This is a genomic window from Oceanobacillus sp. Castelsardo, from assembly GCF_001659985.1.
Lineage (GTDB): Bacteria > Bacillota > Bacilli > Bacillales > Amphibacillaceae > Oceanobacillus.
Map to the genome: position 1 here is coordinate 346,030 of NZ_LYCS01000002.1, position 187,819 is coordinate 533,848.

Here is a 187,819-nt window from a genome sequence, read left to right on the forward strand (position 1 = left end):
CCTACAGCTGTATTTCTATATCATAAACCTTTCACACTATATGACTCTATCTGCTTCAAAAATTTTCCCTAGGTTCAAAATATTTTTAGGATCTAAAACAATCTTAATATCCTTCATTATGTTAAGCGCTTCCCCATGCTGTAGCTTTTGATACTTCATTTTCCCCAAGCCTACACCGTGTTCCCCCGTACAAGAACCTCCTAGTTTTAAAGCGTGCTGCACTATTTGTTCATTTACATTGTTTGCCATTTCCATATCCGATGGGTCATTAGGATTAATTATTAAACCTGCATGAAAATTTCCATCCCCTATATGCCCAATTACTGCTCCCATTAGATTAGATTTTTCTAAAACTTTCCTCGCGAATTCTAGTGCTTGTGGGGTTTTTGAAATTGGAACACAAACGTCTGTATTCATCATTGTTTTGCCGGGGTTATGGTGTAGATACAAGTAGTACAAGTTATGTCTCATTTCCCATAATTCGGCCCTTGCTTTTGTATCTTCCCCTACTTCAAAGTGACTACATCCATTCTGTTCAAATATTTCTTTTATCATATCAACTTCATGCCTCATGGTTGACTTATGACTGTGAATTTCTAGGAATAGGGTTACGCCCTCTTTATAATTGGTACCATTGGCTTGATTTATTTGTTTTATAGATAATGCATCAATTAAATCACTGCGTGCTATGGAACTTCCTATTGAAAGGGCAGCCACTGTTGCCTTTGCCGCATCGTACACAGAAGGAAAAAGCGCAATCCCCGCTACTATCGACTCGGGGATTCCATAGACTTTTAATGTAATTTCACTAAAAACCCCTAATGTCCCTTCTGAGCCAACAAATAATTCGGTTAAATTATACCCGGAGGATGACTTTTTCGCTTTACTACCAGTACGAATCACTCTTCCATCAGATAAGACTACTTCTAAGTCAAGAATATTTTCCTTCATGTTTCCGTACTTCACAGCGGTTGTTCCACTTGCATTTGTGGATACCATCCCCCCTATACTAGCATCCGCACCAGGGTCAACAGAAAAGAAGAGTCCATGTTTACCTAATTCTTTATTTAATTCTTTTCTTGTAACTCCTGGCTGAACTTTTACTAATAAATCATCAGGATTAATTTCAAGAATTTGATTCATTTGACCAAAATTTATGGAGATTCCTCCTTTTAACGGAATAGCCTGTCCCTCTAGCCCGGAGCCAACACCAAATGGTACAACAGGTATTTCACTATGATATGCAATTTTCATCAAGTCAGATATTTCATTTGTTGTTTTTGGACAGACTACAACATCTGGTAGATTAGGAGGATGAAAGGACTCATCTCTACTATGTTGTTTTCGTATCGTTTCATTTGTACTTACACGTTCTTTTGGAATAACCTTTTGTAGCTGTTTCATAATGTCCAAGCTCATGATAATCACCTTCCTTATTTATAATGGGCACCTTCTCAACTAGAAAGAATAAAAGAAAATACTATTTTCCCCCGCACTTACAGAATATATAATGATTTAAAACATATAATTGATTCTATTGTATTCATGTTCTTTATATAATATGAGATGTTAATGGTTAATAATAGATATTGTAGTAGGATTTTATTTTTCTATTAGATGCGAGTAATTGGTTTGATAAAAATAAAAAAGGTGATCATCGAATACAACTTCTATAAAAGGCTTTATTTTTCAGTTAATCACGTCAACATGTAACCTCCATCTACAAGCATATCAATTCCTGTTATATAGGAAGCTTCTTTAGAGGATAAAAATGCTATAGCGTTAGCAACTTCCTCCGGTTGACCCAAACGCTTCATCGTTGTTTTTTTGTTAATAATCTTCACTAATTTTTCTTTCCCTTTGTCCACCATAGCGGTTTCTACAAAACCTGGAGAAATCGAATTAACCCGGATACCACTCCTAGAATACTCAAATGCCATGGCTTTTGTAAGATTAATAACGGAAGCTTTAGCTGCACTATAATGCGGAAATATTGCACCAGGCTTATGTCCCGATAAAGACGCTACATTAAGAATGGAACGATTTACATTAGGATTCTTACTCGATCCATCCATCATCACTTTTCCAATCTTTTTCGATACTAGAAAGACACTATTTACATTTAAATTTTGAATTTCTTCCCATTTCTCAATAGAAGTTTCTTGAATAGTTGAATTGTATAATCCTCCGGCGTTATTAATAAGAACGGTTACATCTTCGAATTCCGTTTTCACATAATCTACTAAATTCTCTACCTCTTTTTCAGAAGTAACATCACATGCAAATGGAAATGCTACCTTCTCATTCCGATTATTATTTATATCACTTGCTACTTTCTCCAATTTGGAAACTGTTCTTCCAACTAGAATTACTTTGGCACCTTCTGAAGCTAATCTTTTCACCGTTGCTTCCCCAATTCCACTTCCAGCACCTGTTACAACTGCAATTGCATTTTCAAATCTCGTCATCATTATCCCCCTAATTTTATTGAATTTCTTATTACATTTTTCTAGATTTTTCTTTTACTCCGTTTTATTTGAACTTGCGCTCTTTCCACCACGGGACAAAGTCTGGCATATCAGAGCTTACCCTTAAACTAAAGTTGGGTTTACGTTTTTCGAGAAAGGCTTGTACTCCTTCTTGAACATCTGCATTTCTTCCAGTCCAGTATATATATTTAGATTCCACTTTATGAGATTCCATTGGGTGATCCGCACCTAGCATTCTCCACATTAATTGTCTATTTAATGCGACAGACATAGCCGATGTATTTTCAACAATCTCATTTGCAAGTTGTCTTGCTGTAGGCAATAATTCATCCGCCGTTACTACTCGACTAACTAACCCATGTTCCTTTGCTTCCCTAGCCGAAAAAATTCTACCAGTTGACACCCACTCCATCGCTTGACTAATTCCAACAATTCTTGGTAAAAACCATCCACTACACGCTTCTTGTGTAATCCCTCTACGCGCAAAAACGAATCCCATTTTTGCATTCTCAGAAGCAATTCGTATATCCATTGGCAAAGTCATGGTGATTCCAACTCCAACTGCTGAACCATTGATTGCAGCAATAATTGGTTTGTTAAGTTCATAGATTCGTAGAGAAACTAAACCACCACCGTCATGATAGTCTTCCATAGGGGTATCAGATTGAAATATGCTAGCGTCTTTATCTAAATCAGCACCAGCACAAAACGCTTTACCTTCTCCAGTCATAATGATCACTCTTACTTCATCATTTCTGTCTGCATGTTCCAAAGCTTGAATAATCTCTTCCCCCATATACTCGGTATAAGCATTCAATCGGTCTGGTCGATTGAGCGTAATCGTCATGATATTGTCCACAATATCTGTTTTAATTGTTTTAAACATATTGATTCCCTCCCTATTTAAAAGGCTAAAATCTCCCCCGGATGCTCAAGCTAATTTAATGCACCAATTCGATAAGATAAATTGAATCTTTAATTTATTCCATTAACCCGCTCCATTCTTTTTTATCTATCATCACTATATGAATAACATTCCACTTTAAAATCCAATATTTTAGCTTTGAGTGTCCGATAGAATAGAGTACACAATATTTATAGAACTATATTCCCCTTTTGAATACTCCTCCACTCTATATTTCTTTGCAAATAAAGTTTTGTCTATTTCTAATACGGAATAACCCTTCTTGTGTAAATCCATTACCGATTCGTATATTCCTTGTAAGTTATTTAACTTAGTTTTCAACTTTTCCCTTCCATCCGGTAAGTAGCCTGCATGAGAACAGTACATTGCTCCAAAATCTAATTTTAATAACTTTTGTATGCTATTCATCATCTTTGAGACTGACTCAGATTTCATTAGTACCTTAATCGTTGGTAAAATAAAAATATCACCAGAGAACAATCTACCAGTTTCCTTATTAAATAATGAAACATGGTCATCTGCATGTCCTGGTGTATAAATGGCCTCCCATTCTAAATGTCTAGATTGTATGCTGTCCTCTAATGGTAAAGTTTGAAATTCCTTTCGAATCCCCCATGCCCTTTGGCGATATTCCGGATAATCGGCCGAACTATGACAAACCTTCATACCCTTTGGATGAATATAAATGGGGACACTTTTGTTTTTTTGGATCCATGAAGCCGTACCTGCATGATCCTCATGACTATGGGTTAGCGTAACTGAATCAAAATGATGTCGGTTGTAAAAAGCTATTAATTTGTTTTCTAATATTTGTGGTCCTGTATCTATTAACATCCCATCCACTAAATAAAGATAAACAGAATTTTTACTTGGCGTCTCTGCTTTCACACAAGTAACTTCATTATGCATAGAAATATCAATCATATTGTTGAATCCCCCTATTGCCACTTGAAGTAAAATAAAAGCAACAGATAAATAAAATTTCAGTGGGGATCATACAAAATCCCCCACTGAAATATCCTTTTACTTAACGATTGCTTCTTTTGATTTCTTGTTTCTTCTCTCACGGATCTCTAACTTCGCAATATCTCGAATGTGTACTTGATCCGGCCCGTCTACAATTCGAAGTGTTCTTGCATGTGCATAATGTTCAGCCAACGGAAAGTCTTGCGAAACTCCTCCGCCACCATAGACTTCTATTGCTCGATCAATTACATTTAATGCAACTCCTGGAACCGCAACTTTTATCATGGCAATCTCCTTACGTGCTGCTTTCGCTCCATACTGATCAATCTTATGGGCTGTGCTAAGTGTTAATAATCTTACTTGCTCAATTTCCAACCTGCTCTCTGCTATTTGAGCCCGAAGCACATCTTTATCAATTAGTTTGGAACCAAATGCCTCTCTATCTTCCGCGCGGTCAATTAATAAATCTAATGCACGTTCCGCTTGTCCAATACCACGCATTGCATGATGGATACGGCCGGGACCTAACCTACCCTGTGCAATTTCGAAGCCACGACCCTCACCTAGAATTAAGTTAGATGCCGGTACTCGCACATTATTAAAGTGTACTTCTCCATGACCCGTTGGTGCGTGGTCATAACCAAATACTTTTAATGGACGTTTTACCTCCACCCCAGGTGTATCCATTGGAACTAAAACCATTGATTGTTGTTTATATGTGTCCGAATTAAAGTCCGTTTTCCCCATAACAATAGCAATTTTACACCTCGGATCTAATGCTGATGTAGACCACCATTTTCTTCCGTTAATTACATACTCATCACCGTCACGAATAATTTCTGTTTGAATATTTGTCGCATCAGAAGAAGCAACAGATGGTTCCGTCATCGAAAAGATTGATCGAATTTCCCCCTCTAATAATGGAGTTAACCATCTTTGCTTTTGCTCATCGTTACCGTACTTAATTAGTACCTCCATATTTCCAGTATCAGGGGCGTTACAATTAAAGATTTCAGGTGCAATTAAGGATCGTCCCATAATCTCACATAAGTATGCATATTCATAATTTGTTAACCCTTTACCATATTGTTCATCCGCATAAAAAAGATTCCATAATCCTTGTCTTTTTGCCTTCTGCTTCAATTCTTCTATAATTGGCGGAATTGTCCAACGGCTATCGGCTGTTTCTAAGTATGCCTCTACTTCCTTCTCGGCAGGGTAAACATGCTTCTCCATAAAATCTATTAATTCTTCCCTTAGTCTTTCTGCATAACTAGATATTTCTTTTAACATACAAATTCCTCCTCTGAAATTAAGTTGAATTACAATAATGGTTATTGCCTATTGACCTAATTCCCTAAGATGCCTAATCACATTTCTTGTTAATAATTAGCCTTTAATTTCTGAATCTAATTCCAGAAATTATTGTGTTCAAATGTGATACCAATTATTCTGTATATTTAAAATTCTATCATTGTTCTATTTTTTACACAATTAAACTAATAATATTGGAAATATTTCTGTTCTGTTATTTATTTTATGAATATTGAGCAGTTACTCATATGAAAAAATTCAAAAATAGGCTTGCGTCATTTGGTTATACGCATGCCTTATTTCCACTTATAAATAATATGAAAAAGTACAAATCATAGATTGTTCATACCCTTTCTATTTATTTTCTTCTGACTTAAGTATTTAGATTACGTTCTAAATAACCCCTTATTTCAGCTGGAATAGGTTGAGATGTTTGTTCTGAATAATTAAAACTTACAAGTGTTGCAGAAGCCCGGATAACCACTTGATCGGTATTCGCATTTGTAATCACATGATTAAAGGTAAAACTCTTATTTCCAATATGTGAAATAGTTGTTTTTACTTTTAGAATATCCCCAGCATATGCTTGTGAAATATAATCACATTTGGTTGAAGCTAAAATAAAATTATTTAAAGAATGCTTTTCTTTTTTGTTAACCTGTTTAAATTTCTGAGTAATATATTTTGTTCGTGCCTCTTCTAGGTATAAAAAATAACTTGTATTATTCACATGACCAGCGGCATCGGTCTCACTGAAACGTACATATACTTCAATTTCATTAGTTTCCATATTACCCTCCATTAGTATGTTCCCACCTATCATTTCATAGGTGGGAGTACTATCTTTTTCCTTTTACCTACTACTATTCTTTTACTATTCTTTTTCAATAATGGTTGCTATTCCTTGACCTCCACCGATACATGCCGTTATTAGTGCATATCTTCCTTCAGTTCTTTCTAATTCATATACCGCTTTTGTAACAAGGATCGCACCTGTTGCGCCGAGTGGATGTCCATGTGCAATCGCACCACCATTCACATTTAGTTTTTCGGGATTAAAGGATAGTTCGCGATCACAAGCAATTACTTGCGCAGCAAAAGCTTCATTTAGCTCTATCAAATCGAAATCTTCTAATTGAAGACCTGATTTCTCCATTACCTTCTTTGTTGCTGGTACAGGCCCAATCCCCATTATATTAGGATCCACTCCCGCCACAGCTGTTTCACGAATGACTGCTAATGGTTTTAACCCTTGTTTTTCCGCTTTTTCACGAGACATGATTACAAGTGCAGAAGCTGCATCATTCAGTCCAGAACTTGACCCAGCCGTAACGCTACCATCTTTAAGAAAGGCAGCTGGGAGTTTTGATAGTCCTTCAATCGTTGTATTTGGGCGAGGATGCTCGTCTTTATAAAAAGTAATTGGTTCTCCTTTTCTGATTGGAACGGTTATTGGAACAATTTGTTCATCAAAACGACCTTCTTCCATCGCTATAGCCATTCTTTGTTGACTTCTAAGAGCAAACTCATCCTGTTCCTCTCTTCTAATATTATATTTTTTTGCTAGATTTTCTGCAGTTATCCCCATAGGAGGATCTCCAATTTCTTTTGGTGAAAGTTGAGAGTTTCTAAACCTTGGCAGCATCGGAGCATATGGTTTTTCAGGTCTATCCATAAGATAAGGTGCTCGACTCATACTTTCCGTTCCACCCGCTATATAAACTTCACCTTCGCCTGCTCTAATTGCCTGAGCTGCTAATGCAACTGCATTAATTCCTGACCCACATTGTCTATCGATCGTTAAACCTGGAAGATTAATAGATAATCCAGCTTGTAATGCGGTTAATCTAGCAATATTTCCACCACCACTTAATACATTTCCAAAAATCACATCATCAATTTCTTCTGGGTTTACTTTGGCACGTTTAACCGCTTCTTTAATTACTTCTGCACCATATACATGAGCTGGAACGGTGGCTAATGCTCCCCCTTGTCTAGCAATTGGTGTCCGAACAGCTGAAACAATGACTGCATCTCTTTTCATTCTTTTACACTCCTCTTCTATTGATAAATTTTAAATCTAACGTTACCTTTTATAGCTACTTTTCCGTTTGCTTTAACGGCCATCACATCGAAGTCTAAGTAATTTTCATGAACTTCATCTAAAACCGCCTTCAACGTAATAACATCATCTAAAAACACCATATCTGCAAAGCGAATCTTATAATCTTGAATAAACCCTTCCTCTAAATACGGTGTAAATAGCTTGGATAAATTGCCCATTGTCCACATTCCATGAGCAATAATTCCAGGCAATCCAGCTTTTGTAGCTTCTTTGTCAATCGTGTGGATAGGATTAAAATCGCCTGAGGCCCCCGCATATTTAATTAAATCAATTCGGGAGACAGGTTCTAGGCTAATTTCATTCAACACTTCGCCAATCTTCATATCTATTAAACGATTCATTTAGACAATTCCTTTCTAATTGTTTCCGTGATAATGATAGATTGATCTTCTGTAAAAATAGTATTTCCTTCAGCATCTTCTCCGTATCTTTTTAAAACAATGAAACCTAGCAAACCGAGACTTGCTTTCTTTTCATAATAATCTGCTACTTCAGTAAAACAATAAATAGTTTCCCCAACTAATAGAGGGCGTTCATAATGATATGTTTGCTCACCATGAATTAACCCAACATTTGGAAGATATAATTCGTTTATTTCACCGTAATCAAAGACACGTGGAAAGGTTGGTGGTGCAATATTTTTTTTATACCTTGACTGCCTTCCATATTCTTCATCGATAAATATTGGGTGTGAATCCCCTATAGATTCCGCGAATCTTTTTACCATGCCCCTTTCCACCATATTTTTAACTTTTTTGGATTTCTTCCCGATTACATTTTTATACAATAAAGTTCCCTCCATTATTCATGCTTGTTCAAAAAGGAGGATGAAAAGGACCGAGGTCGGCTAAATGCGCAACGCCCTATTGCAACGCCGACACTAGCACGTCGTGTGCGTCGCAGTTTGAGGCGGCGTAGCTTTGAGCACCAGAACGTATGCAGTCAATACGTGAGTAGCGGACTTGCACAGGATGTGGTGACTTCGATGTTGCCCACAGGACGTGGGCGGTTTTAGTAGAAGTCCCCCTATAGCCAACGAGCTTCCACAGGATGTGGTGACTTCGATGTTCGTCACAGGACAAGAAAAGCATCCGTGCTTAACATCGCACGCAGAAAAAGTGATTTTCTTTTTCAAGGACGTGACGGAACTTAGTCGAAGGTCCCCTGTACCGAAGTGTCATTTTCACCAGACTTTTTGAACATCCATTAATCTTTTGGACCACCAGCTACATATATTACTTGCCCATTGACAAAACCGGACTTTTCATCTGCATAGAACGCTACTGCATTCGCAATATCAGAAGGCTTCCCGCTTCGACCAACAGGAATTTGTTCTACACTTAATCGCACCATCTCCTCAAATGAAATACCGATTCTTTCTGCTGTTGCTTTCGTCATATCGGTTTCAATAAATCCTGGTGCAATAGCATTAGCAGTAATTCCATATTTACCCAATTCTATTGCTAAGGTCTTCGTAAATCCTTGTATACCCGCTTTTGCTGTTGCATAATTCGCTTGCCCACGATTACCTAATGCTGAAGTGGATGATATATTAATAATTCGCCCAAACTTATTTTTTACCATGTACTTTTGTGCTGCTTGAGTAGCATGGAATGCACCTTTTAAATGAACATTCATTACTTGATCCCAATCACTATCCGTCATTTTAAATAGTAAATTATCCCGAATAATACCAGCATTATTCACAAGAATATCGAGCGAACCATAACGATTAACTACTTCTTCCATCGACTCTTCCACTTCATTGGCATGAACGACATCAACTACTTTTGTATATATATCGTAACCCTGTTCATTGAATTCTTGTTTTGTTTCCTTTAAAGCCTTTTCATTAACATCTACAATTGCTACCTTTGCCCCTTCTTCGGCAAACATTTTTGCAATACCTTTTCCTATACCACGACTTCCACCTGTAATATAGGCTACTTTTTCAGTAAATTGTTTAGACATGATCTGTTCCCCCCATTTATTATAAATATTGCCCTAATTTCACATTTCCTTTTAATAGGTTTCTAGAGATGATTAAACGTTGAATTTCATCTGTTCCATCATAAATTCTCCATAATCTAGCTTCCCTGTACCAACGTTCAATTGGTAACTCTTTGGTATAACCCATTCCACCGTGAATTTGTAGGACGCGATCAATGACACGATTCCCCATGTTTGCTCCATACAATTTCGCCATCGATGCCAAGTGACGATTATCCTCACCATTATCCAAAGTAAAGGTTGCGTTTAAAACTAGCCACTTTGCAGCTTCAATCTCAACTGCAGAATCAGCTATTTGCCATTGAATAGCCTGTCTGTCCGCAATTGGTTTTCCAAACGTTTCCCGTTCCTTCGAGTAATCGATTGCCATTTGTAATAAACGCTCTGCTGCACCCACTGCTGTTGCACCAACAACCCATCTTGCAAAACCGATCCATTCTAAGCCAAGCTGGTACCCATTATCAACTTCTCCCAAGATGTTTTCTTCTGGTACTCTAACATTGTCAAATACTAATCCAGCTGGACCCCATTCACCCATCGTATGAATAAATTCAGATTTCCATCCCATATCACGATCTACAATAAAGCAAGTAACGCCTTCTCTTCCTGTTCGAGCATGTTTCTCTTTATCCGTAATTGCCATTACCATCACAAAATCGGCTTCATTCCCACCTGTAATAAATGTCTTCTCCCCATTAATAACCCATTCGTTCCCATCTTTAACAGCTGTTGTTCTAATATTCCTAGTATCCGATCCCGCCCCCGGTTCTGTCATCGCAAAGCATGACTTCTTATCTCCATTTATAGTAGGGATAAGATATTTTTTCTTTTGTTCTTCATTGCCATAGTAAAGGATATTATCTGCTGTTCCTCCAAACTGGAATGGAACAAAGGTCTTCGATACTTCCATGATCACAAGCGCCATCATCATTTGTCCTAAATCTGCTCCACCATATTCAGCAGGTGTATTAATCCCCCAAAATCCGGCCTCTTTCGCTTTTAATTGAAGCTCTTTTAACTTTTCATTTGACAGACTTGGTCTACCTTCTCGCTCATTTCTAAGTACCTCGTTCTCAAGTGGGATTAATTCCTTTTCTACAAATTTCCGAATCGTTTGTTGTACCATCTTTTGTTCATCTGTTAAACGTAAATGCATGTTATCTACTCCTTTTTTTTAAAATCACCAATTAAATACTGACTAGTAAGTATGTTTTTATTAAAAAAAGGGAAAATTTGTCACCCTCTACCATTATATTTCTCTAACTTCAAAATTTTCCCTTTATTTTTGCTACAGATTTTTTATTTTATATAGTATCTTAAACCACATCCGGCTTCTGTACATCTTAAGAACAGAAGTTTAATTTACAGGATACGTTCCAACTTCCCCATTTTCTACAATACCGGCATCATATTCCCATTGCAATGCACCATCTTCGGCAATACCTTTAAGAGGGAGAACCAATTCTTCCTCAGTTAGATTCTGAATCCCTTCATTAACTGCCTTCATAATCGCTTCTCTATCATCAACAGTACCAGCTGCTTTCATAGCTTCCACTAATACATATAATGTCTGATAATTTAATGCCGTTTCAGAAGTTGCGTAAGGCTCGTTATAAAGTTCTTTATATGTTTCAACAAAAGTAGTACTTGCGTCCGTATTTAGGTTTTCTATTGGAAGGGATCCAATTGAACCATTTAACATCTCATAACCTTCTAAGAACCCTGACATTTCCTCTAATTTAGCCTGATCCATAATCATAAAACCGCCTTCAAATCCCAATTCCTTCGCCTGTTTAATGACAAGTGCAGTTGGCTCAGAAGGCCCACCAATAAACAGAACATCAGGATCTTTAGCTAACGCATTCGTCATAATGGTAAAATAATCGGTTTCTTTTGCGAAATCTATCTCTGAATCGTAAACAATTTCTCCACCTTTTTCTTCCCAGACAGGAACAATGGATTCTGACCAATCCTTTCCATACTGGGAATTTGTAGGAAGTAACGCCATTTTAGTTCCAAAGTTCTCTATCATATAATTACTATACGGTTCGGACCAAATATTGTACTTAGGTGGAATACCAATCATCAATTTATTTCCTTGCTCATATTGTCTAGGTTCACTTGTATACGCCATAATAATAAAGTCATCCTGCTCGTTATATACCTGCGTTGCAAAAACTCCTCCACTATGAGGGATCCAAACTGCTACTGGATCATTCTCAGAAATCATGCGCTTCACGTTGACTCCTGTCTCGTTTGGCATGTATTTATCATCAAGGGCAACAATTTCTAGCTTATAAGTAGTTCCATTAACCTCAAAGCCGCTTTCATTTATTTCATTAGCAGCCATCTCTAATCCATTTAATACATTTAATCCATATTGGGCTCCAGGACCACTTAAGGGCCCGCTGTATCCTATCTCTACGATTTTTTCTCCCTCATTAACCTCTGGCGATTTAACCTCTACATCACTAACCTTAGCATCCGTAGATTCTTTATCAGTAGATTCATTATTCGAGACATCCACACACCCAACCAAAATCAAAGCAAGGAAAAATAACCCAAATAAGATAAACCTATTAATCTTGGACATTTGAGACCTCCCTATAGAGAAAATTTTTTATAAAACCTAGTATATGTTACACTCTATTACCATCACTATCTATTTCTATTACTCACTAACTATTATTATTCCATTGGAACAGATATTACCTCTCCATCTTCCACCGCACCAGCATTAAATTCCCATTGTAGACTTCCGACCTCATTTATTTCATTAAGTGGAATTACCATTTTCTCATCTGGGGCATTTTGGATTCCTTCGTTAACCGCTTCCATAATAGATTTTGAATCTTCAACAGTGCCAGCAGCTTTCATTGATTCAACTAAAACATATAAAGATTGATAGCTTAATTGTGAATCTACAGTTGCAAACTTTTCCTTATAAATGCTTTTATATTTTTCTGCAAAAATATTACTTGCTTCTGTATCCAACTCTTCAATTGGATAGACACCTATAGATCCCTCTAATAATTCGTATCCTTTTTCTAAAAATCCTGACATTTCTTCAATCTTTGCCTGGTCCATCACCATAAACCCACCTTCGAACCCTAAATCTTTCGCTTGTTTAATTACTAAGGCTGTCGGCTCAGAAGGCCCCCCAACAAATAGAACATCTGGATTTGTATTTAATGCGTTGGTCATGACTGTAAAGTAATCTGTTTCCTTTGCAAAATCGATTTCACCCTCATATACAATTTCTCCACCCATTTCTTCCCAAATCGGCTTAATTACATTAATCCAATCCTTACCATACTGGGAATTTGTTGGTAGTAGGGCGATTTTATTTCCGAAGTTTTCCATCATATACTTACTGAATGTTTTAGGCCAAATATTATATTGCGGCGAAATTCCAATCATTAATTCATTTCCTTGTTCATACATTCTTGGCTCACTTGTCTGCGCCATAATAATTAAATCCTCTTGTTCATTAAAGACTTGTGTCGCAAACACTCCACCACTATGAGGGATCCAAACTGCTATTGGCTGATCTTCGGAGATCATTCGCTGTACATTCACTCCGGTTTCATTTGGCATATACTTATCATCCAAGGCAACAATGTCAAGCTTATATGTCTTTCCGTCCACCTCAAAGCCTTCTTGATTTATTTCTTCTGCTGCCATTTCAAGACCGTTTAGTACGTTTATACCATACTGCGCACCTGGACCACTTAATGGACCACTATACCCAATTTTGATGACTTGCTCCCCTTCTTTAACTGCTGGTGCTTTAGTTTCTGTATTATCTGCCTCGGAATCCCCTTTACTTTCCGCCTGATCACCTGATGAGACATCAAGACAACCGGTCAAACTAAATACTAGAAATGCCAATACTAAAAGGAAAATACTTCTATTTTGAACCTTCATTTGAACCCTCCTTTTTAGAAGTAAATCTATGCACCAATATAGGCCTTACGTATTTCTTCATTATTGAATAATTCACTACTAGTACCTTTCACAACGATACGACCATTTTCAATGACATATCCTCGATCCGCAATTTTTAATGCGGCACTAGCATTTTGCTCAGCAAGCAGTATTGTAGTGCCTTCTTGATTAATTTGCTGAATGATTTCAAACATCTGTTTTACTATAAGAGGTGCAAGACCTAATGACGGTTCATCTAACAGCAGAAGTTTAGGCTTTGCCATTAAGGCCCTTCCAATCGCGAGCATTTGTTGTTGTCCACCACTCAAGGACCCAGCAGCATTGTCCTTCTTTTCGGCTAGAATAGGAAATAATTCATACACATGTTCCGTTGATTTTTTTATTTCGGCTTTATTTTTTCGGTGAACATATCCACCCATTTGTAAATTCTCATAAACAGACATTTCTGGAAATAAACTTCTCCCCTCTGGACATTGAATAATTCCTAGTTTCACAAGTTTATCAGGGGATATGCCACTCACCTTTTTATCAAGAAAACGGATATCTCCATTACTTGGTTTATTTAGTCCGCTGATGGCGCGAAAAATGGTGCTTTTTCCCGCACCATTTGCTCCGAGTAATACTACCAATTCTCCGTGTCCGACATCCATATTTATTTCCTTTAGAGCAGTAAACGGACCATATTTCACTTCTAGATTAGAGATTTGTAACTTCAGCTGACTCATCTTCGTCACTCCCTAAATATGCTTCAATCACAACTGGATTGTTCTTAATTTCATCTGGAGTTCCTTCTGCAATTCTTTTTCCTTGATTCAAAACCATAATTCGATCGGCTAAGGACATAATCATAGACATTTTATGTTCAATCAAACATACCGTAAGACCACTATCCGCCATTTTTTGTATCAATGCACTAATCCCTTCTGTTTCATCTGGATTAACACCAGCTGCAGGTTCATCTAGTAATACAAGCTCAGGGTCTGTTGCAAGCGCTAGAGCAAATGCAACTCTTTTTTTTTGTTCCTGACTTATATTTGCAATCGGTTCATTTGCTAATTCCGTCAATTCTACGAAATCTAATGCCTCATATGCCTTTTCTAAACTTTCCTTTTCCTCTCTTTTTTCTCTTTTCGTTCGAAATATCGCATCCCATAGGCCCGATTTAGTTCTTAGTCTATTACCAATAATGACATTATCTAGAACGGTTGCATCCTCAAATAGATTGGTAGTTTGAAAGGTCCTAGCTATCCCTAACTTAGCAATTTTATTAGGAGGCATTTTCGTAATATCATGATCGTTAAAAGTAATCTTTCCAGATGTAGGGGGGTGAAAACCGCTAATCAAATTAAAAAAAGTTGATTTCCCTGCACCATTAGGTCCTATAACTGCATGAATATCCCCCTTTTTCACCTCAAGATCAACTTGATTTACTGCCTGTAATCCACCAAAGGTTTTGGACAAATTTTCCACTTTTAATGCCATTAGCTTACCTCCTCTATACCGGAATAACCTTTATTAGGCCCAGACTTTTTCCTTTTCTGTCTTGTCTTTCTTTTAATTCCTTCTATTGCACCGACAATGCCATTTGGATAAAAAATGACGATAATAAGCAGAATTGGCCCAAATAAAAGCATTTTGTATTCCTGCATAAATTGAAGTGATTGAGTAAGAAATACGATTAAAAGTGTACCTATAATCGGACCCGATAGCGTTCCTAATCCACCTATGACAAGATAAATCAACATTTCAAATCCTAAAAATATACCCCCTATTTCTGGTCCAATAAATCGTACAAAAGATGCATATAAAGCACCTGCAATTGCTGCAAAAAAACAGGAAATAACAAAGGCTAGAAGTTGGTTCTTCTTCGTTGAAATACCGATAGTTTGAGCGAGTTCTTCACTGTTACGAATTGCGATAAACGTTCGCCCAAGTAAGGAATGCACAATTCTCTTCGTAATAAAAATAGTTAAAATGAGAAAGAAGAGAAGCAAATAATATTGTGATGTTAGACTTTCAAAAGTTATTGGCCCAATGGAAGCCGGTCCAGGAATTCCAATTAATCCCCTTACTCCTCCCGTTAATGAGTCCCACTTATCAATAATCAAATAAATGATATATCCTACACACATCGTGTAAATAGCAAAAAAGTGACCATTTGTTCTAAGAGAAATTAGACCAACTAAGAATCCAAGAATAATAGACAACACGCCAGCAGCTAAAAAGGCAAGCCAAAAATTCCATCCAGCTTTTACGGTTAATAATCCGAGTGTATAAGCACCAATTGCGAAAAAACCAATATGGGCTAATGATAAGTTTCCAGTATATCCCGTAAAAATATTTATTCCGTATACACTTATACTCCAAATACATACTAACGCTAGAACATGTAAGATATAATCATTCGGTACGATAAATGGCATGATAAGAGCTACAACCAACACGAATATTAAACCATTACGTTTGGATAATAACTTTGCCATTAATTTACCCTCCCTGGAAATAATCCTGTCGGTTTTACTGATAGAATTATTACTAATAGTACAAAGGCTATGATGTCTTTATAATCCCCTGAAATATATGTTGCACCAAAACTTTCAACAATTCCTAAAATATACCCTGCAATTATTGCTCCTGGAATACTTCCCATTCCGCCAATAATAATTATGACAAACGCCTTCATAATGACTAGATCTCCCATACCAGGAAATACTAGGTTAATGGGTGAAGCAAGTGTGGCAGCTGCTGCGGCCAATATACCAGATATAGCGAAAGTTAACATGGCTACCATATTGGCATTAATTCCGACTAAATATGCTCCCTCTCTGTTCTGTGCCATTGCAACAATTGCAGCCCCTATCATCGTTCTAGTTAAAAATAGATGCAGGATTAGCATGATAATTACTGTAGCCACAATAACAATTAATCGTTGCTGAGTCACAGTAATACCAAATAGACCTATTGCATTTCCATACGGACTAGACATTTGTTGATAGTTTGGTCCCCAAATAACTTGAGCAAAAGCTACCAAAAATAATAGTATTCCAATTGCACCCATCATTTGATGTAGTGCTTCGGCTTTTCTCAAAGGGTGAAAGATGATACGTTCCGATAACACAGCAAGAAAAGCAATAGCCAACATGGATATAAACATTGCAATCCAATATGGAATACCAAATAAGGTCATTACCGTTAGAGTGACATATGCCCCAATCATATAAAAGGCACCTTGTGCAAAATTGGGTACGTGCAAAATCCCAAATACCATCGTTAATCCCAGGGCCACTAAACTGTACACACTACCATTTGATAAACCATTTAATAACTGCTGAAAGAATAAATCCATTTTCCCCCTCCTTACTTTTTAATTATCCATTATTCAATTTTAGGAATTTAAATACCCCCATAGAAAACGCTTCCAATAGTTGATAAGCTGTATTAATTTAGTAATCTAGTTTAAAGATTTAATGTACCGCCATCAATAATAAGTGTTTCACCAGTTATAAATGATGCCTCATCAGATGCAAGGAATAATACAGCATTGGCTATTTCTTCTGGTTTGCCTATTCGTCTTAATGCATTTGCAGTCGATAATGTTGGCCATTTATCTGTTTTCTTCCAGTCCTCGACCATGTTTGTATCTGTGATCCCAGGGGCTATTGCATTCACACGAATATTTTTTCTTCCAAACTCTGTAGCAGCCGTTCTAGTTAATGCCATGACACCACTTTTTGACGCAGAATATGCGGATACAAGCTTTTGCCCCTTAATACCAGCAATGCTCGCTGTATTAACAATGGAACTTCCAGCCTCCATTTTCGGAATGACATACTTCATACCTAGAAAGACACCTGTAATATTGATATCCATTACTTTTGCCCATTCCTCTAAAGAAACATCTGGGAGTTTCTTTTCCTCACTATTCACCCCTGCGTTGTTGAAAAATATATCAATTTTCCCAAATGTGCTCATTGCTTTCTCTACCATGTTTTTTACATCCTCAGGATTTGTCATATCACAATGGACATATTCTGCCTCTCCCCCATTTTCATGGATAATTGCTGCTGTTTTTGCGGCAGCTTTTTCTCTAACATCGGCAACAATTACTTTTGCCCCCTCTTTAGAAAATCGAACAGCTGTGGTTCTTCCAATATCTCCCCCACCACCGGTAATAATTGCTACCTTATTCTCTAAACGCATGTTATCCATCCTTTCCTATACGGAATTAAAAACTGACTGATTAGTATTTTCTATTTCTTTAATTTACTTAGTTCTTGATCTCTAAGCTCCCGCTTTAAAAGCTTTCCAACACTTGACTTTGGAAGATTGTCACGAAATTCTATCAATCTTGGAACTTTGTAAGCAGCTAAATTTTTACGGCAGAATGCAATAACTTCTTCTTTTTGTATGGTCTGGTTTTCCTTTAATGTAATATAGGCCTTTACGGTTTCTCCTCTATATTCATCTGGAATTCCTATTACAATAGCTTCTTTCACTTGTGGTATTTGATAGATCACTTCCTCCACCTCACGTGGATAAACATTATATCCGCTGGCAATAATCATATCCTTTTTACGATCGACAATGTAAAAGTAACCATCTTCATCCATATAGCCTATGTCACCAGTGTGCATCCACCCATTCCTCAATGCTATTTCTGTTTCCTCTAGATTTTTCCAATACCCTTTCATCAGTTGGGGACCTCTAACTACAATCTCCCCTTTCATAGTAAGTGGAGCTTCTTCTAATCCATTATCTGTTTCTATCACTACCTTAGCCTCAGTTAAAGGTAATGGTATGCCCACACTACCTATTTTCATCTTGGAATGTGGATTACTTATGGCACCAGAAGTCATTTCCGATAATCCATATCCATCAGAAAGATATGACTGCTTTCCCATTAATTTTTTAAATCTTGTATATGTTTCTAGCGGCATGGGTGAACTGCCACAAAAAAATACTTTTATATGCTCCAATCCATAACTTTCAACATTTGGAAAATGAAGCATAGAGGTAAACATAGTTGGTACACCAAAAAAGAATATTGGTTTTTCTTTCTTAATAAAATTTAATACAGTCTCCGTTTCAAAACGTGGTAGGATGATTTGTTTATATCCAAATAAATAACCTGACATTGTAACACTTGCCAGACCAAAGATATGAAATAACGGTAAAAAACTTATCACCACACGGTTTGTTGTCTCATCATCTTTAAATTCCTTTAATAAAAACTCATTAACTAGCTCCACTTGATTAACAAAGTTTTGATGGGTCAACATAACTCCTTTTGATCTTCCAGTTGTTCCACCTGTATATTGGAGTACGGCAATATCTACATTCGGATTTATTTTTATATTTGGAGCTTGAGAATGATATGTGTTTATTAAATCATCCAAAAACATATCATTCTCATCAAGCTTTATATTTCTTTTTTCAGTAAATTGAACAACGATTATTTTTTTTAGAGAGGTCTTAGGTTGGATTTTTTTCACTCGTTCATAAACCGAGTCATGGCAAATCATAAATTCAGCTTCCGTATCATTCAATTGATACTCAAGTTCCCTTTCTACATACATTGGATTTGTTTGGACAACAATGCCTCCCAATCGAACAACTCCAAAAACGGAAAAAACATATTGGGCACAATTTGGTAACATGATAGATAGTCGGTCACTCTTTTCCAATCCCAGTTGGAAAAGGCTTCCCGCTAACTTCTCGGACATATCTTGAACCTCTTTATAGCTCCAGGTTTCATTTTCAAATTGAAGAGATATTTCATCGCCATATTTTTTAACCGCGCTACTTAATAATTCGGATATCGTTCTTTCCTTAATCTCCAAATTTGGATTAACATCGTCCGGATAGAAATCCAACCATCTTTTTCCTCTTAATTTCATAATCCCATCTCCCTTTATAAATATTTTCCAAGGGAACAGTTTACGTACACAATTTTCAACTTAAGGAATGGCAATTAATTTCCCATAAGTCTTACGGTCTGCGAGTACTTCTAAAGCATCTGGGACACTCTTAAAAGGAAATTCTTTATAAATTAATGGGCGGATTTCCCCATTAGTATAAAGATTAATGAGTTTATCATGAATTTTTATAACCTCTTCCGGATATTTTCTAGCAAACAATCCCCAGTGAACACCTACAATGGAGTAATTTTTAACTAAAGCATGGTTAACAGGAGCATCAGGGATTCGCCCACCTGCAAAACCAATAACTAAGATACGCCCATCAAAAGCAATACATTTACGCGAACGGTCAAACACATCCCCTCCAACTGGGTCATAAATAACATCGGCTCCCAAGCCATTCGTTTCTTTCTTAACAATAGAAACAAAATCTTCAGAAGTATAATCGATGGCAACGTCGGCTCCCAAATCCTTACAGACTTTTACCTTCTCATCGCCTCCAGCAGTCGCAATAACTCTTGCGCCTATAGCCTTTCCTAATTGAATCGCAGCGGAACCAACTCCTCCTGCACCTGCATGAACTAGAAGCACTTCCCCCTTTTGAAGTTTGCTTCGATAGAATAGTGCATAATATGTTGTTTGGTAAGTGATAAACATTCCAGCAGCCTCACTTGCCGACATCGAATCCGGAATGACATAAACAGAATCCTCCGGTACACTAACAAATTCAGATAATCCCCCATTTGGAAGTGGAGGTGTTGCAATTACGCGCTGCCCGACTTTTAGTGTGGAATTATCCCCTACTTCACGAATAATTCCGGATATTTCTGCACCTGGTGTAAATGGAAGGGGCGGCTTTTCCTGGTATTTTCCCTGGCAAAGTAAAATATCAAAAAAGTTTAATGATGACGCTTCCACTTCTATTAGTACCTCTCCTAGTTTAGTCTCTGGTTTATCCGTTTCTAATAGCTCCAATACTTCCCTTGGTTCACCTAATTCAGTCACTTTCCAGCTACGCATTTTTGTTCCTCCTAACGTATTTGTTCACGCAAAACTTTAGATACTAAACGTACAGTATGTTTCCGTGTTTATTATATAACTAACTTTATGAATATTCAATCTATTTATAAAAAGATATTTTATTTAAAAACCTGTTGGCCAATTAGCTAAATTTCTCTCGCTAATGGACCCATTTTTAGCACAAGCATATTCTAACGTTTGGTTAATAAACTTTCTTGTATCTCTTGGTTCAATAACATCATCAATTAAATACTTACCAGCAGCTTTATAAGGTGAACTGTCAAACCCCCAAGTTTTCAATAACTCTAAACGCTCTTCCTTTTTATTCTCCGCATGTTGTAATTGACGGCCATATACCACATTAATTCCAACCTCTGGTCCCGTAAAATTTATTTCGGCTGTGGGCCAGGCCACAACAAAATCAGCTCCCATTGTTGGTCCACACATATTACCGTATGCTGCACCAATGCTTTTTCGAATAACGACAGAAATCTTTGGTACAGTAGATTGGGCTAGCGCTTGATTCCACATCATAATTTTTGTCGGCATTTTAAGCTTTTCTGCATCACTAGATACACGAAAACCAGGTATATCATGCAAAAAAATCAGCGGGATATTATATGAGTCACACAGACAAATAAAATCTGTCGCTTTTTCACATTCATTCGGTCCAGCCGCTCCAGCAAATTGCATGGGCTGATTTGCTATAATTCCAGCCACTCTACCATTCATTCTCGCTAAGACAGTAATTAATGATTTTCCAAATGTAGGCTTCATTTCAAAGTAATCTCCATTATCTACAATCAATTTAATTACCTTTTTCATATCATAGGCTCGTTTTCGATTGGTTGTAACAATATCTACTACTTTTTCTAGGCTTCGATAAGGATTATCATTTGTCTCCTTGTACTTTGGCTCTTCACCTGCATGCTGTGGCATATAGTCAAGGAATTTTTTTACCTTTTCAATAGAGTCTTCTTCATTTTCCGAAAACTGATCCACTTGTCCCGTATACTTCGCATGAATATCCCATCCACCAAGTTCTTCATTTGTTACCTTTTCTCCTGTGGCCACCTCTAACATTCTTGGTCCTGCAACAGCCATTGCTGTACCCTTAACCTGTGTTACAAAATCGGAGGATACCGCTAACCATGTTGGACCACCAAAACTATCTCCCAAAATGGATGTTATCATAGGAACTTCGCGCCCGTGTTGTAACATTACTTGCGGAAATAGCACCTGACTTATACCGTCAGATCCCATTCCATCCGGCATACGGAGTCCTCCACCTTCCATTAAGTTTATTAAAGGAAAACCTCGCTTTAGAGCATATTCATGTAGTTTCTTAGTCTTTCGAAAATAAACAATTCCTTCTGTTCCAGCAAAAACAGTTTTATCCGCAGCTTGCACAACAACTGGACGCCCATTAACTTTCGCCAGACCAGTTACAATTCCATCACCAGCACTTTTATGCTCCATCCCCTCTTGATCAGAATGTGCTATTAATCCTAACTCCAAAAACGAGCCTGGATCCACTAATTTATCAATTCTTTCTCTGGCTGTAAAAAATCCAAGCTCATGCTGTTTTTTTATTTTCTCTTTTCCACCCCCTAACTTCGCAACTTCTTTTTTATCTAATAATTCCCTAATTTCCTTATCCATGGCCTATCTCCTTTTAGAGTTTCTAGTATAAGAGTACTCTACGTTGGGATAATTCCTACTTATCTTATTACTACTCTTTCAAAAGCCTTCGCAATACTTTACCCGAGCTTGTAGCAGGGAGATGATCAATAAATTCTATGAATCGTGGATATTTATACGCAGCCATTTTTTCTTTTGCCCAATCTACCATTTGAGCCTCGCTAATTTTCCCTTTATAGTTTGGCTTAAGTACGACAAAAGCTTTGACACTTTCACCTCGTTTAGGATCTGGAACACCTATACAGGCAATTTGAGAAATAGCTTCATGATCACTCATTAAAGCTTCAACATCTTCTGGAAATATACTGAAGCCGGAAGACTTAATCATTTCTTTTACACGGCCCTGAAAATATAAATAACCGTCTTCATCAATCATTCCAATGTCACCAGTGTATACCCATCCATCACGTAATGTTTCTGCGGTTGCTTCAGGTCTATTTAGATAACCTTTAAATACACCTGGATTTTTCACCGCGATTTCCCCTTGTTTCCCTGGTGGGAGACCTTCTCCCGTTTCAGTATCAATGATTCGAAATTCTGTATCATATGTAGCGATACCACATGAACCGAATTTGATTTTATCCATAGGCATAAACGTATCACATGTATGGGTTTCACTTAATCCATACGATGCCTCAAGCAAGACACAACCATTTGTTAGTTTCTTCCAAGCGTTTGCTAACTTTTCATCTACCTTCATCCCAAAACTAGTTGCAAAATTTAATTCTAAGGACGAGAGCTCCCTAGTTTCGATACCAGGGTAATCTAAAATAGCGGCATTCATTGTAGCAACAGAATAAAATTTAGTAATCTTATATTTCTCGATTGCTTGAATGGTAGCTTCCGTATCAAAACGGCTAAAAAGAACACAGAATAACGCTTCGTATACGGGAATATTAACCCCCATTACCATTCCTGCAATATGGCATAGTGGGGCATTCGCTAGAGTTCTATCCTTATTCCCCAATCCATAGCTATGAACGGTTGCAGCAGTTTTAAATAAAGCATTTCCGTAAGTTAACATGGCGGCTTTCGGACGACCTGTCGTTCCAGAGGTAAATACCAATAATCCAACATCATCCCATATGTCAATTTCTTCGGCTTTCGATAATGGATCTGTGGATTGAATCATGTTTGTCATGTCATACGTGTTATTTATAAATTTTCTTTCAGTCTTTAATTCTTCAGGTATAGGAAGTGTTAATTGCTCTGGAAGTAAATCTGTATAATTTGTAGTTACGATAAATTGAAGAGATGGAGTTTCACTTTTAATTGATTCAATATGATGATAAAGTTCTTGTGCGGAGATAATTGCTTTAATTTCAGCTTCAGATATAAAATAAATTAATTCAGATGATTTATACATTGGATTCAATGGAACAACGATAGCACCAAGCATTTGAATTGCATAGTGTCCAATTAAATATTGAGGACAGTTTTGCATATAAAGCGCTACCCGGTCTCCTTTACCGATACCTTTACTTTGTAAAAAGCTTGCGAACTTTCTAGTATCATCACTTAACTGCTTCCAAGTGATCGTATTTCCATAGTATAAATATCCAGGTTGATTAGGAAAATCTATAGCATTTTGTATTAAATATTCATGGAGGGGTTTTTCACCTAAACGATAATTTAACGTTTCCGAAAGTTCTTTTGGCCAACTTTTTATTAATACTTCCTTCACTTTTTCTCCTCCTTATCTTTATTTAATAGTCAAATAATCTATAGATACTAATCAACTATCATTAAGACATCCCCCTCATTAATGAAATCGACTTCTTGTACTTTACCGGTTACTTAGATTTATTGGGAATTAATTCGTCATTTCACTACCGCTCTTTCGGAGTACTCATACCATCCTTTACCTGTTTTTCTTCCAAGATGTCCTTGCTTTACTTTTTCTTCAATCGATTTAGCAGGCTTATCTTTCGGGTCCCCTGTTTCCTCATAGAGCTGTAAATTCGCATAATAGCCTACATCAATTCCAGAAAGGTCTGCCAATTCAAACGGGCCAAGAGGATGACTTAATGCCTTTTTAGCAATCAAGTCAATATCTTCAAAGTCAGCATAGCCATTTTCATATAAGTACATCGCTTCATTAGATAACGCAAATAACAAACGATTTGCTATAAATCCATAAATCTCTTTTTCTAGTAATACCCCCGTTCTGCCAATACTCTCACAAAAATCCATTGCTAACTGGGCGGTTTCATTGGATGACTGATCACTTTTAACTACTTCAACGCAATCCATCACTAAAGGAGGAAAGAAGAAATGCATATTAATCACTTTGTCAGGCCTGCTTGTTACATCTGCAATTTTTGAATTGACAATCGTAGAGCTGTTCGTGGCTAATACCGCATGCCTAGGTGCTAATTTGTCTAACTTGGAAAAAACCTCCCTTTTTACATCTAATTTCTCCACTACTGCTTCTATTACAATATCTGCTTCGGCAACCGCTGTTTCCAATTCCGTTGTTAAATGAAGCTTTGAGAAAGCTGTCTTTTTTTCATTCTCTGTTAACTTGTTCTTTTTAATCCAATCATTCATTCTCTTCTCCAATGTTGATTTTGCTTCATTCAAAGCGTTGTTATTAATATCTTGTAAGTAAGTATCATAACCTCCTAGAGCACAAAGCATTGCGATTTGATGCCCCATGGATCCAGCTCCTAAAACGGCAACATTTTTTACTTGATCAATATTCATCCATGCTTCCTCCTTTGACATAATGATTTACTGTGATGATTCTTCTCTAATTTTTCTTCTTAAAATTTTTCCAACGCCCGTTTTTGGAAGTTCCTTTCTAAATTCAATAATGCGAGGTACTTTATATGCGGATAAATTTGCCCGACAATAGGAAGTCAATTCATCTTCCGTACACGTACTTCCTCCTTTTAAGACAACGACTGCTTTCACAGTCTCCCCTCTATAAGGATCGGGTACACCGACAACCACTGCTTCTTGAATGGATGGATGTTCATATAATACTTCCTCCACATCACGCGGATAAACATTATATCCACTAGCAATAATTAAATCTTTTTTGCGGTCTACAATATAAAGGTAACCATCCTCATCCATATAAGCTATATCGCCTGTATAAAGCCAACCATCTCGTAATGTATGAGCTGTTTCTTCAGGCATATTCCAGTAACCTTTCATCACTTGAGGACCTTTAATAATAATCTCTCCTGCCTCTCCAGCAGGTAGTTCGTCATCCCCTGTAGCTAGATCAACAATTTTGTAATCTGTGCTTGGAACACCAATGCCAACACTCCCTGCTTTCCTAGTAGCAAATAATGGATTACAGTGTGTTGTTGGAGAACTCTCAGAAAGACCATAGCCTTCTACTATTTTTGCTCCTGTTTTTTCCTCAAAGGAACGTATAATCTCAACAGGCATGGGAGCACTACCACTATTACAAATTTCCATACTATTTAAACCATATTCATTCACCTTAGGATGATTAATCAAAGCAATATACATAGTAGGTACACCTGGAAATGATGTAGGCTGAATATTTTTTATCGTCTCAAGTACTTCTTCCAATTCAAATCTAGGTAATAGAATATTCATGGCCCCTGTATATATCGTTAGATTCATACATGAGCTCATTCCATACACATGGAACAATGGAATAACGCTTAAAAACCGTTCCTTCCCCATATCAATGGCATCTTTGAAAAACTCATAGGATTGCATAATATTCGCTAAAAGATTTCGGTGCGTCAACATGACCCCTTTTGACCGTCCCGTTGTACCACCTGTGTATTGCAAAACTGCTACATCATCGCTAGGATTTAATTTCATTTCTACAGGTGGCTTGTTGGCGTTCTTCAAGAAAGACTGAAATCCTATGGCTATATCATCTGTTGTATCGCGTCCCTCAATGTTCACTTTAATAACGTTTTTAACGGAAGTATTATCCATTACTTGATTTAGCACCGGTAGTAATGGTTCATAAATGACTATGGTCTCTGCTCCCGAGTCATTTAAAATATGCTCCAATTCTTTGCCAACAAGCATTGGATTTAACTGTGTTACAATTCCACCAGCTTGTAATATACCGTAATAACTAATGACATACTGTGGACAGTTCGGTAGCATAATAGCTGCTCTGTCACCTTTTTTAATACCTTTTTCTTGTAAAGATGAAGTAAACGCATTCACAAGATTATTCAGTTCCTTATAGGTCGTCTCCTTCCCATAAAAATGGATTGCTATGTTGTCTCCAAATTTTGAAACAGATTTTTTTAACATATCAGGTAAAGACATATCGGGAATTGTTATTTCCTTAGCGATATGTTTTGGATAGTGTTCTAACCATTTTTTCATTACGAATCCTCCTCAAGATTAGTTTTGAGACCTCGTAACATCATATTCATTACCTTTTAATCGATATAACCTCTTTTATTCATTCTCTTGAAGTACCCTCCATAAGATTTTCCCACTACTAGTTGTTGGGAAACTATCCCTGAACTCTATCATTCTTGGATACTTATAAGCAGCCATTTGTCCTTTTGACCATTCCATAATGTCCTGTTCTTTGACTTTACCCTTATATTTATCATTTAAAATGATAAACGCCTTAACCGTTTCTCCACGTTTTTTATCGGGTGCACGTACTACACACGCCTGCTGTACTGCCGGATGTTTGTATAAAATAGACTCTACTTCTGTTGGCCATACTTTAAAACCCGAGGCATTAATCATTCGTTTTAAACGATCAACAATGAAGAAATATCCATCTTCATCCATACGAACAATATCCCCTGTTCTAAAGAATCGCTTGCCATCTATTTCAATATGTGCTTTGTCATTTTCTTCATCACGTTGATAGTATCCTTTAAAAACTTGTGGACCATTTACTATAAGTTCTCCCTCTTGATTAACCCCAAGTTCTTTACCAGTAGCAGTATCTATAATTCTTGCATCTACATCGAATGAAGGTATTCCTAGGCACTGCAATTTCGGTCGATCAGGTGGATTAAAATGGGTATGAGATATCGTCTCCGTCAAACCGTACCCTTCTATAAAGCGTAGTCCTGTTCTTTCATATAAATCCTTTCCAACTGCCTCTGGGAGTGGTGCTCCACCTCCACCTACTGCTTCTAGAGTGGAAATATTGTAAGCTCCCAAATTCGGATTGGATAAAAAGTCAATTAACATCGTACTAATGTTGATCCAATGAGTACATTTAAATTTTTCAATTGATTTTGCGGCGTACTCACGGTCCCATCTTGTCATGATAACAAGTGTGCTTCCTGCATAAATCGGGGATAGTGTACTGTGTATTAATCCTGTTACATGGAAAAGTGGCAACGTTGTTAATGTAATTGTATCTGCGGTTAAATTCATCCAATGATAGGCCCCTACCGTATTTGCCTGAACAGTGCTATTCGTATGAACGCATCCTTTTGGTAGTCCAGTTGTCCCTGAAGTGTAAGGAATTATGGCAATGTCATTACTCTTTCCTTTATATGTAGAAGCCTGAAGTTGTTTCTCTAACGCTTCCTTCCAAGGGATACCTTCCATTTCACCTTTATCTGACTTAGAAATCCCTTGAGGTAATCCATGATCTTCTTTACTGTAGTCAGAATAATTAGCTACTATAATTTTACTTAATAGATTTTCCTTCCTTAAAGGCAGAACTTTTTCGTATAACTCCTGACCCACAATTGCATGAGTAATCCCACAGTCCTTCACATAAAATTCCAGGTCCGTTGTCACGCTCATTGGATTAATAGGAACAACAACCGCTCGTAACCGTAAAATAGCAAAGAAACTAATAATAAATTGGGGTGAGTTCTGCATGAACAGTAGAATATTCTCTTTTTCTTTAATCCCCAATTCGTTTTCCATATATCCTGCTAACCTCTCTACTTCGTTAAGAAACTCTTTGTAGGAATAAGATGCTCCGTAATAATGAAAGGCTATTTTATCCGGATACTTTCTAGTAGACATTTTCAGATTTTCATATAATGTTGTTTGGGGAACAGTTAGGTTCTTAGGTAACCTCACTGGCCAATGTTCATAATGATTTGTATTTCTTATCATTTACCTTTTATCCTCCTTTTTGAACACATAACCTATGGTATTAATATAACCTTTCCTTTCGTTTTTCTAGACTGTAGAATTTGATGAACATGGGTAACTTCTTCTAACGGATAAGTCCCACCAATCGTTGTTTTTATTTTCCCTTGCTCAACGAAACTAATTAATTCCTTCAAACTAGAAAGGTACAAATCTGGATCCTTCATAATCTGTGGAAGAAAAAAACCAATAATAGATTGATTTCTTTTCATTAGTTTAGATGGGTAAAACTTAGGCATATTGCCACTTGCCACTCCATAAATAACGAGCCTTCCAAATGGCGCTAGACAATTTACTGTCTTATGAAAAACATCTCCACCTGCCATTTCTAGCGCGACGTCAACACCTTTTCCTCCAGTAATTTCTCTTACCTTATTTTCCCAACCCTCTTCTGTATAGTTAACTAAATCATCCGCTCCCATTTCCTTCGCTAATTGCAATTTCTCAGTCGTACTAGCAGTAGCAATTATTTTCCCTGCACCGAACAATTTAGCTATTTGAACAGCTAACACTCCGACGCCACCTGCTGCCGCATGAATAAGGACGGTCTCCCCCTTTTTAAGCCTCCCCATTGTCTTCAAGATATGGTAAGCGCTTAAACCTTGTACCGGTAATGCTACTGCTTGTTCAAAAGATACTCCACCTGGAATAGGGATAAGCTGATTCGCCTTCACTACTGCACAATCTGCATACCCACCGGATTCAATCAAAGCCATTACCCTATCACCTTTTTTTACCCCTTTTACCTTTTCTCCCATGGCAACAACTTCCCCAGCAATTTCCAAGCCAGGAATAAACGGCAGTGGAGTTGGTACTACATATGCTCCTTCCCGTCTAGCGGTGTCAGCATAATTTACTCCAATTGCCTTTATATCTATTAACACTTCCACTTCCCCAACGGTGGGCAAATCTAAATCTATTAATTTCAAGACTTCAGGACCACCGTATTCCTTAAATTGGACTGCTTTCATATCTAATTCTCTCCTCGCTTACTCATTGTTTCATTTCTATATTAACTATCTGGAATGAACTTTAACCCTAAACTATCTAGTCTTTACCATTTATATACCTCTACTGTAGTTCAACGCGTGATGAATTAAACTTTCAACTAACCGATTTAAGTTCGCAAATCGTTGATCCTTAGTTTGGCCTTTTTTAAATCGGTAATAGATTTGTTGGACAATGACTGCTAGCTTAAAATATGCAAAAGTTAAATAGAAATGGATATTGGATAAATCCCGACCACTTTTCTTCGCATATTCTTGCATAAATTTCTCTCTAGTATAAAATCCATTCTTAGTCGTAACCGGTGCTTTATTAAATCCATTTTTTAATTCTTCTGGATCACCATCCTCAACCCAGTAGCCTAAGGCTGCTCCTAAATCTGCAAGCGGATCCCCTACCGTTGTCATCTCCCAATCAAAAAGACCAACCATTTCACTACAGTTTTCAGAAAACATAGCATTATTTAACTTGTAATCATAATGAATAATGGCAGGTTCCTCTGATGTTGAAACATTTTTTTCAAGCCATTTTGTTAACTCTTCCACTCCTGGTATATCATCTGTCTTTGCAAGATAATAACGCTTTGTCCATCCTGCTACTTGTCGTTCCATAAACCCCTGAGGCTTAGATATGTTCAAAAGATCCGTTTTCGTATAATCAACTTGGTGTAATTCAACTAGTTTATCAACCATAATTTGTGATAGCTTACAACCTATTTCAGGAGTGTAGGAGATAGATTCAGGGAATTCTGTATCTAATACTATCCCTTTTCTTCGCTCCATAACAAAAAAACTACTACCAACAATTGACTTATCATCCGAATAAATATATGGTCTTGGTGCAGTAGAAAATAATGGGTGAAGGTTACTTAAAATTCGATACTCTCTTTCCATATCGTGAGCTTTTGGAGCAACAGGACCATGAGGAGGGCGGCGTAATACCGCCTCCCATGTTCCTACTTTTAACAAATATGTTAAATTAGAATGCCCTGCTCCAAATTGCTCAATTTCTAAATTACCACTTGGAATATTGGTTAAATTCTCCCGAATAAATTTATATACCATCGTTTCATTTAACTCTTCACCTTGTCTAACATTGATTGTGTCATTAAAAGAATACTCCACACCAGTTCCCTCCCGCGGCAAACAGTTAAATACTATCCAGTAGGTATATTTTAATTATTCCGAAATTTGATTCTAGACTACTATCTATATATAGATAATAGTCTAGTTTTCTATGCCCTTAAAAATAATATTCACATAAATTTTTGCCAATTCATTTGGTGACACATCTCCCTCTGGGTTATACCAATTATAACTCCAGTTCACAATACCTAATACCCCATACGCTAACATATCTGGGCGGTCCCCTTTTCTGAACTCACCCTGTTCTGTCCCAGCTTTAATTAACGCCTCTACATTTAAGAAAAACTGTTTTCTAATTTTCTTTATTTTTTCTATATGTTGCTGACTTAAATGTCTCATTTCTCTAAAGAAAACCCTAGCACTTGGTCCTCTTTCAGACACATCCATAATTAATAAAGTAATAATTTCTGTAATTTTTTCTTTATGGGATAGATGGGACTTTTCAACTATATAATTCTGTTTCTCTAATAAACTTGTAATATAATCATAGTGAATATCCATTAACAGTTGTTCTTTACTCGAAAAATAGTAGTAAAAGGTCCCTTTTGTAACACCGATTGCATCTACTATATCTTGAATAGACGTTGCATTAAAACCTTTTTTTTCAAATAGTTTGATACTTACTTCTGTAATTTTCTCCTTCATCACAATCGTTCCTCACTGCATAAGATTTTTGTACATATTTAATGTACCACAACGTCTAGAGAAGTTACTAAGCGTAGGCACTAGAACCACCATCAACTCTTAGAATATCCCCTGTCACAAAATCCGATGCTGATGATGCTAGAAAAAGAGCGGCACCTTTCATATCTTCATCACTACCGAATCTATTTAATGGTGTTCCAGCTAGTATTTTATCCCCACCTTTTTCCAATAATCCTTTTGACATTTTCGTAGGGAAAAAGCCTGGAGCAATGGCATTTACATTAATATTGTGAGGCCCCCATTTTACAGATAAGTCCTTCGTAAAGGTTATGACAGCACCTTTACTAGTATTATAACCAATTGTATCCATTACGCTTGGATCAGTCCCGCCAAACCCCGCAATCGAGGCAATATTGATGATTTTCCCTTTCTTTTTTTTCATCATAACTTTACCAGCCTCTAAACTCATTAAATAGGTTCCAGTTATATTTACATTCATCACTTTTTCCCATGCTTCAAAAGGCATTTCCGTTATTGGTGCACCCCAAGTTGCACCACTATTATTGACTAAAATGTCAACTGTTCCGAAATATTTCACTGTCTCGTGAACTACTTTTTTTACATCCTCCAATTTGGAAACGTCACAACTGTAGGCTAACACTTCTGTTCCATATTTTCTTTTTAGTTCTTCTGCCTTTTCTTTACAAGCATCAACTTTCCTAGAACATAAAACAAGGTTTGCTCCAGCATCCGCATACGCTTCTGCAATTTGAGCTCCAAGTCCACGCCCACCACCTGTAATGATGGCGGTTTTCCCTTTTAAACTAAATAAATCCATAACACTCATTTTATTCCCTCCCTACTATCATCACTGATAACTTTTCATTTCTAATCTCGCAATTTGACGGCGATGAACCTCATCCGGACCATCTGCAATCCGTAATGTTCTTGCATTGGCCCAGTGATACGCTAATGTAAAGTCATCACTAACACCAGCAGCACCAAATACTTGGATAGCGCGATCCAGAACCTTTAAAGCCATATTTGGGGCAACTACTTTAATCATGGCAATTTCTTTTTTCGCTACTTTATTACCAACCGTATCCATCATATAAGCCGCTTTGAGTGTCAGTAAACGGGCTTGTTCTATTTCAATACGGGAATTTGCAATCCACTCCTGAATAACTTCATGTTCAGACAATTTTTTGCCAAAAGCCTCTCGATTCTGTATACGCTTACAGACATCTTCAAGTGCTCTTTCTGCAAGTCCTATTAAACGCATGCAATGATGAATTCTCCCAGGTCCTAGTCTTCCTTGTGCAATAGCAAATCCTTTCCCTTCATCCCAAAGCATATTTTCTGCTGGTACTCTAACATTGTCATATTCAATTTCAGCATGACCATGAGGTGCATCATCATAACCAAATACTGGTAACATTCGTTTAATTTTAACTCCAGGTGTATCTAATGGAACAAGTATCATAGACTGTTGTTCATGCCTTGGTGCCGACGTATCTGTTTTTCCCATGACAATAGCAATCTTACATCTTGGATCTCCTGCACCAGAGGACCACCATTTTGTCCCATTAATAACATATTCGTCACCATCTCTTACAATGCTTGTAGATATATTCGTTGCATCACTGGATGCTACATCTGGTTCCGTCATGGAAAAACATGATCTTATTTCACCTGCTAATAAGGGCTCAAGCCATTCTTTCTTTTGCTTTTCTGAACCATAACGCGCTAATACTTCCATATTACCTGTGTCTGGTGCATTACAGTTAAATGCTTCAGGACCAATTACCGATCTCCCCATAATTTCACAAACGGGAGCATATTCTAGATTTGTTAATCCTGCCCCATACTTACTTTCAGGTAAAAATAAGTTCCATAACCCTTCTTCTTTTGCCTTTTCCTTTAATTCATCCATAATTGGAGGAGTATCAGACCATCTAGTTTTTTGCTGATTTAATTGCTCTTGATAAATCTTTTCATTTGGGTAAACATGCTCTTCCATAAACGAGTTAACCTTTTTCTTTAAATCTAAAACCTTCTCGGAATATGAAAAATCCATTTTAATCTCCCCTAACTATCTAATTTTACATACCTACCGTATAGTATGTTCTTAATGTTTATAATATTATAACAAGTTATAAGAATTGTAAACCCCTACTGTGCCGATATTTTTTTTCATCAACACAGTAAAGGGTTCATAGTCCACATCTATTCACTTTTTTTTATTATTTCCATATTAGTGAAATTGCCCTGTCATTCTTGAATTTTTTATTTAACCTAAATAGATTCTAGTCTGCACATACAACTGCACTATCACATAAATCGCTACCGCATACTTCCAATTAAAACGAATACCATTTTTCAACGCACTTAATCCATTCTCACTACTTAATACGATAACTGGCATAATTAATGGAGATAATAAAATCGAGATGGTACTACCCGATGTGATAGCCATCACAATCAATTCTTTCGCATATGGTAGATGAATAGATTCCAAAATCCCCGCTACTAAAACCATTACTGTTAGTGGGCCTAGTCCAAAGAAACCAAGAATGATAATAATAAATGGTAAGAAATATAAAATATTTAAAAATGGAATCGATTCTTGTAGAGAATAGATTCCGTTTACAACCATTTGCGCAAAAGAAGTTTGATTAAGAGCATAAATTAAAATACCTGCCCCCAACATCATACAAACCTGATAAGCTTGATATTCTATATTTTTCGAAACATAGGAATATATTTCTTGCGTCAGTTGTTTGGGTCTTCTTTTAACAATGTAATAACTAACAATCCAAGCGAGTACTACTAACGGAATCAGAACTAGTAATTCAATATTGATATAAGCTTGTAAAGTAAGAATGGATCCGAATAATGAAAGGAACAGTACTAAAAATTCTATAACATTTCTCTTCACATATCTTTGATTAGCATGAACTAAAACCTCATCAATCTCCGTTTGTAATCCAGCTGTTAAATCAACACCATAACGTTTTTCTTCAAAGTAAGAAAAAATAAGCGCAATGACAACACCTATAATGGAAATTCCTAATCCTTGTAATATTGAAATACCAAGTGGGGCATCCATTACCTCTACAACATAAGCAAAACTCGGTATACTGATTACCCACATAACGGATAAAGAGAATCCTCTGAGAAGAGCAGTTCCTTTATAATTCTCCCAGGGTTCTCCGTGTTCATTTTTCAAAATTCCATTAACAAATTGGTACATCATCGCGATGGATCCAAACAATAAAAAATAAGCAATAATTTGTGTAAACGAAATAATTCCAAAGTAAAATTTCCTACTCGTATCAAGTAAATTATGTGCAAAACTCATGATGGATTCAATATAATCCTCACCATGTAGTACCCAACTAATCATTGGCACGATAACTAATAGCCCAATCATATTACGCATTTCAATTAAACCATTAAGCAAACCATCTACAACTAATTCACCAGAAATTATAAGGATGATTATGCCCGCGACAAGTAACCCAAAAGGCATTTTAATATGCTTGATACGAAGCTTAAGAATGGTAAATATAAAAATTCCAAAACCAGAAACGGATAAAGCTAAAGTAAAAAAACGACTATCAAAAAAATATGTTAAAAAGTGCAAAATCGTAAAAAGCACGATGGTAATTCTTAGTCCTAAGCTTAAAATTGACCACATGTTTGTGTCTCCTAACAGTTATGTACTCTTATATCTCCTTTTTATTACTATAGCATGGGTGGTGATGGATTATTGTCGAATTTTGGCTTTCATTAAGAAGGCATTTACCAAAGAGTGGTAAATGCCATAGTCGTAAAGCTATTTTATAATTAGGGGTAATTCCTTTAATAAAACGTATTATATTCATAAATTGCAGATGTATAAAAACTGATGAACTTGATTTTGGAGATTTCAATTGTGTTTTCGTAGAGGAATTTCTTTGCAACATAAAATTACTAAACAAGGATGGATGGGCAAGGGGGAATTGTTTAATCAAGCGCTTAAGTAAATACCACTTTATTCCTTTGTTTGCAGTTTGGAAATTTCTCTATCATGCTTTCCAACTTTTTCATCAAAATATTTAAGGTCATCTTTCGTTGCAAGATTGTCGAATTTAGACATAATATTTGTATAATTTTCCGTTAAATTAGCTGTTTGTTCATGTATCAATTCTTGCTTTGACTCTAATCTGAGCAAACGATCATTCATTATTCTTAGTTCCTGCTTCATACTGGTTTGGTCTGCTCTCATTTCACTTAATTCCTGCTTCATTTCGCTTTGTTCTTGCTTCATTTCACTAATTTCCGCTAAGATCTTTTCTAATAATATTTCAGACATATTCTCACCTTCATCCATTAAGACATAGTATAGCACATTTCTACATAAATAAACAAATTGCTGTCAGAAATTTCAATCACCAAAAATATGACTTGTCACAGGTCATGCGAAAGCCATATTTTTTACTACGCGAATAATTTTAGGCACCTTGAGGGTTCCATCTAAATCACTGCATGCTCTTCCTCTTTCATGTCCGTAATAAACATATGCCCTGGTGCATGAGTGATCACTAATTCTGGTTTACTTGCCATAACTACTGCTTGAGGAGTAACCCCACAACCCCAAAATACTGGAACCTCTCCTTCATGAATCGTTACGGAATCGCCAAAATCTGGATTGTTTATGTTTTTAATTCCGATCAAAGAAGGATCACCAATATGAATTGGAGCCCCGTGAACAGATGGAAATCTTGATGTAATTTGTGTAGCACGAATAGCTTCATCAGGTTTCATCGGACGCATACTTACTACCATTGGCCCTTGGAAAACCCCCGCAGATTCACAAGGTATATTCGTCCTATACATCGAAACATTTTTACCTTCTTCAATGTAACGAATTGGAATTCCATTATCTAATAAAGGCTTTTCAAATGTAAAACTACAGCCGATTAAGAAAGAAACAAAATCGTCTTGCCAATAAGAGGAGATATCGGTAACTTCTTCGACAAATTCCCCATCTTTATAGATACGATATTTTGGTACATCTGTCCGTAAATCCCCAGTTGGTGTTGTTTTTTTCGGTACCGGAGAGCCGACATCTGTTACTTCAATTAGTGGACATGATTTAGGATTGCGCATACTAAACAACAAGAAATCATACGCATATTTCTTTGGTAAAATTACTAAGTTCGCTTGCGTATAGCCTGGTGCTAGCCCAGAAGTTGGTTTTTTCCATTCCGCTGTTCTAATTTGTTGTCGAATCTCTTCTGTTGTTCTACTCATAATTCTCGCCTCCTATTTACTTTTTAAAAACCCTTTTAATATATCCTTGCTCCAACAGCCAACTGACGTAATATTTTTTCCTGTTTTATATGTAAAGCTTGTGCTTCTTGCACACTTATTTCCTCAAATTGTAATTTTCCACCAGGCAAATTCTGAGCAACCCTGGCAACATCAACTGAAATGACAGTAGCAATTCTTGTATAACCACCTGTCGTTTGACGGTCTGCCAAAAGAATAATCGGCTGTCCATTTGCCGGAACCTGTATCGTGCCAAGAAAAATACTATCTGAAATAATATCGGCTTTTGAAACATGTTGAATTTTTGGCCCATTTAAACGCATACCCATTCTATCCGTTTGTTTTGTAATTTCATATGTTCCAGTCAAAAATGTCTCGACAGTTCTTTGGGAAAAAGCATCCCTATCAGGTCCTAGTATCACTCTTATTTTTTGATCCGATTGATAAATAGGAATCAGATTATCGGGCAGTCTTCTTAGTCTAATTTTTTCTTTTACATCACTAGAATGTAACATATCATCTTTTTGTAAAAATCTACCGTTTACTCCCCCAATTCCAGCTTTTACATAAGTAGACCGACTCCCCATAACTACTGGTGTGTCTATACCTCCTGCTACTGCAATATATGTATATACACCTTTCTTAGGCTGACCAAACGAAAGCGATTGGCCTTTTTGGACGAAGAAGGATTTCCACATTGGGATATCTTTTCCGTCCAGTTGAGGAGATAAATCAGCACCACATATAGCAATGACAGTATCTTTTAAAAATACTAATTTAGGTCCCATGATCACTGCTTCAATACCAGCAGCGTTTCGTTCATTCCCGACAAGTAGATTTCCAACTTGGAGGGCAAATGGATCCATCGCACCAGAAACTACCATTCCATATTGTTGATATCCCATTCTTCCTAGGTCCTGTATGGACGTAGATAGGCCAGATTTTTCTACTTTAATAACTGCATTATTCAAAGTTACATCCCTACTCTTTTTAATATAATTCCATTGTTCATTAATTCTCTATTTAGCTTTTTCACAAATTCTAATGACTTTTCGCTATCACCATGAACACAAATGGTATCTGCATGAATCGGTATATCCGAACCATCCACTGCCTCTACTTTTCCATCTCTAACCATACGAATAACACGTGCAACCGCCTCATCCGAATCAGTTATCATGGCATTTGCAAGACTCCTCGATGTTAAAGTTCCATCTGGTTGGTATGTACGATCAGCAAAAACTTCTTCCGCTACTTGCAATCCAGCTTTTTTCCCCATTCGTATTAATTCACTACCTGCAAGACCAAATAAAATGAGTTCTGGGTTCACATCATACACGGCTTGAGCTATTGTTTCCGCCATTTGCTGATCTTTACCCGCCATATTATATAATGCCCCATGTGGTTTTACATGATTAAGTTTTGAATTATTTACTTTTGCAAATGCTTGTACCGCTCCAATTTGATAAATGATTAAGTTATAGAGCTCATCCATATCTAGATTTATTTCTCTTCTTCCAAATCCATGCAAATCTAAAAAACCAGGATGCGCTCCAAGTCCAACGCCATTTTCGACTGCTTTTTTGATAGTTTTTTGAATCACATTATGATCACCTGCATGATAACCACAAGCAATGTTAGCTGACGTAATACACTTCATCACATCGTCATCTTGACCGACTTTGAATGACCCGTAGCTTTCTCCTAAGTCACAATTTAAATCGACAAAATTCCCCATAACGTCACTCTCCTTCATAAAGCACAGTTTCTACTTCATAACTATTATCTTCTACTTGTCTTTCTATCTCTTTATATTCGGATTCAGTTACTTGAACGAAACGAATATAATTCCCAGCTTTTAATAAAATAGGTTTATTTCTCATGGGCTCATATAGTTTCACAGGTGTTCTACCGATGATTTGCCATCCTCCTGGAGTTTCCATAGGATACACACCAGTTTGCGAACCAGCAATTCCCACTGAACCTACTGGTATTTTTAAACGCGGTTCCTTCAATCTCGGTGTAGCAACTTTTTCGGACATTCCTCCTAAATATGGAAAACCGGGTGTGAACCCCATCATATAAATTAAATAATCCGAACTTGTATGAATATGAATAACTTCATCCATGTTTAGTCCGTTATGGGTAGCAACATGTTCTAAGTCAGGACCTGCATCACCACCATAAATAACTGGTATTTTAATAACATATGCAGGTGGCAATGTGATTTTTTCTAGTCTTTCCTCTAAACTTTCCACTTGTTTCTTAAGTTCTTCAAATGTAATAACGTATGGTTCATAATAAATGGAAACCGCTGCATAAGTCGGAATCCATTCTAGTACCCCTCGTATATTTTCTTTTTCTAAAAACCACGAAAGACTGCGGACTTTTGCATTTATTTCTCTCGAGATAGAATTGCCTAATTGCACTCTTATCCCACAATCTCCAAACGGTTCAATTTGAAACATTTTATCCCCACCATTACTTAAATGTTAAAATAGTTGTGGTATCATTTGAATTAATGTTTTGACACCTAAATATGCTGTTAAAATAACGACAATCGCTCCAAATACCGTTAACCAAATGGGATGTTTATAATCACCAACTATTTTCTTGTTATGTGCTGCTAAAAGCATTGGTCCTAGAGTTAATGGTAAAATTAAACCATTTACCGCTCCTGCCAGAACAAGTAATGTTGCAGCCTGTCCAATGAATACAAAAACAATAGTAGAAAACAAAATAAATCCAATAATCCAATATTGATAATATTGTTCAATTTTTGGATGAAATGTTCGTAAAAAGGATACAGAAGTATATGCAGCACCAATAACAGAAGAAATCCCTGCAATCCATAGTACTAAACCAAATATTCGATACCCAATGTCACCCGCAGCATATTGAAAAACTGTAGCAGCTGGATTGGACGGATCAAGATTCACTCCAGCATAGACAACACCTAACACTGCTAAAAATAATAAAATACGAACAAGAGAAGCAACTAAAATCCCCATTGACGAAGTTCGTGTAACTTCTGGTATACTCTCTTTTCCTTTAATTCCTGCATCTAATAAACGGTGTCCACCGGAAAAGGTAATATACCCACCAACCGTTCCACCCACAATCGTAATAATCGCATAAAAGTCTAATTCTAAAGGAATAAAAGTTCGATAAATAGCGTCGCCAACTGGTGGTTGACTTACAAACATTACGTATGCAATTAAAACAAGAAGTACGGCCCCTAAAATATTTACAATTCGGTCCATTGCCGCTCCTGCTTCTTTAGATAGGAATACAAAAATACATATAGCAGCTGAAATGATAGCACCAACTTTCGGATTAATTCCGAGTAATGCGTTCAATCCAAGCCCGGTACCACCGATATTTCCAATATTAAAGGCAAGACCGCCAATAACTATAAAGACAGCAACAACCACCCCTAATCCCGGAATGACTGCACTAGCAATTTCTTGACCTCTTTTACCAGAAACTGCAATAATTCTCCATACATTCAACTGTGCACCAATATCTAAAATAATGGATAAAAGGATAACAAATCCAAAACTAGCTAAAAGGGTTTCAGTAAAAACAGCTGTTTGGGTTAAAAAACCAGGTCCAACAGCCGAAGTTGCCATGAGAAAGGCAGCACCAATCAAAGCACGACTTCTACTCTTTCTGTCCTTTTCAGATAGCAACACTTTTCCACCATTTTTCTTAACCGACATGTACTCTTTCCTCCTAGATGTATATTAATAATTTAGGATTTCCCTTCTTTCACGTACTATTCTTTAGGTGTTTTCCCTAAATAATTAGAAAACTAAGGCTATAGCCACACTTTATGGCCAATGCCTTAGTTGCGCTTATGCAAATCCTTACATGGGGCAAGCAATTGGAGCCCCAGGGATAGCGTTTTAAACTATCCAATCTGCCAAAACAATCTAGAAAGAAAATATGATCCTTTTGAATTAAAACTTTGCATTCGCTATCAAGCTTTAGCGAATACCCAAGTTGAACTTACTTATGCTGAATAAGGATGTTTATACATTCTTATCTTCCAACAAAAAACTACAACACTGTGCGAATGTTTGTAGTATACGTAAAATTATAAGGTATTTTTAATTTTCTTGTCTAGTATAAACAACAAAGCTATTCACAAAATCCCAAAATTCCGGTATTATCAAATAAAAAAAGAGGTACTGAAGCCTTGCTCGGCTCCAGCCCCTCTTCCCTTTTTTATTTTAACTCTAATAACTTCTGTTTTAATTCATTCTCCATGTTTTGTAGCTCTATTTCGGCTTGTTTACGCTTTTGGCGTCCTTCTGATTGGATTTGTAATGTTTCTTCAATCGTCGAAACGAGATCTTCTTGGGTTTTCTTTAATGTTTCAATATCAATCAATCCGCGTTCATTTTCCTTTGCAGATTCTATCGTATTTGTTTTTAACATTTCGGCATTTTTCGCGAGCAAATCATTCGTAGTCTGTGCCACTTGTTTTTGTGCTTCCACAGCATTTCGTTGTCGTAGTAACGTTAGAGAAATTGCGATTTGATTTTTCCATAATGGAATAGCGGTCAAAACGGATGATTGAATTTTTTCAACTAATGCCTGATTCGTGTTTTGAATAAGACGAATTTGTGGAGCGCTTTGCATCGTAATTTGTCTACTTAATTTCAAATCATGAATACGTTTATCGAGGCGCTCCACAAATTGAATCGTATCATTTACTTCTTGTACATCCATTTGACTTTGAGTACGTTCTGCATCTCGTTTTAACTCTGGAATCACTTTTGTTTCTAGTTCCTGAATCTTCACTTCTCCAGCCGCAATATAGATATTTAACGCATCATAGAAATCTCGATTTTTATCAAACAATTGTTGTAATAGTTGATTATCCTTCATAAGTGCATTTTTGTTTCGATCCAGTTTTACACTTATCCGGTCAATTTGTGCTCCTGTTTTTTGATATTTTGAAAGGATTTCATTAACAGAACTGGAGATCTTACCAAACATTCTCGATAAGAAACCACGTTTTTCTATTTTTAATTCATCCGGATTAATAGACTCTAATCTCTTCATTAAATCTTTTAAAATGCCACCAATCTCTTGTACATCATTATTATCCACATGTTCTAGCATCGAATGAGAGAAGTCATGTAATTTTGCCTGAGCATTCGTCCCGTAAGTTATAACAGAGTCTGGAGATTTATGATCAATTTGTTTTGCAATTTCATAAGCCTTTTGCTTGTCCAGCTCATGTAATCCGTCAATCATCTTCTTCGATATATTCTCATTTGTTTCTGCTATACCCATCGTGGATTCATCGTGTGTTGCAAATGGATTAGCAAGTAAATCATCTATTTCTTCCGAGCGTTTTGATTCGTTCATTTAATAAATCCCCCTATTATTTTTCTTCATGCGATTAATGGAGTTTTTAGCTACGTCCAATTCAAAATGTAAAGTATCTACATCATCATTCAACATAATATATAGATCTTTTTTTACGGAATCATTCAAACTAGTTAATGTCGATTCTGTCTCACGCAATGATATTGTCATTTCTCTTGATTTAGCGGGTTGAGAGGAGAGAAATGAATATTTTTCCGCAAGCTCTACTAACGAATCCAAACGTTCATAAAAGAATCCCTCAGCCTTATAAAACCGCTTCGGCTCTTTTTTGGTATTGGAATATATTTTTCGAACGGTACGAATCATTTCGATGTTCCGTTTCGCATGTTGGATGCTGCGGACATTCATTAAAGCTCGTTGCAAACGGGAAATCTTATCTTTCGCTTCTTTTAAGTTTCTTTCAATATATTTATATTCCCTACGAGTCAAACCATTTTTCTTTACAAAACGTCTATTTGAAACTCCCTTAACAGTTAAAAACGTTAATCCTCCACTAATGAAGGCATATACAGTGGAAAGAAGAAATGTTTGCTCCAATGCTAAAAAACTAAGAAGCCATATTCCAATCATCATGGCGAAAGATGAAATCGATTGTATGATAAATAGAACAAATGTCCTCAAATGGTTCATCTCCTATTAAAACCTTAATTATTTTTAATTTATTCTTTATACGGATTCATCCGACGAAAGGTTTCATAATTTCCTTATCTTCATTTTAATGAATTTATCAAAACAAGCCAAACTAGAGAACAGTTCAGATAATTGTCAAAATACTTTGCATATGATAGAGTATTAGAAAACTTAACATTACCTATTGAGCTAAATGGGGTGCAAGTTGCACTTATTCAGACTTTCAAAAAATAAATTTGCAATAGAAAGGAATATTCCTATGACAAATAAAATTGGGATTGATGCGGGGGGTTCCTTGATCAAAATAGCTTATGAAGAACAAGGTAAATTCCATGTAAAAACATACGGAAATGATGAATCAAAAAACTTGATCCAATGGTTAACATTGCTTAACCCCAACGCCTCACTCTACATAACCGGCGGAAAAAGCACCTCCATTAAAGAACAAACCATGCAACAATGTGTATACATAGAAGAATTTGAAGCAGTAACAAGAGGGGCACGTTTTCTAGTAAAGCGGGAAATTCCAAGCTTCCAAGATGATTTTATTCTCGTTAGCCTTGGAACAGGTACATCCATTTTTCACGTAACCGAAGAGGCATCTCATCGGCTGCTTGGGAGTGGGATTGGCGGCGGAACACTAATGGGACTAGGCTCTATCATTACAGGAAGAAGGGATTATCAACATCTTGTAAGTCTCGCTGAAAAAGGCTCAAGTCAAAAAAGCGATTTATTAGTTCGTGATATTTATGCACCCGATGAGCCACCCATCCCAGGAGATCTTACAGCAGCTAACTTTGGAAAAGCCCACTTTAACATGCAAGCAAGAGCGGAAGATCATATAGCTGCACTTATTCGACTAATCGGAGAAACAATTATTTCCTTAGCAAGTCAAGCGGCTAGGATCTTAGGTGTTGAAAAGATAGTATTTGTAGGAAGTACGTTAAATGGAAATAAACCTTTGAAAGAAGTACTAAGTGGATTCCAAAGTATGATGCAATATGAACCAATTTTTCTGGAAAAGGGTTCGTATGCAGGAGCAATCGGCACCCTTATTTCATAGGTGCCGACTTTTTTACTCTGTAAAGGATATCTGACCATAATAATTAGGAAGCATTTCTCTTAGCTTTTTCCCGTATCGTTCCGGTATCAATATTCTTGTAATGTCGTCTATATTGAATTGGACATCGCCGACAATCCTCCATTCTCTTTCTAAATAATAATTATCCTCATCTGCATCAGTTTTAGATGCATCAAATGGTTTGAAGTAAGCAAAGATATGTTTAATTAAAAAGGAATCAAGTCTTTCCAAGTTTTGAACATGTTCCATCCCTATTCCCTGTTCTTTAAGTATTTTCTTTATATCCTTCATCAATGAAAAATAACTTTTTACGTTTTCCTTAAAATACATTTCTCTAGCAAAACCACTCGATTCTCCAATTAATCCATTTGTAGCAAGATAATAAACTGGATTGGCACCTTTTTCCACAAGAATATCCTTTTTAAAAGCTAGACCAAAGTTACTATATTTTTCCATATGGAGAGATAAATCATTTATCGGAATATCAGCAAAACAAGTAATTCCAGGTATAACAATATCCTCTAGACCGTGGGCATTCGGATTGATTTTTATGTTTTCACCAATATCTTTATGTAAAAGCCAACCACTCTTTATAATGTCCATTAGTAAGTTAAATCGTTCTTGTTCCGGTTTATGCCGTCCAACAAAATGTGTTAATTCCTTGGAAACATATCTCTGGATAAGTTCCATCTAATTTCCCCTTTTTAGTACTTAGTCTGACCAAACAAAAACGAAATTATATAAAAAAGATTGCTAATTTACTTATTAGCAATCTTTTTTATGTTCATTACCCAAACAAGTTACTTAACCAATTAAAGAAAGAGACGAAAATAGTAACAAAGAAACCTGTTATTTTTTCAAAAAATCCTATTTCATCCTCTTGATTTTTCTCCACTTCCTTAGGCCCATTATCTACATCTTGATTTAGAGTGGAATGGTCTTGCTTCGTTATTTCTTTGTCATTACTCTCCTCGGAAGAAGCAATTAATTCTTCTTTCTTTTCTTTGTCTTCCGTTTTCTCTTTTTTATCATCAGGTTTATCTACTTCTTTAGTTTCTTCATTATTCTCAATCTGTAATTTTTCTTCTGAAGGTTCACGATTAATCTTCGTCTTAGTTGAATTATTTTCATTAGTATCATAAGAAATTAAAGTTTCTTCCTTACTAGACTTGTTAAAAGGAATTAAATCCATATCGTTTTCTACAACAGAATCATTTAATTCCGGTCCTTCTTCGGGGTTAGTAGTTCTCTTTTCTTCCTTATATTTCGTTTCTTGTTTTGGTTCTTCTTTTAAAACTGTCGTAGTTTTTATAATCTCGCGAACCCCCAGCGATTCATTCCCCAGACGATCTTTCGAAATTAATAATAGATTGTACTCTTTATCAGCCTCAAGCTGTTCCAATTTATAAGTGGGCTCTTCATAAATCGATACCGTGTCTAGCCATTCATCATCAAGATAAATGTCCACTTTTTCAAAATCTTCTTCGGTCGGGATTTCCCAATGAATCTGAGCGGAGTTTTCATTTACATCAACGATTTCTAGATTGGACACTTCACTTGGAGCTGTTTGGTCATCAGGGAAATACGTAATAAATCCATGGCCATACAGGGAGTCTTTTCCGTTATCTCCTAAATCTTGAACATATTCAACAAGCTTTTTTCGAAGTTCTACATGAGTAAACGCTGGGTATTTTTCTTTTAATAATGCTAGCATCCCGGCAACATGTGGAGCCGCTTGGGATGTTCCACTAGCTACACCATATGACCCATTTATAAACGTACTAATAATATTATAACCTGGCGCTGAGAATTCAACTTCTGCCCCCGTGGAGGAGAAAGAAGCAATATTTAACCGCCCATCAACTGCAGATACACCAATAACATTCTCATATTTTGCCGGATACATAACTGAATTGGCTCGTCCGTTATTCCCACTTGCACCGACAATTAAAATACCGGCTTCATATGCTTTATTCACCATTTCTTCTAAAGATGAATCTATTTCGTCCATTCCAAATGATAGATTAATAATGTCCATGCCATTGTTAATTGCCCATTCTATGCCTTCAAGCACATCACTTAAATTTCCTTCTCCATTTTCATCAAGTGCTTTAATCGCGTATAATTTAGCATCTGGTGAAACCCCAACAATACCAGTATCATTACGTTTTCCAGCGATTACACCAGCAACATGTGTCCCATGCCCATGATCATCCTGAAAGCTTTCTGTATATTCAACAGTCGATACACCACCAACTATCGTTAGTTCCGAATGATTAGAAATTCCAGTATCAATAATCGCAACCTTTATACCTTTACCAGTATATCCTTCTAGCCACGCCTTTTCAGCCCCTATTAAATCGATATTCCAATACTCAGTTTCTTGTATATCATTTTCAAGAGGCACCTTTGTTACCTGTTGATTATTTATCGATAATTCAAACGGCTTATTCTCTCTAACATAAGAAATATTCGGATTATCCTGAAGTTCAGCTATGTTTTCTTCTTCTACCGTTACTGACAAGGCTGAGATATGTTGAAAGGCATATTCTACATTCGTACTTTGTTCCAAGATTAATTCTTTTCCTGTTTCATTTTCATAACCTATGATGACATCCACTTCATTTTGTTCAGCCGCATAAATAGTTTGATAGTTTCCTATAGTAAAGAGGAATACTAGCATGATTACAATTCTCAATATCCCTTTCGACAAGCTTTATCACCCTTTTTGTCAGATTTTGTCTATTACTTATCATACCATTAAATGAAGGACGATTGACTGATATTATATTAAAATTAGATTGAAATTAGATGACAATTTTTTTACTTCATTAGTAAGAAACGTGGCATTCGCTACTAAGCCAAAAAAGCCGTTGCACCCATAATGGAGAACAACGACTTTAGTATTACCTTAAAGAAGACTTGGTTCAGGTGGAGTTTTAACTCCACCTGAAACTTAGTCGCCCTTATTTCGAAACTTGGCGTTACTAAACTCCCGCCTGTAGAGGCGGGAGTTTAGTAACGCCGCGTAGATAAAATCTGTAATTCAATCATTTTTTACTTTAGATTAATAGTTTTAATCCACCAATTGCTGCTAAAGTTAAAACTAACACTTGGAAAACCTTTTGTGGAATATGCGGTAATAATTTTACCCCAATTAGCGCACCTATAATAATCGGTACAGCCAACCATAAATTAAATGTAAGTGACTCTTGGTTAACAAGACCTAAATGAAAATAAAATGGGAATTTGATTAAATTAACAATAAAGAAAAACCATGCGGCAGTTCCAATAAACTCCTGTTTCGGTAAACCCTTTACAAGTAAATAAACCGTCATTATCCCGCCGGCAGCGTTTCCAATCATCGTTGTGAAGCCACCTAAAATCCCCATAACACCGGTAAAAGATTTCGATTTAGGTAACATCTCATTAAATCGCTCGCCTAATTTATCTTTCCATACATGTAAAGCAATGATGGATAAAACTAGGAATCCTATTAATGGTTCCAATTGCGCACTATTAATAACATCTAAAACAAAATAGCCAATCCCAATACCGACTACAACCCAAGGTATAAGCGATATTAAATGCTTCCAGATGACGCTTCTTCGATAATAAATAATGGCAAATCCATCCCCAATTAATAACATAGGAAGTAAAATACCAACAGATTCTTTTGCTGGGAAAACTAACATTAGTAGCGTTATTACTAAAATAACGAGATTCGGCAACCCTGATTTAGATAAACCTATTAAAATAGCACATAGTATAACTAGTAACCATTCCATTAACGTCAAATCAAACATATGAATACTCCATTCTTCGTTGAAATATAAAAGCAATTGTTTTATTCAATCAAACTACCGTAAAGACATCCAAGCCCTGTTGGATTTCCATTCCGTCTCAACAGAAGTAGAAAAGAATTCGGATAAAGTATCTGCCGTAATTATTTCTTTCGTCCAGCCTTGATTGTAAACCGTACCTTCTTGTAATAATAATGTTTTAGAAAAAGCAGGTAAAATTTCTTCCACATGATGTGTTACAAATAGTATGGTAGGAGCATTTTCTTGCCTAGCTAACTGATTTACCGTTCGAAGTAAATCTTCTCTCGAAAGAAAATCAAGACCATTTGTTGGCTCATCTAGAATAAGCAATTCAGGTGATCCCATTAACCCTCTAGCAATCAATACTTTTTGTTTCTCACCTTGGGAACAAGTTTGATAAGTTCGTCCTACTAGTTGACTACAACCAAGCTTCTCCATAATTTCTAAAGCCTTTATCCTATCCGCTTCCGTGAAGGCATCGTATAAACCAATGGATGAGAACTTTCCGCTAACCACGATTTCTTCAACTAGCGAGGATCCCTTTATTCGCTCACCAAGAGAGGAACTGACCCATCCAATGGATTTTCTTAATTCCCTTAAATCTGTCTTCCCAAAAGTTTGTCCTAAAACAGAAATAGTACCAGTCGTCGGCCATATATAACCATTAATCATATTAAGTAATGTTGTTTTTCCGGAACCATTGAGGCCTAATATCGCCCAATGTTCTCGCCTTTCTACCTTCCAATTTATATTAGAGAGGACTGATTTCCCTTGTCTTTTCCATGAAACATTTTGGATATCTACTACTGCTTCCACAAAACTTCCCTCCTACTCAAAGTAGTTATATATTCTCTAATAATTCGACATATTTATTTTTTTTCCTGCCTTTAACCATAAGAACGTGATGAAAATGTCAATTAAAGTCTTTTATAAACGCCCCTTGGCTCGTGTGACCACTTATCAGCTAATACCCAAACTTTCTATTAAAAACATGCATATATTAATAATAATTCGATATTAATTTATTTAATAATAAGGAGAGGGAAAGGAGCATTTGGATATGAAAAAGGGGAATTTTCCTGATGGATTCGATGTGGATATGGCACCACTTCGTAATTTCGTGCGAAAATTAGATACCATGTTTAATGAATCGTTTAAACATCTTCAAAAGAATTTTAATCATAATTCATTTCCTATTGATGTAAAAGAAACAGAAAATGAAATCATTGTACTTGCAGAATTACCCGGGGTTAATCGTAATCAAATTAAATTAGAGATAGTAGGGAATCAATTAAAAATTGGTGTGGAAGATAAAAGAAGTTTTTCTGAAAAGAATGAAGAAGAGTCTTATTATCGTCATGAAGAATCCTTCCAAAATAAGGAACGAGTAATTTCAGTTCCTTTCGATATTCCCGAAAAAGAAACAAAAGCATCTTTTCATAATGGACTTTTAAAAGTGACAATACCGAAGAAAAACTCGAAAAGGAAATTTATAAATATTGATGAATAATGGCATAAAGGTAGTTGACTCTTATACAGTCAACTACCTTTAGTTTTAGTTATTTATTTCTTCTACTTTTGCCATAACAGCATTTCGGAGTTCCTCTAGTTTATTTTCACTAGCTCTTAATGTATTATCTTTCACGCCAAAGTAGAATTTAATTTTCGGTTCCGTACCGGATGGACGTAGGCAGAACCATGAACCGTCTTCTAGTTTATATTTTAGTACATTCGATTTTGGTAGTTGTATCGTTTCTTCTTTGTCGTCATTCACTAATTGACGCTTGCTAGATTGATAATCCTCGATTTCCACTACGGTTTTACTAGCCATTTCTTTTGGTGGGTTACTACGAAAAGCTGTTAAAATAGCGTTGATTTGTTCCACTCCATCTTTTCCTTTTAATGTTAACGACTCCAACCCTTCACGGTAATAACCATATTGTTCAAATACTTCTAAAAGCCCTTCATATAATGTCATGTCTTTCGTCTTATAGTAAGCTGCAACCTCTGCAATAAGCATACAAGCTTGTACCGCATCTTTGTCACGTGCAAAAGGTTTTACGAGGTAACCGTAACTTTCTTCATAACCGAATAAGAAGCTTCTTTCTTCTGATTGTTCAAATTCTCTAATTTTCTCACCGATAAATTTAAATCCTGTTAACGTATCAATCGTATCTAATCCGTGTACTGCTGCAATATCTCGACCAATTTCGGATGTTACGATTGTTTTAAGAACTGTTGCATTAGATTCTAATGTTCCTTGTTTTTTCTGTTCTGTAATTAAATAGTGCAGTAATAATGCTCCAACTTGATTACCAGTCAATACTTGATATTCACCTTGTTCATTACGAACAGCTACCCCAACACGATCTGTGTCTGGATCTGTCCCTAGTAAAATGTCAGCATTCATCTTCTCACCATATTGGATTGCCAATTCAAATGCTGCATGCTCCTCAGGGTTAGGAGATTTTACAGTTGAAAAACTAGAATCAGGAAGTTCCTGCTCTTCTACCACTTGGACATGCTTAAATCCAATTGCTTCTAGTCCTTTGCGTACAGGTATATTTCCTGTTCCATGTAATGGAGTGTAAACAATTTTGAAGTCATCTGCTACTTGTTTAATAACTTCTGGGTTAAGATTAACCGTTTTTAATTGTTCTAAATAAGCGCGATCTAGCGTTTCGCCAATTATATTAATAAGACCAGCCGCCTTTAGTTGTTCTTCGTCCCCAACTTCAACTGCTAATTCATTTTCTACTCCGTTTACTTTTTCAATAATTTCTTCCGCCACTTCAGGTGTTACTTGAGCGCCGTCTTCTCCATACACTTTATACCCATTATATTCTGGAGGATTGTGGCTAGCCGTGATGACAATTCCACTAAATGCATGCAAATATCTAACTGCAAAAGATAATTCAGGTGTTGATCTTAACGATTCAAAAACATATGTATGTATTCCGTGTTTCCCTAACGTTTTTGCCGCTTCCATCGCAAATTCAGGGGATTTAAAGCGACAGTCATAGCTAATCGCAACTCCACGTTTTTTCGCTTCTTCCCCGTGGCTTTCTATGTACTGGGCTAATCCTTCTGTCGCTTTTCTAATGGAATAGATGTTCATACGGTTGGTACCTGGTCCAAGTTCCCCACGAATACCACCAGTTCCAAATTCTAACGTTTTATAAAAATGTTCTTCCAACTGTTTTGGGTCGTTTGCAATGCTCTCTAATTGTTGTTTTAATTCCTTGTCCAATCCAGAAAATTGTTTCCATTTTTCGTAATTTGCTTCCCAACTCAAGTCTAATTCCTCCGTTCAAACTAATAGGTTACTTCTCTTTTTAGTAATATGTGTTAATAGTCAATTTTATTATACTTGTAGAGCGTCGTTAAATCAAAGATGTCTTATCTTCCTATTGCGCTATGAATCGACACAAAAGTTATTTCTCGGGAAATAATTCGACAGAAGCTTATAATTTTATTTTATTTCCGGGGAAATGCTCCAATCCATTTAAGCAAAATAGGTTATTCGACATGAAGAAGACTTGGTTCAGGTGGAGTTTTAACTCCACCTGAAACTTAGTCGCCCTTATTTCGATGCTTGGCGTTACTAAAAAGTAATCTTGCCAGCTAAATTTTTAATAAAGGAAGGTATTCGCTAAGCTTTTCGCAAGCGGCTTAATTTCTTATTCAGCTATGCTAAAAGGTCCCCTTAACTGTGCACCGATTAATTCACTTTTAAAATCGACTCTTTATTTTCATTTTTAATATCATACAAATGACAACCTACCTCATGATAATTACCTACTTTTTGCCGTTTAGGCTTAACGCTTTGACAAATGTCCATCGCAAACTTGCATCTATCGTGAAATGGACAAGCCTCTATATCATTTGAAAATCTATGTAAATCACCTTCCAATAGTTTTAATTCATCTGCTTCCTCTATTGATAAAATAGAGGAGAATAATCCTTTGGTGTATGGATGTTTTGGGCTGCTTCCTAACTCTACCGTCTTGCCAATTTCTATGATTTCTCCTAAATACATAACAGCAATTCGATTACAAAAATACTGAACGACATTCAAATCGTGTGATATAAATAAATATGTCAGTTTGTATTTTCTTTGAAGTTTTTTTAGTAGGTTTAAAATTTGCGCTTGAACCGAAACATCCAACGCTGACACCCCTTCATCAATTACAATAAATTCCGGTTCTAAAATAATGGCAGTTGCAATTGCAATCCGTTGTCTCTGACCACCACTTAATTCATGGGGATAGCGATCCATAAAGGAATGATCCAGTCCTACCTCTTCCAGAACCTCGATTGCCCTCTGCCTGCGAAACACGCGATCCCCAATTTTGTGAATATGTAATGGCTCTTCTACCGTCCAGCCAATAGACTTTTTTGGATTAAGCGATGCATATGGATTTTGGAAAACAATTTGCACCTGCCTTCTCCATGCTTTTAATTCCTTTTTTGTAAATGAAGATACATTCTTTCCCCTATACTTTACCGTCCCAGAAGTTTGTTTGATCAATTGAAGAATGACTTGACCAAGCGTTGATTTACCGGATCCACTTTCACCAACAAGACCAAACGATTCACCCTCACATAAGGAAAAACTCACTTCATTAACAGCTCTAACATACTTATTTTTATCTAACGAGTTTTTTCGTGCTTGTTTAAAGAATTTATGCAGATCTTCTACTTCAATGATTGGTGTAGTCACGATGTAAGCCCGCCTCCTTTGTATAGAGATGGCATTTAGCTGCATGCGTACCTTCTATTCGTTCTATTTTCGGGACTTCCTTATCACAAGCATCAAAGCGATGGGAACAACGATCCGCAAAAGGACATACATCTCTTTTTCTATCTTGTAAAGAAGGGACTTTCCCCGGAATGGTAAATAACTCTATACCACGTTTTCTATGGTCTGGTATAGCTTGAATTAATGCTTTTGTATAGGGGTGTTTTGGATTGTTTAATATTTCCGATAAGGTTCCTTCTTCAACGATATGCCCAGCATACATTACGAGTACACGATCACAAATATTCCGTATGACTCCCCAGTCATGAGATATAAATATCATCGATGATTTCCGCTCATATTTTATTTTTCTAAATAAAGCTAAAATTTGAGCTTGAATTGTCACGTCAAGTGCGGTTGTAGGTTCGTCAGCGATTATAAGATCAGGCTCAGCGATTAGAGCAATAGCAATCACAACACGTTGTTGCATCCCACCAGATAATTGATGAGGATATGCTTTGTACAATTCCTTCGCTCGAGGTAATCCAACTTTTTCCATCATTTGAATCGTTCGTTTTTTCATCTCATCCTTTGAATAGGAAGTGTGTACTTTTAATCCTTCTGATATTTGTTTCCCCACTGTAACTAAGGGATTTAAAGCAGTCATAGGTTCTTGAAAAATCATTGATATATTCTTTCCACGAATCTTGCGCCAATCTTTATCTTTTAATTCCCTTAAATCCACATGTTTATATTTCATCTTTCCTTGTTCTACTATTGCATTTTTAGGTAAAATTCCTAAGATTGCTTGGGATGTTAGGCTTTTTCCACAACCGGATTCACCGACAATCCCAACAACTTCATTTGGATAAACAGAAAATGTTATATTTTCTAAAGCCTTGTAATTTTCACTAGCAATTTTAAAGGAAACGTCCATATTCTCCACAGTTAGTATGGGTGCACTCAATGCTTTATCCTCCTAATCCAATAGTATAGCTATGCTTTTTTATCCTGTTTATCCCGTAAACCATCTGCAAGTAAATTAAAGCCTAAAACTAAAAATGTAATCGCTAATCCTGTTAAAATAACATACCAAGGAGCTGACGCAATATAGGCTTGCGCTTCTTTTAACATCCGTCCCCAACTAGGATCAGGTGGTTGTACTCCTAACCCCAGATAACTTAATCCAGATTCAGATAAAACCGCTCCAGAGAAACTTAATGCTACAGCAACTAAAATTGGAGAGATTGCATTTGGTAAAATATGTTGAAAGATGATTCGTAGGGAACTCGCTCCTTTAGCGATGCTGGCTTTCACAAAGTCATATTCTTTATATTGAATGAAACTGCTTCTTGTAATTCTAGCAAAAGATGGGATGCTCATCATTCCTAAGGCGATAATGGTGTTCATCATTCCCGTACTAAATACTGCAATCAACATAATAGCAAGAAGAATCCCAGGAAAAGCAAGCATCGCATCTATAAATCTACTAATCACTTCATCTATCCAGCCTCCGAAATATCCTCCGATGGCCCCTAATAGAAAGCCAATTATTAATCCAATTGTAACTGATGAAACCCCAATGATGAAAGCGGTCTGTGAACCTTCCATAATTCGAGATAAAATATCTCTACCGAAGTTATCTGTACCAAAAGGGTGTTCCATCGAAGGCGCAGCCAAGCGATTAGCGGAATCCATGGCATTCGGATCATACGGGGTATAAAAAATACTAATAACCATTACTGACAGTAAAAATACAATTAATCCAACGCCAATATAAAATGGAATACTCTTCGCTTTCTCCAATTGTAATCACCCCTTAAGTCGAATTCTTGGATCGATAACCTTGTATAATATATCTACGATGAAATTTATGAGAAGAACGATGATTGCAATGTATAATACCATCGACTGGACTAATGGGAAATCCCGTGATGTGATGGATTGAATTAGTAAATTACCAAGACCTGGTAGGGAAAATACATTTTCAATGATAATACTACCACCAAGCGTATCTGCTACAAGCAATCCCATAATAGTTAATACCGGTATTAGTGAATTTCTTAAAATATGACCGTATAAAATAGAATGTTCCTTTAGTCCTTTCACTCTTGCGGTTCGGACATAATCCATTTTTGATTGATCTAATATTGTATTTCGTAAGTAGCGAATGACTATAGCAATATTTCCAACCGCAATCGCAAATGATGGTAAGAAAAATGAGCGTAAAGCACCTAAGAAGTCTTCTGACCACGGGACATACCCATAAGTTGGAAATAATTGTAGTGTCACACTAAAAGCTAAAATGAGAATAAATCCAAACCAAAAAGATGGAATGGATATTCCGAGTTGAGTCAACACATTTAAAAAGATAGAAACCCTTTTTCCATCAGAATGAGCTATAAAGATTCCTAATGGTACCCCGATTACAACAGTAAGAATTATAGAAAGGATGGCGAGCGAGGCAGTTACCGGTATTCGCTCTATCAATATATCACTTACAGGCAGCTGATATCGTAAAGATTCTCCCAAATCCCCCTGTAAAAGGCCCGCTACCCAATCCATATATCTTTCAGCTGAGGAACGATCTAATCCCAGTTGTTTCTCTAACTGCGCTACTTGATTAGGATCTGCATCGATTCCTAAAATAATTTGCGCAGGATTACCAGGTAGTAGTTGAAAAACGAAAAAGATCATCATAGAAACAATGATTATCGTAGTAATAAAGCTTGATAGTTTATATAGAAAATATCTCATCGTTTCAGTCTCCTTACTAAAATGTGAACAGTATGTTGGAATTATGATACTGTTTCACATAATAAAACTACTCATTAGTGGATTTTAAATCTTCTAAGTTAAACTTTTGGATTGGGTACATTTTTAACCCTACTAAATCACTTCGAAGAGCAATTGTACGATCCGGGTCCATAATAAATACACTCACCGCATCCTCTGTTAATAAGCGTTGTGCTTCTTTATAATACTTTGCCATCTCTTCCACGTCTGTCGATTCAACAGCCATTTCAATTAGTTCATCGTACTTTTTATTCTCGTAATTAATAAAATTAGATTGATAATCACTTACATATCGAACAAGTACTTCATACGGATCTAATTTCCCTGTAAAGGAAACAACAGTTGCTTCATATTGTGCATTTTGATAAACCGTCTCTAACCAAGAACTAAATTCGATTGGTTTAATCTTTACTTCAATACCAATTTGACTCAATTGTTCCACAATCACTTGTGCCGTATCAACGTGAAATTGATAATCAGATGGTACCGTTAATTCTAACGTAAAGCCATCCGGAACCCCGGCCTCTTGTAATAGAGACTTTGCTTCTTCTATATTTGGGGCATACACATCTTCTAATCCAGCTTCATAATAAAAATCCATCGCAGGGCTAAAATTCGATCCTAGTTTTGTTCCTTTTCCATCTGCCACTGTTTCGATAATCACATCTTTATCTATCGCTAGATTAATAGCTTGGCGAACTCGTACATCATTTAAAGGTCTCACTTCATGATTTAAAGCCATTAATTGAACCATATTTTGTGGTCCAGATACTGTATTTACAGAATCTCCTAGCTGAAGTAATCCCTGAGGAGTGATCCCTGGAATTATATCAATTTCTCCTGACTGCATCGCTAAAACAGCAGCCTCTGAATCTGGCATCACAATAAACTGAACTTCATCTATTTCTGGTATATTTTCTTTGTCATAATAATCTTCGTTTTTTACTAATATTAATTTTTGTCCAACCTCATATTCTTGAAACTTAAATGGACCGGCACCTATAGGGCTCGTACTCTGTTCTTCATAATCTGCGGGTAAAATGGGACGAACATTCGCAGCTAAAAATGCAGAATTTTTTTCTTTTAATGTAATTACTACTTCATGGTCTGATGGGGCTTCTATTTTTTCTATTTTTTCAAATTGGGAAGATAAAGCTTCTTCTCCGTTTAGTCCACTTAATCGTTTATAAGAATAGAGTACATCCTCTGCAGTTAATTCAGAACCATCATGAAATGTTACTCCTTCTTTTAATGTAAACGTATAGGTTAAGCCATCATCTGAAATATCATAGGAATCAGCAATTGCTGCAATTAATTTTCCACTTTCATCTGTATCTAGTAATCCATCAAACACATTGTCCATCATGGATTGTGTGTCTGTTGCGGCTGAAATATAAGGATCTAAATTATCTATTTCTGTACTCATAGCAATTTTGATTACTTCATCTTGATTTGTTGTTTCTGATTTACTATCTGTTGCAGTTTCATTGGAATCTTCACTATTAGAGCATGCGACTAATAACAAAATGGTAACCATTATGTAAATTAACTTGCTTACTAGTTTCATTTTAAAATATCCCCCAAGATTTTATCATAGTATAAAACTTTCCCTTATTTATTACCTATTTACTTAGCTCTTTCATTTGACCCTCCTCTTATTACGTAATTGGTTATTATTTCGTCAAAGAGTTGCAAAATCCCTTTTTTATTAGGAATATTTTCGCACTTTTTAGCAAATTTTACAATGGCTTTATAAAATCCAATCGATTACAAAGAAAAAAAGCTAGAGAAAATTGCTTATCGCAATCTCTAGCCTTTTCGTTTATAACACCTTCCATATCTCTTCATACACTTTTTTTAATGGTATTTGATGTTTTTCAGCAATTGTTTTACATTCTTCATATTCTGGGGAGCTTTGGAATACTTCGCCGTTTGAGATTCCTTGTTTTACGGTGACTTTGCCCCAGTCAGTTTCTACCTTAATAAATCTTCTTTGCATACGATGAACGGTTATAGGATAATAACGTATTCCTAAGGTTGTCGTTTCTCGAAGTAAAATCTCCTTCATTTTTTCTACTTTACTAGTAGAGCAAAGAAGTTGCAGCAATACACCCGGTCGATTTTTTTTCATATAGATTGGCGTGTAAAAAACATCGTTAGCCCCTGCTGCAAATAATAGGTCCATCACATAGCCAAGCAATTCACCTGACGTATCATCAAGGTTAACTTCCACTTTCACCATATTTCGATCGATATGTTCATTGTTTGGAGGGTGTTTAATTTCCAACTTTTAGAATATCCCCTTTCTAGCCTTTTCTTGCTAATCTGTCTATTAATACCGCATTATATGCCCCACCGAAACCATTATCAATGTTCACAACACTAATTCCGCTGGCACAGGAATTCAGCATGGTTAACAATGCTGAAAGTCCTTTAAAATTAGCACCATAACCAACACTTGTAGGAACCGCTATAACAGGATGAGAAACTAGTCCACCGACAACACTTGGCAACGCCCCTTCCATTCCTGCAATAACGACAGAAACTGTAGCCTGTTGAATTTCTTTCGCTTGGTCTAGTAAACGATGAATCCCTGCAACTCCAACATCGTAAAATCTCCGAACATTGCATCCCATCACTTCCGCTGTCACCGCAGCTTCTTCTGCTACTTTTAGATCAGAAGTTCCCGCACAGAGTATCGCTATATATCCATCACTATTTTCATTAGTATTTTTAGTGGATTTCCAATACAAAATCTGCGCTAATTTTTCAAAGGTGAACTCTGGATGAACCTCCAAGATTTGCTTTGCTTTTTCTTCTGAGATTCTCGTTATTAGCACATCATTTTCCTTAGCCTTTATCGCTTCCAAAATGGAAATAATTTGTTCTACTGTCTTTCCTTCCCCATAAATAACCTCTGGAATCCCTTGACGCTTCTTACGATGATGATCCACTTTCGCAAAACCCAAATCCTCATACGAAGCGAGTTTATTCTTTGCTTCTTCAATACTTATTGATCCTTCTTGCACCTTACGTAAAATATCTTCCATGATTCCTTTTTCCTTCCCGTAAATATAGTTATCTTCCTTCATTTTTCCCCAATTATAATTCGTAACACATTCGGATGATTAGGGAAGGTTTTCGTTCCAGCTCCATAACCAACTTCATCTACCTTCATGGAAGGGAAGGTACAGAAATCCTCAGCCAATTCAGCGGCAATTGCAGCACCTGTAGGAGTAGTCAGTTCAGCTTGAATTTCACTATTTGCGATAGGAACACCACGTAAAATTTCTAAAGTTGCTGGTGCAGGTACCGGATAAATTCCGTGGTCAATATGAATTTTTCCAAAACCAGTAGGAATTGGAGAAGATATAATTTCATCAATTTCAAGCTGCTCCAATAAAATGGCAGTACCTACAATATCAATGATGGAATCCACTGCTCCTACCTCATGGAAATGAACTGTTTCTAGTGGCATTCCATGAATTTTCCCCTCGGCCTCACCAATTTTTTTAAATATCCTTAAAGACGTATCCTTTACCTTTTCCGATAAATCTGATTCTGAAATCATACTAACAATATCACGATAAGATCGATGGTCGTGATGATGGTGTCCATGATTATGGTCGTGGGAATGATCATGAGCATGGACATGATTGTGATGATGTGCATGTGTATGGTGATGATCCCCCTCACCATGTGAATGATGGTGTCCGTGGTCATGAGAATGTTCATGGTTATGTGTATGTTCATGTGAATGGTGATGATGTTGTTCTTTATTTTTTAACACGACATCAAATTTAGTACCTGTAATTCCATTTTTCACCACCTTAGTCATCTTCAATTCATACTCATCAGCAAAGTTCAATTTCTTGAGTTCAGATTCCAGATATGAAAAATCCCCCCCAGCATCTAGTAATGCACCTATCGTCATATCTCCACTCATACCTGAAAAACAATCAAAATATAATAGTTTCATTCTTAAAACTCCTTTATGTATTAACTGTCAAAAGCATACCCATATTTTCTAATTTCAAATCAATTAATTGCTTGTCCAGTCCATCCAAAAAAGCAGTTTTTAATCTTAAGTTGAGATTAAAAACTGCTATCATGGATTGCCCATTTAAGCTTATTAGGCATTTGCTGCAAGTTGCTCGTTAGTAGCTTCTGATAATACTTCATTCATACTACCAGTACGATATCCTCTAAGATCACAAGTAACATAATCAAATCCTAATGAGACTAATTTATGTTGGATTTGCTCACGCTTCTCCAATAAGGAAACGATTTTATCTGCTGCCACTTCGATACGTGCAACATTGTCATGGTAACGAACACGAACTTCATCAAAACCAGTGCCTTTAAGATAAAGTTCTGCTTCATTTACTTGATTAACAATTTTTTTATTTAATGTTGTTCCATAAGGGAATCTAGATGCTAGACTACAAGATGCTAGTTTATTCCAAACTGGAAGATCTAATTCCTTCGCTAATGCACGGACGTCCGTTTTATACATATTTGCTTCTTGAAGCACACTTCGAATACCTTCTTCTGTTCTTGCTTTCAAACCAGGACGGAAATCTTCTTCGTCGTCCATGATCATACCATCTAAAACATATGGGAAATCCATTTCTTTCGCTAGTTTATTTAAATGCGTATACAATAATTTTTTACTGTAATACCAGCTATCTGGATTATTCGCAACAATTCGTGAATCTTCTAATTCCTTTATTTCTGTCTTATGAACACGAACACCCATATCCTCTGCAAATGCAACTGCAGCATCAAACTCTGAATCACGGAATAGCTCGGAATTTACCACAACTGCTAGTACATTGTCATTCCCAAGTTCTTGTTGAGCACGCTTTAAAACAACTGCACTATCAACACCACCAGAAAACGCAACCATTACACGGCCCATATTTTTTAATGTTTCACCTAAACGACGGTTTTTATCTAACATCTCAGTCACTCCATTCACCTCATTTTCCCTTTCAGGAGATTTAATCTTGTTGTAGTTTATTAAATAAGGTTATCTTTCACTACAATGATTTCCAAATCTAAAAACCTCTTAAACTTAACATACTTTCTTTTTGTTTAGTTGTCAAACAAAATGCTAGGTACGTACTTTCCATATTTTGTATTGAAATGAATCCCATATCATATCTATGTATATTCTTTTCCTTTCCTAAGTATGACTTTAGATGCCAGCAACCTCATAAAGTGGAACTTCAATTAGTGGGGGTCTTACAGCCGGTTAACCTGCGAAAAATTATGAAAAGAACGCATTCCTGTATAAGCGAACGCGTTCTTTTATTATAGAAAATTCAATTTCATTTAATGTAAAATAATAACGACCACCAAATCTACATTAATTTGATGGTCGTATAAAAACTATTTATTTCAATCTTTGTTCAAGCTGACTCATGATTTCACCGGCTTTTTGCCAGTCTCCGTCAGATAATGCTTTTTGATATTGATTGAATAGATCAGACACTTCGCCAAGTACTTCATCCGCATTTAGAATTGGATCCGTATCCGGCTGTCCCTGTTGCCCTTCCTCTGTAGCTCCTTCGTCTGTTCCCTCAGCTGTATCTTCAGCACCTGGAACTTCCTCTGGTTTAATTCCCTTTTCTACACGATCTAAAATTTTCTCTAATGCTTCATCAAACGTCGCTTCCATTGCAATATGATCACCATATGCGACAACGACTTGTTTTACTTCAGGAAGAGAAGTCTCGTTAGAAGATTCGATGTAGATTGGTTCGACATAAAGAATCGTATCCTCTAACGGTAACGCGAATAAGTTTCCGCGAATTACTGATGATCCACCTTGTGACCATAAGTTTAACTCCTGAGAGATGACACTATCTTGGTTTATTCGGTTTTCAATTTGTTGTGGTCCATAAACGTTTTCTTGTTTAGGGAACTTGTAAACAATTTTTTCACCGTAGTGCTCGCCATCATTTCGAACCCCCATCCAAGCAATCATATTTTGCCTGTTTCTTGGAGTATAAGGTACCATAAGGATGAATTCTTCCTCATCATATTCAGGGAGTTTCATTGTCGTATAGTAAGGTTCCATTTCGATATCTTCATTATAATATTTTTCAGTTGGAAACTGCCAATAATCTTCTCTATTATAGAATAGTTCAAGATTTGTCATATGATAGGTTCCATACATCGCAGATTCAATCTTAAATAGTTGCTCGGGATAACGGAAATGACTGCGTACATCTTCAGGTATTTCTGTAGTGAACAAGTTCGGGAACATATTTTGATAAGTCCGTACCAGTGGTTCCTCCGGATCGATGATATAAAAGTTTGTTTCTCCTGTGTAAGCATCTACTACAACTTTAACAGGGTTTTTAATGTAATTGTTTCTTCCATCAAAGTTCTCTGCATATGGATATCCTTCTTCTGTTAGATAGGCATCTAACATCCATGCAAGACTTCCATCATCACGTACGAAAACATATGGATCACTGTCATACTCGAAAAACGGAGCAATACGTTCTACACGTTCCATAATGTTACGTGTTTGTAGCAATTTACTATCACTATTAATTTGGCCAGATACAAGAATACGGATAGATCCTTCATCAATAGCAAATAGTAAACGATTTAGACCAGTTAATGGGATTCCCGCCTCTTCTTCATAGCGAGTGGATACATTCTCTTCACCGGCTGGATAATCGAATTCGTCTACTTCTGTATCGACTATAACACTCTTATAATCTTCTTCACCAAAATAAATTTGCGGTCTTTCAATATCTAACTCACCTTGAGGTGGTAAATTTCTAACTAAATACTGTGGTTGACCTTGAGAAGTTACATCATTCACTTGACTCATCGTAATCCCATAACCATGCGTATAACGTAGGTTTTGGTTCACCCAAGTTTGTGCTTGCTCTGGTAAATCAGCCGTATTCAATTCCCTAGCCCCGATGAATACTTGCTGATACTTTCCATCAATCTCATAACGGTCAATATCGACATCATTAAATTGGTAATACGTACGGAATGTTTGTAGTTGATTATAGACATCTAAAAGTGGTCTTGAATCATTAATTCTTACATTATCAATTGTAAGTTGGTTTCGCTCAATTAAATCTTTGCTTAATGATTCCACATTACCTGGGTGTTCTTTTTCTTCCATTCCTTCTAAGTCGTATGCCGCTCTAGTAAAATTCAGATTATGTTCCAAGTACGGCGCCTCTCTAGTAAACTCATTTGGAGAAACAACAAATTGCTGAACGACAAATGATGCAGCTTGCCCCAATAGAATGATTCCAAAATAGATAGCTATTGGCAAAATAACTTTTTGGATTCTTCCTTTACTTAAAGTAATAATAATCCAAATAGCAGCAATAACGGAAAATGCCGCAAGAATGTAAGAGACTGGAATATTAATCAAACGATCAGTAAAGCTAAGACCGTGTACAACACTATGCTGAAATAAATTGACTCGATTTGTTAGTAGCGTATCAAACGGTTCTAACAGATGAGTTAGTGCCAACAGCACCCCTACAATTAATACCGTTACAGATAAATGTGTCTGGGCAGATTTATTCATACGATAAATATGAAAAACTGAATAAGCACCGATTTCAACTATTAATACAAACATACTTAAACTTAATAACAGATTAACTACAAATTTCATGAATGGTAGGACGTACATATAAAATGAAATATCACGATTAAAGAATGGATCCGTCTCACCGAATGGTACAAAATTCATTATTTTAAGCGCTGGTTCCCAACCAAGTCCTTGTACCGTTGTACTTCCAATTAAGCCAACAAATAACGCACCTGCAAGAATAATTAAGTTTAATGTTTTCCCACTTTGTAAAAATGGTGGGAGCTGATGAACGGAAAAATGTGAAAAATAAGTTCGTCTTATCCAAAATAGGGTAATATAGGTAATAATTGCGAACAATACAAATCCTATAGCTCCAAGCATAACCTTAATACTTAATATAGTGGTAAACACAGAAGCGAAATCTAACGAATCCATCCATATGTATTCGGTAACCCAATTTAACCCAAGTCCAACAATAATGAGCAGCACAACTAAAAACCCGATAAAAATACCCGAGCGACTACCGAGTCTTTTCATCTTTTTTAACTGTTTTACATTTGGACCTCTTGGACCGTCTGTTCCTCCCGTAAAAGCCATCTCATACCTCCTAAGAAAAAAATGATAACTACTTATATCGTAACAGATATAGTATGTATTGTCGCTTAATTTGGAAGATTTTCGAAGTTGTTTTTTTAATAGATTGTACGTTAACTCGTTTCCCACTTTTTTATAGCTTTTTCCTTCTTGAGTGAATCCTCTATATATAAAATCTCCTGGATATAGTTTCTTATGGTTGGCTCAACGTACTTAATCCGTATCAAATCTTTTTCAAATTGTTCAATTCCATAAAAATAAATGAGATCTATTTTTTCATTACTATTCATCATAAATTTAATCATTTCCTGTAAAGCTGGGCGTTTTAAATTACTTGCGGGATAGCCAATGTCTGAAAACTTCTTAATGATTTGGATGTTGAACGTATTATTATATTCGTTCATCATCCACTCCTGCCTTGTAAATTGCTCATTAGGTTCCAACGGCCTTATCATGTAAAGAATAGCTTTTTTCAACGTTATCCATTCCTTTACCCTTAATCTAGTAATATCACATTTAATCACTAGTATGGACAAGAAAAATATTTTTAGACCATTAAGAGTGACAGTCGAATTAAGATGTAAAATAGATTAATATAATGTGAATGTTGATCAAGATGCGGACTAATAAGGAATGAATTTTGTCCATTGGTTTACATGAAATTTGATTGACCGATTATCATTCGGTGCCTTTTTATTCTCTAAATCTATATGGAATAGTCAATGGTCTTTAAGGGTATAGTGGGAAAATGTAGACGAATTCTTATTAGAGGGGAATTTTACTATGATTCAGATTTTGGCTGTAACTTCTGAAAATAAAAGAATTTTAGAAAGGGATTTAGATAACTTCGATTCCCATAAATATAAATGGTGGTGGATTGATTTTAATATGCCCTCTAAAGAGGAAATTGATAAATTAAAATCTGTACTTAATTTCCATCCACTTGCTATAGAAGATTGTATCCATGGCCAACAACGTTCCAAAATGGACTATTATGATGATTTTTCATTAGTCATCACCCATGCAGTTGGTGAAACGAAATTCAATCAACATGAAATTGACTTCTTTCTTGGTGAACACTTTATTGTAACCTTTCACTTATCTGATTTGGAAGAAGTTAATTTTGTCTGGAATAACTTAATTAAACAAGAAAAGCTTGATAATTGGGATGAATTCCGTATCTTTTACGAAATATTCGATAAGGTGGTAGATAACTTCTTCCCGATTATTTACCAATTAGAAGAAGAAATTAATGATGTGGAAGAAAATCCTCATAAACTGGGAATGGATATTTTATTAGATCGATTATTTGATTTAAGGCATGAACTCCTCAAATTACGGCATACAATTAATCCAATTCGTGATTTGCTATATCGTATATTAAATTCTCATCATCTTGAAGGTATTAAGAGTAGGAGAGAATACTTTATGGACATTTATGACCATTTACTCAAGCTCTCTGAAATGGTGGATTCAAATCGAGACGTTACGAACGATATTCGCGATAATTTTATTTCTATTAACTCCTATCAACAAAATCAAGTAATCCAAATCTTGACTGTCATCACTTCTATTTTTGCACCATTAACCTTTATCGCAGGAATTTATGGAATGAATTTTATAAATATGCCGGAACTTGAATGGAATTACGGCTATTTTATCGTTATCGGGGTAATGATAGCTTTAACCATTTTGATGATATTATGGTTTAGAAAAAAAGGGTGGTTTTAGGGAAAGATACAGGGAAAAAGTTTGAAGTGAGTAAATGTAATAAAAAAACGACTACAAATCGTTATGCAATTTGTAGTCGTTTTGCGATTTTTTAATGATTGCAATTGATAATCACAACATCCATTATAATATACGAATGTTACGTTGGAATAAACATCCTTTTTGAGGCAGTTACTGTAAATTAAAGAAAACATGTCCACCTAACATTTCTTCATAGCGAAGTTGTGCCTTTTCTCCAGATTTCACTAAACCGGATATATAACCTTCTTTTTCATTTCCTACGTACATTTCAAAGCTAAAATCAGGCTCTGTTGTTCCATATACATCCCCACTATAAATATCTCCACTTCCACTTACCATTTCAAAATTCATAATTCCATCTATATGAAAGGATAAGTCTTCTGTTTCAGATTCATTAAAATTCACTTTGGTTTTTGCTAATACCCATTCATATCCTTCTGGAGCTTTTTCATTAAATTCATTCATAGATACTAACTTTTGATAAGCTTCATCCCCACGAAGAACCTCTGTTACCGTTAAATCAAACTTAATTGCGTAAGCATTACCCTCATCATCATATAACTCATCGCTCACAGTTGCGGTTTTCTGCAAAGGTACAGGATTTGTTCTGGAACCAAGTTTAGATTGTGTCTCCTCTTCTAGTTCTTCAGGTTGAGCCGTTTCTTTTTGCTGTGTAGTTTCACCTTGCTGCTCCCCTTCCTCCTTCACTTCGATATCCTTCGTACCTTGTCCACATGCCACAAGAAAAACGACCGTTAATAATCCAAATACAAACAATTTGAAACCTTTTTTCAATTTGCTTCCTCCTTTTTAAAAAACACCAATCTTTCAATTTACTTTACTCTGCTGTTTCTTCAGTTTCTTCAGTTTCCTCCATTTCCTCTAAAGCATCAGGATAAACGACTTCAGAGAACACTTCTTGAGTTGCTTCATCTTTCACTGATATAGTTACCTGATAATTTTCCGGATTCGCACCGTTAAATAGTTGATACATCGAACCTTGTATACCTAGCCCAAATACAGCAAATCCGTCAAAACTATTTTCAAAGGATTCCTTATCCACAACCAATGTAAACTCTGAAAATGAATCATTATATGTAATCTCTTTTATGGATACATAATCTCCGCTATTTTTCATGTCTTCAATTGTTTTCGTGATAGAAGTTCCCATTTCACTTATCATTTTTTTGTGTTCGGATTTAGACATTTTATAAGTAAGTGAACCATCTTCATTTTTAGTGACTTCCTTTACTCCCTCTTCTTCAGCTTCAGCAATAACCTCTTCTATATCTTGTCCTTCAAAAAATGCTGCCGGTAAAGTTACTTCTACATTTAAAAGGCCTTTGTCAACATTAACTCCTTTTTCTTCCGTCTCGTCTTGCTTTTGTTCTATTGTTTTATTACTCTCATTAGTGTTATCTGCTGATCCATCTGATGAACATGCAGCAAGAAAAGTAATCAATAGTACAAGTAGCATGTAGGTTAATTTTTTCATAAATAGTCCTCCTATATTTTTAATCAAATAATTCAATAACCCGTTACTATTATACTATTTTACATGTATCCCTAAGTTTTTCCATATATTTGTTTTGGTAATAAAAGACCACATTCTTACGTAAATTCATAGAGGCTGGGACATAACTAAAGTGTTTAACCCTAAAGATGAACAATTCGACAATTCGCTATCTAAGCGCAGGAAATATACGTAGACCCCTTGAAATTCGCATTTTCTTCGTGCGAATGTATCGCTGACGTAGCTTTCCTTGTCCTGCGGGAGGAAAGGCCTAGGTGAGACACAGCAGTGCGATAGCGCAAGGAGGCTCACCAGCCACCCGCGGCAAGGTAGACACTGCGAGGTTTTTTTCGAGCAGGTGTCGCCCCTGTACTGAAGTGAAAGCGAAGTATATTTCCGGAGCCATTATTCGCTCAATCATGTCGGTTTTCAAGTGGTTAAAATACTTTTGTCCCAGCCCCTATGAAATATTTAATACTAAAACGTTAAAAACGTTTCTGTTTCTTTCTGGAAGAATCCGCCTTTTTCCTTCCAGTTTCCCTATTTGTTGTCCCTTGGCCTTCTACTTCTGGTGAACCTAAACCGTGTGTTAAAGGATTAACTTTCTTTTTCGACATAATAATCACCTCCATTGTTAGTGTTCCTTATAATTATTTTGTTATGTTACCAGTAAAAAACTTCCCATATAAAAAAGACAATCCACTTTTTTGGATCGTCTTGATAAAGAAGACTTGGTTCAGGTGGAGTTAACTCCACCTGAATCTTAGTCGCCCTTATTTCGAAGCTTGGCGGCACTTATCTCCCGCCTGTAGAGGAGGGAGTTTTAGTAACGCCGCGTAGATAAAATAATAATTGTATTAGACAGGCTTTAACCAGTTACTTTTCATTAGCCTTTTCAACAACGCGATACTTATGATGTGCCACTACTGTATTAGAATAACCATGATTTATTTCCTCTAATACCTTGAGGCTTGTTGAAGACAAATCAACGATGATACTATTTTCCGCATTAGAAGGTAATGTAATTCCTTCCAAAATAATATTATGTCGTAAAAACTGAACGATATCCCCAGGACTTGCTTTTTCTTTATCCCCCTGAAATACTTCTATCTTTCTCCTTTTTACTTTCTCCACATCATTCACCCTTTTTCCCTTTGTATTTTTTACCAAATCATCCCTTTGCAATAATGCCCTTTAATTGTTTTGTCTTTTACTCGCTTAATATTTTAACTGCACCTAAGTTTTCAATTTAAATTTCACACTAATGGGTACTATCATCCTATGAGAAAAACAGAACTTATATTCTTTTATTTCCACACGTATGGTGTTTGTTGGTATACATAGTAATTTAACCAATTAGAGAAAAGCAAATGACTATGTGACCTCCAAGTATGTAGTGGTCGTTCATTAACGTCATCGTTTGGAAAATAGTTGACAGGAATATCTATATCTTGTCCGCGTTCCAAGTCACGGTGATATTCGTCTAATAGCGTTGTTGCGTCATATTCCAAATGTCCCGTTATCATAATGTTTTTTGCATCTTTTGACATAATGATAAATGGTGCATCTTCCTCCGATTTCGAAAGTAAAAATAAATCCGGATGTGATTGTATCGCTACTTTCAAATTGCCTGTATGTCGAGAATGCGGAGCCTGAAATACTTCATCAAACCCTCTCACTAATTTTACAGTAGGATCTGCTATCGTATGTTCAAATATCCCGAAACATTTCTTAGGCAATTGATATTTCTCAATTCCGTAATGATAGTACAATGATGCCTGTGCTCCCCAACAAATATTCAATGTAGATGTAACATTTTCCTTTGCCCAATCCATAATTTGAGTTAGTTCATTCCAGTAGTTCACTTCTTCAAATTCCAGATGCTCAATTGGGGCACCGGTTATAATTAATCCGTCATATCGATTATTTTTTACCTTTTCAAATGTTGTATAAAAGGAATCCAAGTGATAACTACTCACATGTGTAGAGCGATGAGTCGCTGTCCTTAAAAAACTAATATTCACCTGTAAGGGCGTATTACCTAATAGTCGGAGTAACTGTAATTCTGTTTTTTCCTTTTCAGGCATTAAATTTAAAATTAATATATTAAGTGGTCGGATATCTTGCGTAAGCGCTCTATCCTCATCCATAACAAATATTTTTTCTTGGTTTAATAGTTCGCGGGCTGGCAATTCTTTTGGTATATTAATCGGCAACGAACATTTCTCCCTTCCCAAAGTTATCTGAATGTTATATACCATTATAAATTTAAAGTAGCTCCATGTCACCCTTCGAAAACTAAACATTTTTGTCGAAAAATATTTTCACATGTATTTAATAACAACAAATAAAAGTAAAGATGAAAAGTGCTAGCCAAATATTTACATCTCCTAAAACCTTTATCCCCTTTAGAAAACCTGAATATGCACTTTAGGAAAATAAATAGGAAAAACAATAGGTATTCGTAAATAAAGTGAACACTAGTAAATAAAACTTCTTCCATATATTTCTGAAAAATATTTTATTTATTTATGTATATTTATATATAAGGTTGTGATATACTAATATTAACTTATTGATGTTCGTGTGCAATATTTGAAAACTTGGCCTTCGCCAGGTGAAGGTCTTAGTTGCACTTATGCAGGAAGAAAGTTTATACTTTCCTTCTGCCAAGCACTAGTAATAACTTCTCTAAAGTAGTTATGGTCTTGGTTATCTAGAACAGAAATTAGTAATAAACGTGCCGTGAGCACATGGAGGAATTTTCTTATGAACAAAGGTTCAGTAAAATGGTTTAACGCAGAAAAAGGTTTTGGATTCATCGAAGTTGAAGGCGGAGACGACGTATTCGTACACTTCTCAGCAATCCAAGGCGAAGGTTTCAAAACTTTAGAAGAAGGTCAAGAAGTTTCTTTCGATATCGAAGAAGGTAACCGTGGACCACAAGCAGCTAACGTTGTAAAACTTTAAGTTGCCACCTGAAAGCTCTTCTCAATATTGAGAAGAGCTTTTTTTATTGTATAGAAGGTTATAAAGAATAACTAATAGTTAATAATTTTACAGTGAAATTAGCCACGTCCTACTCCAGAAATAAGGCAGCATAAGACTTCCTTCCTGCTTTTTTGCTCTTTTGTTCGACATTTACTTCTGTTCATATTATATTTTTAGTAACCAGCCATTCAGAGGAGGGTGAAAAATTGATAGAAATATATACGGACGGAGCATCTAGCGGGAATCCTGGACCTAGTGGGGCAGGAATTTATATAAAAGCAAATAAAAAGCAATTTGAATATGCAATACCGTTAGGGAATTTATCGAATCACGAGGCCGAGTTTTTTGCTGTTATAAAAGCTTTGGAAATCTGTAAGGATGAATATTCTGGTGAAATTTTATCCTTTCGGTCGGATTCCCAAATTGTTGTGAATGCCATTGACCGTGACTATACAAAAAACAAAACATTTCTACCCCTATTAGAAAAAGTTAGAGAATTATCCACTCATTTTCCTTATGTTTTTATTAAATGGATACCAGAAAAACAGAATGGAAATGCTGATAGGTTAGCTAGAAAAGCGATTCAGGATCAGAAGTAGGATGTTTCTTCTTTGACTATTTTTTTCTGTTAAGAATTACATCTCATCTTAATAAGGTTGGTTAAATTCTTTAAGGCAAAATTGGCAAAGATATAGATTCACCTAAACTACATGGCCATGCATATGAACGAAAATATTATTAAAAATTGTAAGAAAGAAAATATGTGGAAGTTTTTTCTTCTATATTTTAAGAATTTATGGGCAGCTCCTATATTTGGATACTGCCTATTAATCCTTAAAATCAATTATAGAGCGACTATCCTTATTGAATAATCACTCCTTTTTTATATTTTACAATCAAAATATCAATCTCTATCTCTTGCTCTCTGTGTATCTCTAATATTTTTTTGAACCGTAATAGCGGCAAATATGCTGAGAACAAATGCCATTCCGTAAAATCCCTTCTCACTTAAAACCATACTTCCTGCATTGAAGAGTCCAATACCAATTAATGCAATCGAGATAATGAGTGCCAACCAACTAATACCATAGTAAATAGTAGTAACTGGTATTCCCTCATCTTTATCCCTTACTGCTTTTTGTAAGGATACCGCTGCATAAAGTCCGAACACTAAAACTGCGAAGTAATAACCCTTTTCATTCAGTTGCATTGCCTCAGCATTGAATAAGCCAATTAGATAAGCTGCAACACCTATTAACAGTGCTGCCCAAGACGCTCCTTTGAACGCAGAGGTCGGTTCCCCTTCTCTTCTTTCCTCCTTTATCTTTGAAACGTTTTCTTTATTTAATAATTCTTCATTTTCCCTTTCCATTAAATAGCCACCTCCATTTTTTATATTTAATAAATGGTCGTTCTCATTCCACATTTTAATTAAACATCCAATATGCAAATATGGAATAGAATCGGAACACTACCTATACATTTTCGTGCTCCACCTAAAACCATTATATAGAAAATCAATACAAATATAAGATAATTTTATATTTAATTTTTATTATCCTTAATGCTTTAAACCAATTTTCTATTATAAAGTGCGCTTTTTCTTCCCATCCAAATACGAAAAGCCTGATAACTCACGTTTATCAGGCTTCTACAATGTTATGTTATTCTATTATTCATGCATTAAAAATTTAATTAATTATTGATTTCCATTTTTAACCCATTCTGCAATAGTAATAGTACGTTTAGCTTGATGTTTCACAGCCGCTTCCACATCTTCCACCATTTTACCATCTTGGTCTACTGTTACACTCGTTCCATATGGATTTCCACCTGCTCCAAATAGTACCGGATCTGTATACCCAGGAGTCGCGATAATCGCTCCCCAGTGCATCATGGAAGTGTATAGAGATAATAATGTTGCTTCTTGACCACCGTGTGGGTTTTGTGCCGAGGTCATTGCACTTACCACTTTATTTACTGTCTTACCAGTTGCCCAAAGTCCACCTTGAAGATCAAGGAACTGTTTCATTTGGGATGCCATATTTCCGAATCGTGTAGGTACACTAAAGATGATGGCATCTGCCCATTCCAAATCATCGGAAGTTGCTACTGGAACATCTTTTGTAGCATCTACTGTTGCTTTCCAACCTTCATTTGCTTCAACTACTGAATCCGGAGCTAACTCTTGAACTTTTAATAAGCGAACTTCCGCACCTGCTGCTTCTGCTCCTTCTTTTGCCCATTTAGACATTTGATAGTTTGTTCCACCCATTGAATAAAAAACTACTGCTAATTTAACATTTGACATATTTTCATTCTCCTTTGTTTTTCTAAATAATTTATCTAATCCAAACCCATACATCTCTTTTATTAAAAATTCCTATAAGAACCTCCTCCATTGAAATGTGTTCACAATGCTTTACTGTCCCATTATTCCCGATAGACAGAAATAATATATATCAAACTCATATTTCTAAGTTTTGTAATATTTGAGATGGATTTATATTGATTTTCAATGCTTATTTCTTTAATTAATAAATTACGAACATGAGATAATTGATAAAAAAATTAGACACCTTTAGCATAGTATCCTAATTTTTTTAATTGTTGGATCATGGTCTCTTTTTCATTGACATCTAAACCTGCTAGAATTTGTTGAATTGTAGTTTTATGTTTAGGAAAGATTTCATCCATTAAATCCTTACCATCTGGTGTTAATCCCGCATAGGTGATTCGACGATCTGTTGGACAAGGATTTCTCTTTATTAATCCTTTCTTCTCCAACTTATCTACTACATACGTAGTACTACTACTTGCAATTAATACCTTTTCACCAATTTTTTGTATTGGTTGATCACCTTTGTTGTATATTAATTCAAGGACAGCAAATTCAGTTGGGTTTAATCCTAAACATCTTATATCCTCTTCAACACGATTTTTGATTGAATCTAAAGTTCGATTTAAAACAACGAATAACTTTAGAGATAGATCTTCTTGTTGAAGGTTGTTCTGATCCTTCATGAGTAGTCATCTCCTACATATATCTCTAATTCGAAATAATTATATAATTAGTAACTTTGGTTTGTCAACTATGGTAAGACTATCGTACTCGGTATTACTTTATCCTACTTCACCAGCGTATTTCCTATCTTAATGATTTTATTTTTTATCTTTCTCCCATTCATAAGGTATCTTCGTCCAATTATAGAAAAGCATAAGCAGGAACATTATAAAGCAAACACCCATATTATCTAACCAATTAACTTTTTTATCAGTGATTAACTGCCAAACAGTATAAACTACGAAATAGACCAACGGATATCTGATGCTTTTTCTAATCATATTGGCATCTCCTACCTAATACATTATAATTCTGTAAAAATAATAAGCAGTCCGACTCAAATTGAATTGAACTGCTTAGATGTTCTTTATTTAAAATACAATCGTTTTATTCTCATGGACAATAATACGATCTTCCAAATGCCATTTTACCGCACTTGCTAATACACTTCGTTCAATCGATTGCCCAATTTTCTTCATATCGCTTGCATTATCACGATGATTGACTCGACCAATATTTTGCTCAATGATAGGCCCTTCGTCCAGATCACCTGTTACATAATGAGAAGTGGCACCAATCATCTTTACCCCTCGAGCATATGCACGTTCGTACGGTTTAGCACCAATAAATGCCGGTAAGAAGGAATGATGAATATTGATAATTTGGTTTTTAAAATCCTTCACAAAATCATCTGTTAGAATTTGCATGTAGCGAGCTAGAACGATTAAATCTACATTATACTCTTTTAATAATTGCTTCTGTTTTTCTTCTACCTCTTGTCGAATGTCTTTATTCGCAGGAATGTGGTAAAAAGGAATTCCAAGGGATTCCACCATTTCACGACATGTATCATGGTTACTAATTACTAACGAGATATTAGCCATTAAATCCCCACTTTGGTATTCCCATAATAATTCTAGTAAGCAATGTGGTTCCTTCGATACGAATATCGCCATATTCTTCAATTGACGGACATACATAATTCTCCAGTCCATATGAAATTTATCCGCAATTGGTTGAAAATCTTCTTCCAGTTTTTTTGCATTTTCCAAAAGGTTAGGACATTCAAATTCAATTCGCATGAAAAATTGCCCACCCTCTGGATCCATTGTATATTGATCGGATTCAATAATATTCGCTCCATGTTTAAATAAAAATTCCGAAACAGCGGAAACGATACCGGGCTGATCGGGACATTTAATTAAAAAGCGAGCTTTATTTTCATTTTTTTCTGTAAATCCTATAATTCTATCTTGCATATAACTATTCATACTAAATACCTCATCATTTTCCGAATACTCGATAGCGTTAGAAAACTTGTCATTCGCTCGCGATTAAGCTGGCGAATGGCTTAGTTATACTTATGAAGGAAAAAAGCTTTATACTTTCCTACTTAAAAAAACGCTTTCTACTACTACTTTAAGAAATTCTCGTTCTCCAGTCAAGACGCTGCTCTTTATATTTGTTATAATATTTATTAAATTGTTGTCAGTGATGGGAGTGCTAGAAGTGGATCCATTAGATATCATGATGAATTTAGACCATGTTATTCCATATTATCAACCTATTGTAAGTGCAGATACTCGTAAAGTAATTGGCTATGAACTAAAAGCTTATTACTTAACGGAGGAAGGTGAACAACAACGTTTAGATTGGTTTTTCAAAGATACTTCTATCCCAAATGATTTCCGATTAGAAGTGACTACTTGCATCCAACAAAAAGCACTAGATTATTATATAGAAACTGACAAAACTGTCCTTCTATTTTTAGGTTATGATGCACAACTACTCTATGAGGACGATGGTGAGACGATACTTTCACTCTTACAATCCTACGAAAGGAAAGGGCTTGATCTAAGGAACATTGTTCTGGAATTAAAGGAAAAACAAATAACAGAAGAAATATATTCTCTTAACTCATTATTTAAGTATATAAAAACATTAGGAATCCAAATCGCTTTTGATGATGTTGGAAAAACGAGTGGAAATTTGGATAAACTTACTTATATCGAACCAAATATAATTAAAATTGATGTCAGCTTTTTAAAGGACGATGCATTACCACATTTATATAACGATGTTCATTATTCCATCTCCATGTTAGCACATAAAATGGGAGCTACTTTACTTTTTAAAGGGATCACTACGTATAATCAATTTAATTATGCGTGGAGAAATGGTGGTAGATATTATCAAGGCCGTTACTTGGCAAATTCAAATCCACAATTTGTAGACATTGATACGTATAAGGATATAATAGAAAAAGATTTTCAGCTATTTGTTAAATATGAAAAGAAAAAAGTGAAAGCTCAATTACAACTTTCCAAAAACATTCAGCAATTATTCAAGCAAACCTTGCAGGATATAAATCCAAATGCGCCACATGATGAAATTATTTTTACCATTGGAAATTCTTGTAATCCTTTCGCTTTCCGTGTATATATTTGTAGTGATGAAGGAATCCAATTATCTTCTAACGCTGAAAAAAATCATGAAGGTGATTGGGAGTTAAATCCAGAAGGTAGACAGAAAAACTGGAGTTGGCGTCCTTACTTTTTTGAAAGTATTGCACGAATGAATGTAGAGAAAAAAGGAATCCTTTCCAACTTGTACACAGACATTAAACGAAATGAACAAATTCGGACCTATTCTTATCCGCTCTCCGAAAATAAATATATTTTTATAGATATACCGTATGATTATTTATTTGAACAAGAAGGGCTGTTGTAAGCACAAAGGCGTAAGCGCCCGTTTAGTGACGTATAGACTGCGCTTGGCCATGCCAGGTGGTCCGATGTTGCCGCGCAAAGCGGCGGTTTTAATCGGACATTCCTCTACCGTAGGAGATAAAGGAAACATGCCCCTTCATAGGGGTATGTCGACGTTGGCCGCAAAGGCCGGTTTTAGTCGACCTTCCTTAAGTTTGAGCGGATGTTGACTTTCACCGCAAGGGTATAAGTGCGACTAAGCCTCTGGTTTCACCAATCGGCAAGTCTCCTTTATCGTACGGAGGTGAAGGAAGTCTACTAGTCACTGGGCGCTGGAGCCGGACGAATCCTTTTCTCTTACTATATGTGAAAGGAGTTTATGGGATGGAGATAGAACGTTCAAAAAAACAGAACAATAAGGTGTATTCATTTTTACTAATTAGCGGAATCTTTTTAATCGCTTTCAATTTAAGACCTGCAATTACCTCTGTTGGACCCATTATCGGTTCTATTCAAGCAGATGTTGGATTATCAAGCTCTAGCGCTGGGTTATTAACTAGCTTACCAGTCATCGCATTTGCCATCATGTCACCGTTAGCACCAAGTCTAGCAAATCGACTATCTAATGAATGGGCAATGTTAATTGGATTACTCATGTTATTTATCGGAATTAGCATCCGTTCCAATTCTATCGTTTTCCTTCTTTTTTCAGGAACTTTGTTAGTAGGACTAGGAATAGCGATATTAAATGTATTACTACCCAGTTTTATAAAAGATAAGTTCCCTTATAAAATAGGATTAATGACTAGTTTATATACAACAGCTATGGGAATAATTGCTGCAGCTGCTTCTGGCCTAAGCGTTCCGATCGCGGATGGATTAGAACTTGGTTGGAAAGTAGCATTATTTATATGGGGAATACCTACGTTTCTTGCACTATTTGTGATTTTCTATTTGGCACGAAAGGGAAATACCGACCAGCATATGGAAAGAAAGTTTATCCGTACGAATAAAAAAATGTGGAAATCTCCCCTAGCTTGGCAAGTTGCTATTTTTATGGGTACTCAGTCTTTTTTATTTTACTCAACAATCTCATGGTTACCTACCATTTTAAATGATCAAGGAATTAGCATGGCTACAGCGGGGTGGATGTTATCTTTCACACAGTTTATTGGACTTCCTGCAAGTTTTCTCGTTCCAGTTATTGCTGAAAAGTTTCGCAATCAACAAGGAGTTGTTATTGCTTTAATTATTAGTTCGTTTCTTGGTTATGGTGGACTTTTATTAGGTACGACAACTACAATGATGGTTATTAGTTGTATTTTTATTGGATTTACGTTGGCTGGGGCCTTCTCACTAGCATTAACCTTAATCGGGCTCCGAGCTAGAACAGCATTAGAAGCAGCGGAATTGTCTGGAATGGCTCAAACACTTGGTTATCTACTTGCCGCGACGGGACCATTTTTAATCGGTTTTCTTCATGATATTTCTGATGGATGGACACTACCTTCAATTGTCATATTAATAGACGCTGTGATTGTTCTTATATTTGGACTTGGTGCTGGCCGCGATAAATATGTATAATTTTTTAATTGAAAGGAATCATCAGTTGATTCCTTTTTTATTATCTCTTTTTTAGATTCTTCTCTCACAGCCAGTGTAACATCTTAAACTATAATTCTACTTTTCAACCAATTTTTATACTAGATTCTCCTATGAAATTCTATTATTTTTAGAAAAAAATGGTATAATAGATTTAATATTGACAAGTTTAGTAGGAGGAAAGTGAACATTGGCGAATAAAAAAGTAATCATGTCGGTTACAGCAGGTGCAGCAATTGCATCGGCTTTGGTCGGAGCAGATCAAGTTGAAGCAGCATCATATAAGGTACAAAGCGGAGATTCACTTTGGAGTATTGCCCAAAAGCACAATACAACCGTAACGAATTTGAAAAAGATAAATAACTTAAACTCGGATTTGATTCATCCAAATCAAGTACTAGAAACAGGTTCAACCAGTACTGCAGCCAAGGAAAACACATCGAAAAAACAAGAAAAGCAAAATAACACATCTAATACATACACAGTTAAAGCTGGTGACACATTAAGTGGAATTGCGTCAAAACATAACATATCCCTTACCAACTTAATGAAGTGGAATGGATTAGATACTACTCTTATATTCCCTGGAAATGTGCTAACTGTAAGTAAACAAGCTTCTAATCAGTCGGTACAAGACACGAAAACAAGTGAGAAAAAAGAAACATCAGTCAGTTCTTCTACTGTTTATTCCGTTGTAGCTGGAGACTCGCTTTCTAAGATTGGCGCGAAATATAATGTTTCTGTTGCAAATTTAAAGAAATGGAATAATCTAAGTTCTGATTTAATCTATGTTGGTCAAAAATTAAACATAGCAGGTAAATCTAGTAACAGTAATTCTTCAAGTAGTACATCATCGACAAGTAAACAAGAAGTAAAAAACTCTACTGTATATACGGTTAAATCAGGAGATACTTTATCTAAAATTGGAAAGGCGCACGGAGTTAGTGTAGCCAATCTTAAGAAGTGGAATAGCTTATCATCTGATATGATTTACATTGGACAAAAATTAAGTATTGGTGCCACGAAAGAGAAGCCAACTGTTTCCACACAAAGTACGAATACAAGCTCTTCTGCAAAAGCAGATGTAGACTATGATGTTAGCAAACTAATTAGTGTTGGAAAAAGCTTAATTGGCATTCCTTACAAATGGGGCGGTACTACTACTAGTGGTTTTGACTGTAGTGGGTTCATTTATTACGTATACAATCAAGCTGGTAAAAAAATAAATCGTCTTTCAACGGATGGTTATTTCGAACGATCTTATTACGTAAATAACCCACAAGTTGGGGATCTAGTCTTTTTTGCTGGAACGTATCGTTCAGGTATTTCTCACATGGGAATCTACCTTGGTGATAATAAATTTCTTCAAGCTGGCACAAGTTCCGGTGTATCTATTGTTAGTTTAGATAATCCATACTGGAGTAAACATTTCGATAGCTTTAAACGTTTTTATTAAAAAAAGTGCAAGAACTGAAGTTTTCGAAAAACATAGTTTTATACTATTTGAATATTAAAAAGGCTGTCGGGAGGTCGACAGCCTTTTTTTATTTAATGAGGAGACAACAGTATGGTACTGCCGTCTTTTACACTTATGACTGGGGGCTTATGAGAGGATAAAAGGGGTAACTATCTAGGAACACTCTCAAACGCGGGTGAAGTTCGATTAAGGTAAACTAATAGGTACTTTTTATTGCATATTAATAACAACTAATTCAATAAGAATCAGCTAGTTAAATCCCTTTTTTCAAGGATTTATTAGATGGATAAGTATGATATGAAAATATTTAAGAATTATATTTATCAAACAGGTTCCTAGAAATAGTTAGATATAAGGTTAGGAAAGTAAAATGCTAAAAATATTATGACTGGAACTGTTCTAAGAAGACCAAGAATAAAGTGTTAAAGAGGAGTAAACGGTGGATTATTGGTAGAAAACTTTTATTCAGAGGTTTGACGGTTACAACAAGGTAACGTCATGATACTGAAATATTGTCCATTTACTCAACACAGTACTATACTGGCATTCAGGCAAATGAGGCAATACACTGTCCATTTCGTCAATTTTTTAATATACATCAGTAAAACATAGATCCATCTACTTATAATTAAGTTATTCCTCCTTCTTTTTACCTACTATCTTTATTATATTAAATAAAAGAAAATTGTCAATTGAATTCTAAAAATTAATTACTTTTATTATTTTTTTAACCTTTTCTCGACATATTGAATATTATTAATAGAAATTTGTCTATTTATCTGATAACGAAATTTCCTATTAACTATGTAATAGCAAAATAAAATAGAGAAAAGTACCCATGATCATATAAAAAAATAGCATATCAATGCCGATATGCTAAATCATTTGTTTATAGATTTTCTCCATCAAAAGTAACTACAAAAATAATTCGTTCTTTTCTATTGTTCCTTCACGAAGATTTGTTTTTCCTTTTCTTTCTCCGTGTGTTGCTTCCCTTTATAATTCACTATCATAATACCTACCGCGACTAGAGCTAGTGCGGCAACTGTATAAAAGTTTAGGTGTTCACCTGGTATGAAGATACTTGATAGGATTGCTCCTGACACTGGCACAATAAACTTGTACATACTGATTTCTCCAGCATTATTATATTTTAATATCGAATACCATAATGCGAAAGCGACGGATGAGAGCAATGCGGAGTAGATAAATAATCCCCAACCGAACGGAGTAAATACCATTGCCCCCTCACTTAGATTCGGAACCCCAACAAGGAGTAGAAATACCGCACCTAATGAAAGTTGCCAACCTGTAATAGCGAAAGGATGGATGCCTGTTGCAAGTTCTTTTGCCATTATGGTAGCAATAGCACTAGTAAGTCCAGACAAAATCATATACCCTTCGCCTGTGAAAGTAAAACTAAACTCAAATGCCTGTCCCCAGTTTGCAACTATAATTCCAAGAAAACCAGCTAGTAAACCAAACGCCTTTTTCCAGTTCATCCGATCATTTACGTAGAAAAAATGCGCAAGAATCACAGTTAAAAATGTCCCACTAGAATTTAAAATTGCCCCTTGCATCCCAGTTACTTTCGCAAGACCGTTATAAAAGAAAAAGTATTGTAATGCCGTCTGTATAATACCTAAAATCATTAATATGAAAAATTGTCTACGTGTAACGATGATACTTTTCGGCTTCATAAATAATAGAAATGCTAAAACAATCAGTCCCGCAAGTAAAAATCGCATTCCAGCAAATACTATTTTAGAAATCACATCATCCGGCGCCATCTGAAATTCTTCATAACTAACTTTTAGTACCGGAAACGCACTCCCCCATAAAATCGAACAAAAGATTGCTATACCAATAACAGCCCATCTATTTTGAAAAATACCTCTCATGATGTCATCTCCTAAGTCAAATATATCAATTATAGGACAAGAATAATCTTCTGGCAACTAAACCAAAGTTAATTACCTTGGCATATTCTCTCATCCATCTCCATAGAATTTATTAACAAAATGCTTACTATTATTTTTTGGGGACAAAGGATTTGTTTTTCAAAGGGGGCGCTTACGTTGGACGAACTAATCACAAAGGAAATGTTAGAAAGATATTATGAATTAAATCAGGTAAGGAAAAAAATCGAAGTAGAAATAAACCAATTAAAGAAGATTTTCCATACATATTTTGATAAAGAGTTTGGGGAAAATGAAAAAGGCGAGTTAGTCAGAGAACAGTTCAAACTACAAAGACAGGTTCGGAAAACGGAAAAATGGGTGGAGAAGGATACAGTGGAGAGACTAGAAGAATTAAAAATGAATGATTTAATTCAAATAATAAAAAAACCAGATAGTGAAAAAATTCATGCCGCTATTGAATTGGGTTTGATTAAAAGAAGTGATATAGAAGGATGTTTTACAAATAGTTATACGAAAGCAATCACGGTAAAAGAAGTTTTATAAAAGCTGCTTTGAAATAATGGAAGCAAGTGAAATTTCATTCCTATGAAATTCGCCGAATCCCCTTTCAGTCTCATACCGGGTTTTAGCAGTTATTAGTCCAAAAGTTTATCTTCCATTTATAATATTTACTCGGAGCATGCTGAATTAGACTACGGTTAAATGCTCATTCTAAAAATTGTGCAATTCTAGTTTATATGCGATTAAAGTAAAGAAGAGGATTCCGTCATCCTCTTCTTTACTCTATCCTATTAATCTACCAATTGTTTCACTCTATTAGAGGATCCGAATAATTGCATTTTTTCTTTTACCACTTCAGTTATAGCATCCATCGCAGGTATTAGGATAGATTGTGGGTTATATAGCTCTTTGTCATTTGTAAGTATTTGGCGTACCGTATCTGCCCATGCTACATTACATTCGGTATTTACGTTAATTTTAGCATGTCCTAATTCAATACATTTTTTAATTTGATAATCTGGAATACCAGAACCACCGTGCAGTACTAATGGAACATCCGTTAGCTCTGAGATTTCTCTCATCTCATCAAAACCTAGTTTAGGCTCTCCTTGATATGGACCATGTACAGACCCAAGTGCTGCAGCTAAAGCGTCTACTTTTGCTTCTTTCACTAAACGCTCGCATTCTAGTGGACTAGCATACTCTACCCCACCAGTCACACCATCTTCTGTTCCACCTACAGAACCTACTTCAGCTTCAACCGAAACACCTTTTTTACTTGCATATGCAACAACTTCACTTGTCATGACGATATTTTGCTCAATCGAATATTTAGAGCCATCAAACATAACAGAACTATATCCAGCATCGATTGCTTCTTTACATCTTTCCACACTTAAACCATGATCTAGATGCATCACAACTGGTACCGTAATATTCATTTCTTTCATCATCTTTTCAACAGTTGAAGCAACCAAGCGAAAACCACCTAAATAATCCACGATTCTATCTGAGGAAGCGATGATAACGGGTGATTTTTCTTCTTCTGCTGCTTTTAAAATAGCCTGAACCCATTGAAAATTATTCATATTAAATTGACCAATAGCATATTTATTTTTTGCTTCAATAAGAAGCTCTTTCATAGAAACAAACATTTATATCACTTCTCTCATTTACTAGATATTATTGATTAATTGGTTCCTCTATTTCATAGTGTTTAGAAATTACATCTACCATCGTTTCTTTCGAGGATTTAATCACTTCTTCGGGATTCATTTTATAATATTCCGGTCTAAACAGTTCGATGGAACAAACCTCGCCATGGAATCCAATTTCTTTTAGGGTAGAAAAAATTCCATCTAAATCAATTACACCATGCCCTGGCCAGCAACGATCTTCATCTCGTACAATCCCAATTGGATAATCATCAGCATCATCGATGTGTAGAAGGAAGATTTTTGAGCCATCCGCCTGTTTTAAATCTACTAATCTGGAACCCATACCATGGAAGTGGAAGCAATCTAGTACTAATCCAACATTGTCACGATTTACTTCCTGTACAATTTCATAACCTTGTTTAAACGTATTTACGGTAGCTTGTGGATGACCGATGAATTCAAAGGCTACTTTTATACCATATGGACGTGCTAAATCAGAGAACTCCCTTAACAGTTCAACACAACTATCCTTTATGTCTTTATGAAGGAATTTTTCTTCCGTAATGTTAGGAACCGCCACAATATACTGTGCACCTAATTTTTTCCCAATTTCGAGCCATTCTTTAAATGTTTGAATAATTTGTTCTTCGTCTTCTTTAGAACGATTGTTAAAAAACTCTAGTGCATTTAGTGAAAGTAATTTTAAATGATTTGTACGGAAAAACTCCGCTAAATCATCAAGGGTATGTTTTTCTAAATAAGCAGGTAACTTCCACATTTGGATTTCAACATAGTCAAATCCATGCTTTTCACAAAATTCCAAATCCTGTTCTAACGTTGCATTTTCTTTCGTTGTTGCAACATTGTAGGCTAATTTCATCTTCTCCACCTCTTCCTTATATTTCTAAATCCTAATTTGCATAATTTATTAGAAAACTACGTGCTTACTTATTAGGTAGGCGAATGCCTTTTATTAGTATTTCGATAGTTGAGGATTCTTGTAGATGTTCGGAACTTTCATTGTACATGTTTGGAAACCCAGATTTATAAATAAATCCCAGTGGAGTCATGATTTAAAACGATAACAACACCGGGAAAATGTAATGAAAAACGCCAAAAAGATGAATTTGTGATTAGTTAGTTACAACATTTTTTCGAAGTAATTTTTCATCAATATATTTTCTTGCCTTAAGTGCATATTCTAGCGGATGGGCTTTAGCCGGATCTTGTTCAGCTTCTATCACAATCCATCCTTTGTAATCGTTCTCAATCAAAAATTGATAAATTTTCGTAAAATCAATAATACCATCCCCTGGTACGGTGAACATTCCTTCCAAAAAAGAACCTAAGAAAGATTTACCATCTTCTTTACATTGTTTCATTATATTTTCTCTAACATCTTTAAAATGGACGTGCTTAATACGATCCATATATTTAGTCAATAGTGTCATATAATCACCATCTGAAACAAAAATATGACCAGCATCATATAATAGATGGACATGGTTAGGATCCGTATTCTCCATTAAACGATCTACTTCTTCTAATGTTTGTACTCCAGTTCCCATGTGATGATGATATACTAGTTTTAGGTTATATTGTTCGGCAATTTTTCCTAGTTCATTTAAACCTTCACATAATAGATCCCATTCTTTATCTGTAAAATATGGTTTATTAGCAAAAACATCTGTATCTCTTAGTCCTTGAACGCTATGTGTTTGTTCAGAAACAACTGCTGCATCCGCGTTCACTTTTTGCAAGTAATCACAGTGCTCATGAAATGCTTTTGATGCTTCTTCAATACCATCGCGAATAATATAACTAGAGAACCATTTACTTGCTATTTTAAGGTTACGTAAGCGAACTTCTTTGTTTAAAACATCAGGTTCAGGGAAAAAACCACCAACTTCTGTTCCTTCAAATCCACTAATTACAATATCCCCTAATAAATGCCCTAAAGTATTATCTTTACCAATTTCGGGAATATCATCGTTTCTCCAACCAATAGGTGCTATTCCCCAATGTATCTTGTTAGTCATCGTTCTTCGCCTCTTTACGTTAGATTTCTTAGCTAGTATAAAGTTTCCGACAACGAAGAATTCGTTGTCGGATGTATTATTATTTATTTAGTATTGCTTTGCCTTTTCAAGCATTTCCCGGTTTTCTTCATAGGCTTTTTGAACACTTTCAGATTCGGAAACTTCCGCATTACCTACGTGCCACCAGTTCTCGTAACCCTCTGTCATTGTCTTAGGCAATACCTTAATCTCAATTAAAGTGGAAACCGTTTGTTTTTTCGCATCTTCTATTGCAGCTTTAAGTTCTTCAACTGTATGGACACGATACACTTTGGCACCATAACCTTCTGCAACTTTTGCATAATCAATATTCATAATTTGATTATCATGGGTTCTAAATTCAGTGAAATAAGTTCCCATTCCATTCCCCATTTGCAAGTTATTAATGCATCCAAATCCAGAGTTATCAAATAACACGACATTAATCTTTTGGTTATATTGAATAGAAGTAACAAGCTCGGAATGAAGCATTAGGAAACTTCCATCTCCAACAAAGGAATATACTTCTTTATCAGGATCAGCCAGTTTAATTCCTAACGCACCTGAAACCTCATATCCCATACAAGAATAACCATACTCTACACTGTACGTATTAGGAACGGCTGGATTCCAAATTCGTTGCATATCTCCTGGCAATGATCCTGCAGATGTAATAACGTTACTATCAGGGTCTACCGTTTCATTTACAGCAAGTAATGCAGTTGTTTGTGCAAGTTCTGTACCTAGTGCATCCGCATAATCGTTAAGTATTTCTTGAGAGAAATGACCTTTAATTTCTGGGTCAAAAGATTCACGGTTAAATTCAACGGTTGCCAAACGACTGCGCTCTGTTAACCATTCTTCTTTAAGTTCTGCGGTGATGTCTCCAAACTCAGAAACATATCCTTCTAATAATGGCGCCAATTGTTCTAGGGCTATTTTCGCATCGGCTACTACTTGGAAGGCATCTAGTTTATAAGATTGCATGCGACTTACATTAATATTCAAGAATTTGGCACAATCAAAATCAAAGGCAGTCTTAGAAGATGTCGCAAAATCTGTATATCTCGTTCCAATACCAATAATTAAGTCAGCTTGTTTTGCAGCTTTATTTGCAGAAAGCGTACCAGTAACACCCATACCACCTAGATTATTCTTAAATGTTGCTTCAACCGTGGATTTACCTGCTTGTGTTTCTACTAATGGAATATGATGTTTTTCGGATAATTCCATTAGAATTTCACGAGCTCCAGAGTATTTTGCACCGCCACCAACTAAAATAAGTGGCTTTTTACTTTCTTTAATAAGTTCTACTGCACCCTCAAGCTCTCTTTCTACCGGAGCTTTGCGGTCTAAATAGTGTACACGTTTCTTAAAGAAAGCTTCGTCGTAATCGTATGCCTCTCCCTCTACGTCTTGGGAAATAGCGACTGTTACAGGACCAGCGGTTGCAGGATTTGTCATCACTTCAAACGCACGGATTAAACTAGACATAAGTTGTTCCGGTCTTGTAACACGATCCCAATACCTAGAAACTGGTTGTAGGGCATCATTTGTAGTAATTGCTGCACTGTATTCCTGTTCTACCTGTTGTAAAACCGGATCCGGTTGTCTTGTTGCAAATGTATCTCCCGGTAAGAATAGTACAGGAATATTGTTTGCTAAAGCTGTACCTGCTGCAGTTACTAAGTTAGCAGAGCCAGGGCCCACAGATGTAGTTACTGCATAGATTTTACGGCGCAACATTTGTTTACTATAAGCAACTGCTGCTAAGGCCATTCCTTGTTCATTTTTACCTTGGATTACTTTTAAGTGGCCAGCATCTTGTTCAAGAGCTTGCCCGATACCAAGTACATTACCATGTCCAAATATATTGAAGACTCCCTCTACGAAAGGATACTCTTCCCCATCAACATGGATATATTGTTGATTTAAAAATTTAACTAAAGCCTGAGCGGTTGTTAATCTAATTTTCTTACCCATTATTTAAAATCCAACCTTTCATTGTAGATTTAGCCTTGTTGTGCAATTAAGTTTTCGATTTCTTCAACGGTTGGCATTGCTTCTGAAGAGCTGTGTTTACTAACAACGATAGCTGCGGATGCACTACCAAATTTCAATGCAGTTTCAATGTCTTTTCCATTGACAATTGCGTATAAGAAAGCAGAAGCATAAGAATCCCCAGCACCGAAAGTTTTTAATACTTGAGTCTTATATGCAAGACCTCTGTACACGTCTCCAGCTTTTGTATATGCATAAGAACCATCTACTCCATGTTTAATGACAAGTAGCTCTGGAGTATGTTTAAATAGATTGTTTACAGTAGCTTCGTTATTCCCTTCGCCTTCTTCAAGGTTTTCCATCATGTCATACTCATCGCGAGTTCCGATTACAACATCGGATTGTTCAGCAATTAATGAGTAGTAGATAGCTGTTTCCTCTTTAGAAGCCCAAGTATATGGACGATAGTCTAACTCAAAAATAACTTTGACATCATTTTTTCTAGCTAAGCTAACTGCTTTAATAACTGCTTCACGGGAAGGACTTTTCGCTAGAGCTGTACCAGAAACAAGTAAAATTTTAGATTGTTTAATGTAATCTTCATTAACTTCATCTGGATTTAAATAAAGGTCAGCAACATCTTCACGATACATTAAAATACTGCATTCTTCTGGACTTAATATTTCTGTAAAAGTAAGGCCAGCTTTATGTCCTTCTTGATCCACAACCATATTGGAAGTATCAATTCCTACATCACTCATGTATTGCTTAATGAAATTACCATGTTGGTCATTAGGGATTTTTCCGATAAATCCAGCTTTTAGACCTAATTTAGAACTCCCTATTGCAATGTTAGCAGGTGATCCACCAACATATTTTGTGAAAGTCATTGTTTCTTCCATAGGACGGTTATATTCTGCAGCGTTAAGGTCGATACATGCACGACCAATCGCAATTATGTCATAGTTTCTATCTTGGTTGAATTCAATACTCATTATGTTTTCCCCTCTCGCAATCGAAAATCTTATTTACGGTCTAAAATCCATTCATGGTCTTTGTCATTGTGGAATTTCCAAATACGGGTCGGTCCAGCCATTACGTTTAAGTAATAAGATGTATAACCATCTGGTACACCTACTGGATGGTAACCAACCGGAACCTCAACAACGTCACCATTTTCCACAGTCATTGTTTCATCTAATGAACGATCGTCTGTATATACACGTTGGAAAACAAAACCTTGTGGTGGATCCATTTCATGATAGTAGCTTTCTTCTAAGAATGATTCTTCAGGTAGATTATCCTGATCGTGTTTATGTGGTGGATAACTTGAGAAGTTTCCGCCTTCTGTAAACACTTCTACTACTAATAAACTATTTGCAGACGGATCAGAATCAGGAAGAATATTATGAACATGACGTTTGTTTGCATATTTTCCTCGATCTTCTATACCGTTATCTTCGGCTTTGATTAATTTGGTTGGTAATTGTTTTTCAGATGGAGAATAACAAAGTGCAACTCTAGCTTTTGTTACAGCTTCCACTTCGTATGTGCGGTCATTAGAAACATATACGCTATCTGTCGGTTTCTTTTCAAATACACTTTCACGAGTACCGATGTTTTCAAATAATTCATTGCCTTCTTTTACGTTAATTTTTCCAGTTAACGCAACAATACAGCATTCTTCTTTTTCTAGGGTTTCTTTATATTTTGCACCTGGTTCCACATCGATGACTTTAAAACCAACATATCTTAAATCTGAGTTCTCTTTGTTCACATTATGAACTAAAGTAACACCTTCGGAAATTGTTTCTTGCATAGGTTTGTGGAGTAATTTACTCATTTGATTTTTCCTCCTCGAAGTATAGAAAGTACCTTTTTTAGAACAGACCCCTTTACTCTGTAAAGAGGTCTAGCCCTATTGTTTATAAAATTTACTGTTAATTGTATAGTTTCAGCGCTTTTCTTAGTTAAAATCAGGTGCTTCGTAACGAGCAGTTACAACTTTCTTACGAGTATAGAAGTCTACACTGTCTTTACCGTTAGCGTGTAGAGTACCGTAGAAAGAATCTTTCCATCCAGAGAATGGGAAGAATGCCATTGGTGCTGGAACTCCAAGGTTAACCCCAATCATACCTGCATCAATATTTTCACGGAAGTAACGTACGGATGAAGTGTTCGTTGTAAAGATACAAGCTCCGTTAGCAAAGTTAGATTTGTTTGCAGTATCAACTGCTTCTTTCAAGTTTTTAACACGGATAACTGATAATACTGGAGCAAAAATTTCATCTTTCCAGATAGTCATTTCTGGTGTTACACCTTCAAAGATAGTTGGTCCAACGAAATATCCACCTTCTAGATCATCTTTACGACCATCTCTAACTAATGTAGCTCCTTCTTCCACACCTTTTTCAATGTAGCTAATCGTACGTTTTTGGTTTTCTTCACGAATAACTGGTCCTAAGAATACACCATCGTCAAGTCCGTTACCCATTTTCACGTTATCTGCAGCTTCTTTAAGTTTTGCCATAAATTCATCTGCAATGTCTTCTTCTACTGTTACAACAGCACAAGCCATACAACGTTCACCAGCGGAACCGTACGCAGCAGCAATAATATCTCTAACCGCTCTATCCAAATCAGCATCTTTCAATACTGTAGTGTGGTTTTTCGCACCAGTTAATGCTTGAACACGTTTTAGATTCTCACTACCACGTTTAAATACATACTCACCTACTGGTTTAGAACCTACAAATGAAATAGCTTTAATTTGTGGATGATCAAGAATTCCATTAACAACATCGTGTGCACCGTGAACAATGTTGAATACGCCATCAGGAAGTCCGGCTTCTTTAAATAGTTCTGCTAATTTTTCAGTTAGTAGTGGAGTTCTTTCAGATGGTTTTAATACGAAAGAGTTACCCATTGCGATTGCCATTGGGAACATCCAGCAAGGAACCATCATTGGGAAGTTAAATGGTGTAATACCGCCGATAACTCCGATTGGGTAACGATAGTTTGCTGCTTCAACATCTGTAGCAATATTTGGCAGGGAATCACCCATCATTAATGTTGGTGCACCAGCTGCGAATTCAACGTTCTCAATACCACGTCCAACTTCACCTAATGCTTCTGTTGTGTTTTTTCCGTTTTCAATAGTAATTAAGCGAGCTAATTCATCTTTATTTTTTTCTAATAATTGTTGGTAAGCAAATAGAATTCTAGCACGTTTTTGAACTGGAACTTTACTCCATTTTTCAAAAGCCTTTTGAGCAACCTCTGCTGCGTAATCTACGTCTTCTTTAGTCGAGATAGGAACTAATGCAACGATTTCCTTTGTTGCTGGGTTATAAACTTCTTCATATTTAGTAGTTTTGCTTTCTACCCATTCCCCATTAATAAAGTTTTTTAGTTTTCTTGCTTCAGCCATGCTAAATTCCTCCTCATATATTTATCATTATAGAATACTAATCTACAACTCTCGCAAAACATAAGTGCCTTGCCTTGGTTAAATAACTTATGGTTATATAATAATACTGTTATCGCTTTCAGTCAAGAGTTATTATCACTTTTTGTTAACTTCTTTGTTAACTTTGTATGAACTTGGCCATAAATCAATAAAAATGTGAGATTTTAATTAGAATTTGATAGATTGGTTTTTTTATATTTTCTAGAAAACTAGAGCAGAAGATTATTAATAAAAAAACTGCACATAATTATAGTTGCTAGACTAATAATTGTATGTGCAGTTCATTAGTATTGATAGATTTAAAAACCAGCTGTCTTTGGATGTTCAACTTCATCATAGGATCTGAATTTTTGTTCTAGTTCTTCAAGTGATACACCTTTTGTTTCAGGTACATATTTTGCAACAAATAATACGGCAAAGACATTTAATACAGCAAATACAAAGAATGTAATAGATAATCCTACAAATTCTAGTAATATCGGGAATGAAAAGCTAATAGCAAAGTTGGTCATCCATAGTAAGAATACACTAACACCCATCCCAAGTCCTCGTAATCTTAACGGGAAAATCTCCGCTAACATTAACCATGTTACTGGTGCAATCGCCCCTTGCATAAATGCTAAAAATGTAACCGTTAATGATAAAACAACATATGGAAGTGCAGCAGTTCCCTCTAAGACATTTGAGAAAATAGCAATAAGTGTTAGGGAAATGATTACTCCAATCTGACCAGTAATTAACATTGGACGACGTCCGACCTTACCTAGTAATCCAATTCCTATTATTACTGCGATAACAGCAATTGCTCCGTTCGCAACATTACCAATTAATGCAGCTTGTGTTCCAAATCCTGCATCTCGTAGTATCTCTGTTCCATAATACATAATAGAGTTAACACCAGTAACCTGTTGGATAACTGCAAGACCAATCCCCAATAGGACAATTCTTCTAATCCAAGGTACTGCTAAGTCTTTCATAGATGCCTTTTCAATATTTTCTTCAAGTTCAATATTATCTTTAATCTCTTTTAATTCTGTGTTCGCTTCTTGAACATCTCGAATTTCTTTTAGTATCTTAAGGGCATCTCCCATTTTACCTTTTGCTGCATACCAGCGAGGGCTTTCTGGAACAGATAACATTCCAATCCATAAAACTACGGCTGGGAGCGTTGCAATAACAAGCATAATACGCCATACACCAGGGTCTGCTACCGTAGTACCTAATACAGCGTTTGTCACATACGCCAAAAGCTGCCCAGTAACAATCATCAATTCATTTTGTGTAACCATTCGACCACGACGTTCTTTTGGAGACATTTCTGATAAGAATGTTGGCACGGTAACCGAAGCACCACCAACTGCTAACCCTAGGAAAATACGCGAGATAACCATAATTGGCACGTTAGGTGCAAATGAAGTACCTAAGGTAGAAAAGAAAAATAATATTGCTAACCATAAAATTAATTTCCTGCGACCAATTTTATCAGAAAGTTGTCCCCCAAACACAGCACCAAAAGCAGCACCGAATATTAATGAGCTAGAAACAAGGCCTTCCGTGAAAGCGTTTAAGTTTAACTGGTCTGGTAATGACATAAATGGAAGTGCTCCATTTATTACCCCTGTGTCAAAACCAAATAGCAAACCACCAAAAGTTGCTATCCATGTAATCTTAGAAAGCCTTTTTTTCCGATCGATTGCTGACCAATCATTTGTTGTCATTCGTCTTCCTCCCTATTATTATTCTAATCGTATTAAATATAAGACTAGAATTTAATCTAGAATGATGAACCTTCTCCCACAAGATGCCAATACATTTAAAGCGGTTACAAAAAGAGATTGAAGAAAATTATTATATTTTCTCTCCTTTCTTCCACTAAATTTTTATATTATTGCGATAACACTTTTATTTTATTATACTATTAAAGAAAGGTCATTACTTAAAACTGCTATATTATTTAGAAATCTTGCTAAAGCAGGAAAGCGCTTACCTAATTTTGATAATCTTTAATTACACATGAGGCATCTATGCTGTCCATTTAATTAAATAATTATATGAAATATTGGAGGGTTTACTGTGTCAGAAAAAGGAGTATTACCTCAATCAAGAATATATTTTCATACAGCTAGTCCTTTTGCGAAAGAGGCATTATATTATCTTATAAGTGGAGGTAACTATACATGTTCCATCCCGTATGAAATTAATAGAGACAATCTTCCACAATATTTATTTATCTATGTAAAAAGTGGAAAAATGGAACTTCATTATAAAAATAATGTCAAAATAGTAAATGAGAACAACCTTATTCTTCTTGATTGTAATGAACATCATATATATCGTGCATTAGAACGAACAACTTTTGATTGGCTTCATTTTAAAGGTAATGCAAGCAGTGCTTATTTTGACCTATTATTTAAAAATAGTGAAAGTGTCATCTCTCTTGCAAACAATTGGACTATTACTAACTATATCAATCAACTTATTACTAGCATGAAACAAAATAATGTAGATGAACATTCAGCTTCTATTCTTTTACATAAAATCTTTTATGAGTTAGAAATCATCTCCAACCATAGTCAAGATTCACAAGATGAAGCGATTAAGCGCGTAATTCTATATATAGAAAACCACTTCATGGAACATATTACTATTGAAAATCTAGCAGAATATGCACAATTAAGCCCGTATCATTTTTCAAGAGTATTTAAAAAACATACGAATCTGTCACCACATCAATATTTGATTAATACTCGTATAACATATGCGAAAGAATTATTATATTTTACTACTATTTCCATAAATGAAATCGCATTCAACTGTGGTTTTAATAGCTCGGCGCATTTTATAACAACTTTTAAAAAACATACGAATCTTTCTCCTTCACAATTTAGAAAGATGAAGTTTTAGAAGGTACGAAATAAGCGAGTACCTGGTCAATAGAGCTGCAACAGGAAGTATGTTGCATAAATAAAAATAAGGTAGGTTTCATCCCATAGATAAAACCCACCTTATTTCTATACATTCTGGCTTACACTATTAATCATTCCAACACTTTCCAAATACTCTCTTGTTCGTTTTGCTATAGGTAGCGGTTTGTCTAAAGGCGCTGGATACATGTCTTGTTCAACGATCGCCCATCCATCAAAGTTTGTCTCTTTAAGAACCTCCATAATTGCCCGTACATCGACAACCCCTTGATCTGGTTCACAGAAAATATTTTCCTTCACGGCTTCCGCTAAAGACCAATTCTTCTCTTGTTTTTGGTTCTTAACTTTAGCATCACAGTTTTTAATATGCAAATAACCAATTCGGTCATGGTGTTTTTTAATAAATGAAAAGGGATCCCCACCACTGTACACATGGTGGCCTGTATCGAAACATAATTGAATATCCGTATCTTTAAGCAAACGCTCAATTTGCTCTTCTGTTTCCACATGAGTTTCTCCATGTGGATGATAAACTGTTTCTAGTCCGTATTTTTCTTTTGCATGATCTTTTATTCGATTAATATTACGAATAAAAGAATTCCACTCTTTGTCATTTAATTCTTTCGGACGAATTAATTCACCGGTAAATAAATCCGTGTAAGTTGCGTCAATTAATACAACATATTTAGCAGTAGAAAATTGAACTTGTAATTTTGCCATCTCATCCAATTGTTGAATCATTTTATCCACATTTTGATCCGATGTTAAATCATCCATTAAAGTGGTCGCAACTAAATCGATGTTTCTTTTTTCTAATTCTTCTTTTAACCGTTCAGATTGATTTGGTAAATATCCCCACGGCCCTAACTCAATGGCGTGGTATCCAGCTTGCTGAATTTCATCTAGACACTGATTCCATGGTGTTTGCTTTTCATCTTCTGGAAACCAAATTCCCCAAGAGCAAGGAGCAATCCCTAAATTCACACTCATGCTTTCACCGCCTTTTTCACGTTTACCCATTTACTTTCTTTAGCAGATTCTAAGATTGCATTAATTGTAGCATCTACTTTAGCACCAAAAGCAAAATCACAAATATAAGGTGTTCCGTTTTTTACAGCTGATAATAATTCATGAACTTCCAATATTTTAATATCGTTGAATCCGATACCAATTCCTTGGGCTGGATTTAATGCATCAAATCCTCTATGCTCTGGTCCAAGATAAACCGTACGATATCCTCGATCCACCTCTTCATCGGAGTGGAAGTACACATTTACTTCATTTAAACGCTCAAGGGAGTAATGGACAGACCCTTTTGTTCCTTGAATTTCATAGGATAGATAATTCTTCCTTCCTGTAGCCACACGACTAGTGGATATATTACCAACCGCACCATTTTCATAGTTTGCTAGCATCGTAATTAAATCATCATTTTCTACCTCTGCCATTTCAGAAGACCCCTCTGATTTTGGTCTTTCTTTAATAAATGTCTTCGCCAGTGCGTTTACATTTTCAATATCACCTAATAGATATTGGGAAACGCTTAATAAGTGTGATCCAAGGTCCCCTAATGCACCACTTCCTGAGAACTTATTAATATGGCGCCATGTAATCGGAAGTTCCTCATCTAATAACATATCTTGATCGTATGTACCCGAAAAGCGCATAATATCTCCTAGTTTTCCAGAGGTAATTAATTCCTTAATATAATGTGTAGCCGGATTCATGACATTATTAAACCCAACATAATTCACTACCCCTTTTTGTTCCGCTAACTCTGCTAGCTCTTGTGATTCTTCAGCCGAAAGGGTTAAAGGTTTCTCACAATATACATGTTTACCATTTTCTAGTGCAGCTTTTGCAATTTCATAATGTAAGAAGTTCGGTGTAGCAATATCAACTACATCCACATTGGGATCCGTTACAACTTCATTCCAATCCGTTGTATAACGACGAAACCCTAGTTTTTCTACAGCTATTTTTGCTGCATCTGCACTTACATCTGATACAAGTTCAAATACTGGTTTCCCACTCTCAGGTCCAAAAAGCAATAAAGCGTTTACAAAAGAGTTCGTATGAGATTTCCCCATCCATCCTGCACCAATTAAACCAATTCTAATATCCATATATTTATCTCTCCTTAATTCATATATTTTAAATTATATTGCTATCTGAGTTATATTTTAATATACTTATTTCACTTGGTCATTACGATAAATTGCTATTTTTATTGTAAAATTTTGCTCTTAGTTTTCTCAGCTTAATAAAGGAGGATTTCTTATGAAAGAAACGGGCGTCTTACCACCCTCTAAACTCTATTTCCATACCGCTAGTCCTTTTGCTAAAAATGCATTATATTATCTTTCTAATGGGGGGAGATATATTTGTTCAAATAAATACATTATAGAAAGAGACAATTATTTTCAATTCCTGTTCATCTATGTAAAGAAGGGAAAAATGGAGATAAGTTATAACAACCAAATTCACTATGCTGGCCCGCATTCATTCGTATTCCTAGATTGTTATAACCCCCATTTATACCGTTCCATAAGTGATCAAGTATCCTTTAGCTGGATGCATTTTACGGGAAATGCAAGCAGGGAGCATTATGAAGCATTATACAATTATAATGGTTGTGTTTTTCCACTAGAATCTAATTGGAGAGTACCCGATTATTTAGAACAGATTTTATCGATGATGGAAAATAATGAGGTAGATGAACAGTCGGCCTCCATTCTTATTCAGCGTATCTTTTATGAATTAGATTTTATTTCTAACCACTCCGAGAGCGATACGATTGATGAGAAAATTACCAAATCGATTTCTTTTATAGAAAATCATTACATGGATGATATTAGTTTAGAAGAAATAGCAAATCATGTTAATATAAGTCCCTATCATTTTTCAAGAGTGTTTAAGAAATATAAAAACTACTCCCCACATCAGTATTTGATTAGTTATCGGATTAATAAAGCTAAAGATTTACTCCATCATACAACAATATCTGTTAATGACATTGCATTTAAGTGTGGTTTTAATAGTGCATCCCATTTCGTAAATACATTTAAACGCCATACAAACCTATCACCAAACCAATTTAGGAAAATCAAATTTTAAAAATCTGAAACTGAAAAAAAGAAACCAGCACATTTACGTGCTGATTTCTTTTTTTGCTTTCGTTCTTATTGAGCAAGTACAAGCGGAGAAAATACAATATATGCAACAAGCATTGTCACTATAACTAATCCACTTACAAGATAACGATGTTTCCATTGGCTAAGTTCAACTTTGCTTTGCTCTTGGAAAGCAAATGGCTTATCTAGCGGTTTGATTCTTCCTATAACCCATAAAACAAATACATCAATTGGGAATAGAACACTTAAGATGTATAAATAATGAATATCGGTTAAGAATGCCTGCGCAAGTAAATAAGCTACAATATGGAATACAAATGTAATTTTAGCCCCTAGAGCTGTAACATATTTCGAATAGAAACCTAGTACAATAATGGCCAGAAGTGGCATACTATACAATCCATAGAATTGTTGAAGAAGTGCATACAATCCACCTGGAGCAAAGGAAATTAAAGGCGCAATAATAATGGATATCAATCCAACAATAATTGTTGTCATTTTACCTGCTCTTGCAACTTGGGCTGTTGAAGCATTTTTATTAAAAATGGGTTTGTAGAAGTCTAGGGTAAATAAAGTTGCTGTTGCGTTCAATGATCCAACAAACGAGCTTAAAATAGCCCCGAAGATAACTGCCCCAAAAATACCATAAGACCATTCAGGCAAAATAGCTGTAAGCAAACTTGGATAGGCGTTATCAGGATTTGCTAAAGAATCTCCAAACATAACAAAGGCGATAATACCTGGGAAAACTAAGAATAATGCGCCGAAGATTTTAAAGAAAGCTACATATAACGCACCTTTTTGACCTTCTTTTAAGTTTTTACCTGCAAGTGTTTTTTGAACAATCATTTGGTTTGTACACCAGAAATATAAATTATTGAAAAACATACCTAAAAACAAAGTTGGCCATGGAACAATCTCCGAATCAATTGCACCAATTGCATTTAATTTTTCTGGTGCCGTCTGCCTTACTACATCAAGTCCACCAAGGAAACTTCCATCTCCTATTATCATTAAAGCAATAACCGGTATAGATAACCCACCTATAATTAATCCAACACCATAAATCGTGTCACTGTGGGCAGCAAGCGAAAGCCCTCCAATAAGTAAGTATAAAAGACCAACAACACCAATAAGAGCAGAAATGAGCCCGACCGCAACTAACGGATCGACACCTAATAGTTCATCTACATTAAAGATTTTGTTAAAAACAAGTGATCCAGAGTATAACACAACCGGTAAGAAAGAAGTCATGTAGGTAAAAATGAATAGGAAAGAAAGAATCCTTTTCGTAGCTGTATCGTAACGAATTTCAACAAAATCCGTAATCGTATCTACACCATATTTCATATACTTTGGTAAGAAGACAAGTGCTAAAAATACTAATGCAATAGCAGCTGTAACCTCCCATGCCATTACTTCCATTCCCACCATATAACTTTGTCCATTTTGTCCAACGAGTTGTTCCGTTGACAAGTTCGTCATAATAACGGTTCCAGCAATTGTAATACCTGTTAAACTTCTACCCCCAAGGAAATACCCATCAGAAGTATCCATATTAACAGCTCTACTTTTTCTATATGCATAAAACCAAATCCCACCAATAATTAATACAAAACTAGCAAAAATAATACCATACATAATCAACCCATCCATTCTATGAAGTATACTATTAGTTAGTTAAGCATTGAATATTCCGATTATAGACACCGCTTTCAACATGCCCCAAAAATAATCAACTAGACATTACTTTTTAACCTTTTATATGCATATTTTTCTCTTTTCCACCACAACTTCACATAAAACTAATAATTATCAGTTTTAAAAACTAACAGATTACCAAGTTATGATTATATCATAATATTGAATGCGTTTTCAGTCAAGTATTTATTGTAGTTTTTTGTAGATTCTTGTTTTTCTGTGATTTATAAACCTCAACCAATCACCAACAATTAACAGAAATTTTATAATACTCTAAATAGTATTAAGGCAAGATGACATAAGAATGTAATCTATTGTTGACCTTTTTATAATTCAAAAAAGTTTGCAAGGAAAAGTACTTCTTTCCCTGCAAACTTACTACTTCTTCAACTTTTATTATTGAGCAAGAACTAATGGTGAGAACACAATATAAGTAACAATCATTGTAATAATAACTAATGCACTCACTGTATAACGATGTTTCCATTGATCCATGCCCACTTTGTTATGTGTTTTAAATTCGAATGGTTTATCCAACGGTTTAATTCTACCAACTAACCATAGAACAAGCACATCAAGGATGAACATATAACTAAAGATATATAAATAATGAACATCTAGGAAAGCTGTAGATAATAAGTATCCTACAATATGGAACACGAATGTAACTTTCGCACCAAGCGGTGTAACATATTTAGAATAGAAACCTAAAACAATAATCGCAAGTAATGGCATACTATAAAGTCCATTGAATTGTTGAATTACGTTATACAATCCACTTGGAGCAAACGCGATAAACGGAGCAATAATGATAGAAACGATACCAACAATAATCGTTGTTAATTTACCAGCTCTAGCAACCTTTTGATCAGATGCCCCTTTATTAAACATAGGTTTATAGAAATCTAGAGTAAATAAAGTAGCCGTCGCGTTTAATGCACCTACAAACGAACTTAAAATCGCACCAAAGATAACAGCCCCAAAAATACCATAAGACCACTCAGGCAGAATAGCTTGTAATAGTGCTGGGTAAGCGTTATCAGGATTTGCCAAAGAATCACCAAACATTACAAACGCGATGATACCTGGGAATACTAAGAATAATGCTCCAAAGATTTTGAAAAACGCTACATATAAAGCACCTTTTTGACCTTCTTTTAGGTTTTTCCCTGCAAGTGTTTTTTGTACAATCATTTGGTTTGTACACCAGAAGTATAAGTTATTAAAGAACATACCTAAAAATAAAGTTGGCCATGGAACAACTGGTGAATCAACTGCCCCAATTGCATTTAATTTTTCTGGTGCCGTATCTTTAACAATGTTTAGCCCATTCATAAAACTTCCATCACCTAACACGAATAACGCAATAACTGGAATGGATAGACCACCAACGATTAAACCAACACCATAAATTGTATCACTGTGCGCTGCTAGAGAAAGTCCTCCAACTAATAAATAAAATAAACCAATTATACCGATAATAGTGGATATAATAGCTATCGCAATCAATGGGTCTACACCTAATAACTCATCTACTGCAAAAATTTTATTAAACACTAGTGACCCAGAATAAAGTACAACTGGTAAGAAAGATGTCATGTAAGTGAATATAAATAGGAAAGAAAGAATTCTTTTCGTTGTCGTATCATAACGAATCTCCACGAAATCGGTTACAGTATCCACACCATATTTCATGTATTTAGGAAGAAAGACAAGTGCTAGGAATACAAGTGCAAATGCTGCTGTTACTTCCCATGCCATTACTTCCATTCCAGCCATATAACTTTGACCATTTTGTCCAACGAGTTGCTCTGTCGATAAGTTTGTCATGATAACGGTTCCTGCAATGGTAAACGCTGTCAAGCTACGCCCACCAAGGAAGAATCCATCTGAACTATCCATGTTCACAGCTCTACTTCTTTTATATGCATAAAACCAAATTCCACCTACGATTAATATAAACGTAGCAAATACTATACCCATCATAATTTATCCATCCTATCTTTTTCTGCCTTAGCTTTTCCCAAATGGAAAGTGAAGAATTATTTTCACCCAAGTGTGAAGGTCATGTCCCAACACACTCAGGAATTCCACAACATCAAGCGTTTTCAAAGTTAAACTAATTAATCACGAGTAATATCAATAAGTTCTTTTGTATCGATAGATTGTTGTAGAGCATAAGCGACTCTTGTTCCTTCTAGTCCATCACGCGCACTAACCCCTGGTTGGCGTTTTTCCCTAATACAAGATGCAAACTCTTTCATTTCATTTAAAAATGCATCTCTGAAACGTTCAGGGAAGTTTTGTGATGTTGGTCTCACGACACCGTTTTCATCAAAGACCGTAACTAAATTTTTGTCTGGTTGAGCACCAATACGAAGCATACCTTTTGTCCCAATTAATTCTGTTTCTACATGATATCCATGAACCGCATTACGTCCCGCTACAAGTAATGCCATCGTTTTATCTTCTAATTGCATCATTGCTGCACCAGTTTCCAGTTCCCCAACTTCATCTAATTCTGGATATGCCGCATTTTTACCAAGTGCCCAAACACGGTTTACTTCTTTACCAGAGAACCAACGAACTAAATCAATATCATGAATGGACATATCAGCGAAAAGCCCACCACTGTTACTTGCTCCAGCAAATTTCACGAAGCTTTCTAAACCGGAACTAGGATCAATACCGTAACAACGAATAACAGTTAGTTCACCTAAATCTCCACGTTCTACCATTTCTTTCGCATATTGATACGATTCATCATAACGTCTCATAAATCCAAGCTGGAAAACTTGATTAGGACGAGACTCAATAATTTCTACTGTTTTTTCAATTTCATCTAATTCTAATCCGATAGGCTTTTCACAGAAAACATGTAACCCTTTTTCCATCGCTAGGTTAATTTGTTCTGTATGAAATCCTGATGGTGATACAATTACAATTGCATCTAAATTTGGACTATTTACCATATCTTCATAAGAGGTATACGTTTCTGCTACACCAAGTTGCTCCCTAGCATACTCCAGTTCTGATTCTACTACACTACATGCAGCTGTTAATATCATTCCAGGTATATTGGAAGCAACATTATTTGCATGCGTTTTACCAAGTCTTCCTAAACCTACAATACCTACTTTTATATCCGCCATCTATAATTCCTCCATCCATAATCGTTTCAACACTTAATATCAACTTAACCATAAATTGTTGGTTAAACAATAAAACTATTAACTTATGATTATATATTAATAGTGGATACGTTTTCAGTCAAGTATTTTTTGTAGTTTTTTGTCAAATATTAAAATTTAATTAGTAAGTTTTGTATTACTTTTTACAAACAAATTTATAAACCAGGCATTTATAAACAGATTTAAGCAAAATTATGATGAAACGCTATAGGCATGATATCTACTGTGAAATGAGAATCATGTCTTATTCTTACCTCAATTAACATGTAATCGACCGTGTGAGAATCTATCTTGGCTTAGCACTTATCAAAATAAAAAACGCAGTGATTGTTTGAATATCACTGCGTTTCATTTGTAATAAATGGCTTTCTGAAAAACCCCTAAGATTTTACACAAACATACCACTTATTCATTATTGTTAAGCTAACATTATTCAAATTTCGGAGGTTGTGCTGTTGATTCTCTTACAATTAATTCAGGTACAAACAATGTCCTTTCTTTAGCCAAATCAGGCATTTTAATTTGTCTAATTAAAACATCAACTATTTTTTCTGCCATGTCTTTTATTGGTTGGGCAACAGTTGTTAATTCTGGAACTGTAGTCGTAGAAAGGATCATATTATCAAATCCAATTACTGATAAATCTCTTGGCACTTCAAGTCCTAAACTTCGTGCAGCTTTCATCGCCCCTACCGCTAATATATCATTCGCCGCAAATACTGCAGTTGGGCGAATCTCCTTTTGTAATAACTCAAGCATCGCTTTCTCCCCATTTTGTATCGATGCTGTCGTTCTTATTATGTTTTCTTCCTTTATCGGTATTCCATTCATTCCTAGTAAATCACGATAGGCATGTAACCTGAGAGTACTACTATGGACTCTTTCAGCGATTACTGCAATATTTTGGTGACCCAACGAAACAAGGTGATTAACAGCTAAAAAACCACCACGATAATCATCGACAGAAACAACATTAAAACTTTCAGTCAAATTATCTTGAGCAAGTAATGTGACTGGAATATTGTTTTGATGAAACTCTTCTACTAAATGAATATTTTGGAATCCAGATGCAATAATAAATCCATCCACCTGTTTACTTTGCAGTAACTCTATATATCGTCTTTCCTTCTCCTCATTATAATCCGTACTACAGATAAATAATGTTAATCCCATTTCATGTGCTTTATCCTCAATAAATCGCGAAATTTCAGAAAAAAACACATTAGAGATATCTGGAATGATTAATGCTAAAGTATCTGTTTGTTTTTTGGTTAAAGCTGAAGCGACTACATTTGGTTTATAGTTTAAGCGCTGGATCACTTTGTTTACCTTTTTTCTAGTTGGATCGCTTATACTCCCCGTTTTATTTATGACTTTGGATACAGTTGCTATGGAAACTTTTGCTTCCTTGGCAACATCATATATTGTCGGTTTAATCCTTTCCCCCTCCCCCATAATAAAAGAAACAAAACACATATGTACCATTTAAAAAGCTATAACTGTTAAATACAGCACGAAATTTTCTTAACCAGGTTATTAGTACTTTAAAAATTGATGTTTGCCATTAAGCACATATGTGCAGATAAGAAATTTATGCTTTCTTATCCGCCAGAATGGTTAAGCGCTTTCCGAAAAGATTTAAAAATTATTAATCTACTTTACGTACTTCCACTTCTGTTCCAGATTTTATAGAGGCAAAACAAGCGTCTAGTGCATTCATATTATGAATTGTATTCATACTATCATAACGAGGTTTTTCCTGATCCAAAATACATTCCGAAATATGCTCAATCGCTAATTTATATTCATCACCTTGGATAATTTCCTTCCTCACATCGCCATCGTTACTAATAACTTGAACAATTCCTTCCCCATTATATAAATCAGGACGATACGCTCTCGGAACTTGGATTATACCCTTTGTACCAACTACCTCATAACTCATATGTTGAGCCATATCCATACTACAATCAAAAACTCCTTTAACCCCGTTTTCAAATTCCATAACCCCAGTAGTGGAAATATCTACAGGATTTTCCTTATCATTGATTGCTTTTGCATATACACGAGTAGGCTCTAGTTTTAATACGTTACGGATCGTATGAATACAATAAACCCCCACATCGTATAGACTTCCTCCACCCGTTTCTGTAGTTAAACGGAAGTTACCGTCCTTATTTTCTAAGAAAAAGGAACAATGAGAGCGGACTAATTTCACATCACCAATTTCTCCAGTAGCAATAATATCTCTTACTCTCTTATTCTGTGGATGATACTGGTACATAAACGTTTCCATGAAAAGCACACCATTTTTCTCGCAAACTTCTATCATTTCCTTTGTATCTTCTACTGTTAGTGCAGCAGGCTTTTCACAAAGAACATGTTTGCCCATCTCAGCTGCTTTCTTAACCCACTCTGCATGCAAATGGTTTGGTAGTGGAATGTAAACGGCGTCAATTGATGGTTCACCTAATAATTCTTCAAAACTATGGTAAGCTTTTGGTATATTAAATTTCTTTGCTTGTACACTAGCACTCCCGCTTGCACTATGACTTGCAATTGCTACTAACTCTGCATTTTTAGCACGAAGCATAGCCGGGATGGTTAACTTTCTTGCAATATCTGCAGTACTCAAAATTCCCCAATTTACTTTACGCATTAAAGCACTTCCTTTCCCCATAATCTATCCTTTCATCTCACTTATCACCATACTCTTTTTACAAGACGATCTATGAAATAAAGGGCTACATTAGTATTATAAGCATAGATAAAGGGAGTTGTCACGGTCTATCATTTTGCTAAAAACTGTTTTTTTAAAATTTGAATTTTAATAGCGCCAAAGAAAAAGTTGTTATCTTTACCCCTTTACTGCCCCCATCGTCATTCCTCGTACCAGATGTTTTTGGGCAATAAATGAAAATATCAATACTGGAATGATAGAAACAGTTGCCGCTGCTGTCAATGCGCCCCAATTCGTTTCATACTGGGTAATGAATGTTTACTGATATGCCGTACAATGATTACTGATATATTTGTGCGTATGCTGATATAACGCGCATGATTACCGATATATTTGTGCGTATGCTGATATATCTTGCATGATTACCGATATATTTGTGCGTATACTGATATAACGCGCATGATTACCGATATATCTATGCATATGCTGATATATCAAGTACTACCAGTATACTATCCAGCCACTAAAAAAACCTCTTTTTAATAGAATAAAACTGTTCTATAAAAGAGGTTTTCACAAGCTATTTAAATTTATAATAAACCGTCTAATATTATTCAAATCATCGCTTTTGTTAATATAGCTACGTCTTTCTCTAGTAATGCTAGTGGATTATCGTTTTCATTCGATAATGGTTTTTGGTCATAATAATTCTCAATGAGAACCCAGCCTTGATACCCTTTTTCTTTCAATAATTCCATTGTCTCGTAAAAGTTCGAATCCCCTTCACCTAATAGCGCACCACTTATATGACCATTCCCATCTTTCACATGCACTTCGCAAATATAATCATAAAGTTCTCGAACCATTTCCGCTGCATTATAGTTTCTATTTAAATAGTAATTTTGCGTATCAAAGTATAATTTAAGATTATCTTTATTTACTACCTCAAAGAGTTTCTTGTTTTCTTCAATCGACAGTAAATTTTCTGTCGCAATAATAATGTTTTTCCCTTCAGCCATTTCACAAGCTTTTATTAAACATTCCACAGTACGCTCAAAATCTTCTTCGGTTTTAATTTCGCCATCTAAAAAACTTCCAAGCATGACAATCGGGATGTTCATGCTTTCCGCCGCCTGGATTGCTTTTTCAATACCTTCCATTACCATTTCTTTTTCAGGTGTTCCGTTTTCTCTTGTCATCCCATACCGATCAAATAGCCTTACAGAAATAGCGGTGAAAGTAATATCATATTCTTTGGCAAATTGTTTATAAGCTTCTTGTACATGAGGATAGGAGAGTTGGAACCCTCGTTCTGGCTCTCCTATATCTAGTTGCATTCCTTTAAATCCATAATCGGCTGCGACTTTTACACCGTATGGTCCGTCCATTGGAACAGACCATGCACAAATCCCCATTTTCAATAGAGTATTTCCTCCCTAGTTCTCTAAATTCACTACCACCGTTACTGTTTCAACAAGCTCTTGAATCGCATAAGCCGGTCCTTCTTTACCATTTCCACTTTCTTTCACACCGCCATACGGCATTTGGTCAGCACGGAAGCTAGACGTATCGTTCACGATAACACCACCAACTTCTAGTAAATGAGGAATCTTGTAAGATAAATTCAAGTCAGAAGTATAGATTCCAGCCTGTAGTCCATATTTAGAATCATTTACTAGTTCAATTGCTTCTTCTATCGTGTCGTATGAAGTAACGGAAACTACTGGAGCAAATGCTTCTTCATCCACTACTTTCATACCTTTTTTCACATTGGTTAATACAGTCGGATAATACACACTACCTTCACGTTTTCCGCCAGTTAAAATAGTAGCTCCATCTTGAACAGCTTCGTCAACCCACTCTTCAATACGGATGGCTTCTTTTTCACTAATCATCGGTCCCACATTCGTATCAGATTCTAATGGATTACCAACTTTAAGGTTATTCACTTCTTCTACTAATGTTTGGATAAACGCATCTTTTACAGAATCTTGAACCAATATACGTTGTACCGAAATACAAACTTGGCCAGCATTTGCAGTTGCCATTTTCGCTGCTTTTTGGGCTGCTTTTTGAACATCTGCATCATTATGAACGATCGTTGCTGAGTTAGAGCCTAATTCTAATGTCGCTTTTCTTAAACCAATAGTTCGGTTAATATGTTTTCCAACTGCAGGAGATCCGGTAAACGTATAGTGAGCAATTCGCTCATCATTTAAAAGTTGTTCTCCAACGGTACGTCCGCCGCCAACTACACATTGCACGTAACCTTTAGGTACACCGGCCTTTTCTAACAACTCACATAATTTCACAGTAGTAGTTGCTGTGTCTGATGCAGGTTTAATAATGATTGGGTTTCCAGCTGCTAAAGCGGGACCAACTTTATGAACCACTAAGTTTAATGGGAAGTTAAAAGGTGTAATTGCTGCAACCACACCAACTGGTTTTTTAATCGTATATAAGAAACGACCTGGTGCACTATGATTTGGAATCATTTCCCCAACTAGTTTCTTAGATTCAATTGCCGCTAGTTCTAGGGTGGAAACAGAACGACCAACTTCTACTCTTGCATCTGTGATTGGTTTTCCACCTTCAATGGCAATCATTTCTGCAATCTCTTCTTCATGTTCTTTTAACAATTCAGCAGTACGCATTAATACGTCATAACGTTGTTGTACTTGAAATTCAATTTCCTTATGAGCACGAACAGCGGATTCAATAGCAAAATCAACTGTTTTCTCATCTGCTAAAGCAATTTCTGAGAATAATTCCCCAGTATATTTGTTATACACTTTATGCGTATCTTCTGTTTCTATCCAATTTCCGTTAATTAATAATTTTTCTTTTACGATACTTTTTTGCAAAATCATCCACTCCTTCATAGTACGGGTGAAGGGACAGACTCTTAATATGGTGAAGCCTGCCCCTACTACTTATTTTTTCTTAAGAACTTCTTTTACCGCCTGTGCAACATGGTTAGAAGAAATTTCGTATTTCTCCAGCATTTGCTCGTTTGGACCAGATTCTGAATTGCGGTCTTTTACCCCAACACGAAGCATTGGAACTGGCTTCTCTTCCACTAACACTTCTGCAACAGCACTGCCTAACCCACCAATAATGCTATGTTCTTCTGCTGTCACAATTGCTCCTGTAGTTTCTGCAGCTTTTATGATTGCCTCTTTATCAATTGGTTTGATAGAAGGCATATGAACGACCGCTACAGAAATTCCTTCCGCTTCTAGTTTCTCAGCTGCTTCTAGAGAGCGACTAGTTTGTGTGCCAGTAGAAATGATGGTTACATCTGCACCTTCTTTTAAAGTAACCGCTTTACCTAGTTCGAAGTTGTAGTTATCAGAGAAGAGTGTTGGATACGCATCTCTTGCAAGTCGAATATATACAGGTCCTTCGTATTGATGAGCAAATTCCATTACTTTTTTAACTTCCGTTGCATCGGCTGGTGCTAATACAACCATGTTTGCTAAAGAACGGAAAATAGCAATGTCTTCCAATGCTTGGTGAGTTTTACCCGTTAATCCAGTTAGAAGACCACTATATCCACCTACCATTTTAACATTTAAATTTGGTTGTGCAATTTGCACTTGTATTTGGTCGATTGCGCGTTTTGCTAGAAATGCTGCAAATGTAAATGTCCATGGTTGAATACCAGTTGTTGCAAGACCAGCTGCAGCACTCATCATGTTTTGTTCTGCAATACCCATTTGTAAAAACTTATCAGGATTTTCATTCGCTACAATATCGATTTTAGTTGAAGTAGCTAAATCCCCATCCAAAACATATACGTTTTCATCTTCTTGAGTTAACTTTAGAATTGTTTCACTTAATGCATCTCTCATGGAAACCTTTTTATCAGATAATAATGTCCTCATTTTTATACCCCCGCTTCCAATTCTTGAACAGCATTGTCAAATTCTTCATCTGTCGGAACTCGTGAATGCCATCTATGCGTATTTTCCATAAAGGAAACACCTTTTCCTTTAACCGTATTCGCGACAATGATTGTCGGCTTACCAGATACAGTACGTGCTTCACTCAGAGCTTTTGTAATCTCCACATGATCATGACCATCGATTTCGATTACGTTCCAACCAAATGCTTTCCAGCGTTCGCCAGGATTTGCAACTGGTACTTCACGTTCATCATAGTTCTCTCCCCAACCGAACTGCTGTAATTTATTGTTATCTAAAATAACTACTAAATTATCTAACTTGTATTTAGAAGCTACATCTGCCGCTTCCCAAACTTGGCCTTCTTGTGATTCTCCATCACCAATCATGCAGTAAGTGCGGAAATCTAAGTTTTTAAGTTTTGCACCAAGTGCCATTCCTACTGCCGCGGAAATACCTTGACCTAATGAACCTGTTGACATATCAAGCCCAGGTAAAATATTCATATCTGGGTGCGCTTGAAGTCTAGAATCCATGGAATCGAATGTATCCAACTCTTTAATAGGGTAATATCCTTTAAGTGCCAAAACGGTATAAAGTGCTACTGCAGAATGTCCTTTAGATAAAACAAAACGATCTCGGTTTTCATCTCTTGCATCTTCTGGATTAACATTCATTTCATTAAAATATAAATTAATTAATACATCTACAGCTGACATTGGTCCACCAATGTGTCCAGCACCCGCGTTATGGACTGTATGAACAACTAGTTTTCTAGATTCTATTGATTTTTCTTTTAAAAGCTGTAACTTTTCTTCACTTAGCAAATTACTCAAACCAAACTCCTCCTTAATGATTAAGTTTTTTGATTAACCGCTTTACCAAAAGTGAAAAGAAAAATACTTGATACCATCTTTTATTATGGAGATTTTGAATAATCAACGATTTGATTAAGCGTTTTACCACGTTATATATCAAGTATATTTCTATTCTTTTAAAATGTCAACACGTAGGTTTTTTAAAAAGAAGACTTCCTTCTGGTACTTCTGTTATAACGGAATTGTTATACAACGATTCATAACTCTTTTGAATATAGCGGATCATTTCTATAGAATGGTCGGCATTGTATTTCGGTGATTTATTTTCTTTGATGCATTCCTGGAAATGTTCCACTTGTTCTAAATACTGATCTGATTGAAATGCTTCTTTATAAATAACATTATTTTGTATATCTTTCACGGTTACTTTACCACGTTGGTCTAATGATGATTGATCTGGACGGAAAGAACCATCAACGCGAATTGTACCTTCTGAACCAAAAATTTCATAATAATCGATGAAAGGTAATTCCATAGAAGAAGAAATTTCTGCTGTACGATTATCTTGATCAATTAATACACATGTTGAAGAAATATCAACCCCATACTCTGGATGAATATGACCGGTCATGGAAAACTTCACCGGTTTCATACCAACAATTTGGGTAATCGCATGCATTCCATAACATCCTACATCCCACATGGCTCCTCCACCAAGTTCTTTATCCAATCTAACGTTATTTGGATCATCTAATTGATAAGAGAAGTGTGCTTTCACATGTTGATAATCTCCAATAATTCCGGAATCTAATAATTCTTTTACCTTCGCATGTTGTTTATGGAATTGATACATAAATGCTTCCATAAATACAACGTTATTTCTTTCCACAGCTTCCTTAATTTCAATCATATCTTTCTCTTCTAACACAGCTGGCTTTTCTAATAATACGTGCTTACCAGCGTCCATTGCTTTAATGGCCCATTCTTTATGTAGTGAATTTGGTAGTGGAATATAAATAGCATCAATAGTTGGATCATGAACGAGTTCTTCATACGATTCATAGATGGTTGGAATCTTAAATTTTTCCGCTTTTTCTTTTGTTCTCGATGCAATGGCTGAAACGACTGCATTTTCAGACCGTCGTAATGCAGGTACCATTTGTTCATAAGCTATATTTGCTGCACTTAAAATTCCCCATCTCACTTTGGACATAGATTTCTTCCTCCTTAAATATTCTATAAATTAATCTGCGGTCCGATTATTCGATTAACGAATTCTCACCGCAAGTAACGGATTTCTGTTCTCAGATATTTGAGCAGCTAAGAGAGTGAAAAAGTAAAGTATTTTACACTCTCTGATAACACTATTATATTAAGCTCCCCTGATTCAATGATTTAACCTCTACCTTTTCCCCTGATAAGAAAGACTGGGTTGCCGCTGTTGCAATTTCAAGCGCTGCCTTTCCGTCCACCGCTGTACAAAGTGGTGTTTCCCCTTTTCGTACCGATTCGATAAACGCAATCATTTCAAGTAGATATGCATCTTGGAAACGGGATGGGAAGTCTTGAATTAAATCATGTGTACTTCCTTTTGATGTTAGAATGTTTACATCTGTATTGCGCATGGAACCAATTTGAATGGATCCTTCTGTCCCTACTACTTCCCCACGGATATCATAGGCATATGGAGCAACACGCATTGTTTCCACATCACCTGTCGCACCACCATCAAATGTTACATACGTTAAACCTTGGTCAACATCATTGTATTTTTTCATAAAACGATTGGATTCTAGTAAAATACTTCCTGTAGATTGCACGGATGTTACATCTTGGTTCATTAAAAAGCGTGCGATATCATAATCATGGATGGCGATATCTAGGAAAATACCACCACTATATTTAATAAATTCTTCATGTGGTACATTTCCGTCACGGCTAAGCCCTTTAAAGTATAATGGTTTCCCAATGTCTCCCGCTTCAATTCTTTTCTTCGCTTCACTATAGGCTGGGTCAAATCTTCTCATAAACCCAACTTGACAGTTCACTTTCTGTTCCTCGAGAACTTGAATCACTTCATCCGCATCAGCAAGTTCTTTAGTTAACGGTTTTTCCACAAAAATTTGTTTTCCATTTTTAGCCGCTTCTTTAATTAATTCTGCATGTGTTGAAGTAGGTGTAACAATAACAACAGCATCGATGGTGTCATCATGAAAAGCAGCATTAATATCTTGAGACCAATTTTTCACTCCTAATTCTCTTGCTACTTGTTCCGCACGACCTTCCATTGGGTCAATGACTGTAACAAGTTCCGCACCTTTTACTTTTTGTGCAAGATTTTCTGCATGCCAGTAACCCAATCTTCCAAGTCCTAAGACCGCTGTACGTACTACTTCTTTCATATGATAATCCCCTCTCTATTTCACCTCATTAGTTTTTGGTAATCGGATTTGCTTTTATTTTTTCAATGGTTCCTATAATGAATTCTTTTGATTTCTTCGCATATTGAAATGGATTGTGATCGATAGGGTCTTGTTCCCCTTCAATTAACGCCCATCCCGAATAATTGTTTTCCATTAAAATTCTAAAGACAGGTTCAAAATCAAGTACGCCATCTCCAGGTACGGTAAACATGCCACTACGAATACATTTCCTTATGCTGTAATGCTCTTTACGAGCCTGGTCTAGTACATTTTGTCTGACGTCTTTTAAATGAACATATTTCACTCGATCAATATATTTTTGTAAAAGTTGTACTGGATCATTTCCACCGTAATATCCATGTCCTGTATCATACAGCAAGGACACAAAGTTTTTATCGGTCATCTCCATTAATCGATCTATTTCTTCAGGTTGTTCCACAACGGTACCTGCATGATGGTGATACACTAAATCCATACCATTTTCCTTGGCAATTTCCCCAGCTTTATTTAGCCCTTCCACTAGGTACTTCCAACCTTCATCATCTAATCTTTCAACATATGTTTCATCGATACCACGGGTTGGATCTTGGTTAAGCATCGACCCTCCTATTTCAGCTGTACTTATTACTTTACAGCCGAATTCCTTTAAAAGTTCAACATGGGCGCGATACGCTTTTAATTCTGCTTCATGTCTCTTTGGGTCGGAGAAGAATACTGATTTCCATTGCGTTGTTAACTGTAAACCGAATCGATTTAATGCCTTTTTTAATTCTTCTTTATCTTTTGGAAATTTACGACTAATTTCCGTTCCTTTAAAACCGAGGGCTTGAATATCACCCATCACCTCTTCATATGTATAAAAATCACCATGTTCCAATACATCTTCCCCAACCCAGTTAATTGGGTGGATACCAAGACTGAATGGTACAGATTGTAAAGTCATTGTTTCCCCTCCTTAAGAATATATTAGATGTCCCACATAAATGGGACACCTAATAATAATTAATTTTTAGCCAGTAACCATTCATGGTCTTTATCATTCGTAAATTTCCATTCACGAACAGGACCAGCCATCACGTTTAAGTAATATAATTTATATCCTGGTGGGTTTGATACTGGATGATAGCCTTTTGGAACAAGAACCAAATCGCCATCTTTGACCACGATTGTTTCATCCAAAGATTTGTCATGTGTATACACACGCTGTATTGCGAATCCATTTTCTGGAGAACTCACTCTATGATAATAGGTTTCTTCTAAATAACTTTCTTGCGGCAAATTATCTTCATCATGTTTATGTGGTGGATAACTTGACCAGTTTCCTTCTGGTGTGAATACTTCAAAAATGAATAAGCTATCTGCCGGCTTATCAGCAGGAATTATATTATGAATCTCGCGTTCTAGGCTACCGTATCCGCGCTGTGCTACCACTACATCTTCTGGAGTAATGAGATGAGCTTCATATGTTCCTTTGCCAGGAGCAGTACAAACAGCAATTTCTAAGTCAGTAAGCGCTGTAAGTTCAACTCTATCATTGGATGATACATAAACGGTATATGCTGGTGAGTCATCGAATACACTCATTCTTTCCCCAATATTATCCCACGCTTGTGAGTTTGTTTTCGCATCCGCTTTTCCAGAAAGAAGAACGACTGCTACTTCTAAATCTTCTGTTTCCTTTTCAAACGTTTGTCCCGGTTGTAGGTGGTATACTTCAAAACCTACATATTTCCAACCAGCATCCTCAGGTGTTACTTTAATCACACTTCCATCTTGATTTGGTGTTGCTTTTGATTTAATACGTAATTCTGACATGATTAGCCTCCTAAATTGTTTTACATCAATCATCCTGTGATGAGAAACAAGTCCCCACAGACATCGAGGATATCTGTACTCTCTTTAGATATCAGCTCTCGCACCCTTGATATCAGCTCTCGCACCCTTGATATCAGCTCTCGCACCCTTGATATCAGCTCTCGCACCCTTGATATCAGCTCTCGCACCCTTGATATCAGCTCTCGCTCCCCAGATATCAGCACTCACACCCGAGATATCGGCACACGCGTCGTGAGGCTTGTTCTTCTCATTCTAAAACCCTACTTAATATTTTCTAGCTTGATTTAACTTTTCTTCCATATTTTCATAGGCATTATTTACTGTTTCACTGTTAGATACTTCAGCGACACCTAGGCGCCACCAAGATTCGTAGCCAGGTACTTTACTTGGAAGGGTCTTAACATGAATTAACGTAGATTTTGTTTCTTGTTTCGCTTTCGCTAGTGCATCACGAAGTTCTTCTACCGTGTTAGCAGTATATCCTTTAGCTCCCATACTTCTTGCATGTGCAGCAAAATCAAATTCCATATATTCTCCACTTAATTGATTCGTGCTTGCATCACGATAACGGAATTCGTTTCCAAACCCTTCACTACCCTGACCAACTTGTAGTCCATGGATACATTGGAAACCGTGGTTATCTAGTAAAATAATATTGATTTTCTTGTTTTCTTGTAAACTTGTTACAAGTTCAGAATGCAACATTAGGTAACTTCCATCCCCAACGATTGCATACGCCTCACGATCTGGCTCAGCCATTTTAATCCCAAGCGCTGCTTGCACTTCATAACCCATGGTAGAGAATCCGTATTCCATATGATATGTTTTCGGATGAGAGCTTCTCCATAGTTTCAATAGGTCCCCCGGTAAGCTTCCTGCCGCACAAGTAATAATATCTTTTTCATCAATGAATTTATTTAATTCACCAATTACTTGGGACTGTTCTAACCCTTCTTCATTTTGTAAATTGAATAGACGATCTACTTCTTTATCCCAATCTTCTTTTAAGGAAGATAATTCACTTGCTTCATAACCAGATTTATAGTTCTCATCTTTTAGACGTTCAGCCAATGCTGTTAAGGCAACTTTTGCATCAGCAATGACCATTTGTGATTCCATCTTCATCGCGTCCATGGAGCAAACATTAATACTTAAAAATTCAACTTCTGGGTTTTGGAAAGCTACTTTAGAAGCAGTAGAAAAGTCAGTTAGACGAGTACCAATACCGATAATTAAGTCCGCGTCTTTTGCAAGAACATTGGATGCTTTTGAACCATTTGCACCAGTTCCCCCCATATACATAGGATGATCCCAGGCAAGTGCACTCTTTCCAGCTTGTGTTTCACCAACTGGGATTTGGAAGTCTTCTATAAATTGTTTTAACTCATCTGTTGCTAGGGAATAATGTACCCCACCACCTGCAATAATGAATGGTTTCTTTTTCGATTTAATAAGTTCTACTGCACGATCCAGTGCAACTTCACTTGGAGTTCTTCTTTCCACTGTGTGCGTACGTTTTTTGAAAAATTCAACCGGATAATCGTATGCTTCTGCTTGCACATCTTGTGGAAGTGCTAATGTGACGGCACCAGTATCAACTGGATCTGTCAGTACACGCATCGCATTTAAACAAGCAGTCATTAATTGCTCAGGACGTACAATACGGTCCCAGTACTTACTAACAGGTTTGAATGCATCCGTTGCAGACATCGTGTAATCACTAGGATCTTCAATTTGTTGAAGAACCGGGTCAGGCTGACGAGTTGCAAAATTATCACTTGGCAGTAATAGTACAGGAATACGGTTAACTGTAGCAGTACCTGCCGCTGTTACCATGTTTAAAGCACCAGGTCCAATGGATGTCGTACAAGCATAAATTTCTTGGCGATTTTTTTGCTTTGCATAAGCTGTAGCTGTATGGACCATCCCTTGTTCGTTTTTCCCTTGAATAAGAGTCATATCACTTTCTTCTCTTTCAAGTGCTTCAGCTAAACCAGTTGCATTTCCATGACCGAAGATACCAAAAATCCCCTTCACGAATTTCTTTACTTCCCCATCTACTTCAATGTATTGATTGTCCAAGAATTTCAATAGTGCCTGTGACATGGTTAAACGAATCGTTTCATTTTGAACTGCCCTTTTTTCATTTGCAACACGAATAGCTTCCATTTTATTTCCTCCTCTTATCTTTAATTAAAGAAATACTTTTTCTTTTATCTTAAATGATTCCGTGGCAGCGACAGCAACCTCCAATGATTTCTTGCCATCCACTTCATCGACAATTGGCTTCTTATTATTCTGAATACAGTCAATGAAATGTTCTAATTCCGCAACGAAAGCATCTTCAAACTTGGTAAGAAAATCTGGAACATTATCATGGTAACTCCTGTTATTTTTTAGAATAATATTGTTATGGTATTGAAGAGACCCTATCTGAATAGAACCTTCTGTGCCAACCACCTCTCCACGAATATCGTAGCCAAAAGTGGAATTTCTGCTACCTTCAATACTCGCCGTAGCCCCGTTTTTGAATTTCAGTACCGTAATGGACTGATCGACATCCCCGTATTTTTCCATAAAAGGATGTACGAGTACATCTCCAAACGATTGAACAGATTCCACTTCATCCTCCATTAGATATCTTGCAATATCATACTCGTGAATATTTAAATCTAAGAAAATACCACCACTCGTTTTAATATAGGATTCCGGAGGTGAACCTGGGTCTCGGCTAACTCCTTTGAAATAAAGAGGTTCCCCTATATCACCATGTTCAATCCTTTTCTTAGCTCGAACATACGCAGGATCAAACCTGCGCATAAACCCTACTTGGCAGATGACCCCATTATTTGCGACTTCTTTAATTACCTTATCCGCTTCTTCCAGTGTTTCTGTAACCGGCTTATCTACAAAAATATGTTTCTTACTTCTTGCTGCTTGACTAATAAGTTCCGCATGGGTTTTTGTTGGTGTCACGATGATGACAGCATCAATGGACGGATCATCAAATATTTCTTGTGGATCAATCGACCACCTAGCTATCCCCAGTTCTACTGCTGCTCGCTTTGCACTTTCTTCCCTTGTAGCAACAACAGCAACAATTTCAGCACCTTTCACTCTAGTAGCAGCATTTTTGGCATGAAAGATACCTAATCTTCCGACACCAATTACTGCACAGCGAATCGTTCTCAAATGTATCACTACCTTTTATAAAAAAGTATTTATAGCCTTAAACTCCTAAGTTAAGCGCTTTCGTTGGTGTTAAAAAAATATATTAAATCACCCGCTGATAGATTGGTAGCCCATTTTCCATTGGCAGGACAATTTCCCCTTTAATCATTGGAAACGCATAATCTTTAAAATCCATTGTCATTGAATTTTCTTTAGTGTTATACCATTCCTTTGGGATAAATCTTTCCTTTCCAGCTACTTCATTTAACTGTATAGTTTCATAAGATATATGGTAATCCTCATCATGTAAATCTCTTTTCAGGCTGACCATGATACCAGTATGATTCAAATTTGCTAGGCGAACAGCATGTATTCCTAAATGATAAGCCTCTTCTACATCTGTTTTCGAAGCGAGAGTCATACTGCTTCTTTGCCAAACACTTAAGGTCATATACCGGGTTTTAATACCTGTTTCATTTTTAATTATATCTTTCAGATGGGATGAAACTCCGCCCAATTTTGGTCTTCCTAAAAAATCATATTCCGTATTCCTATTTAATAATTCACCATTTTTCTTCCTAATTCCTTCTGCAACGACAAGAATCGTATTTCTTTTTTCATGATGTGCCTTTTCCAACTTATCTAAGCACCCAGCAAAATCAAATGCAACTTCAGGAATATAAATAAGTAGTTGACTATTTCCAGTAAGGTAATCCTCAGATAATGAACATGCTCCAGCAAGCCAACCCGAGTTTCTTCCCATCGTCTCAATAATAGTTACACCATTGCTTTCTGGATAACTACCCATATCCATATCTACATCGATGACGGAAGTTGCTAAAAACTTGGCAGTGCTCCCATATCCTGGTGAATGATCAGTACCAACTACATCATTGTCAATTGATTTAGGAACACCAATAACAATAAGATTATATCCGGCATCCACGACACACTCATGAATCGCCTTTGCTACACTCATGGAACCATTTCCACCTATGTAGAAAAAATACCGAATGTCATTCTTAATTAGGATACGTACTATTTCTTCTATATCCCCTTTAGATAATTTATAACGCCATGTACCGAGAGCTGCACCAGGAGTCCATCGCAATCTATTTCGATCACTAATGGAAAGATTCTTTAGACTGACAAATTCTTCATGCAGTAAGCCATGAATCCCACCTACAGAACCATAAACTTCTCCATTAAATGGAGTTCTTGATATTCCATCAATGATCCCGATAAGAGAATTATTTATAACTGCTGTAGGTCCACCTGACTGGACAATCATACAATTCCCCTGCATTTCCCTACTCCCTTCTTCTTATTGGTTAAGCGCTTTATCTTTAAAGTAAAAATAACTTCAATCTACAGTTTATATTATATTCTTAAAGTTCTAGTTAGTCAATAATACTTTGATTTTTTTAATTTTATTTTTCTATAGTCGGGTATATCACTTCAAAAGTAAATAACGGAGTGGCTCAATTCCCGCTCCGTTATGCTTTCTTTATTATTTATTTAAATAACCATTCACTTTTTCAATTCTTTCTTCTACATTTTCTGATGTAATAACTTTAGCACCAGAGTCAATTCTCTCTTCCACTTCTTCTCCTTTCAGCGCACTCACAGCAGATTCAACTCCTGTGTTCCCCATATTATATGGGTCTTGCGCAATATTTGCCTGCATAAAGCCATCTTGAACCGCGTTTAATCCATCTGGTGTACCATCAAATCCAATTAAAGGGAGATCCGTTTTTTCACTATTCTCAAGCCCTTTATATGCTCCTAAAGCCATATCATCAGATGTAGCAAAAACTAGTTTTATCTCAGGAGTCGATGTAAGGATATTCTCCATTAGATTAACCGCTTTAACACGGTCACTTTGTGCATCCTGTATATTAAATTCTATATCTAAATCTTTTAGAGCATCTTGGAAACCACCAGCCCTTTCATCATGTACTTTAGCACCCAGTTGTCCTCTAATGATTGCAACCTTATCTCCATCTTGAAGATTAAATTGCTCTTTAGCATATTCACCTGCCAATTTACCCGCATCATAATTTTCCGTGCCAATAAATGTAACTTTATCTTCAAAGCTTTCTACATTAGCATCTATTAAAACCACCGGAATTTCCGCTTCTTTCGCTTTAGATAAGGCGGGTTGCATTGCTTCTGGTAGACTCGCTGCGATAACTAGTGCGTCTACCCCCTTAGAAATTTGGTCTTCTACTATTTTTACCTGTTCTTCAAATTTCGTTTCTTCAGTCGGACCTAAAACCTCTACATTTACACCCAGTTCTTCAGCTGCATCCTTGGCACCAGCCATTGTCATCTTCCAGTATTCAGAACTAACAGACATCAATACAACTCCAATATTATAGCTTGAATCCCCACTTGACTTTTCACTGTTTCCAGTTTCTTCTGTGCTCGTACTATCTGTGGAACATGCGGTAAGAAGCAAAGCCAAACTAAATAAAAGAAAAGCAAAGTTTTTTTTCATATCCTATTTCCCCCTTTATTGTCATTTACCTAATAGTTCGTTTACTCTATTTAATTCTTCTGCTGCGTTATCTTGTGTAATAACTTTCGATCCGCTATTGATCAATTCATCAATTTTTTCCCCATCTAACACTTTAAGCGCATTTTCCACACCTAAATATGCCATGTTAAATGGATCTTGGGATACGGTACCAGCCATTCCACCATTACTAATCGATTCCAATGCATCTGTTGTACCATCAATTCCAACTACTGGTAGGTCTAAACCTTTTCCTTGAACAGCCTCTAAGGCACCCATTCCCATTGCATCATTTGCGGTAAAAACACCATCAATATCAGGATTGGCCGTTAGAATATTTTCCATTACTGTAACTGCTTTTACTCGGTCAAAATCTGCCGATTGGGAAGCAACAATTTCTATCCCTAATTCTTCCAACTTATCTTTAACCCCTTGAACTCGATCTTCGTTAACTTTCGCCCCTGTTACTCCTTCTAAAATTGCGATTTGATCTCCTTCTGAAAGTAATGAAGCTAAATGTTCTGCTGCCGTTTGTCCAGCAGTATAGTTATCAGTACCAATGTAAGTATCTTTACCATCCCATTCAAGATTTGTATCAATTAGTAATACAGGAATTCCGTCATCATTATATCTTTGAAGAACTGGAATTTGCTCTTCTGTACTAGGCATGACTACTAAAGCATCCGGTTTTTCTATTAATTGGTCTTCTAAAATATTTATGATTTGTGTTGTATCTGTTTGAGTGGTTGCAGCCATATAAGTCCCATTAACATCAAAATCTTCAAATGCCTGTTTTGCCCCTTGTTCAGCTAATTTAAAGTACTCCTGGTCAGACCCTTTTAATACAACAGCTACTTTTGGCTTTCCATCCCCGTTATCACTACCACTTTCTGTTCCACTATCAGATCGGCTAGCATTTCCTTCCTCACTACATCCAGCTAATATAGTAAATGTAACTGTAATCAGGAACAAAAAATAATACATGCTCTTTTTCATCCTATTTCCCCCTCATAATTAATGATAAATAAATTAATTTTTCTTTTCTCTCCTTCTAAGAACATCAACATAAACTGCTAAAATAATAACTAAACCAATAACAACTGTTTGTAAATCGGAAGACACTCCAATTAAATTCAATCCATTACGCAATACAGCAATAATCATTGCCCCGATAATTGTTCCAGCTACGGTTCCTACTCCCCCCATAAAACTTGCGCCACCGATAATAACTGCGGCAATCGCATCCAATTCATACGTTAATCCAGCAATAGGGGAAGCTGAATTTGTCCTACCAATTAATACTAATCCACCTAACGCTGCCATAAATCCACTTATCGTATAAACAATAACCAATACCCGATCAACAGGGATACCTGACAGGCGAGCAGCCTCTTTATTCCCACCGATAGCATAAATATATCTACCTGTAGATGTTCTATTTAGGAAAATATGCATCATAATTGCTACTACAATAACTAACATAAAGCTTATCGGAATCCCAACTACACTTTCTTGTCCAATATAGTTAATCATTAATGGGAATCCAAAAATTGGAGAAGCTGCTGTAACAATTAACGCTAACCCACGGAATACATTCATTGTTCCTAATGTAGAAATAAATGGGTGAGGTAATCTAAGCTTCGTTAAAAGCAAACCATTTATCATCCCTGCTAATGCTCCTACTAGCAAAATAGTTGCTATTCCCAGTATTGGAGACAAACCTAATGTAACAGTAACAATACCACCAGTTACAATTGCAAAAGCTAAAATAGAACCAACTGACAAGTCAATACCTGCAGTAATAATAGTTAGTAGCATCCCCATCGCTAATAATGAGTTAATAGAAACCTGTCTCAAAATATTCATCAAGTTATCAACTGTCAGAAAACTTGGGGTGAGAACTGTTAATATTGTAGATAAAATCAATAACCCTAACAATGCACCAAATTTATTTAATAATTTTTTCGTATCCCATTCCTTTTTTTTCTTTGGCCCTTCCACTTGTGGCTCCAAATTTATTGCACGTTCTTCCATTTTCATCAACCTCCTATAGCTGCCTTCATAATATTTTCTTGATTTGCTTCATCACGCATCAAATCTCCAGTAATTTTTCCTTCATTCATTACTAAAATTCGATCGCACATTCCAAGAATCTCCGGTAACTCAGAAGAAATAATAATGACAATAGAACCTTGCTCAACTAAAGAATTGATTAAGTTGTATACTTCTACTTTCGCTCCTACATCAATACCTCTTGTCGGTTCATCAAATATAAACACTCTCGCTCCTGTAAATAGCCACTTCGCGATAACAACTTTTTGCTGATTTCCCCCACTGAGGTTTTTGGCCATCAACTCAATATTACTAGGTCTTATCTTTAAATCTTGTGTATACTTATTCGCAATATTTCTTTGAGATTTAACACTTATTAAGCCATTCTTTTTTACAAAATTTAATTTAGCAATCGTTTCGTTAAAATAAATAGATTGATCTAAAAACAAACCTTCTTCTTTTCTATCTTCCGTAATAAAAGCGAGCCCCTCTTGGATAGCTTTTCTCGGATTGTCGATGTTTTTCTTTTCACCAAATATGTAAACATCCCCTGAGATTACTGGATCAACACCGAATATCCCTCTCATCAATTCCGTTCTACCAGCGCCTACTAATCCTGAAATACCTAGAATTTCCCCTTGGTATGCTGAAAAATTAACGGCAGGCGAATCAGACGTTAACTTAAGATTCTCAACTCTTAAACCCTCTTTGCCTTTTTTAAACTGCTTTTTGGGAAATTTATTCTCCAGTACCCTACCAACCATTAACGTAACCATTTCATCAACAGAAGTATTTTTAGCGGAAACGGTTTGTATTTTTGTACCATCTCTTAATACAGTAATTCTGTCACCAATACGTTTAATTTCCTCTAGACGATGAGAGATATAAATGAATGTCATACCTTGGTTTCTTAGATTCTCAATTGTGGAGAGTAGTTGTTCCGCTTCCTTCCCACTAAGACTAGATGTTGGCTCGTCCAAGATTAGTAGTTTGGCATTAAGAGACAGAGCCTTAGCAATTTCAACCAATTGCTGCTGACCTACTCCAAGATTACCTACTATTTCATCAGGGTCTATATTTTGCCCCAATCGGGATAGTAATTCCTCCGCTTTTTTTCTCATGTTGTTTCGATCTAATAAAGAATACTTACCACGTACTTTTTCTTCATGACCTAAGAAAATATTTTCCATAACGGAAAGTTGGGGGATTAAATTAAGTTCTTGATATATAGTAGCTATCCCAGCATCAATAGCATCTTTTGGCTTTTCAACATCTAAAACTTTATTTTCCCATTTAACCACTCCAGTGTCCTTTGTATACGCACCGGTTAGAATCTTGATGATGGTTGATTTACCAGCCCCATTCTCCCCAAGTAATACATGTACTTCCCCTTTTTTTACTTCTAAGTTAATTCCATGTAATACTTGTATCCCTGAAAAAGATTTACTTACATTTTTCATTTCGAGAAGCAAAGAAATCCCTCCTTACCATTTTAAATTAATACAACAATAAAATCTGCATCGCAGTAAGCGCATACACTAAAACAATTTCGAAATTCGGTTAAGCGCTTTACTTATTTGTATTATATTTTAACAAGATTATGAAGTCAATAACTTTTCTGAATATTTATATGAAGAATAATACAATATCTAGAATTAATTCAAATATTGCATTCTTTTATAACGTATTTTAAATATTTAACCTATGAACCAAAAAAATCGTGATGGTTAAGCGCTTATGATATTATACAAGTAAAACCATTATGCTTCTTTAATATCTACTGCATCTTCCTTACCATAATTACGAAAACGTTGTTCCAATTCTTCTAGAGAAAGTCCTTTTGTTTCTGGTAAGTATTTCACAACAAAAGTAATAGCAAATATACCGACAACGGCAAACATAAAGAATGTAATACTTAGTCCAAATCTACTTAATAGTATTGGGAATGAGAAGCTAATTAAGAAGTTCGTCATCCAGCTGAAAAATACTGCTACTCCAAATCCCAGCCCACGTATGCGTAGTGGGAATATTTCTGCCAACATTAACCAAGTTACTGGAGAAATGGCTCCCTGTTGGAAAGCAAGGAATGTAACGGTTAACGTCAGTACTATATACGGAAGTGCTGCTGTTCCTGCAAATAAATTTGAAAATAATCCAATTAATGCTAGAGCACTAGTTGTACCAATGAGCCCGACTGCTAACATAGGGCGCCTTCCGACTTTACCAAGTAACCAAATACCAACAAAAGTCGCTAGTACGGATATGACACCATTTGCAATATTACCTATTAGTGCTGCCTGAGTTCCTAGACCAGCATCTCTTAAAATTTCCGTTCCATAATACATAATAGAGTTAACACCTGTAGCCTGTTGAACGACTCCAATACCAATACCAATGAGTACAACTCGTTTTATCCATGGTATTTTTAAATCCTTCATGGAAGCTTTACCAAGGTTTTGTTCCGATCTAATATTCCCTTGAATCTCATCTAGCTCTGTATTTGCAGTATTAATGTCTCGAACTTCTTTTAAAACCTTAAGTGCATCTCCCATTTTTCCTTTTGATGCATACCAACGGGGACTTTCCGGAACAATTAACATACCCAACCATAATACCACTGCTGGAAGGGTTGCAAGAACAAGCATGATTCTCCATACACCAGGGTCTGCAACAGTGTTACCAAGGATAGCGTTAGACACGTATGATAGAAGTTGACCTGTAACAATCATCAACTCATTTTGTGTAACCATACGACCACGACGCTCTTTTGGTGACATCTCAGATAAGAATGTCGGTACAGTTACAGAGGCACCACCAACAGCAAGTCCAAGAATAATACGTGAAATAACCATTACTGGAACGTTTGGCGCTAGAGCACATCCTAATGTTGAGAAAAAGAATATAATGGCAAGCCATAAGATTAACTTACGACGACCATATTTATCAGAAAGTTGGCCTCCAAAAAAGGCACCAAATGCAGCACCTAATATCAATGAACTAGAGACAAGACCTTCTGTAAAAGCATTTAGGTTTAGCTGACTTTCCATTGACATAAACGGTAAAGCACCATTAATAACCCCAGTATCAAAACCAAATAGCAGTCCACCAAATGTGGCAATAATCGCTATGACCTTCAGCCTTTTATCACGTTCTTTAATCGTCATCGTTTTATCCGTAGATAAATCATTTTTACTCATTTTGTATTTCCTCCCATTAATAGGGCGAGGATTCCTTGTACAAGATGTAGTATTTACTAGTGAGGTATGAACCCTATCCCTCTCCTATGTAATCGGATTCATTTATATCCTTATTTATCTAGTAACTTATTAAAACTTTATAACTTTTTTGTTATTTGAGGCTAAGCGTTTTAACTTCATTTCATTTATATTTGCAATTAGAATACATTTGACATTTTTCACCAAACATATCCTATTTGACCATCTTTATCTTTTTTTAACCATATATTCCATTATTCCGGATAAACAATAACCTTAATTGCTTCTCCACTTCGCATGACTTCCATTCCTTCATGTATTTTATCTAAAGTTATACGATGTGTTATGATTTCATCTAAATTTAAAAGATTCGTTTCCAAAATCTTAGTAACCTTCGGGAAATCAAAATTTTGTATATAAGTTCCTTGGATAGTTATTTCATTTCTAGTAATGTCATACTGTCGTACAGTGGTCTCAGCATGATCATTCATTCCTACTAATAAAATCTTTCCACCCTTTCTAACTAGTTCAAGTGATTGATTTAACAATACACCCACACAATCTATAACAACGTCTGCCCCTATTAACATCTCTTCTTTTACTATTTGGATAATATCTTCTTTGTTAGGATTAACCGTACGGGTAGCACCAGACTTTGTGGAATACTCCAATCGAAAATCAGAAAAATCAGTGCAGATGATTTTTCCTGCACCAGCAGCCTTAACCGCTTGTGTAAAAATTTGCCCAATCGGCCCAGAGCCTAATATAACTACATTATCACCTGGTTGGATGTTTATTTTTTCTATCCCATTTACGACAACGGACAAAGGTTCTGCCAGGCAAGCTACCTCTAGCGGTACATCTTTTGAAATCTTATGCACATTCATTGATGGAACCACACAATAGGATGTCCATCCTCCATCTTCAAATATCCCTATAGTGGAACTGTTTTCACACATATGGGCGTGACCGCTTTTACAATAGGAACAGTTACCACAAACAAGGGTTGGATCAATAACCACTCTATCTCCTATTTGTACTGTCGAAACTCCACTGCCAGTTTCTACTATTTCCCCAACAAATTCATGACCAAGTACAACTCCAGTAGTTGCAGGATGACCTGGTGGATCGGCTAAAATGTGAACATCTGTTCCACAAATACTAGCGGCTTCCACTTTTATTTTTACATCGTATTCAGAATTTAATGTTGGAATTTCTTTTTCCTTTAAGGTTAAGCTCCCTATCCTATCGAAAACTCCAGCTAACATAGGTTTTCCTCCTTTATGTTTTTGATTAAACGCTTTACCTAATGTGTATTATATTTGACAATAATTCACAGGTCAATAAGTTTTTAGAAATATTAGATTAAAAAAGGATTCAACTTTCCAGCTGAATCCTCTTTTTCACTTAAACCGTCTCCAATTCCTTCTTATATTCCGCTAGTGTTATCTTTTCACCAGTCTTAGCACTCTCATAAATAGCATCAATAAGTTTAGCAGTTTGATAACCATCTTCTGCTGTAACTGGTTGTTTAGATCCGCTAACTAAAGCATCAACAAATAGTCTATCTTCCTCAATATACCCCCATTTTTCAGCAAAAGATACATCAAAGAATTCTTCAATTTCAATCTTTTGATTTAAACCCGGAGAATACATCACATGATCCAAATCTTTTGTTGTGATAGTAGAGTGTTTTCCATAAACTTCTAAACTTTCAAATGGAAAACTCCAACCAGAGTGGGCATACGTAACAAACGTTGCTATTGTTCCAGATTCGTAAGTTAATAAAATTGTGAAACTATCAAATTCGCTTTCGGAAATACTTTGTCTTGCCTCACAGGTAACCGTAACCGCTTCCCCAAAGAGATATCGACTTAAATCTAGAAGGTGAATTGGTGTCTCAAAAAAGAAGCCGCCAGTAACTTCCGGATTACTTGTCCATGCTGGATTCAATAATTCTCCACGGTTCAATTTCATATGAGCAACATATGGATTAAGTTCTCCTTTTTCTATTAGACCCTTAACCTTTTTAAACACATGTGCATATCTTTGGTTCATTCCTAAATTATAAATTGCATCCGATTTTGCTGCTGCATCTTTAATTTTCTTCGCATCCGCTAAATTGGTTGCCATTGGTTTTTCCGAAAATACACTTACATTGTTTTCTAGACATGTTAATACAGCATCAACGTGTAACGTATTTGGTATCGTTACATAAACTGCATCAACACCTAATTCAAATAATTCTTCTAAGCTTCCAACAGGTTTTGCATGTTCTGTTTGTTTTGCTAGATTTTCTGCATTTTCTTTTTTAATATCGGCAATACCAATAATGTCTACACGTGGATCATTGCTTAGATTACTTACATGAGTTTGAGCAATTCCACCGGCTCCTAAAATCCCAACTTTTACTTTTGACATAAAACTCCCCCCAAAGACACGCATCGTTTATTTTATTGCTTCGAAAACCTTTCTTCTTACTTCGATTTCTTGATCTTTTTCGCAAGATTCAACAGCGGAAGCAGCCACTTCTAATGATCTTAAAGCAGAAACTGCTGTATTCACTGGTTCATTTTCATTATTTAGCACACCAACAAAATATTCCATTTCCTTCACAAAGGATTCACGGAATCTCGTTTGATATTCAGGTACAATTTCACTACTATTGCTACCATTTAAAGATAAGAACTGTACATCTTGATTACGCAAGCTTCCTAATTGAATCGTTCCCTCTGTCCCGATTACCTCTGAACGAATATCATAACCATAGCCCGCATTTCGGCTGGATTCAATATCTCCAAAAGCTCCTGTTTCAAAGGTGATTAAGGAATGAGCTTGATCGTAGTCATTGTATTTTTTCAAATATTCATCCATTAATACTTTGCCAACAGACCTAATAGATTTAATCTCTGAATCCATTAAATATCGTGCTGCATCGAAATCATGAATCGTAAAGTCATGGAATATACTTCCACTTGTTTTTACATAGGATTCAGGTGGAGAACCTGGGTCCCTTCCAACCGCTTTGAAGTAGATTGGTTGTCCTATATCCCCTTGTTCAATTCTTCTTTTCGCTTCTTGATATGTAGGATCGAATCTTCTCATAAAACCAACTTGACAGATGACATTATTTCTATCAATTGCATCAATTACTTCATGAGCTTCCTCAATCGTTTTTGTAATGGGTTTTTCAACAAAAATATGTTTACCACTTTCAGCAGCACGTTTAATTAAGTCTGCATGGGTATAATTCGGCGTTGTAATCACAACTGCATCAACATTATCATCCTCGAAAACTTCTGATAGATTCGTTGTCCAATTATGAATACCTAATTTATCCGCTGCACGTTTCGCACTTTCTTCTCGCGTTGCTGCAACCTTTTCAATTCTAGCATTCGGTACTCGATGCTGAATATTAGATGCATGTAAGAAACCTAAAGTACCGACTCCAATAGAAGCAATACGTATTTCCTTAGTCAAATGAATAGCCTCCTTTTATACTCTAACTAAAATAATAGAAGTTGATTTTCAATGATTTCCTTTTAAATTAAACGCTTACATTAAACAGTGATATGAGGGTAACCGCTTAACTTTAATCTAAGTATAGTTTAATATGATATTATAGTCAAACAATTATGTTATTTCCACCCTTTAAGTTAAGCGCTTTACTAATAGGTAAAACAGATGTCTGTTGCACCCGTTTTACCTATTTTTATACTTCTTTCGTTGATTTCCTTTTTACAAGATCCGGAACCAATGTGATACGTACTTCATCATCCCTCTCTCCTTTAAAAATAGAGATGATCAAATCCATTACTTCCCTCCCCATTCTCTGGATAGGTTGTGACATCGTTGTTAATGGAGGATCCACAATCGTTGCAATACTTGTATTATCAAATCCGACAATCGAGATATCGTCTGGTACATTTAGCCCTGCCTCTTTGATAGCTTGAATAGCTCCTATTGCTAGTAAATCATTACATGCAAACACGGCAGTTGGTATCTCTTCACTCTCAAGATATTCTATAGCACTGATGTTTCCTGCTTTTACAAGACTTTGCTTTTTATCTTCAATAAAATGAAGGTCTTTCCGAGGTTCAATATGATGCTCTCTTAAAGCATCTTTAAAACCACGTATTCGCTCTCTATTACTATAGACATCTAAAGCAATAAATCCGATATTTTTATGACCTAATTGAAGTAAATGATTGGCAGCTTGATAGCCTCCCATATAGTCATCTAACGCAACCGCATTGATAGAGAAATTAGGGTAATCTCTTGCAACAATAACTACTGGAATATCTTCTTTCATTAATTCTTGAACTCTTTCTAAGTTTTCAAAACCAGAAGCTAAAATGAAACCGTCTACTCTTTTTTGCTTAAGTAAACTTATGTATTTATTCTCTTTTTCCTCCTGATAGTCCGTGCTGCAAATGACGATATTATAACTTAGTTCATGTGCCCGATCCTCAATACTTCTTGCTAATTCAGAGAAAAATGGGTTAGCCAAATCTGGTATTATTAGTCCGATTGTTTTTGTCTGTTTCCCCGTTAAAGCAGATGCAAGCATATTCGGTTCATAATTTAACTTTTCCATCGCTTCATGTACCCGTTTTCTCGTTTTCTCACCAATCCTCCCCTTCTTATTAATCACATTTGAAACGGTAGCTATCGAAACATTTGCTTCTTTTGCTACATCATAAATGGTAACTTTCACTCCTAATCATCCCTTTTCGTACGCTATTCATTTTCTAATAATATTCTTTATGTAAACTTGAAGCAGTATATATATGTATTATTATACATGGTGAGGTACTTTGTACAATAATTTATGCGGTGAAGGTGAGGAGAAAACCAAAGTTTTAAAGTTACCTTTCCGCTTTATCAAATTTCTAAAGAAAATAGAGAGAAAAATTACTCTTTCTCTCTATTTCATCTTATTCAACTATTCTTTCCTTATATTCATTGGCTGAATCCTTACGCTTAACTTCCTGTCTACCCCAAATCACAATCAGCACTGTCGTGATAAGACTAACAACTCCAAGAAAATAAAAACCTGATTCCAGCCCAAATGAAGAATTAATGATTCCCGTCACGAATGGTCCAATAAATATACCAATAGCATAAATAGATTGATAGGCTCCCATTGCGGTAGCCCTTTTTTCCTGAGAAATCGATTGAATAGACATACTTAGTAATAATGGAAATACAAGTCCCAATGCAAATCCGGCGAATGCTTGCACGATAAGAAACAACACTTTAGATTCTGCAAAAGGCACTATAAAGGTAAATACCGCCGTTAGAAAAAATGCTGCTTTAAGTGCTGGCCATTCTCCTATACGTGGAACTAAAACATTCCCCATAAACAATGTTGCAATAGCATGAGGGATCATAAAAGCAAAAACAATCCACGTAATTTCACTCGGTTTAAACCCTACCTGTAATGCAAAAGTGGAGGTGAAACCAAACATCGTGGAGAACATAATACTATGAGCAATGATAGATAGAAAAGAGACTTTAAGAAGATTAGATTCCCGAATGACAGTTGCCAGCTCTTTAAATTGAATGGGTTGGGATACCTCTTTTTCTTTTGGCTCATAAATGAAAAAGGATAGAATTAGGCCGATTATACTAAAGAAAGTCCCAATCCAAAATGGCGATTTCCATCCCCATACCTCTACCATATACCCACTGAAGCTCATTCCAAGGAATTGAGCAAGTACAACGACGAAAGAAATACTTCCCATTGCAACATGTACTTTATCCTTAGAAAAATAAATTGGGTACAAAACAGTAAATGCTACCCAAGAGGCAGCTGCAAGTCCCGCAAATGAACGCGCGAGTAATAACCACCATGTGCCATCCATTGTAATAAAAATCAAGCAACTTAATAAACTCATTACCATTCCGGCAATAATGAACGGTTTTCTAAGTTTCATCATGTCTGATCTTATACCGATTGGCAAACGAAACAAAAGTTGCGTAATTCCATAACTTCCTAAAACAATTCCGATAAAAGTATACGGTGTACCTATCTCTTCCATGTAAGGAGAAAGGATTGGAACATATAGGAAATGAGGGAACCACAATAGAAAAGAAACAACAATAAAAAGAGCTTTATTTCGTGACATAGCTTTCGACATATGTAACCCCTTCCAACACTAAAAGTTAATAAAGCCGAGTGATAATCCTCGGCTTTGTTATTTTTATAATTTACCCGTTAGAAACTGTGCTTCACCGAAACCGAAGCTCCAGTCTGCAGCACCATTCGTCATAATATTAATCATAATATCGTTTGGTTCAATACCACATCTTTCCCCTAGTTCCTTCACAAGCATATCATAAAAGTCTTTTTTCTGTTTGTCACTTCTTTGAGTACTTCTCATGGAAATAACAACGACTTTATCACTTCTTTCAAAACCTAAACCAGTATCCTGAATAATCATTTCATTTGAACGATGTTGACTAACGATTTGATAACGATCTCCTTCAGGGACATTAAAAGCCCTCACAACCACATCATGAGTAGCATCTAATAATTCTTTTATTTCTTCATCCGTTCTTCCTTCAATTATATCAAACCTTAATAATGGCATAAATATCCCTCCATAAATGTTTTATTTTCCTGTTACCATCAATTTAATATTATGTTTCTTCATGAAATCTAAATATTGATTTGCTGGTTGTTTATCAGTTACAAGATGATCAATTTGTTCTAACCTACAGTAAGTTGTTAAAGAATACTTGTCGAATTTATGATGATCTACTAATAGGAACACATCATCACTTTTTTCCACAACACATGCCTTTAAATCACTTTCGACAGGGAGGGAATTCGTGACTCCATTTTTCAAAGATATACCAGAGGAAGCTAGAAATGCTTTATTAATGTTATATCCCCTAATTACTTCTTTGTTATGAATACTTGTTAAAGATTTAGTTTTACGTTCGAGCATTCCACCAGTAGAAAAAATATTTAAATTCTCAAATGGTAGTGCAGCAATAACAAACTCCATATTATTCGTTATAACCGTTACCTTTTTATGCTTAATAAAATGAAACATTTCTACTGTAGTTGTACCCGAATCGAGAAAAATGATATCACCATCTTCCACATAGGAAGCAGCTTGCTTAGCAATTTGTTGCTTTGCAGCCTGATTTTGAATACTTCTATCTTTATATGGAATAATAGTTGATCGATTTACGGATACACCGCCATATATCTTACTAAATTCCCCACTTTTTACTAATTCGTTCACATCTCTACGTATCGTGTTCTTTGAGACATCAAACACTTTAACCAATTCATCTAAAGAAACCGTTACATTATTTTTAATGTATTCATTGATTTCGTCCAATCTTTCAACTTTCAACACTTCTATTCCCTCCCTCCATAATGTAACCTTTTTCGTACCTTAGTTATATCATACCATAAAATAACCAAAAGTTAACCACTATTTACTATAAAACATAAATTACTATATTTTTTATTGATAAAACATAACCAAAATAGTAAAAAAAAACACAAAACCTAACTATTTAAAGATGAATGGAATAGAATTTTATTTAGGGGTGGTAACGAATGAATGAGCCTGATTATGGAATAAGAGGATACAAATATCGGATTAATTAATCAATAAACTTGAAATTAGCAAAAAAAGTAAGCATTTAAGCTTACTTTTTCGTCACAACAACTTCAATATTATTTTCTTTGGCATAACGAATATATTTATCGGGTATACTATCTGAAATTAAGTAGTTGATTTCATTTAATTGACAATATGTCGTTAACGCTGCTTTGTCGAATTTACTGGAATCCACCAATAAAAAACTTTCTGCACTTTCTTGAACAACCGTACTCTTTAGCCCACTTTCTAACGGAAGGGAATTCGTAACTCCATTCTTAATGGTGATTCCAGTAGACGCAATAAACGCCTTTGTAATATTATAAGAAGTAATTAATTCATCATTATGCGCACTAGTAAACGAATTTGTTTTACGTTCTAGCATCCCACCAGTAGAAAATACACTTAAATTATTATAAGGAAGCGCCTTAACAATAAAATCAACATTATTTGTAATAATCGTTAATTCCTTCTCTTTTATAAACTCTACCATTTCCACTGTAGTGGTACCAGAATCAATAAAAATAATGTCTCCATCTTGAACAAATTCAGCCGCAGCCTTTGCTATTACCTGCTTTTGCTTATGATTCCGAATTTGTCTATCTACATATGGAACCGTAGAGGTAGATTTGTCTACGGAAACACCACCGTAAACTTTCTTGAATTCTCCCCCCTCAATTAGATCATTCACATCTCTTCTGATTGTATTTTTGGATACATTAAATTTTTCAACTAATTCGTCCAGGGAAACACTGCCGCGCTCAACGATATATTCCTGAATCAAATCCAAACGTTTTGTTTTTAACACATACACTCATCCCTTTTTTATAATTATCATTATCATACACTATTTTTTAACAAGTAACCAAATAACATAAGAAGTTCATAACCTTAAATGTATATATATAATTTCTTTAAGAGAATAAGTTGGTTAACTTATGATTTCATTCTAACATTGATACCGCTTTCATTCAATGGATTTGTATAGGTTGATAAGTAAGACTATTTATTCCGTTTATAAATCTACAACTTTGTATATCTCCCTACGATTGCTTCCGTCACTATATAAAGTAAAGTTATTGACAAGTGTCAACCCGTCTTATTGCGCAACTAAAACAAGGATGTTCTTAAATCATATAATTACCTAAGAACATCCTTTCATTTAATTTTTATTCATTAGGCTCTAACAATACTTTAAACCCACCCTTATTCATCACAATATCAAAACCCTTTTCCCATTCTTCCAATGGTAGTTTATTAGAAATAAGAGGTTTCACATTTACTTTCTCAGATTCTAGTAATTGTAATGCCCTAACCCATGAAGTAGGTTCCGATGCATAACTATTCGTAATATTAATTTCCTTCATTAGTGCCAAGTCATGATCAAATAGAATTTTCTTACCAAACAAACCGACTTGAACGTATAAGCCCGTTTTCTTTAATAAATGTAAACAATTATCCGCAGATGGTGCTACTCCAGAACACTCAAAAGCTACATCAAATGTTCCCATAATAGATTGTAACTTTTCTTGTTCTCTCTCATCATCAACCACGATAATATCCATTGCACCCAATTCTTTAGCGAGCTCCAGTCTTGCTCGATCCTGTGAAGTACCAACTACCGTCACATTTCCACCGCTAGCTTGTACCACTTGTTGAGTAAGAAGACCTATCGTTCCTGGTCCAGAGACAATAACCGAATCACCCGCTTTTACTGTCGCTCTTTCAATTACACTTCGTACGATACATGCAAGGGGTTCACTGAGTGCGGCTTCATCCATACTTATATTTTCTGGAATTTTGTAAGTAAGCTCTGCTGGAACAACCACATATTCTGCAAATGCACCGTTCACACCAGATCCTATAGATTTTCTTTCTTCACATAACATAAGTAATCCATGCTTACAGTAGTAACAATTTCCACATGTTACTGCTGCTGTATGAGAAACAACTCTATCCCCTTTTTTGAAGTTAGTAATTTTGGAACCAACTTCTTCTATGTAGCCGGAATATTCATGGCCTAACGCAACTGGATAATTTGCTGGATACTCATCCTTAAGAATATGAACATCCGTACCGCAAATCCCTGTCGCATGAACCTTAACAAGAACTTCAGATTCTCCTGCTGAAGGTTTATCTAGTTGTTCCAGTCCAATATTTTCTTCACCTGGTCCCTTTTTTACTAATGCCTTCATGAGTTATCTCCCTTTGCTTAATTGCTTATTTGTTGTTATTTACAGAACTATTATTAACAATATCCACTTTCCCATCTTTCCCCACAAAAACTTTATCAGCCATATTAATAAACAATCCTGTCTCCACAACACCTACTATTCCAATTAGTTCATTATGTAGTTTCTCAGGTTCAGTAATCTTCTGGAAATCACAATCTAATATGTAGTTTCCATTATCTGTCATAAATACTTCTCCATCTTTTTTTCTTAATACTGGTTCACATCCAAACTTTTCAATTTTACTGAATGTTACTTCCCAACCAAAAGGGACTACTTCAATTGGTAGTTTGAATGCACCTAAATGATCCACCATTTTAGAATCATCGACTATGACATAAAATTCCTTAGCTGATGCAGCAACTACTTTTTCACGGAATAATGCACCGCCGCCACCTTTAATTAATTGAAAATTAGGATCCACTTCATCCGCTCCATCAATCGCGATATCAAGCTCCTGAACTTTTGAGAAATCTGTTAATGGTACACCAAATTCCTTCGCCCATTCCGCTGTTTTATTCGCTGAGGGTACGCCAACAATATGAAGTCCCTCTTCTTTCACACGTTCCCCCAATTTTTTCACCGCATAATACATGGTGGAACCATAACCTAATCCAACTTTCATTCCATCTTTTACATATTTAACCACTTCTTCACCAACTAATTGTTTCGTTTCATCGACTTGGTCCATTTCCAAAATCCTCCTATTCCTTATGTAAACCTTTTCTTCTATTCATTATAAACGAAAAACGACAAATTTACTTATAAAATAATAATATTTGTTTGTTTCCTAAACAATTTCTATTATACTAGGATATAGTAATACTATAAATATATTATATACTTATTCGGAAGGAGTTTGACAATGTCAAATAATGTAGAACAGCTATCAGTAAATACGATCCGTACTCTTTCAATTGATGCGATTGAAAAGGCTAACTCTGGTCACCCAGGTTTACCAATGGGGGCTGCACCAATGGCATACACTCTTTGGACTGACTTCATGAATCACAATCCAAAACATTCGAAATGGTTTAATCGTGACCGTTTTGTACTTTCTGCAGGTCATGGTTCCATGCTTTTATATAGTTTGCTTCATCTATCAGGCTACGATGTCTCCATGGATGATTTAAAATCATTCCGTCAGTGGGATTCTAAAACTCCTGGACATCCTGAAGTAAACCATACAGATGGTGTCGAAGCAACAACTGGTCCACTTGGACAAGGTATTTCAATGGCAGTTGGTATGGCGATGGCAGAAAGTCATTTAGCTGCTAAATATAATAAAGAAGATTTAAATGTGGTTGATCATTTCACTTACTCTCTTGTTGGTGATGGAGACTTAATGGAAGGTATCTCTCATGAAGCAGCTTCTTTAGCTGGTCACTTAGGCTTAGGTAAATTAATCGTTCTTTACGATTCGAATGATATTTCCTTAGATGGAGATTTAGATAAATCTTATTCTGACAATGCACAAGAACGTTTCAAAGCATACGGTTGGCAAGTTCTATATGTAGAAGATGGAAATAACCTAGATGAAATTAGAAATGCAATCAAAGCAGCACAAGAAAACACAGAACAACCTACGTTAATTGAAATTAAAACAGTAATCGGTTACGGATCACCAAATAAATCCGCTAAATCCGATTCCCACGGTGCTCCACTTGGTACAGACGAAGTGAAATTAACAAAAGAGTTCTATAACTGGGAGCATGAAGCTTTCCACGTACCAGAAGAAGTTTACGCTGACTTTAACGAAAAAATTGTAAAAGACGGTGCAGAAAAAGAAGCACAATGGAAAGATCTTTTCAACACATACAAAGAGAAATATCCTGAATTAGCAAATGAACTAGAATTAGCAATCCATAACAAACTTCCTGAAGGTTGGGAAAAAGCGCTACCACAATTTACTCCAGGTGAGGACACATTAGCAACTAGAGCGTCTTCTGGTAAAGTATTAAACGCTATTGCAGATGCTGTTCCAAACTTCTTTGGTGGAAGTGCGGACTTAGCTGGTTCTAACAAAACAATGATGAATAAAGAAGAAGACTATTCAAAAGAAAATTACGCAGGACGTAACATTTGGTTTGGTGTTCGTGAACATGCGATGGGTGCTGCATTAAACGGTATGGCACTTCATGGTGGACTAAAAGTGTATGGTGGTACATTCTTCGTATTTAATGACTACCTACGTCCATCTATTCGTCTAGCATCCATTATGAATCAACCGGTTACTTATGTATTAACTCACGATTCCATTGCTGTAGGAGAAGATGGCCCAACTCACGAACCAATCGAACATTTAGCAGCATTACGTGCAATGCCTGGTCTTTCTATTATCCGCCCTGCAGATGCAAACGAAACTTCTGCAGCATGGAGATTAGCGGTAGAATCTACTGACACGCCAACTGCACTTGTTTTAACTCGTCAAAACCTTCCAACATTAGAAGGTACTGGTTATGAAGGAGTACAAAAAGGTGGCTACGTACTAGTAGATTCTGAAAAAGAAACTCCAGATGCGCTTCTTTTAGCAACAGGCTCTGAAGTACAATTAGCTGTACAAGCTCAAGCTGAATTGAAAGCTAAAGGAATCGATGCCCGTGTAGTAAGCATGCCATCATGGGATCGTTTTGAAGCTCAAGACGAAGCATACAAACAAGCTGTTCTTCCATCTGAAGTAAGAGCTCGCGTAGCTATTGAAATGGGAGCAACTCTTGGATGGGGACGCTATGTAGGCCTAGATGGTAAAGTACTCGGAATCGATCGTTTTGGAGCATCTGCACCAGGAGATAAAGTGATTGAAGAATACGGATTTACAGTTGAAAATGTAGTGAAAGCTGTAGAAGAAGTATTAAATCCTACATTTGCTTAAATTTTTATATTGAGTTAGGTTTAACTAAAAATGCGGAACCTTTTTAAAGGTTCCGCATTCTTTATTTGATCGTTTAAATCACAAATAAAGTAAAAAACGGGTAGCTAAATTTCTAGCTACCCTAACACCGCTTCAGAGGAGGTAATAGTCTTTAGTAAAAGACGAGAGGAAAATTATTAAGAAAGGCTTGCTTCTTCCATTAAAAACTTAGCAATACCAAGCTGCGCCAACGATAATTAGAAGGATAAACAGAACAACGATTAGTGCGAAGTTGTTACCTCCACCATATCCTCCTCCGTATCCTGCTCCTGCTACACCGTATCCATATCCACCATAACCACAATTACCAAAACCGAATCCCATAATAACACTCCTTACCTTATTTTATATTAATAACCGAAACCAACGTACGCAGATCCAACAATAATTAACAAAATAAACAACACAACGATCAAAGCGAAACCTTCACCATATCCTGTTCCACCACTCATAACATTACACCCCCCTTAAGCCTTATATAGTTACTATATGCTCTCGGAATAAATGGCGACATGGATAAAATCCTAGTTTTAGACGTTTTACAGGATTCAAACAAAAAGCAGTAAGATGAGAAGGTAAATCCATAGGTAATTTGACTCCATATCGTTTTGCGGAATAAATAAGATCGAATACATAATTCAGCACAACTCAAAAGAGCAGCCCATTCACATGGACTGCTCCTGCAATATCATATTATTTATTTTATCTTCGTTTTAGATAATGCTGCTTCGTCTACTATAAGTGTTACATTTTCATGATTCTTTAAAATTGATACTGGTACTTGTTCGCTCACATCGCCTTCAATTAATTTAGCAACAGCATCTGCTTTATTTTCACCAGAAATGAGTAGCAATATTTCTTTACTTTGCATAATTGTTTCAGGCCCCATTGAAATAGCATGGGTTGGCACTTCATCTATAGATGCAAAATATCTTGAATTTGCCTTGCGAGTAGAATCCGTTAATTCTACAACATGAGTTTCCTTCGTAAATGGTGTTCCTGGTTCATTAAATCCAATATGACCGTTCACTCCGATACCTAACACCTGTAAATCGATACCACCAGCATCACGAATCATTTGCTCATATTCTTTACATTCTTTATCCATATCTTTTTCTAATCCACTTGGCAAATGAGAATTTTCTTCTTCTATATCGACATGATCTAAAAATTTATCATGCATAAAGTAATGATAGCTATTCGGATCTTCTTCAGCAATTCCAACATACTCGTCTAAATTGAATGTTGACGTATTTTTAAAGGAAACGTTCCCTTCTTTATTCTTTTTAATCAAGCATTCGTACATACCTTCTGGAGTAGAACCAGTTGCAAGTCCTAGTACTGGTTTTTCCAACTCTTGCATTCTCTCCACGATTATTTCACATGCTTTTTCGCTCATTGCTTGGTAATCTTTCACTTGAATTATTTTCATCTTCATTCTCCTTTGTATGAAACGACTCCGCAAGAAATAGTATACTTAATATGAAGCTGTTCATCAAGAAGTAATATATCTGCATCTTTCCCAATCTCAATGGTCCCTTTTCTGTCAAATACACCAATTTGCTTTGCTGGATTTTCCGAAGCCATTTTCACGATATCTTTTAGACCTACCCCGTCTAACTTCATCATGTTACGAGCTGACCCAATCATCGTTAACATACTTCCTGCAAGTGTACCGTCTTTTAGTGTTGCCTGGTCCTCCGATACTTTTACAGGCTGACCACCTAATTCATAAGCACCTGGAGGTAATCCCTTCGCCCGCATCCCGTCTGTAATTAAGATAAGCCTATCTCTACCAATCATATCGTAAATCAACTGAAGCATTTCTGGAACGATATGGATCCCGTCAGAAATTAATTCCGCATGCAATTCCTTTAAAAGAAAAGCCGCACCGACCGCTCCTACATCACGGTGATGAACCCCATTCATCGCATTACATAAATGAGTAAGTTGGCTCACACCGAACTTTACTGCTTGCTTCATTTTTGGAAATTGAATAGCGGTATGACCGGCCGAAACGTTTACACCGGATTTTGCTACTTCTTGGATAAAAATACCTTCTACATCATGTTCAGGTGCCATCGTTATCGTTTTAATTTTTCCACCCGATATTTGTTGCCATCTAAAAAAAAGTTCAACATTTGGTTTTTGAATAAATTCCTTCGGTTGCGCTCCTGCTTTAGATGGTTCAACAAATGGCCCCTCCAGATGAACGCCTAATAATTCGGCTTGCCCCTTCTTATTCTCATATGTAGCTATGTTTTTTAGTGCCTTTTCAATATTTTCGTTTGATTGTGTAATCGTCGTTGCTAAGAAACTTGTCGTTCCCTCTTTTGGTAAAAATTCAGTAATGGAATCTAAGGCCTCTTCTGTTGCATCCATCGTATCGGCTCCGTTTGCGCCGTGAATATGGGTGTCAATAAATCCAGGAATAGCTATTAAATGGGTAGCATCGATAACCTCTACTCCGATATCTTCTAATTTAGAGCTTCCCATTTCAATGTTTTTAATTCGGCCTTCTTCTATATATATATTCCCTTTGACATACATATCATTCATAACTATTTTTGCATCTTTTATACAAAGGTTGTTCATTCGTATCTTTCCCTTATTATTCCAAATTTTCCGCAGCCCGAATACACTTCGCTTTCCGCGGGCGGCTGTTGAGCCCTCCTTGAGCTATCGCTCTTCGGTGGTCTCACCTAGGCCTTTCCTCCCGCAGGAGTCTACGTGTATTCGGGCTGCTCCGTGCATATACAATGTTTTTTCTTTTGCATACTAATTTTAAAAAAGATTTTATTTATGTAAATCTATTTGTTATATCTATAAAAAGTCCCCGAAGTTTTACATAATAGGTCTCCTTCTTCATTATGTACTTCGCATTCCATGAAGCATACTTTATATCCTTCTTTCGTATATCTTGCTGTAGCAGTAATATTACCAGTGGTTGCTGCTTTAAAATAAGAAGTTTTCAATTCTAGCGAAACATATGGTGCATCCTTTAAGTGAAAATTCAAATGCCCCATTGCCGTATCTGTCATAAATGTGTAAACTCCCCCATGAACAATCCCACTTGGATTAAGCATCACTTCAGATATTGGACACGTAATTGTACATGTTCTATTTTCATCATCATAATTAAAATCAAATTGAAAAAGGTTAAACAGAAATATACTCTCACGATCAATCTTTCTTTCGTCGTAAGCCTTTTCAACTAAACTCATAAACTCTTTTTTCTCCATTACAATTCCCCCTACCCCTTTTGATTTTCTCTTTCATCATATCACAAAACTTTTAAACCCAAATAGTTTCCTAATCAGAATTTGCCATATAATTGTCAAAATTAACCCCCTTCATAAATTGCACTATTATTTAAAATGGAATATGATGAAAGAAAACAATAAAATAGGTAAAAAGTCTGAGTATTTAAGTCTAACAACCTCGAAAAGGAGTATTTCTATGTCAATTGTAATAGAAGAAAAAACACAGCATATCACCATGATGTTAAATAGTACGATTACATCCGTTAAAAATGTTATCCCAATTCCACATCAAGTTTCTGAACCTAGTATTCTACCAACCCCACTTAACATTCAATATGGGGTACTTATAGGTCTTACAGGTGATGTGAAAGGTAATCTCGTTCTAACTGGGAATCCAAAAATCTTCAGCGCAATCGGTGAGAGTTTATTTGGAATGCCAATTGAGGGTGACATGCTTAGTTCCTTTAGTGGTGAACTAGGGAATATGATTGCAGGTGGATTAGCAACTAGTATTTCTACCCAAGGGATAAATACAGATATTTCCGCACCGACTATTTTGCAAGGTAACACAAACTTAACTGGTTTCGGAAAGGCTATTCGTTTAACGATCCAGTTCGAATTAATGGGAAACCTAGATATTTGTCTGCTTTTAGATTAATATTCTAACACTTTACAAATAGGAATTTTGACCGATATAAATAATAGAATGCTCACCATTGAGCCTTCAATGTTTAGAACAAAGGTGCAAGCGCCCGTTTAGTGACGTATAGACTGGACTGAGCCGTAGGAGATAAAGGAAACACGGTGAGCGTAAGCGAGCCGATGTTGACTTATCGTACGGAGGTGAAGGAAGTCTACTAGTCACTGGGCGCTGGAGCCGGACGTGGCTATTTCGGTATCTAAGTTATCCACAGCCATACATGTTTTTTAATTTCCTAGAAAATTAAAAAACAAAGCGTTGCCCAAGCTCAGGCAATTACCTTAATCACACTTATGCAGGACATTCATATCTGCCAAAAAGAAGGGAGACTTATCATTGGTAAAGGTATTAATTACAGATGATGCAGCATTTATGAGAATGCAACTTAAAAATATGATTACAGAATTAGGTCATGAAGTAATTGGGGAAGCTGAAAACGGCCTCGATGCAGTAGAAAAGGCAAAACAACTAAATCCAGATTTAATTACGATGGATATTACAATGCCGGAAATGAACGGGGTTGATGCGGTGAAACAAATTAAGAGTGATAATCCTAATGTCAAAATCATTATGTGCTCCGCTATGGGACAACAAACTATGGTTGTCGATGCTATTAAAGCGGGTGCGAATGATTTTATCGTTAAACCATTTCAGAAAGAAAGAATACAAGAAGCGTTAGAAAAAATCCTTTAAAACACAAAATCGAGGTGTTCCTAATGAAAAATCTACTTAAATTTAAAAGTGTTCGTACAAAGATTGTATTTGGTTTTTCTATCGTTATCGTTCTTACACTTTTATCAAGCGTTCTAAATACTAACTCTATTATAAAGTCCAATAAGAAAGTTGAAAACTTAATCGATAATGAATTAGAGCTTTTATTATTGGATGAGCAGTTATCAGGAAATATGGCTAATCGAACTGGTTTAATTCGGGGTTACTTATTATATGGTGAGCAAGATTATATGGATAGGTTCCAAAACGGAACAAACAAAAGTACCGAATTAATAAATCAAGCTCGTGAACTAAGTGATTCCGAAAAATTGGATGAATTAGTAAATGAAAAAGTAGAATGGGAACAATTAGCAGATAAAGTTTTCTTAGAATATAGTAAAGGGAACAAAGAAGAAGCATTAGAAATAATGAAAACAACGGTAAATCCGCTAAGTAGACAATTAATGGACGGTTTTGATGAATTAGCAATAGAGAGAGAAGAAAAAATTGTAAAATTAGGAAATACCGTTCAAGAAAATGGTAAGCGAATTGTTACTACAGGTATCATTACGGCTATTATCGTACTTTTACTAGGGATAATAACAGCCTTGATTACATCTAAATCAATTGTGGACCCAATCAAAATCGTAATGGAAAAAATGAAAGAAATCGCAATGGGTAATTTAAATAATGAAGCAATACATACTGATTCTAGAGATGAGCTTGGACAGCTTATTAACGCCACTAATGATATGAATAATAGTATGCGCAATATCATGTTAACAATTAGTGAGGTTACAGCTACTGTTTCTTCTCATAGCGAAGAACTAACACAATCAGCAAATGAAGTACGTTCTGGAACCGAACAAATTTCTACTACTATGGAGGAATTAGCTTCTGGTTCCGAATCACAAGCAAATATGACGACGGATTTATCATCTATGATGAAAGATTATACGGAAAAAATCGAACAAACAACAGAAAATACAGAGCGAGCAACGAATGAATCCAATCAAGTGCTTGTATTGGCGAACGAAGGAACAGATTTAATGAATTCTTCTATGAGTCAAATGGAAAATATTGATTCAATCGTTCAGGATTCTGTGAAGAAAGTTCAAGGTCTCGACGAACAATCACGTGAAATCTCAAAATTAGTTGTCGTTATTCGAGATATTGCAGACCAAACGAATTTACTAGCTTTAAATGCAGCCATTGAAGCGGCACGTGCCGGTGAACAAGGTAGAGGTTTTGCCGTTGTGGCAGATGAAGTGAGAAAACTAGCAGAACAAGTTGGACATTCTGTATCCGATATTTCTAATATTGTTGGATCCATTCAAAATGAAATTAATCAAGTAACTACTTCCTTAAACAATGGATACCAAGAAGTGGAGTTAGGTACAAATCAAATCCGCTTAACAAATGAGAAATTCAATACAATCCAACATTCTATTTCAGAAGCAGTGAACAGCATTAATTTCATTAATACGAACATGTCAGACATTGCGGCGAGTAACCAGGAAATGAACAGTTCCATTTATGAAATTGCCGCTATCTCGGAACAATCTGCAGCCGGTATTGAAGAAACCTCTGCTTCATCTCAACAAACAAGTAGTGCGATGGAAGAAGTCGCAGGAAGTGCTAATGAATTAGCTAGATTAGCTGAAGATTTAAATGGATTGGTACGTAATTTTAAATTATAAAGAAGACTTGGTACAGGTGGAGTTTTAGTAACGCCGTGTAGATAAAAGTGAAGGATAGTTCAGAGCATGAACTATCCTTTTCTGTATTCTCGTTAGTCTATCTTCTAATCACAGTCTACCTTTAATGGCTTTGGCCTACCTAGATAATAACCTTGTCCAAATAGGATTCCTAACCTTTTAATGATATTTAATTCTTTTACATTCTCTACCCCTTCCTGAATTAAATACGTATTCATGCTTTCACAATAATTTACGAAGGATTTTAACATTTCTTGTTTGGATTCATTCGTTGAAATTTGCTCCACAAAATATTTATCTATCTTTACAATTTGTGGAGTTAAATCAACAAGGGCTCTCATGGATGCTGTTCCCTGACCGAAATCATCAATTGCGATGAAATAGCCCCGTTTCTTACACTCCAATACGTTGGATTGAAAGGATTTCATATCAACCACCACGTCACATTCATTTAACTCCAGAATAATCTGCTCTTTCCTTAACTTTGCTTCTAGTATGATTTTATCTAAAATTTCTAGAAAATCAGGCTGCATTATAGTAGAAGGAAAAATATTAAGAAAAAGCTTGATTTTGTCTGTCATCACTTCTGAATGAACGAGTGTATAAATGGCCTTCTTTATATTTTTTAATTCTAATTCATACAGTTGATTATTCTTTTTTGCGGCTTGAAATGCTTCTTGAGGATTGGAAAACAAGCTCGAACGAAACAACGCCTCATAACCAACAACTTGCTCTGTATTTATGTTATATAATGGTTGAAAAAAATGATAGAATTCCTCCTGTTTAATTAACTCATCAATATTATTAACTGTCATTTATTTATCTCCTTTACAAATTCTCAATAAATAAAATAGCGAATGGATAACTGGTAATACTTTGCTCTCATATAGATTGAAAAATATAATCTATCCAATACTATATTCACAGTTAAAATAACGAGGTAAACACAATATAATTACAAGTGCAGACAGGAAATTTGTCATTAGAGGGTGTTTAAGAACAAATTAAAATATCTGTTTCAGGTAGAAAAATAAAAAATTCTAGCTTTGAGGGGGAAATTGTATGGAATAAAACGGAGTTATCAGATAGTAGATACATTTAGGAACAGACCAAAGTTACTAACAATTGAGACGGTATCTTCTATTATGATTGGCCTTTGGCAAATAATCAAGGCAAAATTGAACAAAGTGAATTATCTTTATAAGATTGCTAACTGTTGGACAAAATGAAGTTTATTCAATCCTGTTGATATTACTGTTACTCGAGGAAAACGATTAGGAAAGGGCTGATGCATAATGGTATAGATTTCTTTAGTTTTCGCAGGGTTATGTGAAATATTTGGTGTAAGCAATAGGTCTAAAAACTTATTTCATAACTTTCGTGATTAAAGGCAGATATCCGACTTTTGAACTTTTAGTGTAGCATTTTTCTCATCAAATTCTAATCTTCCTCTCACCTCTCTATAAACTTAACTGGATATAGTGTAGATAAGATATTACAAGGAGGAAGAAGAATGAACAAAATGTTAGTAACTGGAATTGTAACGGCAGGAATTTTATTAGGTGGTTCAACAATAGTAGGAGCAGCTATGAATGATAATAATGAGGTAATTGTGAAAGATGAGGCTATTAAGTCAGAAGAAGTTGCGCAGTCAAAGAATGTTGCATCAGCGAAGGATTTTCTTTCAGTAGAAAAGGCTAAAGAAATTGCTTTATCCGAACAAAATGGCCGTATCGATAGTATCGATTTAGAAATGGATGATGATGGGTATTCTTATTATGAAGTAGAAATTGAAAACGGTGATGCAGAATATGACATCTACATCGAAGCTTATACTGGAGAAGTATTACATGTAGAGAAAGATGATCACGATGATATTGATTATAAACACAACAAAGCTCTAGAAAACATCATTTCTATTGAAGAGGCTAAGAAAATCGCGGTAGAAAAAGTCGGCGGTAAAGTATTCAAAATAGAATTAGATGAAGACGACAATCGTTATGAATACGAAATCGAACTAAAAACAAATAATGGCGAAGTGGATATGACAATAGATGCTGTTACAGGGAAAATATTAGAACAAGAACTAGATGATTAAAATAGAAAAGTTTCACGGGATTTTCACAACAAAAATCACATTATGAATGAAGGCTTAGAGAATTTTATCTCTAAGCCTTCATTGTATGGGCGATTACTACCATACTTGCGTTTGAAACCTAGCCTTCCTTTTTCTCAACGCGCTATTCATTGCTATTGGAAAACCGGACTATATCGGTTATTTTTCTATTGCATGATTGAAAGTGATTTTACACACACTAAGTTAGAAAACTTGGCATTCGCCAAGCCTTTGGGCGAATGACTTAGTTGCACTTATGCAGACGGGAAGGAATTTATACTTTCCTTACTGCCAAAAAAGGAGGATGATCATGAGTACAAATAAAGACAAAAAGAAAAAAAATAAAAGTAAAGAAGAATTAAATGCCATGAAAGGCGGAAAAGAAAGACATCGACGAAATAGATCTTAAGAAAAACATAGGGGGCAGAAGGTTGCCCCTTTTATTTTAAAGTTGAATTATTATAAATTAAAAATAATCCCCATAAGAGAATAGATAATGACCGTTGAAAAAAGAATGGTCATATGAATTAAAGAATAAATAAACATGGATTTAGCCCATTTCTCTGAATCCATCTTCTTGTAACCAACTATACTTAAAAGAAGCCAAACAACACTCAAAAGAAGCGCCACTAACATAAGTCCCATACTTAAGGAACTAAAAAGAAAACTTATTGCAATTAATACAATTAAATAAATGTTCGTTTGTATATATGTCCTCTTAATCCCTTTTACCACTGGCAACATAGGTACCTTTGCAGCCTTATATTCGTTATGTCTTCGAATAGCTATGGAATAAAAATGCGGCATTTGCCAAATAACGGCGATGATAAATAGACCAAGGGCCGCTGGATGTGTAATGTCTGGATAAATAGCAGCCCACCCAATTAGGGGCGGCATTGCTCCAGAAATACTTCCAATCTCCGTATTGAAAACCGTCCTTCTTTTACTCCACATCGTATATGGGACAACATAAAAGAATAAACCTAAAAACCCAAGAAGAGCCGCTAATGGAGTAGTTAATGCAAGAGATATGATTCCGAAAATAGACATGAAAATAGCAAGCCATAGTACTGTTTTAGGATTTATTTCTCCCGTTACAGTAGGTCTAATTTTAGTTCTCTCCATGATTGTATCTATGTCTCGATCATACAAATTATTAAAAGCCCCTGCTGCTCCTATAACTAATATAGTACCAATAAAAGCAAATATAATTTCAGGCCATTTCTCAAAAATACTGATTTGATAGGTATATAATGACAATGTCAATCCTGCAAACATTGGAATCAAATTTGATTTGATGATTCCTGTTTTAATAGTTTGAGCCAAAATTTTTGACAAAGGCAGATTTTCTACCTTCCCCATCTATGTTCACTTCCTTTTTTCTGGATGATTTCTTACTTCATCAAATAAAAGATGATAAAACTAAGCAGAATTAATATACCATATTGTATTTGTTAAAGTCATTGATTTTCCCACTTTATCTGAATTATGTCGTCTTCTATCTTCACACTTTTTTCACTATTACTTTTGTGGTTGTCTCTCGCAAATATGTAACTTTTCCTATATTATTTTAAGTAGAGTAGCTTTTACAAAAATCGGAGTGACCTATGATGAATACAAATAAAGCATTACCAATCTTGTTTGCTGTCATGTTTCTCGTAATGGTTGGTTTCGGAATTATTATCCCTGTCCTCCCCTTCTATGCGGAAGAACTGGGTGCATCGCCAACTGAATTAGGGTTATTAATGGCAGTTTATTCACTTATGCAATTGATTTTTGCTCCTATGTGGGGCAAGGTTTCTGACCGAATTGGGCGCAAACCCGTCATTATGATTGGAACATTAGGATTAGCTCTTTCGTTTTTCTTAATGGCAATTTCCTCACAATTATGGATGCTATTCGTAGCAAGAATTATAGGTGGGGTTTTATCTTCTGCCAATATGCCGACTGTCATGGCATATGCAGCAGATATCACATCTGAAGAAGATCGTGGAAAAGGAATGGGAATTGTTGGTGCTGCAATTGGACTAGGATTCATATTTGGTCCTGCAGTCGGCGGTATTTTCTCAAAATCAAGTTTAAGTACACCTTTTTTCTTAGCAGGAATCTTTTCTCTGTTCACTTTCTTCATGGTAATGTTCATTTTAAAAGAATCCTTATCTGTTGAAAACAGAAGAAAAAAATCCCCTGGAAAATCTGGAGGCTTATTAATAACGTTAAGTGGCCCAACATCTATCATGTATTTCCTATCATTCTTCGTTACCCTTTCTTTAGCTGGGTTAGAAGCAACTTTTGCCTACTTTGCTGCAGAAAAGGCTGATCTTGGTACAACGGAACTAGGGTATATTTTCATGATAATGGGGCTAGGTAGTGCCATTGTACAAGGTGGTATGGTTGGCGGATTAATTAAACGATTTGGGGAAGGTTTTGTTATTCAAATAGGAATCTTTGTTTCTGCCATTGGTTTTTTACTTATTTTATTTACCGAAAACTTTGTAACAGCAGCTATTTATTTAACTATCTTTGGTTTAGGAAATGGAGTCATCCGTCCAGCCGTTTCTTCTTTACTGACGAAGCGTTCTAGGAATGGACACGGCGGTGTAACAGGGATGATTTCGTCTTTCGATTCACTTGGTAGAATCATTGGTCCACCATTAGGCGGCTGGTTATTCTCGATTTCTATTGGATTACCCTATGTTTCCGGTATTTTACTATCGATTATTGCGTTTGTACTGTTTCGAGTATTTTCTGCATCAAAGTCGAAAGGGATTAGTCGTGGGAATTAGGGGTTGAATCTTATGGTGTAGAGTGGTTGATATTTGGATTTTGGAACGGATATCAGTATTCAAACTTAAATATCCAGCATTCAAACCCAGATATCAGCATGCAAACTCAGATATCAGCATTCAAACTCAGATATCAGCATGAAAACCCAGATATCAGCATTCAAACTCAGATATCGTACAGTAATTAAGATTAATAAAGAAGACTTGATTCAGGTGGAGTTTTACGCCACCTGAATCTTAGTCGCCCTTATTTCGAAGCTTGGCGTTACTAAAATCAAAAAATAACCGGAGGAAACATCATGAATAAGTGGATTATAACTTGTGCAATGGGTATTTTAACTATATTACTTTATCTTGACCTTCGTTTCCAAGGTCAAATTTATAAATGTTTACCTGAAAAATGGAAACAACGTATTTCTACTTTGGTTTGAAGAGATGAAAAAGGGAATCTTACTTGAATTTAAGATTTCCCCTTATTCCTCTTCAACTCTTTTTCATATTGTTCCCGCACCATTTCCGCAATATCGGTTTCAGACATCGATTCAATATCCGTTTGATAACTTAACTTTTCACAAACTTTTATATATGCAAATGCCAAGCTAGTTGTAATAGTGGAGGCAACCGCACCATTAATGAGCCCACCTGCCACTGTACCTACACCAGGAATAAACTTAAGTAACTGTCCGACCAATGCCCTTCCAGTAAGAGTCGCAACACTTGTCCCAGCCAATGCGGTAACAATTGTTTGTATTAGAGAACGTGATCGTGGAAAACCAAAAATATTAGTGATTTTTGTAATTAAGGTGACCTGTATCCCAGACAAAACTACAGCATCGGAAAACGGAATTGGGGTGAACCCGGCCCCAAACGAACTAGCAATGAAACCGGTCGACCACTTTTTTGCTTCTTTTACCTTCAAATCAATATTTGTTTTTTGCGCGTTAACAAAAGCCCTTTTCGTTGCATCTGGTAAGGCATCGAAAGTGACATCAACAAGGTTGTTTAGTCCATAAGCAGGAATTTCTATATTATTGATAATTCTTTTAGGAGCTGCTAGCAGGCGTACAATACTTTTTACTGGTAATTCCATTTTCTTTAATTGTTCATAAAAAGAGATATCATCACTAAAGCATTGTGTAAGTACAAGTACCACAGGCATTTTCTTGGAGAATAGCTCAATCCATTCGATTTCTTCCTTTTCAATCCGATACGATTCATAGGTGATACAATACCACATGAGATGAATATGGTCATTTATATCTTTACTTTTTTCCCGCTTCTCAATTTCGCTTACAATTTCATTCCGTACTTCTTTTCTAGCAATTTCAGTGAGCTCTAACCCTTTCGTATCAAATAAAGTGACAGGAACTGAATCCTTAGAAATTCTTTGTAAATGTTGTGTGACAGGCTTACCAGTACCTGTTTCGACCATCTTTTCCCGAAAAATAGCATTAATGAGTGTACTTTTACCAACACCCGTTTTTCCCGCTATCATGATGTTTGGCTTCACCATACTGTTATAGTCCGATTCCAGTTCTTTTACAATATCCTTCATATTAAAATTCATACCCGATGATTTTTTCATTTTCTTCTCCCCTTAAAATACCTATTTACTGCTAAAATAAAACGGACTTTTATCTTATTATACCCCAACAACCATAACCACTACTCTTCTGCTGGTTTAAAAATAAAAAAGCAGGGTAAATTAAAACTAAATTTACTAAAAAGGATGTTGACGCGATGGGATTAATTTGGAGTTTAATTGTAGGGGGAATTCTTGGTTGGATTGCAAGTCTCATTGTTGGCAAAGACATACCTGGTGGAATTATAGGTAATATCATTGCTGGTTTTATCGGGGCATGGTTAGGTTCTCTCATACTAGGAGATTGGGGACCTGAAATAGGAGACTTTTATATCATACCTGCACTTATTGGTGCGATTGTTCTTATTTTCATTGTCAGTCTAATTATGAAAGCTGCAAGAAAGTAATTTAAATAAAAAACGGTAATGTGGCAACTTTTCTTCCCATTACCGTTTTTATATTATCGTCCCTTTTCTTCGCGTACCGATACAATTTGAACCTCAGTCCCAAATTCATTACGAATCCTTTTCCTTGCTTCAGCAGGAGTCCTGGCGACTACCCGCTTCAGAAGTTTTTCTTCATCCTTATCTATTGTAACCTGAAAGCATTTTGCCCCACATCTCAATAAAAATCACTCCCTTGTCAAGAACATCTTCCGTTATCCGATAAAATTGGAATCACGCTCCACATTTACCTTCTTCCCATGTTGAATTAGCTATTTCTCCCTTTTCCTTTCATATCGCATAAGCAAAAAACTAAGTAAATACAAAACACTTGTAAAACCAAACAAAACAAATATTCCTGGAATAAAGGCTAAGTAAAAGCTGATTGGCAATGACCAGATAAATGCGATAAACATGAACGCGGGTTTATTTTTGATGGATCCTGAAATTGCTAAAAAGGCCGGTAAAGCTAACAAAAAGAATGTTCTAATTATTGGCTCTAATCCATTTACGTTAGAATAAGGATTGAAAAAATTCAATAAGAACCATAGACTAATGCTAGCAACACCCGAAACGATTCCTATACATACAGCAGCTTTTCTAACTTGAATCACCCTCCAATTTAGGTACTTTAGAATACATACAAATGGTTCCGAACCATGAAAGCACAGTTCACCAAGAGCTGCAATCTATTTTCGAGAACCAGTCCAGTGCGTTAGATGAATAGCGGAAATAAATGCTATTTTAAAAATGCCCATCCTTCAAACAATATTTTCCTTTAATCATATCGTAACCTAAACCAACCATCCAAACCAACTTGATTACATTTCCTGCGAATTCCCCAGAATATTGCCCCGAATCTCCTAATAGAATGTCGATATTTCCCAGGAAATGAAGAAGCCCCCCGAACATTTCCGGAAGGCTCACCATTATAGGTTATTTTTTTAGAATACCTAGTATTCGCTTTAAGGCTAGTGAATAACTTAGTTACTCTTATACAGGCCAACAAACAATTCCAAAAGCTCTGTTGCACTATATACAATTTTATCTGGTTTTACCGAGTTTTCATGAGCTTTCCTTCTTCGGTGGTTCATCCAAATAGCATTCCAGCCTGCTTGTTTAGCGCCAACCATATCATTGTCGAATGAATCCCCGACATAAACCGTCTTTTCTTTATCCAAATCTAGTTTTTCTTCTAATATTTGAAATGCTTTTCCCGTCGGTTTGGCATGACCAATCGCCCCGGAAATAAAGGTGTTTTCTTCAGGTATCCATCTTGCTACATTCAATTGTTTAATTTTCATGGATTGATGGCCTTCCGAACCGTTCGTTAAAATGGCTAACTGCTTTCCTTGCTCATGTAAATATTCTAGTAGTTTTTCAGATTCAGGGAATAAGGTTATTTTTTGTTGTTCTTCGACATATGCTTCTTGAAAATCCAAAGATTCTTGATCTGATATTTCCATACCAATTTCCGCACAGGCATCTTTAATCCGCCGTATATGCATCTCCTTAACGGTCATTTCGCCAGCTTCACATCGGTTAAATAATGCATCACTATATTTTCGACTTATTATATAAAACTCATTTAATTCTTCTTCCGTAAATTCCCTATCAAACATTCTTCTACATGTATTTTTAAAAGACATCGCCTGATCATATAGTGTATCATCAACATCAAAAATAATTGTATCTATATTCATTATCATATCTCCTCCACTATCTATCTTACTAGTAAAAGAGGTTGGCGTATAGATGAAAAATGAAATCTACCTATTCACCTTCCACCTAAAATTCTAGCTATTTTTTGTGGAGGGAGTCCTCTTAGGTTTAATGATAGAGGATGATTTTAATTTTACTATAAATCATTTTTCCTGATAGTAATCTTTTATATAAACTACTCCAACTAAACCAATGACCGAAAATATAACCGGAGTAATAAAACCATAGAAATAACCAGCCCCTACATCACCTACACTTTGATACTGATCCAATATCTTACCAAAAATACCCGGTAACAAAACAGCACTTAGAAATCCACCTGTGTTCGCAAAACCGGAAACAATTCCTGATTCGTTTTCTGGAAAGGATATACGCACTAGAGCAAAGGTTAACGAATTGGATCCAAATGCAAAGCCGATGACAAACATAATAATGACCAAAAACATAAATGGTGGTTTTCCATGAAATAAAAGAATAGAAGACCAGCAGAATAACAAGATGAGATGGAAAACAACAAAAGGACGTTTAATCATTCCTATACGACTGGCAAGCCAACTAAGGAATGGGGCACCAATTAGTGCTCCGACTAAACTAATCATAATGAGTTGACTCGCATCTGTACGTGATAAGCCATATATCTCCATCCCATATGGTACTGCCCATGAACCAATTAGTCCTAAGTACGCTCCAACGACACCAAAATGAGATAGAAATATGGCCCAAGCTTGCCGGTTCGATAAGATTCTCTTTAATACGAGCCATGTATTTTCACATTGCATCCCTCTTTTTTCAAATAATGGTTTATTTGGTTTTTTCACAAGAACAAAATAAAGAAGAACTCCACATAAGCACAATAAAATTCCCGCTAAAAGAAACGTCTTTCTCCAACCAACGAAAACAATAAATGTGGAGAATGGAACGGTCGCTAGCAAGAAACCGAGACTTCCGGACATACCCGCCACACCAATTAGTCGAGTAAATTCCTTAGCATTGAACCATTGGCCTAAAATCAACACCAAATTCACCCAGACTGTCGCATCGCCTATCCCCGTCAATATTCTTGCAAAAAAAAGTGTAAACTCATGAGTACCTAAACTATATATAATAGTTCCCAAACCCGTCAGTATCGCACCGGCAATAAGAAAAAAATTCGGTCCATATCGATCCGCCAAAATACCCATAGGGATTTGTAGAGCTGTGTACACAAAAAACTGTATACTTGTTACCAACCCAATCGTTGTTGCCGTTACACTAAAATCAGCCATTAACTGGTCCGTAATTAATCCTGGGGCTGTTCGCTGACTAGACATTAATAAATAGGAACATAATACAGAAGCAAATACAATCCATCTAAATTCCCCATTTTGTTTATCCATTGATATCTACCCCTGTGCTTTTACACTATGTATATGGTTTTTCTTGATGGCGGGAACATTTTTTTCAAAAGAAGAAAAGTAAATATTATATAAAATCCTGTTATTATTACTGTGCTTTTAGAATAGCTGCTTTCTTCCTTTTTTCACATCTTCCTTTTCGAGGAATACAATATGTCAAAAAGGATGATAAAAATGCCTATACCTTTACCAGTAAATGTAAGACCCTATAAGATTCAAGATGGCCCAAAAATACAAGTAATCTATCCACAAGTTGATTACCCACGGGATAGAAATTTCGAATACTTGATGAATCAAACGTTTGTTCAAGAAACACAAAAGCTAATTAACGAACAGGTTGAAGAAATGTCAACAAAGGTTGTCGAAATGGATGGTGCTTTTGAAATAAAAAATAACCAACGAAATGTCCTAAGCATAACCCTCTCAAACTACACGTACCATCATCAGGCTGCAAATGGCCTTACTTTATTAAGGTCCGTAACATTTGATCTAGAAAAAAAGAAGCGCTGCAATTTAAAAGATCTTTTTAAACCTGGAAGTGATTATATTAATAAACTATCAAAAATCATTCATAAACAAATTAAGGAACGCGACATCCCAATTATTACTGAATTCACTAAAATTGAGCCTAATCAATATTTCTATATAGCTGACAAAACACTTGTTATCTACTTCCAGCAAATTGAGTTAACCCCGCATTATTTTGGTTTTCCAATGTTCCCAATTTCTGTATATGATATTCAAGATATTATTGATGAAAATGGTCCACTCGGAAGAATGGCTACGAATTCTTAAAAGACACCTCAACATCGTGGGAATAATATAGTTGATGATTATTTTTGATTGAAATGGAGGTATTATATGGTATGACAAATTTTATGTCTTTTCAGGGGACTGTAACGATGATCAATGACTTGTATACAGGTCAAAATGGAATGAATGAAGGTTGTTCTAAATTAATATCCGTTGAAAATAGTTCAGGTGCCATCGTAAATTTTGTCGTAACACCTACCACTTATTTTGTAGACCATGTAATGGTAACGATAGGTGATTGGGTGACTGGATATTATAACGGGGATGCACCTGCCATTCTTATTTATCCTCCACAATATAACGCACTTGTTATGGTAAAAAATAGCCCAAAACAGAATGTAAAAGTAGATTATTTTAATAGCCAGTTAATCAGTAGTGATGGACAATTACAATTAAATATCTCACCGTATACTCCTTTATTATTGACAAATGGACAATTATTTACCGGAAACCCGGGAAATCGTGATTTAATTGTAGTGTACGGACCCACCACTAAAAGTATCCCAGCCCAAACTACTCCTTATCAAATCATTGTTTTGTGTTAGGGTCTTAATAAAAACTTAAATAATTTAATATTAAAAAAACGTTCGCATGGAGACTTAACCGTTAGCAACGAGGTAGTTTCCATTTTGAACGTTTTTTTAATATTTGTTGTGATGCAATATTTCTCCTACTTATCGCGTCTTCTTAAATAATAAATATAAATGATTGGAAAAAGTCCACAAATAAATAGGATTGCACCTATCATAATGCCATTAACTGTGCTAAAGCCATCTGTGAGCACCACTAAAATCCCAACAACAATAGAGATAAGTAAAAGCACAACAAGTGAATTGATAAAACTCTTTTTTGGAGATTTCTCGCTCGCTTCGTAATCTATACTAATGCTCATGGATAAATATGCAGAAATTATTGTTGTCAAAATAAAAACAAACCATAAAGGATTTTCTGTCATTCCATCTATTCCTTTTGTTACGAAGTCATACCCTAATATCCCCAGAATGCCAATGGTTTGGATAATATATGCAATTCTAATGTTATTTAGATTTTTTAGAGCTAAGCGCTCATCCTTTATTTTTTTCACTTTTCATCGCTCCCCTTTTCCTTCCAAAATAGTTCATCTAATGTTTTATTAACGGCATAACAGATTTCAAGACATAATTTTAAAGATGGATTATATTTTCCTTTTTCAATAAGACTAATCGTTTGACGAGTGATACCAACTTTTTCCGCTAATTGTTGTTGAGTTAAGTCAACTTGAACACGGGCAATCTTTATTTTATTTTCCAATGATATAATCTACCTCCTCACAAGGATTGTAACATATAAATTACATAATTCAATATATATATTACATTGCGAATTTTATTTAATCAGTACTTTTAATAGATTAAGCTAATAAAAAAATAGAAAAGTAAATTTTTTAGTCATTATTTTTTAAAAAAGTGTTGAAAAACAACTTAACCATGTGTATATTGTACATAAAGTATATATACAATAATATTTTTATCCATAAGAGAGGTTTTTGCATGCAGATTATCATTTCGAATAATTCGAAAGGCCCCATCTATAAGCAAATTTATGCTCAAATAAAGAAACATATTTTAACGAATGAATTACAGCAAGGACAATCCCTTCCTTCCATGCGTCAATTAGCAAAGGATTTGGATATAAGTGTTATTACGACCAAGCGTGCCTATGAAGAACTAGAGAAGAATGGATTCATTTATTCAGTTGTGGGAAAAGGTTCTTTTGTATCGGAGCAAAATAATGAAATGATTAAAGAGAGGAAAAGGAAAGTAATAGAAGAGCAATTAGTTACCGCCATTCAAAATGGTAAAGAAATTGGGATCAATCTTAATGAATTAAAGGAATTGCTTACCATGTTATATAGGGAGGAAGAATGATGATGGAAAATGTAATTGAATTACAACATGTACATAAATCATTTGATGGCTTTCAACTAAATAATCTTTCCATGACTATTAAAAAAGGTTTTGTAACTGGGTTTATCGGTGGAAATGGTGCAGGGAAATCAACAACGATTAAACTGATGATGAATTTATTACAACCTGATAGAGGAACGATTTCGATATTTGGGTTGAATTATAAGGATCATGAAAAAGAAATAAAACAGCGGATTGGTTTTGTATTCGATGAAAATATTTTTTATGAAAATGTAACATTAGCGGAAATGAAAAAGATTATAAAACCAGCCTATGTCAATTGGGATGACAATCTATTCCATTATTATGTTAAAACATTTGAACTGCCACTAAATAAAAAGATTAAATCATTCTCCAAAGGAATGATGATGAAGGCTTCGCTAACCATAGCTTTATCACATCATGCGGAATTAATTATTATGGATGAACCTACGTCGGGGTTAGATCCAAGTTTTCGTCGAGAATTATTAGATATACTGCACAATCTCATGCAAGACGGAGAAAAAACAATCTTTTTTTCTACACACCTTACAACAGATTTAGACCGTATTGCAGATTATATTACGTTTATTCACAAGGGTAAACATATTTTCACAAAGGAAATTTACCAAATTGAAGAAGAGTATGCCATCGTTAAAGGAGGAATCGAGTTATTAGACAAAGATACGGAACGGGAATTTATATCGATTAGAAAATCCAATCATGGTTTTGAGGCATTAACAGCAAATAAAACACGTGCAGAAAATATATTTGGTGGAATGGCTTTGATTGAGAAGCCAACTCTTGAAGATATTATGTTCTATACAAAGAAAGGAGAGGAGCACTATGTTTAATTTAATACGGAAAGACATTGTATTACACAAAAAAACATTAATGATTTTGTTACCAATTTTACTTGTATATTTATTGCTAGGCACTTCATCCATCTGGGTAGGTATTGTATTTTGTATTGCAATCATAATGGGTGTTTTTTCAAGCGATGAAAAATCTACTATCCATATTTTACTAAATTCCCTACCCTATACCCGAAAACAAATTGTCAGTTCAAAGTACATAGGAGTATTTCTTTTTACTTTTATCGTTGTTTTTACCATTTTTATTGGAAATTTAATGATACATAGAGAAATAATACCATGGGAAGACTTATTATTTATTTTTGGTATTGTAATGGTTTTAACTGCACTGGCCTTTCCATTCTCTTATAAATTTAAAAGTCAGTACTTGTTAGTAGCTTCTCTCGTTTTATTTGCAATTTATATGATCATTGTAAATCTTTTTATCAAAAACTTGAATGATAGAATTCGAGAATTTGTGCAAGCATTACTAAATTTACAAAGTCATCAATTATATTTGTCGATTGGATTTTCGGTTATTGCTTTATATGTATGTTCATGGCTTCTGTCGATTCGTATATATAAAAATAAAGTGTTTTAAGAGATAAATCATTTAGTAAAAAATAAAAGGAGAACTGTCTTATGCCAGAAAAACGTAAAATTAGTCGTCCTGTTCGAATGTGTAGTTGGATTCTTCCCCTTGGGATATTTCTCGGTTTACAATTAATTATTCTCCTCATAGATAGTTCACCGTGGATACTCCATTTTCGAGATGGGACATTATTTGATAGACTATTAAATTCTAAATTTTTCACGGAATGGTTTACTCCATATAATACACCGGAGTGTAATGTACTTACCATATTGTTTGCCATAATTTTACTCCCGGAAACTCTAATCAATGCAATCGAAGACATTAAATCCAGAAGACAAACCAATTAACTTAAATTAAATTAATCTTCTTAGTGGATTAGAGGAGTTTCTCTTGGGAAAACTATAACTCTACATAATAATTTCCGATAAAATGGTGTCTTAATTGATGAGCTTTACAGAAATAATCAAACTTGTTTATAAAAGGATGATCCATTAAGAGCATGTTTTAAAGGCAAACTTTTTCCAAACATGCTCTTTCTCCCTAACATTACCTGTTACTACCTCCCCTATATCAGGTCGTGTGTTGTCATTTTATCTAATTCTCTTTTTCTTTTCTCATGGAGAGACTTTCTACCGCGACTCCATTCTGCTATAAGGAAAAGCATTCCGATTAGTAGAATAAGGATATAACCAATCGTACTTTCAAGACGGTTTGTTACAAATGTCCATGTTAAATACACAAAATAAGCTACCGGCATAATTGCCCCCCAAAAAATACTATTCCTAGTCGAAAAAAAGTAATGAACTGCCAATACACCTACAATAATAAAAATTCTATAAAAATCAGCCATTATTTCTCGTCCCTTTCTTGTTTATATTTTTCGATAATCATTTTTGCATCCTCAAGACTTATACGATCATCAATCGAAAGACTTTTAATAAATTTGATAAATCCCTCATTCTCTACCGCATCATTAATTTTTATTTTCTCGATTAATCGATCCAGTTTTATTCTTACGGTTGGATATGAAACTTCATAAATCTTTGCGATTTCTTTCAAAGAACCAGAATTTAGAATAAACTTTTTAATGAATTCCAGATCTTCATTTTCCAAAGACAGAATCCAGTTTGGTACATCTTTGATATCCACATAATTCACTCCTTTCCCTATTTCAATATTAGCTTAACATAATTCTTAATAATATGAAACAAAAACTAAATTTTATTAAAAATATTTTATAAATTTTTTTAACTTTTATAAGAATACTTGTTAAGACAACTTCATCTTGACTTTAAGTTTCAGCAAAATTATAAGTAAAAAAAACAAAGTGCACCCTTAAATAAGGTGCACTTTGATTGAAGAAAAATAGCTCAATCTAATTTCGAGCTATTTCCTGTGTTTAATTATAAAGTGAAACTTCATTCTGTGGGGTTTCAACGCACAGGACGTGCTAGTACCGTCGCCTGAGAGAAACCTTTCCGGTGGTGCGTGGATCTCATCCGTTAAACTAACTTATATATCAATCTCTTTAATCACTTTAGCCGGATTACCACCAACTACAACATTGTCCTGTACATTTTTAGTAACTACTGCACCGGCTGCAACAACAACATTATTACCTATCGTTACTCCTGGACAAATTACCGCACTACCACCTATCCATACATTGTTCCCGATAGTAATCGGTTTTGCATATTCTATACCTGAGTTACGTTCGGTTGGATGAAGAGGATGTGTTGCAGTGTAAATTTGTACACTAGGTCCAAGCATGCAATTATCCCCAAACCGTACTTCACATACATCTAGAATGGTGCAGTCAAAGTTTGCATAAAAGTTTTCACCTACGTGAATGTTATAACCATAATCAAATCTTATATTGGGCTCCATATATAGGTTTTCTCCCGTTGAGCCAAGTAATTCCTTTAATAGAGTTGTTCGTTTTTCCCCTTCTGTTTCTAACGTTTGATTGTATATTCTAACTTTGCACCTTGCATCCTTACGTTCCTTTAATAAAATTGGGTCAGCAGGATTATACATTTCACCAGCTATCATTTTTTCTTTTTCCGTTTTCATTTTTTAAAATCCCCTTCTTTCATACATCAATAGCTTGATTAAATAATATCATGAGATGAACTTGTTTTAATAGTTAATGAGGTACACTTTTATAAGTAAGCTGACATTGTGTTTTTTGCCAGTTAATCCTTCTTTGGTTTCTTTACTCCACACCTCCCCAATGATAAAGTAGAGAGTGGCATCTTGATGGAAGGGAAATTAATTATGAATACGTTAAAATGGAATAAAACAGTTACTGAATACCTTTATATTCTTATTGGCGCTACGATTGTTGGCTTAGCCTATAATATATTCTTTCTCCCCTCGAAACTTGCAGCCGGAGGAATATCTGGGGTTAGTACCATTCTTTTTGAAATGTATGCCTGGAGCCCAGCCATGACACAAGCGCTCATTAATATTCCCATCTTTTTTATCGGTTGGATTGCAATTGGAAAGGACTTTAGTTTGAAATCATTGGTTGGAACGTTTTGGGTTCCTTTTATTATCTTTCTTTCAACGGATATCCCGCTAACGGTTACCAACCCATTTCTGGGAGCTTTATATGGTGGGATTATACTTGGCGTGGGACTAGGAATCGTTTATAAGGGCAATGGCTCAACGGGTGGCACAGCTGCAATTGCGCAAATCGTGAAAAAGTTCACTGGGATTTCAAGCGGGTATTCTCAATTTATCGTGGATGGGCTTGTCGTAATTGGATCCATAATTGTTTTTAACCTGGAGCTAACATTATTTGCCCTGTTAACGATTTACATTTGCGGAAAAGCAATTGATTTCGTACAATTACGCACATCCGCTACAAAATTAATTCTAATTATTACAGAAGAAGAGGAAAAAATCCAAAACCTTATCCATAAAAGTATTGACCGTGGATTAACAAAGGTACGTTCTGTAGGGGGCTATACAAATCAAGATAAAACGATGATTCTCTGTGTTACAGAACAACAGGAAGCAGTCCAGCTCAAAAAGCTACTACAAAAAGAGGTACCATCCACATTCGTCATTTTCGTAAATGCATCTGAAATTTTGGGTCGTGGATTCTCACTCGATAAGTATTATGGTCAGAAGCTGTAGAATCTAATTTAAAATAACTGGATTTCGCTTTGGGAGATAAGGTGAAACTTCAATCAGTGGGGGGTTTTCTTTTCATCCCCCACTGAACGGATTTCACTTTATTATATTACTTTCTGACCTTTTCATTTTTCTCCCTATATGAACTAACATATATTCCGCCATATCTTCTCTTTCGTTGCCGATATTCTTCCAATGCTTGTAGAAATTCCTTCTCTGAAAAGTCTGGCCATAGTATATCAGTGAACCAGAACTCCGTATAAGCCAACTGCCATAGAAGGAAATTACTCAAGCGTTTTTCCCCGCCAGTGCGAATAAGCAGATCAGGCTCTGGCATACCAGCCGTGTATAAGTATCCTGAAAGTTGCTGTTCATCCAGTTCATCACAGGACAATTTCCCAGCATTTACATCCACAAGAATTTCTTTCACGGCATTCAGAATCTCATTTCTACTTCCATAGTTGATCGCAATATTCAGTTGAAGCCCATCATTGTCCCGGGTACGGTCGATTGCATACTGGATGGCTTCACGTGTAGAGTCTGGAAGATTTCCTATATCCCCAATCGCCACCATACGCACATTATTGGATATAAGGTCAGACAAATAATGATGGAGAAACTCCTTAGGAAGTCTTAATAAAAAGTCTATCTCAATCTTAGGACGCTTCCAGTTTTCCGTAGAAAATGTATAGAGTGTTAGAACCTTCACCTTGTATTTGACTGCTGCCTTGACAGCTTTTACAACGGCAGCTACCCCTTCATTGTGACCAGCAACTCTCGGCATGCCCCGCTTCTGGGCCCAGCGACCATTTCCATCCATAATGATAGCGACATGATCAGGCATTTTACCTTCCGTATAATGGGAGGATTCTTTTGGTTTTATATTGAAAAAAGGAATTTTCATAAACATGTTTTTTCCCTTCATAATATTGTTTTCTCTAACTACTCTCAGCATTGTCCGGGAATGAAGACAGAATGGAACATTATTAGATCACTTATCATCCCTATGAGTGCCGGTACGAAGATAGTTCCACTTCATTCCGCTACTCATCATGTCTATGAGTGGCGGTATAAAGATAGTTCCACCTCATTCCGCTACTCATCATGTCTATGAGTGGCGGTATAAAGATAGTTCCACCTCATTCCGCAACTCATCATGCCTATGAGTGCCGGTACGAAAATAATTCCACTTCATTCCGCTACTCATCATGTCTATGAGTGGCGGTATAAAGATAGTTCCACCTCATTCCGCAACTCATCATGCCTATGAGTGCCGGTACGAAAATAATTCCACTTCATTCTGCTACTCATCATGTCTATGAGTGGCGGTACGAAAATAATTCCACTTCACTCCGCTACTCATCATGACTATGAGTGCCGGTACGAGGATAAACCCAGCCCATTCCGTCACTCACCAAGGCTAACAGAGAAGAATCCGCATCATTTGAGCATTCATCAAGGAGTTTTTGAATAGAATCATTTGTCGCCTTCTGAACTCCATATTGCAATTAAAATGGACCAGTCTCTACCCTCGAAGAATTTTCCCTTTCACCTGTTTCAAGGTTGCCACAATAAGAAAGCTAACAATCACTAATAAGACCCATGAACTCACCTTTCCTAAATGAACGAGACTCCAAGCATCCGCTTGGTTTGGATATTCCCATGCACCAAAGAATGTTGCGATATTTTCGGCTATCCAAATAAAAAATCCGATGAGAACAAAAGAAAGTGCGATGGGCATACGATAACAAGTCCCACCAACCTCGTAGGTGACCCAAGATTTCCAAAAAACAATCATGACAAGTCCGGCTAACCAATAACGGATATCTATCCAATAATGATGGGTGAAAAAGTTTAAGTAAATCGCAGCTGCAAGAGGAACAACCATAAAAAAAGGTGGCCACTTAACCAGATCAATTTTTAATCTTCTCCATGCCTGACAAAGATAACTCACAACACTTGCATACATGAATCCGCTGTATAATGGAACTCCGAAAACTTTGAAATACCCTTCCTCGGGATAAGCCCAGGAGCCCATATGTACTTTGAATATTTCTAGTGCAAGTCCGATCAAGTGAAACAAGGTAATAACCTTTAATTCATCACGTGTCTCCAGTCCAGAACGCACCATCCAAATTTGCATCAAAAGAAAAATAAGGAGTAACCAATCATAACGGGGTAAAAATGGTAATGGAATCATTTGTGTAATCGCCAAAGAAGAAAATATAACAACAGGAAACAAACACGATAAGGCCTGCTCCCAACCAAATCGAACGAGTTGTTGGAATGCTCCAAGGATTTGTGCCTTGAACGTTTTTTTCTGAGTATTATTTTGAATGGTTATATTCATAGGTAACTCCCCTCCTTTTCCTTTCCGGTGACTGATCTATTATCCTTCTGTTTCTTCATCACTTTTGTATTCTAAAATATCCCCTGGTTGGCAATCCAATGCCCTACAAATTGCCTCCAAAGTGGAAAAACGAACCGCTTTTGCCTTGCCATTTTTCAATATTGAAAGGTTTGCCATTGTTATTCCGACTTTCTCCGATAGTTCTGTGACGCTCATTTTCCTTTTTGCTAACATTACATCAATATTAATTATTATCGCCATACTACTCACCTCAAACCGTTAATTCATTTTCAGATTGGATATCAATTGCTTCTTTTAATAGTTTTTGAAGAACAGCAGCGAATACAGCGATTACTACGGAAGCAAAAATAGGGAGCATCCCAATAATGATAAGACCTGGAGCATCATCTAGCTCTGCTACGACATAAACAAAAGGCAAAATGACCACATATAAACCACTAATTGTAATTGCACAGAATTTGATGTTTTTTAAAGCCTTAACAGACAGTTCAGAGAAGGCTTGGCTCCTATCAATATAGCTTAAAAGTTTAAAAGCCTGAGACAATGCAATGAAATATGGTATGACCGTTACATATATACAAATTACAATCGGATATAGTATATGGGCATAATCGGGATTGGCCGGATTATTAGTTAACCAAGTTAGACCAAATATGCCCAAAGCTAGAACTGGTATTCCCAGAAGAAAAACAGCTATTTTTAAAAAGAATGTTGAAACTTGCTTCATAATAAACACCTCGCTAAATTATTTCCAAATTGATATTAACACGTTATTTATCGTTTTACAATAAATAATTATTGAATAAAATTATATTTATATTGTAATTAGATTACTTTTTTATTTTGAGTGAAAGACATTCCTTCTTATTACGATGTAGTTATTCTTAGTGCACGAGAAAAAGCCCTACAGTTCATAACCACTGTACGGCTTATAATTATTGTTGGTGGGCCAAATTCTAGAAATGAGGGCGATGCTCCATCTCTAGGTTAATTCTTTTATATACCACGAATCCATAGCACCATGCTCAGAACCATCTAAAGGTTTTTCCAGTTGTTTAAAACCTAACTTACTGTAAAGAAGATTAGCTGTTTTGAGTTTCTCTAATGTTTCTAAGTAACAGTACGAATAGTGCTCTTTAGCAAAATTAAGTGCTACTTTCATCAGTTCCTTCGATAATCCTTTTCCTTGTGCTTCAGGTGTAATGTATAGTTTTTGTAGCTCACATATCCCTTCCTTTTGGCCAAATGGTGCGATACCGACACCACCTACCACTTCATCCTGTTCATTTACCACTACCCAATAGTTCGCATTGGCTTGATTTTTGTAAAACTGTGCTAACCTACTCAGTTCGGGGTCAAAATACGCTGTTCCAGGAATGTTTAATTCAAATGATTCCAAGGAGCGTTTAATAATATGCTCCATTGTTTGATTATCCTTTTCTTCGATTTCGCGAATATACACGGTATTATCCTCCCTATCACATACCTTTATACAAGTAATAGTAGCATATTGGAAAAGGTATTTTAACAGAATCCTCTACAATTCTAATCAAAAAGTACTGGATAATTTGTATGAAAATTCTTTATAAACGATTAACTTTCTATTAACTCTCTATCAATATTTGTCTATTAAACTATAAATGTAATAGATTTTGGAAAAGGAGAGATAAAAAATGTTTAAAAAACTAGGCACTATAGCATTAAGTGGGGCTCTTGTATTTTCCGGTCTAAGCTTGGGGACAGCAGATGCCGCAAAACCAGAAAATGCTGGGAAAGGGAAAGGAAATGGAGATAATGGAAAAGTAGAAAATGTGATATATATGATTCCAGATGGTTTTAGTAGTGATTATGCTGCGAATTATCGTGTGTTCAAAGGCGAAGATGCCATTTGGGATAGCCATTTAAAAGGGATGTATACAACGAATTCAGCGAACTCTGACATTACTGATTCTGCAGCTGCTGGTACAGCGATGGCAACGGGGACCAAAACAAATAATGGTGTAATTGGACTTGATACGGATGGTAATAAAATTGAATCGATTCTAGAAGCCGCTGAAAAAGATGGCAGATCATCAGGATTAGTAGCCACTTCAACGGTTACCCATGCTACTCCTGCCTCATTTGCTGCACATGTGGATGACAGGAATAAGGAAACAGAAATTGCAAAACAATTTATTGAAAGTGATGTAGATGTCATCCTTGGTGGCGGAAAAAATAACTTTCTACCAGCCTCTGAAGGGGGAAAACAAGAAGAACTTAATCTACTAGCTCAAGCGGAAGAACAAGGTTTTCAATTGGTAGAGACTCGTGATGAATTAACAAATGTAAAAGATTTAAATGTGGAAGATGGAGATAGATTACTAGGTTTATTTGCCGATGAGGCTCTTGCACCTGAATTACATCGCGGTGATACAAATGAACCTAGTATTGCGGAAATGACAGAGAAAGCAATAGATGTTTTAGATGAAGATAAAGATGGCTTTTTCCTAGTTGTGGAAGGTAGCCAAATTGACTGGGCAGGACATGCTAATGATTCTGCTTGGGCTATGTCAGATGTAGCAGCTTTTGAAGAAGCGGTTGAAAAAGCAATCGAATTTGCTAAAAAGGATGGAAAGACTTTAGTTGTAGTTGGTGGTGACCATGATACAGGTGGAATGACTACTGGAGCAAATGGATCTATGGACTTGAATGCCGATGTATTAAAAAATGTGAAAGCTACAGGAGATTCCATGGCTAGTCAGTTAAACGAAGAACGCTCGAATATTCGTGAAGTAGTAGAAGGGCATACTGGACTTACTTTATCCGAACAACAAGTCCAAACTATTCAAGATGCAGAGGATACTGCCCTAGCAATTAATACTGTCATAAGTGAACATGCAAGTGTTGGTTGGACAAGCACCAATCATACTGGTGTAGATATCCCGCTTTATGTATATGGACCTCAATCACAAAAATTTGTAGGATTCCATGATAATACGGATTTACCAAAAATGATTGCAGAAACGATGAAATTAAAATAGGAAGAATTCCATAAACAGCGCCCCACATGTTAGATGATATCTATCATGTGGGGCGCTGTTACCATATCACTTATCCTATCATTCGTTAATTGTACCGCTTCATTTAATACTTGTTGGACTAAATCCATTAATCACATCACTTAATTCGATACTATAATCTATTAATCCAGTATTAATGCAACTTGCTAAACCTCTCGTACATTCCTTAAAATAATAAACAGGGAAACGGAAATTTAACTCTAACTCTCTGCTTTCCTATCTTTTTTTACTATTTTTCAAAATCCTCATCTACTAAAGGTTTCCCATCTTGGTCCACCATAACGGTTAACCCACTTCCAGCACCGGTATGATTTAACATATACAGGACACCTGTCTCATTATCACGAATAATTCTAAATTGCTCTAGCGTTCCCTGAGTATAAATAACTTCAAAACGTTTTTTATTCATTATTCTACTCCCCCTCTATACTTCTTATATACAAATCGAATTGATAAACAATGCATTACAAAGAAGAATTACTTATCTTCCATTTTTAATTTATCGATATAGTTCTTTCCTTCAATCAATGAAAGACCTAAACTTTCCCTTGCTTTTTTAACAGCTTTTACATCTTTTCCTTCTCTAATTAGTTTACGCAAATCATCATTTACTGGAGGTTCAGATCCTTCCGATAAATTTGCTAATTGATCTAAACTGTATTGTATAGTCTTTATACGACCTTCTAACCGAACTACCTTCATCAACAAAGAAATGACTATAAATACTATTAGAAAAGTTATACTTAATATCGTGTACTCCATTTATTTACATCCTTCCTTTTTACTACTACTTTTTATACGAATACTTGATGAAAAAGTTTCACCTTCACCTCTCCCTTCTGTTACAAATATTACTTAGTGTTTACTTACGAAAGGAACCAAAAAAGAAGATGCGGAAGATATCATTCACAACACCTTTTACAAAGTGTACACACTGCTAGACAATCTGACAGATAGTAACATACGTCCATGGTTCTTTAGTTACCGGAGAATGTTTGAAAACTATCTCTTAAAACACAATATCGACGTCTTTCAAACTATGGAATTATGGAGTATAGAAGCAATCAAAAAGATTGTAATGAATAGAGTGGTTATCACCAGCAGTAGAAACTTGTGTTGAATACGACTAGTGGGCTAAATAAAATAATAGAATCAGCCAGTCAAAACTAAAAGCCAAATTCACTAAATTTGACTTTTTTCAAATTGCTTATTCAAACTCTCATTATAACAATTCCTTATTTTTATGATAGGAACGCCTTAACGAAATGTAATTAGTGATAAACGATATAAAACCAACACTTATTAATAATCCTAACATTCCTGTCCAATCACTTCGATCACCTGGTATACCTACAAAAATTAGGTAAAGCAGCAAATAAATAAAAGCAAAACTACATGTTCTACTATAGATATTTTTTATCTCTTTCTTGTAAGAATGTTCTGTTGCAATATCTGTATATTCCATGCCAGATATTACATACCTTCCCGTTACATAAAAGAGAAATATAGCTATTGCCAGTAATAGTGCAGTTCCAACGTTAATAGTAAAAAAATAAGTACAGATTATCATGATAAGGAGAGAAAGGAAAAGAATTATCGCTCCTTCTGAAAAAAAATACAACATCTTTTTTTCCTTATACTCATCATCTGGCAATAAAAAGGATATCCAAGATTTCATAACAAATTCTCCTCCCAAAATAAATCATCTAACGTTTTATTTAACTCTTTGGCAATTGCTACGCATAGCTGAAGACTTGGATTATATTCTCCTTTCTCAATTAGTCCAATCGTTTGCCTCGTAGCTCCCACTCGTTTGGCTAATTGTTCTTGTGTCATCGACATTTTCATTCGCATTATTTTCACGTTATTTTTCATAAACTCACCTGTTTTATGCAATATATATCTTACTTATGCAATTTATATCTTACATTAACTTTAGAGAAAAGTCAAACTAGTGATATTATAAAAACAGGCCATCGAGGATTACTCAATGGCCAAACTTATATTTATTTTAGATAGTATATAGATTCGTACCCCTTCCCAAATAATGAAACTAGTAGGAATAATCATCCCTATACTCATTTTATTTTACAAACTAATTACTTTCCCTATCCCACTTTTCGCACTTACTTTAGGGAGTTAAGTGCTATCTTGGCAGCTTGTGCAATCAGTGCATCATCATATTCGGCATCTTCCGTTTCATGGCGGGACATAATCGCAATGACGATTATTATGGCTTATACCGTAATAGTTCCCTCTATGGAATAACTTATATTTATATAACACCTGTTATCGCTACAAAAAACTGATAAACAAAATAACCTGCAAAACCCATTAATACTAATCCTGCTATGATAGAAAAACCTTTAATCATGGAATGGCTCATTACTTTTCTAGTTGTCGCCACAATGGTTAATAATCCTATATCATGTAATAAAATTCCTGTTAAAACTCCTGCTGCGATAACTAAAAAGTTGGTTGGTTCAGCTGCATTATACGAGTTAGTTAATACTGCCCCAAATACACTTAACCAGAAAACAATATTCCCTGGTGAAATGGCAACAAGAAACCCATTACGATAAGTAGACCATAATGATTTATTCGGTTTTTCCCCGGACAATGTAATATCTTTGTCCGCATTCTTAATCGAATCATATCCGATTAGTAACAAGAATACCGCACCAATTAACCACATAGGAATTTGAATAAAAGGTAGTTGGAGAATAGAGGCTAGTCCCAAATAGAGCGCTAAAATCAAAAAGAAGTCAATGGTCATTCCTCCTAATCCAACAACCCAGCCGTGCATAAATCCATTTTTAAGACCTTGTTTTGTCATTTCTACTGTAATTGCCCCAACTGGCATTGCAACAGCAAGCCCAGCTATGATATATGTAAAAAACAGTGTCATAAACCTCACACCTTCGTAAAAGAGTAGGTTCTATCATATCATAAAAATGTGAATATTTATACAAATATCATTATAATTATTAGTTAATCTTTTTTTGTTTTTACAATAAAGAGTTCATGTTTTAAAAGATGCATTCCTTATTTAGAAGCGTATTAGTTAGTTGTATATAGTAATTTTCTGAAAGGCGGGGTACAAAAAAAGATCGTATGTAAACGATCCTTTTATACTAGTTCAATTAGTATCTAATATGCTATTACCTCTTCTTAAGTTACATAAATCAACACGTCATTATTTGAAAGTCTCAATTGTAGAAACCCATTCCATAAATTGTTTATATGAATAATAATTTGTTCCATTTAACTCTATTTTCGGCGCATTCGGATACTTTCTCAATAATTCTTCAATCTCATTTTTATTTAGGTTTAGATAAAATTCCAAATCACTTTCTTTTATTAAAAGATTATATTTATAACCTTTTTCTGGATGGCCAACATTCTGCAATCCTTTTCCGACAAAATATCCCATAAGAGCTAATCCTATGGCTAAAAAGATTAAACCGTTACCTAAACCAGATACCTCAATTTCCATATGATCTCCTCCATTTATTACTTGTTCGACTCTCTCCCTGTTAATTTAACTCAATACCTTGTCTACTTTACCCTCGTCTTCCCCCGACTTTATGATAAATAGACATGACGACCCAAATAGCAGTTGGAAGTGCAATCGCTCCAATCATCCCAGAAGTTAAGATACTAACTGTATTCCCCGTCCCATAAACAAATAACAAAATGATAACCACAACTAATAAGAGAAGAAATAGTATCATCTTCACTAGATTGACTAATCCTCTTCTTCCTTCTACCTTCCACTGGTTATTGTATGTTGCGATTACAGTCATGGCTGTTGGGATGGCAAATATACTAAGAATAGCAGCTACTGAGAGAAGGATTGTTTTTAAGCTACCAGAACTTATTATTGCTCCAAGCCATAGGAGTATTGTTATGAAAACAAATGGAATTGCCAATTTTTTCATGGAATCACTTGAATTTTTATACTTTTCAACCGTTGTCTCCCGGTCCGTATAAATTGGTTTTGTATTAGGGAGTGCCCGAAATAAATGAATATTTCCTTCTGAGGTAACATGCGACCACCCAGAAGATGAAAAGAAGTCAAAGTATTCTTCTTCTTCCCCTTCTTTTAATAAACGATAATCTATACTGTAGATATAATCTGAACTTTCCCCTTTTTCAAGTGTATATCCCATAAACTTAAAATCACTGACATGCCAGCCTTTCAAAGAATAGCGGCGTAACTTTTCCATGTCCTTCTCCTCAGAAAAAGCTAACCCACCTGAGGTAATATACTTTGTTTGTCTCATTGTTCACCCTCCTCGAGTCCAGTCTCTGCTAATTGAATCATTAATTTCCTTATAATTAATTCCTCTTCTAACACTTCTTTCCCCTTTTCAGTAAGCAGATATGTTTTGCGTCTTGAATCAGATTCATCAAATAAATAAATCAACTCTTGTTTTAATAACTTTTTAATAATCGTGTACATGGAAGCAGGACCTACACTAATTGCTCGATTTGTTGTTTCTTCAATTAAGTTCATAATAGCGTAACCATGCCTTGGTTTAGTTAAAGCAGCCATGATATAAAACATTGAATCTGTCAATTGCTCCGTTTTCTTCAACCCATCACCCTCTATTTTTAAGGTATATCATAAAGTGATATATATCTAAAAACAATATATCATGATGTGATATATATGTCTATAGTTATATCATAATTTGATATATTAATATGTGATATTTTTTAAATAAAAAAAGACCTACAATGGGCCTTTCCCTAAATCTAAGTATACAGAACAGAACACTCTTGCTTTAGCTAACAGGATACCCCTCGCCATAACGAGAGGTATCAACTTTAAATACGGAACCGGAATACTTTGTTAATAAGTGGATACAGAAATTTAACCCCTCTTTTCGTTAGCATATCACCGACAATATGTGAAAGATAAGCTATCGTAGAAATAAGAGCCAAACCATCGACTTCGATGTTAACTTCTAATAAATAGGACATATACCACCAGTAAATTAATGCCCAAATGGTATGTGTTGGGCCACGGTGTGCAAACCACCCAACAACCCCAATGTATAAGGCAAACATCACTAACCAGCCCAACTCATTTGTTGTGGCATAGTATAGAAGGAGCAAACCTATGATGCTCATCAGGATATTTTTCAAAGTTTCTTGACTCCTTAGGGAAAATCCTAAAATAACCGCTCCCCATCCCAAAAGAAGGAGTTTATTTTGTTGATTAAACCAGCTTTCATCTAGGTAATACAAGGAATTTATGTCTAAAAGAAGGGTTAGCAAAGACAATACCATCAATATTCCAGCAAGAAATACTCCACCCTTTTTAATTTGTTTAGCTGTCTTCGTTACTCCTTTATTTAACAGATTATTGCCATCTAAATCAGGAGCAAGAGAAGCAACACCTGACGCTACTAAAATGACAGGTATTGTATCAATTGTATGACTAATGGATGCTACTGCTCCTATTCCTAACCCGACCGTTAAATGTGTTCGACCTTTCATGTTGTCACCTCTCTTGTTGCTGTTAAAAATTTAGTCATCAAAGCACATTTCTCTCAGCAGCTGTTTTCATAAATAACTTTCAGCTTTATAACTTCAAAACACCAATTACATCTAAAAATACAATAATAATTGCAACAGGTGCGACGTATCGGATAATTAAAAACCAAACTGCAAACAATTTTTTACCAAATTTAGACCCTGAACTTATTTCCTCCAATAAAACCTTCTTTGGAATTTTAAACGAAACAAAAATCGAAATGAATAAAGCGCCTAATGGCATTAATATATTGGATACGAGGTAATCGGATAAATCAAACATTGTTTTACCAAAAAGTGTAAACTCACTTAATACCCCAGAAGATAATGCAGCTGGGATACCTACGATAAAAATGAGTATACCCGTAATCCAAGTTACTCTCCTTCGTTTGGCTAACTTTCCTTTTGTAACGGCTGCAACAATAATCTCTAACATAGAAAATGCTGAGGTTAACGTTGCAAATAAGAACAGTAAAAGGAAGACAAATAGAAAAAATGCTCCAAATGGCATTTTGTCGAATACAGCAGGTAGAACGACAAACAATAACCCCGGACCTTCTGCAGGTTCAAATCCGAAAGAAAATACGGCAGGGAAGATTGCTAAACCAGCCAAAAGTGAGATAAAGATATTCATCATAACAATCATAAATGCAGATTTAGGTAAATCTTCCTTTTTGGGTAGATAAGAACTGTATGTCACCATGACGGAAACCCCTACACTAATAGAGAAGAAAGATTGTCCTAATGCAAATAAAATTGTTTTTGAATTTAAATTAGAAAAATCAGGATAAAGAAAAAAAGAAATTCCTTCACTCACATTATCCAGTGTTAAGGAACGAATAATTAAAATAATAAATGCAATAAATAATGCTGGCATCATAATTTTACTTGTACGTTCAATCCCTTTTTGAATCCCTTTTGATACAACGATAATGGTGATTGCCATAAAAATGAATTGAGCAACCATTGCAAATAAAGGATCGGCTATAAAGTCATTAAATAATGCCCCATACTTGTTATCAGGGTGTCCAGATAAATTACCTACTAACGTTTGAACAAGATAGAGAAGAATCCACCCGCCAACAACGCTATAAAAAGAGAGAAGAATAAAACAGGTGACCATTCCTAATATACCGATAAAATGCCAATTCGTATTCGGTGCAAAGGTAGTATACGCTCTTACCGCATCCTTCTGTGAACCCCGCCCAATAATGAATTCCGCCAGTAAGATTGGCATTCCAACAAATAACGTAAAAATTAAAAAGATGAAAAAGAATGCTCCGCCACCAGAAACTCCTGCCATATAAGGGAATTTCCAGATAGCTCCTAGACCAATTGCTGAACCAGCAGTTGCTAATATAAATCCAAGTTTTGAAGTCCATTGTTCGTGATTTTGTTTCATTATTTTCTCCTTGTTATGAAAGTTATGTCCGTTTATTGAAACGAATCAAAGAAAGCATATACTATGTATTTCATTTGTTATGATAGCAATTTTTTACGTGATGCTGCTCTATTTTAAAGCTTAGAAAATTGCTTTCTTAGATTTTCAGGAGTAAATGGTAATTCATCTGGTTCATCCGTCTCCCAAACTTCATAAGTCTCATCATTCAACTTTTTCCTAATTTGATCTGCATCATAGATTTGTAGATTGTATATCCAGTTGGCCATCATTAAAACAGAAGCCATGTGAGCTCCTTCTGACGTTGTTCCACAAATATCCCTCACTAAATTCACCTGGTAATCCCGATAATATGCATCCATTACGGTTGACATAACACAACAATCTGTCAGAACGCCACCAATGATTAAATGCTTAATATGAAGATTTTTAAGCACCAATTCTAAATTAGATTCATAAAACCCGCTATAGCGGTATTTATCAATAATAATATCGCCCTGTTCAGGTTTAATCTCATCTGCAATTTCAATCGAACTAGAATGAGAATGGTAATAAATTGGTTCACCATTTTCGTCTAACGGTTCACCAGCAGCCAGTCCAACTGCATCCGCTCGATTAATATGTCGTGTATAGATAATCGGCACCCCTTTTTCTCTACATTCCTCAATCAGATTAGATGCTCGATCAAGAATTCCATCCATATCTTCAATTTCTGAAGTGCCCTCTTCTTTTTGAAGATCAATTAATAAAAGTGCAGTCTTGGCAAGATCCAAACGGTCTTCCCCCTTCCCCATTTTTGATCCTACATTCATTGTACCGGATTTATCCGCTAGATTAAAATAATGAGATATAGAGACTTTCCCTTTCCTTACTAGTCGCTTCCCTTTTACACCTAAACATTTTTTCTTGTTTGACCTCCGAATCCATCATTCCTAAAGAACTTCAAAATAATGGAAAGGGATTGAATGATTAATAGCCTGCTAGTAAATATCATATCAAAAACGCCCAGATTTTTCTGAGCGTTTTTATCCGTTATTCATTAGGTACTCCCTTAAAAAACAGGTTGTTCCTGTCTTATTTTCCCTAAAAAATATTTAAGTTGTTTATTCGTACGATTTAGCATATCCTCGTCAACAATCGGATTGTCCGTTGACATATCTAACTGGCTATCCTGAAAATAAAGCCCTTTTAAGCTTTGACCTTTTACAGATGCCAGTAGGGGTTTCAAGGCATATTCCAATGCTAGTAGATGGGATGGGCTCCCACCTGTCATCACTGGAAGTACTGGAGTGTCTTGTAATACATCTTGCGGAAGTATGTCAAATAATGCTTTTAACACACCTGAGTAAGAAGCTTTGTACACTGGGGACCCAACGATAACACCTTTAGCTAGCTCTAATCGCCTTGCAATTTCCTTAATTTCTGGACTTTCAAAGTTTCCAAAAAGTAAGTCTTTCGCATCGACACCTTTTACCGATATTTGTTTAATCGAAAATCCTTCCCGTTTCACTAAGTCCCCTAGATAATAAAGAATCCGTTCCGATTTTGATATCGAAGAAGGACTTCCTGAAATAATGACAATATCACTCACGCCCATTCCCCTCTCTTTTTAATAATTGTTATCCCTAACAAAGAGGGATAACACGTTTAGTAGTTTTCTAAAGCTTTTTCCAAATACTCAATGCCGACTTCCGTTACTGCTCTAAATGCATTCCCTTGGCCAATTTCCACAACCGGAACATGACGCACCCCATATTTTGCTTCTAAAATATCTCTTCTATCATCATGTTCCGTTACGTCAATATTTTGATAAGGAAGATTTTTTTCCTCTAAATACGTTTTTACCTCATTACAAAAACTACATCCTTGCTTAGACCATACTACAATAGATACATCTTTTGCCATTATTTTCATCTCCTATATTAATTTAATTTTTAATAGATTGTTTTACATAACGATTTTCTGGTATTGGTAGCCCTAAATTTCCTCGTAATGTGTCACTTTCGTAGTTTCGATTATAGTAACCTTTGTTTTCTAAGATTGGAATAACGTTTCCGATAAAATCATCATATTGCTTACCGATTACTGGCATACTTAGGACAAATCCATCTGCAGCATGATTCTCCACCCACTCAATCATTTTGGTAGCTACTTGTTCATACGTGCCGAAGAAATCACCTTTTGGCGTTGCTACTCGTAAAGCCACTTCCCGTAATGTTAAGTTTTCTTTTTTAGCCATTCTCTTAATTTCATCTGTAGTTGATTGGAAACTATTTTTCCCGACGTCGCCAATTTCTGGGAAAGGGGCATCAAGTGAATAGGCACTGAAATCAAAGTGATCAAAGTAACGCCCTAGATAATTCAATGCTTCCTCAATACGTAATAAGTTTTTAATTTCATTATACTTCTGTAAAGCTTCTTCTTCCGTCGCTCCGACGATTGGTGATAATGCCGGTAATATCAGAACCTCTTCTGCTTTTCTACCATTTTGTACAACTTGGGCTTTCACATCCCGGTAATATTCCTGCCCAGCTTCTAATGTAGTAGAATGTGTAAAAATAGCTTCTCCGTGTTTTGCGGCAAAGGCTCTACCTGTTTTCGATGCACCAGCCTGGAAAACAACTGGCTGCCCTTGTGCGGAGCGATCAATATTCAATGGCCCTTGTGCCGTAAAAAATTCCCCTTTATGATTTAATCGATGCATCTTATCTTGCCTGAAGAATTCACCTGTTTCGCGATTTCTTACAAATGCATCATCTTCCCAAGAATCCCATAACCCTTTTGCGACTTCCAAATATTCATCCGCCATTTTATAACGTAAAGAATGCTCTGGATGATTTCCTTTATTAAAATTGGATGCACTGCCTTCCAGTGGAGACGTTACAACATTCCATCCAGCACGGCCACCTGAAATTTTATCCAATGAAGCGAATTGACGCGCAATATTAAATGGTTCACTGTACGTTGTCGAGACCGTCCCAACCAATCCAATTTTTTCCGTGACCGCTGCAAGTCCGGATAACAACGTCAATGGTTCAAATCGATTTAAAAAATGAGGAATCGATTTTTCATTAATGTGTAATCCATCCGCAATAAACACAAAGCCAAATCCCGCTTCCTCTGCCTTCTTTGTAATAGATACATAATGGTTAAAGTTAATACTCCCATCAACAGGGACATCCTCAGATTTCCATGAATTCATATGGCCGCCCGGACCTTGAATCAAGATCCCAAGTTTAATATTTTTTTTAGACATGTTACCCACTTCCTTCTTTTATGTTACTTCTCTAGTAAATCCATCCCATACCATTTCTCAGAGAGTTCAGATATCGTTCCGTCTTCTTTAAGCTCCTCTAACGCTTGATTAATCTCTAAAATGAAAGCATCGTTTTCTTCTGTCTTTTTAAAAGGTAGTGCAACAGGCTGATCCCCAAACGGCTCTCCAACAACCTCTAAAGGGATGCCCTTTTCGTTAATTTGTGCTAGCAAAATCTCTCTTCCGGATACAAAAGCATCTATTTTCCCATTGGCAACTTCGGTAAAAATAACATCGTTAGACTCATACGTAACGATTTCATAATGATCATCTGGGTATGTTTCTTTTAAAACATTTTCATAGTTTGATCCCAATACATTGGCTACTTGTTTTCCATTTAGATCATCCAACGACTGAATACTATTGTTTTCTTTACCAGTAGCGATTACTGTCTTTGAGCTATAATAAGGGTCCGTGAAATGATACTTCTGTCCTCTTTCTTCAGTTGCAGCAAAATTGGCCACTGTTTCCACTTTACCGGACTCCAAATTCGCTAATATTCCATTCCAATCGGTTAACACCCACTCTATTTCATAACCGATATGGTCAAAAATTGCTGTAATAACATCTACACTAAAACCTTTTAACTCACCATCTTCTTTGAAATACTGTGGATAACCGTCTGGCCCCGCTCCTATTTTTATAACCTTTTCGCCGGATGACTGGGCCCCTCCACTACTTGCGCAACCTACTAAAAAGAACACGAGTATCGTACTAATCAATATCGTTAATTTTTTCATCTATTTTTCTCCCTTAAATCATGAATTAGTGACACGATGCTTTATATAGTTTACTTTTTAATCTTCTAACAAATCCACATCAAACCATTTCATAGATATCTCGGAAAATGTCCCATCCTCTATAAGCTCTTCTATCGTTTGATTAATTTCTAAAATCAATGCATCATTTTCCTCCGTTTTTTGAAATGGTAAAGCAACTGGTTGATCCCCGAATGGCTCTCCTACAATTTGAAGCGGAATGTCTTTTTGACTAATTTGCGCCAGCAATTGTTCTCTTCCGTAGATAAATCCATCTACCTTTCCTGATGTAACATCTGTCAAAACAACATCATTCGATTCATAAATAATAAGTTCGTAATTTTCTTCTGGATAATTTTCTTTTAACACATTTTCAAAGTTTGTTCCCATAATACTTGCCAATTGCTTCCCCTTTAAATCATCTAATGACTGAATCTTAGGGTTATCTTTCGCTGTAGCAACGACTGCTTTCGAGTTATAATAAGGATCTGTGAAATGATACTCTTCTGCTCTTTCTTTTGTTGCGGCAAAGTTAATGGCCGTATCCACTTTTCCAGATTGCAGGTTAGCTAAAACTCCATTCCAATCCGTTAACACCCATTCCACTTCATAGCCCATTTTTTCAAAAATAGCATAGAAAACATCCACAATAAAACCCTTAATCTCTTCATCTTCCTTAAAAGTATGTGGAAAACCATCAGGTACTGCCCCTACCTTAATGACTTTATCCTCAGATGCACTGCCGGATTCTTCGGTACTAGCACTTTCTCCACATCCCGTTACCAAAAACAGAAATAATGCCGAAAAGAATATCAATTTTTTCATTTATTTATCCCCTTTGAATCATGAATGAATGACATTATACTTGATACGGTTTACTAATTCGCTGTTCATACCATCCCTGCAACTGACTGTATAAGAAGGTAATGATCCAATAGATAAGTCCCACCGCCAAATATGCTTCAAAAAACCTCAAGTTCGCCGATGCAAGCAATTTCCCTTGTGCTAATAATTCTGTAACCCCAATCGTAAAGGCTAAGGATGAATTTTTAATGAGACCAATGAACATATTTCCTGTAGCTGGTAACGCATTTCGGACGGCCTGTGGTAAAATGATTCCCCTCATCGCTTGGGCATAACTCATCCCTACTGATGTGGCAGCTTCTGCCTGCCCCCTATCTACAGACTCTAACCCAGCCCGGAAAATCTCAGCTAAATATGCTGATGTATTTAAACTAAAAGCAGCAATCGCCGCAGCTCCAGCCCCCAATTCATTAAAAATCGGGAATATCTGTGGAAGTCCAAAATAAATCATTAATAGCTGAACAAGGATGGGCGTCCCTCTGAAAAAGGATATATATATTTTTGCTAAATGCAAAACAACTGGCACTTTATTTACGAGGATGATAGAAAGAATAACACCAATAATAACCGCAATCATCATAGAAATAATCGTTATATATAATGTGATTGGCAAATATTTAAGTAACTCTGGAATAATTTCAATTACATAACCGAGATCAATATTCAATAGAAACACCTCCTTCATCCATTACAACTATTCAACACTTTGCAAACTCAAATGACCTAACAACTCAAATGACTTCAAACGTTTTTCTTCATTTAAAATTGGCGTATGCAAGATGAACTCATCAATCTGATAAGCATCCGCTAACCAATCTAACTCTTCTTTTACAAACGTAGGGGTTCCAGCAATCATTTCCACTTCTCGTTCTGTTACTTCAAACGGCTCATCTGTTTGTTTCCGGAATTCTTCAACTTGCTCAGGCGATTGCACAGAAACGGAACGACCACTGCTAAGCGTAATTTTAAATATCTTATAATTGCGAGCCTCTTCCTCTGCCTCATCCTGTGAAGCCGCGGCAAATGTAGCGACAGAAACGATAAACTTCCCTTTAGGATGAATATCACGATAAACTTTAACAGCTTCATCTAAGATAGAGTCGCTTCCATTCAAAAATCTTGCAAACACAAAATTCATACCTAATTCCGCTGCAAGTTTCGCACTGTTTGTACTGGCACCTAAAAGAAAGGTAGGCAATACTTCTTTTGGTCTTGGTAATGCTTTTACGCCAAATAACGGATGGGTTTCATCTAACGAATTATGGACCAATTTCTGTAACGTAAGTAATCTTTCGTCAAAATCAATGTCACTCCCAGTAGCTCCGTAACGTAATGCTTTCGTGGATAGTGAAAATCCACCTGGCGCTTTTCCTAACCCAAGCTCTACTCTCCCTGGTTCGAGTGTTGCTAAAAGGTGGAAGTTTTCAACAACTTTATATGGACTATAATGTTGCAGCATGACACCGCCTGAACCAAGTTTGATAGATGACGTTTTGGCTAGTAAATGTGAAATCAACACTTCAGGTGAAACTCCCGCTACATCGTCAGATTGATGATGTTCCGAAACCCAGAAACGATGATATCCCCATTTCTCTGCATGTTGTGCAAGATTAATTGAACTTTGTAAAGCATCCACAGCTGACTTCCCCGGAAAAATTGGACTTTGATCAAGTATGCCTAATTTGTAATCCATTTCTATTTCCCCTCTTTTCCTCTAAAAAATCACATAAGCATTGCCTTAGTATTTTCCCCATAAAATTCATGATGAACTTCCGTTTGTCTATGAAAATCCTTTAAAAATTGCTTCGTTCGTTCCATTGTTGGATGATCAAATATTTCCTTTGGCGTCCCCTGTTCCACAATCACTCCATCTGCCATAAAAATGACCTTATCCGCTATTTCACGAGCAAAGTTCATTTCATGCGTAACAATAATCATTGTCTTTTGTTTGTTGGCAATTCCTGAAATGACCCGAAGTACTTCTCCCACCCATTCCGGATCAAGAGAAGAAGTCGGTTCATCGAAGAGAATGGCATACGGGTTCACAGCAAGTGCTCTTGCTATCCCAACCCTTTGTTGCTGTCCACCAGATAAGGAAATCGGATATTGATTTTCCTTTTCTAATATTCCGACTTGCTTTAGTAAATCCCTTCCCATTTGTTTAGCATCATCTTTCTTCATCTTTTTTGCTACAACTAAAGGATGGGTCACATTCTCTAATGCCGTTTTATTTTTAAATAGATTGTAATGCTGAAAAACCATAGATGTTTGCATTCGTAGTTTGCTGACTGCTGCTCGATTTGCCTGCTTTACATCTACCGCAACATCACCTATTTCAATTTTTCCACCATCAGCCTTTTCTAAAAAATTTAAACAACGTAAAAGTGTAGATTTCCCAGAACCAGAGGGCCCTATAATGACGACCACTTCTCCTTTGTTTACATTAAAACTAATGTCCTTCAATACGACGTTATCCTTAAAACTCTTCCGTATATTTGATACTTTTATCATAGACATCCACCTTTTTATTGTTGTGAATTCTTTCATGAGTATACCAACCGATTTACTTGGTTTTATAAGTTGAATATTAGTATAGCATTCTTTTAAACTGCCAACAATAGGCTGAGTTATAGATATTTATCCCTTTACTTATAGAAAAGTTCTATATAGGTTAGTCTAATCATTAAATACCATTTCCCCTTGAGCCTTTGATAGTTGGAATAGTTCATCATAATATACCGGCTTTTCCTGACGATAAAAAATCATTTGCGTTTTCAAACATACATTAGATACAACTGGTAAATTAATCATTACTAGTTTTCCAGATACAACTTCTTTACGAACACAAATCTCCGGTAAAAAACCTACTCCAGCATGATTTAAAATTAACCCTTTTGCCGTTTCTAAACTATCCACTTCATAAGCAATGTTTGGCTTGTGATGAAGGTTTTTAAATAAGTTTGTAATCATCGTCCAATCTAGTGAACCACATTCATAAAATACAATTGGCTGTTCCGCCAGTTCATCTACATGTATACTTTCCATTTGAGCAAATGGGTGCGTCGGTTGAACAAATAAGCAAATCGGGCTTTCAAGTACCTTTGTTTTATGGATGGAAATATGCGAGCTGGAGCGAACAAAACCAATATCTACCTCACAATTTAATACTTTATTTTCTATTACCTCGGTCGTACCTGTAATCAATTTAATCTGTACATTTGGGTGTTGTTGTTTAAATTTCGGTAACACATGAGGTATTAAATAATTCGCAATAAGCCCTGTACAGCCAATCACTAATTGATCCGTGGTCGCATTATCCTTTAATCGTTTTTTTCCATTTTTATAGGATTGAATAATCAACTCTGCATATGGTAAAAATTCCTTACCTTCATTCGTTAATATAAGTCTTTTACCAACCCGTTCAAAAAGTTTCACGTCCAACTCCCGCTCCAACGATTGAATACGTGAAGAAACAGATGGCTGAGACAGAAATAATGTCTTCGCAGCCTTATTTACACTCCCAAAATGATTGACAAAAACAAAAGCCTCTAGGTTTTGAATATTCATCTAAATTCTCCCCCCGTGAATAAATAATATTAATTATATCAATTTACTATGGTTAATTCTCGTGTTAAGTTTCTTGAGGCACTTGGAACTCGAAGACAACAAAAAGCTCTACTCCCTTATTCACTAAGAGGTAGAGCTACTTTTTAATCCACTTCATGTTGAGTACTTTTCTTTTCTTTCCGTTAATGATACGATGCCATACATTACAGCTGTTAGCAAAATTGTAGGATAGACCGCACCAATATAATCCGTAAATAAAGGCAATTTCATGATGGAAAGATAAAAAATGACTCCCACGACCCACACTAGAATTGCTTTTAAGTTTACCCCTTTATAATACCAATATAGTCCGCCTTCTTTTTCTAAACTTGCCACATCATATTGGCGTTTTCGAATGAAGAAATAATCAGCCACTAGAATCCCCAACAAGGCACTTAGCGCCATCCCAACAAAATTTAGAAATCCCATGAACGTATCCAGGAAACTATTCATATAAAGAGGTACAAGCATAAGAATTCCTGATAAAATTGTGACAGCCCAAATCGAATGCAATGGTTGAATTTTCTTAGTCATATTTGTAATGGAAATACCTGCTGCAGTTAGATTAACCACGTTTGTTGTAACACTTGCAACAATAATGAGCAACAACGCAATCCAACCAAGCCCCATTCCACTGACAAGGGAGCTTGGGTCAGCGTTATCTGGATTGAATTCTCCAGTGGACAACACCATGCCAATCGTTGCGACCACACCAACAAAAATAAACCACACAAGAGAAGAGGTTGCACCTAATAACGGTGCGACTGTTGCTGCTTTTGGAGTTCGCGTATACCTTGTAAATTCCGCAATTCCGAGTACCCATGCTAAACTAAATGCAGCCATTGTATCAACAGCGATACCAATTGGCATCGCATTTTCAGGGGAAGGTCTCCAGCTTATCACATCCGAAAACGAATGCTCCTGAAAAACAATAATCGTAACGAGAATACCTAAAGCAAGGACAACGACAAAGCCAATTCTCTCGGCAATTTTAACCGATTTCCTTCCAAGAGAAACCGCAAGAAGATTCAATACAGTCATTATAAAGATTCCTAGAATCATAGATTTGGCGCCGCCAGATTCCCCGTAAGTAGGCCAGCCAAAAAGATCATGTAAAATAAAACTCATCGAGATAACAGCAATAAATGTATTTACAACTGTCCAACCAGCAAACACCAATGTATTCAAAATGGTCGGTAATCCGCTTCCCTTAATACCAAATGCTGGGCGAGTCAGTGCCATTGTTGAAACACCAATTTTATAACCCATATACCCAATTAATGCTAAAATTACATAGGCAATTGGATTAGCAATTAGTCCTACAAGAATGGCACCGCCAAATGCCGCTCCAGCAACAGATCCACCAAGATACCAGGAGGCATTATTCGTGTTCGCACCAACCCAAAGAAATACCATATCCCAAAACCCCATATTTCTCTGTCCACGAGGAACACTTTCTGTGGCATAATACTCTACAGATTCCTCATCTAACTTTATCTCTTTTTTATTATATAACTGCTTATCCTCATTAGCTTCCACGCCTTCACTTCTCTTTCATTTTAGTATTTTAATTTCAGGAATAAATGGTGATTATCTGGTTCATTGGACTTCCGAACATGGTAAGATTTCTCAACGATAATGAGTTCCAAGATTCAGATAAAGCTTAAAATAAAATTCTATCCTATAAGTATATTCCCTTTTTCCATCCTCTTTAAACCTTAAAAATATAATGAATTATTTCAAATGTGACGATTGTAAAAATTTATACTTAGATTAACAGTGCGGTTTAGTTGCTGAAATTCAGGATATATAGAGAGAATTTTTAATAGACTATAATAATTAAGTAAGAATAAGTATTACCTTTTTAATCAGGACATTCAATTATTACCTGAAAGGAGTTACTCATGAATATTGTGAATAAAGATGTTGTAATCGATATACAACCCAAAAACTCTTCTATTGTTGAGAGCTTGTCTATGAAAATATATACAAATAATCCTTCAATGAAATATAGAATTGTAACAACAACCAAAGATGACCAAAATAAATTATTCAGTTCATCTGCTACGTTTATTACAGATGAACATGGTGTAATTGATTTGGCGAGTCAATCTCCAGTTGAAGGAGATTATAACGGAGTTGATCCCATTGGGTTGATGTGGTCGATGAAATGTAAAAATAAGAAAGAGGGTATGTATGTTAAACACACGTCCAAACCAGTAGAGGTTGAATTTCAAATGTATAAGGGTGAACAATTCATTACTTCTAAATCCATGACGCGTACGTTTTATTCAGAGGATGTTGAAAAAGAAGTCATAGAGGAAAACTCTATTGTTGGTACTGTTTATTACCCTAAAAGGGCCGGACATTACCCTGCCATCCTAATTGTGGGAGGATCTGATGCTTCAGTGCATGAATCAGCAGCAGCAATGTTGGCTTCTAAAGGCTATGTCGTTTTAGCTCTTGCTTACTTTGGAAGAACAGGATTACCTAAAGGGATTGAAAACATTCCACTTGAGTATGTCGATCGATCAATTCAATACTTAATAAGCAGGTCAATGGTTGATAAGAATAAGGTTGGAATTATCGGACATTCTCGTGGTTCAGAATTGGCATTGCTCTATGCTCTTCATTTTCAAAAAGTGAAAGCCGTGATTGCGGTTGCACCAAGTGCTGTGGTATTTCCTGGTGTGGTTAATTATCAACCCGTTATGAAACCAGCTTGGACAGTGCAAGGTTCACCAATAGCTTATTTTAAAGCAAAACGAACAGTTGGAGATACATGTTCTTTCTTTTATCACTGGATCTTTAGAAAGCCGTATTCTGGTTTGCAGCCAATTAAACGAAACTTACAAGATGAAAAGCAATTTGAAGCAAATGCGATACCTGTACAAGACATTCAAGCCCCGATGATGTTTTTTGCTGGAACCGATGATCATATTCAACCAGCTGCTTTTTTCACGAAAAGAATGGAAGAACAGTTGCAACATCATCCTTTTAAACAACGAAACAGGTTTATTTATCATGAGAATGCTGGACATTTTTCTGCATTCCCGAGTGCGTTGCCTAACCTTCCTCAAACAACGGGAGATACCAACTATAACATGACGATGGTTTTTGGAGGAACAAAAAAAGTTAATGCTAAAACAGCTCAAGATTCTTGGGAACAGACATTAGATTTTTTAAAGGAAAATTTAAAGTAAGGGTTGTATTTAAAAGTATGTATTTTTTATTATTCTTATTGTGCTAACTGGTGGAAGGGGATATCTGGAAAACAAATGGGGACAAAAAAAATTGAGAAAATTTTTAATCGAGCTATAAAATCAAAGCAAGTACATGAGTGCATTCTATTTGTAGAAAACATGAATGGAGATTTTTCATATAAAAATGAGTATAGGGGCAAGAATATAGACGTACCGTTACTTATGGCAAGCATCACAAAATTGTTTACAACTGCTTGTATTTTAATATTGCGGGAACAAGGTAAGCTGTCACTAGATGATGAGGTAAAAGAATATTTCGATAGCAGCACACTCAGTGGACTTCATATTTACAATGGGCAGAAATATTCTTCAAAATTAACAATCTCTAGTTTATTGTTTCAAACAAGCGGACTGCCGGATGCCTTTGAAGAAGGTAAAAATAACCTTAAAAAACGTGTTCTTCGTAAAGATATGCACTTCAACTTTGATGAGATGATAACACTGACCAAAGAGTTGGAATCGCACTTTCCACCTGAAACAATGAAAAGAGCCCATTATGCAGATATTAACTTTGATATGCTGGGAGAGATAATCGAAACCATTACTAATTCCCCATTAGAAGATGTATATAAGACTTTCATTTTCCAACCTTTGGGGCTTGAGAAAACATATTTACCTAAAAGTGAGCATGACATTGTTCCAAGTATTTATTATAAAGAAACCGCCATTTCCCGCCCGAAGTTCATCAAAAGTTGTCGTGCTAGTGGTGGCGGTATTAGCACAGCTCGTGAATTGATGATATTTATTAAAGCCTTCTTTGGTGGGAAATTGTTTAAAAAGGATGTTTTTCATCAACTAGAAAAATATAATAGGTTACAAACTTCCATGTATCCCATTCAGTATGGCGGTGGCTACATGCGATTACCATTAAATGGTCTTGCAACACTTTATATGGGCAAAGGAGGGCTACTTGGACATTCGGGCTCAACGGGTTCATTTGCATTTTATTTTCCTGAAAAAGATTTGTTTTTAGTAGGGGATGTAAATCAGTTGGCGAATCCAGCATTACCAATACGACTTGCGTTGCGGATTGCTATATCAATCAAATGATATCATAGTTAAAATACTATTATGAATGAAATAAAGCCTAATTTCTCAATTTTAGGTCTGAGAAATTAGGCTTTTATATTAGAATTACTTTAACGTTATAGATTCGATTTCCTAATGATACCTATGTGAAACTAGCTTGCTTTTAAGTTGAACATACAGGTTATCATGGGAGGGTGGCAATACCTAGAAGCATTAAGGATATAAGCATTTGAACCCTCTCGCTTCTTAGCGTCTTAAATACTTCTTTGAATATAAAAATGGCTCCACAGGTAGGATTCGAACCTACGACCGATCGGTTAACAGCCGATTGCTCTACCACTGAGCTACTGTGGAATAATCAATACGCGCCCTAGAGGATTCGAACCTCTGACCCACAGCTTAGAAGGCTGTTGCTCTATCCTGCTGAGCTAAGGGCGCAAAATGAAATTATATAATAACATACATTATTGTATGGAATATGAACCAACAAAGAAGAAATTTATAGGAATGGGCCTGAGTGGACTCGAACCACCGACCTCACGCTTATCAGGCGTGCGCTCTAACCAGCTGAGCTACAGGCCCATTTTAATAATGGAGCGGGTGATGGGAATCGAACCCACGACATCAGCTTGGAAGGCTGAGGTTATACCATTTAACTACACCCGCATTTATAATATAATTCTTACTCTAATTTTATTCCCGACCATATGACTCTACATCTGCTAGCATACTCAAGGTAGTGTATGCTTCGAGGCAACTCGTTGCGGATTCGGTAGATGTAACGCTCGTGGCTGAGGTTATACCATTTAACTACACCCGCATAGTTTTAAAATCATTTTATATTAAATGGAGGAGGTAGAGGGATTCGAACCCCCGCGCGGTTTGACCCGCCTGTCGGTTTTCAAGACCGATCCCTTCAGCCAGACTTGGGTATACCTCCATATTATTATGTATTCTTCAAATGGACCCTGCAGGACTCGAACCTGCGACCGATCGGTTATGAGCCGATAGCTCTAACCAACTGAGCTAAGGGTCCAGATTTATAATCATTTTATATGGGGCGATCGGTGGGAATCGAACCCACGGATGCCGGAGCCACAATCCGGTGCGTTAACCACTTCGCCACGACCGCCATCCTATTATTTTTATGGTAGCGGCGGAGGGGATCGAACCCACGACCTCACGGGTATGAACCGTACGCTCTCGCCAGCTGAGCTACACCGCCAAAATAAAAAATGGAGCCTAGCGGGATCGAACCGCTGACCTCCTGCGTGCAAAGCAGGCGCTCTCCCAGCTGAGCTAAGGCCCCGTATAATGGTCGGGAAGACAGGATTTGAACCTGCGACCCCATGGTCCCAAACCATGTGCTCTACCAAGCTGAGCTACTTCCCGAGTTATTGGCTGGGCTACTAGGATTCGAACCTAGGATACACGGGATCAAAACCCGATGCCTTACCGCTTGGCTATAGCCCAATAATTTATGGCATACATAAGAAGGTTTCAGCGGACACGCTAGTTACCTATCGTTGTATCATAAAAGTGATGAGCCATGAAGGATTCGAACCTTCGACCCTCTGATTAAAAGTCAGATGCTCTACCGACTGAGCTAATGGCTCGTATTAAATACTCTTAGCTACTAATTCAAGTTAATATGTTAATGACCCCTACATCTACTAGCTTATTCAAGGAAGCTAAATGCTTCGGGGTTACTCGAAGCAAATTCGGTAGAAGTGTTGCTCGTTGCTCTACCGACTGAGCTAATGGCTCATACTGTAATTTAATGGTGCCGGCCAGAGGACTTGAACCCCCAACCTACTGATTACAAGTCAGTTGCTCTACCAATTGAGCTAGGCCGGCATATGGCGGTCCGGACGGGACTCGAACCCGCGACCTCCTGCGTGACAGGCAGGCATTCTAACCAACTGAACTACCGGACCATAATTTGGTTGCACTTTACACCACTACTGATTTCCAATTAACTTATGATGAGTATTCAACGAAGCGAATTGGAACATTTTGGTTGCGGGGACAAGATTTGAACTTGCGACCTTCGGGTTATGAGCCCGACGAGCTACCAGACTGCTCCACCCCGCGATATGAGATAATATTTTTTTTCAACATACATCTTGATTAATTAATCCCTCAAGACGCAACCTCTCATCTACTAGCATAATCGATGGTGTTAAATGCTTCGAGGTTACTCGCAGTTTATTCGATAGAAGTAACGCTCGTTGCTCCACCCCGCGATGTGAGATGATATTAAATTAAGATGTAAATGGTGGAGGATACAGGGCTCGAACCTGTGACCCCCTGCTTGTAAGGCAGGTGCTCTCCCAGCTGAGCTAATCCTCCGACACATAGGATAGTGCATGTGTTGCGACAAATCTTTACTGTGGGACGAGTAATCAAAGTCTCAGGACATCGCGTACCTAACATGGCTTCCTTGAATATGGTGACCCGTACGGGATTCGAACCCGTGTTACCGCCGTGAAAGGGCGGTGTCTTAACCGCTTGACCAACGGGCCAGTTAAATTTTTCCAGTTTTTGACAAATAAATAATTCCACAGGTAGATTCAAATAGTTAAACTTCAAATCTACGACCAATCAACTAATAGTCGTTGTTCTACCATTCAGGTACTGTGAAACAAATTTATTGCCTGGCAACATCCTACTCTCGCAGGGGGAACCCCCAACTACCATCGGCGCTGGAGAGCTTAACTTCTGTGTTCGGTATGGGAACAGGTGTGACCTCTCCGCCATTATCACCAGACAATAATATTAAATTAAGGTTTATACCTTAAAAACTAAATAAGAGTAAATTAGACATCTAAAGAAGTTAGTTAAGTCCTCGATCGATTAGTATTTGTCAGCTCCACGTGTCGCCACGCTTCCACCTCAAACCTATTAACCTCATCGTCTCTGAGGGATCTTACTCATTTAAAATGATGGGAAGTCTCATCTTGAGGGGGGCTTCATGCTTAGATGCTTTCAGCACTTATCCTTTCCACACGTAGCTACCCAGCC

Annotated in this window: 175 protein-coding genes, 17 tRNA genes, 2 rRNA genes and 3 pseudogenes; 30 read left to right on the plus strand and 167 right to left on the minus strand. The window is 36.0% G+C overall.

All coding sequences use genetic code 11. From position 1 onward, the window contains the following. Positions 1-36: 36 nt before the first annotated feature. The 39 genes from A9178_RS05845 to A9178_RS18915 all read right to left on the minus strand — a co-directional run bounded on the left by A9178_RS05845 (position 37) and on the right by A9178_RS18915 (position 42,644). Positions 37-1,419, minus strand: a complete 1,383-nt coding sequence (locus A9178_RS05845; protein WP_068673268.1) for an FAD-binding oxidoreductase — start codon at positions 1,417-1,419, stop codon at positions 37-39. 278 nt (positions 1,420-1,697) lie between these two features. After that, positions 1,698-2,468, minus strand: coding sequence for an SDR family NAD(P)-dependent oxidoreductase (locus A9178_RS05850; protein ID WP_068673270.1), 771 nt, complete (start codon positions 2,466-2,468; stop codon positions 1,698-1,700). 64 nt (positions 2,469-2,532) lie between these two features. After that, positions 2,533-3,375 carry a crotonase/enoyl-CoA hydratase family protein gene (locus A9178_RS05855; RefSeq protein ID WP_068673273.1) on the minus strand — a complete coding sequence of 281 codons (843 nt, stop codon included), beginning with the start codon at positions 3,373-3,375 and terminating at the stop codon, positions 2,533-2,535. A gap of 171 nt (positions 3,376-3,546) precedes the next feature. Next, positions 3,547-4,338 (minus strand): MBL fold metallo-hydrolase, encoded by a 792-nt coding sequence (locus A9178_RS05860; RefSeq protein WP_068673275.1) that lies wholly within the window; start codon positions 4,336-4,338, stop codon positions 3,547-3,549. A gap of 99 nt (positions 4,339-4,437) precedes the next feature. Further along, entirely contained in the window at positions 4,438-5,673 is a 1,236-nt protein-coding gene (locus tag A9178_RS05865; protein ID WP_068673277.1) for an acyl-CoA dehydrogenase family protein, read from the minus strand. A gap of 394 nt (positions 5,674-6,067) precedes the next feature. After that, on the minus strand, positions 6,068-6,484 hold the full coding sequence (locus A9178_RS05870; RefSeq protein ID WP_068673628.1) for an acyl-CoA thioesterase: 417 nt from the start codon (positions 6,482-6,484) through the stop codon (positions 6,068-6,070). A gap of 84 nt (positions 6,485-6,568) precedes the next feature. Then, positions 6,569-7,738, minus strand: a complete 1,170-nt coding sequence (locus tag A9178_RS05875; RefSeq protein WP_068673279.1) for a thiolase family protein — start codon at positions 7,736-7,738, stop codon at positions 6,569-6,571. A 17-nt stretch (positions 7,739-7,755) separates the two neighbouring features. After that, a complete protein-coding gene (locus tag A9178_RS05880) occupies positions 7,756-8,160 on the minus strand; it encodes a MaoC/PaaZ C-terminal domain-containing protein (protein ID WP_068673281.1) in 405 nt (134 codons plus the stop codon). Then, complete coding sequence (locus A9178_RS05885; protein ID WP_068673283.1) at positions 8,157-8,606, minus strand: MaoC family dehydratase N-terminal domain-containing protein; 450 nt, start codon at positions 8,604-8,606, stop codon at positions 8,157-8,159. The genes A9178_RS05880 and A9178_RS05885 overlap by 4 nt, the downstream gene beginning before the upstream one ends. A 419-nt stretch (positions 8,607-9,025) precedes the next feature. Next, positions 9,026-9,817: a 3-oxoacyl-ACP reductase FabG gene (fabG, locus tag A9178_RS05890; RefSeq protein WP_255376714.1), complete on the minus strand. Its 792-nt coding sequence runs from the start codon at positions 9,815-9,817 to the stop codon at positions 9,026-9,028. Beyond that, positions 9,810-10,985, minus strand: a complete 1,176-nt coding sequence (locus tag A9178_RS05895) for an acyl-CoA dehydrogenase family protein (protein WP_068673287.1) — start codon at positions 10,983-10,985, stop codon at positions 9,810-9,812. Before A9178_RS05895 ends, fabG begins: the two co-directional genes overlap by 8 nt. Before the next feature lie 201 nt (positions 10,986-11,186). Continuing rightward, positions 11,187-12,422, minus strand: coding sequence for an ABC transporter substrate-binding protein (locus A9178_RS05900; protein ID WP_068673289.1), 1,236 nt, complete (start codon positions 12,420-12,422; stop codon positions 11,187-11,189). 95 nt (positions 12,423-12,517) lie between these two features. Beyond that, positions 12,518-13,756, minus strand: a complete 1,239-nt coding sequence (locus A9178_RS05905; RefSeq protein ID WP_068673291.1) for an ABC transporter substrate-binding protein — start codon at positions 13,754-13,756, stop codon at positions 12,518-12,520. A gap of 26 nt (positions 13,757-13,782) precedes the next feature. Continuing rightward, positions 13,783-14,502, minus strand: coding sequence for an ABC transporter ATP-binding protein (locus A9178_RS05910; protein ID WP_068673293.1), 720 nt, complete (start codon positions 14,500-14,502; stop codon positions 13,783-13,785). After that, on the minus strand, positions 14,474-15,259 hold the full coding sequence (locus A9178_RS05915; RefSeq protein WP_068673295.1) for an ABC transporter ATP-binding protein: 786 nt from the start codon (positions 15,257-15,259) through the stop codon (positions 14,474-14,476). The genes A9178_RS05910 and A9178_RS05915 overlap by 29 nt, the downstream gene beginning before the upstream one ends. Beyond that, positions 15,259-16,260, minus strand: coding sequence for a branched-chain amino acid ABC transporter permease (locus tag A9178_RS05920; RefSeq protein WP_068673297.1), 1,002 nt, complete (start codon positions 16,258-16,260; stop codon positions 15,259-15,261). The genes A9178_RS05915 and A9178_RS05920 overlap by 1 nt, the downstream gene beginning before the upstream one ends. Then, positions 16,260-17,123, minus strand: a complete 864-nt coding sequence (locus tag A9178_RS05925; RefSeq protein WP_068673299.1) for a branched-chain amino acid ABC transporter permease — start codon at positions 17,121-17,123, stop codon at positions 16,260-16,262. Before A9178_RS05925 ends, A9178_RS05920 begins: the two co-directional genes overlap by 1 nt. Positions 17,124-17,233: 110 nt before the next feature. Then, complete coding sequence (locus A9178_RS05930; RefSeq protein ID WP_068673301.1) at positions 17,234-17,977, minus strand: glucose 1-dehydrogenase; 744 nt, start codon at positions 17,975-17,977, stop codon at positions 17,234-17,236. A gap of 50 nt (positions 17,978-18,027) precedes the next feature. Then, entirely contained in the window at positions 18,028-19,674 is a 1,647-nt protein-coding gene (locus A9178_RS05935; RefSeq protein WP_068673303.1) for a long-chain-fatty-acid--CoA ligase, read from the minus strand. 60 nt (positions 19,675-19,734) lie between these two features. Next, the gene (locus tag A9178_RS05940; RefSeq protein WP_068673306.1) at positions 19,735-20,715 is read right to left on the minus strand and encodes an NADPH:quinone oxidoreductase family protein; all 981 of its coding nucleotides are present in this window, start codon (positions 20,713-20,715) and stop codon (positions 19,735-19,737) included. Positions 20,716-20,838: 123 nt separating this feature from the next. Next, positions 20,839-22,377 (minus strand): acyl-CoA carboxylase subunit beta, encoded by a 1,539-nt coding sequence (locus tag A9178_RS05945; RefSeq protein ID WP_068673307.1) that lies wholly within the window; start codon positions 22,375-22,377, stop codon positions 20,839-20,841. Positions 22,378-22,447: 70 nt separating this feature from the next. Then, positions 22,448-24,100, minus strand: coding sequence for an AMP-binding protein (locus A9178_RS05950; RefSeq protein WP_068673309.1), 1,653 nt, complete (start codon positions 24,098-24,100; stop codon positions 22,448-22,450). Between the two features lie 137 nt (positions 24,101-24,237). Then, the gene (locus tag A9178_RS05955) at positions 24,238-25,122 is read right to left on the minus strand and encodes a 3-hydroxyacyl-CoA dehydrogenase family protein (RefSeq protein ID WP_068673311.1); all 885 of its coding nucleotides are present in this window, start codon (positions 25,120-25,122) and stop codon (positions 24,238-24,240) included. A gap of 27 nt (positions 25,123-25,149) precedes the next feature. Then, positions 25,150-26,751 (minus strand): long-chain-fatty-acid--CoA ligase, encoded by a 1,602-nt coding sequence (locus tag A9178_RS05960; RefSeq protein ID WP_068673318.1) that lies wholly within the window; start codon positions 26,749-26,751, stop codon positions 25,150-25,152. A gap of 75 nt (positions 26,752-26,826) precedes the next feature. After that, positions 26,827-28,473, minus strand: coding sequence for a long-chain-fatty-acid--CoA ligase (locus A9178_RS05965; RefSeq protein WP_068673320.1), 1,647 nt, complete (start codon positions 28,471-28,473; stop codon positions 26,827-26,829). Positions 28,474-28,505: 32 nt separating this feature from the next. Continuing rightward, a complete protein-coding gene (locus tag A9178_RS05970) occupies positions 28,506-29,480 on the minus strand; it encodes a quinone oxidoreductase family protein (RefSeq protein ID WP_068673321.1) in 975 nt (324 codons plus the stop codon). Positions 29,481-29,570: 90 nt separating this feature from the next. Beyond that, the gene (locus tag A9178_RS05975; RefSeq protein WP_369801955.1) at positions 29,571-30,638 is read right to left on the minus strand and encodes a phosphotransferase family protein; all 1,068 of its coding nucleotides are present in this window, start codon (positions 30,636-30,638) and stop codon (positions 29,571-29,573) included. Between the two features lie 102 nt (positions 30,639-30,740). Continuing rightward, entirely contained in the window at positions 30,741-31,304 is a 564-nt protein-coding gene (locus A9178_RS05980; RefSeq protein WP_068673323.1) for a TetR/AcrR family transcriptional regulator, read from the minus strand. 67 nt (positions 31,305-31,371) lie between these two features. Then, positions 31,372-32,151 (minus strand): SDR family oxidoreductase, encoded by a 780-nt coding sequence (locus A9178_RS05985; protein ID WP_068673326.1) that lies wholly within the window; start codon positions 32,149-32,151, stop codon positions 31,372-31,374. A gap of 21 nt (positions 32,152-32,172) precedes the next feature. Continuing rightward, entirely contained in the window at positions 32,173-33,381 is a 1,209-nt protein-coding gene (locus tag A9178_RS05990) for an acyl-CoA dehydrogenase (protein ID WP_068673328.1), read from the minus strand. 213 nt (positions 33,382-33,594) lie between these two features. After that, positions 33,595-35,004: a hypothetical protein gene (locus A9178_RS05995; protein ID WP_068673330.1), complete on the minus strand. Its 1,410-nt coding sequence runs from the start codon at positions 35,002-35,004 to the stop codon at positions 33,595-33,597. Between the two features lie 336 nt (positions 35,005-35,340). Then, complete coding sequence (locus A9178_RS06000) at positions 35,341-35,661, minus strand: hypothetical protein (RefSeq protein WP_068673332.1); 321 nt, start codon at positions 35,659-35,661, stop codon at positions 35,341-35,343. Between the two features lie 161 nt (positions 35,662-35,822). Continuing rightward, the gene (locus A9178_RS06005) at positions 35,823-36,602 is read right to left on the minus strand and encodes a putative hydro-lyase (protein WP_068673334.1); all 780 of its coding nucleotides are present in this window, start codon (positions 36,600-36,602) and stop codon (positions 35,823-35,825) included. A gap of 35 nt (positions 36,603-36,637) precedes the next feature. Beyond that, positions 36,638-37,591, minus strand: a complete 954-nt coding sequence (locus A9178_RS06010) for a 5-oxoprolinase subunit C family protein (protein WP_082918106.1) — start codon at positions 37,589-37,591, stop codon at positions 36,638-36,640. Positions 37,592-37,593: 2 nt separating this feature from the next. Then, on the minus strand, positions 37,594-38,358 hold the full coding sequence (locus A9178_RS06015; protein ID WP_068673336.1) for a 5-oxoprolinase subunit PxpA: 765 nt from the start codon (positions 38,356-38,358) through the stop codon (positions 37,594-37,596). Between the two features lie 4 nt (positions 38,359-38,362). Beyond that, positions 38,363-39,088 carry a 5-oxoprolinase subunit PxpB gene (pxpB, locus tag A9178_RS06020; protein WP_068673338.1) on the minus strand — a complete coding sequence of 242 codons (726 nt, stop codon included), beginning with the start codon at positions 39,086-39,088 and terminating at the stop codon, positions 38,363-38,365. Between the two features lie 24 nt (positions 39,089-39,112). After that, positions 39,113-40,342 carry an NRAMP family divalent metal transporter gene (locus tag A9178_RS06025; protein WP_068673340.1) on the minus strand — a complete coding sequence of 410 codons (1,230 nt, stop codon included), beginning with the start codon at positions 40,340-40,342 and terminating at the stop codon, positions 39,113-39,115. Positions 40,343-40,850: 508 nt separating this feature from the next. Continuing rightward, the gene (locus tag A9178_RS18910; RefSeq protein WP_068673342.1) at positions 40,851-42,002 is read right to left on the minus strand and encodes a toxic anion resistance protein; all 1,152 of its coding nucleotides are present in this window, start codon (positions 42,000-42,002) and stop codon (positions 40,851-40,853) included. After that, positions 42,003-42,644: a 5-bromo-4-chloroindolyl phosphate hydrolysis family protein gene (locus A9178_RS18915; RefSeq protein ID WP_068673344.1), complete on the minus strand. Its 642-nt coding sequence runs from the start codon at positions 42,642-42,644 to the stop codon at positions 42,003-42,005. A gap of 268 nt (positions 42,645-42,912) precedes the next feature. Between A9178_RS18915 and coaW the strand changes: the two genes are divergently transcribed. Beyond that, complete coding sequence (gene coaW / locus A9178_RS06040; RefSeq protein WP_068673635.1) at positions 42,913-43,716, plus strand: type II pantothenate kinase; 804 nt, start codon at positions 42,913-42,915, stop codon at positions 43,714-43,716. Positions 43,717-43,728: 12 nt separating this feature from the next. Here the strand turns inward: coaW and A9178_RS06045 are convergent, their stop codons facing one another. The 4 genes from A9178_RS06045 to A9178_RS06060 form a co-directional block, all read right to left on the minus strand. After that, positions 43,729-44,424, minus strand: coding sequence for an abortive infection system antitoxin AbiGi family protein (locus tag A9178_RS06045; RefSeq protein ID WP_068673346.1), 696 nt, complete (start codon positions 44,422-44,424; stop codon positions 43,729-43,731). Positions 44,425-44,521: 97 nt separating this feature from the next. After that, entirely contained in the window at positions 44,522-46,447 is a 1,926-nt protein-coding gene (locus A9178_RS06050; RefSeq protein WP_068673348.1) for a S8 family serine peptidase, read from the minus strand. Positions 46,448-46,796: 349 nt separating this feature from the next. Further along, entirely contained in the window at positions 46,797-47,540 is a 744-nt protein-coding gene (locus A9178_RS06055) for a sulfite exporter TauE/SafE family protein (protein ID WP_068673351.1), read from the minus strand. A gap of 54 nt (positions 47,541-47,594) precedes the next feature. After that, entirely contained in the window at positions 47,595-48,374 is a 780-nt protein-coding gene (locus A9178_RS06060) for an ABC transporter ATP-binding protein (RefSeq protein ID WP_068673353.1), read from the minus strand. A 244-nt stretch (positions 48,375-48,618) separates the two neighbouring features. Here A9178_RS06060 and A9178_RS06065 point away from each other — a divergent pair, with 244 nt between their 5' ends. Then, complete coding sequence (locus A9178_RS06065; protein WP_068673355.1) at positions 48,619-49,068, plus strand: Hsp20/alpha crystallin family protein; 450 nt, start codon at positions 48,619-48,621, stop codon at positions 49,066-49,068. A 45-nt stretch (positions 49,069-49,113) separates the two neighbouring features. On the opposite strand, the gene A9178_RS06070 is transcribed toward A9178_RS06065, so the two are convergent. The 12 genes from A9178_RS06070 to A9178_RS06125 all read right to left on the minus strand — a co-directional run bounded on the left by A9178_RS06070 (position 49,114) and on the right by A9178_RS06125 (position 63,750). Further along, positions 49,114-50,853, minus strand: a complete 1,740-nt coding sequence (locus tag A9178_RS06070) for a phospho-sugar mutase (protein WP_068673357.1) — start codon at positions 50,851-50,853, stop codon at positions 49,114-49,116. A gap of 426 nt (positions 50,854-51,279) precedes the next feature. Then, a complete protein-coding gene (locus A9178_RS06075) occupies positions 51,280-52,281 on the minus strand; it encodes an ABC transporter ATP-binding protein (protein ID WP_068673358.1) in 1,002 nt (333 codons plus the stop codon). Further along, positions 52,262-53,266: an ABC transporter ATP-binding protein gene (locus A9178_RS06080; protein ID WP_068673361.1), complete on the minus strand. Its 1,005-nt coding sequence runs from the start codon at positions 53,264-53,266 to the stop codon at positions 52,262-52,264. The genes A9178_RS06075 and A9178_RS06080 overlap by 20 nt, the downstream gene beginning before the upstream one ends. Positions 53,267-53,295: 29 nt before the next feature. Continuing rightward, positions 53,296-54,105 (minus strand): ABC transporter permease, encoded by an 810-nt coding sequence (locus A9178_RS06085; protein WP_068673363.1) that lies wholly within the window; start codon positions 54,103-54,105, stop codon positions 53,296-53,298. Between the two features lie 6 nt (positions 54,106-54,111). Continuing rightward, positions 54,112-55,056, minus strand: coding sequence for an ABC transporter permease (locus A9178_RS06090; protein WP_068673365.1), 945 nt, complete (start codon positions 55,054-55,056; stop codon positions 54,112-54,114). Between the two features lie 67 nt (positions 55,057-55,123). Further along, positions 55,124-56,662: an ABC transporter substrate-binding protein gene (locus A9178_RS06095; RefSeq protein WP_068673367.1), complete on the minus strand. Its 1,539-nt coding sequence runs from the start codon at positions 56,660-56,662 to the stop codon at positions 55,124-55,126. Positions 56,663-56,917: 255 nt separating this feature from the next. Then, entirely contained in the window at positions 56,918-57,382 is a 465-nt protein-coding gene (gene larC2, locus A9178_RS06100) for a nickel pincer cofactor biosynthesis protein LarC2 (protein WP_082918107.1), read from the minus strand. 19 nt (positions 57,383-57,401) lie between these two features. Continuing rightward, entirely contained in the window at positions 57,402-58,148 is a 747-nt protein-coding gene (larB, locus tag A9178_RS06105; protein WP_068673639.1) for a nickel pincer cofactor biosynthesis protein LarB, read from the minus strand. Positions 58,149-58,183: 35 nt separating this feature from the next. Then, entirely contained in the window at positions 58,184-59,074 is an 891-nt protein-coding gene (gene larC / locus A9178_RS06110) for a nickel pincer cofactor biosynthesis protein LarC (protein ID WP_068673369.1), read from the minus strand. Between the two features lie 153 nt (positions 59,075-59,227). Further along, the gene (gene larE / locus A9178_RS06115; RefSeq protein WP_082918108.1) at positions 59,228-60,058 is read right to left on the minus strand and encodes an ATP-dependent sacrificial sulfur transferase LarE; all 831 of its coding nucleotides are present in this window, start codon (positions 60,056-60,058) and stop codon (positions 59,228-59,230) included. 435 nt (positions 60,059-60,493) lie between these two features. Further along, positions 60,494-63,277: a UPF0182 family membrane protein gene (locus A9178_RS06120; RefSeq protein WP_068673373.1), complete on the minus strand. Its 2,784-nt coding sequence runs from the start codon at positions 63,275-63,277 to the stop codon at positions 60,494-60,496. A gap of 110 nt (positions 63,278-63,387) precedes the next feature. After that, a complete protein-coding gene (locus A9178_RS06125) occupies positions 63,388-63,750 on the minus strand; it encodes a recombinase family protein (protein WP_068673375.1) in 363 nt (120 codons plus the stop codon). A 307-nt stretch (positions 63,751-64,057) separates the two neighbouring features. On the opposite strand from A9178_RS06125, the gene corA reads away from it, so the two are divergent. Then, on the plus strand, positions 64,058-65,005 hold the full coding sequence (corA, locus tag A9178_RS06130; RefSeq protein ID WP_068673377.1) for a magnesium/cobalt transporter CorA: 948 nt from the start codon (positions 64,058-64,060) through the stop codon (positions 65,003-65,005). A gap of 171 nt (positions 65,006-65,176) precedes the next feature. Here the strand turns inward: corA and A9178_RS06135 are convergent, their stop codons facing one another. From A9178_RS06135 to metA, 5 genes are all read right to left on the minus strand, one after another. Further along, positions 65,177-65,821 carry a hypothetical protein gene (locus A9178_RS06135; protein ID WP_068673379.1) on the minus strand — a complete coding sequence of 215 codons (645 nt, stop codon included), beginning with the start codon at positions 65,819-65,821 and terminating at the stop codon, positions 65,177-65,179. Between the two features lie 43 nt (positions 65,822-65,864). Further along, complete coding sequence (locus A9178_RS06140) at positions 65,865-66,521, minus strand: hypothetical protein (RefSeq protein ID WP_068673381.1); 657 nt, start codon at positions 66,519-66,521, stop codon at positions 65,865-65,867. A gap of 503 nt (positions 66,522-67,024) precedes the next feature. Continuing rightward, complete coding sequence (locus A9178_RS18585) at positions 67,025-67,156, minus strand: YuzL family protein (RefSeq protein WP_082918109.1); 132 nt, start codon at positions 67,154-67,156, stop codon at positions 67,025-67,027. A 259-nt stretch (positions 67,157-67,415) separates the two neighbouring features. Next, a complete protein-coding gene (locus tag A9178_RS06145; protein WP_197482158.1) occupies positions 67,416-67,709 on the minus strand; it encodes a DUF2187 family protein in 294 nt (97 codons plus the stop codon). 137 nt (positions 67,710-67,846) lie between these two features. Continuing rightward, the gene (metA, locus tag A9178_RS06150) at positions 67,847-68,755 is read right to left on the minus strand and encodes a homoserine O-acetyltransferase MetA (protein WP_068673383.1); all 909 of its coding nucleotides are present in this window, start codon (positions 68,753-68,755) and stop codon (positions 67,847-67,849) included. A gap of 553 nt (positions 68,756-69,308) precedes the next feature. Here metA and cspD point away from each other — a divergent pair. Together cspD and A9178_RS06160 are read left to right on the plus strand one after the other, a co-directional pair. After that, positions 69,309-69,509: a cold-shock protein CspD gene (gene cspD / locus A9178_RS06155; RefSeq protein WP_068673386.1), complete on the plus strand. Its 201-nt coding sequence runs from the start codon at positions 69,309-69,311 to the stop codon at positions 69,507-69,509. Between the two features lie 227 nt (positions 69,510-69,736). Continuing rightward, positions 69,737-70,129 (plus strand): ribonuclease HI family protein, encoded by a 393-nt coding sequence (locus A9178_RS06160; RefSeq protein ID WP_068673388.1) that lies wholly within the window; start codon positions 69,737-69,739, stop codon positions 70,127-70,129. Between the two features lie 305 nt (positions 70,130-70,434). Here the strand turns inward: A9178_RS06160 and yiaA are convergent, their stop codons facing one another. The 4 genes from yiaA to purU all read right to left on the minus strand — a co-directional run bounded on the left by yiaA (position 70,435) and on the right by purU (position 73,865). Further along, positions 70,435-70,902 (minus strand): inner membrane protein YiaA, encoded by a 468-nt coding sequence (yiaA, locus tag A9178_RS06165; RefSeq protein WP_068673643.1) that lies wholly within the window; start codon positions 70,900-70,902, stop codon positions 70,435-70,437. 327 nt (positions 70,903-71,229) lie between these two features. Continuing rightward, positions 71,230-71,841: an NAD(P)H:quinone oxidoreductase type IV gene (wrbA, locus tag A9178_RS06170; protein ID WP_068673645.1), complete on the minus strand. Its 612-nt coding sequence runs from the start codon at positions 71,839-71,841 to the stop codon at positions 71,230-71,232. A 260-nt stretch (positions 71,842-72,101) separates the two neighbouring features. Then, positions 72,102-72,554 (minus strand): MarR family winged helix-turn-helix transcriptional regulator, encoded by a 453-nt coding sequence (locus A9178_RS06175; protein ID WP_068673390.1) that lies wholly within the window; start codon positions 72,552-72,554, stop codon positions 72,102-72,104. 411 nt (positions 72,555-72,965) lie between these two features. Next, entirely contained in the window at positions 72,966-73,865 is a 900-nt protein-coding gene (purU, locus tag A9178_RS06185; protein ID WP_068673394.1) for a formyltetrahydrofolate deformylase, read from the minus strand. Between the two features lie 238 nt (positions 73,866-74,103). Here purU and A9178_RS06190 point away from each other — a divergent pair, with 238 nt between their 5' ends. The 3 genes from A9178_RS06190 (at position 74,104) to A9178_RS06200 (ending at position 78,360) form a co-directional block, all read left to right on the plus strand. After that, complete coding sequence (locus tag A9178_RS06190; RefSeq protein ID WP_068673396.1) at positions 74,104-75,324, plus strand: EAL domain-containing protein; 1,221 nt, start codon at positions 74,104-74,106, stop codon at positions 75,322-75,324. Between the two features lie 362 nt (positions 75,325-75,686). Further along, positions 75,687-76,886, plus strand: coding sequence for a CynX/NimT family MFS transporter (locus A9178_RS06195; protein WP_068673398.1), 1,200 nt, complete (start codon positions 75,687-75,689; stop codon positions 76,884-76,886). Positions 76,887-77,094: 208 nt separating this feature from the next. After that, on the plus strand, positions 77,095-78,360 hold the full coding sequence (locus A9178_RS06200; protein ID WP_231889797.1) for a C40 family peptidase: 1,266 nt from the start codon (positions 77,095-77,097) through the stop codon (positions 78,358-78,360). Between the two features lie 959 nt (positions 78,361-79,319). Here the strand turns inward: A9178_RS06200 and A9178_RS06205 are convergent. Next, a complete protein-coding gene (locus tag A9178_RS06205; RefSeq protein WP_068673400.1) occupies positions 79,320-80,282 on the minus strand; it encodes a DMT family transporter in 963 nt (320 codons plus the stop codon). Positions 80,283-80,459: 177 nt separating this feature from the next. Here A9178_RS06205 and A9178_RS06210 point away from each other — a divergent pair, with 177 nt between their 5' ends. After that, positions 80,460-80,846, plus strand: coding sequence for a hypothetical protein (locus A9178_RS06210; RefSeq protein ID WP_231889798.1), 387 nt, complete (start codon positions 80,460-80,462; stop codon positions 80,844-80,846). Between the two features lie 248 nt (positions 80,847-81,094). On the opposite strand, the gene fba is transcribed toward A9178_RS06210, so the two are convergent. From fba to A9178_RS06250, 8 genes are all read right to left on the minus strand, one after another. After that, the gene (gene fba, locus A9178_RS06215) at positions 81,095-81,958 is read right to left on the minus strand and encodes a class II fructose-1,6-bisphosphate aldolase (protein WP_068673403.1); all 864 of its coding nucleotides are present in this window, start codon (positions 81,956-81,958) and stop codon (positions 81,095-81,097) included. 28 nt (positions 81,959-81,986) lie between these two features. Beyond that, positions 81,987-82,841 (minus strand): sugar phosphate isomerase/epimerase family protein, encoded by an 855-nt coding sequence (locus A9178_RS06220; RefSeq protein ID WP_068673405.1) that lies wholly within the window; start codon positions 82,839-82,841, stop codon positions 81,987-81,989. Positions 82,842-83,094: 253 nt separating this feature from the next. Then, on the minus strand, positions 83,095-84,000 hold the full coding sequence (gene iolE / locus A9178_RS06225; protein WP_068673407.1) for a myo-inosose-2 dehydratase: 906 nt from the start codon (positions 83,998-84,000) through the stop codon (positions 83,095-83,097). Positions 84,001-84,087: 87 nt separating this feature from the next. Beyond that, positions 84,088-86,001, minus strand: a complete 1,914-nt coding sequence (gene iolD / locus A9178_RS06230) for a 3D-(3,5/4)-trihydroxycyclohexane-1,2-dione acylhydrolase (decyclizing) (protein ID WP_068673409.1) — start codon at positions 85,999-86,001, stop codon at positions 84,088-84,090. A 29-nt stretch (positions 86,002-86,030) separates the two neighbouring features. Continuing rightward, positions 86,031-87,014, minus strand: coding sequence for a 5-dehydro-2-deoxygluconokinase (gene iolC / locus A9178_RS06235; protein ID WP_068673411.1), 984 nt, complete (start codon positions 87,012-87,014; stop codon positions 86,031-86,033). Positions 87,015-87,043: 29 nt separating this feature from the next. Then, a complete protein-coding gene (gene iolB, locus A9178_RS06240; protein WP_068673413.1) occupies positions 87,044-87,862 on the minus strand; it encodes a 5-deoxy-glucuronate isomerase in 819 nt (272 codons plus the stop codon). A 123-nt stretch (positions 87,863-87,985) separates the two neighbouring features. Then, on the minus strand, positions 87,986-89,449 hold the full coding sequence (gene iolA / locus A9178_RS06245) for a methylmalonate-semialdehyde dehydrogenase (protein WP_068673415.1): 1,464 nt from the start codon (positions 89,447-89,449) through the stop codon (positions 87,986-87,988). A 338-nt stretch (positions 89,450-89,787) separates the two neighbouring features. Beyond that, positions 89,788-91,206 (minus strand): sugar porter family MFS transporter, encoded by a 1,419-nt coding sequence (locus tag A9178_RS06250; protein ID WP_068673417.1) that lies wholly within the window; start codon positions 91,204-91,206, stop codon positions 89,788-89,790. 355 nt (positions 91,207-91,561) lie between these two features. Here A9178_RS06250 and A9178_RS06255 point away from each other — a divergent pair, with 355 nt between their 5' ends. Next, the gene (locus tag A9178_RS06255; RefSeq protein ID WP_068673419.1) at positions 91,562-92,392 is read left to right on the plus strand and encodes a helix-turn-helix domain-containing protein; all 831 of its coding nucleotides are present in this window, start codon (positions 91,562-91,564) and stop codon (positions 92,390-92,392) included. Positions 92,393-92,499: 107 nt separating this feature from the next. Here the strand turns inward: A9178_RS06255 and A9178_RS06260 are convergent, their stop codons facing one another. Both A9178_RS06260 and A9178_RS06265 read right to left on the minus strand, forming a co-directional pair. Then, positions 92,500-93,402, minus strand: a complete 903-nt coding sequence (locus A9178_RS06260; protein WP_068673421.1) for a sugar phosphate isomerase/epimerase family protein — start codon at positions 93,400-93,402, stop codon at positions 92,500-92,502. Beyond that, on the minus strand, positions 93,399-94,538 hold the full coding sequence (locus A9178_RS06265; protein WP_068673423.1) for a Gfo/Idh/MocA family protein: 1,140 nt from the start codon (positions 94,536-94,538) through the stop codon (positions 93,399-93,401). Before A9178_RS06265 ends, A9178_RS06260 begins: the two co-directional genes overlap by 4 nt. Before the next feature lie 154 nt (positions 94,539-94,692). Between A9178_RS06265 and A9178_RS06270 the strand changes: the two genes are divergently transcribed. Beyond that, positions 94,693-95,529: an AraC family transcriptional regulator gene (locus A9178_RS06270; RefSeq protein WP_068673425.1), complete on the plus strand. Its 837-nt coding sequence runs from the start codon at positions 94,693-94,695 to the stop codon at positions 95,527-95,529. A gap of 65 nt (positions 95,530-95,594) precedes the next feature. Here the strand turns inward: A9178_RS06270 and A9178_RS06275 are convergent, their stop codons facing one another. The 31 genes from A9178_RS06275 to rpiA form a co-directional block, all read right to left on the minus strand. Then, complete coding sequence (locus A9178_RS06275; RefSeq protein WP_068673427.1) at positions 95,595-97,187, minus strand: solute:sodium symporter family transporter; 1,593 nt, start codon at positions 97,185-97,187, stop codon at positions 95,595-95,597. Between the two features lie 456 nt (positions 97,188-97,643). Next, the gene (locus tag A9178_RS06280; protein ID WP_068673429.1) at positions 97,644-99,233 is read right to left on the minus strand and encodes a solute:sodium symporter family transporter; all 1,590 of its coding nucleotides are present in this window, start codon (positions 99,231-99,233) and stop codon (positions 97,644-97,646) included. Positions 99,234-99,370: 137 nt separating this feature from the next. Beyond that, positions 99,371-100,399, minus strand: a complete 1,029-nt coding sequence (gene iolG / locus A9178_RS06285) for an inositol 2-dehydrogenase (RefSeq protein ID WP_068673431.1) — start codon at positions 100,397-100,399, stop codon at positions 99,371-99,373. Between the two features lie 468 nt (positions 100,400-100,867). Then, positions 100,868-101,923: a LacI family DNA-binding transcriptional regulator gene (locus A9178_RS06290; RefSeq protein ID WP_369801957.1), complete on the minus strand. Its 1,056-nt coding sequence runs from the start codon at positions 101,921-101,923 to the stop codon at positions 100,868-100,870. Between the two features lie 163 nt (positions 101,924-102,086). Next, the gene (locus A9178_RS06295; protein ID WP_082918111.1) at positions 102,087-103,097 is read right to left on the minus strand and encodes a Gfo/Idh/MocA family protein; all 1,011 of its coding nucleotides are present in this window, start codon (positions 103,095-103,097) and stop codon (positions 102,087-102,089) included. Positions 103,098-103,732: 635 nt separating this feature from the next. Next, the gene (locus A9178_RS06300; RefSeq protein ID WP_231889803.1) at positions 103,733-104,533 is read right to left on the minus strand and encodes a sugar phosphate isomerase/epimerase family protein; all 801 of its coding nucleotides are present in this window, start codon (positions 104,531-104,533) and stop codon (positions 103,733-103,735) included. 21 nt (positions 104,534-104,554) lie between these two features. After that, entirely contained in the window at positions 104,555-105,988 is a 1,434-nt protein-coding gene (locus tag A9178_RS06305) for an aldehyde dehydrogenase family protein (RefSeq protein WP_068673437.1), read from the minus strand. A 63-nt stretch (positions 105,989-106,051) separates the two neighbouring features. Then, positions 106,052-107,005 (minus strand): transketolase family protein, encoded by a 954-nt coding sequence (locus A9178_RS06310; RefSeq protein ID WP_068673439.1) that lies wholly within the window; start codon positions 107,003-107,005, stop codon positions 106,052-106,054. Between the two features lie 2 nt (positions 107,006-107,007). Beyond that, positions 107,008-107,859: a transketolase gene (locus tag A9178_RS06315; RefSeq protein WP_068673441.1), complete on the minus strand. Its 852-nt coding sequence runs from the start codon at positions 107,857-107,859 to the stop codon at positions 107,008-107,010. A gap of 166 nt (positions 107,860-108,025) precedes the next feature. Next, positions 108,026-109,054: a Gfo/Idh/MocA family protein gene (locus A9178_RS06320; protein WP_082918112.1), complete on the minus strand. Its 1,029-nt coding sequence runs from the start codon at positions 109,052-109,054 to the stop codon at positions 108,026-108,028. A 154-nt stretch (positions 109,055-109,208) separates the two neighbouring features. Beyond that, positions 109,209-110,243, minus strand: coding sequence for a Gfo/Idh/MocA family oxidoreductase (locus A9178_RS06325; RefSeq protein WP_068673443.1), 1,035 nt, complete (start codon positions 110,241-110,243; stop codon positions 109,209-109,211). Between the two features lie 28 nt (positions 110,244-110,271). Beyond that, positions 110,272-111,207 (minus strand): myo-inosose-2 dehydratase, encoded by a 936-nt coding sequence (gene iolE, locus A9178_RS06330; protein ID WP_068673445.1) that lies wholly within the window; start codon positions 111,205-111,207, stop codon positions 110,272-110,274. 59 nt (positions 111,208-111,266) lie between these two features. Then, positions 111,267-112,079, minus strand: coding sequence for a 5-deoxy-glucuronate isomerase (iolB, locus tag A9178_RS06335; protein WP_068673447.1), 813 nt, complete (start codon positions 112,077-112,079; stop codon positions 111,267-111,269). Between the two features lie 285 nt (positions 112,080-112,364). After that, positions 112,365-114,269: a 3D-(3,5/4)-trihydroxycyclohexane-1,2-dione acylhydrolase (decyclizing) gene (gene iolD, locus A9178_RS06340; RefSeq protein WP_068673449.1), complete on the minus strand. Its 1,905-nt coding sequence runs from the start codon at positions 114,267-114,269 to the stop codon at positions 112,365-112,367. Positions 114,270-114,293: 24 nt separating this feature from the next. Further along, entirely contained in the window at positions 114,294-115,292 is a 999-nt protein-coding gene (iolG, locus tag A9178_RS06345) for an inositol 2-dehydrogenase (RefSeq protein ID WP_068673450.1), read from the minus strand. Positions 115,293-115,374: 82 nt separating this feature from the next. After that, positions 115,375-116,577, minus strand: a complete 1,203-nt coding sequence (locus tag A9178_RS06350) for a diphosphate--fructose-6-phosphate 1-phosphotransferase (protein ID WP_068673452.1) — start codon at positions 116,575-116,577, stop codon at positions 115,375-115,377. A gap of 204 nt (positions 116,578-116,781) precedes the next feature. Next, on the minus strand, positions 116,782-117,771 hold the full coding sequence (locus A9178_RS06355; protein WP_068673454.1) for a sugar ABC transporter substrate-binding protein: 990 nt from the start codon (positions 117,769-117,771) through the stop codon (positions 116,782-116,784). Between the two features lie 21 nt (positions 117,772-117,792). Then, on the minus strand, positions 117,793-118,785 hold the full coding sequence (locus tag A9178_RS06360; protein WP_068673456.1) for a sugar ABC transporter substrate-binding protein: 993 nt from the start codon (positions 118,783-118,785) through the stop codon (positions 117,793-117,795). Positions 118,786-118,818: 33 nt separating this feature from the next. Then, positions 118,819-119,823 carry an ABC transporter permease gene (locus tag A9178_RS06365; protein ID WP_156520712.1) on the minus strand — a complete coding sequence of 335 codons (1,005 nt, stop codon included), beginning with the start codon at positions 119,821-119,823 and terminating at the stop codon, positions 118,819-118,821. 5 nt (positions 119,824-119,828) lie between these two features. After that, the gene (locus A9178_RS06370) at positions 119,829-121,313 is read right to left on the minus strand and encodes a sugar ABC transporter ATP-binding protein (RefSeq protein ID WP_369801958.1); all 1,485 of its coding nucleotides are present in this window, start codon (positions 121,311-121,313) and stop codon (positions 119,829-119,831) included. Positions 121,314-121,601: 288 nt separating this feature from the next. Continuing rightward, a complete protein-coding gene (locus tag A9178_RS06375; protein ID WP_068673660.1) occupies positions 121,602-123,005 on the minus strand; it encodes a sugar porter family MFS transporter in 1,404 nt (467 codons plus the stop codon). Between the two features lie 305 nt (positions 123,006-123,310). Beyond that, on the minus strand, positions 123,311-124,324 hold the full coding sequence (locus A9178_RS06380; protein ID WP_068673458.1) for a zinc-dependent alcohol dehydrogenase: 1,014 nt from the start codon (positions 124,322-124,324) through the stop codon (positions 123,311-123,313). A gap of 139 nt (positions 124,325-124,463) precedes the next feature. Then, positions 124,464-125,477: a Gfo/Idh/MocA family protein gene (locus A9178_RS06385; RefSeq protein WP_068673460.1), complete on the minus strand. Its 1,014-nt coding sequence runs from the start codon at positions 125,475-125,477 to the stop codon at positions 124,464-124,466. A gap of 27 nt (positions 125,478-125,504) precedes the next feature. Further along, entirely contained in the window at positions 125,505-126,536 is a 1,032-nt protein-coding gene (locus tag A9178_RS06390) for a Gfo/Idh/MocA family oxidoreductase (protein WP_068673462.1), read from the minus strand. Positions 126,537-126,768: 232 nt separating this feature from the next. Beyond that, positions 126,769-127,773 (minus strand): LacI family DNA-binding transcriptional regulator, encoded by a 1,005-nt coding sequence (locus tag A9178_RS06395; protein WP_068673464.1) that lies wholly within the window; start codon positions 127,771-127,773, stop codon positions 126,769-126,771. A 220-nt stretch (positions 127,774-127,993) separates the two neighbouring features. Beyond that, complete coding sequence (locus tag A9178_RS06400) at positions 127,994-129,199, minus strand: MFS transporter (protein ID WP_068673466.1); 1,206 nt, start codon at positions 129,197-129,199, stop codon at positions 127,994-127,996. Between the two features lie 63 nt (positions 129,200-129,262). After that, complete coding sequence (locus tag A9178_RS06405) at positions 129,263-129,652, minus strand: tautomerase family protein (protein ID WP_068673468.1); 390 nt, start codon at positions 129,650-129,652, stop codon at positions 129,263-129,265. Positions 129,653-129,673: 21 nt separating this feature from the next. Then, complete coding sequence (locus A9178_RS06410) at positions 129,674-130,432, minus strand: DeoR/GlpR family DNA-binding transcription regulator (protein WP_068673469.1); 759 nt, start codon at positions 130,430-130,432, stop codon at positions 129,674-129,676. Between the two features lie 298 nt (positions 130,433-130,730). Next, positions 130,731-131,489 (minus strand): DeoR/GlpR family DNA-binding transcription regulator, encoded by a 759-nt coding sequence (locus A9178_RS06415; protein ID WP_068673471.1) that lies wholly within the window; start codon positions 131,487-131,489, stop codon positions 130,731-130,733. A gap of 361 nt (positions 131,490-131,850) precedes the next feature. Then, positions 131,851-132,876 (minus strand): zinc-dependent alcohol dehydrogenase, encoded by a 1,026-nt coding sequence (locus A9178_RS06420; protein ID WP_068673473.1) that lies wholly within the window; start codon positions 132,874-132,876, stop codon positions 131,851-131,853. A 25-nt stretch (positions 132,877-132,901) separates the two neighbouring features. Next, complete coding sequence (gene rpiA, locus A9178_RS06425) at positions 132,902-133,603, minus strand: ribose 5-phosphate isomerase A (RefSeq protein WP_068673474.1); 702 nt, start codon at positions 133,601-133,603, stop codon at positions 132,902-132,904. A gap of 174 nt (positions 133,604-133,777) precedes the next feature. On the opposite strand from rpiA, the gene tkt reads away from it, so the two are divergent. Further along, positions 133,778-135,784: a transketolase gene (gene tkt, locus A9178_RS06430; protein ID WP_068673476.1), complete on the plus strand. Its 2,007-nt coding sequence runs from the start codon at positions 133,778-133,780 to the stop codon at positions 135,782-135,784. Positions 135,785-135,991: 207 nt separating this feature from the next. Here the strand turns inward: tkt and A9178_RS19635 are convergent. The 5 genes and pseudogenes from A9178_RS19635 to A9178_RS06450 all read right to left on the minus strand — a co-directional run. Next, positions 135,992-136,078 (minus strand): annotated as a pseudogene (locus A9178_RS19635) (YjcZ family sporulation protein); the annotation flags it as partial. A 95-nt stretch (positions 136,079-136,173) separates the two neighbouring features. Continuing rightward, positions 136,174-136,275, minus strand: coding sequence for a YjcZ family sporulation protein (locus A9178_RS18590; RefSeq protein ID WP_082918115.1), 102 nt, complete (start codon positions 136,273-136,275; stop codon positions 136,174-136,176). 245 nt (positions 136,276-136,520) lie between these two features. Then, a complete protein-coding gene (gene nagB, locus A9178_RS06440) occupies positions 136,521-137,255 on the minus strand; it encodes a glucosamine-6-phosphate deaminase (protein WP_068673480.1) in 735 nt (244 codons plus the stop codon). Positions 137,256-137,257: 2 nt separating this feature from the next. Then, entirely contained in the window at positions 137,258-138,418 is a 1,161-nt protein-coding gene (nagA, locus tag A9178_RS06445; RefSeq protein WP_068673482.1) for an N-acetylglucosamine-6-phosphate deacetylase, read from the minus strand. 215 nt (positions 138,419-138,633) lie between these two features. Then, positions 138,634-139,065 carry a PaaI family thioesterase gene (locus tag A9178_RS06450; RefSeq protein WP_068673484.1) on the minus strand — a complete coding sequence of 144 codons (432 nt, stop codon included), beginning with the start codon at positions 139,063-139,065 and terminating at the stop codon, positions 138,634-138,636. A gap of 217 nt (positions 139,066-139,282) precedes the next feature. Here A9178_RS06450 and A9178_RS06455 point away from each other — a divergent pair, with 217 nt between their 5' ends. The 3 genes from A9178_RS06455 (at position 139,283) to A9178_RS06465 (ending at position 142,197) form a co-directional block, all read left to right on the plus strand. After that, a complete protein-coding gene (locus tag A9178_RS06455; protein ID WP_082918116.1) occupies positions 139,283-139,744 on the plus strand; it encodes a chemotaxis protein CheX in 462 nt (153 codons plus the stop codon). 378 nt (positions 139,745-140,122) lie between these two features. Next, a complete protein-coding gene (locus tag A9178_RS06460; protein ID WP_082918117.1) occupies positions 140,123-140,479 on the plus strand; it encodes a response regulator in 357 nt (118 codons plus the stop codon). A gap of 23 nt (positions 140,480-140,502) precedes the next feature. Further along, positions 140,503-142,197, plus strand: a complete 1,695-nt coding sequence (locus tag A9178_RS06465) for a methyl-accepting chemotaxis protein (protein ID WP_068673486.1) — start codon at positions 140,503-140,505, stop codon at positions 142,195-142,197. Positions 142,198-142,301: 104 nt separating this feature from the next. Here the strand turns inward: A9178_RS06465 and A9178_RS06470 are convergent, their stop codons facing one another. Continuing rightward, positions 142,302-143,030 carry an EAL domain-containing protein gene (locus A9178_RS06470; RefSeq protein WP_068673488.1) on the minus strand — a complete coding sequence of 243 codons (729 nt, stop codon included), beginning with the start codon at positions 143,028-143,030 and terminating at the stop codon, positions 142,302-142,304. 698 nt (positions 143,031-143,728) lie between these two features. On the opposite strand from A9178_RS06470, the gene A9178_RS06475 reads away from it, so the two are divergent. Continuing rightward, positions 143,729-144,313 (plus strand): PepSY domain-containing protein, encoded by a 585-nt coding sequence (locus A9178_RS06475; protein WP_068673490.1) that lies wholly within the window; start codon positions 143,729-143,731, stop codon positions 144,311-144,313. A gap of 477 nt (positions 144,314-144,790) precedes the next feature. On the opposite strand, the gene cyoE is transcribed toward A9178_RS06475, so the two are convergent. Next, positions 144,791-145,693, minus strand: coding sequence for a heme o synthase (gene cyoE, locus A9178_RS06480; protein WP_068673493.1), 903 nt, complete (start codon positions 145,691-145,693; stop codon positions 144,791-144,793). A gap of 248 nt (positions 145,694-145,941) precedes the next feature. Here cyoE and A9178_RS06485 point away from each other — a divergent pair, with 248 nt between their 5' ends. Both A9178_RS06485 and A9178_RS19485 read left to right on the plus strand, forming a co-directional pair. Beyond that, positions 145,942-147,117 carry an MFS transporter gene (locus A9178_RS06485; RefSeq protein WP_068673495.1) on the plus strand — a complete coding sequence of 392 codons (1,176 nt, stop codon included), beginning with the start codon at positions 145,942-145,944 and terminating at the stop codon, positions 147,115-147,117. A 299-nt stretch (positions 147,118-147,416) separates the two neighbouring features. Then, entirely contained in the window at positions 147,417-147,548 is a 132-nt protein-coding gene (locus A9178_RS19485) for a hypothetical protein (RefSeq protein ID WP_255376711.1), read from the plus strand. Between the two features lie 29 nt (positions 147,549-147,577). Here the strand turns inward: A9178_RS19485 and A9178_RS06490 are convergent, their stop codons facing one another. Further along, positions 147,578-148,702 carry a YcjF family protein gene (locus A9178_RS06490; protein WP_068673497.1) on the minus strand — a complete coding sequence of 375 codons (1,125 nt, stop codon included), beginning with the start codon at positions 148,700-148,702 and terminating at the stop codon, positions 147,578-147,580. A 155-nt stretch (positions 148,703-148,857) separates the two neighbouring features. Between A9178_RS06490 and A9178_RS06495 the strand changes: the two genes are divergently transcribed. Further along, positions 148,858-149,106 (plus strand): GlsB/YeaQ/YmgE family stress response membrane protein, encoded by a 249-nt coding sequence (locus A9178_RS06495; RefSeq protein WP_068673499.1) that lies wholly within the window; start codon positions 148,858-148,860, stop codon positions 149,104-149,106. Positions 149,107-150,125: 1,019 nt separating this feature from the next. On the opposite strand, the gene A9178_RS06505 is transcribed toward A9178_RS06495, so the two are convergent. Then, positions 150,126-150,845: an HAD family hydrolase gene (locus A9178_RS06505; RefSeq protein WP_068673501.1), complete on the minus strand. Its 720-nt coding sequence runs from the start codon at positions 150,843-150,845 to the stop codon at positions 150,126-150,128. Positions 150,846-151,007: 162 nt separating this feature from the next. Next, positions 151,008-152,240, minus strand: a complete 1,233-nt coding sequence (locus A9178_RS06510; RefSeq protein ID WP_068673503.1) for an MFS transporter — start codon at positions 152,238-152,240, stop codon at positions 151,008-151,010. A gap of 192 nt (positions 152,241-152,432) precedes the next feature. Between A9178_RS06510 and A9178_RS06515 the strand changes: the two genes are divergently transcribed. Then, complete coding sequence (locus A9178_RS06515; RefSeq protein WP_082918119.1) at positions 152,433-153,053, plus strand: DUF3298 and DUF4163 domain-containing protein; 621 nt, start codon at positions 152,433-152,435, stop codon at positions 153,051-153,053. A gap of 71 nt (positions 153,054-153,124) precedes the next feature. Beyond that, on the plus strand, positions 153,125-153,616 hold the full coding sequence (locus A9178_RS06520; RefSeq protein ID WP_068673505.1) for a hypothetical protein: 492 nt from the start codon (positions 153,125-153,127) through the stop codon (positions 153,614-153,616). A 125-nt stretch (positions 153,617-153,741) separates the two neighbouring features. Here A9178_RS06520 and A9178_RS06525 read toward each other — a convergent pair whose 3' ends face one another. Together A9178_RS06525 and A9178_RS06530 are read right to left on the minus strand one after the other, a co-directional pair. Beyond that, positions 153,742-154,155 carry a hypothetical protein gene (locus A9178_RS06525; RefSeq protein WP_068673506.1) on the minus strand — a complete coding sequence of 138 codons (414 nt, stop codon included), beginning with the start codon at positions 154,153-154,155 and terminating at the stop codon, positions 153,742-153,744. After that, positions 154,152-154,361, minus strand: coding sequence for a helix-turn-helix transcriptional regulator (locus A9178_RS06530; protein WP_068673508.1), 210 nt, complete (start codon positions 154,359-154,361; stop codon positions 154,152-154,154). The genes A9178_RS06525 and A9178_RS06530 overlap by 4 nt, the downstream gene beginning before the upstream one ends. A 239-nt stretch (positions 154,362-154,600) precedes the next feature. Between A9178_RS06530 and A9178_RS06535 the strand changes: the two genes are divergently transcribed. From A9178_RS06535 to A9178_RS06550, 4 genes are read left to right on the plus strand one after another with little or no spacing between them, the layout of a single operon-like run. Continuing rightward, on the plus strand, positions 154,601-154,978 hold the full coding sequence (locus tag A9178_RS06535) for a GntR family transcriptional regulator (protein WP_068673510.1): 378 nt from the start codon (positions 154,601-154,603) through the stop codon (positions 154,976-154,978). Positions 154,979-154,980: 2 nt separating this feature from the next. Beyond that, entirely contained in the window at positions 154,981-155,850 is an 870-nt protein-coding gene (locus A9178_RS06540; protein WP_068673670.1) for an ABC transporter ATP-binding protein, read from the plus strand. Continuing rightward, positions 155,843-156,451: an ABC-2 transporter permease gene (locus A9178_RS06545; RefSeq protein ID WP_068673512.1), complete on the plus strand. Its 609-nt coding sequence runs from the start codon at positions 155,843-155,845 to the stop codon at positions 156,449-156,451. The genes A9178_RS06540 and A9178_RS06545 overlap by 8 nt, the downstream gene beginning before the upstream one ends. A 41-nt stretch (positions 156,452-156,492) precedes the next feature. After that, positions 156,493-156,792: a YfzA family protein gene (locus A9178_RS06550; RefSeq protein WP_068673514.1), complete on the plus strand. Its 300-nt coding sequence runs from the start codon at positions 156,493-156,495 to the stop codon at positions 156,790-156,792. 218 nt (positions 156,793-157,010) lie between these two features. On the opposite strand, the gene A9178_RS06555 is transcribed toward A9178_RS06550, so the two are convergent. The 3 genes from A9178_RS06555 to A9178_RS06565 all read right to left on the minus strand — a co-directional run bounded on the left by A9178_RS06555 (position 157,011) and on the right by A9178_RS06565 (position 158,518). Continuing rightward, positions 157,011-157,295 carry a hypothetical protein gene (locus A9178_RS06555; protein ID WP_068673516.1) on the minus strand — a complete coding sequence of 95 codons (285 nt, stop codon included), beginning with the start codon at positions 157,293-157,295 and terminating at the stop codon, positions 157,011-157,013. Continuing rightward, positions 157,295-157,594 (minus strand): DUF2089 family protein, encoded by a 300-nt coding sequence (locus A9178_RS06560; protein ID WP_068673518.1) that lies wholly within the window; start codon positions 157,592-157,594, stop codon positions 157,295-157,297. The genes A9178_RS06555 and A9178_RS06560 overlap by 1 nt, the downstream gene beginning before the upstream one ends. A 363-nt stretch (positions 157,595-157,957) precedes the next feature. Further along, positions 157,958-158,518: a sugar O-acetyltransferase gene (locus A9178_RS06565; RefSeq protein WP_068673520.1), complete on the minus strand. Its 561-nt coding sequence runs from the start codon at positions 158,516-158,518 to the stop codon at positions 157,958-157,960. Positions 158,519-158,722: 204 nt separating this feature from the next. On the opposite strand from A9178_RS06565, the gene A9178_RS06570 reads away from it, so the two are divergent. Then, positions 158,723-159,589: a YitT family protein gene (locus A9178_RS06570; protein ID WP_068673672.1), complete on the plus strand. Its 867-nt coding sequence runs from the start codon at positions 158,723-158,725 to the stop codon at positions 159,587-159,589. A gap of 106 nt (positions 159,590-159,695) precedes the next feature. Here A9178_RS06570 and A9178_RS06575 read toward each other — a convergent pair whose 3' ends face one another. The 5 genes from A9178_RS06575 to A9178_RS06595 all read right to left on the minus strand — a co-directional run bounded on the left by A9178_RS06575 (position 159,696) and on the right by A9178_RS06595 (position 163,419). Further along, positions 159,696-160,496, minus strand: a complete 801-nt coding sequence (locus A9178_RS06575) for an undecaprenyl pyrophosphate synthase (RefSeq protein WP_068673674.1) — start codon at positions 160,494-160,496, stop codon at positions 159,696-159,698. Positions 160,497-161,111: 615 nt separating this feature from the next. Next, the gene (locus A9178_RS06580) at positions 161,112-161,936 is read right to left on the minus strand and encodes a DUF817 domain-containing protein (protein WP_068673522.1); all 825 of its coding nucleotides are present in this window, start codon (positions 161,934-161,936) and stop codon (positions 161,112-161,114) included. A gap of 39 nt (positions 161,937-161,975) precedes the next feature. Next, positions 161,976-162,197, minus strand: coding sequence for a helix-turn-helix domain-containing protein (locus A9178_RS06585; RefSeq protein ID WP_068673524.1), 222 nt, complete (start codon positions 162,195-162,197; stop codon positions 161,976-161,978). Between the two features lie 10 nt (positions 162,198-162,207). Continuing rightward, positions 162,208-162,684 (minus strand): DUF2975 domain-containing protein, encoded by a 477-nt coding sequence (locus A9178_RS06590; protein WP_068673526.1) that lies wholly within the window; start codon positions 162,682-162,684, stop codon positions 162,208-162,210. Between the two features lie 255 nt (positions 162,685-162,939). After that, positions 162,940-163,419 (minus strand): GNAT family N-acetyltransferase, encoded by a 480-nt coding sequence (locus A9178_RS06595; RefSeq protein ID WP_068673527.1) that lies wholly within the window; start codon positions 163,417-163,419, stop codon positions 162,940-162,942. A 211-nt stretch (positions 163,420-163,630) separates the two neighbouring features. On the opposite strand from A9178_RS06595, the gene A9178_RS06600 reads away from it, so the two are divergent. After that, positions 163,631-164,977 (plus strand): alkaline phosphatase, encoded by a 1,347-nt coding sequence (locus A9178_RS06600; RefSeq protein WP_068673529.1) that lies wholly within the window; start codon positions 163,631-163,633, stop codon positions 164,975-164,977. 268 nt (positions 164,978-165,245) lie between these two features. On the opposite strand, the gene A9178_RS06605 is transcribed toward A9178_RS06600, so the two are convergent. Both A9178_RS06605 and A9178_RS06610 read right to left on the minus strand, forming a co-directional pair. Then, on the minus strand, positions 165,246-165,425 hold the full coding sequence (locus A9178_RS06605) for a DUF6440 family protein (protein WP_068673531.1): 180 nt from the start codon (positions 165,423-165,425) through the stop codon (positions 165,246-165,248). Positions 165,426-165,493: 68 nt separating this feature from the next. After that, entirely contained in the window at positions 165,494-165,778 is a 285-nt protein-coding gene (locus tag A9178_RS06610; protein WP_068673533.1) for a hypothetical protein, read from the minus strand. A 100-nt stretch (positions 165,779-165,878) separates the two neighbouring features. Here A9178_RS06610 and A9178_RS18595 point away from each other — a divergent pair. Then, a pseudogene (locus tag A9178_RS18595) lies at positions 165,879-166,005 on the plus strand (RNA polymerase sigma factor); the annotation flags it as partial. Between the two features lie 233 nt (positions 166,006-166,238). Here the strand turns inward: A9178_RS18595 and A9178_RS06615 are convergent. From A9178_RS06615 to A9178_RS06705, 20 genes and pseudogenes are all read right to left on the minus strand, one after another. After that, on the minus strand, positions 166,239-166,694 hold the full coding sequence (locus tag A9178_RS06615) for a hypothetical protein (protein WP_068673535.1): 456 nt from the start codon (positions 166,692-166,694) through the stop codon (positions 166,239-166,241). Beyond that, positions 166,691-166,891, minus strand: a complete 201-nt coding sequence (locus A9178_RS06620; protein WP_068673537.1) for a helix-turn-helix transcriptional regulator — start codon at positions 166,889-166,891, stop codon at positions 166,691-166,693. Before A9178_RS06620 ends, A9178_RS06615 begins: the two co-directional genes overlap by 4 nt. A gap of 251 nt (positions 166,892-167,142) precedes the next feature. Next, positions 167,143-167,244 (minus strand): annotated as a pseudogene (locus tag A9178_RS19295) (class A beta-lactamase); the annotation flags it as partial. Between the two features lie 47 nt (positions 167,245-167,291). After that, entirely contained in the window at positions 167,292-167,924 is a 633-nt protein-coding gene (locus tag A9178_RS06625; protein ID WP_068673539.1) for a LysE family translocator, read from the minus strand. A gap of 288 nt (positions 167,925-168,212) precedes the next feature. Further along, on the minus strand, positions 168,213-168,512 hold the full coding sequence (locus A9178_RS06630; protein WP_068673541.1) for a hypothetical protein: 300 nt from the start codon (positions 168,510-168,512) through the stop codon (positions 168,213-168,215). Positions 168,513-168,579: 67 nt separating this feature from the next. Next, the gene (locus A9178_RS06635) at positions 168,580-169,302 is read right to left on the minus strand and encodes a DUF2812 domain-containing protein (protein WP_068673543.1); all 723 of its coding nucleotides are present in this window, start codon (positions 169,300-169,302) and stop codon (positions 168,580-168,582) included. After that, the gene (locus A9178_RS06640; protein ID WP_068673545.1) at positions 169,299-169,616 is read right to left on the minus strand and encodes a PadR family transcriptional regulator; all 318 of its coding nucleotides are present in this window, start codon (positions 169,614-169,616) and stop codon (positions 169,299-169,301) included. Before A9178_RS06640 ends, A9178_RS06635 begins: the two co-directional genes overlap by 4 nt. Before the next feature lie 233 nt (positions 169,617-169,849). Further along, the gene (locus A9178_RS06645) at positions 169,850-170,524 is read right to left on the minus strand and encodes a metal-dependent hydrolase (RefSeq protein ID WP_068673547.1); all 675 of its coding nucleotides are present in this window, start codon (positions 170,522-170,524) and stop codon (positions 169,850-169,852) included. Positions 170,525-170,609: 85 nt separating this feature from the next. After that, positions 170,610-171,962: a sodium-dependent transporter gene (locus A9178_RS06650; RefSeq protein WP_068673549.1), complete on the minus strand. Its 1,353-nt coding sequence runs from the start codon at positions 171,960-171,962 to the stop codon at positions 170,610-170,612. Between the two features lie 113 nt (positions 171,963-172,075). Further along, positions 172,076-172,732: a cysteine hydrolase family protein gene (locus A9178_RS06655; RefSeq protein ID WP_082918120.1), complete on the minus strand. Its 657-nt coding sequence runs from the start codon at positions 172,730-172,732 to the stop codon at positions 172,076-172,078. Between the two features lie 278 nt (positions 172,733-173,010). Beyond that, positions 173,011-173,550: an NADPH-dependent FMN reductase gene (ssuE, locus tag A9178_RS06660; RefSeq protein ID WP_068673553.1), complete on the minus strand. Its 540-nt coding sequence runs from the start codon at positions 173,548-173,550 to the stop codon at positions 173,011-173,013. A 56-nt stretch (positions 173,551-173,606) separates the two neighbouring features. Next, complete coding sequence (locus A9178_RS06665) at positions 173,607-173,864, minus strand: glutaredoxin family protein (RefSeq protein WP_068673555.1); 258 nt, start codon at positions 173,862-173,864, stop codon at positions 173,607-173,609. 22 nt (positions 173,865-173,886) lie between these two features. Beyond that, the gene (locus A9178_RS06670) at positions 173,887-175,215 is read right to left on the minus strand and encodes an LLM class flavin-dependent oxidoreductase (RefSeq protein WP_068673557.1); all 1,329 of its coding nucleotides are present in this window, start codon (positions 175,213-175,215) and stop codon (positions 173,887-173,889) included. Between the two features lie 23 nt (positions 175,216-175,238). Next, positions 175,239-176,015 (minus strand): transporter substrate-binding domain-containing protein, encoded by a 777-nt coding sequence (locus A9178_RS06675; protein ID WP_068673559.1) that lies wholly within the window; start codon positions 176,013-176,015, stop codon positions 175,239-175,241. A gap of 57 nt (positions 176,016-176,072) precedes the next feature. Then, positions 176,073-176,858 (minus strand): transporter substrate-binding domain-containing protein, encoded by a 786-nt coding sequence (locus A9178_RS06680; protein WP_068673561.1) that lies wholly within the window; start codon positions 176,856-176,858, stop codon positions 176,073-176,075. A gap of 34 nt (positions 176,859-176,892) precedes the next feature. Continuing rightward, a complete protein-coding gene (locus A9178_RS06685) occupies positions 176,893-177,564 on the minus strand; it encodes an amino acid ABC transporter permease (protein ID WP_156520714.1) in 672 nt (223 codons plus the stop codon). 27 nt (positions 177,565-177,591) lie between these two features. Next, positions 177,592-178,590 (minus strand): LLM class flavin-dependent oxidoreductase, encoded by a 999-nt coding sequence (locus A9178_RS06690; RefSeq protein ID WP_068673565.1) that lies wholly within the window; start codon positions 178,588-178,590, stop codon positions 177,592-177,594. Between the two features lie 29 nt (positions 178,591-178,619). After that, positions 178,620-179,408 carry an amino acid ABC transporter ATP-binding protein gene (locus tag A9178_RS06695; protein WP_068673567.1) on the minus strand — a complete coding sequence of 263 codons (789 nt, stop codon included), beginning with the start codon at positions 179,406-179,408 and terminating at the stop codon, positions 178,620-178,622. Between the two features lie 165 nt (positions 179,409-179,573). After that, positions 179,574-180,464, minus strand: coding sequence for a LysR family transcriptional regulator (locus A9178_RS06700; RefSeq protein ID WP_068673569.1), 891 nt, complete (start codon positions 180,462-180,464; stop codon positions 179,574-179,576). Between the two features lie 153 nt (positions 180,465-180,617). Next, positions 180,618-182,042: a cytosine permease gene (locus A9178_RS06705; RefSeq protein WP_231889800.1), complete on the minus strand. Its 1,425-nt coding sequence runs from the start codon at positions 182,040-182,042 to the stop codon at positions 180,618-180,620. Positions 182,043-182,407: 365 nt separating this feature from the next. Here A9178_RS06705 and A9178_RS06710 point away from each other — a divergent pair, with 365 nt between their 5' ends. Continuing rightward, positions 182,408-183,706: an alpha/beta fold hydrolase gene (locus tag A9178_RS06710; protein WP_068673571.1), complete on the plus strand. Its 1,299-nt coding sequence runs from the start codon at positions 182,408-182,410 to the stop codon at positions 183,704-183,706. Between the two features lie 75 nt (positions 183,707-183,781). Further along, the gene (locus A9178_RS06715; RefSeq protein ID WP_068673573.1) at positions 183,782-184,816 is read left to right on the plus strand and encodes a serine hydrolase domain-containing protein; all 1,035 of its coding nucleotides are present in this window, start codon (positions 183,782-183,784) and stop codon (positions 184,814-184,816) included. A 258-nt stretch (positions 184,817-185,074) separates the two neighbouring features. Here A9178_RS06715 and A9178_RS06720 read toward each other — a convergent pair. From A9178_RS06720 to A9178_RS06810, 19 genes are all read right to left on the minus strand, one after another. Further along, positions 185,075-185,149, minus strand: a tRNA-Asn gene (locus A9178_RS06720). A 10-nt stretch (positions 185,150-185,159) separates the two neighbouring features. Continuing rightward, positions 185,160-185,233: transfer RNA gene (locus A9178_RS06725), tRNA-Arg, on the minus strand. A gap of 70 nt (positions 185,234-185,303) precedes the next feature. Beyond that, positions 185,304-185,377 (minus strand) — tRNA-Ile (locus A9178_RS06730). Between the two features lie 10 nt (positions 185,378-185,387). Further along, positions 185,388-185,461, minus strand: a tRNA-Gly gene (locus tag A9178_RS06735). 181 nt (positions 185,462-185,642) lie between these two features. Further along, positions 185,643-185,735 (minus strand) — tRNA-Ser (locus A9178_RS06740). Between the two features lie 22 nt (positions 185,736-185,757). Next, positions 185,758-185,831, minus strand: a tRNA-Ile gene (locus A9178_RS06745). Between the two features lie 20 nt (positions 185,832-185,851). Then, a tRNA-His gene (locus A9178_RS06750) sits at positions 185,852-185,927 on the minus strand. A gap of 16 nt (positions 185,928-185,943) precedes the next feature. After that, a tRNA-Met gene (locus tag A9178_RS06755) sits at positions 185,944-186,020 on the minus strand. Positions 186,021-186,031: 11 nt separating this feature from the next. Continuing rightward, positions 186,032-186,104 (minus strand) — tRNA-Ala (locus A9178_RS06760). Positions 186,105-186,110: 6 nt separating this feature from the next. After that, positions 186,111-186,187 (minus strand) — tRNA-Pro (locus tag A9178_RS06765). Between the two features lie 6 nt (positions 186,188-186,193). Further along, a tRNA-Gln gene (locus A9178_RS06770) sits at positions 186,194-186,268 on the minus strand. A 70-nt stretch (positions 186,269-186,338) separates the two neighbouring features. Then, a tRNA-Lys gene (locus tag A9178_RS06775) sits at positions 186,339-186,411 on the minus strand. 165 nt (positions 186,412-186,576) lie between these two features. Next, positions 186,577-186,652 (minus strand) — tRNA-Thr (locus tag A9178_RS06780). 3 nt (positions 186,653-186,655) lie between these two features. Continuing rightward, positions 186,656-186,732, minus strand: a tRNA-Asp gene (locus tag A9178_RS06785). Positions 186,733-186,812: 80 nt separating this feature from the next. After that, a tRNA-Met gene (locus A9178_RS06790) sits at positions 186,813-186,889 on the minus strand. Between the two features lie 182 nt (positions 186,890-187,071). Further along, positions 187,072-187,147 (minus strand) — tRNA-Val (locus A9178_RS06795). A gap of 98 nt (positions 187,148-187,245) precedes the next feature. Continuing rightward, a tRNA-Glu gene (locus tag A9178_RS06800) sits at positions 187,246-187,320 on the minus strand. A 130-nt stretch (positions 187,321-187,450) separates the two neighbouring features. Beyond that, positions 187,451-187,565: ribosomal RNA gene (gene rrf / locus A9178_RS06805) — 5S ribosomal RNA — on the minus strand. 66 nt (positions 187,566-187,631) lie between these two features. After that, a 23S ribosomal RNA gene (locus A9178_RS06810) occupies positions 187,632-187,819 on the minus strand; the annotation flags it as partial.

What these genes read in the sequence shown, in the direction of transcription:
- A9178_RS06575 (WP_068673674.1), bottom strand. Translation starts at nt 160,496, where the DNA reads ATGTTTATGAAAATTCCTTTTTTCAATATAAAACCAAAAGAATCCTCC.
- A9178_RS05920 (WP_068673297.1), bottom strand. Translation starts at nt 16,260, where the DNA reads ATGGCAAAGTTATTATCCAAACGTAATGGTTTAATATTCGTGTTGGTT.
- A9178_RS06675 (WP_068673559.1), bottom strand. Translation starts at nt 176,015, where the DNA reads ATGAAAAAATTAACGATATTGATTAGTACGATACTCGTGTTCTTTTTA.
- A9178_RS06400 (WP_068673466.1), bottom strand. Translation starts at nt 129,199, where the DNA reads ATGTCGAAAGCTATGTCACGAAATAAAGCTCTTTTTATTGTTGTTTCT.
- A9178_RS05990 (WP_068673328.1), bottom strand. Translation starts at nt 33,381, where the DNA reads ATGGATTTTTCATATTCCGAGAAGGTTTTAGATTTAAAGAAAAAGGTT.
- A9178_RS06485 (WP_068673495.1), top strand. Translation starts at nt 145,942, where the DNA reads ATGAATACAAATAAAGCATTACCAATCTTGTTTGCTGTCATGTTTCTC.
- A9178_RS06405 (WP_068673468.1), bottom strand. Translation starts at nt 129,652, where the DNA reads ATGCCATTATTAAGGTTTGATATAATTGAAGGAAGAACGGATGAAGAA.
- A9178_RS06520 (WP_068673505.1), top strand. Translation starts at nt 153,125, where the DNA reads ATGACAAATTTTATGTCTTTTCAGGGGACTGTAACGATGATCAATGAC.
- A9178_RS06065 (WP_068673355.1), top strand. Translation starts at nt 48,619, where the DNA reads ATGAAAAAGGGGAATTTTCCTGATGGATTCGATGTGGATATGGCACCA.
- larC (WP_068673369.1), bottom strand. Translation starts at nt 59,074, where the DNA reads ATGAAACTATTATATTTTGATTGTTTTTCAGGTATGAGTGGAGATATG.
- A9178_RS05900 (WP_068673289.1), bottom strand. Translation starts at nt 12,422, where the DNA reads ATGTCCAAGATTAATAGGTTTATCTTATTTGGGTTATTTTTCCTTGCT.
- A9178_RS05960 (WP_068673318.1), bottom strand. Translation starts at nt 26,751, where the DNA reads ATGAAAAAATGGTTAGAACACTATCCAAAACATATCGCTAAGGAAATA.
- larE (WP_082918108.1), bottom strand. Translation starts at nt 60,058, where the DNA reads ATGTTAGATAAAAACCGTCGTTTAGGTGAAACATTAAAAAATATGGGC.
- A9178_RS06610 (WP_068673533.1), bottom strand. Translation starts at nt 165,778, where the DNA reads ATGGAGTACACGATATTAAGTATAACTTTTCTAATAGTATTTATAGTC.
- A9178_RS18590 (WP_082918115.1), bottom strand. Translation starts at nt 136,275, where the DNA reads ATGAGTGGTGGAACAGGATATGGTGAAGGTTTCGCTTTGATCGTTGTG.
- A9178_RS05980 (WP_068673323.1), bottom strand. Translation starts at nt 31,304, where the DNA reads ATGAAGGAGAAAATTACAGAAGTAAGTATCAAACTATTTGAAAAAAAA.
- A9178_RS05985 (WP_068673326.1), bottom strand. Translation starts at nt 32,151, where the DNA reads ATGAGTGTTATGGATTTATTTAGTTTAAAAGGGAAAACCGCCATCATT.
- A9178_RS06585 (WP_068673524.1), bottom strand. Translation starts at nt 162,197, where the DNA reads ATGGCGATAATAATTAATATTGATGTAATGTTAGCAAAAAGGAAAATG.
- A9178_RS05865 (WP_068673277.1), bottom strand. Translation starts at nt 5,673, where the DNA reads ATGTTAAAAGAAATATCTAGTTATGCAGAAAGACTAAGGGAAGAATTA.
- A9178_RS06295 (WP_082918111.1), bottom strand. Translation starts at nt 103,097, where the DNA reads ATGCGTAAAGTAAATTGGGGAATTTTGAGTACTGCAGATATTGCAAGA.
- A9178_RS06625 (WP_068673539.1), bottom strand. Translation starts at nt 167,924, where the DNA reads ATGACACTGTTTTTTACATATATCATAGCTGGGCTTGCTGTTGCAATG.
- A9178_RS06000 (WP_068673332.1), bottom strand. Translation starts at nt 35,661, where the DNA reads ATGTCTGAAATATTATTAGAAAAGATCTTAGCGGAAATTAGTGAAATG.
- A9178_RS05945 (WP_068673307.1), bottom strand. Translation starts at nt 22,377, where the DNA reads ATGGATAAGGAAATTAGGGAATTATTAGATAAAAAAGAAGTTGCGAAG.
- A9178_RS06290 (WP_369801957.1), bottom strand. Translation starts at nt 101,923, where the DNA reads ATGGTACATATGTGTTTTGTTTCTTTTATTATGGGGGAGGGGGAAAGG.
- iolA (WP_068673415.1), bottom strand. Translation starts at nt 89,449, where the DNA reads ATGGCTGAAGCAAGAAAACTAAAAAACTTTATTAATGGGGAATGGGTA.
- A9178_RS06275 (WP_068673427.1), bottom strand. Translation starts at nt 97,187, where the DNA reads ATGTATGGTATTATTTTTGCTAGTTTTGTATTAATTATTGGTGGGATT.
- A9178_RS06715 (WP_068673573.1), top strand. Translation starts at nt 183,782, where the DNA reads ATGGGGACAAAAAAAATTGAGAAAATTTTTAATCGAGCTATAAAATCA.
- A9178_RS06620 (WP_068673537.1), bottom strand. Translation starts at nt 166,891, where the DNA reads ATGAAAAATAACGTGAAAATAATGCGAATGAAAATGTCGATGACACAA.
- A9178_RS06305 (WP_068673437.1), bottom strand. Translation starts at nt 105,988, where the DNA reads ATGATTTTGCAAAAAAGTATCGTAAAAGAAAAATTATTAATTAACGGA.
- A9178_RS06195 (WP_068673398.1), top strand. Translation starts at nt 75,687, where the DNA reads ATGGAGATAGAACGTTCAAAAAAACAGAACAATAAGGTGTATTCATTT.
- A9178_RS06665 (WP_068673555.1), bottom strand. Translation starts at nt 173,864, where the DNA reads ATGGCAAAAGATGTATCTATTGTAGTATGGTCTAAGCAAGGATGTAGT.
- A9178_RS06695 (WP_068673567.1), bottom strand. Translation starts at nt 179,408, where the DNA reads ATGATAAAAGTATCAAATATACGGAAGAGTTTTAAGGATAACGTCGTA.
- A9178_RS06605 (WP_068673531.1), bottom strand. Translation starts at nt 165,425, where the DNA reads ATGAATAAAAAACGTTTTGAAGTTATTTATACTCAGGGAACGCTAGAG.
- A9178_RS06495 (WP_068673499.1), top strand. Translation starts at nt 148,858, where the DNA reads ATGGGATTAATTTGGAGTTTAATTGTAGGGGGAATTCTTGGTTGGATT.
- A9178_RS06375 (WP_068673660.1), bottom strand. Translation starts at nt 123,005, where the DNA reads ATGACGATTAAAGAACGTGATAAAAGGCTGAAGGTCATAGCGATTATT.
- A9178_RS18910 (WP_068673342.1), bottom strand. Translation starts at nt 42,002, where the DNA reads ATGAACGAATCAAAACGCTCGGAAGAAATAGATGATTTACTTGCTAAT.
- A9178_RS05860 (WP_068673275.1), bottom strand. Translation starts at nt 4,338, where the DNA reads ATGATTGATATTTCTATGCATAATGAAGTTACTTGTGTGAAAGCAGAG.
- A9178_RS05925 (WP_068673299.1), bottom strand. Translation starts at nt 17,123, where the DNA reads ATGGATTTATTCTTTCAGCAGTTATTAAATGGTTTATCAAATGGTAGT.
- cspD (WP_068673386.1), top strand. Translation starts at nt 69,309, where the DNA reads ATGAACAAAGGTTCAGTAAAATGGTTTAACGCAGAAAAAGGTTTTGGA.
- A9178_RS05855 (WP_068673273.1), bottom strand. Translation starts at nt 3,375, where the DNA reads ATGTTTAAAACAATTAAAACAGATATTGTGGACAATATCATGACGATT.
- nagA (WP_068673482.1), bottom strand. Translation starts at nt 138,418, where the DNA reads ATGAACAACCTTTGTATAAAAGATGCAAAAATAGTTATGAATGATATG.
- A9178_RS06015 (WP_068673336.1), bottom strand. Translation starts at nt 38,358, where the DNA reads ATGGGGAATTTTGTCGATTTAAATTGTGACTTAGGAGAAAGCTACGGG.
- yiaA (WP_068673643.1), bottom strand. Translation starts at nt 70,902, where the DNA reads ATGGAAAGGGAAAATGAAGAATTATTAAATAAAGAAAACGTTTCAAAG.
- A9178_RS06355 (WP_068673454.1), bottom strand. Translation starts at nt 117,771, where the DNA reads ATGAAAAAAAACTTTGCTTTTCTTTTATTTAGTTTGGCTTTGCTTCTT.
- A9178_RS06095 (WP_068673367.1), bottom strand. Translation starts at nt 56,662, where the DNA reads ATGAAACTAGTAAGCAAGTTAATTTACATAATGGTTACCATTTTGTTA.
- A9178_RS06385 (WP_068673460.1), bottom strand. Translation starts at nt 125,477, where the DNA reads ATGTCAAAAGTAAAAGTTGGGATTTTAGGAGCCGGTGGAATTGCTCAA.
- A9178_RS06565 (WP_068673520.1), bottom strand. Translation starts at nt 158,518, where the DNA reads ATGAAAACGGAAAAAGAAAAAATGATAGCTGGTGAAATGTATAATCCT.
- A9178_RS06615 (WP_068673535.1), bottom strand. Translation starts at nt 166,694, where the DNA reads ATGAAATCTTGGATATCCTTTTTATTGCCAGATGATGAGTATAAGGAA.
- A9178_RS06055 (WP_068673351.1), bottom strand. Translation starts at nt 47,540, where the DNA reads ATGTTTGATTTGACGTTAATGGAATGGTTACTAGTTATACTATGTGCT.
- A9178_RS06455 (WP_082918116.1), top strand. Translation starts at nt 139,283, where the DNA reads ATGTCAATTGTAATAGAAGAAAAAACACAGCATATCACCATGATGTTA.
- iolB (WP_068673447.1), bottom strand. Translation starts at nt 112,079, where the DNA reads ATGTCAGAATTACGTATTAAATCAAAAGCAACACCAAATCAAGATGGA.
- A9178_RS19485 (WP_255376711.1), top strand. Translation starts at nt 147,417, where the DNA reads ATGAATAAGTGGATTATAACTTGTGCAATGGGTATTTTAACTATATTA.
- A9178_RS06205 (WP_068673400.1), bottom strand. Translation starts at nt 80,282, where the DNA reads ATGAGAGGTATTTTTCAAAATAGATGGGCTGTTATTGGTATAGCAATC.
- A9178_RS06025 (WP_068673340.1), bottom strand. Translation starts at nt 40,342, where the DNA reads ATGTCGGTTAAGAAAAATGGTGGAAAAGTGTTGCTATCTGAAAAGGAC.
- A9178_RS06635 (WP_068673543.1), bottom strand. Translation starts at nt 169,302, where the DNA reads ATGAGACAAACAAAGTATATTACCTCAGGTGGGTTAGCTTTTTCTGAG.
- A9178_RS05880 (WP_068673281.1), bottom strand. Translation starts at nt 8,160, where the DNA reads ATGAATCGTTTAATAGATATGAAGATTGGCGAAGTGTTGAATGAAATT.
- A9178_RS06380 (WP_068673458.1), bottom strand. Translation starts at nt 124,324, where the DNA reads ATGTTAGCTGGAGTTTTCGATAGGATAGGGAGCTTAACCTTAAAGGAA.
- A9178_RS06475 (WP_068673490.1), top strand. Translation starts at nt 143,729, where the DNA reads ATGAACAAAATGTTAGTAACTGGAATTGTAACGGCAGGAATTTTATTA.
- A9178_RS06535 (WP_068673510.1), top strand. Translation starts at nt 154,601, where the DNA reads ATGCAGATTATCATTTCGAATAATTCGAAAGGCCCCATCTATAAGCAA.
- A9178_RS06600 (WP_068673529.1), top strand. Translation starts at nt 163,631, where the DNA reads ATGTTTAAAAAACTAGGCACTATAGCATTAAGTGGGGCTCTTGTATTT.
- A9178_RS06515 (WP_082918119.1), top strand. Translation starts at nt 152,433, where the DNA reads ATGCCTATACCTTTACCAGTAAATGTAAGACCCTATAAGATTCAAGAT.
- A9178_RS06470 (WP_068673488.1), bottom strand. Translation starts at nt 143,030, where the DNA reads ATGACAGTTAATAATATTGATGAGTTAATTAAACAGGAGGAATTCTAT.
- A9178_RS06690 (WP_068673565.1), bottom strand. Translation starts at nt 178,590, where the DNA reads ATGGATTACAAATTAGGCATACTTGATCAAAGTCCAATTTTTCCGGGG.
- A9178_RS06700 (WP_068673569.1), bottom strand. Translation starts at nt 180,464, where the DNA reads ATGAATATTCAAAACCTAGAGGCTTTTGTTTTTGTCAATCATTTTGGG.
- A9178_RS06350 (WP_068673452.1), bottom strand. Translation starts at nt 116,577, where the DNA reads ATGCAGGGGAATTGTATGATTGTCCAGTCAGGTGGACCTACAGCAGTT.
- A9178_RS06580 (WP_068673522.1), bottom strand. Translation starts at nt 161,936, where the DNA reads ATGAATATAACCATTCAAAATAATACTCAGAAAAAAACGTTCAAGGCA.
- corA (WP_068673377.1), top strand. Translation starts at nt 64,058, where the DNA reads ATGATTCAGATTTTGGCTGTAACTTCTGAAAATAAAAGAATTTTAGAA.
- A9178_RS05970 (WP_068673321.1), bottom strand. Translation starts at nt 29,480, where the DNA reads ATGAAAGCAGTCCAATTTAAGGAATACGGTGGTCCTGAAGTCTTGAAA.
- A9178_RS05935 (WP_068673303.1), bottom strand. Translation starts at nt 19,674, where the DNA reads ATGAAATTAAGAGGAAAAAGATGGTTGGATTTCTATCCGGACGATGTT.
- A9178_RS06090 (WP_068673365.1), bottom strand. Translation starts at nt 55,056, where the DNA reads ATGAGATATTTTCTATATAAACTATCAAGCTTTATTACTACGATAATC.
- A9178_RS05905 (WP_068673291.1), bottom strand. Translation starts at nt 13,756, where the DNA reads ATGAAGGTTCAAAATAGAAGTATTTTCCTTTTAGTATTGGCATTTCTA.
- A9178_RS06590 (WP_068673526.1), bottom strand. Translation starts at nt 162,684, where the DNA reads ATGAAGCAAGTTTCAACATTCTTTTTAAAAATAGCTGTTTTTCTTCTG.
- A9178_RS06645 (WP_068673547.1), bottom strand. Translation starts at nt 170,524, where the DNA reads ATGAAAGGTCGAACACATTTAACGGTCGGGTTAGGAATAGGAGCAGTA.
- A9178_RS06310 (WP_068673439.1), bottom strand. Translation starts at nt 107,005, where the DNA reads ATGAGGACATTATTATCTGATAAAAAGGTTTCCATGAGAGATGCATTA.
- pxpB (WP_068673338.1), bottom strand. Translation starts at nt 39,088, where the DNA reads ATGTTTCAAATTGAACCGTTTGGAGATTGTGGGATAAGAGTGCAATTA.
- A9178_RS06490 (WP_068673497.1), bottom strand. Translation starts at nt 148,702, where the DNA reads ATGAAAAAATCATCGGGTATGAATTTTAATATGAAGGATATTGTAAAA.
- A9178_RS06550 (WP_068673514.1), top strand. Translation starts at nt 156,493, where the DNA reads ATGCCAGAAAAACGTAAAATTAGTCGTCCTGTTCGAATGTGTAGTTGG.
- A9178_RS06120 (WP_068673373.1), bottom strand. Translation starts at nt 63,277, where the DNA reads ATGGCTTTTACGGGAGGAACAGACGGTCCAAGAGGTCCAAATGTAAAA.
- A9178_RS06280 (WP_068673429.1), bottom strand. Translation starts at nt 99,233, where the DNA reads ATGATGGGTATAGTATTTGCTACGTTTATATTAATCGTAGGTGGAATT.
- A9178_RS06250 (WP_068673417.1), bottom strand. Translation starts at nt 91,206, where the DNA reads ATGACAACAAATGATTGGTCAGCAATCGATCGGAAAAAAAGGCTTTCT.
- A9178_RS05895 (WP_068673287.1), bottom strand. Translation starts at nt 10,985, where the DNA reads ATGCATTTACGTTTAACAGATGAACAAAAGATGGTACAACAAACGATT.
- A9178_RS06300 (WP_231889803.1), bottom strand. Translation starts at nt 104,533, where the DNA reads ATGGGGATTTGTGCATGGTCTGTTCCAATGGACGGACCATACGGTGTA.
- A9178_RS06420 (WP_068673473.1), bottom strand. Translation starts at nt 132,876, where the DNA reads ATGAAGGCATTAGTAAAAAAGGGACCAGGTGAAGAAAATATTGGACTG.
- A9178_RS06045 (WP_068673346.1), bottom strand. Translation starts at nt 44,424, where the DNA reads ATGGAACTTATCCAGAGATATGTTTCCAAGGAATTAACACATTTTGTT.
- rpiA (WP_068673474.1), bottom strand. Translation starts at nt 133,603, where the DNA reads ATGGACCAAGTCGATGAAACGAAACAATTAGTTGGTGAAGAAGTGGTT.
- A9178_RS05850 (WP_068673270.1), bottom strand. Translation starts at nt 2,468, where the DNA reads ATGACGAGATTTGAAAATGCAATTGCAGTTGTAACAGGTGCTGGAAGT.
- tkt (WP_068673476.1), top strand. Translation starts at nt 133,778, where the DNA reads ATGTCAAATAATGTAGAACAGCTATCAGTAAATACGATCCGTACTCTT.
- A9178_RS06505 (WP_068673501.1), bottom strand. Translation starts at nt 150,845, where the DNA reads ATGAATATAGATACAATTATTTTTGATGTTGATGATACACTATATGAT.
- cyoE (WP_068673493.1), bottom strand. Translation starts at nt 145,693, where the DNA reads ATGGGGAAGGTAGAAAATCTGCCTTTGTCAAAAATTTTGGCTCAAACT.
- nagB (WP_068673480.1), bottom strand. Translation starts at nt 137,255, where the DNA reads ATGAAAATAATTCAAGTGAAAGATTACCAAGCAATGAGCGAAAAAGCA.
- A9178_RS06265 (WP_068673423.1), bottom strand. Translation starts at nt 94,538, where the DNA reads ATGGATATTAGAATTGGTTTAATTGGTGCAGGATGGATGGGGAAATCT.
- A9178_RS06220 (WP_068673405.1), bottom strand. Translation starts at nt 82,841, where the DNA reads ATGAAATTAGCCTACAATGTTGCAACAACGAAAGAAAATGCAACGTTA.
- A9178_RS06650 (WP_068673549.1), bottom strand. Translation starts at nt 171,962, where the DNA reads ATGAAACAAAATCACGAACAATGGACTTCAAAACTTGGATTTATATTA.
- A9178_RS05930 (WP_068673301.1), bottom strand. Translation starts at nt 17,977, where the DNA reads ATGCGTTTAGAGAATAAGGTAGCAATTATTACCGGTGGTGGGGGAGAT.
- A9178_RS06270 (WP_068673425.1), top strand. Translation starts at nt 94,693, where the DNA reads ATGAAAGAAACGGGCGTCTTACCACCCTCTAAACTCTATTTCCATACC.
- A9178_RS05915 (WP_068673295.1), bottom strand. Translation starts at nt 15,259, where the DNA reads ATGGCATTAAAAGTGGAAAATTTGTCCAAAACCTTTGGTGGATTACAG.
- A9178_RS05910 (WP_068673293.1), bottom strand. Translation starts at nt 14,502, where the DNA reads ATGAGTCAGCTGAAGTTACAAATCTCTAATCTAGAAGTGAAATATGGT.
- A9178_RS05955 (WP_068673311.1), bottom strand. Translation starts at nt 25,122, where the DNA reads ATGAATATTGATCAAGTAAAAAATGTTGCCGTTTTAGGAGCTGGATCC.
- A9178_RS06450 (WP_068673484.1), bottom strand. Translation starts at nt 139,065, where the DNA reads ATGGAGAAAAAAGAGTTTATGAGTTTAGTTGAAAAGGCTTACGACGAA.
- A9178_RS06510 (WP_068673503.1), bottom strand. Translation starts at nt 152,240, where the DNA reads ATGGATAAACAAAATGGGGAATTTAGATGGATTGTATTTGCTTCTGTA.
- iolD (WP_068673409.1), bottom strand. Translation starts at nt 86,001, where the DNA reads ATGGGTAAGAAAATTAGATTAACAACCGCTCAGGCTTTAGTTAAATTT.
- A9178_RS06325 (WP_068673443.1), bottom strand. Translation starts at nt 110,243, where the DNA reads ATGAAAGAAGTAGTACGTACAGCGGTCTTAGGACTTGGAAGATTGGGT.
- A9178_RS06260 (WP_068673421.1), bottom strand. Translation starts at nt 93,402, where the DNA reads ATGAGTGTGAATTTAGGGATTGCTCCTTGCTCTTGGGGAATTTGGTTT.
- A9178_RS06555 (WP_068673516.1), bottom strand. Translation starts at nt 157,295, where the DNA reads ATGGCTGATTTTTATAGAATTTTTATTATTGTAGGTGTATTGGCAGTT.
- A9178_RS06710 (WP_068673571.1), top strand. Translation starts at nt 182,408, where the DNA reads ATGAATATTGTGAATAAAGATGTTGTAATCGATATACAACCCAAAAAC.
- A9178_RS18585 (WP_082918109.1), bottom strand. Translation starts at nt 67,156, where the DNA reads ATGTCGAAAAAGAAAGTTAATCCTTTAACACACGGTTTAGGTTCACCA.
- A9178_RS06630 (WP_068673541.1), bottom strand. Translation starts at nt 168,512, where the DNA reads ATGGAAATTGAGGTATCTGGTTTAGGTAACGGTTTAATCTTTTTAGCC.
- iolC (WP_068673411.1), bottom strand. Translation starts at nt 87,014, where the DNA reads ATGAGTATTGAATTCAACCAAGATAGAAACTATGACATAATTGCGATT.
- iolE (WP_068673445.1), bottom strand. Translation starts at nt 111,207, where the DNA reads ATGACTTTACAATCTGTACCATTCAGTCTTGGTATCCACCCAATTAAC.
- A9178_RS05875 (WP_068673279.1), bottom strand. Translation starts at nt 7,738, where the DNA reads ATGAAAAGAGATGCAGTCATTGTTTCAGCTGTTCGGACACCAATTGCT.
- A9178_RS06140 (WP_068673381.1), bottom strand. Translation starts at nt 66,521, where the DNA reads ATGAAAAAATTAACCTACATGCTACTTGTACTATTGATTACTTTTCTT.
- fba (WP_068673403.1), bottom strand. Translation starts at nt 81,958, where the DNA reads ATGTTTGTTTCTATGAAAGAGCTTCTTATTGAAGCAAAAAATAAATAT.
- A9178_RS06680 (WP_068673561.1), bottom strand. Translation starts at nt 176,858, where the DNA reads ATGAAAAAATTGATATTCTTTTCGGCATTATTTCTGTTTTTGGTAACG.
- iolB (WP_068673413.1), bottom strand. Translation starts at nt 87,862, where the DNA reads ATGAGTAAATTACTCCACAAACCTATGCAAGAAACAATTTCCGAAGGT.
- A9178_RS06175 (WP_068673390.1), bottom strand. Translation starts at nt 72,554, where the DNA reads ATGAAGGATCAGAACAACCTTCAACAAGAAGATCTATCTCTAAAGTTA.
- A9178_RS06365 (WP_156520712.1), bottom strand. Translation starts at nt 119,823, where the DNA reads ATGGAAGAACGTGCAATAAATTTGGAGCCACAAGTGGAAGGGCCAAAG.
- purU (WP_068673394.1), bottom strand. Translation starts at nt 73,865, where the DNA reads ATGAATAGTTATATGCAAGATAGAATTATAGGATTTACAGAAAAAAAT.
- A9178_RS06005 (WP_068673334.1), bottom strand. Translation starts at nt 36,602, where the DNA reads ATGAGTAGAACAACAGAAGAGATTCGACAACAAATTAGAACAGCGGAA.
- A9178_RS05940 (WP_068673306.1), bottom strand. Translation starts at nt 20,715, where the DNA reads ATGCGTAGCTGGAAAGTGACTGAATTAGGTGAACCAAGGGAAGTATTG.
- A9178_RS06320 (WP_082918112.1), bottom strand. Translation starts at nt 109,054, where the DNA reads ATGTCCAAAGTGAGATGGGGAATTTTAAGTGCAGCAAATATAGCTTAT.
- A9178_RS06540 (WP_068673670.1), top strand. Translation starts at nt 154,981, where the DNA reads ATGGAAAATGTAATTGAATTACAACATGTACATAAATCATTTGATGGC.
- A9178_RS06545 (WP_068673512.1), top strand. Translation starts at nt 155,843, where the DNA reads ATGTTTAATTTAATACGGAAAGACATTGTATTACACAAAAAAACATTA.
- A9178_RS05845 (WP_068673268.1), bottom strand. Translation starts at nt 1,419, where the DNA reads ATGAGCTTGGACATTATGAAACAGCTACAAAAGGTTATTCCAAAAGAA.
- A9178_RS05870 (WP_068673628.1), bottom strand. Translation starts at nt 6,484, where the DNA reads ATGGAAACTAATGAAATTGAAGTATATGTACGTTTCAGTGAGACCGAT.
- A9178_RS06570 (WP_068673672.1), top strand. Translation starts at nt 158,723, where the DNA reads ATGAATACGTTAAAATGGAATAAAACAGTTACTGAATACCTTTATATT.
- A9178_RS06360 (WP_068673456.1), bottom strand. Translation starts at nt 118,785, where the DNA reads ATGAAAAAGAGCATGTATTATTTTTTGTTCCTGATTACAGTTACATTT.
- A9178_RS05965 (WP_068673320.1), bottom strand. Translation starts at nt 28,473, where the DNA reads ATGATAAGAAATACAAATCATTATGAACATTGGCCAGTGAGGTTACCT.
- iolD (WP_068673449.1), bottom strand. Translation starts at nt 114,269, where the DNA reads ATGGAAGCTATTCGTGTTGCAAATGAAAAAAGGGCAGTTCAAAATGAA.
- A9178_RS06465 (WP_068673486.1), top strand. Translation starts at nt 140,503, where the DNA reads ATGAAAAATCTACTTAAATTTAAAAGTGTTCGTACAAAGATTGTATTT.
- wrbA (WP_068673645.1), bottom strand. Translation starts at nt 71,841, where the DNA reads ATGTCAAATGTTAAATTAGCAGTAGTTTTTTATTCAATGGGTGGAACA.
- coaW (WP_068673635.1), top strand. Translation starts at nt 42,913, where the DNA reads ATGACAAATAAAATTGGGATTGATGCGGGGGGTTCCTTGATCAAAATA.
- iolE (WP_068673407.1), bottom strand. Translation starts at nt 84,000, where the DNA reads ATGACTAACAAGATACATTGGGGAATAGCACCTATTGGTTGGAGAAAC.
- A9178_RS05995 (WP_068673330.1), bottom strand. Translation starts at nt 35,004, where the DNA reads ATGTGGTCAATTTTAAGCTTAGGACTAAGAATTACCATCGTGCTTTTT.
- A9178_RS06670 (WP_068673557.1), bottom strand. Translation starts at nt 175,215, where the DNA reads ATGTCTAAAAAAAATATTAAACTTGGGATCTTGATTCAAGGTCCGGGC.
- iolG (WP_068673431.1), bottom strand. Translation starts at nt 100,399, where the DNA reads ATGGCGGATATAAAAGTAGGTATTGTAGGTTTAGGAAGACTTGGTAAA.